The organism is Aureimonas mangrovi, from assembly GCF_014058705.1.
Taxonomy (GTDB): Bacteria; Pseudomonadota; Alphaproteobacteria; order Rhizobiales; family Rhizobiaceae; genus Aureimonas; species Aureimonas mangrovi.
On record NZ_CP059692.1, the window covers coordinates 2,287,607 to 2,510,421 of the forward strand.

The window sequence follows — 222,815 nt, forward strand, 5'->3', positions numbered from 1 at the left end:
AAAGCCGTCGAGATTGGCATCGACATAGGATCGCGGCTGCTCGATCGAATGACGCACGCCGGCCTGCGCGGCTAGATGCACGACCGTCCTGGGCTTCAGTGCCTCGAACAGGGTGCGGACGCCATGGTAGTCTGTCAGGTCAAGGCGTTCGAACGTGAAGTTGGGGTTCGACGAAAGCCGCTCGAGCCGCGCCTTCTTCAGCGCCACGCCATAGTAGTTGTTGAGGTTGTCGAGACCGACGACGCTCCGGCCTTGCTCCAGCAACTTGCCGACCAGATGATAGCCGATGAAGCCGGCGGCGCCGGTGATCAGAACGGGACGTCGATCCATGGGATCACCTGTGTTGCGGCAACCGGGTCCACTCGCGCGCGTGGCGGGTCAGTATTTCATGGGTCGGTAACGGGAGAACAGCGAGGCGAGAGGCCAGCGATTGTCGAGTCCGTGCCAATGCAGGATGCGTGGAGCGAGCAGGCCCGCCTCCCGGCGCCGCGCGCGCTTTGCCATCTTCTGGCGGATTTTGGCGTTGCGCACATTGTATTCGAAGGGAAGCGAATGCAGCGCGACGCCGCTCTGCCAAAGGGCGATACGCAGGGTCGCCTGGTCCTGGCCGTTGGTGCGGTCGCGGTAACGGTGGAAAAGCTCGCGCCACAGAGCCAGAAACGCTTTCGAGGCCGGCGATGCGTCAAACAGCAGAACGCCGCCGTTGTACTCGGGAAACGCGTAAGGAATCGCGGCGTACTCTTCGATAACCTTCGCCCAGCGATCACATTTGCGGCTGTGATCGTGCACCCCGGCGACGTTGAAGCGATCCAGGACGACAAAAACGTCGCGGATATCGCGCACGACCATCGTGTCGCTGTCGAGATAGAGCGTCCGCTCGTAGGGCGAACTGCCGATGTAATCGATCTTGGCACGCTTATGGGTAGGATCGATGATCTCGACCCGATCGACCGCCGGATCATCCGTCGCGATGTCGGTAAAAAGCGTCACCGGCAGGTCGCAATGACGCTTCAACGACCGCGCAGAGAACAAGGCCTCGTCGCGGTAAAACTTTCCGAACGCGATATAGATGACGCCGTCACGGCTCATCTTGGGGCACGATAGCGTTCGTGCCCCAAGGAGCGAACGGGACGGCAGCTATGACGATGGTCGTACTTCGCTGCCATCCCTAGAGCGCTTACTCGACGATGGTTGCGACGATGCCGGCGCCGACGGTACGGCCGCCCTCGCGGATGGCGAAGCGCAGCTTCTCTTCCATCGCGATCGGGACGATCAGAACCACGTCCATCGTCACGTTGTCCCCCGGCATCACCATCTCGGTGCCCTCCGGAAGCGTCACCACGCCCGTCACGTCCGTTGTGCGGAAGTAGAACTGCGGACGGTAGTTCGTGAAGAACGGCGTGTGGCGACCGCCCTCCTCCTTCGTCAGGATGTACGCCTCGGCCTTGAACTTCGTGTGCGGCTTCACCGAACCCGGCTTGCACAGCACCTGGCCGCGCTCCACGCCCTCGCGGTCGACGCCGCGAACCAGCGCGCCGATGTTGTCGCCCGCCTGGCCCTGGTCCAGAAGCTTGCGGAACATCTCGACGCCCGTCACCGTCGTCTTCTTGGAGTCGCGGATGCCGACGATCTCGACTTCCTCGCCAACCTTCACGATGCCGCGCTCGACACGACCCGTCACAACCGTGCCGCGGCCCGAGATCGAGAACACGTCCTCGATCGGCATCAGGAACGGCTGGTCGACCGGACGCTCCGGCGTCGGGATGTAGGCGTCGACTTCCTTCATCAGCGCGCGCACCGCGTCCTCGCCGATCTCCTTGTTGGAGTCCTCGAGCGCGGCCAGCGCCGAACCCTTGACGATCGGAATGTCGTCGCCCGGGAAGTCGTAGGACGACAGAAGCTCGCGAACCTCGAGCTCGACCAGCTCCAGAAGCTCAGGATCGTCGACCTGGTCGACCTTGTTCAGGAACACGACGATCGCCGGGACGCCGACCTGGCGGGCCAGCAGGATGTGCTCGCGCGTCTGCGGCATCGGGCCGTCCGCGGCCGAGCACACCAGGATCGCGCCGTCCATCTGCGCAGCACCCGTGATCATGTTCTTCACGTAGTCCGCATGGCCCGGGCAGTCGACGTGAGCGTAGTGGCGCGCTTCCGTCTCGTACTCAACATGCGCCGTCGAGATCGTGATGCCGCGCGCCTTCTCCTCAGGCGCCGCGTCGATCTGGTCGTACGCCCGGAACTCACCGAAGAACTTCGTGATCGCCGCCGTCAGAGACGTCTTGCCATGATCGACGTGACCGATCGTCCCGATGTTCACATGCGGCTTGTTACGCTCGAATTTGCTCTTGGCCATTTACAAGTCTTCCTGACGCTGAAAGCTCGGATCTGTACTGTGGCGCGACATATCCATTGCCGAGGCGAAACACAAGCACCCGCAGAGGCGCATCGACCGACGCGGCGGCATGTCGTGACGCCCCGGCTACCGCGGGGCTCGTGCCGGGATCGCTTCCCGTCATCCCTTGCCGCCTTCCGTCCCGTGATGTTTGATCCGTTCGGCCAGAAGACATCGGCGACCGTGACCCGGAGCGACATCGTGAGTGCCAGCACGACTGCCCTTGCGCGCGGTGCGTCGCCCGTCGAGCGGTTCGACCGCTTCCTCGCGCTCGCCAGCCTCGCCCTTCTCTGCGCGGTCCTTGCCGCCATCGCTCGCGGATACGGGCAATGGTCGGCCGTGCCGCCGCTCGTCTGGGCGCATCTCGTCACGATCATCGGCGCTCTTGCCCTGACAGTCATTCAGATGTGGCGGGCGAAGGGCGGCCGGTCGCATCGCGCGATCGGTGCCCTATGGGTGTCGTTGATGTTCGGGACTGCGCTGATCAGCATCTTCATCGTCGAGATCAACGACGGCGGCTACAGCATCATCCATGTCCTGTCGGCGTGGGTGATGATTCAGGTACCGCTTATCGCACTGGCCGCGCGCAAGGGGCAGATCAGGCGCCATCAGAATGCCGCGCGCGGGATGGTGGTCGGCGCCCTGCTGATCGCGGGCTTCTTCACCTTCCCGTTCGATCGCCTGCTTGGAAGCTGGCTCCTCGCGCCATAACGGGCGGATGATCGGAAAGAAGGCCGCTGCGACGGCCTTCTCCCAACTCGGACCGGCCTAGAAGACGGCGAGATAGCGCAACAACGAGATGATGCCGATGATGATCACGATCACCCGGACGATCTGCTTGACGTTGCCCTGAAGCGGAAGCTGTTCGACCAGCCACAGGACGAGAACGATCACCAGAACGGTGATCAGCAAGCTGATGAGAATGCCCATGAAAGCCCCAATCTCGCGGATACGCGATACAAAGATGCGCCACCGTTCATCGGCGGCACGCCCTCGGGTTTATAGGGCCGGGTGCGCATCGGGCGAATCTGCTCGCGATCAGGTCGGCAGTGCGCCCGAACGCCGTTCGACGAGGAGCGCGGGGCATTGATACCGGTTTCCAATCTCGCTCCGGGCAAGGAGGGAACACGCCGCGCCCGAGCGCGCAGAAACCAAATCGCTCGCCGGACATTAGGCCATCAGGCAGCCGCCGGTTGGCTTGCCGCATCAGGAGATCGCGCGTGGACAAGAATCGTGTAGAGGGCGCCGCCAAGGAATTCGGCGGCAAGGTGCAAGGCGCTTACGGCGACGCAGTCGGGTCCGATCAGGCCTCGGCCGAGGGGCGGATGCGCGAGGCCGAAGGCACGGCCCAGAACCTTTACGGCCAGGGGCGGGATGCTGTTCGCGACGCTGCCGACGACGCGTCGCGATACGCTTCCGACCTCTATGACAACGCGGGGGCCTACGCGCAGGCGGGCAGCCGTGCCGTTCGCCGACAGGTTCAGGAGAGCCCGCTATCGATGCTTCTCGTCGCCGGCGCCATCGGCTTCGTGCTGGGATTGAGCGCACGGGGCCGCGACTGAGCTCTCGGCTCAGACTTCAGACAAAGGAGCGCGCCACCCGTGGCGCGCTCCCTGACCTACGCAGGGACGCTCCTCGCGGCTAACGTCGCGGGAGCTGCCTGCGAAATGCGTCGCATTGAGCGAGCCACTCAGACGAATTTTCAGACCGGGAGACGGGAGTTCGCGTCCGACGCATTCGAGATTGGAAGGACAGGCTGGAGCGGGTAGCGGGAATCGAACCCGCGTATTCAGCTTGGAAGGCTGCTGCTCTACCATTGAGCTATACCCGCGGTCCTGAAGGCCCAGCGCGCCATGGTGGAGGGAGTTGGATTTGAACCAACGTAGGCTAAGCCAACGGATTTACAGTCCGTCCCCTTTAACCACTCGGGCATCCCTCCAGACCAAGCCGCAGGGCCTTTAACGGTTCGTGGCGCCACTCTTGCGGGCGGCGCCTCGATCCGGGCCGCGTTATGCCGCCGCCTCCCCCGCGTGTCAACACGATGACGGACAGGATCGCAGTTGTTCCCGCGAAAAGGATACCGGCCGCTGCGATCATCGGATAGAAGCGCCCCATGACAGAGAGAGCTTCCCACACGCCGAAAGACTCCCATTATGCGCGTCTGCGCCGCGCGCACCGCGAGAGGACGCAGAGCGGCCCTGACACGGCACCCGGCGAGGCCGATGACGGCCTCGTGCGTCTCTACGGCTTGCACACGGTAAAGGCTGCGCTGGAGAACCCGAGGCGTCGCACGACGCGGCTTCTGGCGACGCGCAACGCCTTCAACCGGCTGGAGTTCGACGAGGGTTCGTTGCCCTGTCCGGTGGAGATCGTGGAGCCGCGCGCGCTCGACCGGATCCTCGGCGGTGAGGCCGTCCATCAGGGCATCACGCTGGAAGCCGATCCGCTGCCGGCGCGCCGGCTCGCGGATCTCGGCGCCTGCGACCTCCTGCTCGTCCTCGACCAGGTGACGGACCCGCATAATGTCGGCGCGATCCTTCGCTCGGCCACCGCCTTCGGCGCCGGCGGCGTGGTGACGACCTCGCGCCATTCGCCGGACGAGTCGGGCGTCCTCGCCAAGGCCGCCTCGGGGGCGCTCGAGCACGTGCCTTACGTGCAGATCACGAACCTGGCGAACGGGCTGGGCGAGCTTACTGCGGCCGGTTACCAGACGATCGGCCTCGATTCGGACGGGCCACAGGAGCTTGAGCCGACCTTCTCGGCCAAGCGCATCGCGCTCGTGCTCGGTTCGGAGGGCAAGGGCCTTCGCCAGAAGACGCGCGAGACCGTCTCGGCTCTGGCCCGCCTCGAAATGCCGGGCGCGATCCGCTCGCTCAACGTCTCGAACGCGGCCGCCGTCGCGCTTTACGCCGCGCGCCGCCACATCGGCTGATCGCGGCCGTCAGTCGAAACGATAGTCGACGATCTTGCCGCCCTCGAGCGTGACCGTGCGGTCCATTCGCCGCGCGAGGTCGTGGTTGTGCGTGGCGACCAGCGCCGCCACGCCCGACTGGCGCACCAGCGCCGTGAGCGCGTCGAAGACGTAGGCCGAAGTCGTCGGGTCGAGATTGCCGGTCGGCTCGTCCGCCAGAAGCACATGCGGCGAGTTCGCGACCGCTCTCGCAATGGCCACGCGCTGCTGCTCGCCGCCCGAAAGTTCGGCCGGGCGATGCTCGGCGCGCTTGCCGATTCGCATGTAGTCCAGAAGCTCGGCTGCCCGCTTCGCCGCAACCGAATGCGAGAGGCCGCGGATCATCTGCGGCAGCATGACATTCTCCAGCGCGGAGAACTCCGGCAGGAGGTGGTGGAACTGGTAGACGAAGCCGATCGAGGCGCGCCGCATCTGCGTGCGCTGCGCGTCGTCGAAGCGCCCGCAGGGCTTGGTGTCGATATACACTTCGCCATCGTCCGGGCGCTCAAGCAGCCCGGCGATGTGGAGGAGCGTTGACTTGCCGGCGCCGGATGGGGCGACGAGCGCCACCATCTCGCCCGGTGCCATCTCGAAATCGGCTTTGTGCAGCACCGTCAGACGGTTCTCGCCCTGTACGTAGTGCCGCTCGACCTTTTCGAGGCGAAGGGAGGCGTTGTTGGCGGTCATTCGTAACGCAGCGCCTCAACCGGATCGAGCTTGGACGCCTTCCAGGAGGGGAAGAGCGTCGCGATGAAGGAGAGGCCCATCGCCATGGCAACGACCAAAGCCACCTCCGAGGGATCGATCTCGGCCGGGAGGCGCGAGAGGAAGTAGAATTGCGGATCGAAGATCGTGGTGCCGAGAAGCCAGGAGAAGAACTGGCGCAGATTCTCGATGTTCAGGCAAAAGGCGACGCCGAGAACGAAGCCCGCAAGCGTTCCCGCGACGCCGATCGAGGTGCCGGTGATGAAGAAGACGCGCATCACCGCACCCTTCGTCGCCCCCATCGTGCGCAGGATCGCGATGTCGCGCCCCTTATCCTTCACCAGCATGAAGAGACCCGAAATGATGTTCAGCGCCGCGACGAGGATGATCAGCGTCAGGATGATGAACATGACGTTGCGCTCGACCTGAAGCGCCGAAAAGAAGCTCTCGTTGGCGCGCTGCCAGGTCACCGTGTAGTTCGGGCGCTGCGCCGCCGTCTCGATCGGCATCTGCAGGCTCTGCACCGCATCGGGATCGTTGACGAAGATCTCGATGGATTGCGCCTGCCCCTCCGAATTGAAGAAGAGCTGTGCCTCTGGAAAAGGCATATAGACATAGGCCGCGTCGTACTCGGAAAGACCAATCTCGAAGACCGCCGTCACCTCGTAGCCTTTCTGGCGTGGCGAAGTGCCGAAGGGCGTGACGTCTCCGTCCGGGGAGATGAGAGTGATGGTATCGCCGAGCGACAGAGAGAGCGCCTGGGCGAGGCGGCTACCGATCGCGACCCCCTGCCCCTCGTCGAATCCGTCCAACGAGCCGAGCGCGATGTTGGAAGAGATCGGCGTCAGTTGCTCAAGGTCCGCGCCGCGGACGCCCTTGACCAGCGCGCCGGTGCTGGCCGGGCCGTTGCCGGTCGCCAGCACCTGCCCCTGCACGAGCGGCATGGTGAAGGAGACGCCGGGTACGGCCGAAACGCGCGCCGCGATCTCGTCGAAATCGGTGAAGGGCGTGTCGATCGGCTGCATGACGACATGGCCGTTGACGCCTAGGATGCGCGTCAGGAGCTCGCCGCGGAAGCCGTTCATCACCGACATGACGATGATGAGGGCGGCCACGCCCAGCATGATGCCGACGAAGGAGAAGCCGGCGATGACCGAGACGCCGGCATCACGCCGACGCGAGCGCAGATAACGCCCCGCGATCATCCATTCGAAGCGCGAGAAGGGGCGCGCGCCGCCGCCAGCCGGCGCCGTCGCATCGACGCTCTCGCCAGCGGCCACGCTCATGCCGCCGGCCCGCCCGCAGCGGCGAGAAGCTCGGCGAGCGGCTTCACGCTCCGCTCGCCGGAGGCACGATGCTTGACCTCGACCTCGCCGTTCGCGACGCCGCGCGGGCCGACGATCACCTGCCAGGGAAGCCCGATCAGGTCCATCGTAGCGAATTTGGAGCCGGCGCGCTGGTCGGAATCGTCGACGAGAACGCTCCTCCCGGCGGCTTCGTAGGCCGCCTCGATGTCGGCGCAGACGCGATCGCACTCGGCGTCGCCTGGCCGCATGTTCACGACGCCGATGTCGAAGGGTGCGACGCTCTCCGGCCAGATGATGCCGTTCTCGTCGTGGCTCGCCTCGATGATCGCCGCGATCAGGCGCGAGGGGCCGATGCCGTAGGAGCCCATGTGGACCGGCACGTCCTTGCCGTCCGGCCCGGTGACGGTGGCGCCCATCGGCTCGGAATACTTGGTGCCGAAATGGAAGATGTGGCCGACCTCGATGCCTCGCGCGGCGAGCTTCTCGCCCTCGGGCAGCGCAGCCCAGGCCGCCTCGTCATGCATCTCCTCGGTGGCCGCGTAAGGCGTCGTCCAGGTCTTGACGATCGCTGCCAGTTCCTCGGCATTCTGGAAGTCGACGCCCGCCGCCGGGGTCGCCATCTCCAGATAGTCACGGTGGCAGAATACCTCGCTCTCGCCGGTGGAGGCGAGGATGATGAATTCGTGCGAAAGCTCGCCACCGATCGGGCCTGTATCGGCGCGCATCGGGATTGCCTTCAGGCCGAGCCGCTCGAAGGTGCGCAGATAGGCCACGAACATGCGGTCGTAGGAGACCCGCGCCGATTCGTAGTCGAGATCGAACGAATAGGCGTCCTTCATCAGGAACTCGCGCGAGCGCATGACGCCGAAGCGCGGGCGCACCTCGTCCCGGAACTTCCACTGGATGTGGTAAAGGTTGAGCGGCAGGTCCTTGTAGGTCTTCACCGACGACCGGAAGATGTCCGTGACCATCTCCTCGTTGGTCGGGCCGAACAGCATGTCGCGCCCGTGCCGGTCCTCGATGCGCAGCATCTCCTTGCCGTAATCGTCGTAGCGCCCGCTCTCGCGCCACAGATCAGCGGACTGGATCGTCGGCATCAGGATCTCGATGGCGCCGGAACGGTCCTGCTCCTCACGGATGATGCGGCTCACCTTGTCGAGCACGCGCTTGCCGAGCGGCAGCCACGTGTAGCTGCCCGCCGCCTGCTGCCGGATCATCCCCGCCCGCAGCATCAGGCGGTGGGAAACGATCTCCGCCTCCTTCGGGGTTTCCTTCAGGATGGGCAGGAAATAGCGCGAAAGCTGCATGACGGACCGTGAGATCTGGAAGGCGCGGAAAGAACCGCAAGCGTGGCTTCTTACCGTCTTGCCAAGGGATTGCAAAGCACGGTTGCCGCAAGCTGGTGTCGTGCTATCGGCTCACGCCTTAGGGCAATCATGTTGCAGTGCATGAACGAAAATTGGGCGAATGGTTCATAAAATCGTCAAATCGCGCAATCCGGCTAGTGACAGAGTACCGCTGGCTGATTTAGTCTCATTCTATCAAGAGCGTCGAAGACGCCAGCAGCGTTGAGCGGTCTAGTCTTGGGAGGACGTGGTTTCCGGCGCGAGGCAAACTCGCTGACCCGGCAGAAATCCGGTGAGAAACCCAGACCCCGAAGCGATCTGAATGCGAGGCCATCGTGCCTCGCATTTTTTTGTGCAGGCACCTTCCCCTCAGGTGCCGGGAATGATGTGAGGGAAGCTGTCCGGCCCGATCGCGAAGACCTGCGTCGCCACGTAGTAGACTGCGAAGACGAAGGTCGCGAGAGCCGTGGTGGCCAGAAGGCGCAGGCGCAGATGCGGGCGCGTCGGCGCACCGTCGGCGCTCCCCGGCACGACGTCACCGTCCTCGACCTGGGACCGCACGCCGAAGGGCAGGACGACGAAAAGCACCGTCCACCAGATCACGAAATAGATGGCGAGCGCGGTGATGATGCCCATCGGTTCCTCCCGGCCTTCCTTCTCTCGTTCCCAGCCCATTTGAGCTCGCCGGGAACGGCGTAAATCGAAGCCCAGGAAGCGCACAGTGCATCGCGGGCTCAGGCGACCTACGCATCAGCGTGGGTTCAAAGTGGTAGAGCGGCCTGTGTGCGTCCGGAAGGACGCACGGCGCTCTAGCGGTCTTCCTTGCCGCCAGCGCGCGAGACGAAGACGGTGACCACGGGCTTCTTGCCCCAGGCGTCGTAGGCTTCGGCACGGACCGAGCGGCGCACTGCCTCGCGGACCGTCTCCGCGTCCTTGCGGCGACCGCGCGGGATGCTCTCGACCGCGCCGGCGGCCGCGTCGATCAGCGCCTCCTGGATTCCCTCGCCCTCGAAGTCCTTGTCGGGCACGCCCATCGCCGAAACCTCGGGATCGTTGCGGAGTTCGAGACGCGGCGTCAGCTCGACCATCACGCAGATGTGGCCGGCGAAGGACAGGCGACGGCGCTCGCCGATGCGCAGTTCGTTCTCCGTGCCGATCAGGAAGCCGTCCTTGTAGATGCGCCCGAAAGGCACGTCGCCGACGATGTCGGCCGCGCCCGGCGCGAGCCGCACCATCTTGCCGTTACGCGCCGAAACGACCTCGGGCACGCCCTGCTCACGCGCCAGCTCGGCGTGTGCGGCCAGATGCGCCGCCTCGCCATGCGCGGGAACGGCGATCTTCGGACGCACCCAGTCGTACATCTGGCGCATCTCCGAACGGCGCGGATGGCCAGAGACGTGGACGAGACGGTCGTGATCCTCGATCACGATGATGCCGCGATCGACGAGATTGTTGCGGATGTCGTTGATCGCCTTCTCGTTGCCCGGGATCGAGCGCGAGGAGAAGATCACCGTATCGCCCTTCGACAGCGCGACGGTGGGATGATCGTCACGCGCAAGGCGCGCGAGCGCCGCGCGCGGCTCGCCCTGGCTGCCGGTGAGGATGATGACCGCCTTTTCGCGCGGCACGTATCCGAAATCCTGTTCGGACAGGAACGGGTCAAGGCTCTCCAGATAGCCGAGCTCGCCCGCGACGTCCGCCATGCGCTTCATCGAGCGGCCCATGAGCAGGACCTGGCGGCCCACCGATTCCGCGGCCTGCGCCACCGAGCGAATGCGGCCGATGTTGGAGGAGAAGGTCGTGACCGCGACGCGGCCCTTGGCCTCGCGGATGATCTCGCGCAGCGAAGCGTTGACGTCACGCTCGCTCGGGCTCGTGCCCTCGCGGTTCGCGTTGGTGGAATCGGCGACGATCGCGAGCACGCCCTCGTCACCGATCTCGCGCAGCCGCTTCTCGTCCGTCGGCTGGCCGAGCGCCGGCGTCGCGTCGATCTTCCAGTCACCCGTATGGACGACGGTGCCGAGCGGCGTGCGGATGGCGAGCGCCACCGGCTCGGGGATCGAGTGAGTGACGTTGACGGCTTCGACCTCGAACGGGCCGACCTTGAAACGCTCGCCCGCCTTGAAGACGGACAGCGGGATCTTCGGCGCGCCGACCTCGCTCTCGCGCTTGGCCTGCAACAGCCCGGCCGTGAAGGGCGTGCACCAGACCGGCACCTTGAGCTGCGGCCACAGGTCGAGAAGCGCGCCGTAATGGTCCTCGTGGGCATGGGTGATGACCATCCCCTTCACCGAGGCGAGCTGCGACTTCAGGAAGGTGATGTCCGGCAGGACGAGGTCGATGCCGGGCATTTCGGGTCCTGCGAAGGAGACGCCGCAGTCCACGACCAGCCACTCGCGCGATTCAGCGGGACCATAGCCATACATGGCGAGGTTCATGCCGATCTCGCCGATGCCGCCGAGCGGCACAAAAACAAGTTCACTCAATTTCATATCCAATGCGTATCGAGAGGCGCGCTCACGCGCCCCGGTTTCATGATGCCCCTGACAACGGCGGGCCGCCGAATCTCATTGCGGCGCAGCCGCGCCGTCAGCATTCGCGAAGAATACGTCACCGGCCGAGATCGTCTCCCGCGATCCATCGGCCTTCTCCAGAACGAGGCGCCCCCGCGCGTCCAGCTCCACGAAGCGCCCCTCGATCAAGCGATCGGGCAGGTTCACCCTGCACGCCTCGCCAACACCGCGCGCATGGGCAAGCCATTCCTGCCGTATATCGGAAAAGCCGCGTCCACGATCCCAAAGGCGCAGCGCGTCCTCCACACCGCCGGCGAGCGCGACGAAGGCTTCTTCGACGCCCGCATTCGCGCCGCGCTCGCGCAGCGAGGTCACGGCATAGGGCTGGCCCTGTGGCGCATGCTCCAGGTTCACGCCGCAGCCGATCACGACTGCATTCGCACCGCTGGCAAGCCGCTCGCTCTCGATGAGGATGCCGACGCATTTGGCACCGTCGGCCAGCACGTCATTCGGCCATTTGATGCCGATCGTCGTCGATTCAAGGCCCGGCAGCGCGGCGAGGCCGTTGCGCACGCCGACGGCGACCACCAGCGGAAGATTGCCGAGATGCTCCATCGGCGATGGCTCGATGACGAGGAGCGAGGCAAAGAGGTTTCCCGGCGGCGAGGACCAGCCCCGGCCGCGCCGCCCCCTGCCCTCGCTCTGCTCGTCGGCCGTGACCCAGAGCGAGCCCGGATCGCCGGCACGCGCCGCCTCCATCGCACGATTGTTCGTCGAGCCGACGGTTTCGAACGCCATGCGCCGGCGGGCAGGCGAAGCGGGCATGCCGGGCCTCAGAAGAAGGACGCCGCCGCCGCCTGCGCTGCCGCGAAAAGCGGGCCGGCGATGAAGATGTAGGCCGGGAAGATGAAGACCGTCGACACGCCGAGGACGACGCGCAGCTCCGCCGCCATCGGCTGGAAGCCGCCCGCCGGCTCATCGAACCACATCACCTTGACGACGCGCAGATAGTAGAAGAGCCCGACTGCGCTCGCGACGACGCCGATGACGGCGAGCGGGATGAGTCCGGCGCCGACGGCCGCGACGAAGACGAAGTACTTGCCCCAGAAGCCGAGCAGCGGCGGCAGGCCGGCAAGCGAGAGCATCAGCACCGTCAGCGCCAGGGCCATCACCGGATTGGTGCGCGCAAGGCCCGAGAGCTCGGAGATCTCCTCGACATGACCTTCCTTGCGGCGCATCGCCAGGATGACCGCGAAGGTGCCGAGCGTCATCGCCATGTAGGACGCCATGTAGATCAGGACGCCCGTCACACCGGCGCTGTCAGCGGCCGCGAGACCGACGAGCGCATAGCCCATGTGGCTGATCGACGAATAGGCCATCAGCCGCTTGATGTTGCGCTGGCCGATCGCGGCGAAGGCGCCGAGCACCATCGAGGCGATCGAGATGAAGACGACGATCTGCTGCCAGTCCACGCTGAGCGGCTGGAAGCCCTCGACCGCGAAGCGCACGAGAAGCGCCATCGCCGCGACCTTTGGAGCGCCCGCGAAGAACGCGGTCACCGGCGTCGGTGAGCCCTCGTAGACGTCCGGCGTCCACATGTGGAACGGCACGGCCGAAATCTTGAAGGCAAGGCCGGCTATCACGAAGACGAGGCCGACGAGGAGGCCGAAGGAGCGCCCTTCTGCCGCAAGCTCGGCCGCGATGGCGGTGAACTCGATCTGGCCGGTGAAGCCGTAGACCAGCGAGGCGCCATAGAGCAGCATGCCCGAGGACAGCGCGCCGAGGACGAAATATTTCAGGCCCGCCTCCGTGGAGCGCACGCTGTCACGGTTGATGGCGGCGATCACGTAGGCCGCCAGCGACTGCAGCTCGAGGCCCATGTAGAGGGAGATGAGATCGCCCGCCGAGACCATTACCATCATGCCGACGGTCGCGAGCACGATGAGGACCGGGAACTCGAAGCGGTCGAAGCGCTCGGTGCGCGCGAAGCCGATCGTCATCAGGATAGCGGCGGCCGAGCCGATCAGCACCAGCACCTTGGCGAAGCGCGCGAAGGGATCGAGCACGAAGGAGCCGCCGAAGGCGACGCCCTCGGGTGCAACGAAAGCCAGCCAGAAGCCCGCGAAGACGAGGAGCCCGACCGAGAGCGAGGTGACGAGCCCGGTGCTCCTGTCGCCGCCCTGAAAGGTGCCGATCATCAGGATGATCATGGCGCCGACGCTCAGGATCAGCTCGGGCCCGACGATGGGCAGGCTCTCGGAAATGAATTGCGAGAAGATCACGACCGTCCGTCCGCCTCGTTCACTGCGCCTGCGCGACCGCCGAAGCGGCCTCGATCGCGGCGGTGTAGCTGTTCAGGATGGAATCGACCGAAGCGGCCGTCACATCGAAGACCGGCATCGGATAGACGCCGTAGAAGACCACCAGCACCGCCAGCGGGTAGAGAAGCAGCTTCTCGCGGCCCGAAAGGTCCGTGAGCGCCTTCAGGCTCTCCTTCTCAAGCGGGCCGAAGATCACGCGGCGATAAAGCCACAGCGCATAAGCTGCCGAGAGGATGACGCCAGTCGTGGCAATGATCGCGACCCATGTGTTGACGCGGAAGGCGCCCAGAAGCGTCAGGAACTCGCCGACGAAGCCGCTCGTACCCGGAAGGCCGACATTCGCCATGGTGAAGAGCAGCATCATCGTGGCGTAGGCCGGCATGCGCGAGACGAGGCCGCCATAGGCCGAAATCTCGCGGGTGTGCATGCGGTCGTAGACGACGCCGACGCAGAGGAACAGCGCGCCCGAAATCAGGCCGTGCGAAAGCATCTGGAAGATCGCGCCCTGCACGCCCTGCTCATTGGCGGCGAAGATGCCCATCGTCACGAAGCCCATATGTGCGACAGACGAGTAGGCGATCAGCTTCTTGATGTCCTCCTGCATCAGCGCCACTAGCGAGGTGTAGACGATGGCGATGACGGAAAGCGCGAAGACCATCGGCGCGAAGTAGTCGGAGGCCAGCGGGAACATCGGCAGCGAGAAGCGGATGAAGCCGTAGCCGCCGAGCTTCAGGAGGATGCCTGCCAGGATCACCGAGCCAGCCGTGGGCGCCTCGACGTGCGCATCCGGCAGCCAGGTGTGGACCGGCCACATGGGCATCTTCACCGCGAAGGAGGCAAAGAAGGCGAGCCAGAGCCAGGTCTGTATCCCGGCCGGGAAATCGTGGGCCAGAAGCTCGGGGATCGAGGTCGTACCCGCCTCCCAGTACATCGCCATGATGGCGACGAGCATCAGCACCGAGCCGAGGAAGGTGTAGAGGAAGAACTTGTAGGAGGCGTAGACGCGCCGCTTGCCGCCCCAGATGCCGATGATCAGGAACATCGGGATCAGCGAGCCTTCGAAGAAGACGTAGAAGAGCACGATGTCGAGCGCACAGAACACGCCGACGACGAGCGTCTCCAGCACCAGGAAGGCGATCATGTACTCCTTGACGCGCACCGTGATCGTGTCGCGGCTCGCCAGGATGCAGATCGGCAGCAGGAAGGTCGTCAGGATGACGAAGAGCATCGACACGCCGTCGACGCCCATGTGGTAGCTGATGCCGCCGATGCCGATCCAGTCCACCTGCTCGACCATCTGGAAGCCGGGCAGCGTGTTGTCGAAGCCGATCCAGATGCCGAGCGACAGGACGAAGGTGAACACCGCCGTCAGCAGCGCCACGTTGAAGACGTTGCGGCGCGCCTGCTCGTTGTCGTCGCGGATGAACAGGATGATCAGCGCGCCGACGAGCGGAAGGAAGGTGACGGTCGATAGGATCGGCCAGCCGGTCATCAGTTCATTCCCCCGAACATCATGAACGTGACGAGCGCCGCGACGCCGATCAGCATGACGAAGGCGTAGTGGTAGAGGTAGCCCGTCTGCAGCGCGACCACCCGGTTGGCGACGTCGACGACACGCGCCGAGACCCCGTCAGGCCCCATCCTGTCGATCACCGCGCCGTCGCCCTTCTTCCACAGGAAGCGGCCGAGCCACTTGGCCGAGCGCACGAACAGGAAGTCGTAGAGCTCGTCGAAGTACCACTTGTTGAGCAGGAACCTGTAGAGGCCGGGATTGCGCGCGGCGAGGCGCGCCGGGCTCTGCGGCGAGCGGATGTAATAAATGTAGGCCACCACGAAGCCGAGCACCATGGCGATGGTGGGCGACCAGACAACGATCGCGGGAACCTCGTGATACTCGTGAAGGATGTGGTTCTCCGGCCCGGCAAAGAGCGCGCCGTTCCAGAAGCCCTCGTAGCTGTAGCCGAGGAAGTACGGGTAGAAGACCATGCCGGCGAGCAGCGCGCCGACGCCCAGGATGTAGAGCGGCACCAGCATGACGTTCGGCGATTCATGCACGTGGTGCATCACCTCGTGGCTCGCGCGGGGCTTGCCGTGGAACGTCAGGAAGATCAGGCGCCAGGAGTAGAAGCTCGTCAGGGCGGCGGCGATCACCGTCATGATGTAGCCGTACATGGCGAAGGCGTTATCTCCCGCGAACGCGCTCTCGATGATGGCGTCCTTGGAATAGTAGCCCGCCGTGAACGGGAAGCCCGTCAGCGCCAGCGTGCCGATCACCATCATCCAGTAGGTCTTGGGGATGTGCCTGCGCAGCCCGCCCATGTTGCGCATGTCCTGCTCGTCCGAGACGGCATGGATCACCGAGCCGGCGCCCAGGAACAGGAGCGCTTTGAAGAAAGCGTGCGTGAACAGGTGGAACACCGCCGCGCCGTAGGCGCCGACGCCCAGTGCCACGAACATGTAGCCGAGCTGCGAGCAGGTCGAATAGGCGATGACGCGCTTGATGTCGTTCTGGACGAGGCCGATCGTCGCCGCGAAGAAGGCCGTCGTCGCGCCGATGAAGGTGACGAAGGTCAGCGCCGTGTGGCTCGTCTCGAAGACCGGCGACATGCGTGCCAGCATGAAGACACCCGCCGTCACCATCGTCGCCGCGTGGATCAGCGCGGAGACAGGCGTCGGGCCTTCCATCGCGTCCGGCAGCCAGGTGTGCAGGCCGATCTGGGCGGACTTGCCCATCGCACCCATGAAGAGAAGCAGGCAGATCGCGGTGAGCGCGCCGCCGGTCGTCAGCGTCCAGTTGGCGAACTGGAAGACAGGCTCGGCCGCCGCCTCGCCGCCCTCGAAGGTGGCGATCGCCGCTGCGAAGATCTGGTCGAACTCGACAGAGCCGAACAGCGCAAAGAGGCCGAAGATGCCAAGGAGGAAGCCGAAGTCGCCGACGCGGTTGACGACGAACGCCTTCATCGCAGCCGCGTTCGCGGAAGGCTTCTGGTACCAGAAGCCGATCAGGAGGTAGGAGGCGAGGCCCACGCCCTCCCAGCCGAAGAACATCTGGATGAGGTTGTCCGCCGTCACCAGCATCAGCATGGCGAAGGTGAAGAGCGAGAGATAGGCGAAGAAGCGCGGGCGTGCCGGATCGTGGTGCATGTACCCGATCGAGTAGACGTGCACGAGCGCCGAGACGGTGTTCACGACCACCAGCATGACGAGCGTCAGCCGGTCGATCCGCAGCATCCAGGAAGCGTTGAGATCGCCGGACTGGATCCAGGTCAGCATGGCGATGCGCAGCGTCTCCCCTTCCCCGCCCGAGAAGGTGAGGAAGGCGATCCACGACAGGACGGCCGAGACAATGAGAAGGCCGGACGTGACGTATTCCGACGCCTTGGCGCCGATGGACTTGCCGAAGAGCCCGGCGATGATGAAGCCGAGAAGCGGCAGAAGGACGATCAGCTGGTACATCGAAGCGCCTTCAGCCCCTCATCGTGTTGACGTCGTCGACGGCGATCGAGCCGCGATTGCGGAAGAAGACGACGAGGATGGCGAGACCGATCGCGGCCTCCGCCGCCGCCACCGTGAGAATGAACAGCGCGAAGATCTGGCCGGCCAGGTCGTTCAGGAAGGCCGAGAACGCCACGAGGTTGATGTTGACCGCGAGCAGGATGAGCTCGACCGACATCAGAATCGTGATGATGTTCTTGCGGCGCATGAAGATGCCGAAGACGCCCGTGACGAACAGGATGGCGCCGACGGTGAGGTAATGTCCGAGACCGACTTCCATGGCGTTTTCCTATAGGCCCTTTCCGCTCTCGACCTTGACGATCTCGATCGCCGTGGCCGGGTCGCGCGTCACCTGTGCAGTGATCGACTGGCGCTTGGGGTTCTCCCTGTGGCGCAGCGTCAGGACGATCGCGCCGATCATGGCGACGAACAGGATGAGGCCGGCAAGCTGGAAGAAGAAGACGTAGCGCGTGTACAGGACGAGGCCGATCGCCTCGATATTGGAGACTTCCTCGAGCGGCGGCATCGGCATGACCGTGCCAGTCGAGAGCGTCGGATCGTAGTAGTTGCCCGAGACGGCAATGATGAGCTGCAGGAGAAGGACGCCCGCGATGACCGCCCCGATCGGCGCGTAGCCGACCGCCTGGCGCTTCATCTTGCCCACGTCGAGATCGATCATCATCACAACGAAGAGGAACAGGATCGCAACCGCGCCGACATAGACCACGATGAGGATCAGCGCGAGGAACTCAGCGCCCGTCAGCAGGAACAGTCCCGCCGAGGCGACGAAGGTGAGGATCAGGAACAGCACCGAGTGGACCGGGTTGCTCGACAAGACGACCATCAGGGCCCCGCTGACCGAGATCAGCGCGAAGACGTAGAAGAAGAATGCCTGAAGGCCCAGCATGAAGGGCTCCCTTGGTCGATGCGGCTGGGCGGGGATCAGCCCGCGCCCGTCTGTTTCGTGCGGCGCGAGGCGGGCGCGCGGCCCGCGCTCGCCTTAGCGGTAGGGCGCGTCCAGCGCAATGTTGCGGGCGATCTCCCGCTCCCAGCGATCACCGTTCGCGAGAAGTTTGTCCTTGTCGTAGTAGAGCTCTTCACGCGTCTCGGTGGAGAACTCGAAGTTCGGCCCCTCCACGATGGCGTCCACCGGACACGCCTCCTGGCAGAAGCCGCAATAGATGCACTTCACCATGTCGATGTCGTAACGCACCGTGCGGCGGGTGCCGTCGTTGCGGCGCGGGCCGGCCTCGATGGTGATGGCCTGAGCGGGGCAGATCGCCTCGCACAGCTTGCACGCGATGCAGCGCTCCTCGCCGTTCGGGTAGCGGCGCAATGCGTGCTCGCCGCGAAAGCGCGGCGACACCGGCCCCTTCTCGAACGGGTAGTTCAGCGTCTCCTTCGGCGCGAAGAAGTAGCGCATGGAGAGGCCGAACGCCTTCACGAACTCGATCAGGAAGAGCGACTTAAAGGTCTGTGCGATGGCGCTCATAGACGGCCTCGACGGAACTTGGAGAGGTTGAGGGCGGCTATCACGAGAAGGCCTGCCCCCAGCCGGTGAGCTGCAGCACGAAGGCGACCACGACGACCATCGCCAGCGAGATCGGCAGGAAGACCTTCCAGCCGAGGCGCATGAGCTGGTCGTAGCGGTAGCGCGGCACGAAGGCCTTCACCATCGCGAAGAGGAAGAAGCAGAAGGCGACCTTGGCGAGGAACCAGATGACGCCCGGCACCCAGGTGAACGGCGCGAAGCCGAAGGGCGGAAGCCAGCCGCCGAGGAACAGGATCGTCATCAGGCAGCACATCAGGGTGATGGCCGCGTACTCGCCCAGCATGAACATCATGTACGGAGTGGAGCCGTACTCGACCATGAAGCCGGCGACGAGTTCGGATTCCGCTTCCGGCAGGTCGAAGGGCGGCCGGTTCGTCTCGGCCAGCGCCGAGATGAAGAAGATCACGAACATCGGGAACAGGGCCAGCCAGTGCCAGTCGAGGAAGGTCGAGGGCAGGCCGACCATCGTGCCGGGGCCGGTGGCCTGGGCGAGCACGATGTCCGTCAGGTTGAGCGAGCCGACGCACAGGAGGACGGTGACGATGACGAAGCCGATCGAGACTTCGTAGGACACCATCTGCGCCGCCGAGCGCAGAGCGCCGAGGAAAGCGTATTTCGAGTTCGACGCCCAGCCGCCCATGATGACGCCGTAGACCTCCAGCGAGGAGATCGCGAAGACGTAGAGGATACCGATATTGATGTCGGCGATCACCCAGCCGTCGGCGACCGGCACCACCGCGAAGGTAGCGAGCGCCAGCGTCACCGCCACGAGCGGGGCGAGCAGGAAGACCGTCTTGTCGGCCGAGGCCGGTAGCACCGGCTCCTTGAGGACGAACTTCAAGAGGTCGGCGAAGGACTGGAAGAGGCCGAAGGGGCCTACAACGTTCGGGCCGCGGCGCAACTGCACCGCCGCCCAGACCTTGCGGTCCGCGAGCAGGATGTAGGCGATCAGCACGAGCAGAACGACGAGGAAGAGCAAGCTCTGCCCCACGATCACGAGAGCCGGCCAGATATAAGCCCAGAAGAATTCCATCGGTCCCAAGGGCTCCTATTCGGCCGCTTCGAGATGCTCGGCCTTTGCCAGGCGCGAGCACTCTGCCATCACCTTCGAGGCGCGGGCGATCGGGTTGGTCAGGTAGAAGTCGCCAAGCGCCGAGACGAAACTCTCGCCGCTCGGCGTGCCGGCGCGATCGGCCAGCGTGGTGACGACGCCCGCGTCGGCCGGAGCGATGCCGCCCCTGGCCAAATGCGGAATCGCTTCATGCACTTCGCGGCGAAGGCTCACAAGCGAATCGAAGGGCAGCGTGTGCCCGAGGACAGCCGAAAGGGCGCGGATCACGGCCCAGTCCTCGCGCGCGTCCCCCGGCGGGAAGGCTCCGCGCGCACCGGTCTGCACCCGCCCCTCGGTGTTCACCCAGGTTCCCGACTTCTCGGTATAGGCGGCGCCCGGCAGGATGACGTCGGCGCGGTGCGCGCCGCGGTCGCCGTGCGTGCCGAGATAGACGACGAACGGCCCCGGCGCGATCTCGATCTCGTCGGCGGAAAGGTTGAACAGGACGTCCACCGCGCCGCCGGCCATCTCGGCCGCCGTCTTGCCGCCCTCCCCCGGCACGAAGCCGATATCGAGCGCGCCGACGCGCGAGGCCGCCGTGTGCAACACGTTGAAGCCGTTCCAGCCTTCGCTCACCGCGCCGACCTCGCGGGCGAGCGCAGCGGCGGCGGCAAGCACCTCGGCGCCGTTGGCGCCGGTCAGCGCGCCCTGGCCGACGATGATCATCGGCCGCTCGGCCCTCTTCAGCGCCTCGTAGAAGCCGCCGTTCGCGCCCTCGATGTCCGAGAGCGTCTGCGGGCCGGCGCCGAGATAGGCGACCGGGTAGCGCAGATCCGCGTTCTCGCCGACCATGCCGATGGCGAAGCCGCCCTGGCGCCAGCGCTTGCGGATGCGCGCGTTCAGAACCGGCGCCTCGAAGCGCGGGTTGGCGCCGATGATGAGGAGCGCGTCCGCGTCCTCGATGCCGGCGATGGTGGTGTTGAAGAGATACGAGCCGCGACCGTCCGCCGGATCGAGCTTCGCCCCGTCCTGGCGCGCATCCAGGTTCGTCGAGCCGAGCGCGCCCATCAGGCGCTTCATGGCCCACATCTCCTCGACGGCCGACAGGTCGCCGGCGATCGCGCCGACGCGCGAGCCCTCGACGCCCTCGAGCCTTGCGCGGATTGCCTCGAAGGCCTCCGCCCAGCTCGCCGGCTGCAGGCGCCCGTCGCGGCGCACATAGGGCCGGTCGAGGCGCTGCGTGCGCAGGCCGTCCCAGACGAAGCGCGTCTTGTCGGAGATCCACTCCTCATTCACCGCGTCGTTCACGCGCGGCAGGATGCGCATGACCTCGCGGCCGCGCGTGTCGACGCGGATTGCCGAGCCGACGGCGTCCATCACGTCGATCGTCTCGGTCTTGGTCAGTTCCCACGGCCGGGCCTGGAAGGCATAGGGACGCGAGGTCAGCGCGCCGACCGGGCACAGGTCGATGACGTTGCCCTGCAGCTCGGACGTCATCGCATGCTCGAGATAGGTCGTGATCTCGGCGTCCTCGCCGCGCCCGACCAGGCCAAGCTCGGAGATGCCGGCGACCTCGGTCGTGAAGCGGACGCAGCGCGTGCAGTGGATGCAGCGCGTCATGATCGTCTTGACCAGCGGGCCGATATACTTGTCCTCGACGGCGCGCTTGTTCTCCGCATAGCGCGAGCTGTCGACACCGTAGGCCATCGCCTGGTCCTGCAGGTCGCACTCGCCACCCTGGTCGCAGATCGGGCAATCCAGCGGATGGTTGATGAGGAGGAACTCCATCACCCCCTCGCGCGCCTTCTTCACCATCGGCGTGTTGGTGAAGATTTCGGGCGCCTCGCCGTTCGGACCGGGCCGCAGATCGCGCACGCCCATGGCGCAGGAGGCTGCCGGCTTCGGCGGGCCGCCCTTCACCTCGACCAGGCACATGCGGCAGTTGCCGGCGATCGACAGACGCTCGTGGAAGCAGAAGCGCGGGATCTCGGCGCCCGCCTCCTCCGCCGCCTGCAGCAGCGTGTAGTGATCGGGAACCTCGATCTCGGTGCCGTCGACTTTGATCTTTGCCATGTCGATTACTTTCCGGTCACGACGTGTTCTGGGCGGCGGGCGAGCGCGCGCATGTTCATTCGGCTGCCTCCAGGATCGGACGACGGTCCTTGTCGGCGTTGCGCGAGAACTCGTCGATGCGGCGCTCGATCTCGGGGCGGAAGTTGCGGATGAGGCCCTGGATCGGCCACGCCGCCGCGTCGCCGAGCGCGCAGATCGTGTGGCCCTCAACCTGCTTGGTCACGTCGAGCAGCATGTCGATCTCGCGCTTGTGCGCGTTGCCGACGACCATGCGCTCCATCACGCGCCACATCCAGCCGGTGCCCTCGCGGCACGGCGTGCACTGGCCGCAACTCTCGTGCTTGAAGAAGTAGGCGAGCCGGGCGATCGCGCGCACGATGTCGGTGGACTTGTCCATCACGATGACCGCCGCCGTGCCGAAGGACGACTTCACCGAGCGCAGCCCGTCGAAGTCCATCGGGCAGTCGATGATGTCCTCGGCCTTGACGACCGGGCAGGACGCGCCGCCCGGAATGACGGCGAGGAGATTGTCCCAGCCGCCGCGCACGCCGCCGGCATGCTTCTCGATCAGCTCGCGGAAGCTGATGCCCATCGCCTCTTCCACCGTGCAGGGCTTCTCGACATGGCCGGAGACCATGAAGAGCTTGGTGCCGGTGTTGTTCTCGCGGCCGATGCCGGCGAACCAGGCGCCGCCGCGACGCAGGATCGTGGGAGCGACGGCGATGGATTCGACGTTGTTGACCGTCGTCGGGCAGCCGTAGAGGCCCATGTTCGCCGGGAACGGCGGCTTCAGGCGCGGCTGGCCCTTCTTGCCCTCGAGGCTCTCGAGAAGCGCGGTCTCCTCGCCGCAGATATAGGCGCCCGCACCGTGGTGGACGACGATGTCGAAATCCCAGCCGCACTTGTTGTCGCGTCCGAGATAGCCGGCCTCGTAGCACTCGTCGATCGCGCGCTGGAGCGCCTCGCGCTCACGGACATACTCGCCGCGCACGTAGATGTAGGCCGTGTGCGCCAGCATCGCGAAACCGGCGATGACACAACCCTCGATCAGCGTGAACGGGTCGTTGCGCAGGATCTCGCGATCCTTGCAGGTGCCGGGCTCGGATTCGTCGGCGTTGATGACGAGATAGTGCGGCCGCGGCCCCACCTCCTTCGGCATGAAGGACCATTTGAGGCCGGTCGGGAAGCCCGCACCGCCGCGCCCGCGAAGGCCGGAAGCCTTCATCTCGTTGATGATCCAGTCACGACCCTTGCCGATGATGTCGGCCGTGCCGTCGAAATGGCCGCGCTTCAGCGCCCCTTGCAGGCTCTTGTCCCGCAGGCCGTAGATGTTGGTGAAGATGCGGTCGCGATCGTGCAGCATCGTCTCGTCCTCACGCGCCCTTCGAGCCGTCGGAATCGTCCGCCGGCTTCTTGGTGGTCCGGCGTGGCTTGGCCTTCGCCGCTGCCTTGTCCGCGCCGGCGTCCGACGCCTCCGCCGTATCGGCAGCAGCAGACGTCTTCCTGCGGGTCGGAGCCTTGGCGGCGGGCTTTGTCGCCTTGGCCGTTCCCGCATCGTCCTTCACGCGGCGCTTGTCGTCGACAACCGCGGCTTCGTCGCGCGCCTCCCTGGTGGGAAGATCGCCCTGGTTCGCAGCGCCGCCCTTCTTGGCCGCCTCGTCCGCCTGCGCATCCTTCTCGGCAGCACCCGTCGGCCCCATCTCCGTGCCGCCTGTCGTGCCCGTGCCGACGCTGGCGCCTGCATCCGGATCCGAACTCGTCGCTTCCTCCGCCGCTGGGCTCGCGGTGACGCCGGCCTTTTCGCCCGGCCCCTTCAGCGAAGGATCGGTCTCTTCGGCGTGCGTGTCCACCCGAGCGGCCTCGGACGGCGCGACATCGACGGCCTCCCCCGCACCGGACTGCGTCGCCGCTCCGTTCGCCGGGCCACCGCCTTCAGCGGCGCCGTCCTCATCCACCTGCGTCAGCGTCGTCGGACCGCCAAAGGGTACGGAAAGATGCCGGTCGATCTGCGGGCCGGGCTCGACATGCTCTCCCCTCTCGAAGGCGTCGATGATCTCTTCCAGCCGCTCGGGCGTCAGATCCTCGTAGGTGTCCTTGAAAACCATGACCATCGGCGCGTTGACGCAGGCACCGAGGCACTCGACCTCCTCCCACGAGAGGCTGCCGGACTCGTTCAGATGGAACGGCTGCGGATGGATGCGGCGCGCGCAGACCGCCTTCAATTCGTCCGAGCCGCGCAGCATGCAGGGCGTCGTGCCGCAGACCTGGATATGCGCCTTGCGACCGACCGGAGCGAGCTGGAACTGCGTGTAGAAGGTCGCGACTTCGAGCACGCGGATGAGCGGCATGGCGAGGCGCTCGGCGACATGCTCGATCGCGGCACGCGTCACCCAGCCGTCCTGTTCCTGGGCGCGCATGAGGAGAGGAATCACGGCAGACTGCTGGCGGCCTGCGGGGTACTTGGCGACGGTCTTCTCTGCCCAGCCCTCGTTCACGCTCGTGAAGGCGAAAGTGGCGGGCTGAACGCTATCGTCTGCAAGACGTCTGACGGACATCGGACCCTGACTTTTTGAACGGTTACAACGTTCGCGTTGCGCCGCTTCTAACACAGTGCTCGCGAAAGGCCAGCGCCACAGGGACGCCCCTTTTCGAGCACACTCCAACCCTCCCGGAATGCCCGGCCCGAAAGGCCGGACGCTTGCCTTTGCGGCTTACCGGTCGACCTCGCCGAACACGATGTCGCACGATCCGAGGATCGCCGAGACGTCGGCCAGCATGTGATCGCGGCACAGGAAGTCCATCGCCTGAAGATGCGCAAAGCCGGGGGCCTTGATCTTACAGCGGTAGGGCTTGTTGGTCCCGTCCGAGACCAGATAGACGCCGAACTCCCCCTTCGGCGCCTCGACCGCGCAGTACACCTCACCTTCCGGCACACGGAAGCCTTCAGTGTAGAGCTTGAAATGATGGATCAATGCTTCCATCGACCGCTTCATCTGCGGGCGCTTGGGCGGCACGACCTTGCCTTCGACGGACGAGACCGGCCCGATGCGCTCCTTGCCCTGAAGCCGCTCAACGCACTGCTTCATGATGGCCGTCGACTGGCGCATCTCTTCCATGCGGATGAGATAGCGGTCGTAGCAGTCGCCGTTCTTGCCGATCGGGATGTCGAAGTCGAGCTGATCGTAGCACTCGTACGGCTCGGCCTTGCGCAGGTCCCAGGCCGCGCCCGAACCACGCACCATCACGCCCGAGAAGCCGAGCGCCCACGCGTCCGCGATATCGACGACACCGATATCGACATTGCGCTGCTTGAAGATGCGGTTGCCCGTGAGAAGCTCGTCGATGTCGGCGAGAGATTTCAGGAAGCCGTCACACCACTCGCCGATATCGTCGACAAGCTCGGGCGTCAGGTCCTGATGGACGCCGCCCGGCCGGAAGTAGGCCGCGTGCAGGCGCGCGCCCGAAGCTCGCTCGTAGAACACCATCAAGCGCTCGCGCTCGGTGAAGCCCCAGAGCGGCGGCGTCAGCGCGCCCACGTCCATCGCCTGCGTCGTGACGTTGAGGAGATGGGAGAGGATGCGCCCGATCTCGGAATAGAGAACGCGGATAAGCTGACCGCGGATCGGCACCTCGATGCCGGCGAGCTTCTCGACCGCGAGGCAGAACGCGTGCTCCTGATTCATCGGCGCGACATAGTCGAGCCGGTCGAAATAGGGCATCGCCTGCAGATAGGTCTTCTGCTCGATCAGCTTTTCGGTGCCGCGATGCAGGAGGCCGATATGAGGATCGATGCGCTCGACATTCTCGCCGTCGAGTTCCACCACGAGACGCAGGACGCCGTGAGCCGCAGGGTGCTGCGGCCCGAAGTTGATGTTAAAGTTGCGGACGTCGATCTCAGCCATTGCGGTACTCACGGTCCATAGGCCAAGCCGTGAAGGCGAGCACCCAGACGAGAATGATATTGATGGGGGTGACCACCATCAGAAGCGACCACCAGCGCGCGGAAAGATCTTCCAGAACGGCACGATCACCGCCGCGAAGGCGACGATGACGATCAGCCAATGCCAGACCGAGATGCCGTCCATAAACCTGCCCTCTCCTCTCAGCCGTTCACCGAAGGCGCACCGAACTGGGCGAAGACCTCCGCCCCGGTCATCTTGTGCGTCTTTTCGGCGAAGGAGTAGATCGCGGGCTTCTCGTCGATGAAGATCTCGCCGGTGAAGGCGAATCCCGAGATGTCGTCGAAGGCCTGCATCGAGACGGCGGTCATCGAACCGTCGAGCATGCGCCAGGCGAGCGTCGAGCCGCACTCCGTGCAGAACAGACGTTCACCATAGTCCGATGAGCGGAAGGCTCCGACCGCCCCCTCGAAGGACGCATCGGCCTCGCACGGGATCGTCATGAAGACTCCGCCGCTCCAGCGCCGGCAGCGCGAGCAATGGCAGACGTCCATCTCCAGCCGGCTCGGCGTCGCCGTCATCCGCACGGCGCCGCAGAGACAGCCGCCGGACCGGGGTGCGTGATCCGCCATCGGCCCGGCCTCAGCTCGCCTTCGCCTTCTCGTCGCCGGGGAGCACGTAGTCCGTGCCCTCCCACGGCGAGAGAAAGTCGAAGTTGCGGAATTCCTGGCGCAGCTCCACCGGTTCGTAGACGACGCGCTTCAGATGCTCGTCGTAGTGAACCTCGACGAAACCGGTGAGCGGGAAGTCCTTGCGCAGCGGATGTCCCTCGAAACCGTAATCGGTGAGGATGCGGCGCAGATCGGGGTGGCCGGTGAAGATGATGCCGTAGAGATCGTAGGCCTCGCGCTCGAACCAGTCGACGCCCGGGAAGACGCCGTGGATCGAAGGAACGGGCTCGTCCTCCCCCGCCTTCATCTTCAAGCGGATGCGCATGTTGAGCGAGGGCGACAGGAGATGCGTGACGACCTCGAAGCGCTTGGCGCGCTCGGGAAAGTCAACGCCGCACAGGTCCACGAAGGACTTGAACTGGCAGTTGGCATCATCGCGCAGGAAGGTCGTCACCTCGACGATGTCGGCGGGAGCGACCTCGAGGGTCAGCTCGCCATAGGCCAGCGAAGCGTTCTGGAGCTTTGCGCCGACGGCCGATTCGCGAAGATAGGAGAGAAGCTCGTCCATCGCCCCGCCTCAGCGCTCGATCGTTCCGGTGCGGCGGATTTTCTTCTGGAGAAGAAGAACGCCGTAGAGCAGCGCCTCGGCCGTCGGCGGGCAGCCCGGAACGTAGATGTCGACCGGCACGACGCGATCGCAGCCGCGCACCACCGAATAGGAATAGTGATAGTAGCCGCCGCCATTGGCGCATGAGCCCATGGAGATGACGTAGCGCGGCTCGGGCATCTGGTCATAGACCTTGCGCAGCGCGGGGGCCATCTTGTTGGTCAGCGTTCCGGCGACGATCATCACGTCCGACTGGCGCGGTGAGGCCCGCGGCGCGAAGCCGAAGCGCTCGCCGTCATAGCGTGGCATTGACATCTGCATCATCTCGATGGCGCAGCACGCGAGGCCGAAAGTCATCCACATGAGCGAGCCGGTGCGCGCCCACTGGATGAGGTCTTCGGTGGAGGTGACAAGAAAACCCTTGTCGGCAAGCTGGTTGTCGACGTCGGTCACGAAGGGGTCGGCGGCGGCAGGCACCACCAGGTTCGACCGCTCGCGCAGACCGGCCGCGGGCTCGGTCAATCCCATTCGAGAGCTCCCTTGTTCCATTCGTAGACGAAGCCGACGGTCAGGACCGCCAGGAAGACCATCATCGACCAGAGGCCGGCCCAGCCGAGATCGCCGAAGGCGGCGGCCCAGGGGAAGAGGAAGGCGACCTCGAGGTCGAAGATGATGAAGAGGATGGCGACGAGGTAGAAGCGCACGTCGAACTTCATGCGCGAATCGTCGAAGGCGTTGAAGCCGCACTCGTAGGCCGACAGCTTCTCGTCGTCCGGCGCCTTGAAGGCGAGGAGGAACGGCGAGACCAGCAGCGCGAGGCCGATGAAGAGAGCGACCCCGACGAAGATCACGATCGGCAAGTAGGAGGCTAGGAGCTCGTTCACAGTGTTCCGATCCCGTGGCGCCCGCCAGGAGCGGGATGAAGGCCGAAGCCCTTGAACCACGTCTTCGTTCCAGTTCGATGAAGCGGGCGGCCAAGGCCACCCAGCACGCGAAGACACACCCCGAACGAGGCCCCCTTCGCAGGCGCGAGAATTAGACCCTTCCCAAACTGGACGCAAGGCGAAGGCCGGCGCGCGGGACGCGGTTTTTGATCGCAGGTGAATGTAAAGTGCCCGGCCCCGCATCGCACCGCAGTCCCGATGCTTCGCATGAAATGCGGCTTGCAATACGCTGACACGATTTGGAAAAAGTGGCGCGAGTGACGGGGCTCGAACCCGCGACCTCCGGCGTGACAGGCCGGCACTCTAACCGACTGAGCTACACCCGCGCTTGGCGCCGACCGGTTATCCCGGCGGCGTGAGCGGTCGTTTACGGGAGGCCCTGATCGGTGTCAAGCAAGCTCGCGCGGTTTTCCGACACGCTCTCGCAGGGCGCCTTCGCAGGCACCTGACCGGCTGCGGCGGAAGAGGTCCTTCGCGCCCTGCCCCGACGGGAGATGGACGCCGCGCCGGCAATGGCACCTCTCCACTAGCAGGCGAGGATAACGGTGCGTTATGCAGCATTCATGACGAAGCCGACGCCCGACCAGATCTTCACCCTTCGCAATGCGTTCGAAGCGTTCACGCGGCGTCACAAGCTCGTCGACGCGCAGGGTGCGGCCAAGACCTTCAACGAAGTCGACAACCAGACGCTTCTTTACGTGAACCGGCACCCCGGCTGTGGGCCGGGGGATGTGGCGCGATTCCTGAACGTTCCCGCAACCACCATCTCGTCGGCGTGCGACCGTCTCGTGCGGCGCCAGCTTCTTTCGCGCCATCGCCCGGATGGCGACCGACGCGCTGTCGCCCTCTCGCTGACCCCCGACGGCGAGGCGCATGTAACCGCATATCTGAAGGCTCATGACGACATTCTGCGTCTTATGTTAGAATCACTCTCGTCTGGCGAGCGGGACACGTTCATCCGACTGATCTCGAAAATCGCGTTCGACGAACGTTGAATAGTACGAAGTTCGCATTAAATTCCGTTTGCATTGAAGCCCATCCGCAACCCGCGAGGAGGACGAGCGATGGCGATTCGGGTCAACGGAGAGGATGCGGCGGCGCCTGAAGACGCGCGTGTTTCGCTTCTCGACTTCCTGCGCGAACATCTTCACCTGACCGGCACGAAGGTAGGCTGCAACCAGGGCGCCTGCGGTGCCTGCACCGTCCTCGTGGACGGCGAACGCGTCCTGTCCTGCCTCACACTCGCCGCGCAGGCGGACGGTCATGCCGTCACCACCATCGAAGGGTTGGCAATGGGAGGCGACCTGCACCCGCTGCAGGCCGCCTTCATCGAGCATGACGGCTTCCAGTGCGGCTACTGCACGCCGGGCCAGATCTGCGCGGCGAGCGCGATGCTGGAGGAAGTCGCGCGCGGCACGCCGAGCTACGTGACCGCTGATCTCTCGAACGAGCGCATCACGCTCACCTCCGAGGAGATCCGCGAGCGCATGAGCGGCAATCTGTGCCGGTGCGGCGCGCATAACGGGATCGTCGACGCGATTCTTCAGGTCGCGGGAGGAGACGCACGATGACACCCTTCTCCTACGCGCGCGCGGCAAGCACCGCCGACGCGATCCGCATGGCGGGCGAGGACGGTCGCCGCTTTCTCGGCGGCGGCACCAATCTCGTGGACCTGATGCGGCGCTCAGTCGAACACCCCGCCGCCCTCGTCGACGTGAGCGCCCTGCCCGGCACGATCGCGGCACGCGATGACGGCGCGCTCGTCATCGGCGCCTCGGCCCGCAACGGCGTGGTGGCGGCGCATCCGCTGGTGCGCACGCGCTATCCGGCGCTGTCCCGCGCACTTCTGGCAGGCGCCTCGGCTCAGATCCGCAACATGGCGACGGTGGGCGGAAACCTCATGCAGCGCACGCGCTGCGCCTATTTCTACGACGCCGCCGCCTCACGCTGCAACAAACGCGAGCCGGGCTCAGGCTGCGACGCGATCGGTGGCAGCAACCGCTACCATGCGATCCTCGGAGCCTCGCCGAGCTGCATCGCAACGCACCCTTCCGACATGTGCGTCGCGCTCGCCGCTCTCGACGCGAAGGTACAGATAGAGGGACCGGGCGGCCCGCGCACGATCTCCGTCCTCGATTTCCACCGCCTGCCGGGCGAACGGCCGGACATCGAGACCGCCCTCGAGCCGGGCGAACTGATCGTCGCGGTGGAACTTCGCCCCTCCCCGCTCGCCGCCCGCATGGCTTATCGCAAGGTGCGGGACCGGGCGAGCTACGCCTTTGCGCTCGTCTCGGTGGCGGCCGGGATCACGTTCTCCAACGGGCGGATCGACGACGCCCGCATCGCCTTCGGCGGCCTCGCCCCCAGACCCTGGCGCGCGCACCGCGCCGAGGAGGCGCTGATCGGGGCCGAACCTTCGCTCGCCGCCTTCGAAGCGGCCGCAGAAGCCGAGCTTGCTGCCGCCGCGCCGCAACCCGGCAACGCCTTTAAGGTAGATCTCGCGCGGCGCACGCTCGCCGCCGTCCTCGGCGAGCTGACGGGAGACGTGCGATGAGCAAGGTGCAGAACGTCGTCATCGGCTCGGTGCGCACGGCGCTGCGCTTCGTACCGTCCGGCTGGCTGCCTGGCGGCTCGCCGGACCCGCTGATCCAGCGCCGTGTCGAGGTCGGGCGCCAGACCTCCCGGCTCGACGGGCCAGACAAGGTGCGCGGCGATGTGCGGTTCGCCGCCGAGATCCCCTTTGAGGGCCTTCTCTACACCGCGCTCGTCCACAGCCCAGTGACACGCGGACGCATCACCCGCGTCGACACGAAAGCGGCGGAAGCAGCTCCCGGCGTCGCCCTCGTCGTCACGCACGAGAACATGCCGCGCCTCAGGAACCCACCTCTGATGGGCGGGCTCGACATGACGGCCGCCAGCGGCAGCGCGCTGCCGATCCTGCAGGACAAGGACATTCGCTATAACGGGCAGGTCGTTGCCGCCGTCCTCGCCGACAGCCAGGAGCGCGCGGACCATGCCGCCTCGCTTATCGAGGTGGAGATCGCTTCGCAGCTGGCGAAGACGCGCTTCGACGACGCCAAGGTTTCCGCCACGACGCCGCCCTCGATCCTGATCGACAAGAACGAACTGTCCATCGGTAATGCCGGGCGTGAACTCGGGCGCGCGGCCCATCGCGTCGACAACGTCTACCGGACGCCCGGGCACAACCACAACGCCCTCGAGCTGCATACCGTTACGGCCTTCTGGGAGGGCGAGCACCTTCTCGTCAACGACACGACGCAGGCGGTGGTGCCGACGAAGCTGACGCTCGCAAAGATCTTCGGCATCGAGGCCGAGAAGGTCCGGGTGATCTCGCCCTTCGTCGGCGGCGGCTTCGGCGCCAAGGGGATGTGGGATCACCATGTGATCGCCGTCGCCGCAGCGCGCTTGAGCGGCCGCCCCGTCCGCGTGACGTTGACGCGCGAAAGCGTCTACCGCATCGTCGGCGGGCGCAGCCCGACCGAGCAGCGCGTGGCGATCGGCGCCGATGCCCAAGGGCGCTTCACTGCCATCCTCCACACCGGATATTCCGTGAAGCCTCCCTATGCCAGCTGCCCCGAGCCCTACACAGGCGGGACGCGCGCCGCCTATGCCGCCAGGAGCTTCGAGATCGTGCAGCGCCATCTCGATCTCGACATCGTACCCAACACCTTCATGCGCGCGCCGGGTGAAGCGATCGGCACCTTCGCGCTCGAGAGCGCCATCGACGAGTTGGCACACGACATGGGGATGGACCCGATCGCGCTGCGCCTCCTCAATCAGCCGGAGCGGCACCCGACGTCCGGACGGCCCTTTTCGCAGCATGGGTTGCGCCAGGCCTTCGAGGACGGGGCCGATCGTTTCAGTTGGGGTCGGCGCGTAGCCGAGCCCGGAACACTTTCGGACGGGGAATGGCGGATCGGCATCGGCTGCGCGGCGGGCAGCTTTCCCTATGCGCGAATGCCCGGCGCCAACATCCGCATCACATTGCGCGCGGACGGATCGGCGGTCCTTGCCTGTTCGGCGCAAGACATGGGCATGGGCACCTCCACGGTGCAGGGCCAGCATGCGGCGGACCGTCTCGGCCTGCCGATGGAGAAGATCAGCTTCGAGTACGGCGACTCGGCCTTCCCGGCCTCGCCGATGGCGGGCGGCTCGTCCCAGACAGTGTCGATCGCCGCAGCGATCGCGGCCGGTGCCGAGAAGCTGGCGGGCGAGCTCGTGCGCCTTGCCGGCAACGACAGCCCGCTGGCGGGCCTGCGCGTGGGTGACGTGCGCTTCGAAGACGAAGGCCTCGTCGCGGTCGAAGACCCAAAACGGTGGGAGAGCTTCGTCTCGATCCTGACGAGAGCCGGCCGCGAGGAATTCGCTATCACGGCCGCGGCGAGCGCACCGCTCGAGATGCTGAAATACGCCATGCACTCGTCCTGCGCCGTGTTCTGCGAACTGCGCGTCAGTTCGGTGACGGGCGAGGTGCGCATCGACCGCATTCTCGGCTCATACGACTGCGGCACGATCCTCAACCCGAAGACGGCCACGAGCCAGTTCCGGGGCGGCATCATCATGGGGATCGGCGCGGCGCTCACCGAGGAGACGGATTTCGACGAGCGCTCGGGCCGTATCATGAACGCCACCCTCGCCGACTACCACGTCCCCGCCCATCTCGACGTTCCGCAGATTGACGTCATCTGGACCGGCATCCCGGACCCACGCGCCCCGCTCGGTGCGCGCGGCATCGGCGAGATCGGCATCACGGGCGTGGCGGCGGCGATCGCCAACGCGATCTTCAACGCGACGGGCAAGCGCGTGCGCGACCTGCCGATCACGCTCGACAAGCTGCTCTGACGGTCAGGTTCAGCGGCGCAGGAACGTCAGGCGGAACGCGCGGCTGCCGACGGCCCGTCGCGACTTACTCTTACGCACTTCCAGCGCTTCGGTTCGGCATGGACCGTATCGCCGTGCAAGCCCGGCGCAGTCAGCTCGATTGTCCCAGTCGAGATTGGCGACGGCCTTGCCTGACCTCCGGCACCGTCATGCTCTGTGTCAGAAGATGCGGCATGCGCTATCGTCAGCTCACATAAAAGACGACGCTCACGACAGCGTCGGCGCGCCGCGGCGGGAAACCTCGCGTGACGCGGCGCCGACCGAGACGGCGACGTAAGCAGCGCCGTTCGTGGTAACGCTCCGTTTTCGTCCGCCCCACGCGCTGCGGCTTCACGGCGCCTCTTGCGCGAAAGTCTTGCGAACTATAGGAAATCCGCCGGTCGGGCGATTAGCTCAGTTGGTAGAGCGCCTCGTTTACACCGAGGATGTCGGCAGTTCGAGCCTGTCATCGCCCACCATGTTTTCAACGGGTTAGCTTCTCCGCCGTGTTTGGCGCCCATGAAACTGCCCAAGAAACCCGGCCTTTCGCGGCGGGCGCCGACACGCTCCTGCTGTATCGAATCTGCGACGGTCAGCCGCTCATACCTTTTGCGCGCGCGGCCGTTGTCCGGCATGGACAGGTTCACGCTTCCCGTCGTTCTCGCCATCTGTGGTGTGGTTATCGTTTGCGCCGCGGCAGCCACGATGGCTCCCTAGGCCAAGCTGTCGAGGCTGTTAGGCTCCACGCCGCGCGCTTCCGACGGAACGCACCGCCGCCTCGGCCGGGTTGTCCGGCACGACAAAGCCGACGCGCACACGCCGGCTGCCACAGGTCGGGCAGCGCAAGCGCTCCTGCAGAAGCGACAGCGGGAAGTCCCTGCCCCGCGTCCAGATCAGCGTTTCGAGATCGACATCGTGCCGGCGCCCACACTCACGCACGCTCTTGAGCCCGTCGCGGGTGCCCCAGGCGCACGCGACCTTCAGCCGCCACCCGGCCGACCATGCTTCTCCAAGCGTCTCGATCATGCGAACATATGGAGAACGCATAGGCGATTTGGCAAGCGGTGCAGCGATGGATGATGAGCGGCCGTTCCGCTTCAGATGGCGAGCTCGGGAGGGCTGGGGCGACGGCTATTTCGATGGCTGGCTTGCTGGCTGGCGGGTTGCGCAAATCACGCCACATACCAACCGTGGGTACGACACGCGAAAGGCGTTCATGTGGAGCTTCCCGATCGCCTGCCATTGGAGGATCGATTGGCCGAAGACGTACCTGGGCGAGGGTGACGGGCCGAGGGAGGCCGCAAGAGACGCCGAGGCCGCCTTCCCCTCTTTCGTCCTGTCGCACCCCCGCTTCTCCATGCGCATCGAGGACGAGGTCGTGTTCCGCGGCGTTCTCGGCCTGCCCCTGCCGGAGATGTCGACGAGGGATCACGACCAGCAGAGGCCGTGGATCCGCTGACCACGAAACTCCGAACACCAGATGCGCGATCGGTCGGCTTGAAAACGAAAAAAGCCCGCCGCCTCCGTGGAGACGACGGGCTGGGGATCACCATGACTGTCTATGCAATGCTGCGATAGGGCCGGTTGTTCCGCCTACCGCCCCATCGCCTTGACCATCGCGAGACGGTCGGTCGAGTCGCGCACGCGGTTCAGGGCGTGCCGGACCTCCTCCAGCTCTTCTGTCTGCGCCTCCATCGCCGCCGTCTGCGCCGTGAGCGCCAGAGTGTGACCGTGCATCTCCCCGGCCAACAACTTCACGCTCGAGCTATCGACGAGCGCGCCCGCGATCTCGACCGAGCCAGCAGCTTCCTTCGGTGCCGGCGCCTGCTTCCCGCCCCGAAAGCCGAATGCGACGAGTATGCCTGTGATCAGGATGACGAGAGCGTTTGCGGCCTTTTCCAGATCAATGCCTGCCAGCCATTCCCACATCAGCCCCGCTCCGCTGCATTCTTGCCGATGTCCGAGAAGGACCGATAGGTGTTGGCGAACTCGAGGATCACCATCGTCGACCAGGCGATGACGCCGGACGGCGCGCCCCCGGCCGAGACGTAAGCGACGAGGAAGCCAAGCGAGATCTGCGACCACACGACGACCCCGACGAGCGAGGCGAAGCCCCGGATATGCGGCGAGAAGGCGAAGCCCTTGAATGTGCCGTTGATCGTCAGCGCCATGAGCCGGCAGAGGCCGGCCAGCGCCACGATCGCCGCCCATGTGTTCTGCGTCGCCCACGCCTCGAGGTAGGCATAGGACGGGCTCTTGCTGAACATCTCCGGGTCCACCTGGAAGGCGAGCCACAGGCCGAAGGACGGCCAGAGCATCATCCATTCCGAAAGCCGGATCTGGAAGTGATCCGCGACGCCGCGGTAGACGCGAAGTACGATCATCGATCAGGCGCCGATCGGCTTCTTCGCGATGTATCGGCCATACAGCGTCAGACCGAAACCGAAGAGCTGGCCGCCCGACGTCAGCGCATCGACGATCTCGACCGTCTGCGCCGCGTCGAAGAGTTCGCCGGTCACGGGCTTCACCAGCGTGCAGACGGCGGCGACGAGGACACCCCATGTCACGCGCGAGCGATACCACGCCTCGTTATTCGTCAGGTGGTCGACGATCGGCGTGAGCTCCGCAGCGACGCGGTTGGCGACTGGGGCGATGGCCGGGTAGTCGATCTGGATCGAGGGCGACGATGCGGCCTTCTGCACGCCGTCCATCGCGGCTTGGAGGACGATGCTGCGGGTGTTCTTGGGCATGGCTTCTCCTTCGGCCGTGCGGCCGTTTCTGGCAGGTTTCAGGGTCAGGCGAGTGCGACGTAGCGGGCGGCCACGAAGCCGCGATAGCCGGCGGGCGATCGCACCTCGTACCAGCCGCGATCATGGTCGAGGATGTCGACGGCCGTGCCGCGCGGCAGGCTTCCGGTGATCTCGCCATCCGGCGCGCGGCGGAAGTTCAGGCTGGTCGCCGTGACGACGCCCGACATCTCCATCATCTTCGGCGGCGGCGCCTTGCCGTTCTCGGGCTCGACGAGCTTCGGCGCACTCGGCCCCTTCCCGTCGAGGACGGCAGAGACGTCGCGACGCAGACGGTCGCCGACGACCTTCGCGCCGAAGACGGAAGCATCGAACGCCAGGCGCGCGATGTCCCACTTGCCGCGCTGCGCGATGCCAAGCGTCGCCTGCACCTCCGCATGCGTCAGCACCGTCTTCGGCGAGACCTTGATGCCGTACCGCCGGCAGAGTTCGGCGACGATCTCGACACCGGCGCGCCACTGCGCCTCGGTCATCGGATAGGAGCCCGCGCGGAACGGGTTCTCCTGCGCGCCCGCCATGCAGGCGAGCGACACACCGATCGCGCCGGCGTTGGCGCCAAGCGTGTGAGCGGCGTAGTTGCCGCGGATCGGCTTCTGGTTGGCCGTGACGGGCAGATCGCCTCGCACGAGATTGCCGTCGCCCTCGACGATGAAGTGATAGTGGCGGCGGTCGAGGACGCTGGCGGTCAGCGCGCCACCAGTCCAGTGCAGATGGACGCGGTCCATCACCGCGGCGGGAAGCCACGAGGCCGGGATAGGCATGACGATGTCTCCGGACATGAAAAAGGCGCCTCGCGGGCGCCGGTGTCGGTCAGGTTGTGGGGGCGGCCGTCAGGCGGTCGGGTGATCCGGGAAGAAGCCCTTGCCGACCTCCTCGCCGAAGACGTGGACGAACAGCGCCTGCACAGTCGGCCAGGCGTCATCGGTGCTGGCGAAGGTCGAGCCGTTGTTCCAGGTCACGCGCTGGCGAGCCGGCGCCGTGCGGAAGCGCTCGTCCCAGAGTTCGAACTGATCGTCAGTGAAGCTGTTGATGACGGCCATGCGCTCGCGCATATGCGGCTGCACAGGTTCAGGGTCCGGCAGCATGTCGTCCGGCAGCGGCGGGATGTCGCCCTCGGCGATCCGCGCCTCGACCAGCTCGCGCAGATCTGCCGGCGCGTAGGGATCGTCGGAGCGGTAGGTGTAGGGCACGATGTCGCCGCCTTCCACCAACCGCACGCGCAAGACGTAGTAATCTTCGTGGGCGTAGATTTCGAGGAGTTCCATCATGCGATCCTCTGACACAGGTAAACAGGGCTGGCGCTATTAGGTGACAGAAAGCCGGTCAGCCCGAGAACGACCCATGTCCCCGCCAAAGGTACGGGACCGTTGACTTGGTAGTAGGCTCCAGTCCCCGCCCCCTTCCCCATCGAAATGTACTGACGAATGGTCAGACCGCCTGGCGAGTGGAGTGCAATAAGAACCGTCCCAATCGGAAAGCTGGTCACGTCCGGATTGTTGGAGGTTTCAGGATACGGCATCTTCGCATCGACTTCGGACTTGTAAGCCAGCCGTGCCGCCGCACTGTTATCGACGCTGAAGACCAGATGCGAGTTGTCCCAGCCGAACGCAATGCGGCCCCCGGATACATCGCGAACAGGGATGTAACCGATAGCGGTCTGAAGGTAGATGACGTCCCCGTCAGTGTGCGCGAAGTACGGCAGCCCCTTGTTGCCGCTCGCGAACCCTGCGACCGTCGCTGCCGCTCCTGTGAGCTTCGACACGGGGTTGAAGTTGCCCGAGTGCCAAATCACTTGCTCGCCGTCTGCGGTCCCGAGCGTGTAGCTGGCGCCGTTCCAATAGATGTATCGGCTGTCGGCGTCGTTCAGGAACACAGCGCCGGTAGTGCCGCGAGACGCACGAACATCGCCGGCAAACAGCTTGCCGCGCGCGATGTCGATGTTGCCGCCTGCGGTCTGGATGCTTTTCCCATGCGTGCGCAGCCCGCCCCCGGCAGGGATGGTGATCTCTGCCGCCCCGGTTCCGTTGTCTGCCAGGACCATGTCGCCGTTCGATCCGAGCGACCAGCGGGACGTCTTCACGCCGGGGCGATGGAAGATGAGCGAGACCGTCCCCTCATTGGAAATGGTCACACTGGTGGCGACCGTCAGAGCGCCGATGTTGCCGCCGGCGCGATCCATCTTGGCGGCCAGCGCAGCATTGACGTTCTCACGCAGCGCAATCGGAAAGCGCGAGATGTCGACGGTGACGACGATCTCGGACCCGTCCCATTCCATGCTGAGGCGACCGGGCGACAGGGACCGAACATAGTTGTTCGGGTTGAATGTCGCCGCCGCCTCCGCGCTCGCGGCTGCGGCAGCCCGGTCCTCGCCCGTCTGACGGCGATCGTCGGACGTCGCCTGTCGCAACTGCCAGACCTCGTCGGCGGTCGTGGCGACGAAGGTGCCGACGACGCTGAAGTCCTGCAGCGCCTTCGGGAACACCTGCCGGTGGCCGCCATTGCCGAGGCCGAACGGGTTCGCCGTCGCATCGTAGAACTCGCCGTTGACGCGCGAGAGCCGATCCAGCTCGGCAGTCGGTTTCGTGGCCATGTCAGCGAAGCTCCTCAATCTCGAAAGCCATTGAATGGGCCGAGCCGCCGTCCATCCATGTCACCTGCTCGAGCGGCGAGAGCTGGCGCAGACTGCCCATGAAGTTGCGGCGAAGGCCCTGGTAGAGGTCGGTCGGGTCCGGGATCACCATCAGCTCGCCGTGGATGCCGGCGCGCCGCACGATCTCCTGAAAGGTGCCGAAGGCTTCCTCGTCGTTCATGTGCTCGAGCGTGAAGCGGAACACGCGCACAGGCTCGCGGACGTCGAAGAACTTCGCCCCGCCGAGCGCCCGCTCGACCTGCGTGCCGGTCTCGTAGGCGGCGCCCGCCCCCCAGGAATAGTTGATGCGCGGCTGCACGCCTTCGCCGATGAAGACGCGGCCGATCTGGATGAAGCCCGCCGGGTTGCGCGCGTCCTGAACCGATAGGCGCCAGAAGCGCGCGAACACCGGAGCATCGAGCACATGCACCGAGACGGCGGTGAAGCCCTCGACCTGCTCACGGCTATAGGTGCCGTACCAGTAGTTGTCGGACTCCCACTCCAGCTCTTCGATCATCCACGGCGCGCCGATCAGGCCGCCCCAGACGTCGCGATACCCCGTGTCGTGGACGAGGGTCCGGAAGTCGGAGAACTGCGAGGCCTCGATGCGCAGGCGCCCCTGCAGGGTGATCGTGTGAGCGATGAGCCCGAGGATGCGGATGGACTTCGGGTCGCCGAGGTCGAGCACCATCTGCGTCGCGCTCTCGGCAGCGCTCGTCGATCGCGCGACGCGGCTGAACAGGCGGTTGCGCAGATTGGCAAGCGGCAGGCTCTCCACCCATGCGCCGCCCGTGATCTCGCACTGGTCGATCCGGTTCGGAAAGCCCAGCATGATGTTGTGCGCTCGCGCCATGTCTTACCCGTAGAGATCGAGGACGGTCGTTCCCGTCACCAGCGTGACGTCCTCGCCGAGGACGACGAAGGGCTTGCCGCCGGCGAGGTCGAAGCGGTCGACGGCGAGCGTGACGACGTCGCCGAGATCGATGTCTGGCAGCTCGGCGCGCGGCACCGGCACGCGGTAGCGGTCGCGCCGCACGCCGTAGATGCCGAGCCGCCGCTGTGCTTCTGCCTGCGCATCGGCGAGGTTGACGAAGGCGCTGTCGAAGCTCGGCTCGGTCGCGAGGAGATGGCGCTCGCGGACTGCGGCATCCTCGGCCAGCGCGTTGCGATACTCCTCGGCGGCGAACGCCTTCATCGCCGCCGTTGCCGCGGTGGCGTCAAGCGTCGCCTTGGACTGGATCGTCCAGTTGCGGGCGTAGCGCATCGTCACCTTGGCCGCCGGCACGCCGGAGCCGTCATCCGCTGTCGCCAGTCGCTCGATGCCGTCACCGCGATCAAGCACCAGGGCACGATCGAGGACGGGGGCATCGGCGTCGAACACCGGCGCGTCGAGGCGGCGCACACGGAAGCGGCCGAGACGATCGGGCACGATCCACGCGCCGACACTGGCGAGGACCGACGAAAGGACGGCCGAGACGTCGCGGCGGTCGAGCCCTGTCCACGTCCCGACCTCGGCGGGGTTCACCGCATGCAGGGTGTCGAAGTCGGACGCGACGAAGTCAGCGCCTGCAACGAAGCCCGCCGCCTCGAGAATGCGTCGGGAAACGAGCGCCGCCGAACGCTGGCCCGCCGCCCCCTCTGTCACGTCGACAGTGAGGTCTCCGCTCGGCACCGAACCCGTGCGCAGGAGCCCGAGCGACAGGCACGTTCCGTAGCGCCCGGCCGGGATCGCCGCGGCGCGCAAGGTGGCGATGCTGGCATAGTCCGCCTGGAAGCTGATCGGCACGCCATTGTCGCGCACCGCCTCGACCGAGGCGAGCGGTCGCGAGGAGGCCTGCCAGATGAGATCGAAGCGGTTGGCGAGGATCGGCGAGACGTTCAGCACCCTGCCCCACAGCGTCGGCTTGGGCTTGTCCTTCAGGTCGTCCTCTGCACCCTCGGCCTCGTCCATGCCGCCGGCGACCGTCGTGCCGGCATAGACCACCTTCTGCAGCGGCTCGTTCAGCGCCGCCATGCGGTCGCGCAGGCGCACCGTCGCGCGCCGCCAGCCGAACTCCATCTGCTGCATCGTGCCGGCCAGCACGCCGACACGCGAGGCGAAGGGCGAACGCTCGTCGGCCAGCGCCGTGATGCGCAGCGCCCGCCCATCGACGGCGTAGCGTGCCATCCGGTCGATGCCGCCGTCCGCGTTCGCCAGCTCGATCAAGCCGAAACCGGCCGAGGCCGCACCGTTCGTGCGCCCGGCTTCGAACACCGACCGCTGGAAGTTGCCGGGGTCCTGCACCCGCTCCTCAAAATGCGTGTGCGCGGGCGTGTCGTTCGGCCCGGTCGTGTAGCCCTGCGTGGCGAAGCGTTCGACCACGACGGCGCCGGCCAGCGGATCGTAGGCCTCGATCTCGACGAGATAGATCACCGTCAGAAAGCTCCTCGCCGCTTATGGGACAGAGCCGCAATAGCAACGGCCCGTCTTAGTTCGCGGATTTCGGCGCGCAGACCCCGCAGTTCCTGAAGGATGGCATCGTCACCCATCCCAGCGCAGTCGCCGAGCGCCGACGCGAGATTCGTGCGGTGCCCCGGCTCACAGCTTTCAGGTCCGATGTTCTGATCGGTCACGCCGCGTTCCTCCTCTTCGATGCGCTGACGCCCTCCCGCGCGACCGCGTTGCCGCGCTCGACGGCCGCGACCGTCTCCTGTGCGCCCATGCCGACGGCCTGGCGCAGCGTGCGAACCTCGTCGCGCAGCGCGCGAACCTCGGCGACGAGCGCGGCCTCGCCGCCGCCACCCGTCGCCCGCACGACTGGCATGCGAAGGTCCGGCAGCCGGCGGGCGTTGGCTGCCTCCATGAAGGCCCGCACGCCGGGCATCTGCATCGCGGGCGCCGTGAGGATGCCCTCGCCGCCGGCCAGAGCGATGTTGCCGCCGCCGGCATAGCGAGCGAGCACGCTGTCGCGGTTCCACTCGCCGTTGCCGACGATGCCGCCGGTCTGCATGCCTCCCAGGAAGCGGTCCTTGATCCACTTGCCGTTGATCCACCGGCCGCCCTGCCCCTCCTGCGGCAGCTGATTGGCGAAGTTCAGCCCCGCCTCATACGGCGTTCGCGGGCCGAGGATCGTCGTCTGCCAACCGTTCTGGTCGCTCGCACGCTCAACGCGCGGGCTCCAGTACTGGCCCTCGCTGGATCGCCATGCCCCCGTCTCGTCATTTCCGATCTTCTTCCACGTCAGCGCCTTCGGGCCGGTGGCCGCGTCGCCGGCGCCGCCGTCGGCCGGGTTCACCGCAACCCCCGGCGGCTGATAGGACGGGATCGCCGCCTCCGGGTTCAGCGCCCGGACATAGTCCTCCAGCGCCTTCGCCTGCGCTGTGTCGCGAGCCGCCTGCGCCGCGTTGAAGGCGTCGATGGCGTCGGCGACGGAGAGGACGCTGTCGTTGATGTCGATCAGCGCGCCGACCTGGATATCGAGAAGGTCGAGCTGCAACTTGGCGGCGTCGATCTCCTCCTTCGCGCTCGCCTCGGTGCGGGCGAGGATGCCGGACACCTCGTCGAAGATCGAGAAGTAGTGCTCGCTCGATGCGTAGTAGCTCTTGGCCTCGTCGAGATAGGACCGCGACAGGTCGATGAGCTGGCCCTGCGCCTCCTCGTCGCCGGCGGCCGCCTTCGCGGCGGTCTGCCGGAACTTCTCCTGCGCCTCGGTGAGCTTGGCGAAGGGCGCCAGCGGCGAGAGGTTGCGATCGAGGCGGATGTCGTCCCGATACTTCGCCAGCGCCGCCGAGAAGCTCTCCAGCCGCGACACGCTCTGTTCCAGCTCGCCCTTCTGCTTGTTGTAGGCGGAACGCAGGTCGCTCTCGGCACGCGAGAGGGCGTTCTCGATCGTCGCCATGCTCTCCTCGAGAACGCCGGCGAGCTGCGGGAAGAGATCGATGAGCGGATCGAGCGCGTCGCCGACGAGGCCGGTGCCGTCGACGACGTTCTGCACCTGCACCTGAAACCAGCGCTCGATCAGAGCGGGATCGACGCCGAGCGAGCGGGCATCGGCGCGCATCTCGTCACGACGTTCGATCAGCGAGCGGATCTGGTTGAGGTAGCCGAGCCCCTGCGCGTCTGCGATCTCGCCGCGGATGCCCTGGGCGAAGTCGTCGCGCAGCTTGTCGATGCCGCGCGTCAGATGATCGGCGATGGCGCGCGCCGCATCCTCGGCCGACATGCCGAGCTTCTGCAGCTCGTCGCCGAGCGCGGCGGCCATGCCGTGCATCGTGTCGAGGGCCTTGTAGATCTCGGTCAGCTCCTCCGGCCCGGAAATCTGGCGCAGAAGCTGCTCGCGCCCGGCCGTCTGCGCGATGGCGATATCAGGCGAGCCCTCGCCGACGGCTGCCGTCAGGTCGGCGATGTAGTTGCGGATGGCGAGCGAGCTTTCGCGCACCTCGGCCGCCGCCTTGGCGAACTCCGGCTCCAGCCCGCGCCCGGCCATCATGGAGGTGACGATCGCGTCTTTCGTCAGGCGCACCTGGTCGAACAACCGCTCCATGTAGTCGGAGAGCGCGTCCTGCATCTCGTTCAGGCGCTGGATCTCGGCCTTGTTCTTCGCCGTCTTCGCCAGCTGCTGGTACTGCTTCAGCTGCGCGGAGATGCGGGCGCGCTCCTTCTCAAGCGTGCCGGACGCGCGGTCGAGAAGCGTGTCCTGCAGCTCCAGGATCGCCGGCATCTGCGCGTCGAGCTGCTGCTGCGCCTGCATGCGCTGCTGGCGCTCCTGCTCCTCTCGCTGGCGCCGCTCCTCGCGCTTGCGCTTCGAACGCCCGAACAGGCCGCCGAGGAGGCCGAGCGCGGCTCCACCGATCAGGCCGATCGGCGTCGCCATCGCACCCAAGGCCGGGAATGCGGTCGCGATGGAACCTGCCGCTCCGAAGCCGGACATCGCTCCGCCCATGAGACCGCCGAGCGGCGAGCCGGACTGCATGCCGCCGGCAAAGGCGCCGAACGCCGCCCCTCCGACACCAAGCATCGCCTGCCCCTGCGGCCCGAAGATGCCGCCCTGCACGGTCTGTCCGCCTGTCGCGCCCGCCTGCGGACCAACGCCGGGAACCGAGCCCTGCGCGATCGCGCGCTGCGCATCGAGCGAGCCGTCGCGCACGGCTTCTCGGAGGCCGGGTCCGGTGCGATAGCCGCGCACCTGATCGAGCCCGAAACTCTTTGTGTTCGCCCCGTGCGATTGGTTTCCGCCGAACACCTGCACGGTGCCGTCGCCGAAGCCCGCCACGAAGCCGACATGGCCGGACGTTCCTTGCGCCTGCGGCTTCAGGACAACGATGTCGCCGACCTGCGGCGCATTCGTTCCCGATCCCCATCCCATGAACGATGACGCGAGGTTCGATCCGGTGCCCTGCCCGCCCGTCCTCGCGATCGCGGCATTGGCAAATGCCGCGCACCATGCCGTGTCGGCCGCCGACAGGTTGTTCCAGTTGCCGGACGCCTGCATGAAGCCGTCGAGCACCTTGGAGTCCGCGCGCTCGTTCAGGCCATCGAACTGCCGCGCGACTGCGAGGGCCGACCGCGCCGAACGGTCGAGATTGTCGTTGAGAGCCCGCATCTCACGCGAGCCGCCGAAGGGCAGCTCGTATCCCGCCGGGAACCCAGGCGGCGAAACGGAACGGCGGTTGTCGTTCGCCGCCGTATAGGCTGCGTCCTTACCGAACAGGAGCTCCAGCGTATTCTTCTTCCCGATCTCGGCGAACTGACGTCCGATATCGGCAAAGCCCTTCAGGACGCGGTCGAAGAAGCTGTCGGTCGAGCTCGGATCGAAGATGTCGAGAAGCGTTGAGCCGATGTTGTTCGCGAGCGCCTGGCCGACATCTTCAGCGGACTTGACGCCGCGCTTGCGGAACTCGTCCACCTTCGGCAAGGCGTCTTCGAAATTCTTCGCGATCTGTAGGCGCAGCGCGGCGCGCTGCATGTCGTCGAGGCCATTCGTCGTGTCGTTGATGGCGGCGAGAAGCCGCTCGGCATCCTGCTCTGCGGCATACCACGGGAAGAAGGTTCGGATGGCCGCATCGGCTTCGCCCGCCAGCGCCCGGTTGGCGGCCTCAAGCTCACGAGCCGCCTTCTCGGCTTCCTTCATGCCGGTGGAGGCGCGCCGCGCCGCCGCGTCCTGCTCGTCGAAACGCGCATTCACCGTCGCAAGCGTCTGGGTATGCGCGGCCTGCGCCCGCTCCAGTTCGGCCGTGTCGGCACCCGCGGCCTCGAGTTCCTTGCGGAGTTTCTCGTAGACGCCCGCCTCTCGCGCGACAGCCTGCGCGCGCGCATCCATTGCCCCGACACGCGCACCGTTTTCGTATTCGTCGAGCTGACGGCGAGCGGTGGCAAGCCCCGTGATCTCATCTCGAGCGCGCGCGCCCCACTCCTCGAGCCGCTTGAACTCCTCGCCGCGCGCATGTGGCGACATGATCATCTGGTTGATGCGGCCCTGCGCCGTCGCGATCTCCTCATTCAAGGATACGAGGTCGGCCTCTGCCTTCATCTGCTTGGCGACTTCCGGGATGCGCTGCCCGATCGCGTCCCACGCCGACTTGTAGGCAGCAAGCGCGTCTGTGCCGCCAGCGACCGCGCTCGTCGTTCGATTGATGTGACCCGTGACGTCCATCAAAGCTGCGGATGCATTGGCGACGCTGTTTTCCGCATTCGTCACCTCAGATGCCAGAGCGGCGAAGGCATCAATACCGCCGTCGATCTGCGCGATGTACTCGGCGAAGCCGGGGTCGGTGCGGGCGAGCGTGCGCAAGCTCGTGACGAAAGCGTCGGCGCTGCCGGCGGCGCCGTCGTAACCAGCAGCGATGTCGAGCAACTGGCGAGCATGCTGATCGTCATACCCTTCGAGGAAGTCGAGGCCTGACACCGCGCGCTCGAATCGCTGCACCGCCGCGTCGAGAATGGCCGCTCGCTCGTCAACCGCCGACTGCGCGGCAGAATGATCGACCTCCAGTTCGCTGCGCGTCATCTGTCGACGCGCGGCGTCGGCTTCGGCGTAGCGGTCACGGATCTCGCCGACGATACGCTCGTGCTCCTCCATCGTCCGGTTGGCCTCTTCGCCGTTCCGCGACCACATGAGCAACCCGGTCGCGATGGCCGTGACGGTCGTGATCCCGATGCCGACCGGTCCGCCGAGGAGCGCCATCGCCGCCGATGCCGCGCCGGCTCGCGTCGTGATGGTCGCGAGCGTCGCGTTGAACGCGTTTGCGGCGACTGTGGAGGTGACGAACGACGTGGCGAGGCGCGACCCGACCAGCGCCGTCAAGGCGCCGGCCACCGGCAGGATCGTGTCCATGTTGTCGGCGACGAAGCGCATCGTGTCGGCATAGGCCTTCGTCGATGCGATACGGGCATCGGCCGCGCCGCTCGCGCGATTGAAGGCATCGATGGCGTCTTCGGTCGCCTTCGTCGCATCGCCCTGCGCTTTCGTCAGCCCATCGTAAGCGCGCACGGCGGCACCGCCGACCTGCCCTTCGAGGTTGCGGAGAATGACATCCTGCGCACGAGCCTGATCGCCGACGGCCATGAACGCCTCGACGAGCTTCAGCTCCTGCTCTTCGAGTGCGAAGCCGCGCTGGCGAAGATTGGCGAACCCCTTGATCGGATCGTCCAAAGCTCGGGCGATGGCGTCGAGCGAGGATTGCAGCGATCCCCCGAACACTTCCGACAGGTCGTTCGCCACGACGATCGTGCGCTGGAACTCCTCGCGTCCGATGGAGGTAAAGGTGGAGAGCTGCGCGGCCACGGCCATGACTTCCTCGGCCGCACGCCCCGTGCCGGCCTCAATGCCGTCCGCAAAGGTCTGGATCTCTCGCGCCGAGAGCCCGGCCGCCTGGCCGGTCGCCTCCAGCACGCCTTGCAACCGGCGCCCGGCCCGCTCGGCTTCCTCCATACGCCGCGACGATTCCGTCAGCATCATCACGGCACCCCCGCCTCCGACGAGGCCGCCGACGCCGAGCGCCGCCGTCATCGGAGAGATCCGGGCAGCAAGCGCCGATAGACGCGAAAAAGCACCCTCCGACTGACGGGCCGATCGCGTCAGCTGATCGTTCGCGGTCGCCGCCCCGACCGTCCGAGCGCGAAGCTGTTCCAGCACACGCGCATGCTCCTGCGCCGTGATGATCCCCTGCCGCTCGGCGCGCTCCAGGTCGCGCTGCCCGCGTTCAAGTTGGAGCTGTGCACGGTACGTCTGATCGATCCGCGAGCGCAGGCGATCGTAGGCGCCCTGCGCCGACGTCTGCCGGCGGGACGTGGTTTCGGTAGACCGGGCGACGCCGTCGCTCGATTTTGCGAGCTTCTCGTTCGCTGCCGATTGCGCATCCAGTTCGCGACGGACCTTCTCCGCGCCTTCGGAGGTATGCCGAACGACGATCTCGCGAATTGCACGTAGTGTTGACATGGCAAGCCCTACCGCCTGAGAAACGGTTTACGAATGCGTCGCGCTAAGAAACGGAGTCATCAGAATTGAAACTACTGGCAGGTGATTGGAAGTCTGAAATTAACGTTCTACTCAACAACCGAGAGTTCGCGTTTCAGAACTCGTTACTCAAATTTGAGCGCATCGCCTTGGAAGAAGTGGCTGAATTCGATGTAGTGACGGAAGAGAACAAAGCATCCATCGCCGGCAAATTAGGATGGGGAGCTTTGGGCGCGATTGCGCTAGGACCGCTGGGGTTACTTGCTGGCGTTCTCGGCGGTGGCAATCGTCAAGAGCGAATTATATCTGTAAGTTTTAAGGACGGCAGAAAAGCACTGCTTAAGGGCACGTCGAAAGAGGTTCAAATACTCACAGCGTCCACATTTAAATGAAGACTTGTCTTCACTGATCAGATGGCCTCTTGTTCGAAAGATACTCCTGATCCATCGCCCGGATCATGCGCAGTAGGCGGTCGAACTCGTTCGCGTCGTCGAAGCCGAAGCGTGAGGCGTATCGGTCGATCGACGTGAACGGGATCGGACCTGCGCCGGCCATGCCGATGGGTCGATCCGTCGAGAGTTCGTGAAACGCCTCCCAGAATGGCAGGAGATGCGGCTCGACCGACGGACGGTCGAGGAGGGCTTGCGGTTCGTCGCCCTCCTCCGCTAGCATCTCCAGCCATTCGAGCTTGGAGCCCCATTTGAGGCTCCAGCTCAGGCAGAGGGTGAGTTTCCCGCGTCGTCCTTCGCACCCTCTTCTTCCGTCTGGGCGACGATCGCCGCAGCGAACGCGACGCCATCGCGGAACGGGCGCAGGCTCGGGTCCGAGAGATAGGCGAGCGCCGCCTCCGCAGAGAACGGGATCGGCTGATCGTTGTCGTCGAGGAGGCCGTCCCAATCGAGCAGCACCGTCTGCGCGAGGCACTTGTTGGTGATCTGGTCCATCACGTCGCTGTCGACCGATCCGCGCTGGCGCTGTGAGCGCGGCGTGGCCTCGATCAATCTGGACTGGAGGCGACGATAATGTGCGTTGCCGTGGCCGCGGACCTTGAGGCGGATGCCGCCGAGTTCGGGAATGTTGTCGACCCAGGCGCCCTCTTCGACGGCCGTGGCGTTGATCTTCAGAGCGGAGAGCTTCATTGCGATGTCCTTCGGGTTGTCGGGATGGTGGCCGCAGGCGTCCCGACGAGCACCTGCGGCCGTGCTGCGCGCAGTCTCAGTCGGCCACTTGGGCCGGTTCGGGATCGCTGTCCGACGCGGATTGCGCGCCGGGTTCGGTCGCGGCGGCCTTTGCGCCACCACGAGATGGTTTCGCCACAACGTCGACGAGGCCCTTGGCCTCCATCGTCTCGGCGAGAGCGTTGGACACCTCCTGCGGTGTCCCGGCCGGGAAGTGCGCCTTCTTCCCGTTCGGATAGGCCGTGAAGCCGCGCGTCGGCGTGACCGTCCGCATCAGACGCCGCGCTCGATCTTGATCGAACAGCCCTCGGCCGACTCCAGGACGGCGCGGATCGGGATGTTGACCATGACGTCGTCATCATTGCCGCCGGCGGTCACTTCGCCATCGCCGAAGATGATCTTCGGCAGGGTGATCCGGTAGCCGGCGCCGGGCGCATTGCCGATCACGAAGGACAGCGCGCCGGACCCGTGATCGAGAACCTTCTGATAGAGCGCGTTGCTCTGGAAGTAGCACTCGATCGAGCCCGTGACCTCGCAGCGACCTTCACCGAACTCTTCGGAGAGCGGGGATCCGACCACCGGACGAGTGCGAAGGTTGTTCGCCAGCTGCAGGCTCATATTGCTGATCTTCGGCGCCGGCACGACACCATCGACGTTCAGCTGCGCGATGTTGGCCGAGGAGGTCGAGACGGGCGTCGTCAGCGGGTCGGCATAGGTCGCGTCGGCCACCGGGGCTTCCGCAAGCGTCTCTTCGATCCCCATGACGTCGAGGGAGACGGTCACGACCGCTCGCGCAGCGATCGCGAGCGAGATCGTGTTGAGCATCACGCCGCGAAAGCGCGAATAGCTCTCGGCCGCGCCGATGGTCCGCGTTTCCTCGACGGTCAGCGAATGACGGGTCACGCCATTCTTCAGAACGTCGTCCGTCCAGTCGCCGAACAGCGCCATCTCGAGCAGCGTGTCGAATGAGCCGTAGCTCATTTCGGCCTGGTAGGAACCGGTCGCGTCCTTCCCGAGCATGAACTCGTCACGGACGTTGCGATCGGGCTGACGCTCGTTCGAAGTGCCGGTGGCCTTGGTCGTGCGCATGCCCCCGGAGGTGACGCGGATGGTTTCGAAGGAAGGAGCCGGCGGCGTCACGCCGAACGTCTCCTCCTTCACGACGGCCACGCGGACGCCGCTCCCAGAAGCGAATGCCATGGGTTTCTCCTGACGATGATGGTTTCGTGGATCAGCCGACGATGTCGAACTGATAGGGAACGGCGAAGGAGAGGGCGTAGTAGTTGCCGTCCTCGTTCGCGTCGTCGACGACGGGCGATGTGGGCGCGAAGGTCTGCACGCCGTCGAACTCTTTGCCGCGGAAGATCGCGGCGATCTCGGCAGCCCAGTTCAAGCCCTGCGCGGCGCCCGAACCACGCTCGACATGGATGACGAAGCGGACTGCCCCCTCTTCGCGCCAGACGTTGAAGCCGGGCGCGCCGAAGGTGAGCTGGCGAGCAGTGCTGTACGGATACTGCAGGACGACAAAGGCCGTCCCGTCTTCCGGCGTATCGCCATCGGTGCCGTTGATGCCGTAGACGTCCGCTCCGGCCCAGCCGCTCGCGAGCCGCGCCTCGATGGCGTTGATCACCTCTTTCTGTGCCATCAGCCGAACGTCCTTACGATGATGGCGGGCACGCGCGTTGTGCGCTCCATCGCCATCGCCGACCGTCTCGCCGGCTGGTGGCGCAGTCGGGCGCGCTCCTCGCGGTTGGCTCCTCCGGCCACGTAGCCCATCAGCGGCGAGCGATAGCTAAAGCCGATCCTGCCGATATTGCCGAAGCGCCGGGAGGCCATCGCGGCCACGGCCTCGTACACGCCATCCGGAGCAAGCGACGACTGCCCGCGCTCGATCTTGCGCGCATAAGGTTGCGTGTTGAGGAAGATGAACTCGCTTGCGTCCGCCGGCGGGTTGGCCGTGTCGATCTCGACACCGTCCGCTAGAAGGACGTGCGATTTCGAGAAGCGCCCCGTGAGTACGGGAGACGCCTTCACCAGCTGCTCGCCGATCCATTCGAGCATCTGGTCGAACAGCTCGAACTTAGCCGAGATCACGCCGCCGGCACTGACGCTGTCCAGCGGCGCACCCTCTCGACCATCGACGAAGACGCGACGGCCTGGCGTGCGGCCGAGAACCTTCCTGTTTTCCTCTGCCGCCTTATCGATCTCCTCGGCGGCGAAGGCTGCGAACTGCCGGCTCCGCTGCGCGGGGTCGAGCTCATCGCGCAGCGCCAGTTCGAATTCGCGGTCGATGGGCTCGATGCGGGTGCGCGTTGCCATCACCCGCGAACCTGAAGATTGATGCGCACGAGGTGATCGTCGATCATCACGGGATTGACGCTCTCCACGTTGCGAAGCCGTCCCGCCACTCGAAGCCGATCGTTGCGGAGTGGCAGCCCTTCGATCTCGATCTGCGACCAGTCGGTCGGTGAGATGACGACGAGGCTGTCGCCTTGCTGGATTCCGCCGACGAGTTCCTTCGCCCCGTAACCTCGAAAGAACACGCGCACCGAACGCTCCAGCGCTTCCGCGTTCGGCACGACGCGCCGCAGGACAGCGCTCTGTCCGGACTTGGCGATCTGCCGATCCAGCATCCGAATGGCACGCGACGGCGTCATGCGAAGACTCGAAGAGGCGAGAGCAGGTTTCCGACGGCGCGCTCTATGGCTTGTGAGATGTATGGCGAGACCGTTCGACGGGTCGAGCCAACGCCGTCGACGTCCTCTTGCTGGAGGAAGACGTCTTCCGATCCCATCGAGATCAGCAGGCCGGTCGCGAGGATGATCGCCGCCTTCGCGTTCGCCGGCGGGTCGTTGACCAAGCGCCGAGCGTCACCCTCCCCCTGCCACTTCCCGTAGCCGGCGCGGTATCGGATGCGAACATCACCCATGCGTCCGCGCACGGCCGGGAGACGATCGCGATGCATCGGCTCGGGGATAGGCCACTCGTGCTCAACCCCGGCGGCGTCCGTGTACCAGATGCCGACGATGTCGATCTCTGGCGGATAGGGAAGCCAGAACGGGTCCGGCCAGGCATCGGCCTGCAGCTCCAGCGTCTGAATGCCGAGAGCGCGGCCGAGCCAGCCCGCCGGACCGTCGATTTCCGCCGTCGCCGCGGCGATCATCGACACGACGAAGGCATCGTCGGCGGCGTGATCTCCGCGAATGTCCGCCGGAACCACGATGGGCTCCGGTGGCGCGATGACGACGACGCGCACCTTACTTCGCCTTAGCCTTCGAAGCCTTCTCAGCCTCGTCGGCCGCAGCCTTCGCCTTCGCCGCACGTTCCTCGTGCTCGGCAACGGCCTTGTCGGCATCACTGCCGGCAGTCGTGACGCGTTCGGCATGTGCTGTGATCGCCTTCTCGGCGTCGTCACCAGCGGCGTTCGCGCGAGCCTGATGCGCGGCGATCGCCGAATCGGCTTCCTTCTGCGCGTCGATGACCGTCTGCCGGATGGCTTCGATCTGGCCGGCAGCCTCGCGCGACACGCGCTCGACATCCTCGCGCTTCAGGGCTGGAATGTCGGCCTTCGGGACCGACGCGTTGTCGTCCTCGCTTTCGAAGACACAGCCCGACGCGGCGAGCTTCTTCAGCTGGATCGCATCGATGGTGACGACCTGTCCGGCGCGAACCGGCTTGCCTCCGAGATTGAAAGCGGCGCGAGCGGTGCGCTCGATGAGAGCAGGCATGGGAACCTCCTACGAGTTGTGGACGGGGGAAAATGGCAGGCGCCGACGAAGGCGGCGCCTGCGAGAGCGATCAGGCGCCGGGAACGTCGAGGGCGACGAAGGGCGAGACCTGATAGCCGTTCTCGAGCGGGAACGGGGCGGTGAGCCAGGGCTTGCCGTCGACGTTCCAGAAAATCTTGATCATCGTCTTGTTCTGCTTGAACAGGACATGCTCGGACGCGGCGACGAACGGGCCGGAGCCGTCCTTGATCAGGTACATGGACAGATCGCCGTACCAGATGTCGCCGAGGGCACCGAGCAGCGGGTTGCGGTCCGACATGATCGCCGGTCGGCCCGCGAGGGATGCAGGCTCGCCCTCGCGCGCCGACGCCACCCAGATGTAGTTCCCGGCGGGATCGCGGAGCTTCATCAGCGACGGCAGCGCCGAACGGCTGAAGACGAACACGCCGTTGCCGTGTCCACGCGCCACCATCTCGACCACGTCATCATAGGTGATGACGTTGGCCGTGCCGCGCGGCACCTTGAAGAGCGCCGGCGAGTTGAGAATGCCGAGCGGCTTGTTGATGCCATTGCCGTGGATGAAGGCGAAGTCCTCGGACTGGCGCACCGCCCCGCGCATCTGCGCCTCAATGAAGGCCGAGGAGCCCTGCCAGTTGCGCAGGAGCTTGTCGGTGATGGTGATCGTGCCCGCGACCTCGTGCGGCTCGAGGCTCACCTCGCGCAGCTTCAGATCGGTGTCCGGCTTCTCCTCGCCCTCCCCGATCCACTGCACCTCGACACCGCCGAACATATTGCCGGGCGCGGCGCCGCGCTGGTCGAGCGCCGTCAGCGTCACCTTGGCGTCCGGTGCGTTGCCGGGCTCCAACACCTGTGCGCGAGGCCGCACGATGGCGTCCTGTGGCTGGACGCGCAGGAGAGTGTTGCGGAACTCGGGCGGAATGGCGAAGCCGCCGGACGGGCCGTCATCCATGCGCATCTCGGCGGACAGGCCTTCGCCGTCCCCCTCGGCGCCAACGTTCTCGACGTAGTTCAGGCGCTGGTCGTTCGGGTTGAAGCGAACGGCATGCATGAACTCGCCGACGCTTTCGAATTCGCGTCGCGCGCCCGCCGCGGGCGGATGCACGATCGAACCGCGTCGGGCAGCCGCTGGGATGACGACGGGGGCCGTCGATGCCTGGAGGCTTTCGAGACGGCCGATGCGCTTCTCGACGCTCTCCTTCTCAGCCTTCAGCTTGTCGAAGGCCTCCTCCTCCTCGGCCGTCAGATCGCGGTCCTCGGACTCGGAAGCTTCGACGAGGGCCTGCATCTGGGCACCGAGATCGGCGCGCTTGTCGCGAAGAGCGACGAGGAGCGGGGATGCGACGACGACCGCGAAGGGATCGAACGCCTGCGCGACATGGGCGTGAGCGGAGATGTCCGGCGCCGAGAGGCCGACGAACAGGGCGGCGGTGAGGAGGCAAAGCACCGGGACTGCGAAGAGCAGAGCGGCGTGTCGCTTGGTGGTCATGGTATCCGTCCTTTCTGGTGGACATGAAAAAGCCCGTCGCGGCGATGGCCGGGACGGGCGGGCGATTCGCCGCTGGCGAATGGGGTTAGAGGGCGGCGCGCGCCCTGTTGCGGCGTGGCGTGGAGCCGCGCGGCACGGTCGTTGAGGCACCGAGACGCTGAAGAGTTTCGACCATCGTGCCGACGCGGTCGGCCATGCCGCGCGAGACGGCGTGTTCGCCGATCACCATGCGACCCCGGCCGAAGTCGGCACGGATGCGATCGGACGGGATGTTCCGGTTCGCAGCGATGCGATCGACGAACATGCCGTCGATGTAGCGGACCTGCTCTTCCAGATGCGCCCTCGCCGTATCGGACAGCGGAAGGTGCGACGACGCCTCGTTCTTGAACTCGGACGAGGAGATGAGCGTGCGCTTGATCCCCGCTTTCTCCAAGGCAGCGCTGATGTCCTGATGCGCCGTCATGGCGCCGATCGAGCCAACCCAGCCCGTCGGCGTGATGACGATCTCGTCGGCGGAACTCGCGATCCAGTAGGCGGCGCTCGCGGCTGTCGCATCGACCTGCGCGATGATCGGCTTGCTGCCTCGCGCGCTGGAGATGAGGCGCGCCAGTTCCTCGGTGCCCTGGACGTTTCCGCCGGGAGAATCGATGTCGAGGACGATCGCCTTCACGCCGTCATCATCGACGAGCTGACGGAAGGCCGCCGACAGTGCCTCGTTGCTCGTGCCGCCGGAGATCGCCGACATCATGTTCATCCGGTTCGCGATGACACCGCGCACGGGCAGGATACCGATTGAGCCCTGCCGAGCCGAGCCGCCCTCCTCGCTTCGCCCTCCGATGCGGGCCTCGATCTCCGAGGCATCGAACTTGATGCCGTCGGCCTGGAGGGCGAGCAGGTCGATCATCGCTTCCAGCTTGTCCGGATGCATCGCCCAGATCTCCGAAGCGACCGCCATCAGAATGCGCGCGTATTTCATCGGTCGGTCTCCTCGGTTCGCGTCGCAGGGACCGGCGGCGCCGCCGTCTCGCCGGCAATGGCGCGACTGATCGGGATGAAGCCGGCCTGCACGAAGTGATGGTCGCCGTCCGGGCCGATCCCGTCCTCGTCCTCGAGGTCGAGGATGCGGTTCGGCGAGTAGGCGCCGATCCCGAACAGCGTCGAGTAGAAGTCCTTACGCGCCGCCATGTCGCCGCGAAGGAGCGCGTTCATGTTCATCTTCACGACGTAGCCGGCGCGCCGCTCTTCCTCGGTGAAGAGCTTCCAGTTGCACTCGCTCTCGATCGCCGAAACCCACGGCGCGATCGTCTGCATGACGAAGCCGATCATCAGCTGCTCGATGCCGCTGCCCCAAGTGGTCGTGCCCTGGTGGCTTTGCAGCATGATCAGCGGCACGTCGTACATGCGCGCCACCTCGGCGATCTGGAACTCGCGACTGCCGAGGAACTGAGCGTCCTCGGGTGGGATGGTGGTCTGAACCCACTTCATCCCCTCTTCGAGCACCTTCACCCGATGAGCGTTGTCGAGGCCGCCTTGCTTCTCCAGCGCGGCAGAAGGGTTCTCAGGGGCGGCCCGTGTTTCGCCGTTCGCGCCGCGGATGTTGCTCTTCGCGGCCACGCCGAGTTTGCCCGGATGCATCAGGAAGCCGCCCGACTTCATGTCGTTGGCGAAGAACTTCCCGCCGAACTCCTCCATCGCCAACGCCATGCCGATCGCCTGGCGCGCGACCGCGATGGGCGAGATGCCGACATAGCCGTTGAACGACTGGTCCATGATGTGCAGGACGTCGCTATGCTCGATCCGGAACTGCTGCCCGTCGATGGTCGTGCGGTAGAACAGATCGCCGTTCTCGCGATGGGGCGCCGTGCGATCCGGCATGAGCGGCCAGAGGCCCACCGCCTGCCCATCCGAGTTGCGCTCGATCTCGTTGTACCCGTTGCCCCAGCGAAGCGCGTGGCCCATCAGCGTCTTGCGATGGGTACGGCCCGACATGAACTCGTTCGGCCGAGTGCCGAGGAGGCCGTACAGCGGATGGTCCTTCGCCTCCTGCATGCCGCCGCTGCTCGTCGGCTTCATGACGCGAAACGGGAAGGTCGCGATGGGGTTCGCGATCCGGTTGATGGCGGCGTAGACTGCCGGCAGGTTGAGAGCCAGATGCTCGTTGACGTTGACGCCGGCGTTCGTCTTGCCGCCACCGATCAGCCGGACGAACCAACCGTCTTTCGCCGTGACGGACTGAGACGCGCTCGTCGCGACCGCTTCGACGGCAGGCGTCTCGACGACGCTGGCCTCGGCGGACCGTCGGATGCTCGGCACGTGCATCATCAGATCTCGATCTCCAGAATGCCCCGCGTTTCGTAGACGGACACTTCGGGCTCCAGCCCGCTCATCGCCAACGCTCGCGCCATGACGGCAGCGACAATGCCGTCGATCTTGTCGAGGCTTCGCTTTTTGGCCGGCACATAGTTCAGGTTCTCGTCGAAGCGGACTTGGCAATGACCGGCCATCCAGGCGAGCACAGGATGTCCGCCATGGTCGTACTCGCCGGCGAACACCATGCGCTCAAAGCTCTTCGTGGCCTCGCCGAGCGATGACGTTCCCTGACGCATCTCATGGAAGAGCTCGATGTCGAGACCGTCGGCCTCGAGATCGGTGATCAGCTTCCGCGCGTTCCACGGATCGAACCCGGCGGCCTCGACGTCGAAGTCCTCGAAGGCCTGCTTGATCGCTGCGCCGACGAAGTTCTGATCGACGCTGTCGCCGGGTGTTGCGATCAGCGCTCCATCCTTGACCCATCGACGCCAGTCGACACGACGGTCCTCGATGGCCCTCTCTTCGAGCGTTCCTTCCGGTATCCAGAACAGCGGCAGAAGCGTCCAGCTCTCCCCGTCGCCCTCCGGCTCGAATTCTAGGACCAGCGCTGTCAGGTCGCGCGTCGCCGACACGTCGAGGGCGAGGCGGCACCGCCGCCCCTTCATCCTCTGCCATGTCGTCTTCCAAGCCTTGGGACCGGACGAGCAGGCGGACCATTTCGCCTTCGGCAGCCAACCGCCGACCTGATCGACCCACCGATTGAGGTGGTAGCACTGGAAGATCGCCTCCGGGACGGGGCGCCCCTTCGCGTTCCGAAACTCGGTCCGCAGATAATCGAGCGTCGGCGTCAGCCCCAACGATGGGTTCGCCTTCCGCCAGACCGCCTCGTCTGTCCAGTCGTCCTCTTCATCGATCGCGAAATGCACGACCAGCGCACGAGGATTGTCGATGTCGCCGGACATGATGCCGAGCGATTCCTGATACCACTCCCACCCGACGCGAGAGGACTTGCGCCCGGCCGTCGAGGCGTAGAGCTCGATTGGCTGCAGGCGCGAGCCCGTTCCCTGCCTCAGCGTATCGGCCAGCTCGCGCGTCAGCCACTCATGGATCTCGTCGCCGAGGATGACTGTCGGCGAGCGGCCGTGCTTGCCGTCCGGCTTGCCGGTCAGAAGCTCGCAGAGCGCGCCGGTCTCGCGGACGAAGATCGACTTCTTGTTGAGGACGACCCGGACGTTGCCGGCAGCGTCTTCCTTGATGCCGTTCCCGACCTCGATGATGGCCTGCATCTTGCGGAACGGTACGAAGCCCTGATCTTCGTTCCGCCCGAACACGAAGGCCTGCCCGCCGGCCACCTTCTCGAGCACGAAGAACAGAACGCCGAGCGCGGCCAGGAACTCGCTCTTGCCGTTCTTTCGCGGGATCCAGAGATCGAGCCGCCGAAAGAGGCGAACATGCTCGACGATCGGTCGATGCGTTTCCGGGTCGAGCGCTTCCGTCGGCAGCTTCCACCCGACGAGAAGCCGGACGGTGATCTCCTGCCACGGCAGAAGCCGGAACGCCTTCCCGCGGAACCGGTCGTCGGTCAGCCGAAAGATGCGCGGCCAACGCTCGGCGACCGCGTCGGCCTTGGCATGGTCGAACCACGCCCCCTCGACCGAACACGCTCGCGACCATGCCGAGATCGCCCACCCATACGCGGGGTCCTCCGAGACCTTCTCCAGCCACGCCGGCAGTGCGACCGAATAGGGCACGGTTCAGTTCAGTCGTGCCGGCGGCGCTGAATCGGTCTCCGTCATCAGGTCGTGCGGGTCGCCGTCCCGCTGATCTGCCTCCGCCCCCCGTGCGTTCGGGGATGCTGGCGTGAAGAGATCGGCCTGCTGCGAACGGTTGAAGGTCTCGACACGCACGAGGTTGATGTCGGCGCGTGGGGTGAAGCCGAAGTCATCCTCCAGAGCGCGGAGCTTCAGCTCGATATCCCCCATGATCTTGATCGACGGATGCGGGATGATCCGGACGGTTCCGTTGACCGGGGTCCACTCGACCGTCAGCTGACCCTTCGGGCAGTCCTTGCGCAGCCGCTCGGCCGCAGCCTCGTACATCTGCGACCAGATGCAGTATCGCGTCAGCGCATGCCGGTATCCCGGACGACGACGCCCGGCGGCGCGAAGCGTGTCGGCCTGGCCGCCCCAGATTTCCGTTGCCCGCCGATAGTAGGCCGGCGCGGCGCGGAAGATCGACGGGACCGCGAACGGATCGGCCGGGGCCTCGCGCTCGGCCGAATCGGCGGCGGCTTCGATCTCGTGATCCGTCCGGCGCTTCCGGCGACCGGGATAGCCCTGCGCCTTCTGCAGGCTCGGGTCCTGTTTGCGCCTGCCCATGGAAACACCGGCGCAGCGAACCGCACCGCCCTTCAAAGTCGTCAAAGAAAAAAGTTGGCGGCTGAAATTTCGCGCCGCCGAACACCGACTTACCCCGCCGGTCCCGCCCCCTGAGGCCCCCGACTTTCGACCCACCCTCCCCCTCGGCGTGACATTTCGGCCACATCGGCGGAAGGCGCGACCTCCTCGACGATCGGACGACCAGGTCGCGGCGACCACGTCTCCTCGGGCAGGAGCTTGCCGACGTACCGCGAGAGGTCGAGCGTCATTGGCATGCCCTCTCGGCGGCGCGCTCCTCGCGCTGCACGTCGCGGTCGTGATGCGGCTTGCAGATGGCCTCGAAGGGGCCGGCGAAGAACTTGGCCGCGTCGCCGTGGTGGCGCTCGACGTGGTTGACCACAGTGGACGGCTCGACGACGCCCTCGGCGAGGCACCGAGCGCAGAGCGGTTCGTCAGCCAGCACCTGCGCTCGGATCGCAGCCCATCGGGGCGTCTTGTAGAGCGCGCGCCAAGGCTGGGCAGATCGACGCTGCGCATCATAGGCGCGGCGTTGCTGTTGCCGGTTCGGTCGGCCCTTCGGTCGGAAGGTTGCGGGGCGGGTTGCCATACCCCTAGAACGACGAAGGGCCCGCTTGCGCGAGCCCATAGGTATCCATGGCGCCGGGTGACGATCTCCCCGACTATTTGCCCCGGCGTGTCACGTGGCCGCTCAGAACAGGCATGCATTCTCCGTCGCCGAGGAAGCTATGCGACTTGCTCGATGGCGTCAACGGGCACGCAGACCTCGTTCATGCCGCCGAACACGGAAATCAACAGGCGAATGGCACGGCGGCTCGCAGCGTCCACCACCTGTCCGATGAAGCCGGAGAACGGCCCGACGACGATGCGCACGTCCTCGCCTGCCTTGAACGCCTCCACCCCCATCGCCTGCCTGCGCCGCACGCTCGCGAAGCGCAGGCGCTCCTCGACCTCGGCGAGGCGCAGCGCATCCACCTCGGCGAAGGGCAGCGCCTGCGGTGCGCCTTCCACGCCCAGCACCGCCTTCACGCCCTGGCACTCGCGCACCACACCCCAGTGCCGCATCGTCGGGTCGGCAGGCATGGCGAGGAAGATGTAGCCGACGAGAAGGGGGAAGGTCCGCTCGATCTCCTTCTTCGAGCGATGATGCACGATCACCTTGCGGCCCATCGGCAGCCAGGCGTCGAAGCCCTTCTCTCCGAGCGTGGCGAGGGCCCGGCCCTCGCACTGCGGGTTCGTCCGCACGGCGTACCACTCGACGCCGGCCTCGTAATCCACCACCAGAGCCCGCCGAACCGGGGCGCTCCACTGCCGTTCGCCCCGCATCCAAGCGTTTTGGGCAGCTAGGGAAGGAAGCGCCCGGCCGTTTTCGCTTGCTGCCCACTTATCCATTTTCATAACCCTCTGTATATCAATGCTTATTTTCGAAGTTGGGCAGCTAGGGAGGCTAGGGAGGCAAGCTTTCACCCTACGTATGAGAGAGGTCCCCTTCTCTCTCGTCGTTCTTCATGGGTCGCGCGCGCATATGCGGAAGGCGCGGGCTTGCCTCCCTAGCCTCCCTAGCTGCCCAAACCCCTGCGCCGCCGGCCTCCCACACCCTCGCGGTTTGGGCAGCAAGCGGTTTCGCCAGCGCGCTTGCGTCCCTAGCTGCCCATTTCCGGGCGCCGGGCGCGCCTGCCCTGTCGTCGGCTTGGCCGGTCGCAGAGGTGCGGAGAGGCGGCGCGTGGGCATCATTCGTCTCTCGGCGCGAACTCGCGGTCGGGCGGCGTGGGCCCGCTACCGGGCGCGCCACCACGGAAGGCGTCCTTGATGCGGATGCCGGCATAGACGGTGCCGCCGCTCTTCATGCGCACGAACTGGCGCATGCGCCCGTCCGGCCCCTTCCATGCCTGCTTCGCCTTGTCGGGCAGCCGGCGGTTGAAGGTGGCGGCGGCGAAGGGCGTCAGGCCCTCGCGCTGGGAGAAGCGGATATAGGCCTCGTGCAGCTCGCCGGGCGAGACGCGGTCGCTCGGGTCGCCCGTCACATCGCAGCCGCCACGGATGAACGCGCCGACAGGGTCCGAATCCTCGCGGTGCTCCTGCACGGCCGCGAGCAGCTCCTCGGGCGGCGCCAGCCCGCCGATCGTCAGATATTCCAGCGTCCCGGCCAGCATCCAGGCGAGGATGCCGTCGCGCTCGGCGAGCAGCTTGTCGGGCAGGTGCCGGTCGCGCTCGGCGGCGGGGATCTGCACCGGCCATTCGAAGAGGTGGACGCGCCGCCAGATGCCGTCGTCGTCGCCGCGGATGATCGGCTTGTGGTTGCCGGTGATGACGAACTTCGCCTTGATGGTGATCTCGACGAAGTCCTGATGCAGCTTGCGCACGGCGATCTTGTCGTCGCCGGTCAGGAGCTTGATCAGCCCTTCCTTCAGGCGCGCCGTCTCGTCGCCTTCGGAGGCGAAGCACGCATAGGCGCCGTTGAGGCGGGCGAGGTCGGGCGTCGCGTCCGCGCCGCCGCGCCGCACGTCGCCGGTGAAGCTCTCGATGCCCAGCGTCACCGCATAGTCCGAGAGGATTTTGCCGAGGACGTCGGTGAAGGTGGATTTGCCGTTGGCGCCGATGCCGTAGAAGAAGGCGATGATCTGCTCGCCCGTCAGCCCGGTCAGCATGTAGCCGGCGAGGCGTCGCAGATAGGCCCGCATGCGGATGTCGGGCTGCACGCGGTGCAGGAACTCGATGAAGGTCGGCGCCAGCCGGTGCGCCATCGCGTCGAGCGCGTCCTCGGTGAACAGCGCCTCCCCCGGTTCGGCCGGGTTGATGCCCGATGGTCCGGAAGACGGGTCGCACAGGCTCGCCTCGGCCAGCTTGGTGATGAAGTCCTCGCGCCGGTGCGCGTCCAGGCGCGCCCGCCAGAGAAAGCGTGGCTCCTCCGGGTCGCTCTCCTCGTCCTCGATGCGCACGAAGCGAATCGTTCCGTTGCGGCAGTTCAGCGCCATCGGGTCGGTGTTCATCGCGTCGACGGTGCGGGCGAGGTAGGGCTGCGCCTCCTTCAGCATGTTGTCGAGCTTGGCCGAGTTGCAGGAGGATTTGCCGTGCGCCCGGCGCGTCTGCCGGCGTTTCTCCAGCTTCTCCTTCAGCCGCTCGGCCTCCTTCACAGCCGCTTCCAGCTTCTCCCACGGCCGCCGCGCGCCACCTTCCGCGTCGGCCTTCGGCCGCTCGCGCCCGGCCATCTCCTTCGCGGCATCGTCGCCCGCTTCGATCAGGAGGATCTCGCCCTCCTCGAGCATGATCTCGGTGCATTCGAAGCGGATTTCCTCGGCCGTCTTGTGCGCCAGCGGGCGCACGACGCTGCCGTCCTCATCCTCGCGCCAGCGCAGGCCGTCGAAGCCGTGCCAGCCGATCTTGGCGATGGCGAGCAGGTCGGAGCCGTGGCGGTGGCGCAGGCGGCGGCCGTTGCCGATATCGGTTTCAGCCTCGGCCGCGCAGAGCGCGATCAGCGAGACGCTGGCTTTCGGGTCGTCTGTCATTGCGGAGCGGCCTTGCAAAACATACGTAGTTTATACGTAATGCCGCTTGCGTTCCTCCTGAAAATTACGTATAAAATACGTAACAGAGAGGGAAGGACATGAGCCCGAAGCGACAGGTTGAACGCCCCAAGGACATCATCAAGCGATTGCTCGGCGATGGCTGGACGGAGCGGAAGGGAAAGGGGGACCACCGCAATTTCACCAAGCCCGGTCACGGGGTGGTCACGGTGGACACGGGAGTGAAGGAGATACCGATCGGCACCCTTCGCAACATCTACAGAACGGCGGGCTGGGGCTGGTAGCCCCGGCCCCTTCGCCTCACACGAAGACAGGAACGAGACATGACCAACGTCGTCGCATTGATCCACGGAGAGGCCGGCACCTACGGCATCTCCTTCCCAGACTTCCCCGGCGCGGCGTCCGGCGGCGCCACCGTTGACGAGGCGCTGGCGCGCGGCCGCGCGTTGCTCGCCACCCATATCGAGGCACTGACGGAAGAGAAGGTCGCCCTTCCCGCCCTGCGCACGCTGGAGGAGGTCCGCGCCGATCCCGCGCTCGCGGAGGACTTCGCCGATGCCGTCGCCGTCACCCTGGTGCCGGCGGACCTGCCCGGCCGCGCACGGCAGTTCACGATCTCGATGGACGAGAACCTGATGGCTCGCATCGACGTGCAGGCCAAGGCCCTCGGCGAGAACCGCTCGCGCTATCTCGCCAACGCCGCGCGCAATCGCCTGCGGGAGGATGCCTGACGAGGCGGTCATTCGGCCGCCCCGAACTTGTCGGCCTCGTTGCCGAACGCGTCCCAGCCGGCGCGGCGCTGGCGCGAGAAGATGTCCGCGCGGCGCCCGGTCGGGACGAGGGTTTCGACGAGCTGGTAGAATTCTTCCGGCTTGCGGGAATGCTCGCGGGCAAGGCCGTCGAGCGCGGCGTCGGTCAGCGTCTCGACGAGGTTCGGCACCTTGCCGCGCGCGATGGCCGCGCCCTCGAGGCGGCCGATCAGGAACGGTTCGCAGACGGAGCGCAGCACGTAGCCCGTGCCCCAGCGCAACTTGCCGCCGCTGGTGCGCTTCGCCCACACGCCGCCCGTCACGGTCGGCAGGCCCCAGCCGCGCATGATCGCCGCCTGTTGCTCGATCAGCGGCCAGGTCGCCCACATCACGAGGACGCCGCCGGGCGCGAGGAGATCGCCGACGCGCATGGCCGCGATGTCGGCCATCGACATCGTCGTGTATTGCGCTTCGGGGCTCTTCTCGAGGCCCTTGTCGGAATAGGCCCGCCACGGCCACGGCGGATCGATGACGACGACATCGTAGGAGAACAACGGCAGGCCGAGGTCGGCACTCACGCCGCCACCCCTTGCGCCATCTCGGCGAAGTCCATGCCTGCCGGTGCCATCTCCACGCGCACCGTGCGGCCGTCGCGCGCATGGCGTCGCGCGCCGCGCTTCATCGCCGCCCGCGTCATCACCGCGTCGCTGTCGCCGTCGCCGAGGAGGACGAGCTCGTCGACATGGTCGGGCACCGGCATCGCCACGCTGTCGAGATCTGGCGCCTCGCCAGGCACGAACACGGGCAAGCGCCGCCCGCCCTTACCGATATTCACCTTCTGCGGGTGGCGGATGCGGCTGTCCTTCGTCGCCTTGCCGCACAAATTCCCGAGGTCGCCGGCAGCGCAGTAGAACGTGCCCTCCGGAAAGCCTTCGCGCTGGCCGAAGCCGAGAACGGTCTCGATCCCCTCGCCGGCCACCATGCGGCGCGCCGAGGAGAGACGGCCGACGAGCGGGATCAGCCCGCCGGCCTTGGAGCCGCGCATCTTCTTCGAGGGCAGCGTCTCGCCCGCGTTCTGCGGGTCGGTGATCGTCGGCCGCCCCTTGCCGGGCACGTCTAGGTCGATCCACGTCTGATGAATGCCGATGATCTTAGCGCTGCCGCCGTCGGGCCGCACGAACAGCGCCAGCATGGCGGGGCCGCGGTGCAGCTGCGCGTTGCGCCCGCCCGCATCCCGGCCCCAGAACGGCAGATCGGCCGCGCAGCGCAGGAAGGCCGGGTCGATCCGCGAAGGGTCGAGCCCGCGCAGCGCGAGATACCGCTCGGCCTGGCTGCCGGGGAACGGCCGCCCCTCGGCCCAGATGTCGAGGCAGCGCTCCAGCTCGCGGCGGCGATAATGCGCGCTCTCGTCGGCCTGCCGGGCGGCGCGCTCTTCGCTCTCGGCGCGGGCGGCGGCGTTGCGGGCCTCGGCCTCGCGTCGGCGCGCGGCACTGTCGCGAAGCTCCTCGGCGCTCTTCGCAGGCCCCGGCCGGTCGCGGCCGAGCAGCGTCTCGCAGGCGTCGAGGAAGCTCTCGCCCGTCAGATACTCGACGAGCGCGATGCCGTCGCCGCCCGCCCCGCCCTGCCGGCAGAGGAAGACGTTCTTCGAGGGGTTGAGCTGGAACCGATCCTTGCCGCCGCAGCGCGGGCACGGGCCGACATACTCATGGCTGGCGCGGCGCAGCGTCGAGAGCGAGAAGCCGCAGCGCTCGAAGGCCGCCTCGATCGAGATCGCGCGCGCCTCCTCGACGAAGGCGTCCATTTCCGGCGATCGGGCGGTCATGCAGCCACCCCGAGGAGATCGCGCACCGCCTTGCGGTCTTCGAGCCAGTAGCCATCGAAGCGGCGCGAGATGATTGCGATGCCGTAGGGCTTGAGCTTCCGCCGCAGTTTCGAGACATGCGACTCGATCACCACCGCAGGGTTCTCGACTTCCTCTTCCCGCGCGAGGCCGTATACGATCGTCGCGACGGCCTCGCGTGTCGCCCTCGGTCGAGCGACGAGAACGGAGAGAACCTGTCGCTCACGGCGCGTTAGACACCACTCGGCAGGAACGTCGAATTCGGGGGCGAGGATGGCCTCCAGTTCCTCGACACGGTCGCGCAGCGCACAGACCTGCCGCTCGAGCGCGTCGATTATTGCGGCGTCATCCATTGCGACGCCCTCGCCCTTGGAAGATCACGGACGCCAAGCCGCGCCAGATCGGCACCCGGTGCTCTGCAGCGAAGCGGGCGGCATCCCTTTCGATCCGCGAGAGATCGCCGAGAGCGGCCTTGATCGTGGCTTCGCTGATTGTGCCGGCGTATTCCTTGGCGAAGAGCAGGCGCTCGACGGCCTTGATATGACCGGCGGCGATCGGGGCGAGTCCGGCCTCGACGCAAAGCTGCAACACACGGCGCGCACCCATCGCGTGCCGCCGTTCGACGAGGCTGCGGATCGATCCGACCGCCATCGTATCCCCGACGCGATATCGCCCGTTCGGCGGATGCCGGAGGATGGTCGCACCAGCCCGCTCGCAGACCTGCGCGATCGTCTGCGCGTCCTCGTCGCCGGCCAAGACCATCGCATGGTGCAGATGCATCGGCGTCACTGCGATGCGGTCGCGGTTGTGGCGAACGAAAGCATCGGCGCGCGCATTTGCGGCGGCAGCCTCGATCACCATCACCGGAATGGTGACGATCTCCGGATGGCTGGCCGCGGCGATGGCCGTGTGCTGCCCGTCGACAACGTGCAGGGAGCCTTCCACGTCTACCACCACGGGCGGCTTGAAGGCCGCAAAACTCCACTGCCCGACGACGCGGCGGATCAACGAGACCGATCGGGAGGAGAGACCGCGCTGGTAGGCATCGTCGACCAGCAGGATACGGGGATCGACCCAGCGAAACTCCGGGCGCCATTCTGGCACCGCCGCAGGCGCCAAATCCGGCAGGCTCATCGGTTCGATGGCACGCATCATCGCTTGAACCTCCGCAGGTCATACTCCGCAGGCACGCCACGACGCTCGGCGGGCGTGCCGGTGCCAGCGGCCATACGGGTGTGGGTCGCGCAGTAGGAGCCGCCGTCGCGAGGCGCGTCGCAGCACAGGCGCGCAACCTCCCGCATCGGATTGCCGGCGAGATGCACCGGCCAGCGGCAGCCTTTGGCATGCTCGAGCGCGGCAGGCGCTTGCCCCGGCAGGGGCCGAAAGGCATCCGCCTTCGGGTCGCGAACAACCGGCGCGCGCGGCATGTCGATCACGGTGCTCATTCACCCGCCCCCTTTGCTGGCAGCGCGTTGCGCATCAGCCGGGCGCGCATGTCCGCGACCTTCCGCTCGACGACCGCGAGGAGAGCGTCGGCGGTCAGCGCTTCCGTGGCGCTGATCTCGCCGTCATCGTTCGCCTGGTAGAGGCAGGCCTCGGCCTCCGAGACGGCACGACCCAGCCGGGCAATCGTGCGATCGCAGACCGGCAGGTCGGAGATCGGGGCGTCCATCGGCTCGAGGCGATAGTTCTGCGCGCCGGCAAGCGCTCGCGCGTGGATCGGCTCCCCAGCCGCGAAGTCGAGATCGAGCGCGGTGTCGAGCGCGACGAAGCGGTCGGCGTGCTCTTCCTTCGCCGAGTGGCAGTAGGACAGAGCGGTCTCGCCGACGCGCACGATCTTGTCCCGCACGAGCGCGGCGGCGTCGCCGGCGGCGAACAGCGCGGATCGCGTGGCGAACTTCAGCGCGTTACGCATCTGGAGGGTCGAGGGACGGCCGATCATCGCGCCGTCTCCGCATGTGAACCGGCGGCCTCGTCGTTCACGTGACGCGACGCCGCCTCAGCCCCATTCTTGCCGTCATCGGACGAGGTGAAGGCCTGACCATGATCACGGAGATAAGCCGCGCGGGTAGCGGCCATGCTTCCCGGCGTGACGGCGCCCTCAGTAAGCGTCTGGATCGCAACCGCGAGATCAAGCGGACACGCTCGCGATCCGTTCTCGTAACGCTGAAGCGTTCGGCCGGGGTTGGCCCCGCCGATGCCAAGCGCCTCCGCAATCTCGCGGAGGTTCTTACCGGCGGTAATCCGCCACGTGGAAAGGTCGACCGTGCTCATAGCGACGGAAGTAGCCATATCGGCTACCCCCATGTCAAGCAAAAGTAGCCGATACGGCTCTTTCGCGCGTAGCCGCATTGGCTACGGTCACGCCATGCAGAACCGCCTCTCCGAAATCATGCGCCAACGCGGCTTCTCTCGCGAGAAGCTGGCCGAAGCTGTCGATGCTCATCCGATAACCATTTCTAAGCTCGCGTCGGGAACGATGGGCATGACGACGAAATGGATGGAGAAACTTGGATCTGCACTTGGCGTCTCACCGATCGAAATTCTCATCCCGCCCGCACGCACGCGGAGCGTCCAAGTCCGCGGCGCCGTACAAGCTGGCGCGTTCGTTGAATCGCTGGACTGGCCGGACCGTGACGACTGGTATGACGTAGCCGTGCCGGACGACGAGCGCTTCCGGCACCTGCCGCTGTACGCCCGCGAAGCTCGCGGCACGTCCATGAACAAGCGATATCCGGACGGCACCGTCCTGATATTTACGGCACCGTGGGATGACCACGCTACGCCGGAGCCAGGCGCGCGATACGTCGTCGAACGCCAGCGACCGGACGGGACTATTGAAGGCACTGTGAAGCGCCTCCATCGCGACCCCGAAGGTGGGCTTTGGCTGATTGCCGAGTCGGACGACCCACGCTGGCAGAAGCCAATCTCACTCGACGGCGAAGTCGAAGATGAGATCGTCCGCATAGTCGGACGAGTTCGCTACGCGGTCACCAGGGAGGAGTAGCCAATACGGCTACGACCCTATTGACAATGCCGTAGCCGATATGGCTACTTGCTTCAATCCCGACCCGGATTGGAGTTTTCGGTGTTGTACCATTCCCTTCCCCATACCGGCCGCGTTTCCTCCCGCGCTGCCGGTGGCGCGGCGCCCCTGATCGGAGGGGCCTTGTCCGCCCTCCCGTCGGGGGCGCGCGCCTTCCGTGACGACCGCTCGCTCGAGGAGCGGCTGACGGATGCGAGCCAGACCGGCATGGCCGTCTGGCTCGACCCGGCGCCGGCCAGCGGCGAGGTCATGTGGCCCGCCCGCACCGTCCTCGTGGCGCTGGTCGGCGCGGCCTGCGTCGGCATGTTGGCCGGCGCGGCGCTGATCCATGCCCACGGCACGCTCGCGAGGGCGTTCTCATGATCGAGTGGCTGTTCCCGAACCCTCAGGACGGCAGCGTCGAGACCGGCGGCTGGCTTCACGCCCTCGCCTCTCTCGCCAGCCTCCCGCTCGGCGGCCTCGGCGCCGTCGTCATCCTCATCGCGATGGGGGTGATCTGATGCGAGACCACCAGACACGCGTCGGGGCGTGGATGATCGACTGCTTCGGCGAGGAGGTCAGTGCCGACAAAACCGAGCGGGCGGACCGGTTCATCGAAGAGGCGTTGGAACTGGCGCAGGCGACTGGTTGGACGGCCGATCGCGGACACGCACTCGTCGATTACGTCTTCGGTCGTCCTGTCGGAGAGCCCGGGCAGGAAGTGGGCGGCGTGATGGTGACGCTCGCCGCCTTGTGCAACGTGCACGGGATCGACATCGATGCTGAGGCGCGCCGGGAAGTCGATCGCATCACGCAGCCCGATATCGTCCTCAAGATCCGCGCCAAGCAAGCGGCAAAGCCGACGGGGTCAGCCTTGCCGGTTGCCACAGCTTCGGCAGTTGCCGCGACCGCGCTCTCGCCCGCTCAGCGTGAGATCGCGCGTCATGCCCTCGGCCTCGATGGTCGCCGCCGCCAGTCCTACCGCAACCACTACGTCGCCGGCGAAGGCGGCGACGATTTCGTCACACTGCGCGAAATGGTTGAGGCTGGCTTCGCGCGGCAGCACCGCGCCTCGCCGCTCTCCGGCGGCGACCCGATCTTCACGCTCACCCGCGCCGGCGCCGAACGCGCTCTCGATCCGGGCGAGAACCTGAAGCCTGAGCACTTCCCGATCATCGGAGCCGACTGATGGCTGGCTTCCGCGTCCACTTCGACGGGCGCGGACCCGTTTTCGTCACGGCCGAGACACCGGACGCCGCCCGCAAGCTCGCCGTCCAGCGCGAGCCCGGTGCCCGCATCACCAAGATCAAGCTCGACCGGGTTTCGCCCGGCCCGCGCGGCACCCGCCGCATCACCAGAGGAGACCTCGCATGAACATCGACGCCGCGACCCTCGTCGCCAACGCCCAGGCGCGCAAGGCTGCGCTCGCCGCTGCCAACGCGCCCACGGCCCGCCGCAAGGCCGCGCCCGGCCCCGTCACCGCGGAAGACGCCGTCGTGCGCCGGCTGTCCGACGACATGATCGACATCGCGGCGGCCAAGGGCTGCGCGGAAGAGGTCGATCTCCTCAACCGCGGCCATTCGCTCGCGGCGCTGCGCAAGTACGGCGACCGCGCCCGCGAGATCGCCAACCGCGCGGTGGTGCGGAGGGTCGCATGAAGATCGTGCGCGAGCCGCAGGTTCTCCTCGGCATGCTGGAGGGCGGCGAATTCGTCGGCAAGCTCCAGAACGAAATGAACGCGGCTCTGACCGCGCTCAACGAGGCAGCCGGGCCCAAGGGTAAGGCCGCCGGCCACGTCACCGTGAAGTTCGGCCTCAAGGTCGAGGCCGGCATGGTGACGATCACCCCCGACATCACGGCCAAGAAGCCGAAGGAGGAGTTCGGCTCCTCTGTCTTCTGGGTCACGGAAGACGGCGACCTCTCCACCCAGCACCCGCGCCAGTCCGACATGTTCGACGGCCCGCGCGAAATCCGCGACCGCGACGCCGGCTGACGGCGCCGCACCCTTTTCCTGCCATCCGCTCAACAGGAGGACGCCATGTCCGACACCGCAACGCATACCTCTGCCGAACCGCAGGTCTTCAACTCGACCACGTCCGTCGGCGAGGCCTTCAGTCTGGACGGCGACGCCGTCGAGAAGCTGGCGACACTCGGCGCGCGCGCCACCGGCATCGACATCGTCGAGGTCAAGGACACCGCCGGCGACGCTGGCCTGCCGGACTCCTTCCCTGTCGCTGTCATTCACGGCGACAATCCCAAGCTCGCCAGCGTGAAGAGCTTCGCCGAGGAGTGGCGCGAATACCCCGAGCACCGCCGCGGCATCGCGCATGTCGGCGATGTCGAGAGCTTCATTGAGCTGACGAACCGCCACAAGACGGACCATTCCGTCGTCTTCGCGCAGTCGGACTGGCGCAAGCCATCGCTCACGTCGGTGATCGACTATCACGACATCGAGCCCGATGCCCGCGCCGGCTTTGGCCGCCACCGGGTTCACTACGCCTTCCCGTTCTCGGACGAGTGGAAGACCTGGCTGGAGCATGACGGCAAGCCGATGGACCAGCGCGAGTTCGCCGAGTTCATCGAGGAGCGTGCGCCGGACATGACGACGCTCACGGGGGGCGAGGCCGCGCAGCACGCGAGCGAAATGCAGGTGTCGGCGATCGGCACGCCGGCGCAGATCTTCGAACTCGCACGCGGCCTCGAGATCAACGTCGGCGGCAAGGTGAAGCAGAACGTCAAGCTGCAGAGCGGCGAGGCGAAGATCGCCTTCGAGGAGGAGCACACCGGCAAGGACGGTCAGCCGCTCACCGTGCCCGGTGCCTTCGCCCTGATGATCCCGCTCTTCTACAACGAGGACCCGATCGTCATCCCCGTGCGCCTGCGCTACCGCATGGTCGGCGGCTCGATCGTCTGGCTCTACAAGCTCTTCCGCGTCGACCGGCTCGTCGCCGAGGCGGTGCGCAACGCCAAGAACGACGTCGCGGCGCAGACCGGTCTCGAGGTCTACGAGGGCGCCCCGGAAATGTCGGCGTCTGGCACGCCTGTCGGCGCGGCGGGCTGATCGCCATGCCCGTCGCCTTCACCGTCCGCGTCGAGGTCCTGCGCGCGCTCGTCGAGCGCGTCGAGAAGATCGTGGAGCGCCGCAACACGATCCCGATCCTGTCGAACCTCGCGCTGGCGGTGGAGGCGGACGGGCGCATCCGCGTCACCGGGACCGATCTCGACATCTGGGCCATTGCCACCGCGCCGGAAGCGTCTGCGACAGTCGGCGAGGCCGGCGAGACGACGGTCCCGGCCGCGCTCCTCAAAGACATCTGCGGCAAGCTCGACAAGGGCGCCGAGCTGCGCTTCGCATCCAGCGGCACGCAGGTGACGCTCTCCTCGGGTCGCTCGCGCTTCAAGCTCAACGAGCTGCCGACGGCGGACTTCCCCGACCCGGCCGAGCGCGAGGCCGCCTGCACCTTCCAGCTCTCGGCCGAGCAGTTGACGGCCGTGCGCTCGCGCTGCGGCTTCGCGATCTCCACCGAGGAGACGCGCTATTACCTCAACGGGGTCTTCTGGCACCGCGACGAGCAGCACCCCGAATGCCTGACGAGCGTGGCGACGGACGGGCACCGCCTGGCGCTCCTGCGCATCCCGATCGCGGCAGACATCGCGGAGCTGCCCGGTGTCATCATCCCGCGCAAGACGGTCGAGCGCGCCTTCGATCTTCTCGCCTCGTCGTGCGGCGAGGAAGAGCTCGTCGAGATTGATGTCGAAGAGAACGGGATCGTTCTGGAGACGCAGGCGCTGCGCATCGTCTCCAAGGTGATCGACGGCAAGTTCCCGGACTATGTCCGCGTCATACCCACCGCTAATGACAAGATCGTCGAGGTCGAGAGCGTCGCGCTGAAAGCGGCGGTCGATCGCGTGCGCACGGTCTCGGCCGAGCGCGGGCGCGGCGTGCGCTGCGCCTTCGCCGGCGAAACGCTGACGCTCTCGATGGCCTCGCCAGACGCCGGCGACGCCACCGACGAGGTCACGCTCTACGGCGCGCCGGTCGAACTCGAGATCGGCTTCAACGGCCAGTACATCCTGCAGGCGCTCGACACCTTCGACGGCGCGCGTGTGCGCCTGGCCATGAACGACGCGGGCTCGCCCGCCGTCCTCTCCAACCCCAGCGACGCCGACCGCCTCGTCGTCCTGATGCCGATGAGGGTGTGACGATGGCTGACGAACTCCCCATCACCGCGCAGATGCTGAAGGACCTGCGCAAGCTCGAGGAATCGGGCTGGATCGGCTGCGCGCGCGGCCGGGGCGCCTGGCGCGGCACGGGCGGCAACATCGGCCTGCACGATGCGCCGATGCTCACGCAGGCCCGCCTCGCCCGCAAGGTCTACAAGGGCCGCGCTCCGCGGATCGTCATCACCGAACGGGGCCGCAAGCTGCTCGCCAGCCGTGAACGGAGGAGCGACGCATGAACGCGCACACCTTCCCGCATTCCTTGCCGCTCATCGTCGACAGCTTCGCCGGCGGCGGCGGCGCCTCGACCGGGATCGAGACGGCGCTCGGCCGCTCGCCGGACGTGGCGATCAACCACTCGGCCGACGCGCTCGCGATGCACGAGGTCAACCACCCCGATACGATCCACCTGGACAGCAACATCTGGGACGTGTCGCCGCTGGAGGTGACGAAGGGTCGGCACCTCGGCCTCTTCTGGGCCTCGCCGGACTGCAAGCACTTCTCGAAGGCCAAGGGCGGAAAGCCGATGGACCGCAACATCCGCGATCTCGCGTGGATCGTGGTGCGCTGGGCCGAGGAGGCGAAGCCCGATGTCATCATCCTCGAGAACGTCGAGGAGTTCCGCACGTGGGGCCCGCTCTGCAACGAGGGCAAGCCCATCCCCGAAATGCGCGGGCTGATCTTCGAGCAGTGGATGAAGCGTCTGCGCAAGGCCGGCTATCGCTGCCAGTGGCGCGAGCTGCGCGCCTGCGACTATGGCGCGCCGACCATCCGCAAGCGCTTCTTCATGATCGCCCGGCGCGACGGCCAGCGGATCGTGTGGCCCCAGCGCACGCACGGCGACCCGAAGAACGCCGCCGACGCGAAGCTGATCCGTAAGGGCAAGCTCCTGCCGTGGCGCACGGCCGCCGAAATCATCGACTGGTCGCTGCCATGCCCGTCGATCTTCGACACAGCCGAGGAGATCAAGGCGAAGCACGGTGTGCGCGCGGTGCGCCCGCTGGCCGATGCGACCATGCGCCGGATCGCGCGCGGCGTGTCGCGCTACGTGCTGGAGGCGGCCAAGCCCTACATCGTGAAGTTCCAGACCGGCGCGACCGGCCACGCGATCGACGAACCGCTGGCGACCGTGACGGCCAACAGCTTCGTTAAGCGTCCCGGCGGCGCGGCGCCGCTCGGCGTCGTGGTGCCGTCGATCGTCCGAACCGACATGGCAAGCGCGGCGGATCGCAACGGCGTCCACTCTCTTGAGGATCCTCTCAACACCGTGACGACATCGGGCTCGTTTGCCCTTGTCACGCCCGTCATCACCGCCGCCCAGCATGGAGGCTCGGTGCGCGCGGCCGACGAACCCATCCACACCATCACCGCCAGCCCGAAGGATCAGAACGCCGTCATCGTGCCGACGCTGGTCGGCTGCGGCGGACGCGCGGGCCAGAGCGCACCGCGCGGCGGCGACGAACCCCTCGGCACGATGACGGCCAAGGCTGATGGATGCGTCGCGGCTGTGCATCTTTCCCGGTTCACGCAGAACGGCGTCGGATCGAGCATGGATGAGCCGGTCGACACCGTCATGGCGGGCGCGCCGAAGTTCGGCGTCGTCGCGGCGACGATGGTGCAGACCGGCTACGGCGAGCGCGAGGGGCAGGCGCCGCGCGCGCTCGACATCGATCGCCCCATCGGCACGCAGGTCGGCGGCGCGGCCAAGCACGCCGTGGTGTCCGCCTTCCTCGCGCAGCACAACAGCGACAGCCGGCGCATCGGCGGCGTGAACCCCGGCCGCCCGGCCGATGAGCCTCTCGCGACACTCACTACGGCGGGCGCTCAGCAGGCCGTCGTCGCCGCGCACATTCAGAACATGCGAGGCAGCGACCGGCGCGATGCGCCAGCCGATGGCCCGCTGCCGACGCTCTCGGCGCAGGGTACGCACGCCGCTCTGATCTCGGGCTTCCTGACGAAATACTACGGCGAGGCGCTGCCGAACCAGGCGATCGATGAGCCGGTGCACACCGTAACGACGAAGCCGAGGCACGGGCTCGTCACGGTCGACATCGACGGCGAGACTTATGCCATCGCCGATATCGGCATGCGGATGCTGACGCCGCGCGAGCGCTTCCGCGCCCAGGGCTTCCCCGACAGCTACATCATCGACCGGCGTCCGGACGGCTCGCCGATCTCGGCGACGGTGCAGGGATCATGCTGCGGCAACTCGGTATGCCCGCCGCTTGCCGCGGCGCTCGTCTCGGCCAACTGCGCGCATCTCGCCGTCGCGCCGACGATGGAGGCTGCGGAGTAATGGCGAAGGACCCGCTGATGCGCGCCCGCGCGCGACCTGATCCGGCCGAGTGGCACGACGACGAGCTGATGACGCTCTTCGAAGCCGTTGGCGTCTTCTGGCCCGAAGGCCCGCTCACCGTCGCTTCGCTGCGCACGGAGATCCGCAACGGCTCGTTGACCGCCGAACGCATCGCGGGCAAGGATTTGGTCACGCCGAGATCCCTGAAGGAGATGCGCCAGCGATGCCGAGGCCAACGAAGCCCCCGCGCCTCTACCTCCGCCAGAGACGGGGCCGCGAAGGATCATGGGTCATCCTCGACGGCGGTGATGAAATCGGCACAGGCTGCGGCGCTGGAGACCGTCAAGGCGCTGAGAGAGAGCTCGCGCGCCACCTCACGCGAAAATACACGCCGAAGGTCGGCGGATCGAACCCCTCCGCGCTGCGCGTCGCGGACATCCTCACCCACCATCTGAAAGAGCGAACGCCGAAGGCGAGCGCCGATGCGCGGGCCTTCAAGAGCTTCGAAGACCTTTCGATTAACGTCCAGCGCCTTCTCGAATGGTGGGGCGACAAGCACCTCAACGAGGTGAAGGGCGCGACGTGTCGCGGCTATGCCGCTCATCGGATGACGCAGCCGGATCGCCGCATCAAAGACCCTGCGAAGCTGCGCACCGTGACGGCCGCCACCGCCCGCCGCGAACTGGAAGACCTCTCGGCCGCCATCGGCGCCTATCACAAAGAGTATACGCTCGACGCCGTCCCGCACGTCACGTTGCCGGAGAAGGCCGAGCGCCGCGACCGGTGGCTGACGCGTTCGGAGGTCGCCCGTCTGTTGTGGGCCTGCCTCGGATGGAACTGGGATGCGAAGACGAACTCGTTGCGCCGGACGCACCGCGAGCGCGCGCAGACGCGGGCTCGCCGGCGGCACCTCGCCCGCTTCATTCTGATCGGCATCTACTCGGGCACTCGCCATTCACCGATCGTGCAGGCCCGTTGGATCGAGAGCCTCGAGGCGCCTTACGTCGATGTTGCGCGCGGGGTGCTCTACCGGCGCGGCGCGCGCGAGCGCAAGACCAACAAGCGACAGCCGCCGGTTCGAATCGTCCCCCGCCTGCTGGCGCACATGCGCCGATGGGAACGGCTCGACCTGGCACGCACCAACGCGGATGGGCAGAAGGCGCCGGCGACCCACGTCGTCCATTTCCTCGGCCGCCCCATCGCCGGCACGATTCGCACCGCGTGGGTGAAAGCGTGCCAGGATGCAGGCCTTGGTCCGGAGGTTGTGCCGCACATCATGCGCCACTCGGCCGCCACTTGGTTAATGCACGGCGCTGCGCCGATCGGCGAGGCAGCCGGATACCTTGGCATGTCGGAACAGACGCTGCGCACCCACTACCAGCACCACCATCCGGACTACCAGGACGGAATGGACCAAGCCTTCGAGCGTGCCCGCGAACGAACGGGCAACCGGCCCAAGATTGCCCAAGAAACCCACGAAACGAGGCGAACGAAACGTGGTGAAACCAAGGGTCAGGGCTAGGAATATCAGCCACTTATAGGAAGGACATCCCGTTTACACCGAGGATGTCGGCAGTTCGAGCCTGTCATCGCCCACCATCATTTCAGTGGGTTAGCCGCTGCACTTTCGCCGCAGGCCATGAGCCGACCCCTGAAATTTTCGCCAATCGCAGCTTTACAATACGATTCTCGCGTGGTTGTCCGCCGCAGCCGGATGCCTTTCATCGCCCAACCGATTGGCAACACAGTGGACGCGTCGCACCCGCCATCGTCGACGCAAGACCGCCCCGTCGCGCCGCGTTTCGACGGATCGCGAAAGATATGACGCGAGGGTATGGACAACCGCCCGGAAACGGTTGCAAGCTCCTGTTGCTGAAGTTTTCAACAGACGGCTTTCCCGCTCACAGAGCGGGCAGTCGCAACGGTTCGACGCGGGCTGAACCGCGCCGGATCGAACGTTAACCACGCCTATCGAAGCCGGATTTTAGCCACAGATAAGGATCGCGAAATGAAGCATCGCACGCTCAAGGCCGCCTGTGTCTCGCTCGGAGCGCTGCTGGCAGCGACACCGTCGCTCGCGGGCCCGGCGGACAACTCGCTGTCCTGGGCGTCGGACTCGATCCCCTCCAACATCGACTTCTACCAGCACACGATCCGCGAAGGCATCGTTCTCGCCCACCACATCTGGGACACGCTTCTCTATCGCAATAACGACACCGGCGAGTTCGAGCCGCATTTGGCCGAATCCTACCGCTACGTCGACGACACGACGCTGGAATTCGTCCTTCGCCGCGGCGTGATGTTCCACAATGGCGAGGAGCTGACCGCGGACGATGTCGTCGCGACGATCGAGTACGTGACGACCAACGTGACGCCGCAGCCGATCTTCTTTCTGGAAGGCGCGGAAAAGGTCGACGACTACACCGTGCGCATCAAGACGGCCGGCGTCTTCCCGCCGATTCTCGACTATGTCGCCAACCTCCTGCCGATCTACCCGGCGGATTATTATGCGGAAGCCGGCCCGGAAGGCATGTCCCGCGAGCCGATCGGCACCGGGCCCTACCGCGTCACTCAGCATATCGCCGGCGAAAGCGTGTCGATGGAGGCTTTCGAGGACTATTTCGGCGGCGTGAAGGGCCAGCCCTCGATCCAGACGCTCAATTTCCGCCGTATCGGCGAATTCAACACGCAGGCCATTGAGCTGGTCAGCGGGGGTCTGGACTGGATCTGGCGGGTGCCGCCGGACGCCGTCGGGCAGTTCGAGAACGCCGGCGGGCTGACGGTCGATGCGGGAGAAACGATCCGCATCGCCTTCGTCGGCATGGACGCGACCGGACGTGCCGGCGAGAGCCCTCTTGAGAACGTCGATGTCCGCCGCGCGATCAACCACGCGATCGATCGCGATGGCATCCGCGAGGCACTGATGGGCCCTGGCTCGTCACTGATCAACGCGCCTTGCGCGCCGCGCCAGTTCGGCTGCGTCGAAGAGGCGGCCGTCACCTACGAATACGATCCTGAGATGGCTCGCCAGATGCTGGCGGACGCCGGCTATCCGGACGGCTTCGACATCCAGTTCTGGGGCTACCGCGACCGGCCGATGATCGAAGCCGTCTTCGGCAGCCTTGCGGAAGTCGGCATCAACGCCAGCCTCAACTTCGTCCAGGCCTCCGCCATCGCCACAGCGCGTGACGCCGGGCAGTTGCCGATGTGGTTCCAGGCCTGGGGCTCCAACTCCGTCATGGATGTGGCCGCCGGCCCCGGCTACTGGTTTTCCGGCTCGCCGACCGACTATGCCCGCGATGCGCGGGTGAGCGAGCTGATCGAGGAAGGCAACTCGACGGTGGACCCGGAAGCGCGTCTCGCCCTCTACCGCGAGATGATCGAGCGGCTGACAGACCAGGCCTACACGGTGCCGCTTTTCACCTACGCCCTGAACTACGTCTACAACGAGCAGCTCGAATTCACGCCGGTGCCGGACGAGACGCCGCGCTTCTTCCAGGCACGCTGGAAAGACCAGTAAGCCGAAGCCCTCGTCGCTGATCGATAAGAACAGGAGAAGGCATGCTCCTCTATATGGCGCAGCGCATTGGGCTGGCCGTCTGTGTCTGTCTGGCCGTCTCGCTGCTCGCCTTCCTGCTCCTGAACGCCTCCGGCGACGTCGCTTCGGCGATCGCCGGAGAAGAGGCGACGCCGGCTCAGATGGCCGCGATCCGTGCCGAACTTGGCCTCGATCGCCCTTGGCCGGTGCGCTACGTCGAATGGCTCAGCGCCGCGCTGACGGGCGACTTCGGCAACTCGCTCTTCTTTCGGCAGCCGGTCGCCGAGCTTGTGTTCTACCGCCTCCCCAACACGCTGACGCTCGCCTCCATGGCCGTCGTCGTAATGCTCGCCCTCTCGGTGCCGCTGGGCGTTCTGGCGGCTCTCAGGCCCGGTTCCGTTATCGATCGCGTCGCCCTCGCCATCGCCGTCATGGGCCAGGCGCTGCCGAATTTCTGGTTCGGCCTCATCCTCATCGTCGTCTTCTCGCTGACGCTCGGATGGGCGCCGGCATCCGGCTCGACCACGCTCGCGCACTTCATCCTGCCGGCGATCGCACTCGGCTACTATTCGACGCCTCCGATGATGCGTCTCATCCGTGCCGGGATGATCGAGGCTCTGTCGTCCGACTACATCCGCACCGCCAAGGCCAAGGGCATCTCGACGTGCAAGATCGTCTTCAAGCATGCACTTCGAAACGCCGTCATCCCGGTCGTCTCGCTGCTGGCGGTCCAGTTCGGCAACATGCTGGGCGGCTCGGTGGTCATCGAGACCGTGTTCGGCATCCAGGGCCTCGGCTTTCTCGCCTGGGAGTCCATCTCGCGCATGGACCTGCCCGTGGTCCAGGCGATCCTCCTGATCGTGGCGGTCTTCTACGTCGTGCTGGTGCTCCTGTCGGACCTGGTCAATTCCTGGCTCGATCCGAGGATCCGCATCCAATGAGTACGGCCGAAACGACATCCGCTGCTGCGATTGCGCCCCTAGGCGCACCAAGGCGGAACGCCTGGCGGCAGCTCGGCCGCAACCCGACCTTCCTCGTGGGCGCGGGCGTTTTCCTGCTCATCGTCCTGATCGCGATCTTCGCACCGCTCATCGCGCCTTACAGCCCCTATGCCCAGAGCATGGGAAACCGGCTCGTCTCGCCGATCTGGATGGAGGGCGGCTCGGCCGAGCACATTCTCGGAACGGACGGCCTCGGGCGCGACTATCTGAGCCGCATCATCTACGGCGCGCGCATTTCGCTGCTGATCGCGATCTTCACCGTCATCGCGTCCGGGCTGATCGGAACGACGCTCGGCGTGCTCGCCGGCTATTTCGGCGGGCGGGTGGACCTGTTCATCAACTTCTTCATCATGACGCGGCTGACGCTGCCGGTGGTCATGGTGGCCCTCGCCGTCGTCGCGCTGTTCGGCGGCTCGCTGACCGTGGTCGTGCTCGTTCTCGGCCTTCTCCTGTGGGATCGCTTCGCCGTCGTCACGCGCGCCGCCACGCAGCAGCTGCGCAACCAGGAATACATCCAGGCATCGCGCTCGCTCGGCTTCACGACGCGACAGATCATCCTGCGTGACGTGCTTCCGAACGTCTTCGACCGGCTCGCCGTCATCGCGACCTTCGAGATGGCGCAGGCGATTCTCCTGGAAGCCGCCCTCTCCTTCCTCGGGCTCGGGGTCCAGCCGCCGACGCCGTCATGGGGCCTCATGGTGGCCGAGGGACGCCAGTATCTTCTCTTCGATTCCTGGCTGATCATGATTCCGGGCGCGGCGATCTTCGTTATCGTGATGGCGATCAATCTGGCCGGTGACGGGCTGCGCGACGCGCTCGCCCCCGAAAACCGAAACTGATACATGAAAGAACCGGGAGCTCTCCAGAATGTCTGATGCAAATGCGGCGCGTGAGACGGCCGTTGCGGCGGCACGCGACTATGTGACCGGCGGCGCCTTCAAGGCGGAACTGGCCAAGCGCGTCGCCGTACCGTCCGAAAGCCCGCGCGAGGATTCCGGTCCCGACCACCGGCGCTATCTGCTCGAAGAGATCGCCCCGGCGCTGCAAGCGCTCGGTTTTAAAACGCAGATCATCGAGAACCCGGTGGCGGAGCGCCTGCCGGTGCTGTTCGGCGAACGCACGGAGGGCGACGGGCTGCCGACCATCCTGACCTACGGCCACGGCGATGTCCTGTGGGGCATGGGCGGCGACTGGGCCGAGGGGCGCGATCCCTTCAAGCTCGAAGAGGCGGACGGCAAGCTCTACGGACGCGGCACGGTCGACAACAAGGGCCAGCACACGATCAACATCGCAGCCCTGCGCTGTGTGATCGATGCGAAGGGCAAGCTCGGCTTCAACGTCAAGATCATCATCGAGATGGGCGAGGAGAGCGGTTCGCCGGGTCTCGCCCAGATCGCGGAAGCCCACAAGGAGCTGATGAAGGCCGACGTTCTGATCGCCTCGGACGGGCCGCGCACGGCGGTCGAGACACCCACGATGTTCCTCGGCGCGCGCGGCGGATACGGCTTCCATCTGATCGCCGACGAGCGGCCGGGCGCCTATCATTCCGGCAATTGGGGCGGCCTTCTCGTCAATCCCGGCATACGGCTGGCCCATGCACTCGCTACCATTACAGATGCCAAGGGCAAGCTGGCCATCCGCGAGTGGACGCCGGGCGAGATCCCCGCGAACGTGCGCGACGCGCTTGCGGACATCTCGCTGGAGCCCGATCCTAGCGATCCGAAGAGCGACCCCGAATGGGGGGAGCCCGGTCTCGAAGGGCCGATGCAGGTGTTCGGCTGGTGCAATTTCGAGGTTCTGGCCTTCACCTGCGGACGACCCGAGGCGCCGGTGAACGCGGTTCCCGGCAACGCGCGTGCCACCTGCCAGTTGCGCTACGTCGTCGGTGTGGACACCGACCGCATCCTGCCGGCGCTGCGCGAGCATCTCGACGCGCACGGCTTCCAGGACATCGCCATCGAGCCGATGAAGCGTGGCTTCTTCCACGCAACGCGCACCGATCCCGACAATGAATGGGTGCGCCTCGTCGCCGGCTCTATCAGCCAGACCACCGGGAAGAAGCCCGCGATCCTGCCCAATCTCGGTGGTTCGCTGCCCAACGAGGTCTTCGTGGAGACGCTGGGCATGCCGACCGTCTGGGTGCCGCATTCGCACCGGGCCTGCGGCCAGCACGCGCCCGACGAGCACATGCTGGTCGCGCTCGCCGAAGAAGCCGCCGCCATGATGGCGGGCATCTTCCACGACATCGGCGAGCGCCGATGACGGACGGCCGTGACGTCCTGCGGGTCGAGGGGCTGACGGTCGACCTGCCGAAGCGAGGCGACCGCCCACATGCGGTCGAGAATCTGAGCTTCTCGGTCCGCGCGGGCGAGATCGTCTGCATCGTCGGCGAATCGGGATCGGGCAAGTCCGTCACGGCCTTCACCACGATGGGCCTCCTTCCGAAGGCTCTGAAGCCATCGGCCGGCAAGGTCCTGTTCGAGGGGCGCGACATCCTCACCCTGCGCCCGCGCGAGCACGCCAAGCTGCGCGGCAACCGTATGGCGATGATCTTCCAGGAGCCGATGACCTCGCTCAATCCCTGCTTCACGGTCGGGGATCAGATCGAGGAGGTGTTCCAGGCCCACAGCGACCTCGGCCGCGCCGAGCGCCGGGCGCGAACGCTCGCACTTCTGGAGGAGGTGCGGCTTCCCGACGTGCAGCGGATCTACGCCTCCTACCCGCACCAGCTCTCGGGCGGCCAGCGCCAGCGCATCGTCATCGCGCTGGCGCTCGCCATGAACCCCTCGTTGCTGATCGCCGACGAGCCGACGACGGCTCTCGATGTGACGACGCAGGCGCAGATCCTTGCGCTGATGCGCAGGCTGAAGGAGACGCATGACGCCGGCATCCTCTTCGTGACGCACGATTTCGACGTGGTGGCCGAGATCGCCGATCGCGTCGTGGTGATGGAGAAGGGGCGGATCGTCGAGCAGGGTTCGGCGCACGAGGTGCTTTCGACGCCGCAGCACCCTTATACGCGCCAGCTGATCGCAGCCGTCCCCGCGCGGCGTGCGCCAGACTACGTGCCCCCGGCCGAAGACGCACCGACCGTGCTGGAGGTGCACGGCCTTTCCAAGACCTTCCATGTCGGGCGCACGCTCACCGCCCCTGCCCGCATCGTCCACGCGGTCCATCCGATCGATTTCAGCCTGAGACGCGGCGAAACGCTCGGTATCGTCGGCGAGTCCGGCTCGGGCAAGACGACGCTCGTGCGCACGCTGATCCGGCTGATCGAGCCCGACGGCGGCTCCGCGCGCATCGGCGACGTCGACTTCGCCAACCTGCCCAAGGGGCAGCTGCGGAAATATCGCAGCGAAATCCAGATCGTCTTCCAGGACCCGTACGGTTCGCTGAACCCCCGGCGCACGATCGGCGACCAGCTCGTCTCGGCGCCGATCAATTTCGGGCTCGCGCGCGCAGATGCTTGGGCGCGCGCGCACGATCTGATGCGCATTGTACGGCTCGATCCCGAAGCCCTCTCGCGATACCCGTCGCAGTTCTCAGGCGGCCAGCGCCAGCGCATCTGCATCGCCCGCGCGCTGATGATGGAGCCCAGAATCCTGATCGCCGACGAGGCCGTCTCGGCGCTCGACGTTTCCGTGCAGAAGGAAGTGCTGCGGCTTTTGAAGGATGTGCGCGATCGCATGGGCCTGACCATGCTGTTCATCACCCACGATCTGCGCGTCGCGGCTCAGATCTCAGACCGCATCGCGGTCATGCGCAACGGCGAGGTGGTGGAGATGGGCACCGCGCGCGACGTCCTCGAACATTCGAAGAGCGACTACACCAAGTCTCTGATCGCCTCGATGCCGGGCAGAAACTGGGATGTTCCCGAGGGACTCGCGACGCCGGATTGAGCGGCCGTCCGATCGGCGGAGGGAGTCGTCTCCTCCTTCCGCGCGAAGCGCGCCGGCGCGGCAGGCTTGTCGTCGACCCGCGGCCCTGCCAGCGCGGCGTCCCGTTCCGGCTTGAATCCGAGGCGAGACAGGCCGACCTTCGGCACGCTGGCCCGCATCGGGGCCCCAGAGCGAAATGCGACTGCCATGACCTCCTTCCGCGACGTCGGCTCCTCGCCGTTCCTTGAAGGCTTCACCCTGCGGGACTTCCTGCCGCCCGAAGGCCCACGGATTCGGTTCGCCTCGGCCGGTCGCGGCCGGCCTCTCGTCCTTCTCCACAGCCATCCGCAGACCCATGTCACCTAGCGCAAGATCGCGCCTTCGCTGGCGCAGGATCACACGGTCATCGCGATGGATCTGCGCGGTTACGGCGACAGCGGCAAGCCGCAGGGTGGAACCGATCACGCAGGCTATTCGAAACGCGAGATGGCGCGCGACGTGGTGAACCTGATGGCCACCCTCGGCCATCATGCATTTCAGGTCATAGGTCACGACAGGGGCGCGCGCGTCGCCCATCGGCTGGCGCTCGATCATCCGCTGGCCGTCGAACGCCTTGCCGTCTTCGACATCGCGCCGACGGCGACGATGTACGCGCGAACTGACAAGGCCTTCGCGACCCGCTATTTCTGGTGGTTCTTCCTGATCCAGCCTTATCCGCTGCCGGAGAAGATGATCGGCTCGGACCCCGAATTGTTCCTTCGCCGACACATCGCGGGGCAGAACAAGGTCGCGGGAGCCACCGAGGACGCGGCGTTCGAGGAATATCTGCGCTGCTACCGGGATCCGGCGACGATCCACGCGATCTGCGAGGACTACCGGGCGGCGGCGGGCATCGATCTTGAGCATGACGCCGCTGACGCGGAGAGCCGCGTCACAGCACCGCTTCTCGCTCTGTGGGCGCGCGCGGCTTCGTCGGACAGACCTACGACGTCATTCAGACGTGGCGCGAGAAGGCGCGAGACGTGCGCGGGAAGGCCCTGGACTGCGGACACACCCTGCAGGAGGAGATGCCGGACAAGGTGCTTCGTGAGCTGGCGGATTTTCTGGAGCGCTGAAGGGGCGTCTCGACCGCCTGCCTGCCGGCGCCTTCAATGCGCCATCAGCACCGGCATCTCGGTCTTGGCGATGATGCTGCTCGTCGCTCCGCCGAAGATCATCTGCCTCAGCCGGCTTTGCGTGTAGGCACCCTTCACCAGAAGGTCGGCGCCCAGCGCATTGCATTCGGCGAGTATCGCTTCGCCCGAGCGGATGCTCGCCGCATTCATCACGCGCAGTTCGCTCGCGATGCCGTTGGCGGCCAGATGCTCCTGCATCCGCCGCCCGGAGGGGCCGGGGCGTTCGTCCTCGCCGACGAGGATCGTCACGCTCTCGGCCAGCCGCAGGAGCGGGCGCGAGAAAGCGAGCGTGCGCGCCGTCTCCGTGCTGCCATTCCAGGCGATGGCGACGTTGCGGCCCATCGTGGCGGGAGCCGTCGGCGGCGCGATGAGGATCGGATGGCCGCTCTCGAACAGCGCGGACTCTAGCGTCGCCATGCGCGGGCCGCCCGAACGATCGGCGGGGCGGCCGACGACGGTGACGTCGAAGGCGCGGCTGTAGCGGCCGGTCAGTTCGTCGTCGAGAACACGCGCCGCATCCCAGAAGCCGCCGGGACCGTTCTCGCCGCGTCCGCCGAGACGCGCGAGGCCCGCGGCGGAGAGTTCGGAGGCGAAGCGCTCGCCGGCCTCCGTTCGCGCGGCGGCATCGTCGAAGGGCACATCCGGCACCACGATCGCGCTCGCCGGTTCCATGCCGAGCGGCGGCGCGAAGGCCGGGCGCAGATAGGCGCCTTCGACGACGCTGCCGAACAGCTTCGCCAGAAGACTTGCCGTCGCAAGCGTGGACGCGGTCTGCGTATGGAGCTCGACAGGCACCAGAACCGTTTTCATCGCATCGTACTCCATCCGCATCCGCATGCGCCGTGGCGCCCCGATCGACCGGAGCCTGTCCGCCACGTTCTTGTCTCGATTGTCGGCCGGTTGCGGCAGGCAGGCAAGTGGGCGATGCTCAGGGCCCTCCGCGCCTCCGATCCGCCTGCCGCGTATCGTCTGACGTGATCGCAAAGGCATACCGGATCGAGATGGCCTCCACACCTTCCCCGACATCGCCGCAACCCGGGCCGCAAATCGGCTTCTTCACGATCTTCCCCTCGATCATGCTGCCGATGTTCCTGGCGGTGGTGGACCAGACGATCGTCGCAACGGCGCTTCCGGCGATCGCCGGTACTCTCGGCAGCGTGGAACGCGTGTCGTGGATCGTCATCGCCTATCTCGTGTCGACGACGATCGCGGCGCCCGTCTACGGACGGCTCGGCGATCTGGTCGGGCGAAAGCGCCTGATGCTGGTGGCGCTGACGATCTTCATGCTGTCCTCGCTTGCCTGCGCGCTGGCGCAGAGCGTGGAGATGCTGACAGCGTTCCGAGTCCTGCAGGGCCTCGGCGGCGGCGGGCTGATGACGCTCTCGCAGGCCCTCGTCGGAGAGACGATCGCCCCCCGCGAGCGCGCCCGCTACCAGGGCTATCTCGCGGCCGTCGCGGTGTCCTCCAGCGCCTTCGGGCCGGTCGCGGGCGGCTTTCTCACCCAGCATTTCGGCTGGCAGTCGGTCTTTCTCGTCAACATCCCGGTGGGCCTTGCCGCCGTCGTCCTGACGCTGCGCCTGCCAGACCGAGTGCCTGGCGCGCAGCCCTTCCGCTTCGATTTCGCGGGGCTCTTCCTGTTCGCGACCTTCGTCGTCTCGACCCTGGTGATGCTGGAGGAAATCCGCGCCTTCGAGGCCGATCTCGTCGCGACGATCCTCTTCCTTTTCGCGCTCGCCGCCGTCGCGCTCGCGCTGCTCGTGTGGCGCGAGAAGCGGGCGCGCTCGCCGCTTCTGCCGATCCCGCTCCTGTCCAATCCCTCGATCTGGCGGGCCGATGCCCTCGCGGCCTGCCACGGCGCGACGCTCGTCTCGCTCCTCACCTTCCTGCCGATCTACCTCCTCGTCGTTCACCGCGTCTCGCCGGCCGAGACGGGCCTCCTCCTCCTGCCCTTCACGCTCGGCATCGGCGTCGGTTCGCTGGTGACGGGCCGCATCGTCTCGATCACCGGGCGCACGGCTGTCTTCCCCTCCTGGGGATTGGTGCTCGCCACCGCGCTTCTCGTCTTCATGGCCTTTACCGCATCCGATCTCGGCACAGGCGCCCTCGCCGCGCTTCTCGGCGCGATCTCGATCTTCATGGGCACGGTGATGGGCGTCGTACAGGTCACGGTTCAGACAGCCGCCGGCACCAGTATGCTCGGCGCGGGCGCCGCCTCCGTCCAGTTCTCGCGCTCGCTCGGCGCGGCCGTCGGCACGGCCGTGATCGGCACGCTCCTCTTCTCGAGCCTCACTGCCAATGCGCCGGAAGCGGCCCGGTTGTTCCAGGCGGTGATGGAGAGCGGTCCCGGCGCCCTCGACGGTCTCGACCAGGGCGCGCGGCTTTCCATGCAGGACGCGCTCGTCGATGCCTTCCGGACCGCGTTCCTCGGGGTCGCGTGCTTTGCGGCTATTGCCGCGTTCCTTGCCTGGACGATCCCGATGCGGCGTATCTGACGAGAAGGCTTCGCAACGAAAAAGGGGCGGCCCGGCGGCCGCCCCTTTGTTCATTCGTCCTTGCGCCCAGCGATCAATCCCAGGCGAGCGCGCCGCCGTTCTGATACTCGATGACGCGGGTCTCGAAGAAGTTCTTCTCCTTCTTGAGGTCCATCGCTTCCGACATCCAGGGGAACGGGTTCTCGGTCGCCGGGAAGACCGGCTGAAGGCCGAGTTGCGCACAGCGCCGATTGGCAATGAAGTGCATGTAGCTCTCGCAGCTCTGCGCGTTGAGGCCAAGGAAGCCATTCGGCATCGTGTCGCGGCCGTAGGAGGCCTCGAGCTCGGCGCCCTCGCGCAGCATGCCCCGGATTTCCTCCTGGAACTCGGGCGTCCAGAGGTGCGGGTTCTCAGCCTTGATCTGGTTGATGACGTCGATGCCGAAGTTCAGATGAATCGACTCGTCGCGCAGGATGTACTGGTACTGCTCGGCGATGCCCTGCATCTTGCCGCGCCGGCCGAGCGAGAGAATCTGCGCGAAGCCCGTGTAGAACCACATGCCCTCGAAGACGACATAGAAGGCCACGAGGTCGCGCAGGAAGGCGCGGTCCGCTTCCGGCGTACCGGTGGCGAAATGCGGGTCCTCGATGCCCTGTGTGTGCTTCAGCGCCCAGGCCGCCTTGTCGGTGATCGAGGGCACCTCACGGTACATATTGAAGAGCTCGCCCTCGTCGAGCGACAGGCTCTCCACGATGTACTGGAAGGTGTGGGTGTGGATCGCCTCCTCGAAGGCCTGGCGCAGCAGATACTGGCGGCATTCGGGATTGGTCAGGTGGCGATAGATCGCCAGCACGATGTTGTTGGCGACGAGCGATTCCGACGCGGCGAAGAAGCCGAGATTGCGCTTGATCATGCGCCGCTCGTCGTCGGTCAGCCCGTCGGCCGACTTCCACAGCGCGATGTCGGCCTGCATCGAGACCTCGGTCGGCATCCAGTGGTTGTTGCAGGCCGAGAGGTACTTCTCCCACGCCCAGCCGTACTTCATCGGCAGGAGCTGGTTCACGTCGGCACGCGCGTTGATCATCCGCTTCTCGGAGACCGAGACGCGGCCGCCCGAGCGGTCGATCTCGCCGAGGCCCGTGGCGTCGACCGGCGGGGTCTTGTCGAAGGCGGGGTGAACGGGCGCGGGCTTGGTGGGCTGGGACCAGTCGAGCATGGGTTGAACTCCGAAGATGGGGGCGGCCTCGCCGGTGGTCGACGGCTCCGCGGTCGAATCCATGCGTGTCATGGAAGCGACCCTTTGCGTTGACGATATGGCGTCGACGAGGATCTGGAAACGGGTCCCGGCCGAGGCCGGGACCATCATGGCGTGCGGTGAAACGCCGCTGGCTTACTGGCAGGCCTCGCACTCGGGATCGTCGATGGCGCACGCCTTGCCCCACGCCGCCTCCGGCACGATGATCGGCGCGGCCGAGACCGGCGCGACGGCGACCGGGGCTACCGCGACAGGCGCCTTGGTCACCGGAGCCGGGGCGGCAACCGGCGCCGCAGCAGCGCTGGCGGCCGAGACCGCGTTGAGCTTGCCGTCCGTGCCCTTCAGCGTCGACTTCTCCACATGCGTCGCCGAACGGGTGCGCAGGTAGTAGGTCGTCTTCAGCCCGCTCTCCCAGGCGTGGCGGTAGAGCGTGTCCAGCGCCTTGCCGGAAGGGCTCGCGAGATAAAGGTTCAGCGACTGGGCCTGGTCGATCCACTTCTGGCGCTTGGCCGCAGCGTCGATCAGCCAGGACGAGTCGATCTCGAAGGCCGTGGCGTAGAGCGCCTTGAGGTCCGCCGGCACCCGGTCGATCGGGCCGAGCGAGCCGTCATAGTATTTGAGGTCCGAGATCATCACCTCGTCCCACAGTCCCCTCGCCTTCAGATCGCGCACGAGGCCGGCGTTCACCACGGTGAAGTCGCCCGACATGTTCGATTTGACGTAGAGGTTCTGGTAGGCTGGCTCGATCGACTGCGAGACGCCGCAGATGTTGGAGATCGTGGCCGTGGGCGCGATCGCCATCGTGTTGGAGTTGCGCATGCCCGTGGTCTTCACGCGCTCGCGCAGGCCGCTCCAGTCGAGCGTCGAGGACTGATCGAAGGTGACGCCGCGCGCCTTGCCGACGAGACCGACCGAGTCCACCGGCAGGATGCCCTGGCTCCAGAGCGAACCCTCGAAGGACGCGTAGCGCCCGCGCTCGGCGGCCAGATCCACCGAGGCCGAGATCGCCTCGAAGGAGATGGCTTCCATGCTGGTGTCGGCGAAGGCGACGGCCTCGTCCGAAGCGTAGGGCAGGCGCAGCGTCTGCAGCGCGTCCTGGAAGCCCATGATGCCGAGGCCGACCGGGCGGTGCCTCAGGTTCGAGGCCCGCGCTTCGGGGATCGTGTAGAAGTTGATGTCGACGACATTGTCGAGCATGCGCATCGCGGTCTTCACGGTGCCGGCGAGCATCTCGCGGTCGAGCCCCTCGGCCGTCACGTGGGCGGCAAGGTTGACCGAACCGAGATTGCAGACCGCGACTTCGGATTCACTCGTGTTCAGCGTGATCTCGGTGCACAGGTTCGACGAGTGGACGACGCCCACATGGCCCTGCGGCGAGCGGATGTTGCACGGGTCCTTGAACGTGATCCAGGGATGGCCCGTCTCGAACAGCATGGTCAGCATGCGGCGCCACAGGTCCACAGCCTTCACGCGCTTGAAGACCTTCACCTCGCCGCGTGCCGCGCGTGCTTCCTGGCCCTCGTAGGCCTCCTTGAAGGCAACGCCGTAGAGGTCGTGCAGGCCCGGCACCTCATCGGGCGAGAACAGCGTCCAGTCGCCGCCCTCCGCCACGCGCTGCATAAACAGGTCCGGCACCCAGTTGGCCGTGTTCATGTCGTGCGTGCGGCGGCGGTCGTCACCGGTGTTCTTGCGAAGGTCGAGGAACTCCTCGATGTCGATGTGCCAGGTCTCGAGATAGGCGCAGACCGCGCCCTTGCGCTTGCCGCCCTGGTTCACGGCGATCGCGGTGTCGTTGGCCACCTTCAGGAACGGCACGATGCCCTGGCTCTTGCCGTTGGTGCCCTTGATGTGGGCGCCCAGGCCGCGGACCGGCGTCCAGTCGTTGCCGAGGCCCCCGGAATACTTGGCCAGCAGCGCGTTGTCCTTCACCGCCTTGAAGATGCCGTCGAGATCGTCGGAGACGGTCGTCAGGAAGCAGGAGGAGAGCTGCGGGCGCTGCGTGCCCGAGTTGAACAGCGTCGGCGTCGACGCCATGAAGCGCATGCTCGACAGAAGCTCGTAGAACTCGATCGCGCGGGCCTCGCGATCGACCTCGCGCACGGCCAGGCCCATCGCGACACGCATGAAGAAAGCTTGCGGCAGCTCGAAGCGCACGCCTTCCGTCTGCAGGAAATAGCGGTCGTAGAGCGTCTGAAGGCCGAGGAACTGGAAGTTCAGGTCGCGCTCGGGCTTCAGAGCGCCGGCAATACGCGCAAGGTCGAAACGGGCAAGCTCCGCGTCGATCAGCCCGGCGTCGATGCCCTTCTTCAGATAGGCACCGAAGGACGCGGGATAGCGCGCCGCCATGTCGCTCTGCTTGGCCGTCTCCGGGCGTCCCGAGAGGAAGGACAGCGCCTCGGTGCGCAGCTTGTCGAGGAGAAGGCGCGCGGAGGCGAAGGCGTAGTTCGGCTCGGTCTCGATCAGCGTGCGCGCGGCCATCACCGGCGCCTCGCCGAGTTCGGCCGGCGAAATGCCATCATAGAGGTTGCGGCGCGTCTCGGCGAGGATCGCCTCGGCCGACACGCCGTCCAGACCCTCGGCCGCCTCGGCCACGACGGCGGCAAGGCGCGCCTCGTCGAGCGGTGCCGTGGTGCCGTCGGCACGGCGCACGTTCAGGACGGGCTCGCCCGAACTGCTCGCCGCGACTTCGGCCTGACGGGCGCGGGCATGCTCCTCGCGGTAGAGAACGTAGGCGCGCGCGACCTTGTGGTGCTCGGAGCGCATGAGCGCGAGCTCGACCTGGTCCTGGATGTCCTCGATGTGCAGGAGGCGATCACCGCCCGAGCGGCGGTTCAGCGAAGCGACGACCTCCTCGGTCAACGCGCGCACGCTCTCGTGGACGCGCGAGGAGGCGGCCGCCGTGCGGCCCTCGACAGCCAGGAACGCCTTGGTCATGGCGACCGAGATCTTCGCCGGATCGAAGGCCGAGACCTGGCCGTTGCGGCGGATGACGCGCGTGCCCGGCGCCGGGGCCACGTTCGCCTCGACGGGGTTCGCCCCCGGAACGGGCTGCGGCGCGGTCACGGAGGAAGAGTGAAGAGACATCGGCAGCTCCAGAACTGGAGGCAAAGGTCGGGCGGGATCATGCCAAAGGACAGGCCGCCCCCAATCGGGACCGGCCGTCGACCGCATCACCCGCCGGGACACCTCGCCCCGGGAAAATTCGTCAATGTCGCGGCGGGCCTTCCGGTAGCAACATTCCACCCCGCAGGCTTTCGCGGAGCGAACTCCGACAAGGCCCGAACGACATGAACTCTGTCCCCAGCGGTTGCAAACGGTCTACGGTCCCACCACCGTTTCTTGTGATCGACTCGATTCCCGGGACACTATCCCTAGTAGGAAAGCCGATCTGCAATGCTGGATATAGTGGGCCCGACACTGCCGGGAGTCAATGCGAGTCGGATGACGATCCCCGCACTTTAGAGGGCTGGGGATAAGTTTCGCTCAAGCTTAGGGAACGCCGTCGGACCATAGCCCGCGAGGAACAGATTCACCGCTCCGCGCACCGTGCGCTCCAGCACTTCCGGGGTTGCAAGCGGTGCTTCGTCGTCGAACAGCGAGCGGCGGAACAGCCCCGCCCCCACCAGTTCAATGAACTGCGAGGCGGCCAAGGAAATGTCGTCGATGGACAGCCGGCCGCCCGCCACGGCCTTCTCCAGATAGGCGACGAGAAGCGCGTGGGCGCGCTCAGGGCCGTCGCGATAGAAGGCGCGCCCGAGCGACGGCATCCGGGTCGCCACCGCGATGACGGTGCGCTTGGCGTGGACGGCCTCCGGAGAGATCGACAATTGCGCGAGTGCGAGGCCGAATCGCATCAGCGTTGTTTCCGGGTGCTCGGCGTCGGCGAGAATCGGCACGAAGGCCTCGAAATAGCGGTCGCGCTCCTGCGCGATCAGCGCCGTGAACAGTTCTTCCTTCGAGCGGAAATAGACGTAGAGCGTCGACTTCGAGACGCCGGCCTCGCGCGTGACGTCGTTCATCGAGGCCGCGTCGAAGCCTGAAGAGACGAACACGCGCCGTGCACCCTCGAGGATCTGGCGCCGCTTGGCGGGGTCCTCGCCCGCGGCGCCGCGCCCCTCCCCGGCCGCTCGTTTCAGGCCGTCAGCTTTCGACCGCCCGCGCGGCCTTGCCGCGTCATTTTGCCGGATACGCGAATCCTTCGTCATGCCGCTTGAAATGACGATGGAGATGAGCCAAGTCAAGATCGAACCGAACCGTTCGGTTCGATTAGGTGAACCGATCATGCCAGACGATTCCACGATGCGCCCCGCGCGCGACGATACCCGCTCCCAGCAGCTCCTGACCGGAGAAACCCCCGACGAGCCGAGCGTGCGCGATGAACCCACTCGCGAAGGCTCTTCGGATCCAGTCGGCGGGGAAGAGGCCGCGCCGGCGGACGATCAGTCTCCGGCAGCCGCAACGGGCGCGGAGTCCGGCAAGTCCGGCGGTGTGAAAAAGCTTCTCTTCGGCGCCGTGGCGCTGGCGGCGCTCGCGGCGGGAGCCTGGTACGGTCACTCCTGGTGGACCGACGGCCGTTTCCTCGTCACGACGGACGACGCGTATATCGCGTCCGACATGGCCGTGGTGACGCCGAAGATCACGGGTTACGTCTCCAGCGTGCCGGTGGTGGAGAACCAGACCGTCAGCGCGGGCGACCCGCTGGTTGAGATCGATTCGGCCGACTATCGCCTCGCGCTGGACGCAGCCAACGCCAAGATCGAGACGCAGCGACTTGCCGTCGCCAGTATCCAGGCCCAGCAGGCGGCCGCGCAGGCCTCCGTGGAACAGGCACGCGCCGACCGCGAATCGGCCGCCTCCGTCGTCGCCCAGGCGCAGCTCGACCGCGAGCGTGCTGAGGCTCTGTCCCGCACGGGCGCCGGTGCACAGGCGCCTCTCGACGCCGCCCGCGCGGCCGAGGCACAAGCGCGTGCCAGACTGACGGGCGCGGACGCCGCTATCTCGGCCGCGCAGGCGCAGGTCGCCGTCTACGACGCGCAGGCCATGCAGGCGCAGGCGCTCGTCGGCGAGTTGGAAGTCAGCCGCGACATGGCGGCGCGCGACCTCTCCTTCACCACGCTTCGCGCCCCCTATGACGGCGTCGTCGGCAATCTCTCCGTGCAGACCGGCGACCTCGTCTCCCCCAGCCGCCAGCTCGCCGCAATCGTGCCGATCGACGCGGCCTATATCGACGCGAACTTCAAGGAGACGCAGCTTCACGACATCAAGCTCGGCGAGAAAGTGCGCATCGAGGCGGATGCCCTGCCGGGCGTCGACGTCGAAGGCACGGTCGTCTCGCTCGCGCCCGCTTCCGGCTCGGTCTTCTCGCTGCTGCCGCCCGACAACGCGACCGGCAACTTCACCAAGATCGTCCAGCGCGTGCCCGTGCGCATCTCAATCGACGGTCCGGCAGACGTGCTTTCGCAAATGCGCCCCGGCCTGTCGGTCACGGTCTCTGTCGATACACGCACGGCGCCGGACGAGAACGCCCCTGCCCCGGCCGAAAGCGCACCGGCTCCAGCCGATACGGCGCCGGTCGCCGACGCCACACGCTGAACCCCAACGAACGGACGACGCTCGCCCGGCCCTGAAGGCACGCCAAGACAATGTCCTCCACCGCAAGCGCGAAGGCCGGCGCCCCATCCGACCCTATCTCCCGGCAGGGCACCGCGCCCGACGCGGTGCCCGCGCGGAGGGTCATCGCCTTCTTCGCGATGGTCTTCGGGATGTTCATGGCGATCCTGGACATCCAGATCGTCTCCGCCTCCCTCGCCGAGATCCAGGCCGGGCTCTCGGCCTCGGCCGACGAGATCGCCTGGGTGCAGACGGCCTACCTCATCGCCGAAGTGATCATGATCCCGCTCTCCGGCTTCCTCGCCCGGATGCTGTCGACGCGCATCGTCTTCACGCTGGCTGCCGGCGGCTTCACCGCCGCCTCGGCGCTGTGCGCCACCGCCACCTCGATCGACCAGATGATCGTCTATCGCGCGCTGCAGGGCTTCATCGGCGGCGCGATGATCCCGAGCGTGTTCGCCGCAGCCTTCACCATCTTCCCGCCCTCGCGCCGTGCCGTCGTCTCGCCGATGATCGGCCTCGTCGCCACCCTCGCACCCACGATCGGTCCGACGGTGGGCGGCTACCTCAGCGACGCCCTTTCCTGGCACTGGCTTTTCCTCGTCAACGTGCCCTTCGGCATCCTCGTGACGATCGCGGCGTGGAACCTCATCGACTTCGACAAGCCGAACCTCAAGCTCTTCAGCCATTTCGACTGGTTCGGGCTGGCGGGCCTCGCCGCGTTCCTCGGTGCGCTCGAATACGTTCTCGAGGAAGGCCCGCGCAACGACTGGTTCGACGACAGTGCGATTGCGATCCTCGGCATCGTCAGCGTCGTCGGCGCCGTCCTGTTCTTCTGGCGCGCCTTCACAGCGAAGGAGCCGATCGTCGATCTCAGCGCCTTCACCGACCGCAACTTCGCGTTCGGCTCGCTGTTCTCCTTCATCATGGGCGTCGGCCTATACGGGCTAACCTATCTCTACCCGGTCTATCTCTCGCGCATCCGCGGCTACGACGCCCTGATGATCGGCGAGACGATGTTCGTCTCGGGTCTTGCCATGTTCCTGACCGCTCCGCTTTCCGGCATCCTGTCCGGCCGGGTGGATGCGCGAGTTCTCATGGGAACGGGATTCGCGGCCTTCGCGCTCGGCACATGGATGATGAGCGGGCTGACGCAGGACTGGGACTTTTACGAGCTTCTGGTGCCGCAGATCCTGCGCGGCTTCGGGCTGATGATGGCGATGGTGCCGATCAACAACATCTCTCTCGGCTCGCTGCCGCCGGACAAACTGAAGGGCGCGTCCGGCCTCTACAACCTGACGCGCAATCTCGGCGGTGCCGTCGGGCTCGCCGTCATCAACACGATGATCACCGATCGGACAACCCTGCACTATCAGCGCCTTGCTGAGCACGTCTCCTGGGGTCGCCCCGTGGTGGACGAGCGCATGGCGCAGATGTCGGCCCAGCTTTCGGCGAACGGTATCGACGGGCAGACCGGTGCGATCGCGCAGATGGTCTCGCTGGTCAACAGACAGGCGGCGGTCATGGCGTTCGCCGACATCTTCGTGGTGCTGACCGGCCTTTTCGTTGGGCTGTGCCTCCTCACCCTCGTCCTGCGCAAGCCGCCGAAAGCGGGCGCCTCAGCCGAGGCGCACTGAGCGCGCAAGGCAGAATGCGAGGTGACGCGCAGTTTGTCGCCGGAAAAGCAGGGATGCGATGAGAACACGCGCTGAGGACGGCGGTGCGAAGCCGAAGAAGTAGGTGCTGAGTTCTGTCAGGAAGAGCTCACAAAAGCTTTGCTGGCCCTACAGATAACAGGACGATGGGAATGGTCGGCACCGATGAGCAGGGCTGGGCGTCCAGGGGCTGGAAACATCAAACATGCCTAGGCGGCCAACTCGCTGCGGCGTCTCGCTTCGAACCTTCGTCCGGTAGAGCTTTACGTCTCCTTTAGCAGGCGTTCCAGAACGCTTTCCACATCGTCCAGAAAGGAGCTCCATCCCCAGTTTTCGTCGATGCCCGAAATGCGAAGCAGGAACAGGCTGGCCTGCCCTATGCCGACGTCCCGGCCTTCGTTGAGCGCCTGCGCGCGGCCTACGGCACGTCCGCGAAGGCATTGGAGTTCACTATCCTGACGGCGGCCCGCTCGGGCGAACGCGAGGTGCCATCTGGAGCGAGATCGACCTGGGGAAGGCCGTCTGGACCGTGCCAGCCGAGCGCATGAAGGCTGGTCGCGGGCATGTCGTTCCTCTGCCCGCTCGCGTCGTCGAGATCCTCCAGCCGCTCTACGATGGACGCGAGGGCGATCTCGTCTTTCGCGGCACGAAAGGCCACTATCTATCCGACATGTCGCTCGGTGCGGTGCTGAAGCGGATGAAGGTGCCGGCCACAGTGCCGCAACGGATTGCAGTGGAAGGACGCCCCTGCCGGCTACGGTCCGCCTAAGACGCTCTACAACCGCTTCATCCGCTGGGTCGCGGCTGGGCATCTTCGATCGCCGAAATGCCCAGCGAAATGAAATTGGCGATCGGGCTAATGAGTTTTTATGGGTGGATACCGCAAGTTAATTGTTCGCGACCTGCGACGTGAGCGACCTTCCTTCGGTGCGACGCACGGCTTAAGCTTAAGGCCTCGCGTCCCTGAAGGAGAGCGGCGATCGCCCGATCCTCCAAGCCCAGCCTGACCTGGCGGCTCGTCCGTTTCGCACTCGCAGTGCTCGCGGTCCCGCAGGCCTCGCAGACGGCATCGGCCGAAAGCCCGCGCCTCGGACCTTTCGAGTACCCGCAGCCGCGCGAACTGAGGAGCCCTGAAGGGGCAGAAACCTTCGACGCCTACGAGGCGCTGCACGGCTCCGTCGGATCGCCGGAGCATTGCGGCCCCGGCACGGGACGCCTCTGGGTGGTGGTCGGCGGCGAGGGCGAGTGCATCCGCTACTATCATCACGGGCTCGCTGCCGAGAATCCCGTGGCACTCGTCTATTTCGGCGGAGACGTGATGCTGCGAACGCAAAAGGGCGTGCGCTTCATCTCGCCCTCGTATCCGGTTCAGTCGCCCACCAGCATCGAGACGGAGATGGCGCGATGGTCCGGCGAGGCCGGCGTGCCGGCGATCTTCATCGCGCGTCCCGGCATCTACGGCTCCTCCGGCGACCACAACGACCGACGCCACGAGCGTGAGATCGACCTGATGGAGGGGGCCGTGCAAGCGGTCGTGGAGCGATACGGCATCGCTTCCCTGATCCTCGTCGGGCATTCGGCCGGCGGCCAGATCGTCGCGGCGCTCCTCAACCGGCGCCGCGATGTCGACGCCGCCGTCATCAGCTCGGGCATGGTTTCCGTGAAGCAGGTTACGAACTTCTGGGAGCGACGTCGCAGCATTCCAGGCCGCCTCCTCTACGATGCGTCCGCCTTCCATGACCCCGTCGAGGCGATCGAGACGATCCGCAAGGACCCACTGCCGCAGATTTACGTCCTCTCCGACCCGGAGGACCGATCCGTCCCCTTCTTCAGCCAGCTCTATTACGTACGCCGGCTGCGTGTCACCGGGCAGGAGCCGAGGCACATTTACGCCGAAGCGCCCGATCGCCAGCGCCATCTCCTGGCGGATCACGCCAAGCTCGCGGCTTCGCTGATCGCGCGCGGGCGTGAAGAGGCAGACGTGCGTCGCGCGCTTCTCGAACTTAGCCTCGAGGAGAAGGCCGACTGACGGGCCTCATGCGTCGGCATCGGCGCGCCGGCGAAGCAGCGCGACGGTGCGGTGGAGACCCGAACTGTTCGACGCCTTGAAGAGGATCGTGTCGCCCTCGCGCAGGTCGCGGAGGACCGCGGCCTGGAGAGCGCCCAGCGTCTGGGCGTGCGTGCCGCGCCGGTCCGCGGGCAGTGCGTCCCAGAAACCGCCGAAGAGATCGCCGCAGGCATGGACGCGATCAATGGCGGACGCAGCAAAGAGCGGGGCGAGCTGCGTATGATAAAGCTTTTCGTCCGGGCCGAGTTCGGCCATCGGCGCAAGGACGGCGATCCGCCGCCCCCTTGAGCCCTGTCCGCTCAGCCGCTCGATGGCCGCCTTCATCGAACCTGGGTTGGCGTTGTAGGCCTCGTCGATGATGGTCACGCGGCGCCCGTCGATCGAGAGCTCGAAGGTCTCGCCGCGCCCCGGCAGGGCCGCGAAGGCGGCAAGGCGCTCGATCGCGGGGCCGAGCGGCAGGCCGAGTGCCGAAACCGCGGCGAGAACGGCGAGGCTGTTGAGCGCCATGTGCCGGCCGGCAGCTCCGAGCCTGAAACTCACCGCACGGCCGCCAACTCGCGCCTCCACTCGGCTCTCGCCCTGATCGTAGGCCAAGAGTTGCGCGTCGCAGCGCGCACCCTCGCCGTAGGATACGACGTGCAGGCCGCGCGCCAGCGCAGCGCAGCGCACGATCTCCAGTTCCTCCATGTCGTGATTGAGGACCGCGATGCCGCCGGCCTTCATGCCGGAGAAGATCGCGGCCTTGGTCCGGGCGATGTCGGCGAGGGTCGTGCCTTCGCGAAGATGCGCCGGATGGACGTTGGTGAAGATCGCCAGATCGGGCTTCGCCATCCGCGAGGTGGTTCCCATCCGCCCGATCGCCATCTCGAGGACGGCATGGGGCGCAGTCCAGTCCATCGAAGCGAGGTTCCAGGCGACGCCATGCGGCAGGTTCGCGTTGGCGCGCGTCGCGGCGACCGGACCGAAGGCGGACAGGGCCTCGCCCATCATCGCGACGACCGTCGTCTTGCCGGCGCTGCCCGTAACGCCGACGACGCGGCCCGTCATCTGCCGGCGCGCGAAGCATCCCATCGCAAGGACCGCCGCCCCCGCGTCGGCGACATGCAGCACCGGACCGATATCGGCCCGCAGCGTCTCAGGCTCGCTGGTGAGGACGCCTGACCACCCTTCCAGCCGGCCGAGAAGGTCCGGGCGAAGGCCGACGGTTCCCTCGCTCGCGCGCAGCGCCACCAGGTCGCCAGTGCAGAAGGCCGCCGCGTGCGTGGAAAGGCCTGCGGCCTTCCACCCCTGCGGCGGGCGCTCCAACCAACGCCCGGACGTCACCGTTTCGATCATCTCGGCCGTCCAGCCCTTCTGCGGCGACGAACCGGATGCACCGCCCGTTCGCCGCGCGATCTCCGCCCGGAAACGCGCCCGATACGGGCGGTATCGACGATAGGCGATCAGACCGGAGAGATAGTGCTCGACATCGTCGATCCGGACGCGGAAGGCGTGATGGCGGATGAAGAAGGCGCCGGCGATGCGCTGCGGATTGCGGAAGTACATCGCCATCTCGGGCCAGAAGTGCCCGTTGAGGAGATAGCGTGCGCGCTTCTCCAGCGCCCTCTCGAAGCGCGGAAGGTCGATCTCGTCGAGAAGGTGCGCAAGGTCGGGGTCATCGACGATCCGAGAAACCGTTTCCTGCGCGGCCATCATCAGTTCGAGGAGCGTCGGGAAGGTCGTGATGCGGTTTTCGACGAAATCCAGATATCCCGACACGTTGCGCAGCGCGAAGCGGAAATAGCGCTCGTCGCGCCTGTGCCGGGTCAGCTCGTTCACGCAGTAGCCGAGCCAGTGGTCGTGGTGGCCCCAGTGTTCGCTGGCGATGAAATGGTCGAACGCGCGCTCGACCGCCGCGAGCCATTCAGGATCGCGATCGATCTCGTAGAGGCGCATCAGGGCAAATGCCGCCTCTCCTTCGTAGTAGATCGTGCGGAAGGCCTGCTTCGTCGTCAGGTCCGCGGATCGGAGAACGTGGCGGAAAGCGCCCGTTTCGCAGTCCTGCATGTGGAGGATGCCTCGGGCGAGGCGCCGCATCAGCGGCAGACGGCTTTCGTCGCCCGTCACCCTCGCATGCTTGGCGAGGGCGAGGATCGCGACGGCCGAGCCACCGAGCTTGATTTCCCCGCCGACATCGACGAGGAAGGACGCGTCCTCCCCGTCCTGCAGTGTCCGGTGCTCGATCAAAGCGCCGGTGAGGTGCTCGAGCGCCCGCTCGATCGCCTGCCCGAGCGCGGGATCACGCGTGACCTCCCAGGCCTCGGTCATGGCGTATGTGGTGCTGGCATGCCTCAGCGTGTTGTAGGTCGCGATCTGCCTGTCGAAGCAGGGATGCCAGCCGTAGATGAACCTGCCGTCCCGCTGCACCTGCCCCGCCAGATAGGCGGAGCCTTTTTCAACCAGCGACATCAGCGTCGGTTCGTCGAGGGCCTTCACCGCCCGGCGTCCGCCGTCCGGGCCCGGCGGCGCGAGCGGGTGAACGTGACCGTCTTCGCCGCTGAAGACGCCGCGCGTGGCGAAAAGCCAGGCGGGGCGCTCGTCGCCGAGGTCGAGCCCCTGCTGCGGCCCGAAGCGGCGCAGCGAGTAGACGCGGCAGTTGTTCTCGTTGAGGACGGCGTGCTCGATGCGGTTGCCACCGTAGAGCATCGCGTTGGCGTTCAGCTCCTGTTCGGTGAAGGCCACTTCGAAGCGAGGATCGAGGGAGAGGCCCCAGCGGAAATAGTTGCGCTTGGTGCGCGAGAGGAGTTCACGCACGGTCGCAAGATCGGCAGCGCGCACCGTATCGACCGCCTCCACGCGCAGCCAGCGTCCGGACATCCCTTTGGCCTCGAGCGTCCAGCGCAGGCGATCGACGCCTTTCGTCCAGGCCGTTTCGAAGGAAGTCGCCGAAACGCTGAAGACCTCGGCCCGCCTGTCCGCGTCGGACACGGAAAAGAAGAGGACTACAGCCGGAAACGGAGCGGCGAGCCGATCCTGTGACCGAAGAGCTGCGTGGATCGCCTCCAACCGCTCGGCGCCGATCCTGCCTTGAGGGACGATATGCAGCACGACCCCTCCCTAGCGCTCCCGGAGCGCTTCGCGCGCGCGATTGAACGGCTTGATGAGATAGTCGAACACCGATTTCGCGCCGGTGTGGATGTCGACGGTCGCCACCATGCCGGGCGCGATGGGGAAGCGCGCGCCCACCGCGTTCTCGAGCGCGTCCTCGGACGTTTCGATGAAGACACGGTAGTAGTACAACTCCCGGTCGACCTCGTCCTGGATCGTGTCGGGGGAAATTGTCGTCACCCGCCCCTCAAGCCCACCATAGAGCGCATAGTCGTAGGCGCTGATCTTCACGTTGGCGCGCTGGTCGGGATGGATGAAGGCGATGTCGCGTGGGGAGATGCGCGCTTCCACGAGAAGCTGGTCGTCGAGCGGGATGATGTCCATCAGCCGGCCGTTCGGCGGGATCACGCCGCCGATGGTGGAAACCTCGATGTTCTTGACGATGCCGCGCACCGGTGATCGGTGCGTCAGCCGGTTGAGCGTGTCGGTGCGGCCGGCGACGACCGGTGCCAGCGACTGCACCTCCGCATTCATCTGCGCCAGCTCCTCTCGCGCCTGCACGACATACTCGGTCTGCACCTCGACCTTCTTCAGCTCCAGTTCGACGAGCTGGCGGCGCAGGCGGATCACCTCGACGCGGCTCGCGGCCCCGATGGAGGTCAGCTGCTCGTTGATGTCGAGTTCGCTCTTCACGAGGTCGATGGATTCCTCGATCCATCGGAGCGACTGCTCGAGCGCTCCTTGCCGAGCCTCGTAGAGTTCACGCTGCGAGGCGACGAGATCGGGATAGGTGCGCAATTCGGGCGGGAAGCGGAGCTCGGTGCCGTTCACCTCCGCATGGAGCCGGCTCGCAGCAGCGAGTGCCGCACGATATTTGGCGGCGCTTTCCTCGACATCGGAGCGCGAGAGCGTCGGATCCAGTTGGGCGAGGATCTCGCCCGCCTCGACGATCTGGTCCTCGCGAACGCGCAGAGAGGCGAGAATGCCGCCGTCGAGCGACTGGATGACCTGCTCCCGGCTGTTGGGGACGATGCGACCCTCGCCGGTGGAGACCTCGTCGAGAATCGCGACGTAGGACCAGCCAAGCCCCGCGACGACCAGGAGTACGCAGACGGTGACGACCTGTTTGGAACGGCGCAGCAGCGAGTTCTCGTCACGCTCGCGGCCGAAGGACGGGGTGTTGACGATGCTGGACATCAGGCTCCTCCTTCGTTGGCCGGTACGGGCGCCGCCCGCCTGGCCTTCGGCGCCACCACCTGTTTCAGCCCGTGAAGCCGCTTCATCGCCTCATCCTTCGGCTGGTCGATCACCACGCGGCCGCCCTCGATGGCGATGACCCGGTCGATGAGATCGAGCACACGCATGCGATGGGTCGCGATCACGACGGTCCTGTCGGCCGCCCATTCGCCGAAGCCCGTGATGAACTTGCGCTCCGTCGCCTCGTCCATCGAAGCCGTCGGCTCGTCCAGAAGGACGATCGCGGGCTTGCGCACGAGCAGCCGCGCCAGGAGAAGCGCCTGCTGCTGGCCGCCGGAAAGGCCTCGGCCGCCCTCGCTGACGCGGTGCTCGAGGCCCTGGGGCAAGCGCGCGATGAACTCGTCTGCCCCCACCATGCCCAGCGCGTCCAGCAGCAAGGCCTGCGACGCGCGCGGCGCGCCCAGGAGAAGGTTTTCGCGGATGGAGCCGTGGAACAGACGCGAATTCTGCGTCAGGAGCCCGACATTGGCCCGAAGATCGGCCGGGTCGATGTGAGAGAGCGCCAGATGGTCGACGAGGACATCGCCCCGATCGGGCGCGATGAGCCCCGCGAGCGCGAGGAGAAGCGTCGACTTGCCGGCACCGTTGCGCCCCAGCAGCGCATGGTTGCGCCCCGCCTCGATACGCAGGCTGTCGATCGCCAGTGCCGGCCGCCCGGCCGGCTCGCCATAATGGAACGTCGCCCCCTTGATTGTGAAGTCGCCCTTGAGCTTCGGTGCCGAAATCCGCGCTTCGCTTTCCGGGTGGTCGGTCGGCAGGCGCATGATAGAATCGAGGCTCTTCAGGCCGATGCGCGCCTGCTGGAAGCGGGCGAGCACCTGCGTCAGCGGCGCCATCGGTGCGATCATGCGCGAGCCGAGGATCGAGCAGGCGACCAGCGCGCCGGTCGTCAGGTCCCCCGCCATCACCAGCGGGGCGCCAACGAGGACGACGACGGCGAAGGTGCCTGTCTGGACGCAGTGGCTCCAGGCCGTCAGCCCTGCCGTGATGCGTCGCAGGCGAAGCTGCGCCTGCGCTGACACGCCGTTGAAGTGGTTCCACCGCTGCTGGAAATGCTCCTCGGCCTGGAGGGACTTGATGTCCTCCAGGCCCTGCACGGCCTCCACCAGCATGGCGTTGCGCAGGGAGGACTCGCGCATCGCCTCGTTGGCACAGGCCCTCAGCCGGCGCTGAGCCAGGAGGCCAGGCAGAACCAGGAGAACAAGCGCGGCCGCCGGCACCGCGACGAGACTGCCCCCGATCATCCAGAAGACGAACAGGAACAGGATGAAGAACGGAATGTCCGCCACCGCCGCGACGGTCGTGGAGGTGAGGAGTTCGCGCACCTGCTCCAGATCCCGGAGCTGAGCGATGAAGGTTCCCGTCGAGACCGGGCGCGCCTGGTTTCGAACCCGAAGAGCGTGGCCGAAGATGAGGTCGGACATGCGCATGTCTGCGCGCTTTCCCGCGATGTCGATCAGCGCCGTGCGCACCCGGCGCATGGCGAAATCGAAGAGAAGCGCCAGCATGACGCCCGCGAAAAGCACGTAGAGCGTGTCGTACGAAACAGCGGGGATGACGCGATCGTAGACCTGCATCGAGAAGAGGACGCCCGCCAGCGCCAGAATGTTCGCCACCAGCGAAGCGAGGAAGACGTAGCCGTAGGCGCCGAAATCGGCGAGCGCGATACGCCGGAACCAGTGCTCTCGATACGGCGCGATATAGGCATCCACCCGCTCGTCGGGCTGCCCGCGCACCGGCCGTGCCACCGCGAAGAAGTCTGCGTTGGACAAAAGCTCGCGCTCGTCGACGGTCGCGCGGCCGTCCGCCTCGCCGCTGAACGCGATGGAGATGGCCTGCCGGCCCGTACGGGAGAACGCGACACCCACCGAGCCGTCCTTCAGTTGCACGGCGACGGGCAGGCGCATGCTCGACAGAAGCTCGCTTGAGGGACGACAAAGCCGCGCGCCGAGCCCGAGATGCTCCGCCAACCGCTCGAGGTCCGACGCATCCGGCTCGCCCGCCGCAAGAGCGTCGGCGAGGTTTCCGGAACCGGCCATCGAGAACGGCAGCCCATAATGTAAGGCAATTCTCTGCAGCGCCTCGTTCCAGGCTCCGAGATCGAATGGGGCGGAGGCGCTCCCGCCATTCCTGTCTGCACTCCATTCGACGTCCGACATGCGGCGCTCTCCTGTGGAATGTCATGACTGCGGCTCCGCCGCGCGGCCGCACCGCGCGGCGGGACTTCTCCGTCTAGATCGAGCTCCCCTGATTGCGATCCCAGTCGTCCTCGCTCGCCAGATGCGCGAAGGGATCTGCCGTCGCGTCACCAATGTCGGCGGTTTCCGCCGAAAAGGCCGCTTCGTCGGGTTCGGACAGGTCGGCGTCGGCATCGTCGGGTTCGGACAGGAGGGACAGACCCTCCAGCGCGATCTCGTCTTCCGCCGCAGGCGCCTCCATCATGGCAGCGATGTCGGCATCCGCTTCAGATTGCGCCAGCGCATCATCGTCCACCGCCTGCGAACCGTCGTCGAGCGTATCGATGCCGATCACATCGTCATCGGCGAAGGATGCGAGCGCCACGGCAGGCACGCCAGCCCCGCTGGGATCGACCGTAACCGTGAGCGTTCCGGTCTCCACGGCGCCTGTCGGGTTGACGAGCTGATAGGTGAAGACGTCCTGCTGGGGTGTCGCGAAATAATCGATGCCGTCGCGGATCTGGTAAGTGTACTGACCATCGGCATCGACGGTGAGGTCGCCGTACGTGCCTGCGATCGTCACCGTTCCCGCGACATCGACATAAGTGTCCCCGTCGAGGACGGCGAGCGTCGTGAAGGGCGAACCCGTCGTGTCGTTGGCGAGGAGGTTCCCGGTGCCGCTCGTGGAATCATCGACCACGTACTCATCGACATAGGTGACATCGACATCGGTATCGATGCCGACCGTCGTGATGGTTCCGCCGATAAGCGGCGTCTGCATCGTCACCACCACCCGGTAGCTGCCGGGCGCAAGAGCCAGATCGGCCAGATCCAGCGAGGCGATCTCGCCCAGCGACAGGATCGCCCCCGTGTGGACGTCGGTCACGAAGTTCGTCCAGTTGCCCTCAGCGTCGAGCACCTGCAGCGCCAGTGTCACGTTCGTCAACCCGAGACCGAGCGCCGTGACCGAGACGGTGCCCGAGGTGGCCATGCCTTCCTCGATCGAGAACACGCCTCCGGTGCTCGTCACGGTGGTGCCGAGGATGCCCAAGAGGGATGCGTCCGCATCGAAATAGCTATCGTCAACCTCATTGGCCCATTCGACCGACGCGTTGGCCGTATCGTCGCCGGCAGAGAAGACAGGTGTTGCCGGAGCGGACGGATCGTCCGGGTTCCAGACGAGATCGACGTCATCGCTGCCGATCTGCACGTTCAGCGTCGCCGTACCTGTGTTGCCGGCGGCGTCGGCGACCACGTACTCGAACTGATCGACCTGCCCGATCGCTCCATCGGCCTCGAACGGCGTGTAGGTGTAGGTTCCGTCCGCGGCGATGAAGAGTTCGCCGAACTCGCCGACGATCGTCGTGCCGGCAGGATCGACAGGTTGACCGTTGACGCTCTGGACGAAGACGCCGTCCGGCAGTTCGTCATTGGCGAGAACGTTGCCTTCGGCCGCCACCGCGTCGAAGCTCGCGACGTCCGTGTAATCGAGATCCACGGCGTCCACCGAGAGAACCGCGCCGAGCGTCAGGCTGGCGCCGAGCCCGCCCTCGTTGGTCACGAAGGCCCGGTACTGACCGCCGGAGAGCCCTTCGAGGGTCGCACCGTTGCCACCACCCCCCAAGAGGCCGAGAGACAACAAGGTTGCCGAGCCTTCAGAACCGCCGATCGACGTCCAGGTGCCCGTCTCGGGATCAAACTGCTGCACGGCGATGCGCAGCCCGTCGAGAAGATCGAGCGAGAGAAGCGCACTGAAATCCAGCGTCACGTCCTGCTCGTGCCCTGGGGCCACCTCGAACGCGAGCGAGCTGGTTCCGAGATTGAGGCCGATATCGCCGAGATCGGACAGGGATAGGGCGACGCCCAACACGTAACCGACACTGCCGTGGTCGATCGCGGTGGTCGCGGGGCTGAGATTCAGAGCCGCGGAGGCGACATCGTCGGTCGCATCCAGATCGGCATCCGCATCCGCATCGGCGTCCGCATCAGCGTCTGCGTCAGCATCGGCGTCCGCATCCGCATCGGCATCAGCATCCGCATCGGCGTCCGCATCAGCGTCTGCATCGGCATCAGCATCTGCGTCGGCGTCAGCGTCAGCGTCAGCATCGGCATCTGCATCCGCATCGGCATCGGCGTCTGCATCGGCATCAGCATCCGCATCGGCGTCAGCGTCAGCGTCAGCATCTGCGTCTGCATCTGCGTCTGCATCCGCGTCAGCATCCGCATCCGCATCCGCGTCTGCGTCAGCGTCGGCATCTGCATCTGCATCGGCGTCTGCATCTGCGTCCGCATCGGCGTCAGCATCTGCATCCGCGTCAGCATCGGCGTCAGCGTCGGCATCTGCGTCTGCATCGGCGTCGGCATCGGCATCTGCGTCTGCATCGGCGTCGGCGTCGGCGTCTGCATCTGCATCGGCGTCCGCATCCGCGTCGGCATCGGCGTCCGCGTCGGCATCGGCGTCCGCATCCGCGTCTGCATCATCGGCGTCTGCGTCACTGTCATCGATAGGCGAGCCGCCGCCGCCGCCACCGCCCGCCGCCAGGGCCGCGCCACCGGCAAGAGCGCCCAGCGCCGCGAGGCCGAGGACGGAGCCATCGCCCGTCGCTCCGGCTCCTACGAGTTGATCAACGTCATCGATCTCGGCAAAACTGAAGTCGGCCTGGCCGTCGCTATGTTCGCCGACCCAAAGGTTTCCGTTCTCGTCCTCTAGAACGAGCTGGCTCTCCGCACTGCCCTCGACGCCATAGAAATTCCCGATGCGGATCGTCTCGCCCGACGCCAGCCGCAGGACGAGGTCACTTCCATCACGTATGAAATCGAGAACTTCATTAGGCGATACGTCGAGCCTGACAACGCTCGGCGCATTCAATTGCAAGTCAGATAGCGCGACGGTTCGCGAGATCCCGTCCGATTTTCCAATGACGATTGCAGCCATACGTCGTTCTCCCGAGGCCAGTCGTGCCGGAGGACCGCGCAATCGATTTCCATGAGAAGAACGGCATGGGGCCGAAAAGCGGAGACCGCCCTTCGCTGATCAGTAAATTTTTAATTAACCCACCATCTCAGATGCCGCAAATCCTGAATTCCGATCACAGCAGTCACTATAAGATACATATGATAAATAATGAACCATGTAAAACACTTATTGTTGATCGAAGGATCAAATTATTAGTCAGAGTATTTTTTAAATTACTTACGATCTTTCGGATCTACAAAATTGCCTTTGACGCAGAGTGATTTTCGCGCATGACGTGTGGTCACAATCGTAAAATACATAAGTAAATTGGAGGAAATTGCCGGTGTCGTGTTAGACGCGGTCAGCTCTGAAAGCGAAAACGCGCTCAGATCCGCCGGAAAAATAGGCGCAGTCAAGTCGAAGCCGCCTCACATCGTGCTCGACATTGACGCCATCGAAGCGCGCGGCATGCAGTTCCTGATCCGCGTTGAGAAGATCGAGAAGGGTTCGCGTACCCAATTCCACATATTGCGCCCGATAAAGATCTCGTGTTTCGCGCATCATCGCCTGACGCATCTCGAGCGACTGTGTCAGTCGCTGCATGCTCGAGACCTGGCCGGCAGCTTCAGCCAGATTGCGCAGAACATCGACCCGCGCGCGCTCGGAAGCCGCTCCCGAGGCGGCCAACGCGTAGGCGGCGGCGTTGCGGCGTGCCGCGGTCTCGCCTCCGTTGAAGATACTGCCGCTGACATTGAGGCCCAGCCGGTATTCGGGCTCTGAAGAGCCGAATTCGATGATGTCGCTGCCGACCCGGCCGTCCAGCGAGAGCGTGGGGAGACCTTCCGCCCGCGTCAGATCAACCTGAGCAGCCGCCGCCTCGCCCTCGGCCTCCGCCTGCATGACAGCTGGTACTCGGCTCCAATAGGGCTCGGCGACAAGACACGCGCCCGCGAGTTGTGCGGGCAAAACGTCCGAAACCCCTTGAACCCCTGCGCCCACCAGTGCCGTCAAAACACCGCGCCAGCGCTGCAGTTGTCCCTCGATTTCGAGAAGCGTCGATTCAGCGGCCTGCACACGCGCCTCTGCCTGAAGCTGGTCGGAACGGGTGCTGGCACCCCGGTCGGTGCGAGAGCGCACGAGATCGAGAATGGCGCTGGTGTCGTCGATCTGATCTCGGGCAATCTTCGCAAGGGACTGGTTGCGCTGGATCTCCACCACCGCCTGCGCCGTCTCCCGCGCAAGATCGTCCATCGCAAGCAGGACCTGGGAACGCCCCCCCGCCACCCCCGCCGTTGCAATCTCCACGCGGGCGTCGACAGCGCCGAAATCGTACAGCATCTGTGAGCCGTTGAGATTGAGAACCGGGCTGTAGCGGCTGGAGCGCTCACTGTCATAGGCGCTGTCCACGCCCCAGCTGACGGTCGGCAGGTAGCCCGATCGCGCCTCGGCGACCGCCTCGCCCTGCTGGCGGTAGCGCCCGACCGCCTCGTCGATCGAGGGGTGCCAGGAGAGAGCGCGCTGCACGGCGCTCTCCATCGTCACGCCGCGGCCCGAGAAGGCGAGAGGTTCGACCTGTCGCGAAATCGTTTCCGCGGCAATCGATCCGGTACGCGCCGCGGCGTCGGCGATGGGAGCGTCACCAGCCGCGGTCGGCTCAGTGCCCGGCCGCCCGTCCGAAGAGGTTGCGCAAGCGGAGAGGAAGAACGCGACGCTCAAAACACTCGGCAGGACATGTCGTCGTTGCGAAAACAAAAGCGCCCCCCTCGCTCGATGAAGAGAGCGAACTGCCGCTCCTTCGGCAAACCCGCTCTCTTCCAAGCAAGAGACAGCAGCGCCCGCGCGATGAGGCGCATTCGAAACAAGTATGGTTAACCGAACCTTGCCTCAGCGCTTTGCACAGACGGTTTGGCTGTCCTTCGACCTGGTAGGGAACTCAATCAACCCATTGCGTTACGGCGGCGATAGGCAGACCGGTTGGGTCATAGACCACGCCAGATACTCAGCAGCGCCTAGGCCGAGGAGGAGCTTGAGGCTCGCCGGGCAAAGCGCGGCCTATGGGCCGGCGAGTTCATCGAGCCCGAGGAATGACGCAGGCAGCGGCGGTAGGGGATCAAGCAGGGGATCGCCCCATCCGAGCCGGAAAAACAAACAAAGGGAGTGACTTATAGGATCATCTGGCGGAGAGGATGGGATTCGAACCCACGATACCGTCTCCGGTATACTCCCTTAGCAGGGGAGCGCCTTCGACCACTCGGCCACCTCTCCGTCGAGAGGTCGAATATCAGAATGGCCTCGTGATGCAAGGCTTTCTGGCATAGTTTCCGGGCAGATGCACTGGATCTCGGCCGAGGTGTCCTCGACGTCTCATCACGGCTCGAAACGGAACCGACCGAGAACAAACGAGCCCACGCGAGCTCATCGCCGGCCATCAGATGGAATTCCCGTCCGCGCAGGCGGCCGTCGCACGCGCCGAGCGCGACGGCCGAGCGCAGACGGTGGACACGGGCGAAGTGTTGGAGGAGCCGGTAGTGCTGGCGCGGCACGGCGAGCTGCCGGCGGGGATGTTGAGAAATGCGTAGCGAACCGGCCGCGAGTTAGCGCCTTAGCTCGGACGGCGAATTGAGAACTCGATATGCATACTGCAGGTGACCGTCGCCGCCATATGGACTGCTCCCTGAGCTCCACGCGCATCGAAACGGATAGTCCATCCCGGGATGTTATTCTGGAACCACGCGTCGGTGACATAAACGCTCGCGCCAGGATCAGACTTCGCCACCCGCCAAGTCTCGCGCCGGTCAAACTCCTTTTGAATGATCCTCTCCATAGCTGCTCTTTCGAGGCTCTCGCAGGCCTGAAGCGATAACACGCTGGAAGAACCGGACGTGTCGATACCGCCAACGAACATGACGATCGTCATACTCAGTAACCGGACCATACTCGCGCCCAACTTCATTCCGCCGCCAACGCCTCCCTCTCCTGCTCCACCGCCGCCGGATCGATCCCGGCGAAGCTGGTGAACTGTATCACGGTCGGCTATGCGCCAGGATGAAGTCGATGAGCGCGACGAAGAAGGGCCGTTTCTCGGCTTCGGCACGGATTTGGTCCGTCTCGTAGCCGGATAGATCGAGGAACCGCCGCATCAGGACCGGATCGGACGCGAGTAAGCTCAGCTCGGCGATGCCGATGGCGGACGGGTCGGAGGGTATGCGGTCGCGGATGGGCACACAGACATCTCCGGCGAGGATGCAGCTCTATGGACGGCTGGTCAGCCCGTGTGGAAGATGCTGCGGCTGGCCGCCGGAACGCGGGCGAGGAAGGTTGAGCGAAAGCGGTGTCCGCGAGAAGGGGATATGAATGCCTGAGAGGCTAAAAGACCTGTCGCCTGGCGCGATCAAAGTACTACAGTGGGCCGCGAGGGAGGATGTATGCGTCAATCTCGTTCCCGCCGAGATGGCGGCATTCCTGGAGATCCTGAAAGCTCGGAACCTGATACAATATGACGAAGAAACGGGGATGCTCGCGGTCGTCCGCCTGACGCCGGATGGACAGCGGCTTTACGAGGAGGGTCGATTTTGATCGCCCGCATCGCCTCCCTCCTCCTCGTCTCGATCATGCTTGCCGGCTGCGGCCATCCGTTCGGCGAGCCTTGGCCGTGCGACAAGTTCGTCGACATGTGCATCATTCGATGACCCGCCTGACCGACCTTTCCCCCGCGCAGATCCGACTGATGATCAAGCTCGACGACGGATTCGATCGCGAGGACAGCGTCGGCCAGGAGATCGGCGACCTGCGCCCGATCGACAATCTCGACGTCGGGGCGATGGTGCGGATGGGGCTGGTGGTCGCCGACGAAGGCCGCGGCGGTCAGGTCTGGGTCCGGCTGACAGAGAAGGGGCGGAAGGTGCGGGAGGAAGGCGAGGCGTGAGGTTTGAGTAATGCGGGCTGCACCACCGCCTGCGCCTCAGACCTCTGACGCTACCGGTTCTGCGCTCGCGATGACCCGATCACGCCCTTCAGACTTCGCGCGATAGAGCCGGCGGTCGGCCGCGAGAAATACGTCCTCGAAAAGCAGCCCTGGCTGCGACTCTGCCACGCCGAAGCTGGCGGTGACACGGAACTCGGTAGGCCGAGACGAAAAAGCCTCGGCAGCGAGGATGCTCCTGATCGCCGACGCGACCTTCAGAGCATCGTCGGTCGAGCCTCGAGGAAGGACAATTGCAAACTCCTCCCCTCCGATGCGGCCCGTCACGGCAGCGGGATCGACCAGGTTGCCCAGGATGGCCCCGAACCGGGCTAGCACCTCATCGCCTATGGCGTGGCCATAGGTGTCGTTGATGCGTTTGAAGTGGTCGAGGTCGCACAGGATCAGGGCATAGCGGTCGATCCTTGGGTCGCATGTCATCCGGCGGATCCGATCCTCGAAGCCGCCGCGGTTGAGGACGCCTGTCAGGCGATCCTTGTCCCGTTCCGTTCGCAGGTCATCGAGAACGTCGGCGATGGCCGCCGCCAACAGAACCAACGCCAGCGCACTCCCCAATACCGCCATTGAGAGTTGCAGGGCCTGCCAGAATGGAGAAACTCCGAACTCCCCCACAGTGCCTGGAGCCGTCCATCCGATGGTCAGCACCGTGCGAGGGAAAAAGTGGATGGCGAACAGCAGAAGCGTCCAGAACAGCGCGGCGTCGACGACGCGCGTGCGCGGGACGCGCGCAAGCTTTACCGCAGCAACGAAGAGGATCAGGCCGTAACCGAAGTTCTGGACGTAGACGCGCGTCAGGAGATGCGGAGAAACGTAGGCGAAATACCAAAGCAGCGCCGTGATGCCGCCGACGCCGGCGATTTGCCAGCCGAGCCCGAGCGACTTTCCCGACCTGCGCAGGATCGCCTCTGCGGCGGCTACGACTGCCAGCGTATACGAAAGACCCGAAAGCACCGCATTGGGTGCAGTCGTCGGCGGCCATTGCACGATCTGCATCACCGCGCCCGAAGAGAAGAGCACACAGGCGGCTGCAAGAATGAGCAGGTACGCGTGTCGCCTCTCGAGAAGCCACGCACCAACGAAGGCGCCGCTGAAAACCAGCAGGACGCTCGGCCCGATCAACGCCATCGATTGCGTCGGCGAAAGCCCCAGCATCCTCTTTCGCCCCCCCTGCGTTCAGGCGCTTCTAGCTTAACGTAAGCTTGGCGCGCAAACTCAGGATGAACGGCATGGGCCGGGCATTGGAGGGATCCTGCACCACCACGGCAGATGACCCGAAGGCGCGGCGCGTGTCGGGTCTCCGATTTTACACTCTTATGTCACCTTGCTTCAGCGAGGGCCGCCTCACAGCGACCCGTCTACGTCGTTTGACGCATAACACCACCGAGCCCCCGATGTTAGTTCCAGGACCATGGAAGACGACACGCCTCCGCATCGCGATCCCGGCCTGTTCCTCATCCTCGGGTTTGCGCTCTTTATCATTGCGGCTCACATGGCCGGAGTGACCCTGTAGGCGTGTGGGGACCCGACCTTGCGGGCGCTGACGGTGACGCATGGTAGGCGCAGCCTCGGTTGTGCGGCACCTGCCCTTTTCCTCACCGCCTGTGGCGAGCCACAGCCCGGACGACGTGATCGACGACGACGCAGACGGCGGGATCGTTTTGGAGCGCGTCGAGTAGTTCTGTCGTTACGACCGGACACGCGGACTGCTTACATCGCAGCCAACCGATGGGGCCGAGCCCCGTTCTCATGCTGCGAAGCCAGGAACCGGACTTGGGAGCTACGCCAGTCCCGGTTGTTCTTCGTCGCCGTCGGCCCGACGTAACGCCTCTTCGTCCGACCCGCCGTCAGCGGCTCGCTCGTCTTGTACTTCTTTTTCGATCTCCGCCGACCCAGCGTCGTCCTCGGAGACGACGCGATCCGGCTCCAGCGGCTTTCCGTCAGGAAGCTTATCGTTCGGGTTCTGGCCGACTTTGGACATGATCGTTTCCTTCGCGTTGGAGTTTCGCCGAACTCGGCGCCGCTATTCGGGCGTCCGCGGGAATGGCGATGCGTCGTCTCCTTCACGCTCCTCGTCTACGTAATCCGGCGATAGGCCGCCGTTGGGGAGCTTGCTCTGCTCGCGGCGCCTGTGCTCCGTTTCCGTCTCGCCGGATGGATCGCGTTCAGTGGCGATCTTCGACCCGTCATCGCGGAACTCGGCGCCGTCCGATGCGGTCCTGTCGATCTCAGACATGCTGGCTTCCTCCATGGTCATGGAATGGAAGCGCTGACGCTTGGTATGGTTCCTTGGTGAGGTCTAGCTGCCGCGGGGGCTGTGAAAGGCCGGGCGCCGTTTGCCGCCTTCTGAGGGGCCGCGTCAGGAAGAATGGGACCTGACACGAAAAAGCCGCTGGGGATCTCACCCAACGGCTCCAGCGCGTGCGGCTCGTTATCTCAACTCGCCAGTACATCCGTGGTCGGACGAAACTTCGAGCCTGCGCGCCTCAACCACTCTGCTGGGGGAAGCGCTGCACAACCGCCTTATCCTTTGCGAATAAGGCTTATTCATGACCCCCAAGGACGACTGTGGCTTTTGGTGAATCCCGCTTTACACGCTCTGCCTCGGTACGTTCGGCTTGGTCGGCCATGACATGCCAAGCTGCCGCAGCACGCGACGACCGCTGGCGAACCTGTGGAAGCGGCGAGGATCGTGCCTTCGCCTCTTCCTCGATTGCCTGCTCGCGGTAGGCGCGACTGTTCGGAATTCCCATGGAATGCTCTCCTGTTCGGAGAAGAACTAGCATCCACTGAAACGAAGTCCATCTGAACAGATAAAAGAGGAACGCGAAACATCGGCTTCCTCTCCTCGTCTCACCGGCATGGCGGTGGGTATGTGCATGACACACATGCCTTTGTCAGGACGGGCCGGATGAATGCAGCGGGCTGACTGCCGTACTCTATACTCTACCCTAGCGGCCTGAACTCCACAGTCCGATGCCGGCCCCAATTGCCATCACGGTCATCCCGTAAGCGACTATCATCAGAAGGCCGTCGCGAACGAGGAGCGCCAAGCCGAAAGCCGCAATGGCGGCCATAGGTGCCGTGCTCGCGAACGGCAGGAACTCAAGGGGCGGCACTGTCAGCGCCAGCAAGATGCACGCGATCGCGGCGCCCAACTCAAAAGGCCGACTCGTCAGCATTGGCAAACGGCCGTGAAACCAGCGGTCCATCCAGTCGCCGATCGGTCGGACCTTATCCGCGGCCTTCCTCACACGCTGCGATGAGACTGCTCGCTTCTCGATCCATCCCGGCAGCCACAGGTGCTCTCGACCGAACGCCATCTGGCCCGCGAAAAGGACGACGATGGCCGCAAGAACCGTTGGCACACCGGGGATACCGCCAATGGGTGAAATCTCCAGAAGCGCTGGCAGCATGAGAAAAGGACCGTAGCTTCGGCTGCCGAACGCCTCCGTAACATCCCCCAAAGAGACGCTTTCGCCGCGATCGGCCGCCTTCTTCAGCTCGTCGAGAATATCGCTCACACTATGAGGATCGTTTGCCATCCGCTGCGAACGGCGCTGCAAGCGAACGCGTTCCCCCAAACGATAAGAGGCCCGCCGAAGCGAGCCCTCTAAGAGGGCGAAAGCCCCGTTCTGGCGTCCGCCCTCTCATTGCCTATCGGCTAGATGATGTTCCGCTCATCAGTCTTGCCCGAACCGATTTCGTTCAGGCCGCCGGCTGACGTCTCATCCACATCGTCGTCCCCGTCGTCCTCATCTTCGATGCCCGCATCATCCTCGGGCACGATGACCTCCGGATCCAGCGGCTCTCCGTCCGGCAGCTTCTCATTCGGGTTCTGGGTGACTGGATTGGTCTCTGACACTTCTGCCTCCTCTGGCTGTCGAGAGGAAGTGAGCGGATGGCAGAGATGTTCCAGAAAGACGAAGGCTCGCCAGAGCGAGCCCTGAAGACGCAAAGCGCCACATTCGTAACGAAAGGTCTTGTCCTAAAGAGCGGAGCGCCTCGGGCGGCCTGATCTGCCTCGCTCCGGCGACGACCGATCATCTAAGGCGGCAAAGGCGTTCACGCAGCCTCCTTCCCACAGCGGGAACCTTCTTCCCTCTTCCGCGTAATTGCGCCGTTCCGTTTCATGCTCAGAGGGAGTCCAAGATGGAGCACAACGCTTTTGAAGAGCCCGTTCGGGTCTTTGCTGGTCTCGGCATTCCGCGCGAGATCAAATCCGTCTTCCAAGCCTATACGTTCTTGTCAGAAATGCCGGGGCACCGGAATGATCCGGCCCACAGCATGGCGAGGAAGGCGTGCCTCGCGGCGATGGATCACCGCGTAGAGGCTGAGACCGTGCGCAGCGCATTCGAGCGGTTTGCCCGGCGTGCCGGCATACTCGCGCCCGATGTCGGTGACGTGATTGCGGCGAGCGCCCTTACCGGCACACGGAGCCGAACGCGGGCCTGACACGATTGGGCGGGCAGACGGACGCATCTGCCCGCTCATTCCGTCGCCCCGAATGCAGCAATATCAGTTTCTTGGGCGATGAAATCGTGTCTTAGCAGGGGAGCGCCTTCAACCACTCGGCCACCTCTCCACGGCGCCTCCAGCATCACGTCGCGTCCGTGATACAAGGGCATCCGCCACGGTTTTCACCATGCCTGGCCGCGCGCAGCGGGCAGAGCGTATCCCCGCCCCGACGCCGCTCTTGCGCAGGCAGCTGACGCAATGCAATGCTTCCGGCGCACAATGGAGTTGGGAGGACTCTTTAGATGAAACTGAAGATCGCGGCAGCATTGGTCGCGGCGAGCTTTCTCGTCGCACCGGCCACGGCCCAGGAATACCCGACACAGCCGCTGACGATGCTGGTGCCCTTCTCGGCCGGCGGCCCGACGGACGTCGTCGCGCGTCTCGTCGCGCAAGTGATGAGCCGCGAGCTCGGCCAGCAGGTGCTCGTGGAGAACGCGGCCGGCGCCGGCGGCACGCTGGCCTCCGGGCGCCTCGCCCAGGCCGAGCCGGACGGCTACACCATGCTCATCCACCATCTCGGCATCGCGACGAGCGCCACGCTCTACCGATCCTTGCCCTACGATCCGCTGACCGCGTTCGACTATGTCGGCCAGGTCACGACCGTTCCCATGCTGCTCGTCTCGCGCCCGGACTATCCGGCCGAGAACTTCGAGCAGCTCCTGCAGATGGCGCGCGAGAACCCCGATGAAACGCTGCTCGCCAATGCCGGCCCCGGCGCCGTCTCGCACATCTGCGGAATGCTGTTCATGCAGGCGATCGGCGAGCAGCTGACCACCGTGCCGTATCCCGGCACGGGACCGGCGATGACCGACGTCATGGGCGGGCAGGTCGATCTTCTGTGCGATCAGACCACGAACGCCATTCCGCCGGTCAGCAACAATTCGGTCAAGGCCTACGCCACCGCGACGGCCGAGCGGATCCCGCAGCTTCCGGACGTCCCGACGGCGCTCGAACAGGGGCTGGAGGGCTTCGAGGTCGGCGTCTGGCACGGCATCTACGTCCCTGCCGGCACGCCCGAGGACCGGATCGAGACGCTGAGCTCCGCGCTTCAGGTCGCGCTGCAGGACGAGACGGTACTGGCACGCTTCAACGAGCTCGGGACCGCGCCCGTGCCCCTCGAGGACGCGACGCGCGAATCCCTCAAGAACCAGTACGAGAGCCAGATCGAGTTCTGGCGGCCGCTGATCGAGCAGGCCGGCGAATACGCCAACTGACAACGCGCCGCGCGCGTACGCGAAAAGAGCCCGCCGGCCGATCCGGCGGGCTCTTCCGTTTTCAAGCCCACGCGCGGCAGACGCGGTCGTGTTTCAGGCAACCTTCGCCTGTGCGAGGCTCGTCGCCTTTCGCTTACCGGCAACAGGCTCGAGACCCTCGATCTCGTCGAGCCCCAACCGGTGGCGGATCGAGTTGCTGCCACCCACGAGCGAGGCGATCGTGTGACCGCCGAGTGCCGAGAGGAACGCCTCCAGCGCCTGACGCAGCGCGGCGTTCAGCGCACAGGCGTCAATCAGCGGGCATTCCGTGCCGGTCTCGAAGCACTCGGCGAGGTTGAAGCTCTCTTCCGTGACGATCACCACCTCGCGCAGCGTGATCTCGGCGGCGGGCCGGGCAAGGCGAATGCCGCCGTTGCGGCCGCGCACCGTCTCCACGAAACCGGCCTCGACGAGCGGCTGCAGGATCTTGAACAGGAACAGTTCCGACACCGAATAGGCAGCGGCCACTTCCCCGACGCGGCTCAGGCGCCCCGGATTGGCCGCGCAATACATCAGCATCCTGATCGCGTAGTTCGTCTGACGCGTGAGGCGCATGTCTTCTCTCTCTCCACGCTTTCCGGCGGCAGTCTTAGAATCTTTCCAAACTCATTGAAAGATAACCCGTCCGCCCGCTCGTTAACAGACCCGGAGAGCAGCGGCCTTTTCATCATCCATGACGGCAGCCCGCCGCGCACCTCATTCCGGTTCATTATCCACCGGCGCGCCGAGGCGAGGATTGGCAGCGACCAGAACGATTGCTAAACATTCGATCATGCCTTGAAACGCGGCGGCTGCCAGCGCCCGCCCGTCCGGCGACCGGGGGGATCAGCGCCTTCATGGACTATTTCATCCAGCAGCTCATCAACGGCGTGACGCTCGGCTCCATCTACGGGCTGATCGCGATCGGCTACACGATGGTGTACGGCATCATCGGCATGATCAACTTCGCCCATGGCGAAATCTTCATGCTCGGCTCGTTCATCGCGTTGTCCACCTTCGTCATCATAGCCATGCTCGGCCTCACCTTCTTGCCGCTGGTGCTGCTCGTGATGCTGATCGTGGCGATGCTGTTCACCGCCATGTGGGGCTGGACGGTGGAGCGCGTCGCCTACCGGCCCCTGCGCGGCTCGTTCCGCCTCGCTCCGCTGATCACCGCCATCGGCATGTCGATCTTCCTGCAGAATTTCGTGCAGGTCACGCAGGGCGCGCGCGTCAAGCCGCTGCCGCCGCAGGTCCAGGGCGCGATCCAGATCACCGACGGGGCGCAGATTTCCTACATGCAGATCGTCATCATCGTGACGACCCTCGTCCTGATGACGGGCTTCTCGCTTCTGATCGCCAGGACCTCGCTGGGGCGCCAGCAGCGGGCCTGCGAGCAGGACGCCAAGATGGCCTCGCTTCTCGGCGTCAACGTCGACCGCACGATCTCGCTCACCTTCATCATGGGCGCCTCGCTCGCGTCTGTCGCGGGCATCATGTACCTGCTCTATTATGGGGTGATCGACTTCTACATCGGCTTCCTCGCCGGCGTGAAGGCATTCACGGCGGCCGTCCTCGGCGGCATCGGCTCGCTGCCCGGCGCCATGCTCGGCGGGCTCCTTATCGGGCTCATCGAGACGTTCTGGTCGGGCTATTTCTCGGTCGAGTACAAGGACGTCGCGGCGTTCTCGATCCTCGCGATCGTGCTGATCTTCCTTCCCTCCGGCCTTCTCGGCCGCCCGCAGGTCGAGAAGGTCTGAGCCGATGTCGACGACCCAGGCCCTCGACACCCGCCCCGAAGGGGCCGAGATCGAACGCGAGACGCTGGCGAGCGCGATGGGCGGCGAGCCGCCCTCCGCCCCCGCCAAGCCGGCGGCGAGCCGGCTCGGCAAGGCGCTTCGCGAATCCGTCCTGACCGCCCTCCTCGTCGCCGGTCTCACCTTCTTCTTCCTTGCCACGCGCACCGAGACGGCCTCGCGCGGGCTGACGATCTACGCGCGCTGGGAACTGTGGATCACCGCCATCGCCATCGCCTTCCTCGGGCGGTTCGTGCTGAGCTACTTCGTCTTCCAGCGCACCGGGCCGCTGTTCCAGCGCCGCGAGCGCGAGACGAAGGATGCCGCCCGCGCCGCGAAGGTCTCCAGCCTCGTCTCGCGCACGCTCGGCATCGTGTTCCTGCTCATAGCACTGAGCTTCCCGTTCCTCGTGGGCACGATCCTGCCGGCGCGCGAGCGCTATCTCATCGACCTCGCGATCCTGATCCTGACCTACATCATGCTCGGCTGGGGCCTGAACATCGTGGTGGGTCTGGCGGGGCTGCTCGACCTCGGCTACGTCGCCTTCTACGCCGTCGGCGCCTATTCCTTCGCGCTTCTGGCGATCAATTTCGACCTGGGCTTCTGGGTCTGCCTGCCGATGGCGGGGCTCTTCGCGGCGATGTGGGGCGTCATCCTCGGCTTTCCGGTGCTGCGCCTGCGCGGCGATTATCTGGCCATCGTGACGCTCGCCTTCGGCGAGATCATCCGCGTCGTGCTTCTCAACTGGGCCGAGTTCACCGGCGGTCCGAACGGCCTTCTCGGCATCCCCCGCCCCACCTTCTTCGGCCTCGAGTTCGGGCGCGGCGAAGGCTCCTTCGCCGACTATTTCGGGCTCGAACCCTCTTCGATCCACCGCTTCATATACCTCTACTACATCATCCTCGCGCTCGCCCTGGTCACCAACTTCGTGACGCTGCGCCTGCGCAAGCTCCCGATCGGGCGGGCCTGGGAGGCGATGCGCGAGGACGAGATCGCCTGCCGCTCGCTCGGCATCAACACCACCAACGTCAAGCTGACGGCCTTCGCCACCGGCGCCATGTTCGGCGGCTTCGCGGGCTCGTTCTTCGCCACGCGCCAGGGCTTCATCTCACCGGAGAGCTTCACTTTCCTTGAGTCGGCGATCATCCTCGCCATCGTCGTCCTCGGCGGGCTCGGCTCGCAGATTGGCGTCGTCGTCGCCTCGATCGTGATGATCGGCGGCATCGAGCTTCTGCGCAATCTCGGCTTCCTGCAGCAGATCTTCGGCTCGGGCTTTGATCCCGCGCAGTATCGCATGCTGATCTTCGGCCTCGCGATGGTGGCGATCATGGTGTGGAAACCGCGCGGCCTCGTTTCCTCGCGAACGCCCTCGGCCGTCTACAAGGAGAAGAAGCAGATCGGTGCCGACATGGTGGCGCAGGGCGAAGGGCACTGACGATGAGCGAACACGCTACGATGCCCCCCGCCGCCCCCTCCTCCGCCGCGCCCGGCTGGGAGAACGATCCACTTCTCACCGTCGAGCGCCTGACGATGCGTTTCGGTGGGCTGACGGCGATCGACGACCTGTCCTTCTCGGTCGGTCGCGGTGACATCACCGCCCTGATCGGCCCGAACGGCGCCGGCAAGACCACGGTGTTCAACTGCGTGACCGGCTTCTACAAGCCGACGGAGGGGCGCATCGCGCTGCGCCGCGGGCGCGGCATCGGCGAGGCGGCCGTGCGCGAACTCACCGGCAGCGGGCGCCAGAGCGCCAAGGCCGATGGCGGCGAGGTGTTCCTCCTTGAGCGCATGGCGGACTTTCGCATCACCCATAAAGCGGGCGTCGCGCGCACCTTCCAGAACATCCGCCTCTTCGGCGGCATGACGGTGTTCGAGAACCTTCTCGTGGCCCAGCACAACAAGCTGATGGTGGCATCCGGCATGACCTTCGCCGGGCTGTTCGGCCTGCCCGGCTACCGCCGCGCGCGCGAGGCTGCGCATGACCTGGCGATCGACTGGCTGAAGCGCACGCGCCTCATCGAGCGCGCCGACGATCCGGCCGCCGATCTGTCCTACGGCGACCAGCGCCGCCTCGAGATCGCGCGCGCCATGTGCACCGCGCCCGAACTGCTTTGCCTCGACGAGCCGGCGGCGGGCCTCAACCCGCGCGAATCGAGCGAGCTCAACGAACTCCTGCGTTCCATCCGGGACCGGGACGGCGTCTCGATCCTCCTCATCGAGCATGACATGGGCGTCGTCATGGAGATTTCGGACCACATCGTCGTGCTCGACTACGGCAAGAAGATTTCCGACGGCACGCCCGATAGCGTGCGGGCCGATCCGCGCGTGATCGCGGCCTATCTCGGCGTCGACGACGAGGAAGTGGACGAGGTGGAGGAGAAGCTGGAGAAGGGTGAGATCGACGCGGCCATCGCGAGCGCGAACCTTCCGTCCGCCGACCGGGGAGACGCCTCGTGAGCGCGCTCCCCCAAACGCCGGCGCCGGCCACCGCCACGCCCCTTCTCTCGATCCGCGGCGTCGAGACCTTCTACGGCAAGATCCAGGCGCTTCGCGGCGTCGACCTCGACGTCAACGAAGGCGAGATCGTCACGCTGATCGGGGCGAACGGCGCCGGCAAGTCGACGCTGATGATGACGCTGTGCGGCAATCCGCGCGCGCGCACCGGGCAGATCGTCTATCGCGGCGAGGACATCACCAACCTGCCGACCCACGAGATCATGACGCGGCGGATCGCGCAGTCGCCGGAAGGGCGGCGCATCTTCCCTCGCATGAGCGTTCTCGAAAACCTGCAGATGGGCACGACGCTCATCGGACAGGACCATTTCGACGAAGACCTGAGACGCGTCTTCGATCTTTTCCCGCGCCTGAAGGAGCGCGCCACGCAGCGCGGCGGCACGCTTTCGGGTGGCGAGCAACAGATGCTCGCCATCGGCCGTGCGCTGATGAGCCGGCCGAAGCTCCTTCTCCTCGACGAGCCCTCGCTCGGCCTTGCCCCGCTGATCGTGAAGCAGATCTTCGAGGCGGTGCGTGAGCTCAACCGCAACGAGGGGCTGACTGTCTTTCTCGTCGAGCAGAACGCCTTCCACGCGCTGCGCCTCGCCCATCGCGGCTACGTGATGGTCAACGGCTCGATCACCATGAGCGGCGCGGGCCGCGAGCTTCTGGCCCGCGAGGAGGTTCGCGCGGCCTATCTGGAAGGAGGCCACCACTGATGCAGCCCGAAAACGCGTTGCTGTGGGAAGTCTCGATCACGGAGTTCCTGATCGTCACCGTCGTGCTCGGCGGTGCCCTTGCCTACATGATCGGCCGCTCCACCGCGCTGACCTGGAACGGCTGGGGCCTGACGATCTTCTATACCCTGCTCCTGACGATTGCCGCGCGCTTCTTCCACTTCAGCCTGTTCGACGGCACATTCTTCCTGCCGTTCGAGACGGCAGGCACCGCGCTCTATTACGCCGTCATCGACTTTGTCGTGCTCTTCGCCTTCGCCGCGCTCGGTCGGCAGGTGACCCGCGCGCGCCAGCTTAGCGGGCAGTACGGCGTCCTGCGGGACAGCGACGGCGCGCCGGTTCGCTGAGCCGTCAACTTCGTGCTGCAAAGCGGCGAAAAGAATCTTCGCCGCCCCCTTCCCCTTCGCTTCGATCCTAGTCTTTAATCACTTGTGCGCCGCGCCCAATCGGCAGGCAGAACGCTGCGGCAGCGCGCTCTCAACAAACGGGAAGGTCGTCATGAAGAAAGTGCTTCTGGCCAGTGTGGCCCTCAATCTCGGTCTGTCCGGAGCGGCGCTGGCCGACATCACGATCGGCGTCGCCGGCCCGATCACGGGGCAGTACGCTACCTTCGGCGAACAGTTCCGCACCGGCGCCGAGCAGGCCGTGGAGGACATCAACGAGGCGGGCGGCGTGAACGGGGAGATGCTGCGCATCTCGATCGGCGACGATGCCTGCGATCCGCGTCAGGCAGTGGCCGTTGCCAACCAGTTCGCCTCCGAAGGCGTGCCCGTCGTGATCGGGCATTTCTGCTCGGGCTCGTCGATCCCGGCCAGCCAGGTCTACGCCGACGAGGGCATCATTGAAATCTCGCCCGCCTCGACCAATCCGGCCTATACCGAGGAGCGCCCCGGCGACGGCATCTTCCGCGTATGCGGTCGTGACGACCAGCAGGGCGAAGTCGCCGGTGCCTACATCGCCGAGAACTTCGCCGACACCAACGTCGCCATCCTGAACGACCGCACCGCCTACGGCGCCGGTCTCGCCGCCGAGACCGAGCGCGTGCTGCGCGCGGCCGGCAAGGAGCCGACCCTCGTCGAGGCCTACACGGCCGGCGAACGCGACTACACCGCGCTTGTCACCCGCATGAACCAGGCGGATGTGGGCCTCGTCTATATCGGCGGCTACCACACCGAGGCCGGGCTGATCGCACGCCAGATGCAGGAACAGGGCATGGAAGCGACGATCATGTCCGGCGACGCGCTCGTTTCAGACGAATACTGGTCGATCACGGGTGACGCCGGCGAAGGCACGCTGATGACCTTCTCGCCCGATCCGCGCCGCAACGAGGTCGCCGCGCCCGTCGTCGAGAAGATCGAGGCCAAGGGTCAGTCTGCCGAGGGCTACGCGCTCTACACCTATGCCGCGATCCAGGCTTGGGCACAGGCCGCCAACGAAGCCGGCACCACCGATTTCGAACCGGTGGTGGAAGCGCTCAACGAAGGCTCGTTCCAGACGGTGATCGGCGACCTGCAGTTCGACGACATCGGCGACGTGACCCTGCCGGGCTACGTCGTCTACGAATGGCAGAACGGCGCCTACGACTATGTCGAGACCGCCGAGAGCACAGTTGAGCCGACGACGCCGGCCGATGCCGGGGACACCGGCGCCAGCGATGCGCCGGCCGAGGCCGCGCCGGCCCAGTAAGCTGCCGGAAGGGGCGTCTGGCGCCCTCGTTCCGCAAAAGCAGGAGGCCCGGCCGATCGCTCCGCCGGGCCTTTTCGCATGTCGGTTCCGCGCTGCTTCAGGCACTCAGCGCGCGCAGCGCCGGATAGGCTTCGCGATAGCGCCGGTGCGCGGCGCCGAAGGCCTCAACCATCGCCTTGTCCGGGTCGATGCTTCGGGCGGCGGGCGGCATGGTGATGATTTCCGCAGGATCGCGGCCCGTCGCCGAGATGAGCCCGAGGCGCGCGGCACCGAATGCGGCGCCGAAATCGCCTTCCGCCGGCAGAACGATCGTCGTGTCGAGCGCGGCCGCCAGCATCCTCAGCCACAGGGCCGAGCGCGCGCCGGCCCCCACCGCGACGAAGCTTTCCACCCCGTGAGGCCCGCCGGCCGCGTCGAGGCAGTCGCGCATCGAGAAGGCGACGCCCTCCATTACCGCACGCGCCATCTGGGCGCGCGTCGTATCCGCGGAAAGGCCCAGGAATGCGCCACGCACGGCGGCATCGTTGTGCGGCGTGCGCTCGCCCGAAAGGTAGGGCAGGAAGAGCAACCGCGAGGGCTCGACAAGCTCCTCGCCGGCCTCCGCCGAAAGCTCGGCCGGGCGCGCCCCGACGACGCCTGCCAGCCATTCCAGCGAGCCGGCCGCCGAGAGCGTGACGCCCATCTGGTGCCACAGGCCCGGAAGCGCGTGGCAGAACGTGTGCAGCGCAGTCTGCGGCACCGGGCGGTAGCCGTCCGAAGCGGTGAAGAGAACGCCAGACGTGCCGAGCGAAACGAAGCCCGTGCCGGGCCGCACGACACCGACGCCGCAGGCCGAGGCCGCGTTGTCGCCGCCGCCTCCCGCCACCACCGTGCCGGCGGGAAGGCCGAGTTCGCGAGCGACGTCCGGGCGAAGCCCGCCGGCTGCTTCCGACCCCTCGACGAGACGCGGCATGTGGGCGCGCGTGAGGCCAGTGCGCTCGAGCATGCGGTCCGACCAGTCGCGCGCACCGGTGTCGAGCCACGCCGTCCCCGCAGCGTCCGACATCTCGGAGATCGCCTCGCCCGTCAGCCACAGGCGCAGATGGTCCTTCGGAAGCAGCACCCGCGCGGTCTTGGCGAAGATTTCCGGCTCGTTGCGCCGGACCCATTCGAGCTTGGGCGCCGTGAAGCCGGGGAAGACGATGTTGCCCGTGATGCCTCGCGCCTCGTCGTCGTCGAGTTCGGCCGCCTCGGCATGGCTTCGGGTGTCGTTCCACAGGATGCAGGGCCGCAGCACCCGCCCCTCGCCATCCAGCAGCGTCGCCCCGTGCATCTGGCCGGAAAGGCCGATGCCGGAGACCGCCGAAAGCGCGTCGGCGTGGCTCGCACGAAGCTCGCCGATAGCAGCCTTCACCGCCTCGATCCACGTCACCGGATCCTGCTCGGCCCAGCCGAAATGCGGGCGCTGGACGGTGAGCGGCGCCGAGGCGCTGGCGACCACGACCTGACCCACGTCGATCAGGAGCGCCTTCAGCGAGGAGGTGCCGAGGTCGAGCCCCAGAAAATATGCCATTCGTTGCGTTCCCAGTTGATGACAGAGAGCGCCGTGCGCCCTTGCGGCCGACGGCGCCCCGACACTTTGAATCCTGCGTCAGGCCCTAGACGTAGCGGGCGACGACCCCCTCCAGAAGCTCCTGACGGCCCGAACGGGGCTGCGGATCGAGAGAAGCTGCGCGGGCGGCCACCTCTTCCAGGGTACGCTCGCCGGCGAGGATCGCGCGGCCCTCCGCGCCGTCCCACCCCGAATAGCGCTCGGCGAGCGGGCCTTCCAGCGCCTTGTCCGCCAGCATCGCCTCAGCAGCGAGAAGCGCCTTTGCGCACGCGTCCATCGAAGCGACATGGGCGACGATCAGATCGTCCGGGTCGATCGACTGCCGGCGGATCTTGGCGTCGAAATTCAGCCCGCCCGTGGTGAAGCCGCCGTTCTTTAGAACCTCGTGAAAGACCAGCGCCATCTCTTTGGGATTCATGGCGAACTGGTCCGTGTCCCAGCCGAGGAGATCGTCGCCGCGATTGATGTCGAGCGACCCGAAGAGGCCGAGCGCGTAGGCCAGCTCGACTTCGTGCTCGAAGGAATGGCCGGCGAGGATCGCGTGGTTCTGCTCGATGTTCAGCTTCACGTCGGCCGTCAGGTCGTGTCGCTCGAGGAAGCCGTAGACGGTCGCGACGTCGAAATCGTACTGGTGCTTGGTCGGCTCCTTGGGCTTGGGCTCGATCAGGATCGGCCCGGTGAAGCCGATCTTGTGCTTGTAGTCGACGAGCATCGACAGGAAGCGGCCGAGCTGATCGAGCTCCTGGCCCATGCGCGTGTTGAGCAGCGTCTCGTAGCCCTCGCGTCCACCCCAGCACACGTAGTTCTCGCCGTTCAGCCGGTGCGTGGCATCCATCGCCGCCTTCACCTGCCCCACCGCATAGGCGAAGACGTCCGGGTCCGGGTTGGTGGCCGCGCCGCCCATGTAACGACGGTGCGAGAAGAGGTTGGCCGTGCCCCAGAGGAGCCGGACCTTCTCGCGCTCCATCTTCTCCTCGAAGAGGTCCGTAATGGCCTTCAGATTGTCGATGGATTCGGACAGCGACGCGCCTTCCGGCGCGACGTCGACATCGTGGAAGGTGAAGAACGGCACGTCGAGCACGCGGAAGAGGTCGAAGGCCGTCTCGGCCTTCGCCTTGGCGAGCGCCAGCGGATCGTCGCCGTGCATCCACGGCCGCAGGAAGGTCTCGCCGCCGAACGGGTCGCCGCCCGGCCAGGTGAAGGAGTGCCAGTAGCAGACGGCGAAGCGAAGCTGCTCCTCCATCGTGCGGCCCATCACCTGCCGGTTCTTGTCGTAATGGCGGAAGGCCAGCGGGTCGCGCGAGCCCTCCCCCTCGAAGCGGATCGGTTCGCTACGCTCGAAGAAGCCTGTCATGTCATTCCTCCCATGAGTGGTGCCGGGGCATCCTCCGCCCCCATGTTGCGTCCCGCTGGGGCGATCGCCCCGGCCAGTTCGTCGTCGATCGCGGCCAGCCCGAAGGCAAGCGAAGCGTCGAGCAGGACCTCGTCCGAATCGGGAAAGACGAAGAAGGGTGTGTCGCGGCCGATGCCCTCGATGGCGCTGACGGCGATGCCGCGCCGGATGGCCGGCTCCAGAAGGTCCATCGCGGCCGCGCCTGAGCCGACGAAGGCAACCGGCACCGGATCGATCAGCGTGAACATGCGCCCCAGCCCATAACCCAGCGCCTCCCCGGCCCGCTCGTAGGCTGCAAGCGCAAGTCGCTCTCCAGCACGTGCGGCCTGTGCGAGTTCCGCCATGTCCATCTCGTCGACGCGATGGCCGAGATGGCGGGCGTTGGCGCCGCGCGCCGCGCGCCAGATCGCATAGTCGCCGGCATAGGCCTCGATGCAGCCGTGATTGCCGCAACGACAGGGCTCCCCGCCCGGGATGTGGTTCAGGTGGCCGAACTCCACTGCCGAAGAGCGCGCGCCTCGAAAGGTCGAACCGGAGAGCTTCAGCCCCATGCCGACGCCGAAGCCGATGAAGAGCGTGGCGAAGGCCGGCTCGTCGATCTCCCCGCTCCAGCGGAAGCGTTCCGGCATCAGCCCGCAATCGTTGGCGACGGTCACGGGCGCGGCGAAGCGCGCTTCCAGCGAGGTCGCCATGTCGGTGTCGCGCGCCTTGAGGATCGGCGACCAGAGAAGCCGGCGGCTGGCCGAATCCGTCACGCCCTGCACGGCGACGACGATCCGGTCGAGCCGCGCGATCCTCCCTTCATCCAGCGTTGCGTCGATCAGACCTTCCACCGCATCAACGAGCGCCGGCCCGTCGAGCGCCAGAAGATCGGCCTCGCGGGAGCGTGCGGCGACGATCCCCCCCGCATAATCGCAGATATGGACGGCGACCTCGCCCACAGTCACCTTCACGGCGGCGAGAAGAGCGCGGGCGGGCGAAAGCGAAAGGCTGAACTCGGGCCGCCCACGCCTGGCGGGAACCGCGGCCGCCTCGTCCTCGCTGAGCACCCCCTCGCGCAGGAGATCGCTCGCGATCGAGGACGCCGCGGAAAAGGACAGCCCGGTCGCCTCGCTCAGGCGCCGACGAGTCGAGGCTCCAGCACGCCGAAAATGCTCGATGGAGAGCCGGCGGTTCTGGCGGCGGACCGCCTCCGCATCGGTCTTTGACAGCATCGCATCATCCGTTTCCCCACGGGCTCTTTCGGCCGTTGCAGGCGAGATTGACACGCGTTGCGTTGTCTGTCACCATTTTTTCTCCGGCTTGGAATAAAAGGCCGGAGAGGGCTGGAGGGCCCTTCACAACGGTTTTCGGCGCGCTGCCAGCGCCGTGGGAGGAAGTCATGAAGACGATGAAGATCGCCCTTGCGGGTGTGGCCCTTTCTCTCGTCCTGGCCGGCGTGGCCAAGGCGCAGGAGGGGCTGGTTGTCGGCGTGTCCTGGTCGAACTTCCAGGAAGAGCGCTGGAAGACCGACGAGGCGGCGATCCGTGCCGCGCTCGAGGAAGCGGGTGCTCGCTACATCTCGGCCGATGCGCAATCCTCGGCGGCCAAGCAGCTCACCGACGTGGAAAGCCTCATCAGCCAAGGCGCCAATGCGCTCATCGTCCTTGCTCAGGATTCTTCGGCCATCGGTCCGGCTGTCGAGAACGCCGCCAACAACGGTATCCCGATCATCGCCTACGACCGGTTGATCGAGAACGCCGACGCCTTCTACATCACCTTCGACAACGTGGAAGTTGGCCGCATCCAGGCGCGCTCGGTGGAAGCCGTCGCGCCCTCCGGCAACTACGTCTTCATCAAAGGTTCGTCGGCCGACCCGAACGCCGACTTCCTGTTCTCCGGCGCGATGGAAGTCCTCCAGCCGAAGATCGATTCCGGCGAAATCGTCAATGTCGGCGAGGCCTATACGGACGGCTGGCTGCCGGAAAACGCGCAGGCCAACATGGAACAGTTCCTGACGGCCAACAACAACGAGGTCGACGCCGTGGTCGCCGCCAACGACGGCACGGCCGGCGGCGCCGTCGCCGCCCTCGAGGCGCAGGGGCTGGCGGGTGCCGTGCCCGTCTCCGGACAGGACGCCGACCACGCCGCGCTCAACCGCATCGCACGCGGCACGCAGACCGTCTCGGTGTGGAAGGACTCGCGTGAGCTTGGCCGGGAGGCAGCCGAGATCGCTCTCCAGCTCGCCGACGGCACGGCGATGGACGAGATCGAGGGGGTGACAACCTTCAACGGCGGGCCGAACGGCGTGGAGATGACGTCGCTCTTCCTCACGCCTGTGCCGATCACCCAGGAAAACCTCGGCACCATCATCGAGTCCGGCTGGGTGACGAAGGACGTCGTCTGCCAGGGCGTCTCGCCCGGCTCCGTGCCGGCCTGCGACTGATCGCTGCGGGACGGGGCCGTCCGGTTCGGTCGGCCCCTCTTTCTGCCCTGCGGCGTGAACGCGCCGGACAATGCGCATGGGAGGATCGGCCATGAGCGACACGACGGCTTCGAAAGTCGGGGAGCGCCCCGGTACAGGCGGGAGCGCCCTCGCGCGGCTCATACGCGCGACCGAGATCGATACCCGCATGCTCGGCATGCTGGGCGCCCTCCTCGTCATCTGGCTCGTCTTCCACGTGATGTCGGGCGGCGTCTTTCTGACGCCGCGCAATCTCTGGAACCTCTCGGTTCAGACGGCGTCGATTGCGGTGATGTCCACCGGCATGGTGCTCGTCATCGTGACGCGCAACATCGACCTGTCGGTCGGCTCCATCCTCGGCTTCACCGGCATGGTGATGGCGGTGACGCAGGTGCAGTTCCTGCCACCGCTCCTCGGTTTCGAGGGCCCGTTCAACTGGCTGATCGCGACGCTTGCGGGCGTTGCCGTCGGCGTCGTCATCGGCGGCCTGCAGGGCGCCATCATCGCCTATCTCGGGGTGCCGGCCTTCATCGTCACGCTCGGCGGCCTGCTCATCTGGCGCGGCGGCGCTTGGTGGCTGACCTCCGGGCGCACCGTCGCGCCGATGGACACAACCTTCCGCCTGATGGGCGGCGGGGCGGACGGCTCTCTCGGCGAGACATGGACGTGGGTGCTGGCGATCGTCGCCTGCACCGCCGTCGCGCTCTCCTTCCTGCTGGCGCGCAGGCGCCGGCGCCGGTTCAACTTCCCGCTCCGCCCCGTCTGGGCCGAGATCACGCTCGGCGCCGTCGCCTTCGCCGGCATCCTCGGGGCCGCCGCCGTGCTCAACGCCTACAAATGGCCGAGTGCCATCGCCCGCCGATACGCCGAGGCCAACAATATCCCCATCCCGGAGGGCGGCCTGTCGATCGGCTACGGCATCGCCATCCCGGTTCTCATTGCCGTCGTAATCGGCATCGTCATGACCTTCGTGACGACGCGCACGCGCTTCGGCCGCTACGTCTTCGCCATCGGCGGAAACCCGGAGGCCGCCGAACTCGCCGGCATCAACACGCGCTGGGTGCTGACCAAGGTCTTCATGCTGATGGGCGGGCTCGCCGCACTCGGCGCAGCCATCTCCACCGCGCGCCTCAACGCCGCGACGAACGCGCAAGGCACGCTCGACGAGCTTTACGTCATCGCCGCGGCCGTCATCGGCGGCACCTCGCTCGCCGGCGGCGTCGGCACGGTGGCCGGCGCCATGATCGGCGCGGTGGTGATGCAGTCGCTCCAGTCCGGCATGGTGCTTCTGGGCATCGACTCGCCGCTGCAGGCGATCATCGTCGGCGTGGTTCTCGTCATCGCCGTGTGGATTGACGGCGTCTATCGCAGGAGGACGGCATGAGCACGCTCGAAGCCATAGCCGACCACGGGCGCGGCACGTCCGACAGCATCGACCGCTCCGGCACGCCGATGGTGGAGATGGAGGACATCTCCATCGCCTTCGGTGGCATCCACGCCGTGGACGGCGCCTCGATCAACCTCTTTCCGGGCGAGGTCGTCGCGCTTCTCGGGCATAACGGAGCCGGAAAGTCGACGCTGATCAAGATCCTCTCAGGCGCCTACAAGCGCGATTCCGGCTCGATCCGCGTCGGCGGCAAGGAAGCCGCGATCGCCAATCCGCGCGACGCCAAGGCCCACGGCATCGAGACGATCTATCAGACCCTGGCGCTGGCCGACAATGTGGACGCCGCCGCCAACCTCTTTCTCGGCCGCGAGATCCTGACGCCTTTCGGCACGCTCGACGACGCGGCGATGGAGGCCGAGGCCCGCAGGGTGATGGGGCGGCTCAACCCCAATTTCCGCCGCTTCAAGGAGCCGGTGAAGGCGCTTTCGGGCGGCCAGCGCCAGTCCGTCGCCATCGCCCGCGCCATCCTCTTCAACGCCCGCATCCTGATTATGGACGAGCCGACGGCCGCGCTCGGCCCGCAGGAGACGGCGCAGGTGGGCGAACTCATCAAGGAGCTGAAAAAGGAGGGCATCGGCATCTTCCTGATCAGCCACGACATCCACGACGTCTTCGATCTCGCCGACCGCGTCGTGGTGATGAAGAACGGCCAGGTCGTCGGCGAGGCGGAGACGAGCGCCGTGACCAAGGACGAGGTGCTGGGCATGATCATCCTCGGCAAGTGCCCGCCGGGTGCCACGCCCGGCCCCGGCGCCGCCGGCGGCTTCTAGAGAAGGCTTTCCCGGCGCGTCCTCGCGATGTAGCAAGACGGCGGTCGAACGCGCGAGGAGCCCTGCCATGAGCCGCACCGTCTACGTCAACGGCGAGTATCTGCCCGAGGAAGACGCGAAGATCTCCGTCTTCGACCGCGCCTTTCTCTTCGCCGACGGCGTCTACGAGGTGACGGCGGTCGTCGGCGGCAAGCTGCTCGAATTCTCCGGCCACATGGCGCGCCTTCGCCGCTCGCTCGGCGAGCTCGGCATCAACGAGCCCGCGAGCGAGGACGAGCTTCTCGCCATCCACCGAGAGATGGTCGCGCGCAACGGCCTCGATGAAGGCCTGATCTACCTGCAGGTCACGCGCGGCTCCGCCGACCGCGACTTCGCCTTCCCGCCGGCGGACACCGTTCCCTCGCTCGTTCTCTTCACGCAGGCCGGGCCGGTGATCGACAAGCCGACCGCCGCAAAGGGCCTGCGCGTCGCTCTCCTGCCCGACATGCGCTGGGGCCGACGCGACATCAAGACCGTTCAGCTGCTCTACCCTTCCATCGCCAAAATGGAGGCCAAGAAGCTCGGCAAGGACGATGCCTGGCTCGTCGAGGACGGCAAGATCACCGAAGGCACCTCGAACAACGCCTATATCGTCCTCGAAGACGGCAGGGTCGTCACCCGCCCGCTGTCGCATGCGATCCTCCCGGGCATCACCCGCGCCTCGCTGATGCGCGTTGCGGCCGAACACGGCGTTACCATCGAGGAGCGGCCCTTCACTGTGGAGGAGGCCAGATCGGCGCGCGAGGCGTTCATCACCTCGGCCAGTTCCTTCGCCACGCCCGTCGTGGAGATCGACGGCGTCGCGATCGGTGATGGCAGGCCCGGCCCGCTCTCCATGCGCCTGCGCGAGATCTACATCGAAGAGTCGCTGCGCAACGCCATCTGAAGCATCGGAAGCGGAGGGAGGAACGCTTGTCCGGCTACGTCATCGCGATCGACCAGGGCACGACCTCGTCGCGGGCCATCGTCTTCGACGATGACCTGCGGGTCCTGGGCATCGGCCAGCAGGAATTCCCGCAGCACTTCCCGCGGCCCGGCTGGGTGGAGCACGACCCTGAGGACATCTGGTCCTCGGTCGTCGCCACGGTGAAGGCGGCGCTTGCCGACGCATCGCTGTCGGCGCGCGACATCGCCGCGATAGGCATCACCAACCAGCGCGAGACGACGATCCTTTGGGACCGCGAGACGGGCGAGGCCGTCCACAACGCGGTGGTCTGGCAGGACCGGCGTACGGCCGAGATGTGTCGCCGGCTGGTGGCGGATGGCGCTGAGGCGACGATCACCGCGAGGACAGGGCTCGTCATCGACCCGTATTTCTCGGCCACCAAGCTCGCCTGGCTCCTCGATGCCGTTCCGAACGCACGGGAGCGGGCTGAGGCCGGCCGCCTCGCCTTCGGCACGGTCGACTCATTCCTCCTCTGGCGGCTGACGGGCGGCGCGGTCCACGCCACGGATGCCACCAACGCAGCGCGCACCATGCTCTTCGACATCGAGCGGAACGATTGGGACGACGAACTTCTGGCGCTTTTCTCGATCCCACGCACGCTTCTGCCGGAGGTGAAGGACTGCGCCGACGACTTCGGAAGCACCCTCCCCTCGCTCTTCGGCGGCGCCATCGCGATACGGGGCGTTGCCGGAGATCAGCATGCCGCCGTCCTCGGCAATGCGTGCTTCGCGCCGGGCATGATGAAGGCGACCTACGGCACCGGATGCTTCGCGGTCCTCAACACAGGCAGCGAGAGCGTCGCATCGCAGAACCGTCTCCTGTCCACCGTCGCCTATCGCCTCGCCGGTCGCACGACCTATGCGCTGGAGGGCTCGATCTTCATCGCGGGCGCCGCCGTGCAATGGCTGCGCGACGGGCTCGGCCTCGTTTCGCGCGCCGACGAGAGCGGGCCGATGGCTGCGCGCGCGCTCGAGGAGGAAGACGTCTATCTCGTCCCGGCCTTCACCGGGCTCGGCGCGCCGTGGTGGGATGCGGAGGCGCGCGGCTCGATGCATGGGCTGACGCGACGCACCGGCCCGAACGAGTTCGCCCGCGCCGCGCTGGAATCGGTGGCCTACCAGACTGCCGACCTTCTCGACGCGATGCGCGCCGACTGGCCGGCAGCAGCCGACACGGTCCTGCGCGTCGACGGCGGCATGGTGGCGAGCGACTGGACGATGCAGCGCCTCGCCGACATTCTCGCCGCGCCCGTGGACCGGCCGACGGTGCTGGAGACGACCGCGCTCGGCGCGGCCTGGCTCGCCGGGTATCAGGCGGGCGTCTGGCCCGATGCCGAAGGCTTTTCCGCGCGCTGGCAGTTGGAGCGCCGCTTCGAGCCGGGCATGGACGCAGTCACGCGCGGCCGAAAGCTCGCCGGCTGGCGCGATGCCGTGCGCCGGACGCTGACCACCAACTGACAGCGCTCGACAGCGGGATATACCGAGCTTATCTTCTGGATATCCCAAGGAGGCCGCCATGCCACTTTACGTGAAGGACCAGGAGGTCGGCGAGCTTGCCACGCGCCTTGCGACCATCAAGGGCACCAGCAAGACCGACGCCGTGCGTGTCGCGCTGAAGCACGAGTTGGAGCGGGCGAAGCCCTCCTATGACGCGAAGCTGGCCGAGTTGCGAAGGATCCAAGCCGACTTGAGGGCGAAGGCGAAGCCGGGAGGCTTGCCGACCACCAAGGAGTGGATCGATAGCCTCTACGAGGACGATTGATGTTCATCGATGCCTCGGCCATCTGCGCTTCCCTCCTCGGTGAGCCGGACGGTGACGGCTTCTACCACGCGATCGCCACCGCTCCCGATGCGAGGACGTCCGCGATGGCGTTATGGGAAAGTGCGCTGGCCGTAGCCCGAGTGGACAAGATATCGCCTTCAGAGGCTCTGTCGGCGGTCAACCGTTTCGTTGCGGCAGCGGAAATCGAAGTAGTCTCGGTCCCGCCGGAGACCGCCGCTCTCGCCTTCGAGGCGTTCGAGCGCTTCGGGAAGGGCCGGCATCCGGCAGGGCTCAACTTCGGCGACTGCTTCGCCTATGCCTGCGCGCGCCATTTCGGCGTGCCGCTCCTCTACAAGGGCGAGGACTTCGCTCACACCGATATCCCGACGGTGCGCATCGCCGATTGATTTCGCCGCGGCGATAGGCTCCACAGAAGCTCGCTCAACCGTTCGGAACTCATCCGCATGACCACACGAGACATCGTCCAGATCGCTCTCTTCGCCGCGCTGATGGCGGTGCTGGCGATCTTCCCGCCGATCATGATCCCTGCGCTGGGCGTTCCGGTCACGGCTCAGTCGCTGGGACCGCTCTTGGCCGGCGGCATCCTCGGTGCGCGGCGCGGCGGACTTTCGATGCTTCTCTTCGTCGCGCTGGTCGCGCTCGGCCTGCCGCTCCTCTCCGGCGGGCGCGGAGGCCTTGCCACGCTCGTCGGCCCCTGGAGCGGCTACATCTGCGGCTGGGTCGCGGCCGCCTTCGTCACCGGCTTCCTGACCGAGCGGTTCTGGCGCCGCATCAACGTTGTCACGGCGTTCGCCATCACGGCCTTCGCGGGCATCGGCGTCGTCTACGCGATCGGCGTTCCGTGGTTTGCCGCGATGTCCGGTATGCCGCTTCCGCAAGCCTTCGCGGCCTCGGCGATCGCCTTTATCCCCGGCGATGTCGTGAAGGCCGCCGTCGCCGCGCTCGCCATCGTGGCCGTCAAGCGCTCCTACCCGCTGATCGAGGCTCGGGTTCAAGGCCGAGGCTGACGATGATCAACATCGCCGACGTCACGGTCCGCCGCGACGGGCGCGGCGTCATCGAAGGTCTGTCGCTGACACTCACAGAGCGGCGCATCGGCGTGATCGGCGCCAACGGGTCGGGCAAATCGACATTCGTGCGGCTCCTCAACGGCCTCGTCCTTCCCGACGAGGGCGCAGCCTCCGTCTTCGGGCTCGATACGCAAGCCGCGACGAAGGACGTGCGGCGTCGCGTCGGCTTCGTCTTCCAGAACCCGGACAACCAGATCGTCTACCCGACCGTCGGCGAGGATGTCGCCTTCGGCCTGAAGCGGCTGAAACTTCCGGCCGACGAGGAGCGTCGGCGCGTTGCCGAACGCCTCGCGCTGCACGGGCTGACGGGTTTCGAGGATCGGCTCGCCCACACGCTTTCGGGCGGCGAGCGTCAGATGGTGGCGCTGGCCGGCGTCCTCGTCACCCAGCCTGACCTCCTCGTCCTCGACGAGCCTACGACGCTTCTCGACAGGCGCAACCGCGCGCGGATCCTGCGCGCAGTCGAGGCCTATGACGGCCAGGTGGTGATGGTCACGCACGATCTCGATCTCCTTCAAGGCTTCGATCGTGTGCTCGTCTTCGAGAGCGGGCGCGTGGTGGCGGACGCCGCGCCGTCCGACGCCATCGCCTTCTATGAGGAGATCTGCCGATGATCGCCGGTCTCTACGCGCACCGCGAGAGCCCAATCCACCGCCTGCCACCGGGCGTGAAGCTCGCCGCCTTGCCGATCGCGGGGACGCTCGTCTTCGCCCTCCCCTCGCTGGCGGTCGCCGCCTCCGTCTTTGCGCTGACGCTCCTCGGCTACGTCGTCGCGCGCCTCGGCCTGCGTCTGGCATGGGCGCAGTTTCGCCCGGTCCTCTTCGTCCTCGCGCTGATCGCCGCCGCCCAGCTCTGGTTCGGCACGCCTTTCGATGCCGCGCTCGCGGCCCTGCGCCTCGCCGCGCTGATCCTTCTCGCCGCCCTGATGACGCTGACGACGCGCACGGCCGATCTTGTCGCGGTTCTGGAGCGCGTTCTGTCGCCGCTGCGGCCGCTCGGGGTCGACCCGGCGCGCGTGAGCCTCGCCATCTCGCTGACGCTGAGTTTCATCCCGATGGTGGCGCAGATCGTCGAGGAGGTGCGCGAGGCGCAGGCCGCGCGGGGTATTCGTCGCTCGACGCTGCGCCTCGCCGTGCCCGTGATCGTTCGGCTTCTGAAGGCCGGCGACGAGATCGCCGAGGCGATAGACGCGCGAAGCTGAGCGCGCCATGCGATTTCACCCGAGCCTGGCTTGACCCGGCTGCGCCCGCATCCGACTTTCCTCGCATGAGCACGATTCGATCCGTCTGCGTCTATTGCGGTTCCTCCGCAGGACGCGATCCCATCTACATGCGGACCGCAGAAGCCCTCGGCACAGCGCTGGGCGAAGCTGGTGTGCGCCTCGTCTACGGCGGTGGCACGCGCGGCATCATGGGCGCGGTCTCCGATGCGGTGATCCGCGCCGGCGGCAGCGTCACCGGCATCATCCCGCGCTTCCTGATCGACATGGAGGCGACCGAGCGCGAACTGAAGCGGCTGGACGAGCTGATCGTTACCGCCGACATGCACGAGCGCAAGCACATCATGTTCGAGCGCGCGGACGCGTTCGTCGCGCTGCCGGGCGGCATCGGCACGCTGGAAGAGCTGATCGAGATCATGACGTGGAGCCAGCTCGGCCGGCACCGCAAGCCGATCGTCATCGCAAATGTGAACGGCTTCTGGGACCCGCTGTCGGGCCTCCTCGATCACATGCGCGGCGAAGGCTTCATCCACACCGCGCACCAGGTGCAGCCGCTGGTCATCGACGATGTCGAGGACATCCTGCCTGCGATCAGGGACGCGGCCGAGCCTGCCCGCGCGGACGGCGCCGAGGAGATCATCGAGCGGCTGTAGAAGGCTTCAGACCCTGGCGCGCCTTCGCCGTCCCTGCGTGATCAAAGACAGCGTGTAGACGACGAGCCCCGCCCAGATGAAGGCGAAGGCGATGCCCTGCATGACGCCGAACGGCTCGCCGAAAACGAACACCGCCGTGAGCGCGATGAGCGAGGGCGTGATGTATTGCAGGATGCCGATGGTCGAGAGCCGCAGCAGCCTTGCGCCGGCGGCGTAGAGGATCAGCGGGATTGCGGTCAGCGGGCCGGCGGCGACCAGGAGCAGCGTTTCCTTCGGCATGATGCCGAACTGGGTCTGGCCGGCCGCGGTCAGCCAGATCGCGGCGGCGAGCGCGGGCATGAACAGGATCACGATCTCGAGGAAGAAGCCTTCCGCGGCGCCGTAGGGCGTCGTCTTGCGCAGGAGGCCATAGAGCGCGAAGGAGCCCGCGAGCACCAGCGATACCCACGGCAGGCCGCCCGCCTCGATCGCCATCACCGCGACGCCGCAGGCGGCGAGCGCGATGGCGACGATCTGTTGCGCGTTCAGCCTCTCACCCAGCAGAAAGACGCCGAAGAGAAGGCTGACCAGCGGGTTGATGTAGTAGCCGAAGGCCGCGTCGACGCCATGCCCGGTCGCAATGGCGTAGACATAGACCGTCCAGTTGATCGAGATGACGACCGCGCAGAGCAGTGCCAGCCCGGCGATGCGCCATGTGAGTGCGCGCCACAGGGGGATGATCCCGCCTTGCCAGGCGAGGATCGCCGCGGCGAAAGGCAGGGCCCACAGGATGCGATGCGCCACCACCTCGCCCAGATGGACGCCGGAGAGCGACCACAGGAAGATCGGCAGCACGAGCCCCCAGATCCCATAGGCCGCAAGGGCGTAGACATAGCCCTGCACGGGCTCGGGCTTGTTCTGATCTGGCGTTTGAGACACGGGGCGGCTTTCGCTGATCTGAGGCGACGTGCGCCGCCGCTCCTCCTACCAGCGAGGCGGGCTCCCGGACACCCGTTTTCCAGTGATCGCGATCATTCGCAAGACTGATGGTTCACAGCGTCGGCCGGACGCCGGATGCAGCGCGGCCCATTGGTTCGCTCAGTCGTGGTCCGGGTGCTGGTAGGAGCGAATGCCGCGCAGGCTGGTATCCGTCTCGGCGTCCTCTTCCGTCGTCGTGCCGGGCAGCGCGTCGAGATCGCCGATGAAGGGCAGTCGCGCTTCCAGCCCGTACTGCAGCGTCGGCGTAATCGCGGCCGGGTCGTCGAAGGCACCGTGCGCGAGCGCGACGCCGTCCGGCGTCTCGTAGGTCAGCGGTGTGCCGCATTGCGGGCAGAAGCCCCGCTCGGCAAGGCTCGAGGAGCGGAAGCGGGCCGGCTCGGCCTTCGTCCAGGTCAGATGCCCCTTCCGCGCCGAGACGAGCGGCGCGTAGAAACCGCCGAACGCCTTCTGACACATGCGGCAATGGCAGATGGACGCCTCCGCCTCCCCTTCGAGGCGGAAGCGCACCGCCCCGCACTGGCACCCGCCGGTATGGACCGGCCCGTTCTCGATCGACATCGCATCCTCCTGTACACAGCGTAAAAGATGCGGCGCGCGGGCCGTGCGTCAACGCGCGAAGCGGTCCGTCGCCTCGATCAGGAGCTTCAGGGTCCCGGGCTCCGAGAAGGCGTGGCCGGCGTCCTCGACGATCGAGAGCTGCGAGCCGGGCCAGGCGTGATGAAGGTCCCAGGCCGTCACCGGAGGCGTCACGACATCGTAGCGCCCCTGCACGATGACGCCGGGGATATCCGCCATGGTGCCAGCCTCGCGGATGAGCTGCCCTTCGCGCAGCCAGAGATTGTGGAAGAAATAGTGGTTCTCGATGCGGGCGAAGGCGATCGTCGCGTCGCTCGCGCCCTCGTCGCCGCCCCCACCGCCGCCATAGGCGCGGCGCATGGAGACGGTCTGCGCTTCCCAGCCCGTCCAGGCGCGCGCAGCCCTTGCGCGCACCGCGCGATCTTCGTCGGTTAGGAGCCGACGATAGGCGGCGACCGGGTCCGCAAGGCCTGCCGGGGGCAGCGGAGCCAGAAAGCGCCGCCACTCCTCCGGGAAGAGCCTGCTCGCGCCTTCGCGGTAGAACCAGTCTAGCTCGGCGCGCCGCCCGGCGAAGACGCCGCGCAGCACCATCTCGGTGACGCGCTCCGGGTGCGTCTGCGCGTAGGCGAGCCCCAGCGTCGCTCCCCAGGAGCCGCCGAACACCATCCAGCGCTCCACGTCCAGATGCTCGCGCAGGCGCTCGATGTCGGCGACCAAGTGCCAGGTCGTGTTGGAATCGAGAAGTCCGCTCGGCGTCGAACGCCCGCAGCCGCGCTGGTCGAACAGGAGGATGCGGTAGCGCGCGGGGTCGAACAGGCGGCGGTGTACCGGCCCGCAGCCTGAGCCCGGCCCCCCGTGCAGAAAGACCACGGGCTTGCCGTCCGGGTTGCCGCACAGCTCCCAGTAGAGCGAGTGCCCGTTGCCGACATCGAGATGACCGCTGAGATAGGGCTCGATCGAGGGATAGAGCCCGCCGCCCTCGCCCCTCATCGCTTCAGCTCCCATGTCGTGACGCGCTCGCCCGTGGCCGGGTCCTTGCCGTCCTTGAGCTGGATGCCTTGCGCCGCGAGATCGTCGCGGATCGCATCGGCGGCCGCAAAGTCCTTCGCCTTGAGCTTCTCGAGGCGATCGGAGATGAACGTCGCGATGTCGACCCGGGCCCTTACAGCAGCAACAGCGTCGATCTCCTCGATCGACGCGAGCGGCCCGCCATAATTACGATCGCGTTCCTCGACGAGGGCCGAGACTTTCTTAGCTACACCGATTCCCTCTTCTGCAGACTGCTGCAATCCGAGAAAACGCAGATTTGCGGCAACGGCCATTTTATTATCGTCAGTTAACGGCTGAGCCATAAGGTGGTCGAGCCGTGACAACGCCTGAGCAATGTTTAGGTCATCACATAGTGAATTGATTAGCTCGCCCTCTGGAGCTGCATAGGCATGCTCCATCAGCATCGCCGAACGACTTCGCCATCGTGAGAGACGATTGCGAGCTTCCTCCAAGCGGCGAACGGAAAAGTCGATTGGCTCACGGTAGTGAGTCATCATCATCATCAAACGAACTATGCTGCCAGACCACCTTCGCCCGCCGACCTTCTCAGTGTGCAGGACGTCAGCGATGGTCAAAAAATTCCCCTCGGACTTCGACATCTTGCGGCCCTCGACCTGCACGAAGCCGTTGTGCATCCAGACCTGCGCCATCTGCGACGTGCCATGGGCGCAGCAGGATTGCGCGATCTCGTTCTCGTGGTGAGGAAAGATCAGGTCCAGCCCGCCGCCGTGAATGTCGAAGACCTGCCCGAGATAGGCCTCGCTCATCACCGAGCACTCGATGTGCCAGCCCGGCCGCCCCCGGCCCCAGGGGCTGTCCCAGCCCGGCTCGTTCTCGCTCGACAGTTTCCACAGGACGAAGTCCGCCGGGTTCTTCTTGTGCGCCTCCACGGCCACGCGCGCGCCCGCCTGCTGCTCATCGAGCCTGCGCCGCGAGAGGGCGCCGTAAGCGGGCATCGACGCGACGTCGAACAGGACCTCGCCGCCCGCCACATAGGCATGGCCCTTCGCGATCAGCGTCTCGATCATCGAGACCATGTCGGGCAGGCCGTCGGCGCGCGGCGTGACGAAGGCCGTCGCACGTGGCTCGACGGTCGGCGGCAGGCAGCCGAGCGCGGCAACGTCCTCATGAAACTGCGCGGCGGTCTTCTGGGTAACGCGGGCGATCGCCTCGTTCAGCGGCAGGCCGGGAAAGTCACGTGCGGCGCGCGCGTTGATCTTGTCGTCCACGTCCGTGATGTTGCGCGCATAGGTGACATGCGCCTCGCCGTAGAGATGGCGCAGGAGGCGGAACAGGACATCGAAGACGATCACCGGCCGGGCGTTGCCGATATGGGCGAAATCGTAGACCGTCGGCCCGCAGACATACATGCGCACGCGCCGCTCGGCTTCGGTGACGCCGGAGTCCGGCGACCAGTCGAGCGGTCGGAACGCTTCCTTGCGGCGCGTCAGCGTGTTGGTGAGGGTCAGTCCACGAAAGCCGTCGTCCACGTGCATGCTCCTGCGGCCGCCACCGTGGCGGCGCCGGTTTGCTACCGCATCGGCCGGAAAATCGAAACCGGATCTCCCCCTCCCTCACGCCGAACCGATCGGGCAGCCGTTGCCGCACGGCCACACATCGACGCGTTTTAACTTTGCCAATCGTAAGTTCCACTTCGCAACCGGCGGCGGGGGGCCATCGAACAAAGCGCAAACGGCTGCCCGTCAACAATTGTGGCGACGATGAACATCACATGAACGATTCTTTAAGTATAACTTCATCGATTTTATTTCAATTGGCCGCGAAAGAGCCTCAATCGCTCCCCACCTTCAGAGCATCGCAAGGTTCTCATACAGGAACAGGGAAATGACCGCGCACATCGCCGCCTTCCGCTCGAAACATGAACGCGAGACCGAAGTCCGCCTTCTGGAGCAGTACAAGAAGATCGGCATCGCCTCGATCGCCGCCGCTGCGGCCGCCGTCCGGGCTCATCAGCCGCGCAAGCCGATGCTGGCGACGCGGCCCCGGCTCCAGACGGCAGACTGAGGCGCGGCGTGCCGCATCGACCCTCGTTCAGAAGGGCAGGCTCGCCTGCCCGCCGGGCGCGTCGCTGCCTCCGTCGTCGGGCGGGGTGATACGATCCTGGACGGTCGGGCCCATGTTGGCGACGCTGTTCACGGCTTCGCCGACGGGGATCGCCTCGAACAACCCTTCCGGCGCCGCGCCCATCAGGCGGGTGACGTCGGCAGGCTCGTTGTCGCGGCAGTTCAGCCAGAAATCGAAGGCCATCTGCGGCACGACCACGGGCATCCGCTCGTGGATCGGCCGCAGATCCGCGCTCGCTTGCGTCGTCAGGATGGTGGCGGTGTCGATCTCGCTGCCGTCGGGTGCGAGAAAAGTCTCCATCAGGCCTGCGAAGGCGATCAGCGAGCCATCACGCGGGCGCAGGAAATGGGGCTGCGAGCGCGCCTTGCCGCCTTGCTTCTGCCATTCGTAGAAACCGGTCGCCGGCACGAGGCAGCGCCGGTAGCGCAGCGCCGCGCGAAAGGCGTTGCGCTCGCCCGCCGTCTCTGCCCGCGCGTTGAACAGGAGCGGGATGTCGGCCGGATCCTTCGCCCAGGCAGGGATCAGGCCCCACCTCGCCAGACGGCCACGCCTCGGGCCGCCCGTGACATGCTCGTCCTCCATGACGATCAGGATCGGCTGCGTCGGGGCGATGTTGTAGCGTGGCGGGAAATCCGCCAGCTCCTCGAGGCCGAAATGCTCCCGCACCTTCAGAACCGGCGCCGATAGGGTGAAACGTCCGCACATGGCCTTGGTAGACGCCCCGCCCCTCCCCCCTGTCAAGCAGGCCCTGCGGCCGACGCTCGGCGTTTCGGCCTGCCTTTTCGTCGCAGGGCAGCTTCTCCTCGTCGAGCGCGGACGGGCCCCGTACGAAGGGTGTTTCACGCTGCCCGGGGGGCGCGTCGAGTTCGGCGAACGCCTTCAGGACGCGGTGGCGCGCGAGCTCTACGAGGAGACCGGGCTGGAGGCCGAGCTCGCCTTCCTGCGCCTGCACGAGGCCATAGAGCCCGGCATCCATGCCGTCATCGCGGTCTTCACGGGATCGCTGGCGGCGGCAGACCCGCAGGCAGGCCACGATGCGCGCGCCGTGCGCCTCGTGGAGGCCGCCGAGTTCGCGGAACTGGAGGATACCGGGCGTCTGACGCCGGGGCTCGGCGCGATCGTGCGCGCGGTCGGCACGACGGAAGGCTGGGGCCCTTGAGCGCGCCGCCTTGCACTTTGAACGGGACGAGGTCACTAGCTGAAGGCATGCGCTTCACCCGCCGTCACGCCCGCTCCCTCGCCTTCGCCGCCGCGCTTGCTCTCGCCGCGCCCGCCGCCGGGCAGGAGGCGGAACCGGCCCCGGAAGCCTCAGCCGAGGCGCAAGGAGAGGTGCAAGGACCGGTGCGCCCCTCCAATGCGGCCTACATGGCGCCGATGGGCCGGCTCGCCGGCATCCTCGGCTCCATCCATTTCCTGCGCACGCTCTGTGGAGACGACAACGCCTCCGTGTGGCGCGACAAGATGAACGAGCTGATCGAGGCGCAGAAGCCCAACGAGGCGGACCGGCGCATCCTCATCGCGCAGTTCAATGGCGGCTATCGTGCCTTCGAATCGACCTATCGCCAATGTACGCCTGCGGCGGAAGTCGCCACGCGCCGCTACCTCGAAGAAGGTGCAACACTGTCACGCGAAATCAGCGCGCGCTTCGGAAATTAGTGATTCATTGACATTGGCTGCAATCACGCCGCCCGGTTGCGCCGCATGCGTGATAAAGATTTAACGGGGCGTGAATCGCGACGGCACAATTGGAGGTTCCGGGGATGATCGACATGCACGGCGCTGAACTCGACGAGTTGATCGCGGCCGAGAAGAAGCAGGTCGCCTTCGAGTACCACAACGAAGCTTGGGCCGACGGCATCTGCGACGGCATCGAGGCCGAGATCCTGGCCGAGACGGCCATTTCCACCGCCCTTACGGAGCTGGTGCGCCGGCACGGCGAGAGCGAGGTCTTGCAGCTTCTCGACACGCTGCGCCAGCGCATCGTCGAAGGAGAGTTCCTCCCCGACCGCAACCTGCAATAGGCTCCAGAGAGCGAATCAGGCGAGGTGAGGATGACGACGCGACGTTCGCCGACGACATTCTCCGCGATGCTGCTCGCCGGAGCCTTCGGGCTGCACGACGGAGTGGCGAACGCCTTCTCGCAGATCGAGGGGCGCGGCAACGAGGCACTGGAACGCGAAGGCATCCTCACCATCCCGCTGCCGCCGCTTGACCCGGACCGCAACGGCCGGGCGCCGGACTGGGGCGGTGCGCCGGCCGAGAGCGAGCCGGCTGCGGGCGATGAGGAAGAGTTGCAGGGCCCGCCGCAACCGTCTGCCGAGCAGGACAGGCGCGACGCCCAGCCCCTGCCCGTGCGCTACGGCGCCGACGGGCTGCCCGAGCCGGTCCGGGACCTTCGCGAGCGCCTGATGGAGATCGCCCGTGCCGGCGAGATCGAGGCGCTGCGGCCGTATCTGGAAACCGGTGCCTTCTCCACCGCGCTTTCGGTCGTTCCCTTCGAGGGCGATCCGATCGAGTTCCTGAAGGACAATTCGGGCGACGGCGAAGGCGTGGAAATCCTTGCGATCCTGCTGGAAGTCCTCGCCTCGGGCCATGTGCGCGTCGACCCGCAGACGGAGAACGACATCTTCGTCTGGCCCTACTTCACGCAGGTTCCGCTCGACGAACTGGACAAGCGGCAGCTGGTGGAGCTGTTCGAGCTGGTGACAGCCTTCGACTACCAGACCATGCTGGAAGTCGGCGCCTACCATTTCTACCGCGTCGGTATCTCGCCGGAAGGCCGGCTGGAGTTCTTCCTCGCCGGCGACTGACGATCCTTCGCCTCAGCGCGCGCCGCTTTCGGCAAAGCGCACCGGCGCACCGCCGGAGGCCGAGACGATCTCGCCCTCCCACATCACCCGGCGCCCGCGCACGACGGTCCCGACCGGCCAGCCCGTGACCTCGCGCCCGTCATAGGGCGTCCACTGCGCCTTGGAGCCGATCCACGCATTGCGGATCGTCTCGCGGCGCTTGAGGTCGACCACGGTGAAGTCGGCGTCGTAGCCAACCGCGATCCGCCCCTTGCCGGCGATACCGAAGATGCGCTGCGGGCCGGCCGACGTCAGGTCGACGAAGCGGGCAAGTGACATGCGCCCCGCAGCCACATGGTCGAGCATGATCGGAACCAGCGTCTGCACGCCGGTCATCCCCGAGGGCGAAGCCGGATAGGGCTTCGCCTTCTCCTCCAGCGTATGGGGAGCGTGGTCCGAGCCGAGGACGTCCACGACACCCTGGGCGATGCCCTTCCAGACGCCGTCGCGGTGGCGCGCCTCACGCACGGGCGGGTTCATCTGGAGAAGCGTGCCGAGGCGGGCATAGTCGCTCGCGTCCATCGTCAGGTGGTGCGGGGTCGCCTCGCAGGTGACGAGCGCCTTGTGGCCGGCGAGGAAGTCGATCTCTTCGGCCGTCGAGATGTGGAGGACGTGAATGCGCGCGCCCGTCTCCTCGGCTATGCGCACGAGGCGCTCGGTGCACAGCAGCGCAGCTGTCTCGTCGCGCCAGACGGGGTGGGAGGACGGGTCGTTCTCGACGCGCTCGCCGAGGCGTTCGCGCAGGCGGAACTCGTCCTCCGAATGGAAGGCCGCGCGCCGACGGGTGTTCCGCAGGATCGTACGCACGCCCTCATCATCCTCGACGAGCAGCGAGCCGGTGGACGAGCCCATGAAGACCTTGATGCCCGCCGCCCCCGGCAGGCGCTCCAGTTCGCCGACATCGGCCGCATTCTCGCGCGTGCCGCCGACCCAGAAGGCGAAGTCGCAGTGCATGCGCCCGCTGGCGCGGGCGATCTTGTCGGCGAGCGCAGATTCGCTGGTCGTCAGCGGATCGGTGTTGGGCATCTCGAAGACGCTGGTGACGCCGCCGAGAACAGCCGCGCGCGAGCCGGATTCGAGGTCTTCCTTGTGCGTCGGCCCCGGCTCGCGGAAATGCACCTGGCTGTCGATGACGCCGGGGAGGATGTGGAGCCCCGTGCAGTCCACCACCTCGCCGGCGGCGCTCGCCTCGATCGAACCGATCTGCGCGATCCTGCCATTGAGGATGCCGATGTCGCGGACGCCCTCGCCATCCTGGTTGACGACCGTGCCGCCCTTCAGAACCGTGTCGAACGTCGTCGCCATGCCACCTGCCTCGCATCTTTTCCTCGGCCGAGCGAATAGCGCGGCACGGCCGCGCCATCAATGTCGGCGGTTGCCCCACGGCCTCCGGCTGCGCATATCTGCGGCGAGAGACAGTATGAAAGCGCTGCCCATGCCCGCCGCCCTCCTGCCGACCCGAGCGCTCGTCGACGTCACCGGCGCCGAGGCCGAACACTTTCTCCAGAACCTCGTCACCGCCGACATCGAAGGGCTGCCGGACGACCTCGCGCGGCCCTCCGCGCTTCTGACGCCGCAGGGCAAGATCCTGTTCGACTTCCTCGTCAGCCGGATCGACGGCGGCTTCCGGCTCGACGTCGCCTCCAGCGCGCGCGCCGATCTCGTGAAGCGCCTGATGCTTTATCGTCTGCGCGCCAAGGTCGCGATCGAGCCCGCGGACGGCGAGGTCGCGGCCGTATGGGAGGCCGACGAGGCGCCCGCCGGCGCGCTCGCCGACGGTCGTTTTCCGGGCGGCGAGGTCTATCGCCTCTACGGCGTCGACCTTGCCGGTGATTCGAGCGCGTCCGACTATCGTGCGATGCGCATCGCGGCGGGCGTGCTGGAGGCGGAGGCCGACTTTCCCGCCGCCGACGTCTTCCCGCACGATGTCCTCCTCGACCAGAACGGCGGCGTGTCCTTCAAGAAGGGCTGCTTCGTCGGGCAGGAGGTCGTGTCTCGGATGCAGCATCGCGGCACCGCGCGCCGCCGCGTGATGGTGCTGCGAGCCGAGGGGCATCTGTCCGAGGGTGCCAATGTCGAGGCGGACGGCCGTACGGTCGGCACGCTTCTGGCGGCCGCCGGGAAGGTCGGCGCCGCGATCCTGCGCATCGACAAGGTGGCCGAGGCGCTGCGCGGCGGGCAGACCCTGAGCGTCGACGGCGTGCCGGTGGAGGCCGAGGTTCCCGCCTGGGCCGGCTATGTGCTTCCGGCCGAGAGCGAGGCCTCCGCTTGAGCCGCGTGCGGGCACTGAAGGCGCCAGCGACGCCACGCGTGTGGCAGCGCATGCTCTCCGGCCGCCGGCTCGACCTTCTGGATCCCTCCCCGCTCGACATCGAGATCGAAGACATCGCCCACGGGCTCGCGCGCGTCGCGCGCTGGAACGGGCAGACGAAGGGCGGCCATGCCTTCTCGGTGGCGCAGCACTCGCTCATCGTGGAGGAGATCGTGGCCGGCGAGGAGGACGATCCGCGCTGCCGGCTCGCCGCGCTCCTGCACGATGCGCCCGAATACGTCATCGGAGACATGATCTCGCCGTTCAAGGGCGTCCTCGGAGAGCACTACAAGGGCGTGGAGAAGCGGCTTCAACGCGCGATCCACCTGCGCTTCGGCCTCTCGCCCGAACTCCCCCCGGCGCTGGAGAAGCGTATCAAGCGCGCGGACAGGCTCTCGGCCCATCACGAGGCCGTGCTTCTGGCCGGCTTCACCCGTACGGAAGCCAAGACGCTGTTCGGAACGGCGGGCTCACTCGCCCCCGAGCGCTTCGCGCCGATCGCCGCCGGCCCGGCACAGGACGCCTATCTCGAGCGCTTCCACAGCCTCGATGCGGCGTTGCGAAACTGATTCCCCCGATCCCGCCAAGTGCCTCACCCAGCGGTGGAAATCGCAGCAGGCTGAGATATTGATTCAACCGATGGAAACGCCTGCCACCCCCGCCCAGCCTGATCCGCACCCGGCCGTCGAGGTGGGCCTCAGCGCGGCGATCGTCTCGATGGCCGACGGCAGCCCGCGCGTTCTCATCGCGCCGCGCCGCGCGGGCGAGCCGGACGGCCTGCCGCTCGGCCCCTTCGACCCGCTGCATCACCGCACCTTCGAGATGGGCCTGCGCTCCTTCGTGGGCGAGCAGACCGGGCTCTCGCTGGGCTATGTCGAGCAACTCTACACCTTCGGAGATCGCGGGCGGCACCGTGCCCATGCGGACGAGGCGCCGCACGTCGTCTCCGTCGGCTATCTGGCGCTGACCCGGCCCGAACCGGACGAGAACGAGACCATCTCGGCCACCGGCTCGCGCTGGAGGCCCTTCTACCACTATCTACCATGGGAGGACTGGCGCGAGGGACGCCCCTCCGTCATCGACGCAACGATCCTGCCGGCGCTTCGCCGGTTTTCGCCGCAGCCCAACCCTGGCCGCGCGCGCGCGGGTTCCTGGACCGAGCGGCTGACGCTCGCCTTCGGCAACGGCACGACGGGCTGGGACGAGGAGCGCGCACTCGACCGCTACGAAATGCTCTACGAGGCGGGGCTGGTGGAAGAGGCCGCACGCGACGGGCGCGCGATGCCGCAAAGCATCGAGCCGCTCGGCGCGCCGATGCGCTTCGATCACCGGCGGATCCTCGCCACGGCCATCGCGCGGCTGCGCGCCAAGCTGAAATACCGGCCCGTCGTGTTCGAACTCCTAGAGCCCGAATTCACGCTCGGCCAGCTTCAGCGCACGGCGGAGGCCATCGCCGGGCGCCCCGTCCACAAGCAGAATTTCCGCCGCTTCGTGGAGACGACGGGTCTCGTCGAGCCGACCGGCGGCGTCAGCGCGGCGACGGGCGGGCGCCCGGCCGCGCTCTTCCGCTTCCGCCCGGAGGTGACGCGCGAGCGCCCCTCGCCCGGCATCCGCTTCGGGCGGGGATGATCAGGCGATTTCGATGTCCAGCCCGAGGTCGAGAGCGGGCGCGGACATGGTGATCTTCGAGGTGGAGATGAGATCGACGCCGCTCGCGGCGATTTCCGCCACGGTATCCAGATCGACATTGCCGGACGCCTCCAGGCGCGCGCGGCCCGCCGTCATTTTCACGGCCCGGGCAAGGGTCGCCGCATCCATGTTGTCGAGGAGGACGGCGTCCGCCCCGGCCTCGATCGCCTCGGAAAGCTGCTCCAGCGTGTCGACCTCGATCTCGATCGCCACGAGATGGCCTGCATAGGCCTGTGCGGCCCTTAGCGCCGGCGTAACACCGCCCGCGACCGCGATGTGGTTGTCCTTGATCAGGACGGCGTCGTCGAGCCCGAAGCGATGGTTCGCGCCGCCGCCGCAGCGCACGGCGTATTTCTCCGCCCAGCGCAGGCCCGGCAGCGTCTTGCGGGTGCAGACGATCTTCGCGCCCGTGCCCTCCACGGCGACGACGAAGCGGGCCGTCAGCGAGGCGACGCCCGAAAGGTGCATCAGGAAGTTGAGCGCCGTGCGCTCGGCCGAAAGCAGCGCGCGCGCGTCGCCCTCGATCTCGGCGACGACGTCGCCCGGGACAAGCCGCGCGCCGTCGCCGAGATGCGCGGTGAAGCGCAGATCGCCGTCCATCTGCCGGAAGGCCTCGCCCGCCAGCGGCAGGCCGGCGAGGACGCCCTCGCGGCGGGCGGCGAGCGTCGCGCGTGCAATACGGCCAGGCGCGATGGTCGCCATCGAGGTGATGTCGCCCGCCCGGCCGAGGTCTTCCAGGAGCGCAGCGCGTACGAGGTCGGCGACGAGGGGCGCGGGCAGTTCCGGCAGATGGGCGAGCGTCACGCGGGCAGTCCTTCAGGTTGCGGAATGACGGGCGCCTGCGCTTCGCCGAGCGTCGCGAAGGAGCGGTGGCGATCGGCCTCCACGGCTTGCGGATGGTCGCTGCGCTCGTGCGCGCCGCGGCTTTCCTCACGCTTCAGCGCGCCGTGGGCGATCATCCTGCACGCGGCGAGTTCGTTGCGATGCGCCGGCGCGCCCGGCAGGCGATCCATCGCGGCGATCTCGGCGAGGGCGAAGGCGAGGCCCTTCGCATCGCGCACGACACCGACATGCCGGCTCATCAGGGCGCGAAGGCGCGCCATCAGAGCGGCGTCTTCGCCTGCCGAGGCCGGGGCGGACACGGGCGCGACCTCGCCTTCGACACCCGAAGGCGGCAGGACAGAAAGGTCGGCCGCCACGCGCGCGGCGAAGACCACGGCCTCGAGCAGCGAATTGGAGGCGAGGCGGTTGGCGCCGTGGACACCTGTGGACGAAACCTCGCCGCAGGCCCACAGACCCGGCAGCGATGCACGGCCGTTCGCATCCGTAAGGACGCCGCCCATGTGGTAGTGGACCGCCGGCACGACCGGGATCGGCTGCGTCACCGGATCGATGCCCGCCGCAATGCAGGAGGCGTAGACCGTCGGGAAGCGATTGGGGAATTCGGCGCCCACCGCCGCGCGGCAGTCCAGGAAGGCGCCGGCGCCGCTCGTGACCTGCCGGAAGATCGCGCGCGCGACGACATCGCGCGGAGCGAGTTCGGCGTCGGGATGAACGGCGGGCATGAAGCGCTCCCCATGCCGGTCGACGAGCGTCGAGCCCTCGCCGCGCAGCGCCTCCGTGGCGAGCGGCGCGGGGTCCGCACCGATGTCGATGGCGGTCGGGTGGAACTGCACGAACTCGGCGTCGGCGATCACCGCGCCCGCACGCGCGGCCATGCCAAGCCCGCGCCCGCCGGCCTCCGAGGGGTTGGTGGTAACGGCGAAGAGGTGGCCGATGCCGCCTGAGGCGAGCACCACGGCCGCGCCGCGCCACTCGAAGGCCTCGCTGCCGCACAGGAAGCGCACACCGAAGACGCGACCGTTCTCGGTCAGGAGATCGCTCGCCACCGCATTCTCGATGACGGTGATGGAGGGCGTCGCGCGCACCTTGGCGACCAGCGCCTCCATGATGGCGCGCCCGGCCATGTCGCCGCGCACGCGCACGATGCGGCGCTCCGAATGGGCCGCCTCGCGCGAGAGGTCGAGCCGGCCCTCGAGATCCCGGTCGAAGGGCACGCCGTAGGCAAGAAGATCGTGGACGCGGTCCGGGCCGTCCTCGATCATGCCGCGCGCCATCGCCTCGTCGACGATGCCGGCGCCTGCCGCGAGCGTGTCGGCGAGATGCTTGTCGAAGGTGTCGCCCTCGGCCATCGCCGCCGCGATGCCGCCCTGCGCCCAGGCCGAGGAGGCCCCCTGCCCGATGGGCGCGGCGGCCAGCACCACGACCGGGCGCGGGCTGAGCTTGAGGGCGCAGAACAGGCCGGCTAGACCACCGCCGACGACGAGGATGGGCGCGGTCGCGTCCACAGGTGCGGCCCGGTTCATGCCGATGCCTCCCGATGCGCTCCGGCGGGGCCGGCGCTCAGTTGTTGAGATTGACCATCCGCTCGACGGCGGCGCGGGCGCGTTCGGCCAACCCCGGATCGACCGTGACCTCCTCGCGCATGTTGACGAGGGTGTCGAGGATCTTGGGGAGCGTGATGCGCTTCATGTGCGGGCACATGTTGCAGGGCTTCACGAACTGCACCCCCGGCGCCGACGTCTCGACATTCGAGGCCATCGAGCATTCGGTGACAAGCAGCACCTTGGAGCCCGGCGCCTGCCCCGTCGCATAATCGATCATGCCGCTGGTCGAGCCGGCATAGTCGGCGACGGCCACCACTTCGGGCGGGCATTCGGGATGGGCGACGATGCGGATTTCGGGATCGGCACGCTTGTAGGCGAGGAGTTCGTCGGCGGTGAAGCGCTCGTGGACCTCGCAATGGCCCTTCCAGGTGAGGATCTTCACGTTGGTCTGCCGCGCGACGTTCTGCGCCAGATACTCGTCCGGGATCATCAGGACCGTATCGACGCCGAGGCTCTCGACCACCTGCACCGCGTTGGAGGAGGTGCAGCAGATGTCGGACTCGGCCTTCACCTCGGCCGAGGTGTTGACGTAGGTCACGATCGGCACGCCCGGATGCGCCTCGCGCAGAAGCCGTACGTCGGCGCCGGTGATGGATTCGGCGAGCGAGCAGCCGGCCCGCATGTCCGGGATCAGCACCGTCTTGTCCGGGCACATCAGCTTGGACGTCTCGGCCATGAAGTGAACGCCGCACTGGACGATGATGCCGGCATCGACCTTGGCCGCCTCGCGCGCGAGCTGCAGCGAATCGCCGACGATATCGGCGACGCCGTGGAAGATCTCGGGCGTCTGGTAGTTGTGCGCGAGGATGACCGCGCCACGCTCCTTCTTCAGCCGGTTGATCGCGGCGATGTAGGGCGCGTGCATTGGCCATTCGATGCGCGGGATGTGGTGCGTGACCTTGGCGTAGATGGGCTCGACCTCGGCCGCGACCTCCGGCGTGAACTCCAGCGACGGCATCTCGAGGACGCCGAAACGGCGCGCGGCATCGGAGACGGCAGGCGCCTGCGGCCGGGCGAGAAGACGCGCGGGAACGGCCGGGCCGCGGCCCTCACCGACGATGGAAGCACGAGCGAGACTGGACATTGCATACTCCCTACACCGACCTTTGTCGGCCTCGGCCATTTTTGCTCATTTTGAGCAAAAGGGTGGCCGAAGAAAACGCACCGATCGGGTGCGTGATGAATACCTAGTCTCTCCTCGCCTCTCTTTCAAGCACCCTGCCCGTCCGCGTGACAGGCCGCGAGGAACGCGCGACGCGGTGCGGGCTCGGGCAGGTTGCGCGGCTCCCAGAGATGGCGCGCGAGGAAATGGCCCGTCAGCGCATAACCCTGCGCGAGTTGTCCGGCCTCCTCGCCGGCGGGGATCATCCGCTCCTCCTCCGTCATCAGCACGGGCAGCGGCAGGAGCTTGTCGCGCCAGGGCTCGCCGGCTTCCGCCGTGACCGCGCGGCCGGTGCGCGGCGAGACGTAGGCGAGCCCTTCGCGCGCGCCGGTGAGCGCGCAGCACTCCAGATCGAGGCCGAAGCCCATGTCTTCCAGTAGAGCGACCTCGAAGCCGAGGATCATGCGCGGGAGCCCCGCCACCTCGTCCAGCGCCTCCAGGATCGCAGCGAGCGCATCGTAAAGGCGCGGATGCGGCTCGCGTTCGGCCAGAAGCCGCAGATGGGCGGCGACGAGCTGCACGCCATGCAGGGCCAGCGGGCTTTCCATCAAGAGAGCCGCGCGCAGCGCCACGGGCTCCACCGTCATCGCACCCAGATGCTCGTCGAGCCGGGCGCGCCATGTCGCCTCGATCTCGTTGCCGGGCTGCAGCACCGGCTGCTGGCGGCGCGAGCGGCCGCCGCGCACGAGGCCGAGATGGCGGCCGCGCTCGCGGGTCATCAGTTCCGCGACGGCGCTCGTCTCGCCGTGGCGGCGAACGCCGAGGATGATGGCGCGGTCACGCCACTCCATGACGGCTTATCCTCAAGGGGCGAAATCCAGCCCCATCTCGCGGTAGCGCTCCGGGTCGTCGCTCCAGTTCTCGCGCACCTTAACGAACAGGAAGAGGTGGATCTTCTCGTCGGCGGCTTCCATGATGTCCTTGCGGGCGGCCTGGCCGATGGCTTTGATGGTTTCGCCCTTGCGGCCAAGCACGATGGCCTTCTGCGAATCGCGCTCGACATAGATCGTCTGCTCGACGCGCACCGAACCGTCCGGCCGCGTCTCCCACAGTTCCGTCTCGACGGTGGAGGCGTAGGGCAGTTCCTGGTGCAGGCGCAGGAACAGCTTCTCGCGGGTGATCTCGGCCGCGAGCTGGCGCAGCGGCAGGTCCGAAATCTGGTCCTCGGGGTAGTACCAGGGACCTTCCGGCAGGCGCGTCGACAGATAGCCCATCAGGTCGGCGCAGCCCGAGCCCGTGAGCGCCGAGACCATGAAGACGCGCTCGAACTCCATCTTCTCGGAAATCTCCTGCGTCAGGCCGAGCAGCCTGTCGCGCTTGATGCGGTCGATCTTGTTGAGAAGGAGGATCGCCGGTCGGCCGCTCTCCTTCAGGCGCGAAAGGATCGTCTCGACCTCCTCGGAAATGCCGCGTTCGGCATCCACGATGGCGAGCACGACGTCGGCGTCCTTGGCGCCGCCCCAGGCGGTCTTGACCATCGCGCGGTCCAGCCGACGCTTCGGCGCGAAGACACCGGGCGTGTCGACGAAGACGATCTGCGCCCGGCCCTCGATCGCGATGCCGCGCACCAGCGCGCGTGTCGTCTGCACCTTGTGCGTGACGATCGAGACCTTGGTACCGACGAGCTGGTTGACGAGCGTGGACTTGCCAGCGTTGGGCGCGCCGATGAGCGCGACGAAGCCCGAGCGCGTCGGGCTTCCCGGCGCTGCCGCGTCGATGGGTTCGGGGCCGGAAGCGGCGTCCGTTTCGGTCAAATCAAAAGCCTTCTCAAAAATTCGCATCGCGGCACGCCGCGAAAGCCCGATGATACGCCTTCAGGCGCCGGCGCTCCAGACGCCTTCGCGCAGGAGCATGGCGGTGGCCGCCTCCTGCTCCGCGATGCGTTTGGAACGTCCGGTGCCCTGCGTCGGCTTCACGCCCTGAACGCTCGCGCTGACGGTGAAGACGGGTTCGTGATCGGGCCCCGTTCGCTCCAGCATCTCGTAGCGCGGCGGCTGGCCGCAGCGCTTGTGCGCCCATTCCTGCAGCTCGGTCTTGGGATCGCGCCGCGCGAAGGATGCCTGCCCCAGCCGGACCTCCCAGAAGCGCAGGATGAAGGCGCGCGCCGCCGGCAGTCCGTGATCGAGATAGACCGCCGCGATCAGCGCCTCCACCACGTCGGCGCGCACGTTCCGCGTGCGCTCGCCACCGAGCGACTTGAGATCGCCGCCATGGCGTATGAACCGCTCCAGCCCGATCTCGTCGGCGACCTCCGCACAGGTCTCGGCCGAGACGAGCGTGTTGAGCCGCACCGAAAGATCGCCCTCGTCCGATCCTGGATACAGCTCGAACAGGCGCTCTGCGACGACAAGGCCGAGCACGCGATCGCCGAGGAACTCCAGCCGCTCGTAATCGGCCCCGTCGCCGCGCCTGCGCAGCGAGGAATGGGTCAGCGCGCGCTCCAGCCGGGCGCGGTCCGCGAAGCGGATGCCGATCAGTTCCTCGAGGCCGCCCGCGAGTTCGGGGCGCCTCAACCGAGCCATGTCAGGAGACGGCCCGGACGCAGGCTCGTCGGCCACTGCCAGATCTCGAGCGGCGAGACGTCGTTGTCGATCGAGAAGAAGATCACCTGCGCCTTGCCGACGAAGTTCTCGAAGGGCACGTAGCCGACGTCGAAGCGTGAATCGGCCGAATTGTCGCGATTGTCACCCATCATGAAGTAATGCCCCTCGGGCACCACGAACTCGCGCGTGTTGTCGCCGGCCGAGGCGGGTGTGATGTCGAGCGTCAGATAGCTGACGCCGTTCGGCAGCGTCTCGCGATACTGCGGAACGCGCTCGCCATCGGAGCCGACGAACGTTTCGACGGGCTCCTTCGGCACCGCTTCTCCGTTGAGGTAAAGGACGCCGTCACGCATCTGCACCCGGTCCCCGGGCATGCCGACGAGGCGCTTGATGTAGTCGACCTGCGGCTCGTTCGGCTTGCGGAAGACGACCACGTCGCCCAGTTCGGGATCGGAGGCGAGGACGCGCCCGTCGAAGAGGTCCGGCGAAAGCGGGAACGAATATTTCGAGAAGCCGTAGCTCCACTTGGTCACGAAGAGATAGTCGCCGACGAGAAGCGTCGGCATCATCGAGCCTGAGGGAATGGAGAAGGGCTGGAAGAGGAAGGTGCGGATCACCAGCGCCAGCAACAGCGCCTGCACGATGACCTTCACGGTCTCGCCGAAACCGCCCTTTTCCTTGCGTTCGGCCCGCTCGACCATGTTCTGCCCTTCGAATCCGATGTGGCGGGCCAGCAAGCCGCGCCAGCGCCTTAGTAATGACTTGGGGGTGTCAGGGCAATGAGCGCCCGGTTGTTTTGCCGCGCCCGCGCCATCACGATGCCGAAGGCCGCGCCTCGATGACGACGAAGGCCTGAGCGAGAGGATGGTCGTCGGTGATCGTCAGATGCACGAAGGCCTCGTGGCCCTGCGGCGTCAGTTCCCTGAGGCGCTCGGCTGCCCCGCCCGTCAGGCGCATCGTCGGCTGGCCGCCCGGCAAATTGACGACGCCCATGTCGCGCCAGAAGACACCGCGCGCGAGACCGGTCCCCAGCGCCTTGGCACAGGCCTCCTTGGCCGCGAAGCGCTTGGCGTAAGAGGCCGCGCGCTGCGCGCGCCGATCGGACTTCGCCCGCTCGACAGGCGTGAAGACGCGCGCCTGGAAGCGCTCGCCATGCCGCTCCAGCGTCTTCTCGATGCGTCGGATGTCGATGAGGTCCGAGCCGATGCCGATGATCATCGCGCCGCCCTCACCCGTTCACCCGCACGGCGTCCGTCACGCAGGTGCGGGCGCGAAGCTGGTTCAGCGTGCGCATCAGGTGCGGGAGATTCCAGACCTCGAGGTCGATCATCATCACGGTCACGTCCGGCGCGGTCGTCACCATGGAGAGGTTGTGGATGTTGGCGTCGTTCTGCGCGATCGTGTCGGCGATCTCGGCGAGCGTTCCAGGTTCGTTGATCGCCGAGACGCGAACCCTCGCAGGAAAGCGCGTCGACATCTCGGCGTCGAGGTCCCAGCGCACGTCCACCCAGCGGTCGGGCTCGTCGTCGAAATCGGTGAGCGCAGGGGACTGGATCGGGTAGATGGTGATGCCCTTGCCGGGCTCGATGATGCCGACGATCCGATCTCCGGGCACGGCACCATCCGGCGAGAAGCGCACCGGCAGATCGTTGCCCGTGCCGCGGATCGGCAGCGCGCCGGGCTTCTCCTCCGGGCTCTTCGGGCTCTTCGAGCGGCCGGGAATGCGGAAGATCATGCCGGCCGCCGTGCGCAGGCCGAACCAGCCCTCCTCCTCGCTCTTCACCGCGGGCTTCACGGCGCGCGAATCCTGGAAGTCCGGGTGGACGGCGCGCAGCACGTCCGCCGAGGCGAGCTCGCCTCGCCCGACGGAGGCCAGCGCGTCCTCCACTTCCTTGTGCCCGACCTTCGAGAGGTAGGGCTTCAGGCTCTCCTTGGAGAAGGTCTTGCCGGAGCGGGCGAAGGCGCGCTCGAGGATCTGCTGGCCGAGCCCGGAATACTGCTTGCGGATCGACATCTTGGTGGCGCGGCGGATGGCGGCGCGCGCCTTGCCGGTGATGGCGACCGATTCCCACGCCTGCGGCGGCGTCGAGGCCTTGGAGCGGATGATCTCCACCTCGTCGCCATTGGCGAGTTCGGTGACGACGGGCATGATGCGGCCGTTGATCTTGCAGCCGACGCATGTGTCGCCGACGTCCGTGTGGACGGCGTAGGCGAAGTCGATCGGCGTCGCGCCGCGCGGCAGCGCGATCAGCCGACCCTTCGGCGTGAAGCAGAAGACCTGGTCCTGGAAGAGTTCGAGCTTGGTGTTCTCGAGGAACTCCTCCGGCGTTTCGCCCTCCGACAGCATCTCGATCGTGCGCCGAAGCCATGCGAAGGCCGATGATTCGCTGCGCAGGCGGTCGGCCGGGCCGTCCTGCGGCACGCCGTCCTTGTAGAGCTCGTGGGCGGCGATGCCGTATTCGGCCACCTCGTGCATCTCTCGCGTGCGGATCTGAAGTTCGACACGCTGGCGCGAGGGACCGACGATGGTGGTGTGGATCGAGCGATAGTCGTTCTGCTTGGGGATCGAGATGTAGTCCTTGAACCGCCCCGGCACGAGCGGCCAGGTGCGGTGGACGATGCCGAGCGTGCGGTAGCAGTCCTCCTCGCTCGCCACGATCACCCGGAAACCGAAGATGTCGGAGAGCTGTTCGAGGGAGAGCGCCTTCCTCTGCATCTTCGAGAAGACCGAGTAGGGCTTCTTCTGGCGCCCGGAAACCTCCGCCTCGATGCCGCTTTCGGCGAGGCGCTGCGTCAGCGTCTCCTCGATCTGGGCGATGGTCCCGGCATGCTTCTCGCGCAGCTCGTTCAGGCGCGCGGTGACGGTCTCGTAGGCCTCGAGGTTCACGTGGCGGAAGGCGAGGTTCTCCAGTTCCTCGCGCATGCCCTGCATGCCCATGCGCCCGGCGAGCGGCCCGTAGATGTCGAGCGTCTCCTGCGCGATGCGCGCGCGCTTGTCCTCACGCATGTGGTGGAGCGTGCGCATGTTGTGGAGGCGGTCGGCGAGTTTGACGAGAAGCACGCGGATGTCGTCGGCGATGGCGAGAAGCAGCTTGCGCAGGTTCTCGGCCTGCTCGGCCTTCTTGGAGACGAGCTCGAGGCGCTTCAGCTTGGTCAGGCCCTCGACGAGCTGACCGATGCGCGGGCCGAAGAGCTGGTCGATCTCCTTGCGCGTCGCGTCCGTGTCCTCGATCGTGTCGTGCAGCAGCGCGACCGCGATCGTCTGCTCGTCGAGATGCAGATCCGTGAGGATCGCGGCCACTTCGAGCGGATGGGAGAAATACGGATCGCCCGAGGCGCGCTTCTGCGCCCCGTGCTTCTGCATGGCATAGACATAGGCCCGATTCAGCAGCCCCTCGTCGACATTGGGCTTGTACGCGGCGACCCGCTCGACGAGTTCGTATTGGCGCATCATCGAAGCGCGATATCCTCCGGAACGAAGAAGGGGCGCGGCCGGACGGCCGCACCCCTTTCATATAAGGCTTCCAAAGTGCCCTGCGGAAGGGTCCGCAGACGCGCCTTCTCAGAAATCGTCGTTCTTCTCGGGCGGCACCAGGCCCTCGATGCCTGCGAGGAGATCGTCCTCGGACATGCGGTCGAAGGCGATGTTGTCGTCCTCGCCATTGGCGGCGAGCGCATCGGCGGCCGCGGCGGACGAATCCGACCCTTGCGTGATCGCGCCGGCCGAAGGCGCCTGCGGCTCCGGCTCATCCACTTCGACGTGCTTCTGCAGCGAGTGAATCAGGTCTTCCTTCAGGTCGTCGGGCGAGAGCGTCTCGTCGGCGATCTCGCGCAGCGCGACGACCGGGTTCTTGTCGTTGTCGCGGTCGATGGTGATCGGCTGGCCCTGCGCGATGAGGCGGGCGCGGTGGCTAGCGAGGAGCACGAGCTCGAAGCGGTTCTCGACCTTATCGACGCAGTCTTCTACGGTGACGCGGGCCATGGCCTGTCTCCTCGTGTTTTCGCATGAGCGGGATCAAGGGGCTCCCTTATCGCCTTGACAGTGCGAAGACAAGGGGTTGTTGCTCCCGCACGGTTGACGCGAGGGTGCATCTGCCGTCTTCCAGCCCGGCGATCCGCCGTGGCCACCCGAAAGCCGACCGTCACCATGCCCCTCCCCGCTGTCCCGTCCGACTGCCCGCTCTGCCCGCGCCTTGCCGCCTTCCGCCACGAATGGCGCGCGAAGGAGCCCGGCTGGCACAACGCTCCGGTGCCCGAGTTCCTGCCCGAAGGCGGCGCACAGGCCGTGCGCCTCCTCGTCGTGGGCCTCGCGCCGGGCCTGCGCGGCGCGAACCGCACCGGGCGCCCCTTCACCGGAGACTATGCGGGCGACCTTCTCTATGCCACGCTCAAGCGCTTCGGCTTCGCGCGCGGCACCTTCGCGGCGCGCCCGGACGACGGGCTGACGCTGATCGACGCCGCCATCGTCAATGCCGTGCGCTGTGTGCCGCCGCAGAACAAGCCGACGGGGCCGGAGATCAACACCTGCCGGCAGTTCCTCACCCCGGCGATCGGGGCTTCTCCGCGCCTCTCCGTCATCGTCACGCTCGGCCGCATCGCCCACGATTCGACGGTGCGCGCGCTGGGTGCCAGGCTGAAGGACGCCCCCTTCGCGCACGCTGCGCAAACGCGCATCGGCGGCATCGACATCGTCTCCAGCTACCATTGCTCGCGCTACAACACGAACACCGGCCGGCTGACCGAGGCGATGTTCACCGACGTCTTCGAGAAGGCGCGCGCGGCCCTCGACGCCTAGCGGCGCGCGCTTTGACACAGAAACCGGAACGCCTCAGCCGAGCTTGGCCAGGAAGCCGCGCATCAGATCGGCGATCTCCGTCGCATGCGTTTCCAGCGCGAAGTGCCCGGCATCGAGGAGATGGATCTCCGCGTCCGGCAGGTCGCGCCGATACGCCTCGGCGCCTGCCGGAACGAAAGCCGGGTCGTGCCGCCCCCACACCGCCAGGAGCGGCGGGCGATGCGCGCGGAAATAGGCCTGGAAGGACGGGTAGAGCGCGACGTTCGAGCGATAGTCGAGAATGAGGTCGAGTTGGATCTCCTCGGCGCCCGGCCGCGACATGTAGGCGATGTCGAGCTCGTACCCGTCGGGTGACAGGCGCCTCGGGTCGGCGCCCGTCCCGTACTGCCACTCCCGGATCGTCTGCGGCGAAAGGGAGGGCCGGCAGGCTTCGCGGTTCTCGGCACTCGGCTCTCGCCAATAGGCCTCCCATGATCCCCACTCATCGCTGAACCCGTCGAGATACGCATTGCCGTTTTGCGAGACGATCGCCGAGACGCGTTCGGGATGACGCGTGGCGAGACGCAGGCCGACCGGCGCGCCATAGTCGAAGACATAGAGCGCATAGCGGTCGAGCCCCATGGCGTCCGTGAAACCTTCGATCACGTCGGCAAGCTCGTCGAACGTATAGTCGAACATGCCGCGCGGCGGCGCCTTCGTCTGGCCGAAGCCCGGCAGGTCCGGCGCGATCAGGCGGAAGCGATCGGCCAGAAGCGGGATGAGATCCCGGAACATGTGGCTGGCGCTCGGAAAGCCGTGCAGCAGCAGGATCACCGGCGCGTCGGCAGGCCCTGCCTCGCGGTAGAAGACGCTGACGTCACCGACGTCCTGAAATCCGTATCTCGCAATCATCGCTCAATCCTTTCCCTCGGAGAAGGAAAAGCTATCGCTAGCTGCGCGATGAAATAATATGGCTTTTCCGAAAAGCTTGATTTCAGATTCTGGAACGATCATGGACCGCCTCGACGCCATCGCCATCTTCGTCGCCGTGGTCGACGCCGGATCTCTCGCAGCGGCAGCGCGCCGGCTCGCCCGCTCGCCCGCCTCGGTGACGCGAGCCGTCGCGCAGGTGGAAGCCGAAGCAGGGGAGCGCCTTCTGGAACGCACGACGAGGCGCTTCGCGGTGACGGAGGCCGGCGCGCGCCACGCCGCCGTCTACCGCGCGGTTCTCGGCGAAATCGGAGCATTGCGACGCGCAGACGGCAACGTCGAAATCGCCGGGACCGTCGTCGTCACGGCGCCCGAGCTCTACGGACGAATGCATGTCACGCCGGTGGTGGCGAGCTTCATGGAGCGCCATCCCGCCGCGCGGGTGCGCCTTCTCCTCCTCAACCGGATGGTGGATCTCGTCTCGGAGGGCGTCAATGTCGCGATCCGCCTCGCCGAGCTTCCCGATTCATCGCTGACGGCGATCCGGCTCGGTCAAGTGCGTCGCCTCACCTGCGCGGCACCCGCTTATCTGCAGACCAACCCCGGGCCGAAGCACCCTTCCGGGCTTGCGGAGCATCGCTGCATCGGGCTCAACGATGCCGGCACGCAGGAGCTCTGGCCCTACCGCGAGGCTGATGGTCGCATCCGCTCCGTTCGCGTGACCTGCGCCCTTGCGTCGAACAACGCCGCCGCCGCCATCGATGCGGCCGAGCGCGGCATGGGGATCGTGCGCCCCCTCTCCTATCAGGTCGAACGGCAGATCGCGGACGGGCGCCTCGAGACGATCCTCGAGCCGTACGAGCCCGACCCTGTGCCCGTCAGCATGGTGTTCCAGCCGGCGCGCCCCGCCGGCGGCGCGGCGCGCGCCTTCATCGACCATGCCGCACCGCTTCTGCGGAAGGCGGCGAGCAACGCCTAGTCCCGGCCGCCTTCCTTCATCAGGCGCTGCTTCTGGCGGTTCCAGTCACGCTCCTTCAGCGTCTCACGCTTGTCGGGCGCGTTCTTGCCGCGCGCGACCGCAAGCTCCAGCTTCGCGCGGCCGCGCTCGTTGAAGTAGATCTTCAACGGCACCAGCGTCATGCCGTCGCGCTGTACCGCACCGGCGAGACGGTTGCGTTGCGCCGCGTGGACGAGGATCTTCCGCCGCCGCTTCGGTTCATGGTTGAAGCGGTTGGCCTGTAGATATTCCGGCACGAAGGAGTTGATCAGCCAGATCTCCCCGCCCTCCTCCGTCGCGTAGGATTCGGCGATGGTCGCGCGGCCCTCGCGCAGCGACTTGACCTCGGTGCCCGTGAGCACGAGCCCAGCCTCCAGCGTATCGACGATCTCGTAGTTGAACCGCGCCTTGCGGTTCTCCGCCGCGACGTTCGACTTGTCCTTCTTCGCCTTGGCCATCACATCGCCGGCGAAGGCACAACGCGCCTTCGCCCCTTTCCGTCCTGTCGCATCGCGGCTCCGTCAGATGTGGCCGCGTGCCCTTCCTGTCAATTGACGAGCCCGGCGTGAACGAGCGCGGCGTCGATCGCCCGCTCCGTCGAAGCCTCGATCGGCACGAGCGGCGAGCGCACGACGTTGCGCACATGGCCGATGCGCGAGAGCGCATATTTCACGCCGCACAGACCGGGCTCGATGAAGATCGCCTTGTGCAGCGGGAACAGCCGGTCCTGCAGTTCCAGAGCGCGGACGTTCTCTCCGGCAAGACTGGCCGCCTGGAACTCGGCGCACAGGCGCGGCGCGACGTTCGCCGTCACCGAGATGCACCCGTGGCCGCCCTGCGCGTTGAAGCCGAGCGCCGTCGCGTCCTCGCCCGAGAGCTGGATGAAGTCCGTGCCGCAGTGCAGGCGCTGGTCGGAGACGCGATCGAGCTTGGCGGTCGCGTCCTTCACGCCGACGATGTTGGAAAAGTCGCGCGCGAGCTGGCCCATCGTCTCCGGCATCAGGTCGATGACCGAGCGCGGCGGGATGTTGTAGATCATGATCGGCAGGCTGGTGGCCTTGGCCACGGCCGCGAAATGGGCATAGAGGCCGCGCTGCGTCGGCTTGTTGTAATAGGGCGTGACGACGAGCGCGCCATCCGCGCCCGCGCTTTCGGCGAACTTGACGAGATCGATCGCCTCGGCCGTGTTGTTGGAGCCGGCACCCGCGATGACCGGGACGCGGCCCGCGGCGACCTCGATGCAGATCTCTACCACGCGCTTGTGCTCGTCATGGGTGAGCGTCGGTGTCTCGCCCGTGGTGCCGACCGGCACGAGGCCGTCGGAGCCCTCGGCGATCTGCCATTCGACGAGCGCACGGAAGCCGGCCTCGTCGAGACCGCCGTCCTCGGCGAACGGGGTGACGAGCGCCGTCAACGAACCCCTGAACATGAAACTCCCTCCAGCCTGCACGCGGCTTCACGCCCCTGTCATCGGGCGAACACAGATCAGCCGTCTTGGTCGGCGCGAATGGCGGCACCATAGTGAAGCGCCCCCCTCGAGACAAGGAGACCGGCCCCTGCGAGCCCCACGCGAGATCAGCTCCGGAGCGCCCCGCCGGCTTTACCAACTCTTCACCGCGCCCGTGAGAGATTTGGTCACCATGCCGACACGGACCGGACGCTTTCCCGCGCCCGGCCGGAGCTTATCCGAAAGGCTCGCGATGACCGCGAAATCCGTCGCCATCTCGCTCGGGCTGCAGACCGCGCTCGCGGGCCTCCTGCTGGCTAGCTGCACCGCCGACGCCATCCTGCCCCAGTCCGTGCCGATGCCGACGATGCGCGACGGCGGCACGCAGAGCGCATCGTCGACGAGCGGCCCTGCCGGTGCCATAGACCCGGCCCGTTTCGGCACGCCGGCGCCCAGCGCGAACCCGGCGCTCGCGCGCACGGGCCCGGCGCCCGTCGCGGGCGCGACGGGCTTCACCTCTTCCATCGCCTCGATGGGATCGCGCGCGGCGGCCGTGACGCCGGCTCGCGGCAGCCTGAAGGACGGGCTGGACGCGACGCATAACAACATCTCGCGCGCCCGCGCCATCCGCGAGGGCATGACGCCGGGTTCGCTCGACCGTCACATCCTGACCTGGGCGATCGCGCTCAAGGGCGACGGCGTGCCCGCGTCCGAAATCGCCCACGCGGCCGGCGAGCTTTCCTCCTGGCCCGGCATGGCGACGCTGCGCGCCAATTCCGAGCGCGCGCTCTACAAGGAGCGCCCGGCCGCGCGCGAAGTGCTCGCCGCCTTCGCCTCCTCCGCGCCCGAAACGCCGGAGGGCGCAATGGCGCTCGCTCGCGCCTATGTGGAAACGGGCGATGCGGGCCGCGCCCGCCAGCTCGTTTCGCGCGCCTGGCGCACCGAGCGGCTGACGCGCGACACCGAAGCCGAGATGCTGCGCTCCTTTGGCAGCCTGCTGACAAAGGAAGACCACAAGGTCCGGATGGAGACGCTGCTCTACAGCAACCGCATCACGGAGGCCGAGCGCGTCTCGGCGCTGGCCAACTCGGAGACGCTGTTCCGCGCGCGTGCCGCCTCGATCCGCGGCGAGAACGCCGATTCGCGTCTCGCCGCCGTGCCGGCCAACCAGCATTCCGACCCGTCCTACCAGTTCGCGCGCGCCGTGAACCTGCGCAAGGCGGACCGCCCACGGGACGCGGCGGCCGTGTTCTTCGCCGCCACGCGCGACCCGGCGGCGCAGATCGATCCGAACGCCTGGTGGAACGAGAAGCGCATCGTGGCGCGCATGCTCATCGAGCGCGGCGATGCCCGCGATGCCTATCGGCTCGTCTCCGAGCAGCCTGCGACCGGCATCGTGGAGGGCGTCGAGCAGCAGTTCCATGCCGGCTGGTATGCGTTGCGCCAGCTCAACGACCCGCGCCGGGCAAGCGCCCATTTCGCCAAGATTGCCGAAGTCTCCTCGCGGCCACTCTCGCAGTCGCGCGCCTATTACTGGATGGGCCGCGCGGCGGAAGCGGGCGGGCCGGGCAACGCGCAGAACTACTATGCGCAGGCCGCACGCCATGGCGCGACCTATTATGGCCAGCTCGCGGCCGCCAAGCTCGGCCGCACGCCGGGCGCCATCGCCTTCCCCCGCCCGAGCGACGCCGAGCGTCAGCGCTTCCAGAGCCGCGAGGCGGTGCGCGCGATCGTGCGCCTGCAGGAGATCGGCTCGGACTGGCGCGCGGCCGGTCTCTATCGCTCGCTCGCCGAAGAGATCGACAGCCCCGGCGAACTCGCCCTCCTTTCGACGATGGCCGAACGGCGCGGCAATCACGCACTGGCGCTCGACGTCGGCAAGATCGCCTACGCGCGCGGCATCGACGCGCCCGCCCTCGCCTTCCCGACGGGCGTGATCCCGGCGAACGCCAACATCTCCGCGTCGGGCACGGCCCTCGCCTATGCGATCGCGCGGCAGGAGAGCGCCTTCAATCCGCAGGCCAAGTCACCGGTCGGTGCGCTCGGCCTCCTGCAGCTGATGCCCGCAACGGCCCGCTCGCTCTCGCGCGAGGTCGGCGCGTCCTATTCGGAAGCCAAGCTCCTGAACGACGTGTCGTACAACGCCCAGCTCGGCTCGCGCTATCTCGGCCAGCAGATCGACACCTTCGGCGGCTCCTACGTCCTCACCTTCGTCGCCTACAATGCGGGCCCGCGGCGGGCCCGCGAGTGGGTGGAGCGCTTCGGCGATCCGCGCGAGCGCCCCATCGACGAGGTGGTGGACTGGGTCGAGCAGATTCCCTTCACCGAGACGCGCAACTACGTGCAGCGGGTCATGGAGAACTACCAGGTCTACAAGATGCGTCTCGGGGCCGGCTTCAACATCGAGGGCGACCTGCGCAACGGCCGCCGAAGCTGAGCTTCGTCTCGGAGTGCGATCCGGTGTGGCTGCGACCCGGCCCGGTCCGCATGTTGACTTCACGTCCGCCATGCGCTGTCCGCCTCGGGGCCTGACCGATGATCGATCGGCAGAGCGCTGCCGCTGCACGCGCGTAATATGATCCTCGGGCCAGGCACGAGAACGACGCAGGGTGTCAGCCGCAATCGGGCTGCGCTTTGTACGCGGAGCGCCTTGCGCTTCAGAGCATTTCACGCGGCAAAGGCGATAGCCCCCGCCTGATCCGATGCGGCATCCCTCGTCTGCCGGCCCTCGTCATCCTTGAGCCCGACGCGGAAATCGTTCGCCGCATCGTCGCTCGCGCTCGTTCGGAGCGCGATCTTCGTCTGCAGCTCGAGGCGGGCGACGAGGATCGAGGTGACGACCGCCAGAGCGCGACGCCTTGCTCTACCGCCTCCCCTGTCTGTTCTCACTCCCAAACCTCAGCACCGATCACCCGCGGCCGTGTCGTTATTCGATCCGTATCCCTCCAGTCGCCACCGTGCTTCTGGCCGGGACTATCGCGCTTTGCAACGCAGGTATGCTTTCGGACCAACCACCTAGGTCGGAATGCGCCGCGAACCGATCGTGCTTCTGCAGCACGAACGAAAAAGGGGCCGGCAAAGCCGGCCCCTTCGATCTTGCTTGAAGCGGTCGTCGATTAGAACGAGCGCTGGATGCGGAGGAGACCGCGGAACTCGTCGTCGTTGAAGTTCAGGCCCGTAACCTCGTCCGTCAGGCCGTTGTCGTCGAAGTTCTCGTAGGTCACGAACAGACCGGCGAAGAAGCGATCGGTGAAGTTGTAGACGAGGTTGCCCTCGATGCCGAAGTAGTCGACCTCTTCGCCCGATCCCAGGATCTCGAAGGAACGACCGTAGATGCCGCCGATGCCGGCGTCGATCGCACCGAAAGCCTGCGTGTAACCGGCTTCGACAGCCCACTCCAGCGGAATACCGGCATTGCCCTGACGGATGAACGTGCCGTCACCGGTCGTGGTGTCATAGTCGATGTAGGTGAACGCGCCGGCATTAGGACGGTAAGAATACGCGCTCGGATCGAACGAGTAGTTACCCTGGATCTTCAGCTGCGAGTCGGCAACGAAGAGATCCTGCAGGGCGATACCGGCCTTGATCGCGAAGGCGCCATCGTCTTCGTCTTCGTCTCCAAAGACATCGTCGAACGGAGGATAGCCGGGAACGGCAAAGCCGGAGTCCGCGTTCACACGCTCATCGTATGCACCGATGACCCACGCCGCGCCGAAGCCGCCGGCATAAGAGAGCTTGGCGAGGATGTCCGGAGCGAAGTCGCCCGTGCCGTCCTGCTCGAGGCCGATCGAGGCGTTGAAGCCGTTCAGCGCGAACGTGTAGTTCAGCTGGTTGGCCTTCGCGTCGCCGTAGGGCAGGAACGAGGCGTCGAGGCCCGTACCGGCATCGGCCGTGAGACCACCGCCGGCCAGTTCGCTGACCCACAGGGTGTTCAGGTAACCGGCCGTCAGGCCGCCGAGCTGCAGAAAACCACGGTCCATCTCGACCGAAGCGTTCGAGCCGGCCGAAGACGGGGAGTCGTCCTGGCGCTGGGCCTGCAAACGGTAGTAGGCGCGCAGCGTGCCCCACTCGGTCTCCTGGCGGGCGTCGAAGTTCAGACGACCGCGCGTACGGGTGCGGAAGCGATAATCGTCGCCGTCGAGGTTGGTCGAGGAAAGCACATCCGCAACGCCGCCATCGAACTCGACCTCACGATCCGAACCTTCGGACTCGTAACGGTACTCGTAGCGGACGTAACCGCTGATCTGCAGGCACGTCTCGGTGCCCGGGATGTAGTAGAAGCCGGAGCCGTAGATGTCGCAGACGCGGACATATTCAACGGGCTCGGGCTCGACCATGATGACGTCCGCAGCGCGGGCGCCGGAAACTGCGACGAGGGCCGCAGCGGAGCCGAGAAGAAGGCTCTTGATGTTCATTTCCTGACCTCCAGTCAAGTTTACAAGGTAGGGTTGGGCCTTTTGTACGAAGGACAGCCTTCCCTGCCCCATCCCTTGAAAGAGGAGGATCGTCCCCCGCCCTCTTTCATTCGCCACATTATTCGGGGGCCTGCGCGATGCAATCACCAAAGCGCCGCTCTGCCGCCTCATGGGCACGTTGGCCACACCGCTGTTGCATGATGGCCACGCGAAGATTAACCGCGGTTAGCATTCATGACGGAAGCGTGACGGAAAGCTTTCGCGAAGCTTAATTTTCAGGCGGACAGCAACGTAAAACGGCAGCTCTCCGCTTGCGGCATGGCAAATGCGGCGGTCGCCCGTCCGCACCCGCTCTCGTTCGCCTCAAAGACGGCGGATCGGCGCCCCGAGGTCCCGGAAGTCCCGCTCGCGGCAGGTCAGCACGATGACCTGCAATCGCTCGGCGGCGCGGCGCAGGACGAGATGCATCCGCGCGAGGCGCTTTTCGTCGGTGTTGACCAGTGCATCGTCCAGAATCACTGCCGCCGGGTGACCGCCGTTCTTCAGCACCTCGGCCAGGGCGATTCGGGTCACGACGGCGATCTGCTCGCGGGCGCCATGCGACAGGCGGCGGAACTCCTCCTCGCGGCCGTGGCGCTGGAGGCTGCGGATCTCCAGCGATTCGTCGTGGAAGGCGATCTCGCTCTCGGGCTGGATGAGCCGCAGATAGGGCGCGACGCGGCTCTTGATCGGACCCAGCCAGTGTTCGCGCGCATCGCTTTGCGCCGCGCTCAGCGTCTCGTGCAGGAGCCGCGAGGCGTCCGCCTCCAGCCGCAGCCGCGCGACTTCGGCCTCGGCGCTCGCGATCTCGCCGTCCAGACGCTCCACATGCTCGCCGAGCGAGGCGGCCCCCTGCACGCGCAATTCGCCTTCCAGCGCACTCGCTTCGCGCATCAGTTCAGTCAGCGTCCGCGCGGTCTCGGTCACCACCTTCGCGGCGCGATCGCGCTCGAGGCGGACAGCGTCCGGGTCCGCCTTCTCGAACGCGTGGCGGCGCGCGGAAAGAAGGCCGCGCTCCCCCTGGCGCTCGACATCGGCAGCCGCGACATCCTCGTCGAGCGCGGCATCGGTGCGCTCGCCCTCTTCCACGCGAAGGGCCGCGGCCAGGCCCTCCGCGGTTTCACGAGCGTGCGCGACGTCCGATTCGGCGCGGGCCAGCGCAAGATCGGCCGCCCCGGCGGCGGAGCCCGCCGCCTCGCGCACCGCTTCCGCTCGTGCGAGCCTCTCACGCGCGGCCCGAAGCGCTTGTTCCAGCGCATCGCGGTCGCCCGCGGCCACTTCCTCTTCGCCGAACGCGGCGAGCTTGCGCGATACATCGTCGAGTGAATGGGCCAGCGCATCGATTCCGTTCGGCGCGGCGCGTGCAAGATCGGCGCGCAGGCTCGCGGCCTCGCGTGCGCGCTCCTCTCCCTTCGCCAGCATTGCCCGAGCCTCGGCCGCGCTCACCACACCGCCTGCGTGCAGAAGCTCGGCCTCGCGAGCACGCGCGGAACGCAGGGTCGCAGCCAGTTCGCCGGCGCTGCCACCGGGGCGCACGGAGAGCGAGCCGAAGCCTTCGAGAGCGAACTCGGCCGCCTCGCCGACACGAATCTCGGCGCCCGCCGCAACGGCCTCGCCATCGGCACGCTTGATCGTACGGCCGTCCCGCGGCGCAAAAACGACAACGGGCGCCGCGACCGACAGCCGAATCTCGGCCTCGCGTCGCTCCCGCTCGGCCGCCTCCAGCGCCTTCACCGCCCGTTCGTCGATGCTGCTTGCGGGAGCCCCTTCGGCAAGGGCGCGCAGTCTTTCGGCCAGTTCACGCGCGGTGGCGAGATCGCGCCGAAGCCGCTGCGCGTCCTCGGCAAGGCGCACGCGCTCGGCGGCCCGCCGCCCCGCTCCCGCCGCAGTCTCAGCCGCAGCGAGCCTCGCGCGTGCCTCGTCGAGAGCCGCCTGCGCGCTTTCGCGCGCCGTCGCACGCGCGGCGGCGTCCTCGGCAAGTTCCGCCAGACGCCCGGCAAGGGCCTCGGTCCTGACGGCGGCGTCCGCGGCCTGCGAGCGGCGGTTGCGACGGGCGGAGGCACGCGCCGCAGCGGCATCGAAGGCGGCCTCGGCGCGCTTCACGCCGCGCTCGGCCTCGTCGAGGTCGCGCCTTGCGCCGTCGAGGGCGCGGGCAGCTTCCTCGGCCTTCGCCAGCGCCGTTTCAGCGCGGCCGCGCACGTCGTCCCGCTCGTAGGAGGCGAGGCGCGCGCGCCGGTCAGAGAGTTTTTCGATCCGCTCTTCATATTCCGCAAGCGCCGCAACGCGCTCCGATCGCTCCGATCGCAGGGCCTCGAGCGCGTCCTCGGCGAGCTTCAGCGGCGAATCCGCCTTCACCCGCAGCGTACCGGTGAAGAACCGGTCCTGCAGGGCCTTGGCTGCGACCAGCAGCCTGCGACCGCGCTCGCCGCCCAGAATCTGGCCGACCTCACCCTCCAGAGACGCCGTGACGGCATGGCGCCCGACGCCGAGGTCGAGCCCCGCGGGCGCGTTCCCCTGCTCCACCCAGAGAAGGCCGAAGGCGCCCTGGTTCTCGTCGATCTTGGAGCCGCGCGCGCCGTGGGCAAAGCCCAGAAGCTCGACCAGGCGCTCCTCGACGGCATCGCCCTCCAGCCGCCCGCCCGGCCATTCGAGAACGGCTTCGGCGCGCTGGAGGAAGCCTTTCGTCAGCCGATAGTCCACGCCGTCCAGCGCGAAGGCGACCGAAACGTCGGGGCGCGCCGTGCGGCCATAGGGCGCCAGCGCCTTGACGTTCTCTCCGCTGGCGCGGTGACGGACGAAGAAGGCGGCGCGAAGGGCGGCGAGGAGCGTCGACTTGCCGGCCTCGTTGTCGCCCACGACGACGTTCAGCCCCTCGTCGAATTCAAGATCCGCCGCGTCGAGCCCCGCAAAGTCACGTACCTTCAGGGAGCGCAGATACATCAGCCCTCCCCGCCCTGCAGGCGGCGGTGCTCGGCATAGGCCATGCGCAAAGCCAGCGCGGCAGCGGCGCGCTCGGGATCGGCGGGGTCAGCCGCGCGCGCCCGGAGCCGGTTGACCGCCTCGCGCACGAAGCCGGCGACGTCGATGCCGTCGAGGTCGCTGTCTTCCGGCGCATCGAAGAGGTCGTCGTCGCGCACGCGCAGATCGAAGAGACGGGCGCGCCAGTCCTCCAGCGCCTCGTCGAGCGCCACGCGCTCGCGCAGCGAAAGGGCCCCGGAAAGCTTGATGTCGACCAGCGTCTCGCCGGGCCTGGCAAGCGCGCCCAGCGTCGTCGACAGCGCCTCGATGCCGCCGTCGAGCCGCAGTTCCAGCGCACGCCAGTCGAAGCGCGCCGTGCGACGCTGATCGACGCGCGGCTCGGCGCCCGGCCCGTCGATCTCCACCAGCGCAACGTGGCCCGGCGCGTTGGCGCGGTGGCGGTCCGGCTCCGGCGTGCCGGCATAAAAGGTGCGCGGCGCGATCTCCAGGAAACCGTGCCAGTCGCCGAGCGCCAGATAATCCAGGCGCGCGCGCTGTGCCCGATCGTCGGCGATCGGGTTGCCGCTCTCGGCTTTCGCCGGCAGGCGGTTGGCGACCGCTCCGTGGGCGAGCCCGATCCGGAGCTGGTCCGATCTGGTCTCCGCCCTGTCGAACCACTGCGTGAGGTCGGCGCCCTCGTGGCGGCGCGTCAACGGCGCGGGCAGGACGACGAGGCGCCCGCCGGCCAGTTCGATCGGCTCGGGCAGCACTGCCGCGATCACCTGCGCCGGGCCGCCCATCTGCGCGATGCGCGTCCAGACCGAGACGGAGAGAGCGGCGTCGTGATTGCCCGGCAGCATGACCCAGGGGCCGTCGAAGCCCGCCATCGCCTCGAGAGTGCGGCGGATCTCGCGGTCGGAGATCGTGTTGTCGTCAAAGGCATCGCCCGCGACCAGCACCGCCTCGCACCGCTCGGCCTTCGCCAGCGCCGCGATGCGCGCGACGGCGGCGAAGCGCTCGGCGCGCAATTCGCCGCGCGCGTCGGGCGAGAAGCCGCCGAACGGCTTGCCGACCTGCCAGTCGGCCGTGTGGAGGAAGCGCACCATGATGGCCGGCAAGCTGGCCTCCCCGCTCGCCCCAGGCAAGGTGCCCGGCGCGTCGATTAACGCTTATCAACGGCTTTGGGCACGATCGGGAACGGCAGGGTTGCGTCGGCGTTGAGTCGCGTCCCGTGTTCGGAGTGCTGAAGCGATGGCGCCGCGTCCTGTCTGGAAGGGCCAGATCCGCCTTTCCCTCGTCTCCATACCGGTCGAGATGTTCTCGGCCACGAAGTCGGGCGCGACGATCTCGTTCAACCAGATCCACCGCCCGAGCGGAAAGCGCATCCATTACGAGAAGGTCGCGGCGGGCGTGGGTCCGGTCGACAAGGACGATATCGTCAAGGGATACGAGGTTTCCAAAGGCGAATACGTGCTCCTCACCGACGAGGAGATCGAGGACGTAAAGCTGGAGACGAAGAAGACGCTAGAGCTGGTCCAGTTCGTGGACATGGACGAGATCCCGCCGCTCTATTTCGACCGGCCATATTACGTGGTTCCGTCCGACGATCTCGCCGAAGACGCCTTCCGCGTCGTGCGCGATGCGCTGCGCCAGTCGAGGAAGGCCGGGCTCGGCCAGCTCGCCATGCGCGGCAAGGAGTATCTCGTCGCGTTGCGCCCCTGCGGGAAGGGTCTTCTCCTCGAGACGCTGCATTATCAGGACGAAATCCAGAAATCGGAGACGATCTTCTCCGAAATCTCCAATTCCAAGACCGACGGCGATCTCCTGGAGGTCGCGACGGCCCTCATCGAGCGCAAGAGCGCGCCCTTTGATGCCGGGGAGTACAAGAACCGCTACACTGCCGCGCTGAAGGAGCTGATCGCGGAAAAGCGCCGCACCAAGGGCAAGTCGAAGGTGGCACCCCATGAGGATGATGACGATGATGCGACGCCGAAGGGCTCGAATGTCGTCGATCTGATGGCCAGCCTGAAGAAGAGCCTGGAGCAGGGCGGCAAGGGCGGCGGATCGAAGCCGGCGGCCAAACCGGCGCCGAAGAAGACGGCGCGAAAGCCGGCGGCGAAGTCCGGCGGTCGGGCAAGCACCGCAAGCCGGCGCAAGAGCGCCTGAGGCCGGCATGGCAAGCGCGGCGCAGGACCTTCTCGCGCGCTATCGCGAAAAGCGAGACTTCTCGAAGACGAAAGAGCCCGCCGGAGGCGTACCCTCGCAGGACGGGCTCGTCTTCGTCGTCCAGAAGCACGACGCGACACGCCTGCACTACGATTTCCGCCTTGAATGGGGTGGCGTCCTGAAGAGCTGGGCCGTGACCCGCGGGCCGAGCCTCGACCCGGCCGACAAGCGCCTCGCCGTGCGCACCGAGGACCACCCGATGGACTACGGCGACTTCGAGGGGACGATCCCCGAGGGCGAGTATGGCGCCGGCACGGTGATGCTCTGGGATTTCGGCCGCTGGCAGCCGCGTGAGGACATGGAAGAGGGCCTGAAGAACGGCTCGATCAAGATGGACCTCGCCGGCGAGAAGATGACCGGCCACTGGGCGCTGGTGCGCATGAAGCCGCGCGGCAAGGAGACCCGCGAGAACTGGCTGCTCATCAAGGAGAAGGACGATGTCGCCTCCACGCGGCGCAACATCCTGCGCGCCGACCGCTCGGTGAAGACCGGGCGCACGATGCACCAGATCTCGCAGGGCGACGAGACCTGGAAGCGCCCGACCAAGCGCCCCGAACCGAAGGCCGAAGCGGCGGCGGACAAAGCGGCGCCGAGAGGCAAGCCGGGCGGCACACTGCCACGCTTTCGTCCCGTCCAGCTTGCGACGCTCGTCGAGGAGGCCCCCACCGGCGACGACTGGCTGCACGAGCTGAAGTATGACGGCTACCGCGTCCTGATCGCGACGGGCGGCGGGCAGACCCGTCTTTATACCCGCAACGAAAAGGACTGGACCGAAACCTTCGGCCCTCTCCTGCCGGCCGTCGAGCGGCTGCCCTGCCGGAGCGCGCTGATCGACGGCGAGGTCGTCGCCTTCGATGCCGGCGGGCGAACGGATTTCTCTACGCTGCGCGAGGCGTTGTCGGACGGCTCGCCGCTTTCGTGCTTCGCCTTCGACCTCCTGTCGCTCGACGGCAAGGATCTGACGGGCAAGCCCCTGACGACACGCAAGGCGAAGCTGAAGAGCCTTATCGAGAAGGCCGGCGAGGGCTCGCTTCTCTACAGCGAGCACGTGCGCGGGTCCGGGGCAAAGGTCTTTGCCAGTATCTGCCGCTCGGGCCACGAGGGCATCGTCTCCAAGCGCGCCGACGCACCCTACCGCGCGGGGCGCGGCACCGCCTGGGTGAAGACCAAGTGCACGAGGCGGCAGGAGTTCGTGATCGGTGGATTCTCGCCCTCCGCCAAGAAGGCGCGGGCTTTCTCCTCGATCCTCGTCGGCGTGTTCGAGGGCGATCGCTTCGTCTATCGCGGCCGCGTCGGCTCCGGTTTCACGGAGGCGACGCTCGACGAGCTTTCCGCGCGTTTCAAGGATCTCGGCCGAAGGACCTCGCCCTTCGAGACGGTGCCGAAGGAGGTGGCGCGTGGCGCGCGCTACGTGAAGCCGCAGCTCGTCGCCGAGATCGATTTTGCCGAACTCACCCCGGAGGGCGCCGTGCGCCATGGCGTGTTCAAGGGCCTGCGTGAGGACAAGCCGGCAGAGGGCATCGTCGAGGAGAAACCGGTGGCTCCCCCAGCGAAACAATCGTCGAGCGCGAAGAAGGGCGACGGCGAACCTGAGGAGATCGCAGGCGTTCGCCTCACCTCGCCGGACCGCGTCGTGTTCGAGAGCCAGGGGCTGACGAAGCGCGACCTCGCTCTCTATTACGAGGCCGTGGCCGAACGGATGCTGGCGAGGGCGGGCGACCGGCCTCTTTCGCTGGTGCGCTGTCCGCAGGGGCGCGCGAAGCAGTGCTTCTTCCAGAAGCACGACACGGGCGGCTTCCCCGACGCGATCGGCCATGTCGACGTAACGGAGAAGGACGGCGAGAAGGCGGTCTATCTCTCCGTTTCGAATGCCGCCGGGCTCGTCGCCGCGCTCCAGATGAACACGCTGGAGTTCCACATCTGGGGCTCGCGCGACGACAGGCTGGAAAACCCGGACCGTCTCGTCTTCGACTTCGACCCCGACGAATCCTTGAAATTCGCGGATGTGAAGCGCGCGGCCTTCGATCTCCGCGACCGGCTTGCGGATGGCGGCCTCCGAAGCTTCGCAATGGTGACGGGCGGCAAGGGCATCCACCTCGTCGCTCCCCTGTCACGGCGTCAGCAATGGCCGGAGGTGAAGGCCTTCGCCAGCGCCGTCGCGCACCGAATGGAGGCCGACGAGCCCGAGCGCTTCGTCGCCACCATGTCGAAGGCCAAGCGGAAGGGCCGTATCTTCGTCGACTGGCTGCGCAACGAGCGCGGGCAGACCGCGATCGCCCCCTACTCCACGCGATCAAGAGAGGGCGCGCCGGTGGCAACTCCCGTGACCTGGGACGAGCTGGCGGAGCTCGAGGCCGCCAACCTCTTCCACCCCGCCGACATCCTGAAGCGCATCGAAGCGGCCGATCCCTGGGCGGGCTACGACAAGGTCAACCAGTCGATCACCAAGGCGCTGGCCAGGCGCTTCGCCTGACGGCTTGCCGCTTGATTCCCCCGGCCCGCTGTCGCAGTTTGCCGGCCCTTGCGGGAGGCATCACACATGGCGATTCATTCACTCGACGGCGAAAGGCCCGAGCTGCCGGAGAACGGCCGATACTGGGTGGCGGACAGCGCGAGCGTGGCGGGCCGCGTGCGGCTCGGCGAGGATTGCGGCGTCTGGTTCGGCGCGGTGATCCGCGGCGACAACGAGTGGATCGGCATCGGCGCGCGCACCAACATCCAGGACAACGCCGTCCTGCATTCGGACGCCGGCTCGCCGCTGACCATCGGCGAAGGCTGCACCATCGGCCATTCCGCCATCGTCCACGGTTGTACCGTGGGTGACAATTCGCTGATCGGCATGGGTGCCACCGTCCTCAACGGTGCGCGCATCGGCGCCAACTCCATCGTCGGCGCGGGGGCGCTGGTGACCGAGGACAAGGAATTCCCGGACAATTCGCTGATCGTCGGCGCGCCCGCCAAGGCGATCCGCACGCTCGACGAGGCCGCCGTCGCCAAACTCAGGCTCTCGGCCGAGCACTATGTTTCCAACGCCCGCCGCTTCAAGGACGGGCTCCAGCGCATCGACGAACCGACACGCCCATGATCTTCACGCCCCTCGCCCAGTCGCTGCCGGCCACCGTTCCCTTCGTCGGGCCGGAAGCCATCGAACGGCGCACCGGCCGCCCGTTCCGCGCGCGCCTCGGTGCCAACGAGAGCGTCTTCGGTCCCTCGCCGAAGGTGGTGGAGGCGATGGCGAAGGCAGCGGCCGAGAGCTGGGCCTATGGCGACCCCGAGCATTTCGACATCCGCGCGGCCATCGCGGCCCATCACGGTGTCTCGCCCGAGAACGTCGCCGTCGGCGAAGGGATCGACGGTCTCCTCGGCCTCGTGGTGCGCTTGACGATCGAGCCGGGCGACAAGGTCGTGACCTCGCTCGGCGCCTACCCGACATTCAACTATCATGTCGTCGGCCATGGCGGCGTTCTCGACTTCGTGCCGTACAGGAACGACGTGGAAGACCCGCAGGCGCTCGCCGCGCGCGCGAAGGCCGTGCGTCCCAAGCTCCTCTACTTCGCCAACCCGGACAACCCGACCGGAAGCTGGCACGACGCGCAGACCGTCAAGCAGCTGATCGACGAGACGCCGGCGGAGACCCTGCTCGTCCTTGACGAGGCCTACGGCGATCTCGCCCCCGAAGGCGCCCTGCCCGCGATCGAGCCGCTGCGCGACAACGTCCTGCGCTTCCGCACCTTTTCCAAGGCCTACGGCATGGCCGGCGTTCGCATCGGCTACGCACTCGGCGCGCCCGAGACGATCCGGCATTTCGACAAGGTGCGAAACCATTTCGGCCTGTCGCGCATGGCGCAGGCGGGCGCGATCGCGGCGCTCGACGACCAGGAGTATCTCTCGCGCACCGTCGCGCAGATCGTGGCCGCGCGCGACGAGATCGCCGCGATCGCAAGGCGCGCGGGACTGAGCCCGCTCCCATCGGCCACCAACTTCGTCGCGATCGACTGCGGCCGGGACGGCGCCTATGCGCGGGCGGTCCTCGAGGGGGTCATCGAGCGCGGCGTCTTCATCCGCATGCCGGGCACGGCGCCGCTGGACCGGATGATCCGCGTCACCGCCGGCACGCCAGCCGATCTCGCGCTGTTCGAGGATGCGCTGAAGGGCTCGCTGGCGGCGCGCCCATAAGCCCCGCGCCGACTGCCAACCCCTGCCGTATCGGCGCTTTTCGCATCGATCGCGACGTCTTCCGATCAATGCGAATTCTCTTGGCAACGCGCTGTCGCGCAGTTTACGTTAAGGGAAACCAGGCGGGAGGAGACGCCGCATCTCGCGGCGGCGCGCTCGGTTCATCCCTGGGAGGATGACGTCATGAAATCGCTTCTGGCCGCCGGCCTTCTCGTTCTCGTGGCCTCGACGGGCGCCGCGCTCGCGGACCCGATCGAAGGCACATGGCGGATGCCATCCGGCAACAACGCCACCATCGCTCCCTGCGGCAGCCAGTTCTGCCTCACCTATGTCAACGGCCCGAACGCCGGCCAGACCTTCGGCCGCATGACCGCGACCGGCAACGGGCGCTACGAGGGCACGGTGACGGACTACACCCGCAACGGGCGCGAATTCACCGGCAAGGGCACGCTGTCGGGCAACACGCTGTCGGTCTCGGGCTGCGTCCTCGGCGGGCTGATCTGCCGCTCGCAGGAACTGACGCGCGTCTGATCCCTCGGCAACAGAAGGTGCGGCGCGGTGCTCGCCGGGCAGGCGCCCACCGGCTCGCCCGTCAGCGCTGAGGAAGAGACGATCTGATCGAAATGCCGAGGCGGACGGGGAAGCCCCCTGGCGTGGGAAGCGAGCTGCCGCGCGGCCAGGCCGCGAAAGCGGCTCTGCGGCTGACGGTGTAATCGCGCCGTCATGCGGAGCCGTCAGATATCGGCGACGTCGAATCGTTCCCGGGAAAATGCATCCATGCTGCGCGCCAGCCTCCTGTCCCTGTCGCTTTTCGCCACAGCCGCCTTCGCGCAAGACCAAGACGGCCACGACCATCATCTGGCCGAAGCGGGCGGCCTGCGCGCCGTTCACGCCTGGACCAATGCAGGCGACGGGCCGGACACGCTGGTCTACATGGAGATCGAGAACCGGTCGGGCCGAGAAGCGACCTTGACGGGCGCGCACTCGGACGTGGCTGCGTCCGCGACGCTCGTCGGCCTGCGGAACGAAGGCGGAGAATTGCGCATGGCGGAGATCGACAGGATGCCGCTGCCTGACGGCTCGCAGCTTCAGCTATCCCCCAACGGGCTCGCGATCCGGCTCTCCGCCATGGAGGGGCCCCTGGCACGGGGCGACAGCTTCGACCTGACGCTCACCTTCGGGGACGCCGATCTCGACGTTCACGTCGACGTCGAAGCCGGGAACGCCACGCAGCACAGCCATGCGGGCCACGCGCACTGACGAGGCGCCGCCGCCGCCATCATTCCGTCGCGGACACCGCGCAGAGGGTTGAGCGTCCTCGCCCGGAGAAGCCGATGCGCCGCCTCACCCTCGCTTTCGCCGTCGCACTCGCCTCCCTGCCCGCTGCCGCCCAGTCGCTCGAGGGCACCTGGCGCGTGCAGAACGGCGAAACGGTCACCTATGCGCCCTGCGAGAAAGGCTTCTGCTCGGTGATCGACACGGGCGAGTACGCCGGGGGTTCCGTCGGCTGGATGGCGCCGGGAGCCCAGCGATACGAGGGCGAGGTGATCGATCCCGAGAGCGGCAAGGCCTACGAGGGCCACGCGGTGGTGGAGGGTGACACGCTCACCCTCACTGGCTGCGTCGCGCGAATCTTCTGCCGCTCGCAGGTCTGGAGCCGCTGACCGGCCTCAGCGCGAACGCTGGCCGAACAGGACCTTCTGCGCATCCTTGTCCTCGGCGAGGTTCTTGCGCTTCTCGCGCCCGAGCGCGACGCCACGCTCCACCGCCGGCCGCGCGCCGATCGCGTCGAACCAGCGTTTCAGGTTCGGGAAGTCGGCTAGATCCTGGCCCTGGTTCTCGTGCGGGACGATCCAGCCATAGGACGCCATGTCGGCGATCGAATATTCTGCGCCGCCAAGATAGTCGGCCTCGGCCAGACGCCGGTCCATCACGCCGTAGAGGCGGTTCACCTCGTTGGTGTAGCGGTTGATGCCGTACTCGATCTTCTCCGGCGCGTACTGGCGGAAGTGATGGGCCTGGCCCGCCATCGGGCCGAGGCCGCCCATCTGCCAGAACAGCCACTGATCGACAGCGACGCGCGCACGCTCGTCGCTCGGATAGAAGCGGGCGAACTTGCGGCCGAGATACTGGAGAATTGCACCCGATTCGAAGACGGAGATCGGCTCGCCACCCGGCCCTTCCGGATCGACGATCGCCGGCATGCGGTTGTTGGGAGAAATTTTCAGGAAGGCCGGCTCGAACTGCTCGCCGGCGCCGATATTGACGTATTTCGTCTCATACGGAACGCCCAGTTCCTCCAGCATGATACTGACTTTCCAGCCGTTCGGCGTCGGCCAGTAGTGGAGTTCGATGGGCTTCGTCTGCTCGTTCATAGGGGCGTCCCTTCCGTTTTTCCGCCCCGCATGTAGGCCCTGGAAGCGCCCTCGCAAGCGGCACGGTTTGCGAAGAAAGTTCCACCTCTGTTAAGGCTGCGTTTACCGGATTGAACGCGAAATGAACGACAACTCCAGCCTTGGTTCAGCTTCGAGGCTTCATTGTCGCAACCGAACAGAGAGAGGATTCCCGATATGATCCTGCGACTGGCGGTTCTCACGATCCTCCTTGCCCTCTTCGCGGTCAGTTTCTCCGCGATCGTCGAATATGACGGCCGCAGCGCCAATGCGTGGCCGCAGCAGCCAAGCGCCGGATGCTACGATCAGGGTGCCGTCTGCGCACCGCAGCGGGTCGACTGAGCCCTTACGGGCCACTTCCCCGGCCAGCACCCTCCGGCTATGAGGAGGGATGATCGACAGCGCTTCCAACGCCCCTGCCTTCCAGTCGCCGAACGCCGGTCACGCGAAGCTGTTCGACGACCCGCAGAGGGCGGTCGGCGAACTCATTCGCCTCTACGAACAGTCGGCCTCCTTCCTGATCGAGCGATTCGACGAGGTGCTCGTCTCGGGCCGCACGAACGAGCGCTACCGCGCTTTCTACCCGCAGGTCTCGCTGACGACGACGGGCCATGCGCGAGTCGATTCCCGCCTTTCCTACGGCTTCGTGCCGGGGCCCGGCGAATACGCGACGACGATCACGCGGCCGGATCTTTTCGAGAGCTATCTGACCGACCAGCTCGAACATCTCATCCGCAATCACGGCCAGCCCGTGTCCGTCGGGCTTTCGCAAACGCCGATCCCGCTTCACTTCGCCTTTCCAGAAGGCTCCTATGTCGACGGGGCGCTGGCCGAGAAACTCGCCAAGCCCTTGCGCGACATCTTCGACGTGCCGGATCTGACCGCAACGGATGACCGCATCGTCAACGGCAATTTCGAGCCGCAGCCGGGCGAGCCCCTGCCGCTCGCGCCCTTCACCGCCCAGCGCGTCGACTATTCGCTGCATCGCCTGGCGCACTACACGGCGACGAGCCCGCGGCACTTCCAGAACTTCGTCCTCTTCACCAACTACCAGTTCTACATCGACGAGTTCTGCGCGATGGCGCGCGACCTGATGGCCGATGGCGGGCGCGGCTATGACAGCTTCGTGGAGCCCGGCAACCTCGTGACGCCGGCAGGTGCGAGCGAGCCGATATCGGGCGCGGTGCCGCCGCGCATGCCGCAGATGCCGGCCTACCACCTGACGCGGCCGGACCGCTCGGGCATCACGATGGTGAACATCGGCATCGGCCCGTCCAACGCCAAGACGATCACCGACCACATCGCGGTCCTGCGCCCGCACGCCTGGCTGATGCTCGGCCACTGCGCGGGCCTGCGCAACACACAGGCTCTCGGCGATTACGTCCTTGCCCATGCCTATGTGCGCGAGGATCACGTTCTCGACGCGGACCTGCCCGTCTGGGTACCGATCCCGCCGCTGGCCGAGGTGCAAGTGGCACTGGAGGAGGCGGTGGCGAGCGTCACCGGGCTCGAGGGCTACGACCTGAAGCGCATCATGCGCACCGGCACCGTCGCTACGATCGACAACCGGAACTGGGAGCTGCGCGACCAGCGCGAACCGGTGGAGCGGCTGTCGAAGTCGCGCGCCATCGCGCTCGACATGGAATCGGCCACCATCGCGGCCAACGGCTACCGCTTCCGCGTGCCCTACGGCACGCTCCTGTGCGTCTCGGACAAGCCGTTGCATGGCGAGCTCAAGCTGCCCGGCATGGCAACGGAGTTCTACAAGCGGCAGGTCTCGCAACATCTGGAGATCGGTATCCGCACGATGGAGACCTTATCCGACATGCCGGCCGAGCGGCTGCATTCGCGCAAGCTGCGCTCCTTCTTCGAAACCGCCTTCCAGTAGGCGAAGATGACCGGCGACACGGCCTCGACGCGCCGCGCATCGGTGCTCGTCCTTCTTCTTCGGCTGGTGGCGCTCGGAGCCGTTATCGCCGTGGCGTTGGGCTTTTTCGGCGGCTATGCGCGCCCGCTCGACAGCTTCTCCCACTTCAGGGCGCATCTGGCGCTGGGGCTCGTGCTTCTCGCCGCGCTTCTCCTCGCCCGGCGCCTTTGGATCGACGCCGCACTATCGATCGTGGCGTTGGGCGCAGCGCTCGTCACCGTCCTGCCGCTGTCGATCCCTGCGGCATCGCAGGGCGAGGACGGGCGGCCGAGCTACACGCTTCTCCAGATGAACCTTCGCTGGAACGCGCCCGAGCCGATCGAGGCGATCCGCCGGATCGCGGAGGCGCGTCCCGACGTCGTCGCCTTGCAGGAAATGACGGCGCATTGGCGCACCGCCCTCGCGCCGCTCGCCGAGACCTATCCGTTCCAGCTCCATTGCGAGGGTGCGGACGGCTTCTTCGGCGATTCCGCCCTTCTCTCCCGCCGCCCCTTCGTGCCGATGGCGGAGACCGTCTGCGACGGGCGCAACTCGTTGGCGGCCGCGCGGATCGACTTCAACGGCGTGCCCGTGACGGTGGCCTCCCATCACCAGCTCTGGCCTTGGCCCGCCGGGCAATGGCGGCGCCTGGACCGCCTGGAGCCGACGCTTCGAGCGCTCACCGCGCCGACGCTCATTGCCGGAGACTTCAACGCCGCGCCCTGGAGCGCGCTCCTCGCGACCTACGCACGGATGACCGGGACGCAGGTCGTGCCGGGCGTGCGGCCGACATGGCTCCTCGACAGCCTGCCCGGTGAATGGGCCCGTTGGGCAGGCCTGCCGATCGACAACCTCCTCGCCTCGCCGGAGATCCGTATCGAGCGCGTGGAGCGCATGGCGGCGACAACCTCGGACCATCTGCCGGTGCTGCTGACGTTTCAGGTCGCGAAGACACCCGACGACGGGCCGCTGACGCAGATGGTGCGCGTGGAGCGCTGACCCCCGTCAGCCGCCCATCGCGCGCTGGAAGGCCGGGCGCTCGGCGAGCCGCGCGATATAGCCCTGGATGATCTCGCTTTCGAGAATGCGCGGTCCCTTGAACATGCCGCCCCACCAAAGCCCGGCACCCATGTAGACGTCCGCCGCCGTGCAGTGGTCGCCGACGAGGAATTCCCGCCCTTTCAGCGCACCTTCGACCGTGTCGATGACGTCGTCGTAGGAGCTCCAGCCGACCATCATCTTCGGAAGGGGCTCGGCGTCCTGGCGCATCATCCGCTCGATCAGCGCGGGCTCGAAGCAGGACCCGACGAAGAACAGCCAGCGATAGTAGCTGCCACGCTCAGGGCTGCCGGGCGCGGGCGCAAGGTTCTTTTCAGGATAGGCGTCGGCCACCCAGGCGAGGATCGCCGGCACTTCCGTGACGACGGTGCCGTCCTCGAGAACGAGCGTCGGCACCTTCCCCATGGGGTTCACCGCGAGGATCTTCGGATCGCGCGTGCCGTCCTCTCGGAACTCGACGGGCACCAGATCGTAGTCGGCGCCGGCCTCCTCCAGCATCCAGTGCGCCGTCACCGCGCGGCTCTGCGGATTGTGATAGAGCTTCAGTCGTCCCGGCATCGCCGCCTCCCTGGGTTCAAAGCCGATCTCAAGCAGCTTTGCATGGCAGGCGCATGGCAGGCGTCTTTAGCTACGACGCTGTAGAGTAGCCAGTCTCCCGGCAATCAAGCCGGCAGCGGCCAGAAGACGACCGTCCGACCCTTCCCGATCACATCTCCTGATACACGGGCCCTTCGCCGCCCTGCGGCGTCATCCAGGTAATGTTGCCGTTCGGGTCCTTGATGTCGCAGGTCTTGCAGTGGACGCAGTTCTGCGCGTTGATCTGGAAGCGCGGAGCGTCCGCCCCCTCCTCGATCCATTCGTAGACGCCGGCGGGGCAGTAGCGCTGCGAGAGGCCAGCATAGACGTCGTGCTCGGAGGTCTTCTGCAGTTCCATGTCCTTCACCCGAAGGTGGATCGGCTGATCCTCCTCGTGGTTGGTGTTGGACAGGAACACCGAGGCCGTTTTGTCGAAGGTCAGCTTGCCGTCGGGCTTGGGATAGTCGATCGGCTTGTGCTTGGCCGCCGGCTCGGTGCTCTCGGCATCCGTCTTGCCGTGGGCCATCGTGCCGAAGGGCGACCAGCCCGTCAGCGCGTTGATCCACATGTCGATGCCGCCGAGCATGACGCCGCCCACCGTACCGAACTTCGACCAGAGCGGCTTGACGTTGCGCACCGCCTTGAGATCGCGCCCGATGGAGGAAGCACGCCAGCCGTCCTCGTAGGCCTCCAGCGTGTCGTGCGCACGGCCGTTCTTCAGCGCCGCCACAGCCGCCTCGGCCGCCTGGCTTCCGGAGGCGATGGCGTTGTGGACGCCCTTGATGCGCGGAACGTTCACGAGGCCCGCCGAACACCCGATCAGCCCGCCGCCGGGGAAGGCGAGCTTCGGCACCGACTGCCAGCCACCTTCGGTGATCGCGCGCCCGCCATAGGCAAGGCGCTTGCCGCCCTCTAGAAGCTCGGCGACATCCGGATGTGTCTTGAACTTCTGGAACTCGCCGAAGGGCGAGAGATAGGGGTTCTTGTAGTTCAGGTGGACGACGAAGCCGACGTAAACCTGATTGTCCGGCAGGTGGTAGATGAAGGAGCCGCCGCCGGTGTTCATGTCGAGCGGCCAGCCGAAGGAGTGCTGGATAAGGCCCGGCTTGTGCTTGGCCGGGTTGATCTCCCACAGCTCCTTCACCCCGAGCCCGAACTTGGGGGGCTCGCGACCTTCCGCGAGGCCGAACTTGGCGGTGAGTTGCTTGGCGAGCGAGCCGCGCACGCCCTCCCCGATCAGCGTGTACTTGCCGCGCAGCTCCATGCCGCGCTGATAGTTCGCCGTCGGCTCGCCATTCCGCCCGATGCCCATGTCGCCCGTGGCGACACCGACGAGATTGTCGTTCTCGTCGAAGAGCAGCTCGTGAGCGGCAAAGCCCGGATAGATCTCGACGCCGAGGGCCTCGGCCTTCTCGGCGAGCCACTTGCACACCAGCCCGAGCGAGACGACGAAATTGCCGTGGTTGTTCATCAGCTTCGGCATGGCGAAATTGGGCAGGCGAAGCGAGCCCTGCGGCCCGTAGAAGTAGAAGCGGTCCTCCGTCACCTCCTGGCGGATCGGCGTCTCCTCCTGGCGCCACTCAGGCAGCAGCGCATCGAGCGAGGAGGGATCGAGGACGCAGCCGGACAGGATGTGCGCGCCGACCTCGGCCCCCTTCTCCAGCACCACGACCGAGAGATCGGGATCGAGCTGTTTCAGGCGGATGGCCGCGGAGAGGCCGGCCGGCCCCGCTCCCACGATCACCACGTCGAATTCCATGCTTTCGCGCTCGATCTCGGTCTCGCTCATGAATGCACTGCCTCCCTTCGGCGCATCGCGCCGCTTCACTTGGACTCATTCCACTCTTTGTCGTCCATATAGGCCGGAGCGCAAGGGCGATCGACCCGAGCAGCGAGCGACGACTTACCGCGCGGCCCGCGCGATGGCCTTGCGCCAACGCGGATAGAGGATGCCGAGCGCGAGCCCGCCAATGACGAGCGCGGCCGCGCCGAGCTTCCAGAAGGGCAAAGGCTCGCCCAGCCAGAGGAAGGACGCCCCCATGCCGAAGATCGGCACGAGAAGCGCCGTCGGCGTGATGACTGCGGCGGGGTGTCGCGCGAGCAGCCAGCCCCACGCCGCGTAGCCGAAAAGGGTGTTGCCGACGGCCTGCCAGAGCACCGCGAGCCATGTCGCGGTGCCGGCCTGCGACAGCCCCTGCCCGATGGCCGGCCAGCCCTCGAACAGGAGCGACAGTGCGAAGAGCGGCGGCGCCGAGAAGAGGCTCGCCCATACGACATAAGAGAGCATGTTCGCCACACCGCTCGCCTTCGCGACCATGTTCCCGGCCGCCCAGAAGAAGCCGGCCGCGATGACGAGAGCGATACCGAGCGCGGTGGTCGAGCCGCCGGTGTTCGCGGCGATGACACCGATACCGGCCGCGCCGAGCGCGAGCGCCGCCCACTGGAACGGGCGCACGGCCTCGCCCGCCAGGCGGATCGACATCGCGATGGTGAAGAACACCTGGCACTGCACGACGAGCGAGGCGAGACCCGGCGAGATGTGCCCGTTCATGGCGATGAAGAGAAGGCCGAACTGCCCGGCGCCGATGAAGAGGCCGTAGGCTGCAAGGCTCCTCCAGCCGACGCGCGGGCGCGGCACGAAGAAGATCGCCGGCAGGACCGCGAAGGTGAAGCGCAGAGCCGCGAAGAGAAGCGGCGGCAGATCGTCGAGCGCCACGCGGATGACGACGAAATTCGTGCCCCAGATCGCGACGACGAGCAGCGCGATCAGGAAATGGCGAAGGGGCAGGCCGGAGGTTTCCATCGCGCTTCCGTTCCCACGAAGCCGCGCCCCTGCCAAGCAGATTCGCACGCGCTCGGCTTGACCGGCAGGCGGCGCGCGGTGCACCGGGAGGCGCTCGTTCCCCTCACGCGCAAGGTCGCCTCATGGTCTACGCCTATCTCGTCATCGCCGTCGCCTTCGAAGTGGTCGCCACCACGGCGCTCAAGGCGAGCGACGGCTTTACCCGGCTCTGGCCTTCGGCGGTCACGGTGATCGGCTACGGCGTCGCGTTCTACTTCCTGGCGCTGACGCTGCGGCTGCTGCCGATCGGCATCGTCTACGCCATCTGGTCGGGCACCGGCATCGTCTTTCTCGCCGCCATCGGCTGGTTCGTCTACCGTCAGAGCCTCGACGCGCCGGCCATCTTCGGCCTTGGCCTCATCGTCGCGGGCATCCTCGTCATCAACCTCTTCTCGCGCACCGTCTCGCATTGATCAGTCGTCGCGCGCTATGATCGCCCGATGAACGAGGCCGTGCCCATCGCGCCGGAAAGCGCCAGAGCTGCCGCCGCCCTTCTTCGCTGGTATCGCGAGGCCGGCGTCGACGCGTTTGTGGCCGACACCCCGCGCGACCGCTTCGCCGAGACGACGGCCGAGGCACAGGCGCGGGCGGAGCGTTCGGGCGCCGCACGGTCGCCGGCACTCGCCGCCCCGCCGATCGCGCGCACGCCGCCGACAAGCGCCGCACCGCCGCAGAGCCCGCCGGCCTCGGCCACCCTGCCCGCCTTCCGCAACCCGGCCGAGGACGACGGCGCGCTCGACGATGCGCGCCAGCGCGCAAGAACGGCCGCGACGCTCGACGAGCTTCGCGCGGCGCTGGAAGCCTTCCACGGCTGCAATCTGCGCCTGACGGCCCGCTCGCTCGTCTTCGGCAGTGGCGCCGCCGATGCCGACATCATGTTCGTCGGCGAGGCGCCGGGGCGCGAAGAGGACCAGACGGGCGAGCCCTTCGTCGGCCGCTCGGGGCTTCTCCTCGATCGGATGCTGGGCGCCATCGGTCTCGAGCGCGACGCGGTACGTGTGACGAACACCGTGCCCTGGCGCCCGCCAGGCAACCGCTCGCCGACGCCCGCCGAGACGCAGATGTGCCTGCCCTTCGTGATGCGGCAGATCGAACTGGTGAAGCCGAAGGTGCTTGTCTGCCTCGGCTCGCCCGCCGCCAAGGCGCTGATGGACACGGACGAGGGCATCATGCGGCTGCGTGGCCGCTGGAACGAGCTTGCACTGCACGACGGCTCGGGAACGGTGGCGATCACCGCCATGCTGCACCCGGCCTATCTTTTGCGGCAGCCGACGCAGAAGCGGCTGGCATGGCGCGACCTCTTGGCGATCAAGGCGCGGCTGGACTGATCGGCCCCGCCCATCAGACGAATGTCCGAAAGCCGTCAACTTTCGTCGCTAACGCGCTCGACGGGCTTGCTTCCACTCTCTAGCTAGCCTTCCCGTCGGAGCGAACTCGCCCCGCGACATCCTCAAGTTCCAGGCATTCCCATGCGCGCGCTCCTGCCGATCGTGTCCCTCCTCCTGTCGACCTTCTTCCTGATGGTCGGGGCAGGCCTTGCCGGCATCCTTCTCCCTGTCCGCGGCTCCATTGAGGGCTGGTCGAACTTCGAGATCGGCCTTCTGGGCACAGGTTATGCGCTGGCCTTCACGATCGGCTGCCTCATCGCGCCGCATATCGTGCGAAGCGCAGGGCATGTGCGTACCTTCTGCTCGCTCGCCGCGCTTCTCGCCATCGCCGCGCTCCTGCACGGCCTGATGGTCAATCCGGTCGCCTGGATCCTGATCCGCGGGCTGACCGGTTTCGCCCTGGCGGGCGGCTACATGGTGATCGAGAGCTGGCTCAACGAGCGCGTCACCAATCAGACGCGCGGCACGATCTTCTCGCTCTACATGGTCGTCTCCATGGGCGCGATGATGACCGGCCAGTTCCTGATGCCGCTGGCGGACCCTTCGCTGACCGTCCCGTTCATGGTCTGCGCCATCTTCTTCGCGGCCGCCGTGATACCGAACGCGCTTTCGCGCCAGCAGCACCCCAAGCCGTTGACGCAGGTGAAGCTCGACCTGCCGGCCATCTTCCGCAATTCGCCCGCCGCCGTGATCGGCGTCTTCATGGGCGGCATCATGGCCGGCGCCTGGACGAACATGGCGCCGGTCTTCGGCAACGAGATCGGCTTCTCTACCACGCAGATCGCAACGCTTCTCGTGGCGACGATGGCCGGCGGCATCGTCTTCCAGTACCCGCTCGGCCGCCTCTCGGACCGCATCGACCGGCGCATGGTGATGGCGGGCGCGGGCTGTTTCGGCGTCGTCGTGGCGACGATAGCGATCGGCCTCGACAGCCGCAGCGTGTCGGTGATCCTCGCCCTCGCCTTCTGCCTCGGCGGGGTGATCTACCCGGCCTATTCGCTCTCTGTCGCCCATGCCAACGACTATGCGGATTCGGCCGACTTCGTGAAAATTTCGGGCGGGCTCCTCATCGTCTACGGCATCGGCACCATGGGCGGCCCGCTCTTGGCGGCATGGCTGATGGAGACGCGCGGGCCGATGGGCATCTTCCTCGCCACCGGCACGGCGCACGCCGCCTATGCGGGCTACGCGATCTGGCGCACCTTCCGCCGCGAGGCGGTGCCGGCCGAGGAGCGAGACGATTTCCGCAACATCCCGCTCGCCCGGACGCAGACGCCCGCGACCTTCGCACTCGATCCGCGCGCCGAAGTCGGCTCGGAAACCTCCGAGTCCGAGCAGGCCGCCTGAGCGAGGGGTCAGCCCTGCGGAGGCGACACCTTGCGGGCGCGGGCGCGTTCAAGGCCGAGACGGTGCTCCCGGTAGATGATGAAGATGCCGGCCGAAACGACGATGGCGCCGCCGATCAGCGTCGTCGCCTGCACGGCCTCGCCGAAGAGAAAGTAGCCGATCAGGATCGCCAGAACGAGTGAGGTGTATTCGAAGGGCGCGATGGTCGAGGTGTCCGCGTAGCGATAGCACGCCGTCAGAAGAAGCTGGCCGACGCCGCCGCACAGACCGGCACCGACGAGAAGGAGCCCCTGCTCCCAAGTCGGCCAGACCCAGCCGAAGGGTAGCGTCAGGAGTGCCAGCAGGCTTGACGTCAGCGAGAAGTAGACGACGATCGTCGCGGTCTTTTCCCTGCGCACCAGCCGACGGATCTGGATCATCGCGACAGCCGCCAGCATCGCGGCGAACAGCGATGCGACGATGCCTGCCGAATAGCCCGGCGCCATCTCGCCGCGCGGCTCGAACAGGCTCGGCAGCGTCACGACGGCGATGCCACACAGGCCGACCAGCACCGCAAACCAGCGATAGGCGCGCACCTTTTCGCCGAGGAAGATAACGGCGAAGACGACGGTGAGAAGCGGTGCGCCGTAGGAGATCGTGATCCACTCGGGATAGTTCAGCCGCGTCAGAGCGAAGAAGCCGAGGGCCATCGAGGTCACGCCGATGAGCCCGCGCAGGAAGTGGCCCGGCAGATCGCTGGTGCGCAGCGCCGTCGAGAGATCGCCGAGCCAGGCGAGATAGATGGCGACCGGGATCAGCGCGAAGAAGGAGCGGAAGAAGACGATCTGTCCTGCGGGCACGCCCTCGCCGCCGGCCTTGATGAAGGTCTGCATGCCGACGAAGACGACAACCGACAGCACCTTCAGGCCGATGCCCAACAGCGGTCGGGTGTCAGCCTGGTCGTCCTGAGCAGCGTCTCGCATCGCACCTGTCCGGCGGCTCGCCCGCGCCGGCCGGGATGGCCGCGAGGCTTCGGCCAGAGGAGTGAACGCGCGCGGACTTTCGTCGCTGGAACGCACGGACGGCATGGCCGGGAAATACGGTCAGCTTCTATGGGCGATCGAAGCCCGGGTCGAGGCCCGGCGGCGAATTTATCGCTGGCTGATGCAAGTTCGTTTGGCGAACCGGCTGCAGGGGTCTATCTCCCAACCCTCCACGGAAATCGCAAAGGCGAGCACGATGCGCAACGAAGACGGGCAGACCATCCGGCTCGAGGACTATCGGCCCTACGACTATCTCGTCCATTCGGTCGATCTCGACTTCACGCTCGGCGACGGCGAAACGACCGTGCGCTCGCGCCTCATCCTCGAACGCCGGCCCGGTGAGGAAGGCTATGCCGACCTCGTTCTCGACGGCGACGAGATCGAGATGACCTCGATCGCGGTGGACGGCGCACCGTTGGAGGCCGGCCTCTACGAACTGACGCCCGAGCGCCTCGTCATCCAGGCCGTGCCGCAGGAGGGCCGCTTCACGCTGGAGGTCGTCACGCGCCTTGAGCCGGAGAAGAACTCCAAGCTGATGGGCCTGTATCGGACGAAGGGTGTCTGGTGCACGCAGTGCGAGGCGGAGGGCTTCCGGCGCATCACCTTCTTCCCGGATCGCCCGGACGTGCTGTCGCGCTACCGGGTGCGCGTGGAGGCCGACCGCGCGGCCGCCCCCATCCTCCTGTCGAACGGCAACCCGGGAGAGCGCGGCGAGCTGCCGGGCGGCCGCCACTTCGCGGTTTGGGACGACCCGCACCCCAAGCCCTCCTATCTCTTCGCGCTGGTGGCCGGCGACCTCGACGTCCTGACCGACGGTTTCACCACGGCCGGCGGGCGCAAAGTGGATCTTGCGATCTACACCGAGAAGGGCCTTGCGGGCCGCGCGGCCTACGCGATGGACGCGCTGAAGCGCTCGATGGTGTGGGACGAGAAGCGTTTCGGCCGCGAATACGATCTCGACATCTTCAACATCGTCGCCGTGTCGGACTTCAACATGGGTGCGATGGAGAACAAGGGTCTCAACGTCTTCAACCACAAATACGTGCTGCTCGACCCGCAGACCGCGACCGACGGCGACTATGCGGGCGTGGAGACCGTGATCGCCCACGAGTATTTCCACAATTGGACCGGCAACAGAATCACTTGCCGGGACTGGTTCCAGCTCTGCCTGAAGGAAGGGCTGACGGTTTATCGCGACCAGGAGTTCTCGGCCGACGAGCGATCGCGCGCCGTCAAGCGCATCGCGAGCGTCGCGAGTCTGCGCGCCCACCAGTTCCCAGAGGACCAGGGGCCGCTTCAGCATCCGGTGCGCCCGACGCGCTACCGCGAGATCAACAACTTCTACACGGCGACCGTCTACGACAAGGGCGCCGAGCTCGTGCGCATGATCGCGACGATCCTCGGCGAAGACGGCTTCCGCGCCGGGATGGACCTCTATTTCGAACGCCATGACGGCGAGGCGACGACGATCGAGGCGTTCATCGCCTGCTTCGAGGAGGTGACCGGCACCGACCTCACCCAGTTCGCGCTCTGGTATTCGCAGGCCGGCACGCCGACGCTGACGGTGCGCGAGAGCTTTGAGGCCGGCACGCTGACGCTCACTTTGTCTCAGCATCTCGACGGGGGCGCGGCGCAGACCGGCACGGCGCCGATGCACCTGCCGGTGCGCTTCGCCCTCGTCGGCCCGGACGGCGCCGAGATCGACGCGAAAGCCGAGAGCGCCGAGGCGCGCGTGGCGGACGGCATCATCCACCTGACCACCGCCGAGGCGACGATCGTCTTCACCGGTCTCGCCCAGCGCCCGCTCCTGTCGATCCTGCGCGACTTCTCGGCGCCGGTGACGCTCGTCCACGAGCAATCGGCCGAAGATCGCGCGGCGCTCGCACGTCGCGATCCCAACGACTACGCCCGCTGGGCGGCGGTGAACGGCCTCGTCGAGACGATGCTCGTGGGCGCGGCCCGCGAAGGCTTCAGCGAGGCGCGCGACGGCGAGACCATCGACGCCCTCGTGGAAGCGGCAGGCGACGAAAATCTGGAGCCCGCCCTTCGCGCCCTCATCGCGACGCTTCCCGGCGAGGTGGAGATCGCGCGCCTCGTGGCAAAGGACGTCGATCCGGAGGCCGTTCATGCCGCTCGCATCGCGGCCCTCACCGCCATCGGCCGGCTCGGCGCCGGCCCGCTCGCGGCCCTGCGCGAAAGCCTTGCGACGGACGCTGACTTCTCGCCGGACGCGGCGAGCGCGGGGCAGCGCGCCCTGCGCAACGCGGTGCTTGCACCCTTGAGCCTTGCGGCCGGCGATCCCGGCGCGGCGGCGGCGCAATATGCGGGCGCGACGAACATGACCGACCGCCTCGCCGGTCTTTCCGTGCTCGTCCATCACTTCGCCGGCTCCGCCGCGGCTGAAGATGCGCTCGCAGACTTCTACGGCCGCTTCGAGACCGACGATCTCGTCATCGACAAGTGGTTCGCGATCCAGGCGACAGCACCGGCCGCCGACACGCTGGAGCGCGTCGCGGCGCTGCAGCGCCATCCGGCCTTCCGCCTCGCCAATCCCAACCGGGCTCGCTCGCTGATTGGAAGTTTCGCGGCCGCAAACCCCCTCGCCTTCCACCGGGCGGACGGGCGCGGCCAGGCGTTCGTGGCCGAGCAGCTCGTTGCGCTGGACCGGCTGAATCCGCAGACGGCGGCGCGTCTTGCGACCTCCTTCCGCACCTGGCGCAGCCTCGAGCCGATCCGCAGGGAGAACGCACGCGCAGCATTGGCTGCGATGCAAGACGAGAAGTCTCTGTCAAAAGACCTGAAAGATATCGTCGAGCGAACCTTGCAATAGCTTGCCGCCGCACCAGTGGCCTCAATTCCGCCACCGCTGCACAGTGACGGAATTGCTTCGCCAAAAATATGGTTAACGAAACTAGTCTTTCGCGCCCGGGCAAGCCCTAGACAAGGTCCATCCCCTCTGATTCATTGACGTCAGATTCGGATGTGCGGCGTGCCGGATCGAAGCCAATAACGACGACGAGGGGTCTGATAGGATGAGGGCGGACGCGACGAGCGTGCCGGCGGGGAAGGAGTCTGGCGTGATGCCGGCGCTCAAGACCCTGCACCACCGGCTCGGCAAGCGCCTCACCCTCGCTCGCCTCGCACCGCCCCCCCTGTCCGTGGCCGAGCCTGCCCTGCGCCGTTCGGTCCCGCTGCTCACCGTCTTCTTCCTCGGCATCCTCGCCTTCGCGCGCATCGTGACGCTGATGGAGCACCGCGACGAGATCGGCCAGGCGGCGGTCGAGAACCTGGCGCTGGCCGCCAGCCTCCTGCGCGCCGAGGACGTGGCGCGCTCGGACCTCCAGGCCGATCCTTCCGCGCACGCGCAGGCGCTGTTGACCAGTACCCTCCCCGCCTCCTTGCGCAGTGACGGCGCGCTTGCCTTCATCACCGATATCGACGGCGACATCATCGCGACGACGCCCGGTGCGGAGCGCCTGATCGGCGAGAACGGCGGCGCCATCCTCTATGGCGGGCAGCCGCTCTTCGTCTTCGGCGAGCGCGCGGGCGTCATGCAGACCCGCCTCGAGGGCCGGGACGCCCTGACGTCAGCCGCCATCCTCGCCGAGCCGCTGGGCGCCGTCGCCATCGTGCAGGATCAAAAACGCCTGTTCGCCGAATGGCGTCGCACCGTTTCGGTGAACGTGACCCTGTTCGCGCTGACGAGCATCGTGCTTCTCACGATCCTCCTCGCCTATTTCCGGCAGGCGACGCTCACCTCCATCGCCGACACGGTGGCGACCGACGCGCACCGGCGCGTGGAGACGGCTCTCTCGCGCGGGCGCTGCGGCCTCTGGGACTGGGATCTGGCGCGCGGGCGCATGTACTGGTCCCGCTCGATGTACGAGATCCTCGGCATGCCGGCGAAGGAGGGCATCCTCTCCTTCGGCGAAGTCGCCAAGCTGATGCACCCGGACGACGGATCGTTCTTCGAGATCGCCCGGCAGATCGCGTCCGGCAAGCTCTCCAACATCGAGCGCACCTTCCGCATGCGCCGTTCGGACGGCCATTTCATCTGGCTGCGCGCGCGTGCCGAAGTGGTGCGCAACGCCGGCAACGACATCCACCTCATCGGCGTCGCGGTCGACGTGTCGGAAAACCATGCGCTGGCGCGCCTGACGAGCGAGGCGACGGCGCGGCTCCAGAACGCGGTCGAGAACATCTCCGAGACCTTCGTCCTGTGGGATTCCGAGGACCGGCTCGTCCTCTGCAACTCGAAGTACCAGGAAGTCTTCGGCCTCTCGCACGAGCATATCCGTCCCGGGACGGCGATGGACATCGTGCGCCTCAACGCGCGCAAGCCGATCGAGGAGCGCAAGCTCACGAGCCCGAGCTTCGTGCAGGGCGAGCGCGCCTCCGAGGCGCTTCTGGCGGACGGGCGCTGGCTGCAGATATCGGAGCGCCTGACGAGCGACGGCGGCCACGTCTCGATTGGCACGGACGTCACCCAGCTCAAGGTGCATCAGGAGCGGCTTTCGGATTCCGAGCGCCGCCTGATGGCGACGATCAACGATCTCTCCGCATCGCGCCGCGACGCCGAGGCCAAGGCCCACCAGCTCACGGATCTCAACGCCTCCTTCCTGCAGGAAAAGGACCGCGCCGAGAGCGCCAACCGCGCCAAGACCACTTTCCTCGCCAATATGAGCCACGAGCTGCGCACGCCGCTCAACGCCATCATCGGCTTCTCGGAAATCATGCGCGAGGAGAGCTTCGGGCCGATCGGCTCGCAGAAATACTGCGAGTACGCCGCCGACATCCATCAAAGCGGCCACTGGCTCCTCAAGCTCATCAACGACATCCTCGACATGTCGAAGATCGAGGCCGGGCGCATGGCGCTGACGATGGAGACGATCGACATGGGCGAGATCGTCGCCGAGGCGACGCGCATCGTCGACGTGCAGGCCGAGGCGAAGCAGCTGAACGTGACCGCCGAGCATTCCGGCGATCTCGTCCTCAGCGCCGACCGGCGTGCCACGAAGCAGATCCTCCTCAACCTCCTCGCCAATGCGGTGAAGTTCACCGACACGGGCGGCTCGGTGCGCGTGCGCACCCGCCAGTTGCGCGGCCACGCGGTCGTCACCATCGCCGACAACGGCATCGGCATCCCGCCGGAATCCCTGGGCAATCTCGGCCGGCCTTTCGAGCAGGTGGAGAACGAGCTGACGCGCACCAACAAGGGCACGGGCCTCGGCCTTGCCATCGCGCGCTCGCTGATCGAACTGCAGGGCGGGCGGATGCGGATCGCCAGCCGCGTCGGCGAAGGCACAATCGTCTCCTTCCGCCTGCCGCTGGAAAGCCGCGCGCAGGCATCGAACGCGGACGCGGCCTGAGCGTCTATCGCTCGTTCGTCCGGCGCCGCTCATCGCGGATGTGGTCGATGAGGGCCCGCAGCTTGGGCGCGACGTTCCGCCGGCTCGGATAATAGAGGAAGAAACCCGGAAAGGGCGGGCAGTAGCCCTCCAAGAGCGGCACGAGCGCTCCGCGCTCGATGTGCGGGCGGAAGGTCTCCTCCATCCCGAAACACATCGCCGCGCCCTCCAGCGCAAGACGCACCATCAGGCCCATGTCGTTCGTCGTGACCTGCGCCTTCACGTCGACGGTGAAGTCGCGGCCGTCTTCGGTAAACTCCCAGCGGAACGGCGCGCCACGCGGCGAAGGCCGCCACGTCGAGCAGCGATGGGCTATCAGCTCGCGCGGATGAACCGGTGCGCCGTGGCGCTCGATGTAGGCCGGAGAGGCGACGGCGAGCTGGCGCTGGTCGCTCGAGACCGGCAGCGCGATCATGTCCTGCGCGATGAGTTCGCCGAGCCGGACGGCCGCGTCGTATCCCTCGGCGACGATGTCGATCTCGTCGTCGGTCACGAGGATGTCGAGTTCGACCTCCGGATGCGCCTCGATGAAGCGCGCCAGCAGCGGACCGGAGAGGAAGCTCTCGGCGATCGACGAGACCGTCAGCCGGAGTTGTCCGCGAGGACGGCTGCCGAGATGGCGCGTGGCATCCAGCGCGGCGTGCATCTCGGCGATGGACGGCGCGACGTCGCCGTACAGCCGCTCGCCGGCCTCCGTCAGCCCGACCGAGCGCGTCGTGCGGTGGACGAGCGCGATGCCCATCGCGTCCTCCAGCCGCCGGATCGCCTGGCTGACCGCTGAGCGCGTCACACCTAGCCTGTCGGCCGCGGCGCGGAAACTGCGCTCTTCCGCCACCACGACAAAGACGGCAAGGCCACCGAAATCCTCTCGCATTGGTTAGTCCCTCTTACCGCCGAGGAAAAGAATGGCCAGCTTCCGACGACATTGGAAGCCCCATAGTGTCCGTGTCGCGGCGCCCCCGAGGCGTCGTGCATCGAAATCGGAAATGCGGGAACGATCATGGCCCTCGACAAGACCATTCTCATTACCGGCGCATCCAGCGGCATCGGCGTCGGCATTGCGCGCGAACTCGCGGCGGCGGGCGCGACGCTCATGCTCGGCGCGCGCCGCACCGACCGGCTCGACGCGCTGGCCGAAGAACTCCGCGCCAACGGCGCGCGCGTCGAGACACAGCGCCTCGACGTGACGGACCGGGCGGACGTGCAGCGCTTCGCGGATGCGGGGCGCGAACGCCTCGGCCGAGTGGACGCCATCGTCAACAATGCCGGCATCATGCCGCTTTCGCCGATGGCCTCCCTCAAGGTCGACGAGTGGGACGCGATGGTGGACGTTAACATCAAGGGCGTCCTCTACGGCATCGCCGCCGTTCTGCCGGAAATGACGGCGCGCGGCTCAGGCCACGTCGTCAACATCGCCTCCATCGGCGCGCTTGCCGTTTCGCCGACCGCCGCCGTCTACTGCGCCACGAAGTTCGCGGTGCGCGCCATCTCGGACGGACTTCGCCAAGAGCATTCGGACATTCGCGTCACCTGCATCCATCCGGGCGTCGTCGAAAGCGAGCTCGCCAGCACCATCACCGACGAGACGGCGGCGGAGGCGATGAAGTCCTATCGCGCCATCGCGCTCCAGCCGGACGCGATCGGCCGTGCCGTGCGCTACGCGCTGGAGCAGCCCGAGGACGTCGATGTCGGCGAGATCGTCGTGCGTCCGACGCGGGCCTCGGCCTACTGATGCGCGCCATTGCCCTCCCGAAAGTCGCGGCGATCCTCGCCGCGGCGCTCGCCACGATCACGCTGACGGAGACCACAATGGCGCAGACCAGCCATCCCTATCTCGGCATGTGGGTGACCGAGGACGGTCACGTCCGGCAGGAGCTCCTGCCGAACGGGCGCTACGACGAGGCGCGCGGCTCGCGCCAGAGCGTCTATACGGGGCGCTACGAGGTGAACGGCACCCACATCGACTACTGGGACGACACCGGCTTCACCGCCGACGGAACCTTCGTCGACGAGGACACGCTGCACCACGGCGGTATGGTGTTCCGGCGCGAGCGTTAATCTTCCGTTTGCAGCGGCAGGAGCGCCTCGAAGCGCTCGCGTACCGCGCCCGCCAGGCGATCGAGCTCCGGCTCGATCGCCGCCACGTCGTCGACGCCGATCGAGCGTGCCACGCGCTCGGCGAGCCCCCTCGGCAGTGCCGCCACGTCATGAACGCCGTCGCGGCCAAGCCGGATCAGCTGGATCACGCGCGTGAAGGCGCGCATCGCGGGGGCGAGGCACGGGCCGCCGGCCTGTTTCTCCTCCAATGCCTCCAGCACCTCGGCCGTCGGTCGGCCGACGAACTCGGCCGGGACGAGCCCGATGAGAATCGCCCATTGCGCGATGAATTCGAGATCGACCAGCCCGCCCGGCCGTAGCTTCAGGTCCAGCGCACCGCGCCCCGGCTTGTCGCGCTCGATCCGCGCGCGCATCGTCGCGGCGTCCGCAGCGACCTCGCTCGGCTCGCGCGGCGCGGAGACGACGGCGCGCACGACCTGAGCCACCTCTTCCATCAGCGCCGCGTCCCCGCCGATCGGGCGTGATCGTGTCAGCGCCATGCGCTCCCACGTCCAGGCCTCTTTCTCCTGATAGCGGCGGAAGGCGTCGACCTGCGTGGCGAGCGGACCCTTGTTGCCCGAGGGGCGCAGGCGGAAATCCACCTCGTACAGGATGCCGTCGCGCATCGGCGCGGTCAGGCCCGAGATCAGTCGCTGCGTCAGCCGCGTGTAGTAGGTCGAGACGGGCAGCGGACGTTCGCCGTCCGAATCCTCGGCACCCTCGTCGTGATCGTAGAAGAGGATGAGATCGACATCGGATGTCGCGGTCAGTTCGCGGCTGCCGAGCCGGCCGAGGCCATGCAGCGCGACGCGCCCGCCCGCGACATGGCCGTGCCGCATGGCGAACTCGCGCGTCACGGCCTTCAGGAGCGCGGCGAGGATCGCTTCGGCGAGATCGGAAAAGGCGACGCCCGCCTCCTCCCCCGTCACCGCGCCGGAGAGAAGCCGCACGCCGATGAGAAAGCGCTGCTCACTGGCGAAGGCGCGCAGGCGGTCCAGTTCCTCCTCGTGCGAGCCCGCCTCCGTCATGAAGACGTCCAGCCGCTCGGCGAGCGCGGCGGGATCGGGCAGTTCGCCGTAGAAGGCGGGATCGAGCAGAGCGTCGAAGACGTGCGGACGCTGGGCGATCGTCTCGGCCAGCCCCGGCGCGGAAGTGATGATCGTCGCCAGGAGTTCCAGGAGCTTCGGGTTGGAGGCGATGAGCGCGAAGAACTGCAGACCGGAAGGCAGCCCGGCAAGGAAACGGTCGAACGAAACGATCGCCGCATCCGGATCTCGCGCGCCGGCGAAGGCCGAGACGAGCGAGGGCAGGACGGCGCGCAGATGCTCGCGCGCGCCCTCGGAGCGAAGCGCCCGGTGGCGCGAGGCGCCCCAGCCGGCGATGAGCCGGGCGACGTCCTGCGGCCGGCCGAAACCCTGGGCGGTCAGCCATTCCAGCGCCTCAGCGTCCTCTTCATCGGACAGCGCATCGAGGACCGGGGCTTCCGCCTCGGCGCTCTTCCTCTCCCCGCTCCGCGCGAACAGGCCCGAAAAGCGCGTCTTCACACGCCGCAGATGGCCCAGAAGCATGTCCGAGAAGGCATCGACGGTGTCGATGCCTAGAAGCCGGGCGATCCTCAGAAGCTCCTCTTCGGTCTCGGGCAGCGTGTGGGTCTGCTCGTCGGCGACCATCTGCACGGCGTGTTCGACGCGGCGCAGGAACCAGTAGCTTTCGGTCAGCTCGCGCGCCATGCCGGCATCGATCCAGCCACCTTCGGCAAGGCGGCGAAGCGCCTTGTCCGTCCGCCGGGTGCGAAGCTGCGGGGCGCGACCGCCCGCGATGAGCTGCTGCGTCTGCGCGAAGAATTCGACCTCGCGGATGCCGCCGCGCCCGAGCTTCACGTCATGGCCGGGCACGGCGATACGGTCGAAGCCGCGATGGCGGTCCATCCGCTCCTTCATCGCCTCGATGCCGCGAAGGGCCGCGAAATCCAGATATCGACGCCATACGAAGGGCGAGATCGCCGCGCGGAACTCGCGCGAGGCGGCGCGATCGCCCGCGATGCTGCGCGCCTTGATGAGGGCGACGCGCTCCCAGTCGCGCCCCGAGCTTTCGTAGTAGACGAGCGCGGTCGGCAGCGGGATGGCGAGCGGCATCGCGGAGGGGTCCGGCCGCAGGCGCAGATCCGTGCGGAAGACGTAGCCGTCGCGCGTGCGCTCGCCGATCATGCGCACCAGCCGGCGGGCCACCCGCGAGAAGGTCTCGACGCTCTCGGCGACGTCCACGATTGCCGGCGCGTCGGGGTCGAAGAAGAGGATGAGGTCAATGTCGGAGGAATAGTTCAGCTCGCGTCCGCCGAGCTTGCCCATTCCGAGCACGAAGAGCCCGCAGCCCTTTTCCGGATTGCCCGGATCCGGCAAGACGAGCTGGCCCTTGCTGTGCAGGTCGAGCAGGCAGAAGCGCAAGGCGCGTGCCACGCAGGCTTCGGCGAGGTCGGAGAGATCGGCCGTCGTGCGCGCCGCGTCCGCCGCGCCGAAGAGATCACGCAGCGCGATCAGGAGAGCCGCCTCGGCCTTCGCCTCCCGCAGCTCGCTCATCAACGCGCTCTCGCTGCCGCCGGGCTCCAGCGGCGCGCGCAACGCCTCGACGATGGCCCGCACGCGTTCCCCCGCGTCTTCGGTCAGGAGCCGGGCCGGCCAGTGCGGCCGGCGCAGCATGGTGCCGCCGAGAAAAGGCGAGAGATCGAGGACGGCGCCGATCCGCTCGCGATCCGCCGAAGGCGCTTCGAGGAACCCGGCGAAATCGACGAGACCGGCCTCCGTTGCCGCCTTGCGCAGATCGGCGAGCCAGCTCGCGGCACGCTCTGCGTCGAGCGGGCGAAGCGGCGTCTGCCCGCCGATGCGAAGTTCGCCCGCCATGTTCCCTCCCCTCGCGGCTTCTATCCCGTTCGCTCTTCGGCCGTTCCGGCCGGAAAGTCGAGCCGCACGCGAAGACCTGGGGCAGCGTCCTCCAGGGTCAGCGTACCATCGTGGAGACCGGCGATCGCCTGCACCAGCGAAAGGCCAAGGCCGGAGCCCGGCCGCGTGCGGCTTTCGTCCAGTCGGTAGAAGCGTTCGAGGACCCGCTCACGCTGGCCTTCGGGGATGCCGGGCCCGTTGTCGGAGACGCTCAACGAAACGCGTCCGTCGGGCTTCTCCTCGAGGGTCACCGCGATCGCGACCGGCCGCTCCTGCCCGCCGGCATATTTCAGCGCGTTGTCGACAAGGTTGGAAAGCGCCTGCGCCATCAGTTCGCGGCTGACATGGGCGATGACGGAGGGCGGCGTCTTGACGGTGAGGCTGGCGCCCTCGTCCTCGGCGACCGGCTCGTAGAGTTCGGCGACGTCGCGCACGATCTGCGACAGATCCGTCTCGACCTTCTCGACCGGGTGAAAACCGGCCTCGACGCGGCTGATCATCAGGAGCGCGTCAAACGTGCGGATCATCCCGTCGGCCTCCGCCATCGCCGCCTCCAGCGCGGCGCGCGGATCGGCGTCGCCGGAACGGTCCGCCACGGCAGCCTCGGCGCGGTTGCGCAGGCGCGTCAGCGGCGTTCGCAGATCGTGCGCGATGTTGTCGGAGACCTGTCGCAGGCCCACCTGCAAAAGCGCGATGCGCGCCAGAAGCGTGTTGAGGCTCTCCGACATGCGGTCGAACTCGTCGCCCGCGCCCGTGACCGGAAGGCGTTCGTTGAGGTCGCCCGACAGGATGCGCGCCGAGGAGGCCGAGAGCCGGTCGATGCGCTGGAGCGCGGTGCGGCCGACGAAGAACCAGGCCAGCAGCGCGCCCACGCCCATCAGCGCCAGCGCCAGGGTCAGCGCGTTGCGCACGATCAGGCGGAAGCGCTCCTGGTCGGTCTGGTCGCGCCCCACGAGAATGCGCATTCCGTTCGGAAGCTGCACCACCTCGGCCATCGCAAGATGGAGGTCGTCGCCCTCGTCGTCGTCGAAGCGCTCATAGGCGAAGAGGCGGTCGGTGAAGCCGGTGCGGTCGAGAACGCCGACATCGAGGCTCTCGACATTGCCGGCGAGGATCCGCCCCGTTGCGTCTGTCATGAGGTAGAGCGAGGCGCCGGGCTGGCGCGAGCGGCGGTCTATCGAGCGCACGAGGCCGACGATGCCGGCGCGCTGGTAGAGCGTGCCGAGCTCGGCGAGTTCCTCGTCGATCGTCTCGCGCGTCTGGTTCAGGATGATGCCGGACGCGGTGGCGGTGACGTAGACGACGAGCGCCACCGCGAACACGGCGAAGAGCGCGAGATAGACGGCCGAGAGACGCACGGACGTCATGCGCATCATGGCGCGCAGGCGGTTCAAGGTTCAGTCGCCAGCGCGCATGATGTAGCCCGAGCCACGCACCGTGTGCAGGAGCGGCGCGCCGAAATCGCGCTCGATCTTGGCTCTGAGCCTGGAGATGTGGACGTCGATGACGTTGGTCTGGGGGTCGAAGTGATAGTCCCAGACGTTTTCCAGAAGCATGGTGCGCGTGACCACCTGCCCCGCGTGTTTCATCAGATATTCGAGCAGGCGGAACTCGCGCGGCTGCAGGATGATCGGCTTGCCGCGGCGCCTCACCTCGTGGGACAGGCGGTCGAGCTCGAGGTCGCCGACCCGGTAGCTCGTCTCCACATCCTTGCCGCCACGGCGCCGTCCGAGAATCTCGACGCGGGCAAGAAGCTCGGAGAAGGCGAAAGGTTTGGAGAGATAGTCGTCGCCTCCGGCGCGAAGGCCGGTCACGCGGTCGTCCACCTGCCCGAGCGCCGAGAGGATCAGAGCGGGCGTGCCGTTACCCTTTTCGCGAAGGCCGGCGATGACGGAAAGCCCATCGCGCTCCGGCAGCATCCGATCGACGACGAGGACGTCGTAGGATTGGGTGTCCGCCATGTGGAAGCCTGTCGCGCCGTCGGCCGCGTGGTCGGGTACGTGACCCGCCTCACGCAGCGCCTTGACGAGATAGGACGCCGCCTCGCGGTCGTCCTCGATGACGAGGATCCTCATGGGCGCGGATGTAGCGCGTTCGCCGCCTCCAGCGAAAGAGTGCTCTGCGGTGTCGTTCATGCCTGAACTCCTCTCCCCTCGCCCCGGAATGAGAAGGGCGGCGCGCGTCTTACGCGCACCGCCCCGTGATCGGCCGCCCGCCGACGCTCAGCTCCCGGAGATCGGCAGCGCGACGAAGCGGTTCTGGTCGCCCGAGCGCAGCTGGAACAACGCGGCGCGGCGGCCGGCATCCGACGCCTCGCGCAGCGCGTTCTCCACGCCTTCCTGATCCGAGACCTCCGTGCCGTTCACCGCCACGATGACGTCGCCGGCCTGGACGCCACGCGTGGCGGCCTCGGAGTCGGGATCGACGTCGGTGACAACGACGCCTTCACCCTCTTCAGAGGGCGTGAGCGTGAGCCCGTAGCCCGACAGCGAGGACGGATCGGTGGGCACCTGCTGGCCGCCGCCCGAACGGTTGGCCGAGGCCGATTCGTCGAGGGAGGACAGGTCGCCGAGCGTGACGGTCACCGTCTGCTCCTCGCCATTGCGCCACAGGCCGATCTCGATCTCGCTGCCCGGCGCGAAGGCCGCGATGGTGCGCGAGAGCTCGCGCGGGGTCGCGACGTCGCGGCCGTTGACCTGGGTGATCACGTCGCCGGTGCGGATGCCGGCATCGGAGGCCGGGGTGTTGGTTTCCGGCAGGGTGACGATGGCGCCCTGGTCGTTTTCGAGGCCGACAGCCTCGGCGATGTCTTCCGTGACCGGAGCGATCTGCACGCCGAGCCAGCCGCGCGAGACCTCGCCATTGTCACGCAGCGACTGAACGACGCTCTGGGCGGTGGAGGACGGAATGGCGAAGGCGATGCCGACATTGCCGCCGGACGGCGAAAAGATGGCCGTGTTGACGCCGATGACCTTGCCTTCGAGGTTGAAGGCCGGGCCGCCGGAGTTGCCGCGGTTCACGGCCGCATCGATCTGCAGGAAGTCGTCGTAGGGGCCCGCACCAATGTCGCGGCCGCGCGCCGAGACGATGCCCGCCGTGACCGATCCGCCGAGTCCGAACGGGTTGCCCACGGCCACCACCCACTCCCCGACGCGCACGGCGCTGTCATCCGCGAACTCGACATATGTGAAGGTGCGTTCCGCGTCGTCGACCTTGAGAAGCGCGAGGTCGGTGCGCGGATCAGTGCCGACGAGTTCGGCCGAAAGCTCGGTGCTGTCGTCGAGGATCACGGTGTAGGTGCTGCCGCCTTCGACCACGTGATTGTTGGTGACGAGATAGCCGTCGTCCGAGATGAAGAAGCCCGAGCCTTGCGACATGGCCGCGCGCGGGCCGTCACCGCCGCCTCGGCGCTGGCCTGGGCCGCGCAGGCCCGGCCCCTGGCCAGGGCCGCCCGGATTGCCGAAGTCGAAGAAGCGGCGCAGCGGGTGGTCTTCGGGAAGGTTGTCGAAGGGGCTCGCATATTCTTCGCTGCGCGACATCGCCGCCCGGGGCTCTTCGCCTCGAACGCGCACCGACACGACAGCGGGGCTGACACGCTCCACGACGTCGGCGAAGCCGAAATTCTGGGTCGGTGCCTCGAGCTGCACCGGCTGGGCAACGCTCGGCACCACATTGGTCATCACGCCGCCGGAAAAGGCGAGGCCGGCGACGCCGGCCGCTAGCGCAGCCGCCGAAAGGCGGCGACGGCTCTTGGTGTTCAGGAAGTTGGGCATCGTAGTCCTCGTCGGTTCCTGGCGCTTCCGGCGAAGGCCGGGCGTCTTGGCGGAGAAGTTAGGATCGGTCGGATTACGGGAAGTTTTCGGGTTGATGAATTCGCCGTAAGGTTTCGCGCATCGCATCGGAGCCACCTTCGCCATTCTCATCGCCGTCCGAAAGGTCTACATCGGGGCACGCCGTATCGAACCGAGGAGGACTGCCCGATGAGCACCCTGCGCAAGACGAGTGAAGCGGAAACCGCGAAGCTGGATCTGAAGGATCCCTCGCTCCTGACCGACAACGCCTATGTGGCGGGCGAGTGGGTCGCTCCCGATGCCAAGACGTTCGAGGTACGCGATCCGTTCGACGGCTCCGTCGTCCTCACCATCCCGGACCTCGGCGTCGAGGATGCGCGCCGCGCGATCGACAAGGCCGCTTCCGCGCAGAAAGAGTGGGCACGCGTGCCCGCCAAGGAGCGCGCCGGCGTCCTGATGCGCTGGTTCAAGCTGGTGATGGACAATGTCGACGACCTCGCCGCCATCCTCACTGCCGAGCAGGGCAAGCCGCTCGCCGAGGCGAAGGCCGAGATCGTCTCCAACGCGGCCTATCTCGAATGGTTCGCCGAGGAAGCCAAGCGCATCGACGGCGACATCATTCCAGGCCCGAACCCCGGCCAGCGCATCCTCGTGATGAAGCAGCCCGTCGGGGTGTGCGCCGCCGTCACGCCCTGGAATTTCCCGAACGGCATGATCACCCGCAAGGTCGGCCCGGCACTGGCCGCCGGCTGCTCGATGGTGCTCAAGCCCGCCGCGCAGACGCCGCTTTCCGCGCTGGCACTCGCCGTCCTCGCCGAACGCGCGGGCGTGCCGGCCGGCCTCTTCTCGGTCGTCACCACGACGGATGCGAAGGCCTTCGGAACGGAGATCTGCAAGAACCCGACCGTCGCCAAGATCACCTTCACGGGGTCCACGGGTGTCGGCCGCTGGCTGATGCGCGAGGGTGCCGACAAGATCGCCCGTCTCTCGCTGGAGCTCGGCGGCAACGCGCCCTTCATCGTCTTCGACGACGCCGATCTCGACGCCGCCGCGCAAGGGGCGCTTCTGTCGAAGTTCCGCAATGCCGGCCAGACCTGCGTGTGCGCCAACCGCATCTACGTGCAGGAGAGCGTGGTCGAGGCCTTCACGCAGAAGCTTCTCGACAAGGTGGCCGGCCTCAAGCTCGGCCGTGGAACGGAAGACGGCGTGACGATGGGCCCGCTCATCGACGACAAGGCCGTCGCCAAGATGGAAGAGCACCTCAAGGACGCGACCGACAAGGGCGCCACGGTCAAGACCGGCGGCAAGCGCTCGCCGCTGGGCCCGACCATGTTCGAACCGACCGTCGTCACCGGCGTGACGCAGGACATGCTGGTCACGCGCGAGGAGACCTTCGCCCCCCTTGCCCCGATCATCGCCTTCAAGGACGAGGACGAGGTTCTGGCGATGGCCAACCGCTCCGAGTTCGGTCTCGCGGCCTATTTCTATGCGCGCGACATCAGCCGCATCTTCAAGGTGGCCGAGGGTCTGGAGTCCGGCATGGTCGGCGTCAACACGCCGGCGCTCGCCAACGAGATGGCGCCCTTCGGCGGCGTCAAGCAGTCCGGCCTCGGCCGCGAGGGTTCGAAGTACGGCATCGAGGGCTATCTCGAGATCAAGTACGTCGCGCTCGCCGGCCTCTGACAGGGCCGCTTGCGGAACGGCTTTGCGGCCGTTCCGCTTTTCGCGCAAAGGCGAACCTTGCCGAAGGCCGCTTTCGCGTCGCATTCTCGCCCCCGCACTTCGATGACGGAGCGGACATGGGCGAGATGGCGACGATCGGCGACCGGGACGCGCGTGGCGAGGTTCGCCGCGAACGCATCGCGCCGCTCGCCACCCTTCCCCTCTTCTTCAACCTCGGCGGCGAGCGTGCGATCATGGCCGGTGGCACGGACGCCGCCGCCTGGAAGGCCGAGCTTCTCGCCGCCACCGGCGCCGATGTCGAAGTCTATGCCCCGGCAGAAGACCTGTCCGGCGAGATGCGGGCGCTTCTCGAGGCCCCGCGTGAGACCGGCCGCCTGATCCACCACGATCGCCGCTGGGGTGCCGATATCTTCGGGGGTGCCGCCATCGCCGTCGCGGACGCCGAGACCGACGGCGAAGCCGCCGCCTTCGCCTGCGCCGCGCGCGCGGCCGGCGTTCCCGTCAACGTCATCGACAAGCCGGCCTTCTGCCAGTTCCGCTTCGGCACCGTCGTCAACCGCTCGCCCGTCGTCGTCGGCATCGCGACGGACGGGGCCGCCCCGATCCTCGGCCAGGCCGTGCGGCGGCGGATCGAGACGCTGCTGCCGCCGAGCCTGTCGCACTGGGCCGGGCTTGCCGCGCGTGTGCGTGCCGCCGTCATCGAGCGGCTGGCGCCCGGGGCGCCGCGTCGCGCCTTCTGGGAGCGTTTCTCCGATCTCGCCCTGTCCGGGCGCGCACCCGCGCAGGACGAAGACGCGACCGCGCTCTTGCGAGACGTCGAAGCCGGCCGGAGCGGTTCGGCGGGCGGGCGCGTCACACTCGTCGGCGCCGGGCCGGGCGAGGCCGAACTTCTGACGCTCAAGGCCGTGCGCGCGCTTCAGGCGGCGGACGTCATCCTCTTCGACGACCTCGTCTCCGACGACATCCTCGAACTCGCGCGGCGCGAGGCGCGGCGCATGCTGGTCGGCAAGCGCGCGGGCCGCACGAGCTGCCGCCAGGAGGACATCAACGAAACGATGGTCGCGCTCGCGCGTGCGGGCAAGAACGTCGTGCGGCTGAAGTCCGGCGACGTTTCGATCTTCGGTCGCGCCGGCGAGGAGATCGCCGAGCTGAAGCGCGAGGGAATTCCCGTCTCCATCGTGCCGGGCATCACGGCGGCGTCCGCGCTGGCGGTCGCGTTCGGCGTCTCCCTGACCCACCGCGAGCACTCGCACTCGCTGCGCCTCGTCACCGCCCACTCGCGCAAGGGTGCGTTGAGCGAGGACGTCGACTGGCCGGCGCTGGCGCAGGCCCATGCGACGACGATCTTCTACATGGGCGGGCGAATGGCGGAGCGCATCCGCGATCGCCTGATCGCCGAGGGGATGGCGCCGCACACGCCCGTCGCGGTCGCCGCCAACCTCTCGCGCCCGGACGAGACGCGCGAGGCAGGTCGGCTCACGGAACTGCCCGAGATCGTGGCGAAGATCGGGCTCGACCGGCCAATCCTCATCGGCGTCGGCGGCGTGTTCGGCGAGGCTGCCATGCTGGCAGAGACCGGCGAGCCTTCCGAAGCCCGCTTCGGCTGAGGCGCTCTACAGCATCAGACTCAAAGTGGTAAAGCGACCGTTGTGCGTCCGAAAGGACGCAGGGCGCTCTACGAGCCTTCCTTGTCGAGGAGACGCGCGATCGCGCGCTCCTCCTCCCTCGAAAGGCCCGACGCCATGGGCGCGGCACGGCGGCGCGCCTGCGCGAGCAGGAACCCGCCCCCAGCCAGAAGCAGCAGCGCCGGCAGAGACCACAGCGCGGCCGTCTGCCAGGAAAGGCGCGGGCGCATGAGCACGAATTCGCCATAGCGCGAAACGAGATAATCCAGCACCTCGCGGTCGCTGTCGCCGGCCACCAGCCGCTCGCGCACCAGGAGACGAAGGTCGCGCGCGAGCGGCGCATTGGAATCGTCGATCGACTGGTTCTGGCAGACCATGCAGCGCAGTTCGGCCGAGAGATCGCGCGCGCGGCTCTCGAGCGCCGGATCGGCCAGCACCTCGTCCGGCTGATAGGCGAGAGCGGCCGGCCCGACAGGCGCGGCGGCGAGCGTGAGGCCGAAGAGAACCGCGGCGGCAAGGCGCCTCATGCCGGCACGCCCCGCCCGCCGGGCGCTTCGCCCTCGGTGCCGCCGGCGGTCTTGCGCCGGGACGGCGCGCCGACGCGCAGGCGGCGGTCGGCCAGCGAGACGAGCCCGCCGAGCGACATGAACACCGTGCCGTACCAGATCAGCGTGACGAGCGGCTTCACCCAGATGCGCACCACCGTCTGCCCGCCATTGGCGAGCGGATCGCCAAGCGAGACGTAGACCTGCGTGAAGATCTCGGTGTGGATGCCGGCCTCGGTCGTCGGCATCTGCCGCGCCGGGTAGAAGCGTCGCGCGCTCTCGACGCGGCCGCGCGCCTCGCCGTCCTGCTCGATGACGAAGGTCCCGACATCCTCGGTGTAGTTCGGCCCCTCGCGTGGCACGATGCCCTCGAAGCGCACGGTATAGCCGCCCGCCTCGAAGTGCTGGCCGGGTTCCATCACCGTCACGCTTTCGGTCTCGAAGGCGCTGACGGCGACGATGCCGAGCACCGTCACGCCCAGCCCGAAATGGGCGAGCGCCGTGCCGAAGGCGGAGCGCGGCAGGCCGGCAAGGCGCCGCAGCGCGGTTGCGAAGGGCACACGCGTGAAGGCGGCGCGGCCCCAGAGATCGACGAGCGCGCCCGCCATCAGCCAGACCGCGAGTGCGAAGCCGAAGGCGGCGAGGATGCGCGTTCCCTCCGCCAGCGCCAGCGTCAGGATCGCCGCGAACAGCGACAGCCCGACGGCGAAGTAGAGCCGTTCGGCCGCCGCCTTCAGGTCTCCCCGCTTCCAGGCCAGCAGCGGGCCGAAGGGCACGGCCAGCAGAAGCGGCAGCATCAGCGGGACGAAGGTCGCGTTGAAGAAGGGCGGGCCCACCGAGATCTTGGTGCCCGTAATCGTCTCCAGCACCAGCGGGTAGAGCGTCCCGATCAGGATCGTCGCCGTCGCCGTGGTCAGGAACAGGTTGTTGAAGACGAGCGCGCCCTCGCGGCTGATCGGCGTGAAGAGGCCGCCCGCCTCGAGCTCGCTCGAGCGCCAGGCGAAGAGCGCCAGCGAGCCGCCGATGAAGACGCACAGGATGGCGAGGATGAAGACGCCGCGCTCGGGGTCCACCGCGAAGGAATGCAGCGAGGTCAGGACGCCGGAGCGCACGAGGAACGTGCCGAGGAGCGAGAGCGAGAAGGTGAGGATCGCGAGGAGCACGGTCCAGATCTTCAGCGCGGCGCGCTTTTCCATCACCAGCGCCGAATGAAGGAGCGCGGTGCCCGAAAGCCACGGCATGAAGCTCGCGTTCTCCACCGGGTCCCAGAACCACCAGCCGCCCCAGCCGAGTTCGTAATAGGCCCAGTAGGAGCCCATCGAGATCCCGGCCGTCAGGAAGACCCAGGCCGTCAGCGTCCAGGGTCGCACCCAGCGCGCCCACGCGGCGTCGATGCGCCCCTCGATCAGCGCGGCCACCGCGAAGGCGAAGGCGATCGAGAAGCCGACATAGCCGAGATAGAGCATCGGCGGATGGATCGCGAGCCCGATGTCCTGGAGGATCGGATTGAGATCCTGCCCCTCCATCGGCGCCGGGAAGACGCGCTCGAACGGGTTGGAGGTCAGCAGGATGAAGACGAGGAAGGCGCTGGTGATCCAGGCTTGCACGGACAGGACGTTGGCGCGAAGGCTTGCCGGCAGGTCGCGCCCGAACAGCGCGACGAGCGAGGCGAAAAAGGCGAGGATCAGCACCCACAGGAGCATCGAGCCCTCGTGGTTCCCCCACACGCCGGTGATCTTGTAGAGAAGCGGCTTCAGCGAATGCGAGTTCTGGACGACGTTCAGCACCGAGAAGTCGGAGTTGACGTAGGCGATCGTCAGGGCCGCGAAGGACAGGCCGAGCAGCGCCAGCGTCGCCACCGCCGCGACCGAGCCCGTCTCCATCAGCCGCATGTCGCCGCGCCGCGCGCCGACCATCGGCAGCGTGGACTGCACCAGCGACACGGCCAGAGCCAGGACGAGCGCGAAATGTCCAAGCTCGACGATCATGAGCCGCTCTCCTCCACCGGCCGGGCGAGCGCGGCCGGCGCCAGTCCCTCGCCCTCCTGCCACAGCCCGCGCGCCTTCAGATCATCCACGACCTCGCGCGGCATGTAGGTCTCGTCGTGCTTGGCGAGCACGGTATCGGCAGCGAAGACGCGGTCCGGCCCGAGTGCGCCCTCCGTCACCACGCCTTGCCCCTCGCGGAAGAGATCGGGCAGGAGGCCGACATAGATCACCGGCACGCTCTCAACCGAATCGGTCACGCTGAAGCGCACCTCCTCACCCGCGCCGCGCACGACCGACCCCGCCTCCACGATGCCGCCGAGACGCACGCGCTGTCCGGGCACTGCGGTGTCGGCCATGAGATCCGTGGGCGAGTTGAAGAAGGCGACCGAATCCGACAGCGCGGTGAGAACGAGCCCCATCGCCAGCGCCACGACCGCCATCATCGCGCCGATGCCGGCCAGCCGCTTCTGCTTGCGGGTCATGGCCGCGCCTCCCCTTCGCCGGCAGACGGTTCGATGCCGGCGTTGCGCGCAGCCGTCTCGATCAGGCGCCATTCGGGCGAGCCGGGGTCGAACGTCTCACCGGCACGCGCGAGCGCAGCGCTCGCCGCCGGCCGGTCGCCGAGAACCGAATAGGCATGGACCAGCCGCGCCCAACCCTCGGCATCGTCCGGCTCGGCTTCGAGACGCGCGGCAAGGCCCGCGACCATACCGGCGATCATCTCGCCCTGTTCGCCCTGCGGTGTCGCGGCCGCGCGCGCCGCGACCTCGGCGGCCGTCGGCCCGCCGGACGGCATCCCGCCCTGCGCCTGCGCATCGCGCAAGGCGTCCTCGGCGAGCCGGCGCCAGGGCGCATCGGCCGGCGCCGTCTCCAGAAGCGCGCGCCAGGCCTCCGCGGCTTCCGCGAACCGCCCTTCCTGCGAAAGATCGAGCGCGAGGAAGAAGCGCGGCGCCGTCATCTCTGGCTCGGCGGCCGCGACACGCTCGAAGGCCTCCCGCGCCTCGTCCGTAACCTCGCCGCCGGCGCCACGCGTCAACGCCTCGCCGAGGCCCATGAGCCGAACCGGCGTTTCGCCGAGAAGCCCGATCGCCTGTCGATACGCCTGGGCCGCCTTCCCGGCATCGCCCGCGCGCAGATAGACGGGCGCCAGAACGTCCCAGCCCCGGCCATCCTGCGGATTCGCGCGCAGGCGCGCCTCGGCCGCCGCGATCATCGCCTGAAGGTCGATGTCGCCGGGCGCCACGTCCGCACGCGCGGCAAGCGGCGCATCGGGCATCTGCGGAGAGCCGACCCAGCCGTAGAAGCCGAGTGCGGCGAGCGGCAAGGCGACGGCGATGCCGAGCGCGGCCGGCGTCAGCCGGACCGGCGCACCCGTACCCTGCCCCGTCTGCGCGGCGGCGCGCAGGAGCCTGCGCCCGATCTCGGCACGCGCGGATTCGGCTTCGCTCGCGGAGATCGTGCCGCGCCGCAGGTCACCGTCGAGTTCGCCGAGCTGTGCCTTGTAGACCTCGACGTCGTGCTCCACGCCCGCTGGCGCACCATTCGGCGCCGCCCGCAGGAGCGGGCGGGCGAGCGTCAGGGCCACGATGGCGGTCAGAAGGGCGGCGGCAGTCCAGAACATGCGCTCTTCAATCACGGAGAAGCGCGCAGGGAAAGCCGGACGGTCCCCGCGACCAGATGGATGTTGGCGCAACTGCTAGCAGAAGTGCCGGCTCCGCCCCATTCACATCTATGCCAGCATAGTCATCTTCAAGAGTGACGCGAAGGCGGCAGATACCGGCTCAGACTGGCGTCCAGAGGTCGCCCGAGCGGCAGGCGGTGCCGATCTGGCGCACGGTCGTCGTCCCGCGCGAGACCGAATGGGTGTAGCCGCGGCAGTCCTGCGAGCCGACGCGATAGAGCTGTGTCGGCACCACCTCGCCACGGAATCCCTCCGCGCTCCAGTCGATAGGCTGGCCGACGCGCCCGAACTGGAGTGCCTGATATTCGGCCTCCAGCGCCTGCCGCTTGGCGCTCGCCGGAAGCTCCACGCCGCCCGGCTGCGCCAGGAGCCCGCCGGTCAAGGCGGCGATGTTCGGCGTTTCGGGCGCCAAGGACGCATTGGTGACGCTGGGGCCGGAGAGGCACCCGGTCAGAACCATGAGAAGCGGGAGCGGAAGAAGGCGACGCGAAGACAGACGCATGGCGGACCCGTAACGACGGCTGGAGACATTGCTTCCTACGACATCGTCTCAAGGGCGGTGCGAGGCAAGTGCAATTCCGCTCGAAGTCCGCCGATCGGCGCGCGGGCCATGCGAAAGTCTCCGCGATATTGCGAAACGGTATCGCTCACGATCGACAGGCCGAGGCCGCTCCCGGGCTTGGCCTCGTCGAAGCGGCGCCCGCGCCGCGCCGCGCCCTCCATCTGCTCCTGCGTCATGCCGGGCCCGTCGTCTTCTACCGCCACGACCAGACGCTCCGGCCCGTCGGCGCGCGCCGAGACCACGATGCGCCCCGCGCTCCACTTCGCCGCGTTCTCGAGGAGGTTGCCGACCATTTCCTCGAAATCCTCGCGCTCGCCCGCGAAGACCAATGCGCCCAGCGTGCCGGCGTCGGGCGCCTCGACGTTCGTTTCGGGGTTCAGCCGCCGGATCACCTTCACCAGCCGCTCCAGCGAAGTGCCGACCGGCGTTCGCGCCACGGAACCCTCCGTGAGCGCGGCCACGCGCGCTCTGTCGAGATAGTGCTGTACCTGCACGCGCATCGTGCCGGCCTGTTCGGCGACGAGGCGCCCGCGCGCTCCGCCGATTGCGTCCGCCTCGTTGGTGAGAACCGCGATCGGCGTCTTCAGGGAGTGGGCGAGATTGCCCACCTGCGTGCGTGCGCGCTCCACGATACGCCGATTGTTGTCGATCAGCGCGTTCATCTCGGCAGCCAGCGGCTCGATCTCGGCCGGGAACGAACCGTCCAGCCGTTCGGCCCGTCCGGTTCGCACCGCGCTGAGTGCGCGGCGCACCGTGCCGAGCGGGCGCAGGCCAAACAGGATCGCCAACGCGTTGATGAGGATCGAGCCGAGGCCGAAGAGCCCCAGATACAGCGCCAGCGTCCGGTTGAAGCGCGCGATATCGGCCTGCACGACGCTTGCATTGCCCATCACGCGAAATCGAGCGGCGTGGTTGTCGGCATCCAGCACCACCTCCGCCTCCTCCACCAGCACGCGCTCGCCGTCGAGCCCGTCAGTCAGGTAGGAGCGGCGGTACTGGCCGTCGAAGGGCTCGGCATCCGTCGGCACCGGGGCGATCTGTCCGGCGCCCAGAGAGAAGGATGCGAGCCGCCCGAAGGTGTTGTCGCTCGCCGGCACCACCTCCCAGTACCAGCCCGAAAGCGGCTGCGCGTAGGAGAGGTCGCCGAGATCGGGCGAGCCGGAAAGGAAGTCATCCTCGTTGACGGTGACGGAGTTGACGAGGTTGTACAGCTGCGCGCGCACGACGGCCTCGAAGCCGGCGAAGGCCGTGCGTTCGTAGAGGTTCGAAATCAGCCCGCCGACCACGAGGAAGGCGGCGACGGCCCAGATGCTCGAAAGGCCGATGACGCGAACGGCCAGCATGTTGAGCCAGCGCCGCTTGCGCGGACGGGTCTGCGCCGCCGGCGAACCGTCTGGTCGCGCGGCCTCCTCGTCGCCGCTACGCACCGGGACCCATGCGGTAGCCGAGCCCGCGCACGGTCTCGATCAGGTCGTTGCCGATCTTGCGACGCAGCCGCCCGACGAAGACCTCGATCGTGTTGGAGTCGCGGTCGAAATCCTGATCGTACATGTGCTCGGTCAGTTCCGAGCGCGATACGATCTGCCCCTGGTGGTGCATCAGGTAAGACAGCAGCCGGTACTCGTGCGAGGTCAGCTTCAGCGGCGCGCCGTCGACGCTGGCCTTCGAGGCCTTGGTGTCGAGCCTGAGCGGCCCGCAGATGATCTCGGAGGAAGCGTGGCCAGCCGCGCGTCGGATCAGCGCGCGCACGCGCGCCAGCACCTCCTCGATGTGGAAGGGCTTGGCGACGTAGTCGTCGGCACCTGCGTCGATCCCGGCCACCTTGTCGCTCCATCGGTCGCGCGCGGTGAGGATGATCACCGGCATTGCCCGCCCGTCGCGGCGCCAGCGCTCCAGCACGGAAATGCCGTCCATCTCCGGCAGGCCGACGTCGAGGATCACCGCGTCGTAGGGCTCGGTGTCGCCGAGGAAGTGACCTTCCTCGCCGTCATACGCCTTGTCCACGACGTAGCCCGCGCCGGTCAGCGCCTCGTCGAGCTGGCGGTTGAGGTTGCGGTCGTCCTCGACGATCAGGATGCGCATGAAGAATGTTCCGTGGTCTTCCGGGCGGTCGAGCGGACGCTTAGCCGGGGATCGTGATCGTCGTGCGGCGCGGGCGCCCGCCGTCCTGTCCGGGGATCAGAACGGTCACCACACATACGGTCTGGCCGTTCTGCTGGCGCGAGGACACGGAAAGCACCTGACCGCCGCTCTGCGCGGCGGCCTGCGCGGCGGCAGCCGAGCAGTTGCCCTGCGCCAGTTCGATCGTCGGCTCGCCGGCATCTTCACTCTGCGCCTCAGCCTGCGTGCTGCTCAGAAGCCCCGGCGTCGGCGCGGCGAACGCCGCCGGCGCGAAGGCGAGCGCGACCACGAGGGCGAGAAGCTGGCGGGAGAAAACAGGAGCGCGCATGGGCCGGACCGGTCGGAGAAGGTTTCGCGTCAAGGTTTAGCGCCTCTCCGCTGAATGTCGAATGAATGCGGGCGGCGCGAGACGCGCCGCCCGCCTCGTCAGCGGATCGGATCGACGGCCCGGAAGCGGCCGAAGATCGCCACAACCGCGCCCAGCGCCGTGGCGAGGTCCGTCAGCGCCGCTGTCAGCGCCTCACCCGCCTCCGCGCTCGTCTCGACGCCGAAGAGGCCCGCCAACGCGCCGCTCAGTGCCAGCGCCGCACCCCAGATGGTCTTCGACTTGTACCAGTCCTTGCTCATCATGGCTCCTTTCCCTCTGTTGCTTCGTCACCCGCGCGAGATCATCGCGCGCGCCTCCACGCCCGGCCCCGCCACCGGGCTCACCTGCGCCACCGTCACGGCAACGCTCGGCGGCAGCGCGCCGAAGAGCTCGGCCTGTCGGGCAGCCGTCAGAACGAGCCTCGGCGTCGTCGTCTCGCTCACGAAGGCCGGCGCGCCGGGCACTTCGATGCTGACGCGGTAGCGCTCCTCCTCCTCGCCCAGCGGCACGTCGAGGCTCTCCCAGCGGTCGGCGTCGACGCGCGAGCGACGGATCCAGGAGAGCGTCGTCGTGCCGTCCGCCTCGAACCGCGCCCGCAGATGCACTGGCGAAAGCGGCAGCATCTCGCGCAGGCCGAGCGTCGCCGGCAGCGTCACCGCGGCCGCATCGTCGAGCGGGCGGCTCGCCGGCGAGAGGCGCCATGCGAGCTCCAGCCCCCTTTCGCCGTCGAGCAGCGGCACCGCCGCCACGGCCTCGTCGAGGAGGACGAAGGGCGCGCGCTCCGGCGCTCCGGCGGCCATCGCGTCGTCCGTTCCACCCTGAGCGCGCAGCAGCCGCCGCAGCGCGAAGCGCGCGGGCGCCACCTCCTCGGCGTCGGCGAACTGCAGGACCTCCCAGACGCCGTTCGCGGCCCGCACCGCCGCCGCGTTGCGCCCCGAAAGAAGCGCCGCATAGGTCACCGACGACGGCGCCCCCGACCGAAGCTCGACGACGATTTCGTTCCCCCGGTCGAGCCGGCCGAGCGGCCCCGGCGCGAGCGCGCGAACCAGCCGGCCGATGCGCGCCGGCCGCGTGACGAGAAGGCGTGCTGCGCTGTCGCCCTCGCCTGCCATCGTCAGCGCATAGGGCATCCAGGGCCGCGCGTGGACCGCGAGCGATGCGCCGCCCGATCCGCCGCCGCCAAGCGGCAGGTCGAGGAAATGTGCCAGCGGCCGCGAGGCGAAGACCGGACCGGTTGCGCTCGGAGGTTCGCTCGTCGGCACCGGCGGCGTCTCGGGCGCGAAGGCCGGCACGAGCGCGGCTTCCACGCGCCGCGCCGCACCGTCCTCGATCCGCGTGATGCGCCATCGCCCCGGCACATCCGCCACCCGCACGACGTCGCCCACCTCGACCGCCACGTCATGCGGCGCCAGCGCGAAGCGGATCGTCTCGCGCCCGCCCACCACCCGCGCCAGAAGCCCGGCCGCGAAGCGCTGCGCCTCGGCGTCTGCCAGCGTCACCGGCAGGTCGAGCCGCGTCTGGCGCGCGTTGCGCCCGATCTCTCCCGACGCCGCCGAGATCGAAGCCGACTGATAGGCCCGGCCCGGATCGGCGAAGATCAGCACCGCCTCCTGCGCCACCTCCCCGGCCTCGCCGCGCCGGCGCTCCACCGGCGGCCCGTCGCCCTCCTCGGCCAGGATCGTCAGCGCAGGCGCATCGCCCGCAGCGCGCTCGCTGCCGAACACGAGGCGTTCCTCGCGGGACCGCACCCAAAGGCCGGCGAGCCGCATCAGCTCCTCGATCTCGCCGCGCGCCGAACCCGGCCCGGAGAGCACGAACCCGCCGACCTCTCCATCGACCGCCGAGACATCGGCGTCCTTGATCCCGTGATCCGTGAGGATCGCCGCGATCAGCCGGTCGAGCGGCGCCTTGCCGAGCCGCCCGGTCAGCCAGTGGCCGGTCTCCCAGTTCGCGCCGTCGCTCCAGACGTCGCGGCGCTCGGGAAAGGCCGGAAAGGGCCGCGCGTCCCAGGTCCACAGATGGATTGCGCCCGCCTCCACCATCCGCCCGCCATAGATCGGCGAGGCCGGATTCGATTCCGGGTCGGCCCAGTGATCCAGATGCGCCTCGATGAAGCGGCGCTGCTGGTGATCGTCGCGCGCGCCGGTCGAGAAATGGGGCGCATGGCTTTCGGACGACTTCGGGTCGAGGAAGACGTTCGGCTGGTTGGCGCCCTTGTCGATCGCCGCGCAGCCGAGTTCCGTCAGCCAGATCGGCTTGGAGCGCGGCACCCACGCACTCGGCACGGCCAGCTCGGCGCCGCCGCGCCGCTCGAAATGCAGGTTCTCCCACCAGCCGCGAAGGTCCTTGGCGCGGAACGTCCACGCCTTGCCTGCCGCGCCGTCGGTGATCGGCGTGCGGCGCCGCGCCCGCCGGTCGGCCTCGCTTGCATAGTACCAGTCGAAATATTCGCCGCCGGCGATCGCGCTTCGCAGTCCGCCCGGCTCGTAGGGCGAGCGCAGGCCGTCCGGCCCCTCGCCGCTCCAGTCCTCGGCCCGCCAGTCGGTCAGCGGCAGGTAGCTGTCGATGCCGATCATGTCGATCGCATCGTCCGCCCAGAGCGGATCGAGGTTGAAGAAAACGTCGCCCGAGCCGTCCGCCGGCTGGTAGCCGAAATACTCGCTCCAGTCGGCCGCGTAGGTGATCTTCGCGCCGGGCAGCATGGCCTTCACGTCGCGCGCGATGGCGATCAGCGCCTCGACGAAGGGGAACCGCCCCGCTTCGTCGCGCAGCCGCGTCAGCCCGCGCATCTCGGAGCCGATCACGAAAGCGTCGACGCCGCCGGCGAGCCTTGCCAGCGCCGCCTGATGCAGGATCATCCGCCGGTAGGACCACTCTCCCGGCCCCGCATAATGCACGCGCCCGCCGGCTGTCGCATAGTGCTGCGGCCTCGCCGCGCCGACGAAGCGTTCGATCGCCGCGCGCGCCCCGGCGGTGCCGTCGGCGCTCCCAGCGCGCCCTTCCGCGATGTCGAGCGTCATGCGTCCGCGCCACGGATGCGCCGCCTGCCGCGCCCCGCCGTAGGGGTCCGGCAATGCGTTCGCGGCGGGAATGTCCATCAGCACGAAGGGGTAGTGCGTCACCTTCAAGCCGCGCGCGTTCATGGCGCGGATCGCGCGCACGATGCCGGCGTCGGACGGCGTGCCGCCATAGGCCGGACCGCCGCTCTCTCGCGAGACAAGCCGCGCCTGCCCGCGCGAAAGACCTGCCACGCGCCAGGCTTCCGTCTCGTCGCGCCGCGTCACCTCCACCTTGGGCCGAACGCTGGCCGAACCGGCGCGCAAATCGTCCGCGAACCAGGAGACGACGAGCGCGGCGCGCCTCAGCTTCGGACAGAGCGCGGCGAGTTCGTCCAGCGAGGCGGAAAAATCGTTGCCGGCGTGGCGCAGATTGCGGTTCGCCAGCCGGTCCTCGCCCTCGACCAGCCGCTCGCGCACTGAGGCGGGATCGAGCCCGTGCTCGCTCGCGCCGGGGATGATCGTTACCGCACGAAGCTTCTCCTCCATCGCGCCGATGGGGCGTACCACCTCGCAGGAAATCTGCGGGATGCGGTTGCCCCAGCGCTCCAGGGGCAGGCGCTCGAAGACGACATAGGCGAGCCCGCGATAGGCCGGCGCGTTGCCTGCGCCCTGCTTCGCCTCGATCAGCGGGTCGGGCATCTGCGCCTCGTCGCCGCGATGGACGCGAAACTCGACGCCGGAAAGGTCCATCTCCTCGCCGTCCGCCCAGATGCGGCGCACGCAGGCGATCGGCCCTTCGCACAGCCCGATCGCGACATTGCCGAAATAGCTGTAGCTGACGATCTCCGCACCGCCGCCACCGCCTCCCTTGCCGCCCTGCCGCTCGGAGGTGCGCGTTTCCTCGAAGCGCGTCGTCCAGATCACCTGCCCGGCGATGCGCGCCGTGCCGTAGAGCCGGGCGATACCCGCGCCCTCGTCGGCGTCGAGCATCCGCGAGCCGCGCAGCCGCGCGCCTTCCACCGACCGGCGGCGCGCGAAAAGCCGCTGGTCGATGGCGGCACCCGCAAGGCCGCCGAGCGCCCGCCCCGCAAGCGCCCCGAAAGGTCCACCCACGAGCCCGCCCAGCGCCCCGCCGGCCGCCTGCAGAACGATGGTCGCCATGATGCTCTACTCCGGAAATCGAAAGGTGCCGGCGATGCGCGAGCGCCAGCCCGGCGTCAGCGGCGAGGAGACGACCGCCGCGCCCTCATAGGCGTGGATCACCCGGCCGCCCTCCTCGAGGATGCCGCAATGGCGGGCCGGTCGCCCCGCCCGCCAGCGAAACAGCACGAGATCGCCGGGCGCCCCGCTCTCTACGTCCGTGAAATTCCGGCGCGCCGCCTCCATCAGCCGTTCGGCGTCGTCAATGTCGGCCCAGTCGCGCGAATAGGCGCCAGGCGCTTCCGGCTCGTGCCCGTAAAGCTCGCGCCAGACGCCCCGCACGAGGCCGAGGCAGTCGCAGCCCACCCCGCGCCGGCTGCCCTGGTGGCGATAGGGCGTGCCGATCCATCGCCGCGCCGCGACCAGCGCCCGCTGGCCGCTCACGGCACCACCGGCGCGCCATCGTGGAGGTCGTCGCGCTTGGCAATGGTGAGCGCCGCGTCCGTCCCCGGCAGATGCGGAAAACCACGAAAATTCAGTTGGTTGGCGAACCGCGCTCGACAGGTCGCGAAGCTCTTGTCGCAGCCCGCGGTCATCGCCGCATCCGCTCCCGCCTTCGGCTCTACCCGGAACGGCGCGGCGATCTGAAGCCGCCACGCGCCGGCGCCCGAACCCGCCGAGACGCCGACGATCTCGCGGCTCTCGCCGCCGACCGTCAGCCGCCCGCGCAAGAACGCTGCCGGCTCGATGCCGCCCGCCGCCACCTCCATCGTCGTGCCCTCGGCCGACGTCACAGCTCCCGAAACCCTGCGCCCGCCCGCCGCGAGATCGACGCCGCAGCGTGCATCCCCCAGCGCCGCGTCGCAGCGGCGGCGGTAGAGCCGCCCGCGCTCGCGGTCGAGTGCGGCCTCCGGCCCGCGCAGTTCGGCTGTGAAGCTCTCGCCCGACCGGCGGATCTCGCCGATCATCGCCACGTCGAGCCGCATGAAATGCTCCGGCTCGCGCCAGTCGACGACGAAGCTCTCTACCCGCGCCTCGTCGTAGAGCCCGGCGGCGATGTCCTCCTCTGTGACGGCCAGCGCCGAAAGTGCGCCCGCCACCTCCTGCGTGCCGGGCGCGAGCCCCAGCGCGCGCTCCGCCTCGCTGCCGGAAAGCCCGGTCGCGGCCGCAAAGCGCGTGCCGTCGAGTTCCAGCGCCTCGTCATGGTCGGTGAAGCCGAGCACCCGCCCATCCGCGCGCGTCAGCCGCCAGCAGCGCGCGAGCGTCGTCGCGGCCCCGCCGAGGCGTTCCGCCAATCCGTCCGGGATCGTCCTCACGGCCGCACCTCGACGAGCGGGATCGTCGGGATGTCGCCGGCCTCGAAGGCCGCGATGTTCACCGCCAGATGTTCGATGTCGAAGCGCACCGGCACGTCGAACTCGAAGCCCGCCGTCACCGCCTCACCCGCTGCCGGCGCCTCGTTCAGCGTCACGAGGCCGCTGGTCGCATCCACCGCGAAACCCGTCGTCTCCTCGCCTCCCACGGCGACGCGCACCGTGCCCGCCACGGGCTTGGCGATCGGCCGCTCGTAGCCGTCAACGCCCGCGCCGTATCGCTTCACCAGCTGGAACACGCGCTTCTCCCAATCGCCCTCCCCGAGCACCTGGTCGAAGGGCGAGACCGCCTGCCCATGCGCGGCGGAATGGCGATCGAGCGGATCGCGGAAGCGGAAGGCGACGAGCCGCCCGCGCCGCGCCTCGAAGAAATCGAGCACGGCGGCGAGGTCCTTCACCGAGCGCACGCCCGAGCCGGCATCGTAGCGCCGCGCCGAATGGCGGTGCCGCTGGTTGCGCGTCTCGTGCCCGGTGGAAAGCCGCACTACCTCAGTCAGGCGCTCGGGCCCGCCGCTCGTGCCGAAGGCGACGCTGAGCGGAAAGCGCTCCTCGCTGAAGGCCTGCATAGCAAGTTCTCCCGTCAAAGGCCGCGCTGGCCGCGGCTTGCCGCGCGCGCCAGCATCGCCTGGATCTGCACTTCGGAGCGGCGGAAGCTCGCCGCGTCCGGGCTCGTCACGTTGAAGACGATCGAAGGTCCCGCGCGCCCGCCGCCCGGCCCGCCACCGCTGGCGGCCACGCCCAGCGTCCCGTCCGCGCCGCGACGCAGCGGCAAGATCGCTTCCGCGCCGGCCTCGCCCATCAGGCCCATCTGCCGGCCGGTCGGGAAGAAGGTCGGCGCGCGCACCACCCCGCCCCTGGCGAAGGGCGTCACCCTCGGCGTCGCCCCGCCACCGCCGCTCCCCCCTCCGATCTGGCCGACGAGCCCGCTTATCAGCCCGCCGGCGAGGTTGCCGAGCGGGCGCAGCGCCGCATCCAGCGCGATGGAGGAGATGCGCAGCGCGAGCCCGCGCAACACGCCGTCGAGCGAGCGCCCGCCGCCCACCGCGCCCTTCAGCGCGCCGGTCATCGCGGCTCCGAAGGCGTTGGCCTTGCCGGAGAGGTCGTCGAGCGATCTCTCGAAGGCGCTCGTGTCGGCACGCACGTCGACGATCAGCGTCTCGTCCGCCATCGCGTCATCTCCTCGTCTCGTCGGGGAAGCGGGTCATCAGCTCTTCGAGCCCCGCGCGGCTCGGCGGCGCCACCGCCATATCGGCAAACGGCTTCAGCGCCGCAGCCAGTTCACGCGGCGTCATCGCCCAGAAGTCGCGGGGCGCGATGCGCAGGACCGTGAAGGCGAAGCCCATCGCCTCGTCCCAGGGAAAGGCCGCCGCGCCGGTGTCTTCCACCGCCCGGGGCGCGGCGGCCCTCAAGGGTTTGCGCGCTCCTCCCCCTCCCCGAAGGCCGCGCCCAGTAGCTCGGAGGCGATGCGCGCCGCCCCCGCCGCCCCGCCCTCGATCGGCAGGCGTGCCAGCGCCTCGTCGTCGATCGCCTCGCCCGCACCGCGCAGACCCGCTCCGATGATCCGTGTCAGGTCGCGGGCCGAGAGCCCGCCCGACCCGAAGCGCCTTGCCAGCGCGGCCACGTCCTCGGCGGCGAAGGCGTCCTCCAGTTCGGCGAGCGCGCCGAGCGTCAGGCACAGGCGTCGTATGCGCCCGCCGATCTCGGCCTCCACCTCGCCCCGCCGTCGGTTCACGGCCATCGTCAGAGTGCCTCGAAGGAGAGCGCGCCGGCCGATTCCAGCGTCACCTCGAAGGCGACCTCGCCGTCGTGCTCGCCGGAATATTCCAGCGACGTCACCTGAAACGGCCCGCTGACGGCTCCGAAATCCGGGATCGCCATCTGGAAAGCGCCGATCCGCCCGGCGAAGAAGAGTTGGCGCACCGCCGCGTCGGACGCGGCGTCCTTGAAAATGCCCGATCCCTGAAGCGAGGCGCGCTGCACGCCCGCCCCGTCCAGAAGCTCGCGCCAGCGCCCGGCGCTCTCGGCGTCGGTCACGTCCACCGTCTCGGCGTTGAAGGCGATGCGGCGCGAGCGCAGGCCCGCCACCGTGGCGAAGGTGCCGGTGCCCTCGGCGTCGATCTTCAACAAAAGGTCCTTGCCGCGCTGTGCGCCCATCTCGTCCTCCGAAAGCCCGAAACGAAAAAGGGCGGCCCATCCGGACCGCCCCAAAGAAGCATTTATTGTAAAGCCGCCGCGGCGCGACGATCGCGCAGAAGGCCGGGGTGGCGAGTCGGCTGGCGTGGTTCTTCGGGAACCGGAGCGGAGCGGACTTTTTATCCGTGAGCACCGGAAGCGCAGAAGGCTGCGTCAGACGGCCGGCAGCGTCGCCCTTATGCCGATCGTCTAGCCGATCGTCTCAGGCGAGCGGTTCGGTCACGGCCCGAAACCGCAGAATGCCGTGATAGGTCGGCGATTCCGGCTCCTGCCGCGCCTCGGCGAACTGGAGCTGCAGGTTCACCAGCCGGTGCGCGTCGAGCGTCAGCACCGCGTCGTGGAGCCGGTTGGAGACCTTGTCCATGATCTCGTAGGTTTCGGCCTTTGAGCCGCCGCGCGCCCAGACATGCAGCGTCAGGATGTGCTCGTGCCCGTCCTCCGAGCCGGTGGACCAGTCCACCACCGCCGTGCGGCCGAGCGTCAGATACGGGAACTTGGCGTGCTCGGGCACGTGATCGAAGACCTTCGGCCCGCCGAGCAGCCCCACCAGGGCGGGGTCGGCCACCAGCGTGCGCACGATGCTGGATTGAAGGTCGGCGCTGGGATGCGTCATCGCGTTCTCTCCGTCATCGAATCACGGCGTGATACTGGCCGTAATGTGGTGTGATCGACTGCCATATCGACCTTGTTCAATGAAATTTTAACGACGCGGCGCCGTGCGATCTCGCGTGCTTTCGCCCCCAGTCCGCGTAGATTCGTCGTCACTTGCATTCGCGCTCTCACGCTTCCTCCTCGCAGCGGCAGACGAGGATGCGCTGTCGCTCGTCCGGGTCGTGAACCGAGCGCACCAGCAGGCGCCGCGCGCCAAGCCGGAACGCCATGCCGCGCTCGACGTCCGTGCGGTAGCGCAGGATCACCCGGTGGGTCAGCGTCGCGCCGAGGCGCCCGAACCGCTCGGCGACATCCACGTCGATCGGCTCGACCCGCACCGAGAGCTCGCGCATCTCGCTCCACCCTTCGGCGCGCCCGCCCATCGCATCGAGTTCGCCGGCGGGCGCCTCCAGCACGGCGCGTCGGTCGAAGAGCCCGCCGTCCACGAAGCGCAGCGCGCTCAAAGCCGCACCCGGCGCAAGGGGGCCAGCAGCGCCTCTGCCAGCGGCGGCATCGCATCGCTCGCGCCGCGCGTCTCGTAGGCGGCCGCGCTCATGCGCAGGATCGCGATCCGCACTGCCTCCGGCACGTTTTCAGCTTCCATGCCGGCCTCGTATTCGATCTCAAGCCCACCGGCCGCGCCCATACGGAATTCCACCGGCAACACCATCGTCTCGCCGCCCTCGATGCGGACCTGCGCCGCATCGAGGGCCACCGCGTCGCCGCCGCGCCCGAAGCCGAGCACGGAGCGCACGGCAGTCAGCGGCGCGCCGCCCGGCCGCACACGCCGGTCGCCCGGCACGCCTTCGAGCGCGATGCGGAAGGCGCGCGGGCGCAGCGTCAGGCCGGCGTGGCACTCCACCGTTTCGCGCGCGGCCGTCACCAGCCGTTCGATCAGCGCATCCTCGTCGTCGCGCTCGATGCGCGCCCAGCTCTTGGCCTCGGCGAGCGCCACGGGCTCCGGGCCGAGATAATCGAGTCCGATCGGGGTCATGGCCGCGTCTCCTCTCGCCAGATGGAAAGGCCGGGCGCATGCGCCCGGCCCCGTTCTCGTGCCTTCCAGTCTCAGGCGGAGAAGCGCAGGAGCTTGGCCGCGTCGAAGTCCTGGATGCCGCCGCCCACGCGCTTGGTCGTGTAGAAGAGGACGTAGGGCTTGGCGGAATACGGGTCGCGCAGGACGCGCACGCCCTGCCGGTCGACGACGAGGTAGAAGCGGCCGAAATCGCCGAAGGCGATGGCGTTGGCGTCCGCCGCGATGTCCGGCATCGCCTCGGCCTCCACCACCGGGAAGCCCATCAGCGTGGCGCGCGCCCCTGCCCCGGCCGGCGGAGCCCAGATGTAGTTGCCGTCCGCGTCCTTCAGCTTGCGCACGGCGCTCTGCGTGCGCCGGTTCATCACGAAGGAGGCGTTCTGGCGATAGCCGCCCTTCAGCGCGTAGACGAGGTCGATCAGCGCGTCCGCCGCGGCCCCGTCCAGAAAGCCGCCCGACGCGCCGGTCGAGACGGTGCCGACGCGGCCCCAGCTCCAGGCGCCCTCGTCGACGCTCTCATAGGTCATGAAGCCGCGCGGCTTGGCGATGCCGTCGCCGTTCACGAAGGCCGCGCCTTCCTGCTCGGCGAAGGCCTGCTCCACCTCCTCGCCGATCCAGCGGTCGATATCGACGGCCGCATCATCGAGGAGCGAGGCGGTCGCCGCCGGCATGGCGTAGAGCTCCATCGTCGGGAAGCTCAGCTCGGAAAGCTGAGGCGCGTCGGTCTTCACGCGAGGGTCAGCCTCGCCAACCCACCCGGTCTGCGCACCGGTGATCGCGAAGGGCTTCTTCAGGACGGCGCCGGAGACGGCGCGTACCGAGGCGATGGAGCGGATCGGCGAGACTGCCGCGAGGCGCCGGCCGATCTCGGTCTCCGTCTCGGGCGGCACCAGGAAGCCGCCGTCGCCGCCGGTCAAACCGCTCATCGCGCGCTCCTCCAGCCGGCGCAGGCGGTGCTCGTCGCCGCCGCGCACATAGGCCTCGAAGGCCTGCCGGTGCTCGCTCGGGCGCTCGTCGGCGCGCTCCAGACCGCCGCCGCCCAGCGGCGGCCGCGCCTGGCGCAGCGTCAGGCGTTCGAGGCGTCTCTCCTGTTCGTCCAGCGCGCGGCCGATGCGCTCCACCTTGTCTTCCGTCACCGCGTCGGGCGACATGCGCTTCTCGATCTG

At 67.2% G+C, this 222,815-nt stretch carries 222 protein-coding genes, 5 tRNA genes and 3 pseudogenes (2 of these 230 running past the window's edge); 91 read left to right on the forward strand and 139 right to left on the reverse strand.

The genetic code is table 11. The features are described from left to right. The 3 genes from H1343_RS10895 to tuf all read right to left on the reverse strand — a co-directional run. Positions 1-330: the 5' end (the start) of an SDR family NAD(P)-dependent oxidoreductase gene (locus H1343_RS10895; RefSeq protein ID WP_185982937.1), read on the reverse strand. The gene continues 723 nt to the left of window position 1, outside the view; 330 of the gene's 1,053 nt are visible here — the first part of the coding sequence; it begins with the start codon at positions 328-330; its stop codon lies off the left edge, out of view. A 48-nt stretch (positions 331-378) separates the two neighbouring features. After that, entirely contained in the window at positions 379-1,089 is a 711-nt protein-coding gene (locus tag H1343_RS10900) for a glycosyltransferase (RefSeq protein WP_185982938.1), read from the reverse strand. Positions 1,090-1,177: 88 nt separating this feature from the next. Beyond that, the gene (gene tuf / locus H1343_RS10905) at positions 1,178-2,353 is read right to left on the reverse strand and encodes an elongation factor Tu (protein ID WP_185982939.1); all 1,176 of its coding nucleotides are present in this window, start codon (positions 2,351-2,353) and stop codon (positions 1,178-1,180) included. Here tuf and H1343_RS16900 point away from each other — a divergent pair. After that, positions 2,285-3,103, forward strand: coding sequence for a DUF2306 domain-containing protein (locus H1343_RS16900; protein ID WP_210270027.1), 819 nt, complete (start codon positions 2,285-2,287; stop codon positions 3,101-3,103). The genes tuf and H1343_RS16900 overlap by 69 nt on opposite strands. A gap of 57 nt (positions 3,104-3,160) precedes the next feature. Here the strand turns inward: H1343_RS16900 and H1343_RS10915 are convergent, their stop codons facing one another. Continuing rightward, complete coding sequence (locus H1343_RS10915) at positions 3,161-3,322, reverse strand: Thivi_2564 family membrane protein (protein WP_185982940.1); 162 nt, start codon at positions 3,320-3,322, stop codon at positions 3,161-3,163. A gap of 290 nt (positions 3,323-3,612) precedes the next feature. On the opposite strand from H1343_RS10915, the gene H1343_RS10920 reads away from it, so the two are divergent. Then, complete coding sequence (locus H1343_RS10920) at positions 3,613-3,954, forward strand: CsbD family protein (protein WP_185982941.1); 342 nt, start codon at positions 3,613-3,615, stop codon at positions 3,952-3,954. 195 nt (positions 3,955-4,149) lie between these two features. Here the strand turns inward: H1343_RS10920 and H1343_RS10925 are convergent. Continuing rightward, positions 4,150-4,223: transfer RNA gene (locus tag H1343_RS10925), tRNA-Gly, on the reverse strand. A gap of 23 nt (positions 4,224-4,246) precedes the next feature. Further along, a tRNA-Tyr gene (locus H1343_RS10930) sits at positions 4,247-4,331 on the reverse strand. Positions 4,332-4,505: 174 nt separating this feature from the next. Here H1343_RS10930 and H1343_RS10935 point away from each other — a divergent pair. Further along, positions 4,506-5,324 carry a TrmH family RNA methyltransferase gene (locus H1343_RS10935; RefSeq protein WP_185982942.1) on the forward strand — a complete coding sequence of 273 codons (819 nt, stop codon included), beginning with the start codon at positions 4,506-4,508 and terminating at the stop codon, positions 5,322-5,324. 9 nt (positions 5,325-5,333) lie between these two features. Here the strand turns inward: H1343_RS10935 and H1343_RS10940 are convergent, their stop codons facing one another. From H1343_RS10940 to H1343_RS11030, 18 genes are all read right to left on the reverse strand, one after another. Further along, positions 5,334-6,029, reverse strand: coding sequence for an ABC transporter ATP-binding protein (locus H1343_RS10940; RefSeq protein ID WP_185982943.1), 696 nt, complete (start codon positions 6,027-6,029; stop codon positions 5,334-5,336). After that, the gene (locus H1343_RS10945) at positions 6,026-7,333 is read right to left on the reverse strand and encodes a lipoprotein-releasing ABC transporter permease subunit (RefSeq protein ID WP_185982944.1); all 1,308 of its coding nucleotides are present in this window, start codon (positions 7,331-7,333) and stop codon (positions 6,026-6,028) included. The genes H1343_RS10940 and H1343_RS10945 overlap by 4 nt, the downstream gene beginning before the upstream one ends. After that, on the reverse strand, positions 7,330-8,661 hold the full coding sequence (gene proS, locus H1343_RS10950; RefSeq protein ID WP_185982945.1) for a proline--tRNA ligase: 1,332 nt from the start codon (positions 8,659-8,661) through the stop codon (positions 7,330-7,332). Before proS ends, H1343_RS10945 begins: the two co-directional genes overlap by 4 nt. Positions 8,662-9,069: 408 nt before the next feature. Next, a complete protein-coding gene (locus H1343_RS10955) occupies positions 9,070-9,336 on the reverse strand; it encodes a DUF1467 family protein (protein ID WP_185982946.1) in 267 nt (88 codons plus the stop codon). A gap of 173 nt (positions 9,337-9,509) precedes the next feature. Further along, on the reverse strand, positions 9,510-11,138 hold the full coding sequence (locus H1343_RS10960; protein ID WP_246333589.1) for a ribonuclease J: 1,629 nt from the start codon (positions 11,136-11,138) through the stop codon (positions 9,510-9,512). A 129-nt stretch (positions 11,139-11,267) separates the two neighbouring features. Beyond that, the gene (locus tag H1343_RS10965; RefSeq protein WP_246332940.1) at positions 11,268-12,011 is read right to left on the reverse strand and encodes a biotin--[acetyl-CoA-carboxylase] ligase; all 744 of its coding nucleotides are present in this window, start codon (positions 12,009-12,011) and stop codon (positions 11,268-11,270) included. Between the two features lie 35 nt (positions 12,012-12,046). After that, positions 12,047-13,492, reverse strand: coding sequence for an NADH-quinone oxidoreductase subunit NuoN (nuoN, locus tag H1343_RS10970; RefSeq protein ID WP_185985609.1), 1,446 nt, complete (start codon positions 13,490-13,492; stop codon positions 12,047-12,049). Positions 13,493-13,514: 22 nt separating this feature from the next. Continuing rightward, entirely contained in the window at positions 13,515-15,026 is a 1,512-nt protein-coding gene (locus tag H1343_RS10975; RefSeq protein ID WP_185982949.1) for an NADH-quinone oxidoreductase subunit M, read from the reverse strand. Then, positions 15,026-16,990, reverse strand: coding sequence for an NADH-quinone oxidoreductase subunit L (gene nuoL / locus H1343_RS10980; RefSeq protein ID WP_185982950.1), 1,965 nt, complete (start codon positions 16,988-16,990; stop codon positions 15,026-15,028). The genes H1343_RS10975 and nuoL overlap by 1 nt, the downstream gene beginning before the upstream one ends. A 10-nt stretch (positions 16,991-17,000) precedes the next feature. Continuing rightward, positions 17,001-17,309, reverse strand: a complete 309-nt coding sequence (gene nuoK, locus H1343_RS10985) for an NADH-quinone oxidoreductase subunit NuoK (protein WP_185982951.1) — start codon at positions 17,307-17,309, stop codon at positions 17,001-17,003. Positions 17,310-17,318: 9 nt separating this feature from the next. Further along, on the reverse strand, positions 17,319-17,933 hold the full coding sequence (locus H1343_RS10990) for an NADH-quinone oxidoreductase subunit J (RefSeq protein WP_185985610.1): 615 nt from the start codon (positions 17,931-17,933) through the stop codon (positions 17,319-17,321). 96 nt (positions 17,934-18,029) lie between these two features. Next, positions 18,030-18,521 carry an NADH-quinone oxidoreductase subunit NuoI gene (gene nuoI / locus H1343_RS10995; RefSeq protein WP_185982952.1) on the reverse strand — a complete coding sequence of 164 codons (492 nt, stop codon included), beginning with the start codon at positions 18,519-18,521 and terminating at the stop codon, positions 18,030-18,032. 40 nt (positions 18,522-18,561) lie between these two features. Further along, entirely contained in the window at positions 18,562-19,614 is a 1,053-nt protein-coding gene (nuoH, locus tag H1343_RS11000; RefSeq protein ID WP_185982953.1) for an NADH-quinone oxidoreductase subunit NuoH, read from the reverse strand. Between the two features lie 15 nt (positions 19,615-19,629). After that, complete coding sequence (nuoG, locus tag H1343_RS11005; protein WP_185982954.1) at positions 19,630-21,705, reverse strand: NADH-quinone oxidoreductase subunit NuoG; 2,076 nt, start codon at positions 21,703-21,705, stop codon at positions 19,630-19,632. A 55-nt stretch (positions 21,706-21,760) separates the two neighbouring features. After that, positions 21,761-23,068, reverse strand: coding sequence for an NADH-quinone oxidoreductase subunit NuoF (nuoF, locus tag H1343_RS11010; protein ID WP_185982955.1), 1,308 nt, complete (start codon positions 23,066-23,068; stop codon positions 21,761-21,763). Positions 23,069-23,078: 10 nt separating this feature from the next. Beyond that, entirely contained in the window at positions 23,079-24,260 is a 1,182-nt protein-coding gene (nuoE, locus tag H1343_RS11015) for an NADH-quinone oxidoreductase subunit NuoE (protein WP_185982956.1), read from the reverse strand. A gap of 156 nt (positions 24,261-24,416) precedes the next feature. Next, positions 24,417-25,607, reverse strand: coding sequence for an NADH-quinone oxidoreductase subunit D (locus H1343_RS11020; protein WP_185982957.1), 1,191 nt, complete (start codon positions 25,605-25,607; stop codon positions 24,417-24,419). A 200-nt stretch (positions 25,608-25,807) separates the two neighbouring features. Next, positions 25,808-26,158, reverse strand: a complete 351-nt coding sequence (locus tag H1343_RS11030; RefSeq protein WP_484463080.1) for a GFA family protein — start codon at positions 26,156-26,158, stop codon at positions 25,808-25,810. Between H1343_RS11030 and H1343_RS17105 the strand changes: the two genes are divergently transcribed. Then, complete coding sequence (locus H1343_RS17105; protein WP_281374655.1) at positions 26,106-26,228, forward strand: hypothetical protein; 123 nt, start codon at positions 26,106-26,108, stop codon at positions 26,226-26,228. The genes H1343_RS11030 and H1343_RS17105 overlap by 53 nt on opposite strands. 18 nt (positions 26,229-26,246) lie before the next feature. Here the strand turns inward: H1343_RS17105 and H1343_RS11035 are convergent, their stop codons facing one another. The 4 genes from H1343_RS11035 to H1343_RS11050 all read right to left on the reverse strand — a co-directional run bounded on the left by H1343_RS11035 (position 26,247) and on the right by H1343_RS11050 (position 28,152). Next, entirely contained in the window at positions 26,247-26,843 is a 597-nt protein-coding gene (locus tag H1343_RS11035) for an NADH-quinone oxidoreductase subunit C (RefSeq protein ID WP_185982959.1), read from the reverse strand. Positions 26,844-26,852: 9 nt separating this feature from the next. Then, entirely contained in the window at positions 26,853-27,410 is a 558-nt protein-coding gene (locus H1343_RS11040; RefSeq protein WP_246332957.1) for a NuoB/complex I 20 kDa subunit family protein, read from the reverse strand. Next, positions 27,401-27,766: an NADH-quinone oxidoreductase subunit A gene (locus tag H1343_RS11045; RefSeq protein WP_185982961.1), complete on the reverse strand. Its 366-nt coding sequence runs from the start codon at positions 27,764-27,766 to the stop codon at positions 27,401-27,403. Before H1343_RS11045 ends, H1343_RS11040 begins: the two co-directional genes overlap by 10 nt. A 309-nt stretch (positions 27,767-28,075) precedes the next feature. Beyond that, positions 28,076-28,152: transfer RNA gene (locus H1343_RS11050), tRNA-Asp, on the reverse strand. A 237-nt stretch (positions 28,153-28,389) separates the two neighbouring features. Here H1343_RS11050 and H1343_RS11055 point away from each other — a divergent pair. The 5 genes from H1343_RS11055 (at position 28,390) to H1343_RS11075 (ending at position 33,186) form a co-directional block, all read left to right on the forward strand. Next, positions 28,390-28,821, forward strand: a complete 432-nt coding sequence (locus tag H1343_RS11055) for a MarR family winged helix-turn-helix transcriptional regulator (RefSeq protein WP_185982962.1) — start codon at positions 28,390-28,392, stop codon at positions 28,819-28,821. Positions 28,822-28,890: 69 nt separating this feature from the next. Beyond that, on the forward strand, positions 28,891-29,397 hold the full coding sequence (locus tag H1343_RS11060) for a 2Fe-2S iron-sulfur cluster-binding protein (RefSeq protein ID WP_185982963.1): 507 nt from the start codon (positions 28,891-28,893) through the stop codon (positions 29,395-29,397). After that, the gene (locus H1343_RS11065) at positions 29,394-30,380 is read left to right on the forward strand and encodes an FAD binding domain-containing protein (protein ID WP_185982964.1); all 987 of its coding nucleotides are present in this window, start codon (positions 29,394-29,396) and stop codon (positions 30,378-30,380) included. Before H1343_RS11060 ends, H1343_RS11065 begins: the two co-directional genes overlap by 4 nt. After that, positions 30,377-32,689 carry a xanthine dehydrogenase family protein molybdopterin-binding subunit gene (locus H1343_RS11070; RefSeq protein WP_185982965.1) on the forward strand — a complete coding sequence of 771 codons (2,313 nt, stop codon included), beginning with the start codon at positions 30,377-30,379 and terminating at the stop codon, positions 32,687-32,689. The genes H1343_RS11065 and H1343_RS11070 overlap by 4 nt, the downstream gene beginning before the upstream one ends. A 421-nt stretch (positions 32,690-33,110) precedes the next feature. After that, positions 33,111-33,186 (forward strand) — tRNA-Val (locus H1343_RS11075). Positions 33,187-33,442: 256 nt separating this feature from the next. Here H1343_RS11075 and H1343_RS11080 read toward each other — a convergent pair. Then, positions 33,443-33,733, reverse strand: a complete 291-nt coding sequence (locus tag H1343_RS11080; protein WP_185982966.1) for a hypothetical protein — start codon at positions 33,731-33,733, stop codon at positions 33,443-33,445. Between the two features lie 190 nt (positions 33,734-33,923). Here H1343_RS11080 and H1343_RS11085 point away from each other — a divergent pair, with 190 nt between their 5' ends. After that, positions 33,924-34,166 carry a hypothetical protein gene (locus H1343_RS11085; RefSeq protein WP_185982967.1) on the forward strand — a complete coding sequence of 81 codons (243 nt, stop codon included), beginning with the start codon at positions 33,924-33,926 and terminating at the stop codon, positions 34,164-34,166. Positions 34,167-34,300: 134 nt separating this feature from the next. Here H1343_RS11085 and H1343_RS11090 read toward each other — a convergent pair whose 3' ends face one another. The 10 genes from H1343_RS11090 to H1343_RS11135 are packed head-to-tail and all read right to left on the reverse strand — an operon-like array spanning position 34,301 to position 46,560. After that, positions 34,301-34,636 (reverse strand): hypothetical protein, encoded by a 336-nt coding sequence (locus tag H1343_RS11090; protein WP_185982968.1) that lies wholly within the window; start codon positions 34,634-34,636, stop codon positions 34,301-34,303. Next, positions 34,636-35,091, reverse strand: a complete 456-nt coding sequence (locus H1343_RS11095) for a hypothetical protein (protein WP_185982969.1) — start codon at positions 35,089-35,091, stop codon at positions 34,636-34,638. The genes H1343_RS11090 and H1343_RS11095 overlap by 1 nt, the downstream gene beginning before the upstream one ends. A 3-nt stretch (positions 35,092-35,094) precedes the next feature. After that, positions 35,095-35,457 carry a hypothetical protein gene (locus H1343_RS11100; RefSeq protein ID WP_185982970.1) on the reverse strand — a complete coding sequence of 121 codons (363 nt, stop codon included), beginning with the start codon at positions 35,455-35,457 and terminating at the stop codon, positions 35,095-35,097. A 44-nt stretch (positions 35,458-35,501) separates the two neighbouring features. Further along, positions 35,502-36,293, reverse strand: a complete 792-nt coding sequence (locus H1343_RS11105) for an N-acetylmuramoyl-L-alanine amidase (RefSeq protein WP_185982971.1) — start codon at positions 36,291-36,293, stop codon at positions 35,502-35,504. Between the two features lie 51 nt (positions 36,294-36,344). Beyond that, positions 36,345-36,782, reverse strand: a complete 438-nt coding sequence (locus H1343_RS11110) for a hypothetical protein (protein WP_210270028.1) — start codon at positions 36,780-36,782, stop codon at positions 36,345-36,347. Beyond that, positions 36,779-38,104: a hypothetical protein gene (locus H1343_RS11115; RefSeq protein WP_185982973.1), complete on the reverse strand. Its 1,326-nt coding sequence runs from the start codon at positions 38,102-38,104 to the stop codon at positions 36,779-36,781. Before H1343_RS11115 ends, H1343_RS11110 begins: the two co-directional genes overlap by 4 nt. A 1-nt stretch (position 38,105) precedes the next feature. Further along, positions 38,106-38,996, reverse strand: coding sequence for a hypothetical protein (locus tag H1343_RS11120; RefSeq protein WP_185982974.1), 891 nt, complete (start codon positions 38,994-38,996; stop codon positions 38,106-38,108). Between the two features lie 3 nt (positions 38,997-38,999). Further along, on the reverse strand, positions 39,000-40,556 hold the full coding sequence (locus tag H1343_RS11125; protein WP_185982975.1) for a hypothetical protein: 1,557 nt from the start codon (positions 40,554-40,556) through the stop codon (positions 39,000-39,002). 2 nt (positions 40,557-40,558) lie between these two features. Next, positions 40,559-40,756, reverse strand: a complete 198-nt coding sequence (locus H1343_RS11130; RefSeq protein ID WP_185982976.1) for a hypothetical protein — start codon at positions 40,754-40,756, stop codon at positions 40,559-40,561. Then, a complete protein-coding gene (locus H1343_RS11135; RefSeq protein WP_185982977.1) occupies positions 40,753-46,560 on the reverse strand; it encodes a TIGR02594 family protein in 5,808 nt (1,935 codons plus the stop codon). The genes H1343_RS11130 and H1343_RS11135 overlap by 4 nt, the downstream gene beginning before the upstream one ends. Before the next feature lie 65 nt (positions 46,561-46,625). Here H1343_RS11135 and H1343_RS11140 point away from each other — a divergent pair, with 65 nt between their 5' ends. After that, positions 46,626-46,970: a hypothetical protein gene (locus H1343_RS11140; protein WP_185982978.1), complete on the forward strand. Its 345-nt coding sequence runs from the start codon at positions 46,626-46,628 to the stop codon at positions 46,968-46,970. Between the two features lie 10 nt (positions 46,971-46,980). On the opposite strand, the gene H1343_RS11145 is transcribed toward H1343_RS11140, so the two are convergent. From H1343_RS11145 to H1343_RS11225, 17 genes are all read right to left on the reverse strand, one after another. Continuing rightward, positions 46,981-47,250 (reverse strand): phage tail assembly chaperone, encoded by a 270-nt coding sequence (locus tag H1343_RS11145; RefSeq protein ID WP_185982979.1) that lies wholly within the window; start codon positions 47,248-47,250, stop codon positions 46,981-46,983. 41 nt (positions 47,251-47,291) lie between these two features. Then, positions 47,292-47,717 (reverse strand): hypothetical protein, encoded by a 426-nt coding sequence (locus H1343_RS11150; protein ID WP_185982980.1) that lies wholly within the window; start codon positions 47,715-47,717, stop codon positions 47,292-47,294. Between the two features lie 76 nt (positions 47,718-47,793). After that, positions 47,794-48,030 (reverse strand): hypothetical protein, encoded by a 237-nt coding sequence (locus H1343_RS11155; protein ID WP_185982981.1) that lies wholly within the window; start codon positions 48,028-48,030, stop codon positions 47,794-47,796. Continuing rightward, a complete protein-coding gene (locus H1343_RS11160) occupies positions 48,030-48,956 on the reverse strand; it encodes a phage tail tube protein (protein ID WP_185982982.1) in 927 nt (308 codons plus the stop codon). The genes H1343_RS11155 and H1343_RS11160 overlap by 1 nt, the downstream gene beginning before the upstream one ends. Positions 48,957-48,987: 31 nt before the next feature. After that, positions 48,988-49,401, reverse strand: a complete 414-nt coding sequence (locus H1343_RS11165; RefSeq protein WP_185982983.1) for a phage tail terminator-like protein — start codon at positions 49,399-49,401, stop codon at positions 48,988-48,990. Then, positions 49,401-50,075: a hypothetical protein gene (locus tag H1343_RS11170; RefSeq protein ID WP_185982984.1), complete on the reverse strand. Its 675-nt coding sequence runs from the start codon at positions 50,073-50,075 to the stop codon at positions 49,401-49,403. The genes H1343_RS11165 and H1343_RS11170 overlap by 1 nt, the downstream gene beginning before the upstream one ends. After that, complete coding sequence (locus tag H1343_RS11175; RefSeq protein ID WP_185982985.1) at positions 50,075-50,413, reverse strand: restriction endonuclease subunit S domain-containing protein; 339 nt, start codon at positions 50,411-50,413, stop codon at positions 50,075-50,077. Before H1343_RS11175 ends, H1343_RS11170 begins: the two co-directional genes overlap by 1 nt. Then, positions 50,410-51,012, reverse strand: coding sequence for a hypothetical protein (locus H1343_RS11180; RefSeq protein ID WP_185982986.1), 603 nt, complete (start codon positions 51,010-51,012; stop codon positions 50,410-50,412). The genes H1343_RS11175 and H1343_RS11180 overlap by 4 nt, the downstream gene beginning before the upstream one ends. Position 51,013: 1 nt before the next feature. Then, a complete protein-coding gene (locus tag H1343_RS11185) occupies positions 51,014-51,484 on the reverse strand; it encodes a hypothetical protein (protein WP_185982987.1) in 471 nt (156 codons plus the stop codon). 70 nt (positions 51,485-51,554) lie between these two features. Then, the gene (locus tag H1343_RS11190) at positions 51,555-52,991 is read right to left on the reverse strand and encodes a phage major capsid protein (RefSeq protein WP_185982988.1); all 1,437 of its coding nucleotides are present in this window, start codon (positions 52,989-52,991) and stop codon (positions 51,555-51,557) included. An 85-nt stretch (positions 52,992-53,076) separates the two neighbouring features. Then, positions 53,077-53,967, reverse strand: a complete 891-nt coding sequence (locus H1343_RS11195) for a S49 family peptidase (protein WP_185982989.1) — start codon at positions 53,965-53,967, stop codon at positions 53,077-53,079. Then, positions 53,964-55,313, reverse strand: a complete 1,350-nt coding sequence (locus tag H1343_RS11200) for a phage portal protein (protein ID WP_246332959.1) — start codon at positions 55,311-55,313, stop codon at positions 53,964-53,966. Before H1343_RS11200 ends, H1343_RS11195 begins: the two co-directional genes overlap by 4 nt. Next, positions 55,313-57,052, reverse strand: a complete 1,740-nt coding sequence (locus H1343_RS11205; RefSeq protein WP_185982990.1) for a terminase large subunit — start codon at positions 57,050-57,052, stop codon at positions 55,313-55,315. The genes H1343_RS11200 and H1343_RS11205 overlap by 1 nt, the downstream gene beginning before the upstream one ends. A gap of 3 nt (positions 57,053-57,055) precedes the next feature. Then, the gene (locus H1343_RS11210; protein WP_185982991.1) at positions 57,056-57,679 is read right to left on the reverse strand and encodes a P27 family phage terminase small subunit; all 624 of its coding nucleotides are present in this window, start codon (positions 57,677-57,679) and stop codon (positions 57,056-57,058) included. A gap of 265 nt (positions 57,680-57,944) precedes the next feature. Further along, positions 57,945-58,142: a hypothetical protein gene (locus H1343_RS11215; protein WP_246332961.1), complete on the reverse strand. Its 198-nt coding sequence runs from the start codon at positions 58,140-58,142 to the stop codon at positions 57,945-57,947. Between the two features lie 281 nt (positions 58,143-58,423). After that, positions 58,424-59,023 carry a transcription termination/antitermination protein NusG gene (nusG, locus tag H1343_RS11220; protein WP_185982992.1) on the reverse strand — a complete coding sequence of 200 codons (600 nt, stop codon included), beginning with the start codon at positions 59,021-59,023 and terminating at the stop codon, positions 58,424-58,426. A 404-nt stretch (positions 59,024-59,427) separates the two neighbouring features. Beyond that, complete coding sequence (locus tag H1343_RS11225) at positions 59,428-61,203, reverse strand: DNA primase family protein (RefSeq protein ID WP_185982993.1); 1,776 nt, start codon at positions 61,201-61,203, stop codon at positions 59,428-59,430. A gap of 98 nt (positions 61,204-61,301) precedes the next feature. On the opposite strand from H1343_RS11225, the gene H1343_RS11230 reads away from it, so the two are divergent. Further along, complete coding sequence (locus H1343_RS11230; RefSeq protein ID WP_185982994.1) at positions 61,302-61,505, forward strand: type II toxin-antitoxin system HicA family toxin; 204 nt, start codon at positions 61,302-61,304, stop codon at positions 61,503-61,505. A 39-nt stretch (positions 61,506-61,544) separates the two neighbouring features. Continuing rightward, positions 61,545-61,952, forward strand: coding sequence for a type II toxin-antitoxin system HicB family antitoxin (locus H1343_RS11235; RefSeq protein ID WP_185982995.1), 408 nt, complete (start codon positions 61,545-61,547; stop codon positions 61,950-61,952). Positions 61,953-61,960: 8 nt separating this feature from the next. Here H1343_RS11235 and H1343_RS11240 read toward each other — a convergent pair whose 3' ends face one another. Genes H1343_RS11240 through H1343_RS11270 form a run of 7 tightly spaced genes read right to left on the reverse strand, consistent with a single transcriptional unit; the run spans position 61,961 to position 66,084 of the window. After that, positions 61,961-62,548, reverse strand: coding sequence for an MT-A70 family methyltransferase (locus tag H1343_RS11240; protein ID WP_185982996.1), 588 nt, complete (start codon positions 62,546-62,548; stop codon positions 61,961-61,963). Beyond that, positions 62,545-63,792 (reverse strand): DUF7146 domain-containing protein, encoded by a 1,248-nt coding sequence (locus H1343_RS11245; protein ID WP_185982997.1) that lies wholly within the window; start codon positions 63,790-63,792, stop codon positions 62,545-62,547. Before H1343_RS11245 ends, H1343_RS11240 begins: the two co-directional genes overlap by 4 nt. Then, positions 63,789-64,163: a helix-turn-helix domain-containing protein gene (locus H1343_RS11250; protein ID WP_185982998.1), complete on the reverse strand. Its 375-nt coding sequence runs from the start codon at positions 64,161-64,163 to the stop codon at positions 63,789-63,791. The genes H1343_RS11245 and H1343_RS11250 overlap by 4 nt, the downstream gene beginning before the upstream one ends. After that, a complete protein-coding gene (locus H1343_RS11255) occupies positions 64,156-64,965 on the reverse strand; it encodes a hypothetical protein (RefSeq protein ID WP_343048873.1) in 810 nt (269 codons plus the stop codon). The genes H1343_RS11250 and H1343_RS11255 overlap by 8 nt, the downstream gene beginning before the upstream one ends. Further along, a complete protein-coding gene (locus H1343_RS11260; RefSeq protein WP_185982999.1) occupies positions 64,962-65,255 on the reverse strand; it encodes a hypothetical protein in 294 nt (97 codons plus the stop codon). The genes H1343_RS11255 and H1343_RS11260 overlap by 4 nt, the downstream gene beginning before the upstream one ends. Next, positions 65,252-65,752, reverse strand: coding sequence for a hypothetical protein (locus tag H1343_RS11265; RefSeq protein WP_185983000.1), 501 nt, complete (start codon positions 65,750-65,752; stop codon positions 65,252-65,254). The genes H1343_RS11260 and H1343_RS11265 overlap by 4 nt, the downstream gene beginning before the upstream one ends. Continuing rightward, the gene (locus H1343_RS11270; RefSeq protein ID WP_185983001.1) at positions 65,749-66,084 is read right to left on the reverse strand and encodes a helix-turn-helix domain-containing protein; all 336 of its coding nucleotides are present in this window, start codon (positions 66,082-66,084) and stop codon (positions 65,749-65,751) included. Before H1343_RS11270 ends, H1343_RS11265 begins: the two co-directional genes overlap by 4 nt. Positions 66,085-66,178: 94 nt before the next feature. On the opposite strand from H1343_RS11270, the gene H1343_RS11275 reads away from it, so the two are divergent. The 19 genes and pseudogenes from H1343_RS11275 to H1343_RS11365 all read left to right on the forward strand — a co-directional run bounded on the left by H1343_RS11275 (position 66,179) and on the right by H1343_RS11365 (position 82,884). After that, positions 66,179-66,817 carry a LexA family transcriptional regulator gene (locus H1343_RS11275; protein ID WP_185983002.1) on the forward strand — a complete coding sequence of 213 codons (639 nt, stop codon included), beginning with the start codon at positions 66,179-66,181 and terminating at the stop codon, positions 66,815-66,817. Between the two features lie 162 nt (positions 66,818-66,979). After that, positions 66,980-67,219, forward strand: coding sequence for a hypothetical protein (locus tag H1343_RS11280; RefSeq protein ID WP_185983003.1), 240 nt, complete (start codon positions 66,980-66,982; stop codon positions 67,217-67,219). Next, entirely contained in the window at positions 67,216-67,356 is a 141-nt protein-coding gene (locus tag H1343_RS11285; protein WP_185983004.1) for a hypothetical protein, read from the forward strand. The genes H1343_RS11280 and H1343_RS11285 overlap by 4 nt, the downstream gene beginning before the upstream one ends. Then, on the forward strand, positions 67,356-68,024 hold the full coding sequence (locus H1343_RS16905) for a hypothetical protein (RefSeq protein WP_210270029.1): 669 nt from the start codon (positions 67,356-67,358) through the stop codon (positions 68,022-68,024). The genes H1343_RS11285 and H1343_RS16905 overlap by 1 nt, the downstream gene beginning before the upstream one ends. After that, on the forward strand, positions 68,024-68,209 hold the full coding sequence (locus tag H1343_RS11295; RefSeq protein WP_185983005.1) for a hypothetical protein: 186 nt from the start codon (positions 68,024-68,026) through the stop codon (positions 68,207-68,209). The genes H1343_RS16905 and H1343_RS11295 overlap by 1 nt, the downstream gene beginning before the upstream one ends. Continuing rightward, positions 68,206-68,493, forward strand: coding sequence for a hypothetical protein (locus tag H1343_RS11300; RefSeq protein WP_185983006.1), 288 nt, complete (start codon positions 68,206-68,208; stop codon positions 68,491-68,493). The genes H1343_RS11295 and H1343_RS11300 overlap by 4 nt, the downstream gene beginning before the upstream one ends. Further along, on the forward strand, positions 68,490-68,828 hold the full coding sequence (locus tag H1343_RS11305) for a hypothetical protein (RefSeq protein WP_185983007.1): 339 nt from the start codon (positions 68,490-68,492) through the stop codon (positions 68,826-68,828). Before H1343_RS11300 ends, H1343_RS11305 begins: the two co-directional genes overlap by 4 nt. Before the next feature lie 45 nt (positions 68,829-68,873). Further along, entirely contained in the window at positions 68,874-69,896 is a 1,023-nt protein-coding gene (locus H1343_RS11310; protein WP_185983008.1) for a DUF2303 family protein, read from the forward strand. A gap of 5 nt (positions 69,897-69,901) precedes the next feature. Continuing rightward, on the forward strand, positions 69,902-71,038 hold the full coding sequence (dnaN, locus tag H1343_RS11315) for a DNA polymerase III subunit beta (protein WP_185983009.1): 1,137 nt from the start codon (positions 69,902-69,904) through the stop codon (positions 71,036-71,038). A gap of 2 nt (positions 71,039-71,040) precedes the next feature. Beyond that, complete coding sequence (locus tag H1343_RS11320; protein ID WP_185983010.1) at positions 71,041-71,295, forward strand: hypothetical protein; 255 nt, start codon at positions 71,041-71,043, stop codon at positions 71,293-71,295. Beyond that, complete coding sequence (locus H1343_RS11325; RefSeq protein WP_185983011.1) at positions 71,292-73,352, forward strand: DNA cytosine methyltransferase; 2,061 nt, start codon at positions 71,292-71,294, stop codon at positions 73,350-73,352. Before H1343_RS11320 ends, H1343_RS11325 begins: the two co-directional genes overlap by 4 nt. After that, a complete protein-coding gene (locus H1343_RS11330; protein ID WP_185983012.1) occupies positions 73,352-73,807 on the forward strand; it encodes a hypothetical protein in 456 nt (151 codons plus the stop codon). Before H1343_RS11325 ends, H1343_RS11330 begins: the two co-directional genes overlap by 1 nt. A 113-nt stretch (positions 73,808-73,920) precedes the next feature. Continuing rightward, positions 73,921-74,874, forward strand: coding sequence for a tyrosine-type recombinase/integrase (locus H1343_RS11335; protein ID WP_185983013.1), 954 nt, complete (start codon positions 73,921-73,923; stop codon positions 74,872-74,874). A 486-nt stretch (positions 74,875-75,360) separates the two neighbouring features. Further along, positions 75,361-76,872, forward strand: coding sequence for an ABC transporter substrate-binding protein (locus H1343_RS11340; protein ID WP_185983014.1), 1,512 nt, complete (start codon positions 75,361-75,363; stop codon positions 76,870-76,872). Positions 76,873-76,913: 41 nt separating this feature from the next. Beyond that, positions 76,914-77,831 (forward strand): ABC transporter permease, encoded by a 918-nt coding sequence (locus tag H1343_RS11345; protein ID WP_185983015.1) that lies wholly within the window; start codon positions 76,914-76,916, stop codon positions 77,829-77,831. Beyond that, positions 77,828-78,730, forward strand: a complete 903-nt coding sequence (locus H1343_RS11350; RefSeq protein WP_185983016.1) for an ABC transporter permease — start codon at positions 77,828-77,830, stop codon at positions 78,728-78,730. Before H1343_RS11345 ends, H1343_RS11350 begins: the two co-directional genes overlap by 4 nt. Before the next feature lie 28 nt (positions 78,731-78,758). Beyond that, a complete protein-coding gene (locus H1343_RS11355) occupies positions 78,759-80,153 on the forward strand; it encodes a M20 family metallopeptidase (protein ID WP_185983017.1) in 1,395 nt (464 codons plus the stop codon). Continuing rightward, the gene (locus tag H1343_RS11360) at positions 80,150-81,790 is read left to right on the forward strand and encodes an ABC transporter ATP-binding protein (RefSeq protein WP_185983018.1); all 1,641 of its coding nucleotides are present in this window, start codon (positions 80,150-80,152) and stop codon (positions 81,788-81,790) included. The genes H1343_RS11355 and H1343_RS11360 overlap by 4 nt, the downstream gene beginning before the upstream one ends. A 186-nt stretch (positions 81,791-81,976) precedes the next feature. After that, positions 81,977-82,884, forward strand: a pseudogene (locus H1343_RS11365) (alpha/beta fold hydrolase). Between the two features lie 33 nt (positions 82,885-82,917). On the opposite strand, the gene H1343_RS11370 reads toward H1343_RS11365, so the two are convergent. Then, complete coding sequence (locus H1343_RS11370) at positions 82,918-83,754, reverse strand: universal stress protein (RefSeq protein ID WP_185983019.1); 837 nt, start codon at positions 83,752-83,754, stop codon at positions 82,918-82,920. Between the two features lie 191 nt (positions 83,755-83,945). Between H1343_RS11370 and H1343_RS11375 the strand changes: the two genes are divergently transcribed. Then, complete coding sequence (locus H1343_RS11375; protein WP_185983020.1) at positions 83,946-85,436, forward strand: MFS transporter; 1,491 nt, start codon at positions 83,946-83,948, stop codon at positions 85,434-85,436. A 73-nt stretch (positions 85,437-85,509) separates the two neighbouring features. Here the strand turns inward: H1343_RS11375 and H1343_RS11380 are convergent, their stop codons facing one another. The 3 genes from H1343_RS11380 to H1343_RS11390 all read right to left on the reverse strand — a co-directional run bounded on the left by H1343_RS11380 (position 85,510) and on the right by H1343_RS11390 (position 90,911). Continuing rightward, on the reverse strand, positions 85,510-86,631 hold the full coding sequence (locus H1343_RS11380; protein WP_185983021.1) for a ribonucleotide-diphosphate reductase subunit beta: 1,122 nt from the start codon (positions 86,629-86,631) through the stop codon (positions 85,510-85,512). Between the two features lie 174 nt (positions 86,632-86,805). After that, a complete protein-coding gene (locus H1343_RS11385) occupies positions 86,806-89,754 on the reverse strand; it encodes a ribonucleoside-diphosphate reductase subunit alpha (RefSeq protein WP_185983022.1) in 2,949 nt (982 codons plus the stop codon). 374 nt (positions 89,755-90,128) lie between these two features. Continuing rightward, complete coding sequence (locus H1343_RS11390; RefSeq protein ID WP_246332963.1) at positions 90,129-90,911, reverse strand: TetR/AcrR family transcriptional regulator; 783 nt, start codon at positions 90,909-90,911, stop codon at positions 90,129-90,131. A gap of 58 nt (positions 90,912-90,969) precedes the next feature. Here H1343_RS11390 and H1343_RS11395 point away from each other — a divergent pair, with 58 nt between their 5' ends. From H1343_RS11395 to H1343_RS11410, 5 genes and pseudogenes are all read left to right on the forward strand, one after another. Next, positions 90,970-92,262, forward strand: coding sequence for an HlyD family secretion protein (locus H1343_RS11395; protein WP_185985616.1), 1,293 nt, complete (start codon positions 90,970-90,972; stop codon positions 92,260-92,262). A gap of 50 nt (positions 92,263-92,312) precedes the next feature. Beyond that, entirely contained in the window at positions 92,313-93,917 is a 1,605-nt protein-coding gene (locus H1343_RS11400; protein ID WP_185983023.1) for a DHA2 family efflux MFS transporter permease subunit, read from the forward strand. Between the two features lie 547 nt (positions 93,918-94,464). After that, positions 94,465-94,704, forward strand: coding sequence for a hypothetical protein (locus H1343_RS17205; RefSeq protein ID WP_425484583.1), 240 nt, complete (start codon positions 94,465-94,467; stop codon positions 94,702-94,704). Then, a pseudogene (locus tag H1343_RS11405) lies at positions 94,655-94,757 on the forward strand (transposase); the annotation flags it as partial. The gene H1343_RS17205 and the pseudogene H1343_RS11405, both read left to right, overlap by 50 nt. 214 nt (positions 94,758-94,971) lie before the next feature. Then, positions 94,972-95,964 carry a serine aminopeptidase domain-containing protein gene (locus tag H1343_RS11410; RefSeq protein ID WP_246332967.1) on the forward strand — a complete coding sequence of 331 codons (993 nt, stop codon included), beginning with the start codon at positions 94,972-94,974 and terminating at the stop codon, positions 95,962-95,964. A 6-nt stretch (positions 95,965-95,970) separates the two neighbouring features. On the opposite strand, the gene H1343_RS11415 is transcribed toward H1343_RS11410, so the two are convergent. The 4 genes from H1343_RS11415 to H1343_RS17020 form a co-directional block, all read right to left on the reverse strand. Beyond that, complete coding sequence (locus H1343_RS11415; protein ID WP_246332969.1) at positions 95,971-99,090, reverse strand: UDP-N-acetylmuramoyl-tripeptide--D-alanyl-D-alanine ligase; 3,120 nt, start codon at positions 99,088-99,090, stop codon at positions 95,971-95,973. 9 nt (positions 99,091-99,099) lie between these two features. After that, complete coding sequence (locus H1343_RS11420) at positions 99,100-100,287, reverse strand: beta-barrel domain-containing protein (protein WP_185983024.1); 1,188 nt, start codon at positions 100,285-100,287, stop codon at positions 99,100-99,102. After that, positions 100,287-102,386 (reverse strand): type I secretion system permease/ATPase, encoded by a 2,100-nt coding sequence (locus tag H1343_RS11425; protein WP_246332977.1) that lies wholly within the window; start codon positions 102,384-102,386, stop codon positions 100,287-100,289. The genes H1343_RS11420 and H1343_RS11425 overlap by 1 nt, the downstream gene beginning before the upstream one ends. A gap of 193 nt (positions 102,387-102,579) precedes the next feature. Continuing rightward, positions 102,580-104,391: a BapA/Bap/LapF family large adhesin gene (locus H1343_RS17020; protein ID WP_246333651.1), complete on the reverse strand. Its 1,812-nt coding sequence runs from the start codon at positions 104,389-104,391 to the stop codon at positions 102,580-102,582. A gap of 18 nt (positions 104,392-104,409) precedes the next feature. Here H1343_RS17020 and H1343_RS17025 point away from each other — a divergent pair, with 18 nt between their 5' ends. After that, positions 104,410-105,234, forward strand: coding sequence for a hypothetical protein (locus H1343_RS17025; protein ID WP_246333652.1), 825 nt, complete (start codon positions 104,410-104,412; stop codon positions 105,232-105,234). On the opposite strand, the pseudogene H1343_RS17210 reads toward H1343_RS17025, so the two are convergent. The 3 genes and pseudogenes from H1343_RS17210 to H1343_RS11440 all read right to left on the reverse strand — a co-directional run. Further along, positions 105,187-105,459: pseudogene (locus tag H1343_RS17210) on the reverse strand (BapA/Bap/LapF family prefix-like domain-containing protein); the annotation flags it as partial. The gene H1343_RS17025 and the pseudogene H1343_RS17210 overlap by 48 nt on opposite strands. Positions 105,460-105,831: 372 nt before the next feature. Then, positions 105,832-107,196 (reverse strand): TolC family outer membrane protein, encoded by a 1,365-nt coding sequence (locus tag H1343_RS11435; protein WP_246332979.1) that lies wholly within the window; start codon positions 107,194-107,196, stop codon positions 105,832-105,834. A 459-nt stretch (positions 107,197-107,655) separates the two neighbouring features. Next, positions 107,656-107,745, reverse strand: a tRNA-Ser gene (locus H1343_RS11440). Positions 107,746-107,912: 167 nt separating this feature from the next. Here H1343_RS11440 and H1343_RS16910 point away from each other — a divergent pair. After that, the gene (locus H1343_RS16910; RefSeq protein ID WP_210270030.1) at positions 107,913-108,059 is read left to right on the forward strand and encodes a hypothetical protein; all 147 of its coding nucleotides are present in this window, start codon (positions 107,913-107,915) and stop codon (positions 108,057-108,059) included. Positions 108,060-108,082: 23 nt separating this feature from the next. Here H1343_RS16910 and H1343_RS11445 read toward each other — a convergent pair whose 3' ends face one another. Both H1343_RS11445 and H1343_RS11450 read right to left on the reverse strand, forming a co-directional pair. Next, a complete protein-coding gene (locus tag H1343_RS11445; protein WP_185983027.1) occupies positions 108,083-108,397 on the reverse strand; it encodes a hypothetical protein in 315 nt (104 codons plus the stop codon). Positions 108,398-108,503: 106 nt separating this feature from the next. After that, entirely contained in the window at positions 108,504-108,704 is a 201-nt protein-coding gene (locus H1343_RS11450; RefSeq protein ID WP_185983028.1) for a DUF3572 family protein, read from the reverse strand. A gap of 130 nt (positions 108,705-108,834) precedes the next feature. On the opposite strand from H1343_RS11450, the gene H1343_RS11455 reads away from it, so the two are divergent. After that, the gene (locus H1343_RS11455; protein ID WP_185983029.1) at positions 108,835-109,056 is read left to right on the forward strand and encodes a hypothetical protein; all 222 of its coding nucleotides are present in this window, start codon (positions 108,835-108,837) and stop codon (positions 109,054-109,056) included. 109 nt (positions 109,057-109,165) lie between these two features. Then, positions 109,166-109,405, forward strand: coding sequence for a hypothetical protein (locus tag H1343_RS11460; protein ID WP_185983030.1), 240 nt, complete (start codon positions 109,166-109,168; stop codon positions 109,403-109,405). Between the two features lie 36 nt (positions 109,406-109,441). On the opposite strand, the gene H1343_RS11465 is transcribed toward H1343_RS11460, so the two are convergent. From H1343_RS11465 to H1343_RS11485, 5 genes are all read right to left on the reverse strand, one after another. Next, positions 109,442-110,614, reverse strand: coding sequence for a GGDEF domain-containing protein (locus tag H1343_RS11465; RefSeq protein WP_185983031.1), 1,173 nt, complete (start codon positions 110,612-110,614; stop codon positions 109,442-109,444). A 625-nt stretch (positions 110,615-111,239) separates the two neighbouring features. Continuing rightward, entirely contained in the window at positions 111,240-111,440 is a 201-nt protein-coding gene (locus tag H1343_RS11470; protein WP_185983032.1) for a hypothetical protein, read from the reverse strand. 42 nt (positions 111,441-111,482) lie between these two features. Beyond that, positions 111,483-111,695 (reverse strand): hypothetical protein, encoded by a 213-nt coding sequence (locus H1343_RS11475; RefSeq protein WP_210270031.1) that lies wholly within the window; start codon positions 111,693-111,695, stop codon positions 111,483-111,485. A 715-nt stretch (positions 111,696-112,410) separates the two neighbouring features. Beyond that, entirely contained in the window at positions 112,411-112,983 is a 573-nt protein-coding gene (locus H1343_RS11480) for an exopolysaccharide biosynthesis protein (protein WP_210270032.1), read from the reverse strand. Positions 112,984-113,123: 140 nt separating this feature from the next. Further along, a complete protein-coding gene (locus H1343_RS11485; protein WP_185983034.1) occupies positions 113,124-113,324 on the reverse strand; it encodes a hypothetical protein in 201 nt (66 codons plus the stop codon). A 287-nt stretch (positions 113,325-113,611) separates the two neighbouring features. Here H1343_RS11485 and H1343_RS11490 point away from each other — a divergent pair, with 287 nt between their 5' ends. Then, a complete protein-coding gene (locus tag H1343_RS11490) occupies positions 113,612-113,914 on the forward strand; it encodes a DUF982 domain-containing protein (protein ID WP_185983035.1) in 303 nt (100 codons plus the stop codon). Positions 113,915-114,219: 305 nt separating this feature from the next. Beyond that, complete coding sequence (locus tag H1343_RS11495) at positions 114,220-115,191, forward strand: tripartite tricarboxylate transporter substrate-binding protein (protein WP_185983036.1); 972 nt, start codon at positions 114,220-114,222, stop codon at positions 115,189-115,191. A 93-nt stretch (positions 115,192-115,284) separates the two neighbouring features. On the opposite strand, the gene rirA is transcribed toward H1343_RS11495, so the two are convergent. Next, entirely contained in the window at positions 115,285-115,785 is a 501-nt protein-coding gene (gene rirA, locus H1343_RS11500; RefSeq protein ID WP_185983037.1) for an iron-responsive transcriptional regulator RirA, read from the reverse strand. 281 nt (positions 115,786-116,066) lie between these two features. Here rirA and H1343_RS11505 point away from each other — a divergent pair, with 281 nt between their 5' ends. The 6 genes from H1343_RS11505 (at position 116,067) to H1343_RS11530 (ending at position 121,921) form a co-directional block, all read left to right on the forward strand. Continuing rightward, a complete protein-coding gene (locus H1343_RS11505) occupies positions 116,067-116,969 on the forward strand; it encodes an ABC transporter permease subunit (protein WP_185983038.1) in 903 nt (300 codons plus the stop codon). Positions 116,970-116,973: 4 nt separating this feature from the next. After that, the gene (livM, locus tag H1343_RS11510) at positions 116,974-118,440 is read left to right on the forward strand and encodes a high-affinity branched-chain amino acid ABC transporter permease LivM (protein ID WP_185983039.1); all 1,467 of its coding nucleotides are present in this window, start codon (positions 116,974-116,976) and stop codon (positions 118,438-118,440) included. A 2-nt stretch (positions 118,441-118,442) separates the two neighbouring features. After that, the gene (locus H1343_RS11515; protein ID WP_281374656.1) at positions 118,443-119,462 is read left to right on the forward strand and encodes an ABC transporter ATP-binding protein; all 1,020 of its coding nucleotides are present in this window, start codon (positions 118,443-118,445) and stop codon (positions 119,460-119,462) included. Continuing rightward, positions 119,459-120,217 (forward strand): ABC transporter ATP-binding protein, encoded by a 759-nt coding sequence (locus H1343_RS11520; protein WP_185983040.1) that lies wholly within the window; start codon positions 119,459-119,461, stop codon positions 120,215-120,217. Before H1343_RS11515 ends, H1343_RS11520 begins: the two co-directional genes overlap by 4 nt. Then, entirely contained in the window at positions 120,217-120,582 is a 366-nt protein-coding gene (locus H1343_RS11525; RefSeq protein WP_185983041.1) for a DUF6867 family protein, read from the forward strand. Before H1343_RS11520 ends, H1343_RS11525 begins: the two co-directional genes overlap by 1 nt. Before the next feature lie 151 nt (positions 120,583-120,733). Continuing rightward, entirely contained in the window at positions 120,734-121,921 is a 1,188-nt protein-coding gene (locus H1343_RS11530; RefSeq protein WP_185983042.1) for a branched-chain amino acid ABC transporter substrate-binding protein, read from the forward strand. A gap of 97 nt (positions 121,922-122,018) precedes the next feature. Here the strand turns inward: H1343_RS11530 and xylB are convergent, their stop codons facing one another. The 3 genes from xylB to H1343_RS11545 form a co-directional block, all read right to left on the reverse strand. After that, positions 122,019-123,473: a xylulokinase gene (xylB, locus tag H1343_RS11535; RefSeq protein WP_185983043.1), complete on the reverse strand. Its 1,455-nt coding sequence runs from the start codon at positions 123,471-123,473 to the stop codon at positions 122,019-122,021. 85 nt (positions 123,474-123,558) lie between these two features. Then, the gene (gene xylA, locus H1343_RS11540; protein ID WP_185983044.1) at positions 123,559-124,866 is read right to left on the reverse strand and encodes a xylose isomerase; all 1,308 of its coding nucleotides are present in this window, start codon (positions 124,864-124,866) and stop codon (positions 123,559-123,561) included. Continuing rightward, positions 124,863-126,119 carry an ROK family protein gene (locus tag H1343_RS11545; RefSeq protein WP_185983045.1) on the reverse strand — a complete coding sequence of 419 codons (1,257 nt, stop codon included), beginning with the start codon at positions 126,117-126,119 and terminating at the stop codon, positions 124,863-124,865. Before H1343_RS11545 ends, xylA begins: the two co-directional genes overlap by 4 nt. Before the next feature lie 167 nt (positions 126,120-126,286). Between H1343_RS11545 and xylF the strand changes: the two genes are divergently transcribed. From xylF to H1343_RS11600, 11 genes are all read left to right on the forward strand, one after another. Next, complete coding sequence (gene xylF / locus H1343_RS11550; protein ID WP_185983046.1) at positions 126,287-127,330, forward strand: D-xylose ABC transporter substrate-binding protein; 1,044 nt, start codon at positions 126,287-126,289, stop codon at positions 127,328-127,330. Between the two features lie 91 nt (positions 127,331-127,421). Further along, complete coding sequence (locus H1343_RS11555) at positions 127,422-128,732, forward strand: sugar ABC transporter permease (RefSeq protein ID WP_185983047.1); 1,311 nt, start codon at positions 127,422-127,424, stop codon at positions 128,730-128,732. Positions 128,733-128,800: 68 nt separating this feature from the next. Beyond that, positions 128,801-129,565: an ATP-binding cassette domain-containing protein gene (locus H1343_RS11560; RefSeq protein ID WP_425484659.1), complete on the forward strand. Its 765-nt coding sequence runs from the start codon at positions 128,801-128,803 to the stop codon at positions 129,563-129,565. Between the two features lie 67 nt (positions 129,566-129,632). After that, entirely contained in the window at positions 129,633-130,490 is an 858-nt protein-coding gene (locus H1343_RS11565) for a D-amino-acid transaminase (RefSeq protein WP_185983049.1), read from the forward strand. 26 nt (positions 130,491-130,516) lie between these two features. Beyond that, positions 130,517-132,007: a glycerol kinase GlpK gene (gene glpK / locus H1343_RS11570; protein WP_185983050.1), complete on the forward strand. Its 1,491-nt coding sequence runs from the start codon at positions 130,517-130,519 to the stop codon at positions 132,005-132,007. Positions 132,008-132,065: 58 nt separating this feature from the next. Then, entirely contained in the window at positions 132,066-132,311 is a 246-nt protein-coding gene (locus H1343_RS11575; protein WP_185983051.1) for a type II toxin-antitoxin system VapB family antitoxin, read from the forward strand. After that, entirely contained in the window at positions 132,311-132,718 is a 408-nt protein-coding gene (locus tag H1343_RS11580; RefSeq protein ID WP_185983052.1) for a type II toxin-antitoxin system VapC family toxin, read from the forward strand. Before H1343_RS11575 ends, H1343_RS11580 begins: the two co-directional genes overlap by 1 nt. A gap of 57 nt (positions 132,719-132,775) precedes the next feature. After that, on the forward strand, positions 132,776-133,339 hold the full coding sequence (locus H1343_RS11585; RefSeq protein ID WP_185983053.1) for a biotin transporter BioY: 564 nt from the start codon (positions 132,776-132,778) through the stop codon (positions 133,337-133,339). Positions 133,340-133,341: 2 nt separating this feature from the next. Beyond that, entirely contained in the window at positions 133,342-134,016 is a 675-nt protein-coding gene (locus H1343_RS11590) for an energy-coupling factor ABC transporter ATP-binding protein (RefSeq protein WP_185983054.1), read from the forward strand. After that, the gene (locus H1343_RS11595; RefSeq protein WP_185983055.1) at positions 134,013-134,603 is read left to right on the forward strand and encodes an energy-coupling factor transporter transmembrane component T family protein; all 591 of its coding nucleotides are present in this window, start codon (positions 134,013-134,015) and stop codon (positions 134,601-134,603) included. Before H1343_RS11590 ends, H1343_RS11595 begins: the two co-directional genes overlap by 4 nt. Before the next feature lie 65 nt (positions 134,604-134,668). Continuing rightward, positions 134,669-135,274, forward strand: a complete 606-nt coding sequence (locus tag H1343_RS11600; RefSeq protein ID WP_185983056.1) for an LOG family protein — start codon at positions 134,669-134,671, stop codon at positions 135,272-135,274. A gap of 6 nt (positions 135,275-135,280) precedes the next feature. On the opposite strand, the gene rarD is transcribed toward H1343_RS11600, so the two are convergent. The 4 genes from rarD to cysS form a co-directional block, all read right to left on the reverse strand. Next, a complete protein-coding gene (gene rarD, locus H1343_RS11605) occupies positions 135,281-136,192 on the reverse strand; it encodes an EamA family transporter RarD (protein ID WP_185983057.1) in 912 nt (303 codons plus the stop codon). 159 nt (positions 136,193-136,351) lie between these two features. Next, the gene (locus H1343_RS11610) at positions 136,352-136,810 is read right to left on the reverse strand and encodes a GFA family protein (RefSeq protein ID WP_185983058.1); all 459 of its coding nucleotides are present in this window, start codon (positions 136,808-136,810) and stop codon (positions 136,352-136,354) included. Between the two features lie 48 nt (positions 136,811-136,858). After that, on the reverse strand, positions 136,859-137,818 hold the full coding sequence (pip, locus tag H1343_RS11615) for a prolyl aminopeptidase (protein ID WP_185983059.1): 960 nt from the start codon (positions 137,816-137,818) through the stop codon (positions 136,859-136,861). Beyond that, complete coding sequence (gene cysS / locus H1343_RS11620) at positions 137,815-139,368, reverse strand: cysteine--tRNA ligase (RefSeq protein ID WP_246332981.1); 1,554 nt, start codon at positions 139,366-139,368, stop codon at positions 137,815-137,817. The genes pip and cysS overlap by 4 nt, the downstream gene beginning before the upstream one ends. Positions 139,369-139,723: 355 nt before the next feature. On the opposite strand from cysS, the gene H1343_RS11625 reads away from it, so the two are divergent. Next, positions 139,724-139,903, forward strand: coding sequence for a hypothetical protein (locus tag H1343_RS11625; RefSeq protein WP_185983061.1), 180 nt, complete (start codon positions 139,724-139,726; stop codon positions 139,901-139,903). 27 nt (positions 139,904-139,930) lie between these two features. Here H1343_RS11625 and H1343_RS11630 read toward each other — a convergent pair whose 3' ends face one another. Continuing rightward, on the reverse strand, positions 139,931-140,668 hold the full coding sequence (locus H1343_RS11630; RefSeq protein WP_185983062.1) for an SOS response-associated peptidase: 738 nt from the start codon (positions 140,666-140,668) through the stop codon (positions 139,931-139,933). Between H1343_RS11630 and H1343_RS11635 the strand changes: the two genes are divergently transcribed. The 4 genes from H1343_RS11635 (at position 140,667) to H1343_RS11650 (ending at position 142,773) form a co-directional block, all read left to right on the forward strand. Next, complete coding sequence (locus H1343_RS11635) at positions 140,667-141,122, forward strand: NUDIX domain-containing protein (protein WP_185983063.1); 456 nt, start codon at positions 140,667-140,669, stop codon at positions 141,120-141,122. The two genes, H1343_RS11630 and H1343_RS11635, sit on opposite strands and share 2 nt — an antisense overlap. Positions 141,123-141,169: 47 nt before the next feature. After that, complete coding sequence (locus tag H1343_RS11640; protein WP_185983064.1) at positions 141,170-141,619, forward strand: TIGR02301 family protein; 450 nt, start codon at positions 141,170-141,172, stop codon at positions 141,617-141,619. Between the two features lie 104 nt (positions 141,620-141,723). Next, entirely contained in the window at positions 141,724-141,984 is a 261-nt protein-coding gene (locus H1343_RS11645) for a hypothetical protein (protein ID WP_185983065.1), read from the forward strand. A 30-nt stretch (positions 141,985-142,014) separates the two neighbouring features. Continuing rightward, positions 142,015-142,773: a hypothetical protein gene (locus H1343_RS11650; RefSeq protein WP_185983066.1), complete on the forward strand. Its 759-nt coding sequence runs from the start codon at positions 142,015-142,017 to the stop codon at positions 142,771-142,773. Positions 142,774-142,785: 12 nt separating this feature from the next. On the opposite strand, the gene H1343_RS11655 is transcribed toward H1343_RS11650, so the two are convergent. Further along, positions 142,786-144,117, reverse strand: a complete 1,332-nt coding sequence (locus tag H1343_RS11655) for a dihydroorotase (RefSeq protein WP_185983067.1) — start codon at positions 144,115-144,117, stop codon at positions 142,786-142,788. 115 nt (positions 144,118-144,232) lie between these two features. Between H1343_RS11655 and ygfZ the strand changes: the two genes are divergently transcribed. The 3 genes from ygfZ (at position 144,233) to H1343_RS11670 (ending at position 146,752) form a co-directional block, all read left to right on the forward strand. Beyond that, complete coding sequence (gene ygfZ / locus H1343_RS11660) at positions 144,233-145,084, forward strand: CAF17-like 4Fe-4S cluster assembly/insertion protein YgfZ (RefSeq protein WP_246332983.1); 852 nt, start codon at positions 144,233-144,235, stop codon at positions 145,082-145,084. 5 nt (positions 145,085-145,089) lie between these two features. Next, a complete protein-coding gene (locus H1343_RS11665; RefSeq protein WP_425484660.1) occupies positions 145,090-145,692 on the forward strand; it encodes a YfbR-like 5'-deoxynucleotidase in 603 nt (200 codons plus the stop codon). 70 nt (positions 145,693-145,762) lie between these two features. Beyond that, positions 145,763-146,752 (forward strand): NUDIX hydrolase, encoded by a 990-nt coding sequence (locus H1343_RS11670; protein WP_185983068.1) that lies wholly within the window; start codon positions 145,763-145,765, stop codon positions 146,750-146,752. Here H1343_RS11670 and nadC read toward each other — a convergent pair whose 3' ends face one another. The 10 genes from nadC to rpoZ form a co-directional block, all read right to left on the reverse strand. After that, positions 146,753-147,616 carry a carboxylating nicotinate-nucleotide diphosphorylase gene (gene nadC / locus H1343_RS11675; protein WP_185983069.1) on the reverse strand — a complete coding sequence of 288 codons (864 nt, stop codon included), beginning with the start codon at positions 147,614-147,616 and terminating at the stop codon, positions 146,753-146,755. Continuing rightward, positions 147,613-149,178, reverse strand: coding sequence for an L-aspartate oxidase (locus tag H1343_RS11680; RefSeq protein ID WP_185983070.1), 1,566 nt, complete (start codon positions 149,176-149,178; stop codon positions 147,613-147,615). Before H1343_RS11680 ends, nadC begins: the two co-directional genes overlap by 4 nt. A gap of 37 nt (positions 149,179-149,215) precedes the next feature. Beyond that, the gene (nadA, locus tag H1343_RS11685; protein ID WP_185983071.1) at positions 149,216-150,343 is read right to left on the reverse strand and encodes a quinolinate synthase NadA; all 1,128 of its coding nucleotides are present in this window, start codon (positions 150,341-150,343) and stop codon (positions 149,216-149,218) included. 125 nt (positions 150,344-150,468) lie between these two features. Then, positions 150,469-151,212: a DNA repair protein RecO gene (recO, locus tag H1343_RS11690; protein ID WP_185983072.1), complete on the reverse strand. Its 744-nt coding sequence runs from the start codon at positions 151,210-151,212 to the stop codon at positions 150,469-150,471. A gap of 12 nt (positions 151,213-151,224) precedes the next feature. After that, the gene (era, locus tag H1343_RS11695; protein WP_425484584.1) at positions 151,225-152,175 is read right to left on the reverse strand and encodes a GTPase Era; all 951 of its coding nucleotides are present in this window, start codon (positions 152,173-152,175) and stop codon (positions 151,225-151,227) included. Between the two features lie 60 nt (positions 152,176-152,235). Continuing rightward, positions 152,236-152,943, reverse strand: coding sequence for a ribonuclease III (rnc, locus tag H1343_RS11700; protein ID WP_185983074.1), 708 nt, complete (start codon positions 152,941-152,943; stop codon positions 152,236-152,238). Next, a complete protein-coding gene (lepB, locus tag H1343_RS11705) occupies positions 152,931-153,665 on the reverse strand; it encodes a signal peptidase I (protein WP_185985624.1) in 735 nt (244 codons plus the stop codon). Before lepB ends, rnc begins: the two co-directional genes overlap by 13 nt. Before the next feature lie 112 nt (positions 153,666-153,777). Next, positions 153,778-154,182, reverse strand: a complete 405-nt coding sequence (gene acpS / locus H1343_RS11710; protein WP_185983075.1) for a holo-ACP synthase — start codon at positions 154,180-154,182, stop codon at positions 153,778-153,780. Positions 154,183-154,192: 10 nt separating this feature from the next. Continuing rightward, positions 154,193-156,418 carry a RelA/SpoT family protein gene (locus tag H1343_RS11715; RefSeq protein ID WP_185983076.1) on the reverse strand — a complete coding sequence of 742 codons (2,226 nt, stop codon included), beginning with the start codon at positions 156,416-156,418 and terminating at the stop codon, positions 154,193-154,195. Between the two features lie 108 nt (positions 156,419-156,526). Beyond that, positions 156,527-156,946, reverse strand: a complete 420-nt coding sequence (gene rpoZ, locus H1343_RS11720) for a DNA-directed RNA polymerase subunit omega (RefSeq protein WP_185983077.1) — start codon at positions 156,944-156,946, stop codon at positions 156,527-156,529. 165 nt (positions 156,947-157,111) lie between these two features. On the opposite strand from rpoZ, the gene H1343_RS11725 reads away from it, so the two are divergent. Beyond that, positions 157,112-157,759 carry a uracil-DNA glycosylase gene (locus H1343_RS11725; protein WP_185983078.1) on the forward strand — a complete coding sequence of 216 codons (648 nt, stop codon included), beginning with the start codon at positions 157,112-157,114 and terminating at the stop codon, positions 157,757-157,759. A gap of 33 nt (positions 157,760-157,792) precedes the next feature. Here H1343_RS11725 and H1343_RS11730 read toward each other — a convergent pair whose 3' ends face one another. Further along, complete coding sequence (locus H1343_RS11730) at positions 157,793-158,650, reverse strand: alpha/beta fold hydrolase (protein ID WP_185983079.1); 858 nt, start codon at positions 158,648-158,650, stop codon at positions 157,793-157,795. 100 nt (positions 158,651-158,750) lie between these two features. Between H1343_RS11730 and H1343_RS11735 the strand changes: the two genes are divergently transcribed. Next, complete coding sequence (locus tag H1343_RS11735) at positions 158,751-159,647, forward strand: LysR family transcriptional regulator (RefSeq protein ID WP_185983080.1); 897 nt, start codon at positions 158,751-158,753, stop codon at positions 159,645-159,647. Here H1343_RS11735 and smpB read toward each other — a convergent pair. Both smpB and dapA read right to left on the reverse strand, forming a co-directional pair. Continuing rightward, a complete protein-coding gene (gene smpB, locus H1343_RS11740) occupies positions 159,644-160,123 on the reverse strand; it encodes an SsrA-binding protein SmpB (protein ID WP_185983081.1) in 480 nt (159 codons plus the stop codon). The two genes, H1343_RS11735 and smpB, sit on opposite strands and share 4 nt — an antisense overlap. 89 nt (positions 160,124-160,212) lie before the next feature. Then, positions 160,213-161,094, reverse strand: a complete 882-nt coding sequence (gene dapA / locus H1343_RS11745; RefSeq protein WP_185983082.1) for a 4-hydroxy-tetrahydrodipicolinate synthase — start codon at positions 161,092-161,094, stop codon at positions 160,213-160,215. Positions 161,095-161,365: 271 nt separating this feature from the next. On the opposite strand from dapA, the gene H1343_RS11750 reads away from it, so the two are divergent. Continuing rightward, positions 161,366-163,549, forward strand: a complete 2,184-nt coding sequence (locus H1343_RS11750; protein ID WP_185983083.1) for a transglycosylase SLT domain-containing protein — start codon at positions 161,366-161,368, stop codon at positions 163,547-163,549. Between the two features lie 230 nt (positions 163,550-163,779). Here the strand turns inward: H1343_RS11750 and H1343_RS11755 are convergent, their stop codons facing one another. From H1343_RS11755 to H1343_RS11770, 4 genes are all read right to left on the reverse strand, one after another. Then, on the reverse strand, positions 163,780-164,001 hold the full coding sequence (locus tag H1343_RS11755) for a hypothetical protein (protein ID WP_185983084.1): 222 nt from the start codon (positions 163,999-164,001) through the stop codon (positions 163,780-163,782). 227 nt (positions 164,002-164,228) lie between these two features. After that, positions 164,229-165,527, reverse strand: a complete 1,299-nt coding sequence (locus H1343_RS11760; protein WP_246332985.1) for a porin — start codon at positions 165,525-165,527, stop codon at positions 164,229-164,231. A 363-nt stretch (positions 165,528-165,890) separates the two neighbouring features. Further along, complete coding sequence (locus H1343_RS11765; protein WP_185983085.1) at positions 165,891-168,506, reverse strand: AAA family ATPase; 2,616 nt, start codon at positions 168,504-168,506, stop codon at positions 165,891-165,893. Then, a complete protein-coding gene (locus H1343_RS11770) occupies positions 168,506-169,642 on the reverse strand; it encodes a metallophosphoesterase family protein (protein WP_246332987.1) in 1,137 nt (378 codons plus the stop codon). Before H1343_RS11770 ends, H1343_RS11765 begins: the two co-directional genes overlap by 1 nt. Before the next feature lie 133 nt (positions 169,643-169,775). Between H1343_RS11770 and ku the strand changes: the two genes are divergently transcribed. The 7 genes from ku to H1343_RS11805 all read left to right on the forward strand — a co-directional run bounded on the left by ku (position 169,776) and on the right by H1343_RS11805 (position 176,590). Next, a complete protein-coding gene (gene ku, locus H1343_RS11775; protein WP_185983086.1) occupies positions 169,776-170,690 on the forward strand; it encodes a non-homologous end joining protein Ku in 915 nt (304 codons plus the stop codon). A gap of 7 nt (positions 170,691-170,697) precedes the next feature. After that, complete coding sequence (gene ligD, locus H1343_RS11780) at positions 170,698-173,223, forward strand: DNA ligase D (RefSeq protein ID WP_185983087.1); 2,526 nt, start codon at positions 170,698-170,700, stop codon at positions 173,221-173,223. Between the two features lie 66 nt (positions 173,224-173,289). Next, positions 173,290-173,835, forward strand: a complete 546-nt coding sequence (locus H1343_RS11785) for a gamma carbonic anhydrase family protein (RefSeq protein ID WP_185983088.1) — start codon at positions 173,290-173,292, stop codon at positions 173,833-173,835. Next, positions 173,832-174,926 (forward strand): pyridoxal phosphate-dependent aminotransferase, encoded by a 1,095-nt coding sequence (locus tag H1343_RS11790; protein ID WP_185983089.1) that lies wholly within the window; start codon positions 173,832-173,834, stop codon positions 174,924-174,926. The genes H1343_RS11785 and H1343_RS11790 overlap by 4 nt, the downstream gene beginning before the upstream one ends. A gap of 183 nt (positions 174,927-175,109) precedes the next feature. Beyond that, complete coding sequence (locus tag H1343_RS11795) at positions 175,110-175,457, forward strand: DUF2147 domain-containing protein (RefSeq protein WP_185983090.1); 348 nt, start codon at positions 175,110-175,112, stop codon at positions 175,455-175,457. A 246-nt stretch (positions 175,458-175,703) separates the two neighbouring features. Beyond that, positions 175,704-176,186 (forward strand): copper chaperone PCu(A)C, encoded by a 483-nt coding sequence (locus tag H1343_RS11800; RefSeq protein WP_185983091.1) that lies wholly within the window; start codon positions 175,704-175,706, stop codon positions 176,184-176,186. 74 nt (positions 176,187-176,260) lie between these two features. Continuing rightward, complete coding sequence (locus H1343_RS11805; protein ID WP_185983092.1) at positions 176,261-176,590, forward strand: DUF2147 domain-containing protein; 330 nt, start codon at positions 176,261-176,263, stop codon at positions 176,588-176,590. A 6-nt stretch (positions 176,591-176,596) separates the two neighbouring features. On the opposite strand, the gene H1343_RS11810 is transcribed toward H1343_RS11805, so the two are convergent. Next, positions 176,597-177,301 carry a glutathione S-transferase N-terminal domain-containing protein gene (locus H1343_RS11810; RefSeq protein ID WP_185983093.1) on the reverse strand — a complete coding sequence of 235 codons (705 nt, stop codon included), beginning with the start codon at positions 177,299-177,301 and terminating at the stop codon, positions 176,597-176,599. A 195-nt stretch (positions 177,302-177,496) separates the two neighbouring features. Between H1343_RS11810 and H1343_RS11815 the strand changes: the two genes are divergently transcribed. Genes H1343_RS11815 through H1343_RS11825 form a run of 3 tightly spaced genes read left to right on the forward strand, consistent with a single transcriptional unit; the run spans position 177,497 to position 180,224 of the window. Then, entirely contained in the window at positions 177,497-177,661 is a 165-nt protein-coding gene (locus H1343_RS11815) for a hypothetical protein (protein WP_185983094.1), read from the forward strand. A 49-nt stretch (positions 177,662-177,710) separates the two neighbouring features. Further along, on the forward strand, positions 177,711-179,207 hold the full coding sequence (locus H1343_RS11820) for an AMP nucleosidase (protein WP_185983095.1): 1,497 nt from the start codon (positions 177,711-177,713) through the stop codon (positions 179,205-179,207). 6 nt (positions 179,208-179,213) lie between these two features. After that, a complete protein-coding gene (locus tag H1343_RS11825) occupies positions 179,214-180,224 on the forward strand; it encodes an endonuclease/exonuclease/phosphatase family protein (protein ID WP_185983096.1) in 1,011 nt (336 codons plus the stop codon). Between the two features lie 6 nt (positions 180,225-180,230). Here H1343_RS11825 and H1343_RS11830 read toward each other — a convergent pair whose 3' ends face one another. The 3 genes from H1343_RS11830 to H1343_RS11840 all read right to left on the reverse strand — a co-directional run bounded on the left by H1343_RS11830 (position 180,231) and on the right by H1343_RS11840 (position 183,663). Beyond that, a complete protein-coding gene (locus tag H1343_RS11830) occupies positions 180,231-180,842 on the reverse strand; it encodes a glutathione S-transferase family protein (RefSeq protein ID WP_185983097.1) in 612 nt (203 codons plus the stop codon). A gap of 148 nt (positions 180,843-180,990) precedes the next feature. After that, the gene (locus H1343_RS11835) at positions 180,991-182,649 is read right to left on the reverse strand and encodes an electron transfer flavoprotein-ubiquinone oxidoreductase (protein ID WP_185983098.1); all 1,659 of its coding nucleotides are present in this window, start codon (positions 182,647-182,649) and stop codon (positions 180,991-180,993) included. 114 nt (positions 182,650-182,763) lie between these two features. Beyond that, complete coding sequence (locus tag H1343_RS11840) at positions 182,764-183,663, reverse strand: EamA family transporter (RefSeq protein WP_185983099.1); 900 nt, start codon at positions 183,661-183,663, stop codon at positions 182,764-182,766. Between the two features lie 122 nt (positions 183,664-183,785). Between H1343_RS11840 and H1343_RS11845 the strand changes: the two genes are divergently transcribed. The 3 genes from H1343_RS11845 (at position 183,786) to H1343_RS11855 (ending at position 186,437) form a co-directional block, all read left to right on the forward strand. Further along, the gene (locus H1343_RS11845; protein WP_185983100.1) at positions 183,786-184,115 is read left to right on the forward strand and encodes a DMT family transporter; all 330 of its coding nucleotides are present in this window, start codon (positions 183,786-183,788) and stop codon (positions 184,113-184,115) included. 27 nt (positions 184,116-184,142) lie between these two features. Then, positions 184,143-185,030, forward strand: a complete 888-nt coding sequence (locus tag H1343_RS11850) for a uracil-DNA glycosylase (protein WP_185983101.1) — start codon at positions 184,143-184,145, stop codon at positions 185,028-185,030. Between the two features lie 141 nt (positions 185,031-185,171). After that, a complete protein-coding gene (locus H1343_RS11855) occupies positions 185,172-186,437 on the forward strand; it encodes an MFS transporter (protein ID WP_185983102.1) in 1,266 nt (421 codons plus the stop codon). 8 nt (positions 186,438-186,445) lie between these two features. On the opposite strand, the gene H1343_RS11860 is transcribed toward H1343_RS11855, so the two are convergent. After that, positions 186,446-187,399, reverse strand: a complete 954-nt coding sequence (locus H1343_RS11860; RefSeq protein ID WP_185983103.1) for a DMT family transporter — start codon at positions 187,397-187,399, stop codon at positions 186,446-186,448. Positions 187,400-187,655: 256 nt separating this feature from the next. Between H1343_RS11860 and pepN the strand changes: the two genes are divergently transcribed. Next, a complete protein-coding gene (gene pepN, locus H1343_RS11865; RefSeq protein WP_185983104.1) occupies positions 187,656-190,289 on the forward strand; it encodes an aminopeptidase N in 2,634 nt (877 codons plus the stop codon). 250 nt (positions 190,290-190,539) lie between these two features. Next, positions 190,540-192,828, forward strand: a complete 2,289-nt coding sequence (locus tag H1343_RS11870; protein ID WP_246333001.1) for a sensor histidine kinase — start codon at positions 190,540-190,542, stop codon at positions 192,826-192,828. A 4-nt stretch (positions 192,829-192,832) separates the two neighbouring features. Here the strand turns inward: H1343_RS11870 and H1343_RS11875 are convergent, their stop codons facing one another. Then, a complete protein-coding gene (locus H1343_RS11875) occupies positions 192,833-193,741 on the reverse strand; it encodes a LysR family transcriptional regulator (RefSeq protein WP_185983106.1) in 909 nt (302 codons plus the stop codon). 126 nt (positions 193,742-193,867) lie between these two features. Here H1343_RS11875 and H1343_RS11880 point away from each other — a divergent pair, with 126 nt between their 5' ends. Then, on the forward strand, positions 193,868-194,599 hold the full coding sequence (locus H1343_RS11880; RefSeq protein ID WP_185983107.1) for an SDR family oxidoreductase: 732 nt from the start codon (positions 193,868-193,870) through the stop codon (positions 194,597-194,599). Next, a complete protein-coding gene (locus tag H1343_RS11885; protein ID WP_185983108.1) occupies positions 194,599-194,925 on the forward strand; it encodes an Atu4866 domain-containing protein in 327 nt (108 codons plus the stop codon). Before H1343_RS11880 ends, H1343_RS11885 begins: the two co-directional genes overlap by 1 nt. Here the strand turns inward: H1343_RS11885 and H1343_RS11890 are convergent. The 4 genes from H1343_RS11890 to H1343_RS11905 all read right to left on the reverse strand — a co-directional run bounded on the left by H1343_RS11890 (position 194,922) and on the right by H1343_RS11905 (position 201,673). Next, positions 194,922-197,861, reverse strand: coding sequence for a bifunctional [glutamine synthetase] adenylyltransferase/[glutamine synthetase]-adenylyl-L-tyrosine phosphorylase (locus H1343_RS11890; protein WP_185983109.1), 2,940 nt, complete (start codon positions 197,859-197,861; stop codon positions 194,922-194,924). The two genes, H1343_RS11885 and H1343_RS11890, sit on opposite strands and share 4 nt — an antisense overlap. Before the next feature lie 20 nt (positions 197,862-197,881). After that, positions 197,882-199,276, reverse strand: a complete 1,395-nt coding sequence (locus H1343_RS11895) for a sensor histidine kinase (RefSeq protein WP_185985627.1) — start codon at positions 199,274-199,276, stop codon at positions 197,882-197,884. Between the two features lie 21 nt (positions 199,277-199,297). Beyond that, complete coding sequence (locus tag H1343_RS11900; protein ID WP_185985628.1) at positions 199,298-199,975, reverse strand: response regulator transcription factor; 678 nt, start codon at positions 199,973-199,975, stop codon at positions 199,298-199,300. Positions 199,976-200,122: 147 nt separating this feature from the next. After that, the gene (locus H1343_RS11905; protein WP_185983110.1) at positions 200,123-201,673 is read right to left on the reverse strand and encodes a Do family serine endopeptidase; all 1,551 of its coding nucleotides are present in this window, start codon (positions 201,671-201,673) and stop codon (positions 200,123-200,125) included. A 207-nt stretch (positions 201,674-201,880) separates the two neighbouring features. Between H1343_RS11905 and H1343_RS11910 the strand changes: the two genes are divergently transcribed. Next, positions 201,881-203,374 carry an NAD-dependent succinate-semialdehyde dehydrogenase gene (locus tag H1343_RS11910; protein ID WP_185983111.1) on the forward strand — a complete coding sequence of 498 codons (1,494 nt, stop codon included), beginning with the start codon at positions 201,881-201,883 and terminating at the stop codon, positions 203,372-203,374. Between the two features lie 125 nt (positions 203,375-203,499). After that, positions 203,500-204,981, forward strand: a complete 1,482-nt coding sequence (cysG, locus tag H1343_RS11915) for a siroheme synthase CysG (protein WP_185985629.1) — start codon at positions 203,500-203,502, stop codon at positions 204,979-204,981. A 68-nt stretch (positions 204,982-205,049) separates the two neighbouring features. On the opposite strand, the gene H1343_RS11920 is transcribed toward cysG, so the two are convergent. From H1343_RS11920 to H1343_RS12020, 21 genes are all read right to left on the reverse strand, one after another. Continuing rightward, positions 205,050-205,526: a cytochrome c-type biogenesis protein gene (locus H1343_RS11920; RefSeq protein WP_185983112.1), complete on the reverse strand. Its 477-nt coding sequence runs from the start codon at positions 205,524-205,526 to the stop codon at positions 205,050-205,052. Continuing rightward, complete coding sequence (locus H1343_RS11925; RefSeq protein ID WP_185983113.1) at positions 205,523-207,532, reverse strand: heme lyase CcmF/NrfE family subunit; 2,010 nt, start codon at positions 207,530-207,532, stop codon at positions 205,523-205,525. Before H1343_RS11925 ends, H1343_RS11920 begins: the two co-directional genes overlap by 4 nt. Beyond that, positions 207,529-208,014 carry a cytochrome c maturation protein CcmE gene (gene ccmE / locus H1343_RS11930; RefSeq protein ID WP_185983114.1) on the reverse strand — a complete coding sequence of 162 codons (486 nt, stop codon included), beginning with the start codon at positions 208,012-208,014 and terminating at the stop codon, positions 207,529-207,531. The genes H1343_RS11925 and ccmE overlap by 4 nt, the downstream gene beginning before the upstream one ends. Then, positions 208,011-209,153 carry a c-type cytochrome biogenesis protein CcmI gene (gene ccmI, locus H1343_RS11935; RefSeq protein ID WP_185983115.1) on the reverse strand — a complete coding sequence of 381 codons (1,143 nt, stop codon included), beginning with the start codon at positions 209,151-209,153 and terminating at the stop codon, positions 208,011-208,013. The genes ccmE and ccmI overlap by 4 nt, the downstream gene beginning before the upstream one ends. Positions 209,154-209,313: 160 nt before the next feature. After that, the gene (locus tag H1343_RS11940) at positions 209,314-209,673 is read right to left on the reverse strand and encodes a hypothetical protein (protein WP_246333003.1); all 360 of its coding nucleotides are present in this window, start codon (positions 209,671-209,673) and stop codon (positions 209,314-209,316) included. 77 nt (positions 209,674-209,750) lie between these two features. Next, entirely contained in the window at positions 209,751-211,118 is a 1,368-nt protein-coding gene (locus H1343_RS11945; RefSeq protein WP_185985630.1) for an ATP-binding protein, read from the reverse strand. Positions 211,119-211,194: 76 nt separating this feature from the next. Next, on the reverse strand, positions 211,195-211,857 hold the full coding sequence (locus H1343_RS11950) for a response regulator transcription factor (RefSeq protein ID WP_185983117.1): 663 nt from the start codon (positions 211,855-211,857) through the stop codon (positions 211,195-211,197). Between the two features lie 40 nt (positions 211,858-211,897). Next, complete coding sequence (locus H1343_RS11955; protein WP_185983118.1) at positions 211,898-212,224, reverse strand: hypothetical protein; 327 nt, start codon at positions 212,222-212,224, stop codon at positions 211,898-211,900. Between the two features lie 98 nt (positions 212,225-212,322). Continuing rightward, positions 212,323-212,523, reverse strand: a complete 201-nt coding sequence (locus tag H1343_RS11960; protein ID WP_246333005.1) for a hypothetical protein — start codon at positions 212,521-212,523, stop codon at positions 212,323-212,325. Positions 212,524-212,550: 27 nt separating this feature from the next. Beyond that, a complete protein-coding gene (locus H1343_RS11965) occupies positions 212,551-216,423 on the reverse strand; it encodes a baseplate multidomain protein megatron (protein WP_185983120.1) in 3,873 nt (1,290 codons plus the stop codon). Between the two features lie 6 nt (positions 216,424-216,429). Further along, the gene (locus H1343_RS11970) at positions 216,430-216,846 is read right to left on the reverse strand and encodes an NlpC/P60 family protein (RefSeq protein ID WP_185983121.1); all 417 of its coding nucleotides are present in this window, start codon (positions 216,844-216,846) and stop codon (positions 216,430-216,432) included. Continuing rightward, entirely contained in the window at positions 216,843-217,718 is an 876-nt protein-coding gene (locus H1343_RS11975) for a DUF2163 domain-containing protein (protein WP_185983122.1), read from the reverse strand. Before H1343_RS11975 ends, H1343_RS11970 begins: the two co-directional genes overlap by 4 nt. Further along, on the reverse strand, positions 217,715-218,341 hold the full coding sequence (locus H1343_RS11980; protein ID WP_185983123.1) for a DUF2460 domain-containing protein: 627 nt from the start codon (positions 218,339-218,341) through the stop codon (positions 217,715-217,717). The genes H1343_RS11975 and H1343_RS11980 overlap by 4 nt, the downstream gene beginning before the upstream one ends. 14 nt (positions 218,342-218,355) lie before the next feature. Then, positions 218,356-218,943 carry a phage tail tape measure protein gene (locus H1343_RS11985; protein WP_185983124.1) on the reverse strand — a complete coding sequence of 196 codons (588 nt, stop codon included), beginning with the start codon at positions 218,941-218,943 and terminating at the stop codon, positions 218,356-218,358. 4 nt (positions 218,944-218,947) lie between these two features. Beyond that, on the reverse strand, positions 218,948-219,184 hold the full coding sequence (locus H1343_RS11990) for a rcc01693 family protein (RefSeq protein WP_185983125.1): 237 nt from the start codon (positions 219,182-219,184) through the stop codon (positions 218,948-218,950). Continuing rightward, positions 219,181-219,513 (reverse strand): gene transfer agent family protein, encoded by a 333-nt coding sequence (locus H1343_RS11995; protein WP_185983126.1) that lies wholly within the window; start codon positions 219,511-219,513, stop codon positions 219,181-219,183. Before H1343_RS11995 ends, H1343_RS11990 begins: the two co-directional genes overlap by 4 nt. Before the next feature lie 2 nt (positions 219,514-219,515). Beyond that, positions 219,516-219,929 (reverse strand): phage major tail protein, TP901-1 family, encoded by a 414-nt coding sequence (locus H1343_RS12000; RefSeq protein WP_185983127.1) that lies wholly within the window; start codon positions 219,927-219,929, stop codon positions 219,516-219,518. Between the two features lie 241 nt (positions 219,930-220,170). After that, positions 220,171-220,581: a DUF3168 domain-containing protein gene (locus tag H1343_RS12005; RefSeq protein ID WP_185983128.1), complete on the reverse strand. Its 411-nt coding sequence runs from the start codon at positions 220,579-220,581 to the stop codon at positions 220,171-220,173. Positions 220,582-220,747: 166 nt separating this feature from the next. Next, on the reverse strand, positions 220,748-221,083 hold the full coding sequence (locus H1343_RS12010) for a phage head closure protein (RefSeq protein WP_246333007.1): 336 nt from the start codon (positions 221,081-221,083) through the stop codon (positions 220,748-220,750). Further along, a complete protein-coding gene (locus H1343_RS12015) occupies positions 221,080-221,613 on the reverse strand; it encodes a head-tail connector protein (protein ID WP_185983129.1) in 534 nt (177 codons plus the stop codon). Before H1343_RS12015 ends, H1343_RS12010 begins: the two co-directional genes overlap by 4 nt. 71 nt (positions 221,614-221,684) lie before the next feature. After that, on the reverse strand, positions 221,685-222,815 hold the 3' portion of the coding sequence (locus H1343_RS12020; RefSeq protein ID WP_246333604.1) for a phage major capsid protein. It continues 105 nt past the right edge of the window; 1,131 of the gene's 1,236 nt are visible here — the last part of the coding sequence; its start codon lies off the right edge, out of view — the gene reads right to left on this strand; its stop codon occupies positions 221,685-221,687.

Excerpts from the sequence above, each read along its gene's own strand:
- H1343_RS11820 (WP_185983095.1), top strand. The coding sequence starts at position 177,711 with ATGATCGACAGCGCTTCCAACGCCCCTGCCTTCCAGTCGCCGAACGCC.
- H1343_RS11875 (WP_185983106.1), bottom strand. The coding sequence starts at position 193,741 with ATGCGAGAGGATTTCGGTGGCCTTGCCGTCTTTGTCGTGGTGGCGGAA.
- H1343_RS11465 (WP_185983031.1), bottom strand. The coding sequence starts at position 110,614 with ATGCTGGGGCTTTCGCCGACGCAATCGATGGCGTTGATCGGGCCGAGC.
- H1343_RS11855 (WP_185983102.1), top strand. The coding sequence starts at position 185,172 with ATGCGCGCGCTCCTGCCGATCGTGTCCCTCCTCCTGTCGACCTTCTTC.
- H1343_RS11825 (WP_185983096.1), top strand. The coding sequence starts at position 179,214 with ATGACCGGCGACACGGCCTCGACGCGCCGCGCATCGGTGCTCGTCCTT.
- H1343_RS11170 (WP_185982984.1), bottom strand. The coding sequence starts at position 50,075 with ATGGCAACGCGCACCCGCATCGAGCCCATCGACCGCGAATTCGAACTG.
- H1343_RS11885 (WP_185983108.1), top strand. The coding sequence starts at position 194,599 with ATGCGCGCCATTGCCCTCCCGAAAGTCGCGGCGATCCTCGCCGCGGCG.
- H1343_RS11360 (WP_185983018.1), top strand. The coding sequence starts at position 80,150 with ATGACGGACGGCCGTGACGTCCTGCGGGTCGAGGGGCTGACGGTCGAC.
- nuoI (WP_185982952.1), bottom strand. The coding sequence starts at position 18,521 with ATGAGCGCCATCGCACAGACCTTTAAGTCGCTCTTCCTGATCGAGTTC.
- H1343_RS11650 (WP_185983066.1), top strand. The coding sequence starts at position 142,015 with ATGACGACGCGACGTTCGCCGACGACATTCTCCGCGATGCTGCTCGCC.
- nuoF (WP_185982955.1), bottom strand. The coding sequence starts at position 23,068 with ATGCTGCACGATCGCGACCGCATCTTCACCAACATCTACGGCCTGCGG.
- H1343_RS12005 (WP_185983128.1), bottom strand. The coding sequence starts at position 220,581 with ATGACGCATCCCAGCGCCGACCTTCAATCCAGCATCGTGCGCACGCTG.
- rnc (WP_185983074.1), bottom strand. The coding sequence starts at position 152,943 with ATGGCTCGGTTGAGGCGCCCCGAACTCGCGGGCGGCCTCGAGGAACTG.
- nuoE (WP_185982956.1), bottom strand. The coding sequence starts at position 24,260 with ATGTCCGTCAGACGTCTTGCAGACGATAGCGTTCAGCCCGCCACTTTC.
- H1343_RS11460 (WP_185983030.1), top strand. The coding sequence starts at position 109,166 with ATGACCCGCCTGACCGACCTTTCCCCCGCGCAGATCCGACTGATGATC.
- tuf (WP_185982939.1), bottom strand. The coding sequence starts at position 2,353 with ATGGCCAAGAGCAAATTCGAGCGTAACAAGCCGCATGTGAACATCGGG.
- H1343_RS11940 (WP_246333003.1), bottom strand. The coding sequence starts at position 209,673 with ATGGTTCTGACCGGGTGCCTCTCCGGCCCCAGCGTCACCAATGCGTCC.
- H1343_RS11725 (WP_185983078.1), top strand. The coding sequence starts at position 157,112 with ATGCCCCTCCCCGCTGTCCCGTCCGACTGCCCGCTCTGCCCGCGCCTT.
- H1343_RS11670 (WP_185983068.1), top strand. The coding sequence starts at position 145,763 with ATGGAAACGCCTGCCACCCCCGCCCAGCCTGATCCGCACCCGGCCGTC.
- H1343_RS11800 (WP_185983091.1), top strand. The coding sequence starts at position 175,704 with ATGCTGCGCGCCAGCCTCCTGTCCCTGTCGCTTTTCGCCACAGCCGCC.
- H1343_RS11960 (WP_246333005.1), bottom strand. The coding sequence starts at position 212,523 with ATGAGCAAGGACTGGTACAAGTCGAAGACCATCTGGGGTGCGGCGCTG.
- pip (WP_185983059.1), bottom strand. The coding sequence starts at position 137,818 with ATGAGGGGCGAGGGCGGCGGGCTCTATCCCTCGATCGAGCCCTATCTC.
- cysG (WP_185985629.1), top strand. The coding sequence starts at position 203,500 with ATGGCGACGATCGGCGACCGGGACGCGCGTGGCGAGGTTCGCCGCGAA.
- H1343_RS11420 (WP_185983024.1), bottom strand. The coding sequence starts at position 100,287 with ATGTCCAGCATCGTCAACACCCCGTCCTTCGGCCGCGAGCGTGACGAG.
- dnaN (WP_185983009.1), top strand. The coding sequence starts at position 69,902 with ATGCCCGTCGCCTTCACCGTCCGCGTCGAGGTCCTGCGCGCGCTCGTC.
- H1343_RS11515 (WP_281374656.1), top strand. The coding sequence starts at position 118,443 with ATGAGCGAACACGCTACGATGCCCCCCGCCGCCCCCTCCTCCGCCGCG.
- nuoG (WP_185982954.1), bottom strand. The coding sequence starts at position 21,705 with ATGGCAAAGATCAAAGTCGACGGCACCGAGATCGAGGTTCCCGATCAC.
- H1343_RS10935 (WP_185982942.1), top strand. The coding sequence starts at position 4,506 with ATGACAGAGAGAGCTTCCCACACGCCGAAAGACTCCCATTATGCGCGT.
- H1343_RS10900 (WP_185982938.1), bottom strand. The coding sequence starts at position 1,089 with ATGAGCCGTGACGGCGTCATCTATATCGCGTTCGGAAAGTTTTACCGC.
- H1343_RS11575 (WP_185983051.1), top strand. The coding sequence starts at position 132,066 with ATGCCACTTTACGTGAAGGACCAGGAGGTCGGCGAGCTTGCCACGCGC.
- H1343_RS11300 (WP_185983006.1), top strand. The coding sequence starts at position 68,206 with ATGAACATCGACGCCGCGACCCTCGTCGCCAACGCCCAGGCGCGCAAG.
- H1343_RS12000 (WP_185983127.1), bottom strand. The coding sequence starts at position 219,929 with ATGGGCGCACAGCGCGGCAAGGACCTTTTGTTGAAGATCGACGCCGAG.
- H1343_RS11455 (WP_185983029.1), top strand. The coding sequence starts at position 108,835 with ATGCCTGAGAGGCTAAAAGACCTGTCGCCTGGCGCGATCAAAGTACTA.
- dapA (WP_185983082.1), bottom strand. The coding sequence starts at position 161,094 with ATGTTCAGGGGTTCGTTGACGGCGCTCGTCACCCCGTTCGCCGAGGAC.
- H1343_RS11565 (WP_185983049.1), top strand. The coding sequence starts at position 129,633 with ATGAGCCGCACCGTCTACGTCAACGGCGAGTATCTGCCCGAGGAAGAC.
- H1343_RS11645 (WP_185983065.1), top strand. The coding sequence starts at position 141,724 with ATGATCGACATGCACGGCGCTGAACTCGACGAGTTGATCGCGGCCGAG.
- recO (WP_185983072.1), bottom strand. The coding sequence starts at position 151,212 with ATGGAGTGGCGTGACCGCGCCATCATCCTCGGCGTTCGCCGCCACGGC.
- livM (WP_185983039.1), top strand. The coding sequence starts at position 116,974 with ATGTCGACGACCCAGGCCCTCGACACCCGCCCCGAAGGGGCCGAGATC.
- H1343_RS11385 (WP_185983022.1), bottom strand. The coding sequence starts at position 89,754 with ATGTCTCTTCACTCTTCCTCCGTGACCGCGCCGCAGCCCGTTCCGGGG.
- H1343_RS11230 (WP_185982994.1), top strand. The coding sequence starts at position 61,302 with ATGAGCCCGAAGCGACAGGTTGAACGCCCCAAGGACATCATCAAGCGA.
- ku (WP_185983086.1), top strand. The coding sequence starts at position 169,776 with ATGGCGCCGCGTCCTGTCTGGAAGGGCCAGATCCGCCTTTCCCTCGTC.
- H1343_RS11585 (WP_185983053.1), top strand. The coding sequence starts at position 132,776 with ATGACCACACGAGACATCGTCCAGATCGCTCTCTTCGCCGCGCTGATG.
- H1343_RS11805 (WP_185983092.1), top strand. The coding sequence starts at position 176,261 with ATGCGCCGCCTCACCCTCGCTTTCGCCGTCGCACTCGCCTCCCTGCCC.
- H1343_RS11035 (WP_185982959.1), bottom strand. The coding sequence starts at position 26,843 with ATGGACGAGCTTCTCTCCTATCTTCGCGAATCGGCCGTCGGCGCAAAG.
- H1343_RS11945 (WP_185985630.1), bottom strand. The coding sequence starts at position 211,118 with ATGCTGGCCGTTCGCGTCATCGGCCTTTCGAGCATCTGGGCCGTCGCC.
- H1343_RS11955 (WP_185983118.1), bottom strand. The coding sequence starts at position 212,224 with ATGCGCGCTCCTGTTTTCTCCCGCCAGCTTCTCGCCCTCGTGGTCGCG.
- H1343_RS11680 (WP_185983070.1), bottom strand. The coding sequence starts at position 149,178 with ATGAACCGGGCCGCACCTGTGGACGCGACCGCGCCCATCCTCGTCGTC.
- H1343_RS11735 (WP_185983080.1), top strand. The coding sequence starts at position 158,751 with ATGGACCGCCTCGACGCCATCGCCATCTTCGTCGCCGTGGTCGACGCC.
- H1343_RS16910 (WP_210270030.1), top strand. The coding sequence starts at position 107,913 with ATGGAATTCCCGTCCGCGCAGGCGGCCGTCGCACGCGCCGAGCGCGAC.
- H1343_RS10915 (WP_185982940.1), bottom strand. The coding sequence starts at position 3,322 with ATGGGCATTCTCATCAGCTTGCTGATCACCGTTCTGGTGATCGTTCTC.
- H1343_RS11980 (WP_185983123.1), bottom strand. The coding sequence starts at position 218,341 with ATGCAGGCCTTCAGCGAGGAGCGCTTTCCGCTCAGCGTCGCCTTCGGC.
- H1343_RS11790 (WP_185983089.1), top strand. The coding sequence starts at position 173,832 with ATGATCTTCACGCCCCTCGCCCAGTCGCTGCCGGCCACCGTTCCCTTC.
- H1343_RS11285 (WP_185983004.1), top strand. The coding sequence starts at position 67,216 with ATGATCGAGTGGCTGTTCCCGAACCCTCAGGACGGCAGCGTCGAGACC.
- H1343_RS11905 (WP_185983110.1), bottom strand. The coding sequence starts at position 201,673 with ATGCCCAACTTCCTGAACACCAAGAGCCGTCGCCGCCTTTCGGCGGCT.
- H1343_RS11860 (WP_185983103.1), bottom strand. The coding sequence starts at position 187,399 with ATGCGAGACGCTGCTCAGGACGACCAGGCTGACACCCGACCGCTGTTG.
- nuoK (WP_185982951.1), bottom strand. The coding sequence starts at position 17,309 with ATGGAAGTCGGTCTCGGACATTACCTCACCGTCGGCGCCATCCTGTTC.
- H1343_RS11715 (WP_185983076.1), bottom strand. The coding sequence starts at position 156,418 with ATGATGCGCCAATACGAACTCGTCGAGCGGGTCGCCGCGTACAAGCCC.
- H1343_RS11325 (WP_185983011.1), top strand. The coding sequence starts at position 71,292 with ATGAACGCGCACACCTTCCCGCATTCCTTGCCGCTCATCGTCGACAGC.
- H1343_RS11965 (WP_185983120.1), bottom strand. The coding sequence starts at position 216,423 with ATGGCGACCATCGTTCTGCAGGCGGCCGGCGGGGCGCTGGGCGGGCTC.
- H1343_RS11900 (WP_185985628.1), bottom strand. The coding sequence starts at position 199,975 with ATGAGGATCCTCGTCATCGAGGACGACCGCGAGGCGGCGTCCTATCTC.
- H1343_RS11530 (WP_185983042.1), top strand. The coding sequence starts at position 120,734 with ATGAAGAAAGTGCTTCTGGCCAGTGTGGCCCTCAATCTCGGTCTGTCC.
- H1343_RS11880 (WP_185983107.1), top strand. The coding sequence starts at position 193,868 with ATGGCCCTCGACAAGACCATTCTCATTACCGGCGCATCCAGCGGCATC.
- xylF (WP_185983046.1), top strand. The coding sequence starts at position 126,287 with ATGAAGACGATGAAGATCGCCCTTGCGGGTGTGGCCCTTTCTCTCGTC.
- H1343_RS11545 (WP_185983045.1), bottom strand. The coding sequence starts at position 126,119 with ATGCTGTCAAAGACCGATGCGGAGGCGGTCCGCCGCCAGAACCGCCGG.
- ygfZ (WP_246332983.1), top strand. The coding sequence starts at position 144,233 with ATGAAAGCGCTGCCCATGCCCGCCGCCCTCCTGCCGACCCGAGCGCTC.
- H1343_RS11345 (WP_185983015.1), top strand. The coding sequence starts at position 76,914 with ATGCTCCTCTATATGGCGCAGCGCATTGGGCTGGCCGTCTGTGTCTGT.
- H1343_RS11600 (WP_185983056.1), top strand. The coding sequence starts at position 134,669 with ATGAGCACGATTCGATCCGTCTGCGTCTATTGCGGTTCCTCCGCAGGA.
- H1343_RS11595 (WP_185983055.1), top strand. The coding sequence starts at position 134,013 with ATGATCGCCGGTCTCTACGCGCACCGCGAGAGCCCAATCCACCGCCTG.
- H1343_RS11225 (WP_185982993.1), bottom strand. The coding sequence starts at position 61,203 with ATGACAGACGACCCGAAAGCCAGCGTCTCGCTGATCGCGCTCTGCGCG.
- H1343_RS11245 (WP_185982997.1), bottom strand. The coding sequence starts at position 63,792 with ATGACCGCCCGATCGCCGGAAATGGACGCCTTCGTCGAGGAGGCGCGC.
- H1343_RS11630 (WP_185983062.1), bottom strand. The coding sequence starts at position 140,668 with ATGTGCGGACGTTTCACCCTATCGGCGCCGGTTCTGAAGGTGCGGGAG.
- H1343_RS11765 (WP_185983085.1), bottom strand. The coding sequence starts at position 168,506 with ATGTATCTGCGCTCCCTGAAGGTACGTGACTTTGCGGGGCTCGACGCG.
- ccmE (WP_185983114.1), bottom strand. The coding sequence starts at position 208,014 with ATGACCCGCAAGCAGAAGCGGCTGGCCGGCATCGGCGCGATGATGGCG.
- H1343_RS11655 (WP_185983067.1), bottom strand. The coding sequence starts at position 144,117 with ATGGCGACGACGTTCGACACGGTTCTGAAGGGCGGCACGGTCGTCAAC.
- H1343_RS11260 (WP_185982999.1), bottom strand. The coding sequence starts at position 65,255 with ATGAGCACCGTGATCGACATGCCGCGCGCGCCGGTTGTTCGCGACCCG.
- H1343_RS17105 (WP_281374655.1), top strand. The coding sequence starts at position 26,106 with ATGAAGACTCCGCCGCTCCAGCGCCGGCAGCGCGAGCAATGGCAGACG.
- H1343_RS11095 (WP_185982969.1), bottom strand. The coding sequence starts at position 35,091 with ATGATCGTACTTCGCGTCTACCGCGGCGTCGCGGATCACTTCCAGATC.
- H1343_RS11560 (WP_425484659.1), top strand. The coding sequence starts at position 128,801 with ATGGTGGAGATGGAGGACATCTCCATCGCCTTCGGTGGCATCCACGCC.
- H1343_RS11190 (WP_185982988.1), bottom strand. The coding sequence starts at position 52,991 with ATGACCACCAAGCGACACGCCGCTCTGCTCTTCGCAGTCCCGGTGCTT.
- H1343_RS11580 (WP_185983052.1), top strand. The coding sequence starts at position 132,311 with ATGTTCATCGATGCCTCGGCCATCTGCGCTTCCCTCCTCGGTGAGCCG.
- H1343_RS11100 (WP_185982970.1), bottom strand. The coding sequence starts at position 35,457 with ATGCCCAAGAACACCCGCAGCATCGTCCTCCAAGCCGCGATGGACGGC.
- H1343_RS11795 (WP_185983090.1), top strand. The coding sequence starts at position 175,110 with ATGAAATCGCTTCTGGCCGCCGGCCTTCTCGTTCTCGTGGCCTCGACG.
- H1343_RS11055 (WP_185982962.1), top strand. The coding sequence starts at position 28,390 with ATGACGAAGCCGACGCCCGACCAGATCTTCACCCTTCGCAATGCGTTC.
- H1343_RS11590 (WP_185983054.1), top strand. The coding sequence starts at position 133,342 with ATGATCAACATCGCCGACGTCACGGTCCGCCGCGACGGGCGCGGCGTC.
- H1343_RS11985 (WP_185983124.1), bottom strand. The coding sequence starts at position 218,943 with ATGGCGGACGAGACGCTGATCGTCGACGTGCGTGCCGACACGAGCGCC.
- H1343_RS11475 (WP_210270031.1), bottom strand. The coding sequence starts at position 111,695 with ATGTCTGAGATCGACAGGACCGCATCGGACGGCGCCGAGTTCCGCGAT.
- H1343_RS11895 (WP_185985627.1), bottom strand. The coding sequence starts at position 199,276 with ATGATGCGCATGACGTCCGTGCGTCTCTCGGCCGTCTATCTCGCGCTC.
- H1343_RS11760 (WP_246332985.1), bottom strand. The coding sequence starts at position 165,527 with ATGAACATCAAGAGCCTTCTTCTCGGCTCCGCTGCGGCCCTCGTCGCA.
- H1343_RS11380 (WP_185983021.1), bottom strand. The coding sequence starts at position 86,631 with ATGCTCGACTGGTCCCAGCCCACCAAGCCCGCGCCCGTTCACCCCGCC.
- H1343_RS11425 (WP_246332977.1), bottom strand. The coding sequence starts at position 102,386 with ATGGCCGGTTCCGGAAACCTCGCCGACGCTCTTGCGGCGGGCGAGCCG.
- H1343_RS11470 (WP_185983032.1), bottom strand. The coding sequence starts at position 111,440 with ATGTCCAAAGTCGGCCAGAACCCGAACGATAAGCTTCCTGACGGAAAG.
- ligD (WP_185983087.1), top strand. The coding sequence starts at position 170,698 with ATGGCAAGCGCGGCGCAGGACCTTCTCGCGCGCTATCGCGAAAAGCGA.
- H1343_RS10965 (WP_246332940.1), bottom strand. The coding sequence starts at position 12,011 with ATGGCGTTCGAAACCGTCGGCTCGACGAACAATCGTGCGATGGAGGCG.
- H1343_RS11355 (WP_185983017.1), top strand. The coding sequence starts at position 78,759 with ATGTCTGATGCAAATGCGGCGCGTGAGACGGCCGTTGCGGCGGCACGC.
- H1343_RS11295 (WP_185983005.1), top strand. The coding sequence starts at position 68,024 with ATGGCTGGCTTCCGCGTCCACTTCGACGGGCGCGGACCCGTTTTCGTC.
- H1343_RS11090 (WP_185982968.1), bottom strand. The coding sequence starts at position 34,636 with ATGTGGGAATGGCTGGCAGGCATTGATCTGGAAAAGGCCGCAAACGCT.
- nuoL (WP_185982950.1), bottom strand. The coding sequence starts at position 16,990 with ATGTACCAGCTGATCGTCCTTCTGCCGCTTCTCGGCTTCATCATCGCC.
- H1343_RS11555 (WP_185983047.1), top strand. The coding sequence starts at position 127,422 with ATGAGCGACACGACGGCTTCGAAAGTCGGGGAGCGCCCCGGTACAGGC.
- H1343_RS11525 (WP_185983041.1), top strand. The coding sequence starts at position 120,217 with ATGCAGCCCGAAAACGCGTTGCTGTGGGAAGTCTCGATCACGGAGTTC.
- H1343_RS12015 (WP_185983129.1), bottom strand. The coding sequence starts at position 221,613 with ATGACCCCGATCGGACTCGATTATCTCGGCCCGGAGCCCGTGGCGCTC.
- smpB (WP_185983081.1), bottom strand. The coding sequence starts at position 160,123 with ATGGCCAAGGCGAAGAAGGACAAGTCGAACGTCGCGGCGGAGAACCGC.
- H1343_RS11310 (WP_185983008.1), top strand. The coding sequence starts at position 68,874 with ATGTCCGACACCGCAACGCATACCTCTGCCGAACCGCAGGTCTTCAAC.
- H1343_RS11120 (WP_185982974.1), bottom strand. The coding sequence starts at position 38,996 with ATGGCGCGAGCGCACAACATCATGCTGGGCTTTCCGAACCGGATCGAC.
- H1343_RS11340 (WP_185983014.1), top strand. The coding sequence starts at position 75,361 with ATGAAGCATCGCACGCTCAAGGCCGCCTGTGTCTCGCTCGGAGCGCTG.
- H1343_RS11810 (WP_185983093.1), bottom strand. The coding sequence starts at position 177,301 with ATGAACGAGCAGACGAAGCCCATCGAACTCCACTACTGGCCGACGCCG.
- H1343_RS11950 (WP_185983117.1), bottom strand. The coding sequence starts at position 211,857 with ATGCGCATCCTGATCGTCGAGGACGACCGCAACCTCAACCGCCAGCTC.
- H1343_RS11835 (WP_185983098.1), bottom strand. The coding sequence starts at position 182,649 with ATGAGCGAGACCGAGATCGAGCGCGAAAGCATGGAATTCGACGTGGTG.
- H1343_RS11505 (WP_185983038.1), top strand. The coding sequence starts at position 116,067 with ATGGACTATTTCATCCAGCAGCTCATCAACGGCGTGACGCTCGGCTCC.
- lepB (WP_185985624.1), bottom strand. The coding sequence starts at position 153,665 with ATGGTCGAGCGGGCCGAACGCAAGGAAAAGGGCGGTTTCGGCGAGACC.
- H1343_RS11270 (WP_185983001.1), bottom strand. The coding sequence starts at position 66,084 with ATGAGCACGGTCGACCTTTCCACGTGGCGGATTACCGCCGGTAAGAAC.
- H1343_RS11375 (WP_185983020.1), top strand. The coding sequence starts at position 83,946 with ATGGCCTCCACACCTTCCCCGACATCGCCGCAACCCGGGCCGCAAATC.
- H1343_RS11910 (WP_185983111.1), top strand. The coding sequence starts at position 201,881 with ATGAGCACCCTGCGCAAGACGAGTGAAGCGGAAACCGCGAAGCTGGAT.
- H1343_RS11495 (WP_185983036.1), top strand. The coding sequence starts at position 114,220 with ATGAAACTGAAGATCGCGGCAGCATTGGTCGCGGCGAGCTTTCTCGTC.
- H1343_RS11110 (WP_210270028.1), bottom strand. The coding sequence starts at position 36,782 with ATGATGGAACTCCTCGAAATCTACGCCCACGAAGATTACTACGTCTTG.
- H1343_RS11070 (WP_185982965.1), top strand. The coding sequence starts at position 30,377 with ATGAGCAAGGTGCAGAACGTCGTCATCGGCTCGGTGCGCACGGCGCTG.
- H1343_RS11150 (WP_185982980.1), bottom strand. The coding sequence starts at position 47,717 with ATGAAGCTCTCCGCTCTGAAGATCAACGCCACGGCCGTCGAAGAGGGC.
- H1343_RS11135 (WP_185982977.1), bottom strand. The coding sequence starts at position 46,560 with ATGTCAACACTACGTGCAATTCGCGAGATCGTCGTTCGGCATACCTCC.
- H1343_RS11105 (WP_185982971.1), bottom strand. The coding sequence starts at position 36,293 with ATGTCCGGAGACATCGTCATGCCTATCCCGGCCTCGTGGCTTCCCGCC.
- nadA (WP_185983071.1), bottom strand. The coding sequence starts at position 150,343 with ATGTCCAGTCTCGCTCGTGCTTCCATCGTCGGTGAGGGCCGCGGCCCG.
- H1343_RS11085 (WP_185982967.1), top strand. The coding sequence starts at position 33,924 with ATGTGGAGCTTCCCGATCGCCTGCCATTGGAGGATCGATTGGCCGAAG.
- H1343_RS11235 (WP_185982995.1), top strand. The coding sequence starts at position 61,545 with ATGACCAACGTCGTCGCATTGATCCACGGAGAGGCCGGCACCTACGGC.
- H1343_RS11870 (WP_246333001.1), top strand. The coding sequence starts at position 190,540 with ATGCCGGCGCTCAAGACCCTGCACCACCGGCTCGGCAAGCGCCTCACC.
- H1343_RS11445 (WP_185983027.1), bottom strand. The coding sequence starts at position 108,397 with ATGACGATCGTCATGTTCGTTGGCGGTATCGACACGTCCGGTTCTTCC.
- proS (WP_185982945.1), bottom strand. The coding sequence starts at position 8,661 with ATGCAGCTTTCGCGCTATTTCCTGCCCATCCTGAAGGAAACCCCGAAG.
- H1343_RS10975 (WP_185982949.1), bottom strand. The coding sequence starts at position 15,026 with ATGACCGGCTGGCCGATCCTATCGACCGTCACCTTCCTTCCGCTCGTC.
- H1343_RS11890 (WP_185983109.1), bottom strand. The coding sequence starts at position 197,861 with ATGGCGGGCGAACTTCGCATCGGCGGGCAGACGCCGCTTCGCCCGCTC.
- H1343_RS11065 (WP_185982964.1), top strand. The coding sequence starts at position 29,394 with ATGACACCCTTCTCCTACGCGCGCGCGGCAAGCACCGCCGACGCGATC.
- H1343_RS11160 (WP_185982982.1), bottom strand. The coding sequence starts at position 48,956 with ATGGCATTCGCTTCTGGGAGCGGCGTCCGCGTGGCCGTCGTGAAGGAG.
- acpS (WP_185983075.1), bottom strand. The coding sequence starts at position 154,182 with ATGATCATCGGCATCGGCTCGGACCTCATCGACATCCGACGCATCGAG.
- H1343_RS11200 (WP_246332959.1), bottom strand. The coding sequence starts at position 55,313 with ATGATGCACGTGCCGAGCATCCGACGGTCCGCCGAGGCCAGCGTCGTC.
- H1343_RS11625 (WP_185983061.1), top strand. The coding sequence starts at position 139,724 with ATGACCGCGCACATCGCCGCCTTCCGCTCGAAACATGAACGCGAGACC.
- H1343_RS11250 (WP_185982998.1), bottom strand. The coding sequence starts at position 64,163 with ATGGATGACGCCGCAATAATCGACGCGCTCGAGCGGCAGGTCTGTGCG.
- H1343_RS11165 (WP_185982983.1), bottom strand. The coding sequence starts at position 49,401 with ATGGCACAGAAAGAGGTGATCAACGCCATCGAGGCGCGGCTCGCGAGC.
- ccmI (WP_185983115.1), bottom strand. The coding sequence starts at position 209,153 with ATGTTCTGGACTGCCGCCGCCCTTCTGACCGCCATCGTGGCCCTGACG.
- H1343_RS16905 (WP_210270029.1), top strand. The coding sequence starts at position 67,356 with ATGCGAGACCACCAGACACGCGTCGGGGCGTGGATGATCGACTGCTTC.
- H1343_RS11030 (WP_484463080.1), bottom strand. The coding sequence starts at position 26,158 with ATGGACGTCTGCCATTGCTCGCGCTGCCGGCGCTGGAGCGGCGGAGTC.
- H1343_RS11265 (WP_185983000.1), bottom strand. The coding sequence starts at position 65,752 with ATGATCGGCCGTCCCTCGACCCTCCAGATGCGTAACGCGCTGAAGTTC.
- H1343_RS11845 (WP_185983100.1), top strand. The coding sequence starts at position 183,786 with ATGGTCTACGCCTATCTCGTCATCGCCGTCGCCTTCGAAGTGGTCGCC.
- H1343_RS11635 (WP_185983063.1), top strand. The coding sequence starts at position 140,667 with ATGGCCTTGGTAGACGCCCCGCCCCTCCCCCCTGTCAAGCAGGCCCTG.
- H1343_RS11815 (WP_185983094.1), top strand. The coding sequence starts at position 177,497 with ATGATCCTGCGACTGGCGGTTCTCACGATCCTCCTTGCCCTCTTCGCG.
- H1343_RS10960 (WP_246333589.1), bottom strand. The coding sequence starts at position 11,138 with ATGAACCTCGCCATGTATGGCTATGGTCCCGCTGAATCGCGCGAGTGG.
- rpoZ (WP_185983077.1), bottom strand. The coding sequence starts at position 156,946 with ATGGCCCGCGTCACCGTAGAAGACTGCGTCGATAAGGTCGAGAACCGC.
- H1343_RS11185 (WP_185982987.1), bottom strand. The coding sequence starts at position 51,484 with ATGCCTGCTCTCATCGAGCGCACCGCTCGCGCCGCTTTCAATCTCGGA.
- H1343_RS11060 (WP_185982963.1), top strand. The coding sequence starts at position 28,891 with ATGGCGATTCGGGTCAACGGAGAGGATGCGGCGGCGCCTGAAGACGCG.
- H1343_RS11830 (WP_185983097.1), bottom strand. The coding sequence starts at position 180,842 with ATGCCGGGACGACTGAAGCTCTATCACAATCCGCAGAGCCGCGCGGTG.
- H1343_RS10955 (WP_185982946.1), bottom strand. The coding sequence starts at position 9,336 with ATGGGCATCATCACCGCGCTCGCCATCTATTTCGTGATCTGGTGGACG.
- H1343_RS11115 (WP_185982973.1), bottom strand. The coding sequence starts at position 38,104 with ATGGCCACGAAACCGACTGCCGAGCTGGATCGGCTCTCGCGCGTCAAC.
- H1343_RS10940 (WP_185982943.1), bottom strand. The coding sequence starts at position 6,029 with ATGACCGCCAACAACGCCTCCCTTCGCCTCGAAAAGGTCGAGCGGCAC.
- H1343_RS11400 (WP_185983023.1), top strand. The coding sequence starts at position 92,313 with ATGTCCTCCACCGCAAGCGCGAAGGCCGGCGCCCCATCCGACCCTATC.
- H1343_RS11040 (WP_246332957.1), bottom strand. The coding sequence starts at position 27,410 with ATGGGATTGACCGAGCCCGCGGCCGGTCTGCGCGAGCGGTCGAACCTG.
- H1343_RS11155 (WP_185982981.1), bottom strand. The coding sequence starts at position 48,030 with ATGCGGACGGTCACGCCGACGCGCGGCTTCACGGCCTATCCGAACGGG.
- H1343_RS11255 (WP_343048873.1), bottom strand. The coding sequence starts at position 64,965 with ATGATGCGTGCCATCGAACCGATGAGCCTGCCGGATTTGGCGCCTGCG.
- H1343_RS11145 (WP_185982979.1), bottom strand. The coding sequence starts at position 47,250 with ATGCTAGCGGAGGAGGGCGACGAACCGCAAGCCCTCCTCGACCGTCCG.
- H1343_RS11850 (WP_185983101.1), top strand. The coding sequence starts at position 184,143 with ATGAACGAGGCCGTGCCCATCGCGCCGGAAAGCGCCAGAGCTGCCGCC.
- H1343_RS11920 (WP_185983112.1), bottom strand. The coding sequence starts at position 205,526 with ATGAGGCGCCTTGCCGCCGCGGTTCTCTTCGGCCTCACGCTCGCCGCC.
- H1343_RS11330 (WP_185983012.1), top strand. The coding sequence starts at position 73,352 with ATGGCGAAGGACCCGCTGATGCGCGCCCGCGCGCGACCTGATCCGGCC.
- H1343_RS11610 (WP_185983058.1), bottom strand. The coding sequence starts at position 136,810 with ATGTCGATCGAGAACGGGCCGGTCCATACCGGCGGGTGCCAGTGCGGG.
- rirA (WP_185983037.1), bottom strand. The coding sequence starts at position 115,785 with ATGCGCCTCACGCGTCAGACGAACTACGCGATCAGGATGCTGATGTAT.
- H1343_RS11840 (WP_185983099.1), bottom strand. The coding sequence starts at position 183,663 with ATGGAAACCTCCGGCCTGCCCCTTCGCCATTTCCTGATCGCGCTGCTC.
- H1343_RS11395 (WP_185985616.1), top strand. The coding sequence starts at position 90,970 with ATGCGCCCCGCGCGCGACGATACCCGCTCCCAGCAGCTCCTGACCGGA.
- H1343_RS16900 (WP_210270027.1), top strand. The coding sequence starts at position 2,285 with ATGATCGACGTGACCGATCGTCCCGATGTTCACATGCGGCTTGTTACG.
- H1343_RS11195 (WP_185982989.1), bottom strand. The coding sequence starts at position 53,967 with ATGAAATACGCGCGCATTCTGATGGCGGTCGCTTCGGAGATCTGGGCG.
- H1343_RS11320 (WP_185983010.1), top strand. The coding sequence starts at position 71,041 with ATGGCTGACGAACTCCCCATCACCGCGCAGATGCTGAAGGACCTGCGC.
- H1343_RS11210 (WP_185982991.1), bottom strand. The coding sequence starts at position 57,679 with ATGGGCAGGCGCAAACAGGACCCGAGCCTGCAGAAGGCGCAGGGCTAT.
- H1343_RS11925 (WP_185983113.1), bottom strand. The coding sequence starts at position 207,532 with ATGATCGTCGAGCTTGGACATTTCGCGCTCGTCCTGGCTCTGGCCGTG.
- H1343_RS11730 (WP_185983079.1), bottom strand. The coding sequence starts at position 158,650 with ATGATTGCGAGATACGGATTTCAGGACGTCGGTGACGTCAGCGTCTTC.
- H1343_RS11785 (WP_185983088.1), top strand. The coding sequence starts at position 173,290 with ATGGCGATTCATTCACTCGACGGCGAAAGGCCCGAGCTGCCGGAGAAC.
- H1343_RS11275 (WP_185983002.1), top strand. The coding sequence starts at position 66,179 with ATGCAGAACCGCCTCTCCGAAATCATGCGCCAACGCGGCTTCTCTCGC.
- H1343_RS11350 (WP_185983016.1), top strand. The coding sequence starts at position 77,828 with ATGAGTACGGCCGAAACGACATCCGCTGCTGCGATTGCGCCCCTAGGC.
- xylA (WP_185983044.1), bottom strand. The coding sequence starts at position 124,866 with ATGACAGGCTTCTTCGAGCGTAGCGAACCGATCCGCTTCGAGGGGGAG.
- H1343_RS10945 (WP_185982944.1), bottom strand. The coding sequence starts at position 7,333 with ATGAGCGTGGCCGCTGGCGAGAGCGTCGATGCGACGGCGCCGGCTGGC.
- H1343_RS11370 (WP_185983019.1), bottom strand. The coding sequence starts at position 83,754 with ATGAAAACGGTTCTGGTGCCTGTCGAGCTCCATACGCAGACCGCGTCC.
- pepN (WP_185983104.1), top strand. The coding sequence starts at position 187,656 with ATGCGCAACGAAGACGGGCAGACCATCCGGCTCGAGGACTATCGGCCC.
- H1343_RS11020 (WP_185982957.1), bottom strand. The coding sequence starts at position 25,607 with ATGGCTGAGATCGACGTCCGCAACTTTAACATCAACTTCGGGCCGCAG.
- nusG (WP_185982992.1), bottom strand. The coding sequence starts at position 59,023 with ATGCGGGGCGAACGGCAGTGGAGCGCCCCGGTTCGGCGGGCTCTGGTG.
- H1343_RS11305 (WP_185983007.1), top strand. The coding sequence starts at position 68,490 with ATGAAGATCGTGCGCGAGCCGCAGGTTCTCCTCGGCATGCTGGAGGGC.
- H1343_RS11640 (WP_185983064.1), top strand. The coding sequence starts at position 141,170 with ATGCGCTTCACCCGCCGTCACGCCCGCTCCCTCGCCTTCGCCGCCGCG.
- H1343_RS11175 (WP_185982985.1), bottom strand. The coding sequence starts at position 50,413 with ATGACGCCGTCGCGTGCCATTCGGATGCTGGATCGGCAGATCGCCAAG.
- H1343_RS11750 (WP_185983083.1), top strand. The coding sequence starts at position 161,366 with ATGACCGCGAAATCCGTCGCCATCTCGCTCGGGCTGCAGACCGCGCTC.
- H1343_RS11490 (WP_185983035.1), top strand. The coding sequence starts at position 113,612 with ATGGAGCACAACGCTTTTGAAGAGCCCGTTCGGGTCTTTGCTGGTCTC.
- H1343_RS11080 (WP_185982966.1), bottom strand. The coding sequence starts at position 33,733 with ATGATCGAGACGCTTGGAGAAGCATGGTCGGCCGGGTGGCGGCTGAAG.
- nuoH (WP_185982953.1), bottom strand. The coding sequence starts at position 19,614 with ATGGAATTCTTCTGGGCTTATATCTGGCCGGCTCTCGTGATCGTGGGG.
- H1343_RS11995 (WP_185983126.1), bottom strand. The coding sequence starts at position 219,513 with ATGGCCGTGAACCGACGGCGGGGCGAGGTGGAGGCCGAGATCGGCGGG.
- xylB (WP_185983043.1), bottom strand. The coding sequence starts at position 123,473 with ATGGCATATTTTCTGGGGCTCGACCTCGGCACCTCCTCGCTGAAGGCG.